222 protein-coding genes and 2 tRNA genes (2 of these 224 only partly in view) are annotated in these 227,201 nt (G+C 64.3%); 124 read left to right on the forward strand and 100 right to left on the reverse strand.

What is annotated here, in order from left to right; all coding sequences use genetic code 11:
- A protein-coding gene (locus MTR64_RS06135; RefSeq protein ID WP_243991896.1) for a sterol desaturase family protein crosses the window boundary here: on the reverse strand, positions 1-444 show its 5' portion. Its footprint begins 75 nt before the window's first position; only the first 444 of its 519 coding nucleotides appear in the window; the start codon lies at positions 442-444; the stop codon falls past the left edge of the window.
- A 353-nt stretch (positions 445-797) separates the two neighbouring features.
- Between MTR64_RS06135 and MTR64_RS06140 the strand changes: the two genes are divergently transcribed.
- The 8 genes from MTR64_RS06140 (at position 798) to MTR64_RS06175 (ending at position 5,721) form a co-directional block, all read left to right on the forward strand.
- Positions 798-1,184 (forward strand): hypothetical protein, encoded by a 387-nt coding sequence (locus MTR64_RS06140; protein WP_243991898.1) that lies wholly within the window; start codon positions 798-800, stop codon positions 1,182-1,184.
- Between the two features lie 83 nt (positions 1,185-1,267).
- Complete coding sequence (gene leuC / locus MTR64_RS06145; RefSeq protein ID WP_243991900.1) at positions 1,268-2,701, forward strand: 3-isopropylmalate dehydratase large subunit; 1,434 nt, start codon at positions 1,268-1,270, stop codon at positions 2,699-2,701.
- Between the two features lie 5 nt (positions 2,702-2,706).
- The gene (locus MTR64_RS06150) at positions 2,707-2,874 is read left to right on the forward strand and encodes a hypothetical protein (protein ID WP_243991902.1); all 168 of its coding nucleotides are present in this window, start codon (positions 2,707-2,709) and stop codon (positions 2,872-2,874) included.
- The gene (gene leuD, locus MTR64_RS06155; protein WP_243991904.1) at positions 2,874-3,476 is read left to right on the forward strand and encodes a 3-isopropylmalate dehydratase small subunit; all 603 of its coding nucleotides are present in this window, start codon (positions 2,874-2,876) and stop codon (positions 3,474-3,476) included. The genes MTR64_RS06150 and leuD overlap by 1 nt, the downstream gene beginning before the upstream one ends.
- Positions 3,477-3,608: 132 nt before the next feature.
- Positions 3,609-3,932 (forward strand): DUF1476 domain-containing protein, encoded by a 324-nt coding sequence (locus tag MTR64_RS06160; protein ID WP_243991906.1) that lies wholly within the window; start codon positions 3,609-3,611, stop codon positions 3,930-3,932.
- Between the two features lie 47 nt (positions 3,933-3,979).
- Positions 3,980-4,213, forward strand: a complete 234-nt coding sequence (locus tag MTR64_RS06165; protein ID WP_243991908.1) for a BolA family protein — start codon at positions 3,980-3,982, stop codon at positions 4,211-4,213.
- A 29-nt stretch (positions 4,214-4,242) separates the two neighbouring features.
- The gene (gene grxD / locus MTR64_RS06170) at positions 4,243-4,572 is read left to right on the forward strand and encodes a Grx4 family monothiol glutaredoxin (RefSeq protein ID WP_243991910.1); all 330 of its coding nucleotides are present in this window, start codon (positions 4,243-4,245) and stop codon (positions 4,570-4,572) included.
- A 354-nt stretch (positions 4,573-4,926) separates the two neighbouring features.
- On the forward strand, positions 4,927-5,721 hold the full coding sequence (locus tag MTR64_RS06175) for an NUDIX hydrolase (RefSeq protein ID WP_243991911.1): 795 nt from the start codon (positions 4,927-4,929) through the stop codon (positions 5,719-5,721).
- Positions 5,722-5,730: 9 nt separating this feature from the next.
- Here MTR64_RS06175 and MTR64_RS06180 read toward each other — a convergent pair whose 3' ends face one another.
- Positions 5,731-6,927, reverse strand: a complete 1,197-nt coding sequence (locus tag MTR64_RS06180) for an MFS transporter (protein WP_243991914.1) — start codon at positions 6,925-6,927, stop codon at positions 5,731-5,733.
- Between the two features lie 48 nt (positions 6,928-6,975).
- On the opposite strand from MTR64_RS06180, the gene MTR64_RS06185 reads away from it, so the two are divergent.
- Positions 6,976-7,185: a hypothetical protein gene (locus tag MTR64_RS06185; protein WP_243991916.1), complete on the forward strand. Its 210-nt coding sequence runs from the start codon at positions 6,976-6,978 to the stop codon at positions 7,183-7,185.
- Positions 7,186-7,259: 74 nt separating this feature from the next.
- Here MTR64_RS06185 and MTR64_RS06190 read toward each other — a convergent pair whose 3' ends face one another.
- The 3 genes from MTR64_RS06190 to MTR64_RS06200 all read right to left on the reverse strand — a co-directional run bounded on the left by MTR64_RS06190 (position 7,260) and on the right by MTR64_RS06200 (position 11,354).
- Positions 7,260-8,327, reverse strand: a complete 1,068-nt coding sequence (locus tag MTR64_RS06190) for a tyrosine-protein phosphatase (RefSeq protein WP_243991918.1) — start codon at positions 8,325-8,327, stop codon at positions 7,260-7,262.
- Positions 8,328-8,447: 120 nt separating this feature from the next.
- Positions 8,448-9,749: a sugar MFS transporter gene (locus MTR64_RS06195; protein WP_419144918.1), complete on the reverse strand. Its 1,302-nt coding sequence runs from the start codon at positions 9,747-9,749 to the stop codon at positions 8,448-8,450.
- A 120-nt stretch (positions 9,750-9,869) separates the two neighbouring features.
- Positions 9,870-11,354: an AMP-binding protein gene (locus MTR64_RS06200; protein WP_243991920.1), complete on the reverse strand. Its 1,485-nt coding sequence runs from the start codon at positions 11,352-11,354 to the stop codon at positions 9,870-9,872.
- 200 nt (positions 11,355-11,554) lie between these two features.
- Between MTR64_RS06200 and MTR64_RS06205 the strand changes: the two genes are divergently transcribed.
- The gene (locus tag MTR64_RS06205; RefSeq protein WP_243991922.1) at positions 11,555-12,910 is read left to right on the forward strand and encodes a methyl-accepting chemotaxis protein; all 1,356 of its coding nucleotides are present in this window, start codon (positions 11,555-11,557) and stop codon (positions 12,908-12,910) included.
- A 22-nt stretch (positions 12,911-12,932) separates the two neighbouring features.
- Here MTR64_RS06205 and MTR64_RS06210 read toward each other — a convergent pair.
- Positions 12,933-13,009 (reverse strand) — tRNA-Arg (locus tag MTR64_RS06210).
- A gap of 84 nt (positions 13,010-13,093) precedes the next feature.
- Here MTR64_RS06210 and MTR64_RS06215 point away from each other — a divergent pair.
- From MTR64_RS06215 to recF, 4 genes are read left to right on the forward strand one after another with little or no spacing between them, the layout of a single operon-like run.
- Entirely contained in the window at positions 13,094-13,834 is a 741-nt protein-coding gene (locus MTR64_RS06215) for an epoxide hydrolase family protein (RefSeq protein WP_243991924.1), read from the forward strand.
- Positions 13,834-14,214, forward strand: coding sequence for an alpha/beta fold hydrolase (locus MTR64_RS06220; RefSeq protein WP_243991925.1), 381 nt, complete (start codon positions 13,834-13,836; stop codon positions 14,212-14,214). Before MTR64_RS06215 ends, MTR64_RS06220 begins: the two co-directional genes overlap by 1 nt.
- Positions 14,215-14,225: 11 nt before the next feature.
- Positions 14,226-15,020 carry a queuosine precursor transporter gene (locus tag MTR64_RS06225; RefSeq protein ID WP_243991926.1) on the forward strand — a complete coding sequence of 265 codons (795 nt, stop codon included), beginning with the start codon at positions 14,226-14,228 and terminating at the stop codon, positions 15,018-15,020.
- A 46-nt stretch (positions 15,021-15,066) separates the two neighbouring features.
- Positions 15,067-16,155, forward strand: coding sequence for a DNA replication/repair protein RecF (gene recF / locus MTR64_RS06230; RefSeq protein ID WP_243991927.1), 1,089 nt, complete (start codon positions 15,067-15,069; stop codon positions 16,153-16,155).
- On the opposite strand, the gene MTR64_RS06235 is transcribed toward recF, so the two are convergent.
- Positions 16,127-16,858, reverse strand: coding sequence for an arylesterase (locus MTR64_RS06235; protein ID WP_243991928.1), 732 nt, complete (start codon positions 16,856-16,858; stop codon positions 16,127-16,129). The two genes, recF and MTR64_RS06235, sit on opposite strands and share 29 nt — an antisense overlap.
- A gap of 46 nt (positions 16,859-16,904) precedes the next feature.
- On the opposite strand from MTR64_RS06235, the gene MTR64_RS06240 reads away from it, so the two are divergent.
- Both MTR64_RS06240 and MTR64_RS06245 read left to right on the forward strand, forming a co-directional pair.
- On the forward strand, positions 16,905-17,606 hold the full coding sequence (locus MTR64_RS06240) for an ABC transporter ATP-binding protein (protein ID WP_243991929.1): 702 nt from the start codon (positions 16,905-16,907) through the stop codon (positions 17,604-17,606).
- Complete coding sequence (locus MTR64_RS06245) at positions 17,599-20,124, forward strand: ABC transporter permease (RefSeq protein ID WP_243991930.1); 2,526 nt, start codon at positions 17,599-17,601, stop codon at positions 20,122-20,124. Before MTR64_RS06240 ends, MTR64_RS06245 begins: the two co-directional genes overlap by 8 nt.
- Here the strand turns inward: MTR64_RS06245 and MTR64_RS06250 are convergent, their stop codons facing one another.
- The 3 genes from MTR64_RS06250 to MTR64_RS06260 all read right to left on the reverse strand — a co-directional run bounded on the left by MTR64_RS06250 (position 20,125) and on the right by MTR64_RS06260 (position 24,034).
- Positions 20,125-20,610, reverse strand: a complete 486-nt coding sequence (locus tag MTR64_RS06250; protein WP_243991932.1) for an RDD family protein — start codon at positions 20,608-20,610, stop codon at positions 20,125-20,127.
- Positions 20,611-20,714: 104 nt separating this feature from the next.
- Entirely contained in the window at positions 20,715-21,182 is a 468-nt protein-coding gene (locus MTR64_RS06255; RefSeq protein WP_243991933.1) for a DUF805 domain-containing protein, read from the reverse strand.
- Between the two features lie 158 nt (positions 21,183-21,340).
- Positions 21,341-24,034 (reverse strand): TonB-dependent receptor, encoded by a 2,694-nt coding sequence (locus MTR64_RS06260; RefSeq protein WP_419144924.1) that lies wholly within the window; start codon positions 24,032-24,034, stop codon positions 21,341-21,343.
- 261 nt (positions 24,035-24,295) lie between these two features.
- Here MTR64_RS06260 and typA point away from each other — a divergent pair, with 261 nt between their 5' ends.
- The 6 genes from typA (at position 24,296) to MTR64_RS06290 (ending at position 29,883) form a co-directional block, all read left to right on the forward strand.
- A complete protein-coding gene (gene typA / locus MTR64_RS06265; protein WP_243991934.1) occupies positions 24,296-26,128 on the forward strand; it encodes a translational GTPase TypA in 1,833 nt (610 codons plus the stop codon).
- Between the two features lie 106 nt (positions 26,129-26,234).
- Positions 26,235-26,879 (forward strand): YitT family protein, encoded by a 645-nt coding sequence (locus MTR64_RS06270; RefSeq protein ID WP_243991935.1) that lies wholly within the window; start codon positions 26,235-26,237, stop codon positions 26,877-26,879.
- A gap of 145 nt (positions 26,880-27,024) precedes the next feature.
- Positions 27,025-27,420: a hypothetical protein gene (locus MTR64_RS06275; RefSeq protein ID WP_243991936.1), complete on the forward strand. Its 396-nt coding sequence runs from the start codon at positions 27,025-27,027 to the stop codon at positions 27,418-27,420.
- A 190-nt stretch (positions 27,421-27,610) separates the two neighbouring features.
- Positions 27,611-27,988, forward strand: coding sequence for a hypothetical protein (locus MTR64_RS06280; RefSeq protein ID WP_243991937.1), 378 nt, complete (start codon positions 27,611-27,613; stop codon positions 27,986-27,988).
- Positions 27,989-28,159: 171 nt separating this feature from the next.
- Positions 28,160-28,618 carry a hypothetical protein gene (locus MTR64_RS06285; protein WP_243991938.1) on the forward strand — a complete coding sequence of 153 codons (459 nt, stop codon included), beginning with the start codon at positions 28,160-28,162 and terminating at the stop codon, positions 28,616-28,618.
- A gap of 113 nt (positions 28,619-28,731) precedes the next feature.
- On the forward strand, positions 28,732-29,883 hold the full coding sequence (locus MTR64_RS06290; protein ID WP_243991939.1) for a glycosyltransferase family 4 protein: 1,152 nt from the start codon (positions 28,732-28,734) through the stop codon (positions 29,881-29,883).
- Here MTR64_RS06290 and MTR64_RS06295 read toward each other — a convergent pair.
- Positions 29,880-30,317 (reverse strand): hypothetical protein, encoded by a 438-nt coding sequence (locus MTR64_RS06295; protein ID WP_243991941.1) that lies wholly within the window; start codon positions 30,315-30,317, stop codon positions 29,880-29,882. The genes MTR64_RS06290 and MTR64_RS06295 overlap by 4 nt on opposite strands.
- 91 nt (positions 30,318-30,408) lie before the next feature.
- On the opposite strand from MTR64_RS06295, the gene MTR64_RS06300 reads away from it, so the two are divergent.
- The 5 genes from MTR64_RS06300 (at position 30,409) to MTR64_RS06320 (ending at position 35,288) form a co-directional block, all read left to right on the forward strand.
- Positions 30,409-31,734 (forward strand): replication-associated recombination protein A, encoded by a 1,326-nt coding sequence (locus MTR64_RS06300; protein ID WP_243991943.1) that lies wholly within the window; start codon positions 30,409-30,411, stop codon positions 31,732-31,734.
- Positions 31,721-32,449, forward strand: coding sequence for a hypothetical protein (locus MTR64_RS06305; protein ID WP_243991945.1), 729 nt, complete (start codon positions 31,721-31,723; stop codon positions 32,447-32,449). The genes MTR64_RS06300 and MTR64_RS06305 overlap by 14 nt, the downstream gene beginning before the upstream one ends.
- Positions 32,446-33,339 carry a hypothetical protein gene (locus MTR64_RS06310; protein ID WP_243991947.1) on the forward strand — a complete coding sequence of 298 codons (894 nt, stop codon included), beginning with the start codon at positions 32,446-32,448 and terminating at the stop codon, positions 33,337-33,339. The genes MTR64_RS06305 and MTR64_RS06310 overlap by 4 nt, the downstream gene beginning before the upstream one ends.
- Positions 33,340-33,421: 82 nt before the next feature.
- Positions 33,422-35,140, forward strand: a complete 1,719-nt coding sequence (locus MTR64_RS06315) for a DUF885 domain-containing protein (RefSeq protein ID WP_243991949.1) — start codon at positions 33,422-33,424, stop codon at positions 35,138-35,140.
- A 72-nt stretch (positions 35,141-35,212) separates the two neighbouring features.
- Positions 35,213-35,288 (forward strand) — tRNA-Thr (locus MTR64_RS06320).
- A gap of 142 nt (positions 35,289-35,430) precedes the next feature.
- Here MTR64_RS06320 and MTR64_RS06325 read toward each other — a convergent pair.
- From MTR64_RS06325 to MTR64_RS06355, 7 genes are all read right to left on the reverse strand, one after another.
- Positions 35,431-36,396, reverse strand: coding sequence for a FecR family protein (locus tag MTR64_RS06325; protein ID WP_243992322.1), 966 nt, complete (start codon positions 36,394-36,396; stop codon positions 35,431-35,433).
- Complete coding sequence (locus tag MTR64_RS06330; protein WP_243991951.1) at positions 36,396-36,902, reverse strand: hypothetical protein; 507 nt, start codon at positions 36,900-36,902, stop codon at positions 36,396-36,398. The genes MTR64_RS06325 and MTR64_RS06330 overlap by 1 nt, the downstream gene beginning before the upstream one ends.
- Positions 36,899-39,103, reverse strand: coding sequence for a CHASE2 domain-containing protein (locus MTR64_RS06335; protein ID WP_243991953.1), 2,205 nt, complete (start codon positions 39,101-39,103; stop codon positions 36,899-36,901). The genes MTR64_RS06330 and MTR64_RS06335 overlap by 4 nt, the downstream gene beginning before the upstream one ends.
- 355 nt (positions 39,104-39,458) lie before the next feature.
- Positions 39,459-40,217, reverse strand: coding sequence for a cephalosporin hydroxylase family protein (locus MTR64_RS06340; protein ID WP_243991956.1), 759 nt, complete (start codon positions 40,215-40,217; stop codon positions 39,459-39,461).
- Positions 40,218-40,227: 10 nt separating this feature from the next.
- A complete protein-coding gene (locus MTR64_RS06345) occupies positions 40,228-41,322 on the reverse strand; it encodes an FkbM family methyltransferase (protein ID WP_243991958.1) in 1,095 nt (364 codons plus the stop codon).
- Complete coding sequence (locus tag MTR64_RS06350; protein WP_243991960.1) at positions 41,322-42,335, reverse strand: radical SAM/SPASM domain-containing protein; 1,014 nt, start codon at positions 42,333-42,335, stop codon at positions 41,322-41,324. Before MTR64_RS06350 ends, MTR64_RS06345 begins: the two co-directional genes overlap by 1 nt.
- Positions 42,325-43,398 (reverse strand): radical SAM/SPASM domain-containing protein, encoded by a 1,074-nt coding sequence (locus tag MTR64_RS06355; protein ID WP_243991962.1) that lies wholly within the window; start codon positions 43,396-43,398, stop codon positions 42,325-42,327. The genes MTR64_RS06350 and MTR64_RS06355 overlap by 11 nt, the downstream gene beginning before the upstream one ends.
- Before the next feature lie 241 nt (positions 43,399-43,639).
- Between MTR64_RS06355 and MTR64_RS06360 the strand changes: the two genes are divergently transcribed.
- Positions 43,640-44,863, forward strand: coding sequence for a class I SAM-dependent methyltransferase (locus MTR64_RS06360; RefSeq protein WP_243991964.1), 1,224 nt, complete (start codon positions 43,640-43,642; stop codon positions 44,861-44,863).
- Here the strand turns inward: MTR64_RS06360 and MTR64_RS06365 are convergent.
- Positions 44,860-45,177 carry a hypothetical protein gene (locus MTR64_RS06365; protein WP_243991967.1) on the reverse strand — a complete coding sequence of 106 codons (318 nt, stop codon included), beginning with the start codon at positions 45,175-45,177 and terminating at the stop codon, positions 44,860-44,862. The two genes, MTR64_RS06360 and MTR64_RS06365, sit on opposite strands and share 4 nt — an antisense overlap.
- A gap of 230 nt (positions 45,178-45,407) precedes the next feature.
- Here MTR64_RS06365 and MTR64_RS06370 point away from each other — a divergent pair, with 230 nt between their 5' ends.
- Positions 45,408-45,746, forward strand: a complete 339-nt coding sequence (locus MTR64_RS06370; protein WP_243991970.1) for a Rieske 2Fe-2S domain-containing protein — start codon at positions 45,408-45,410, stop codon at positions 45,744-45,746.
- Positions 45,743-46,207, forward strand: a complete 465-nt coding sequence (locus MTR64_RS06375) for a hypothetical protein (protein ID WP_243991972.1) — start codon at positions 45,743-45,745, stop codon at positions 46,205-46,207. Before MTR64_RS06370 ends, MTR64_RS06375 begins: the two co-directional genes overlap by 4 nt.
- Before the next feature lie 45 nt (positions 46,208-46,252).
- Here MTR64_RS06375 and MTR64_RS06380 read toward each other — a convergent pair whose 3' ends face one another.
- From MTR64_RS06380 to MTR64_RS06395, 4 genes are all read right to left on the reverse strand, one after another.
- A complete protein-coding gene (locus tag MTR64_RS06380; RefSeq protein ID WP_243991974.1) occupies positions 46,253-46,456 on the reverse strand; it encodes a hypothetical protein in 204 nt (67 codons plus the stop codon).
- A gap of 198 nt (positions 46,457-46,654) precedes the next feature.
- A complete protein-coding gene (locus MTR64_RS06385) occupies positions 46,655-47,818 on the reverse strand; it encodes a pyridoxal phosphate-dependent aminotransferase (protein WP_243991975.1) in 1,164 nt (387 codons plus the stop codon).
- Between the two features lie 59 nt (positions 47,819-47,877).
- The gene (locus MTR64_RS06390) at positions 47,878-48,693 is read right to left on the reverse strand and encodes a sulfite exporter TauE/SafE family protein (RefSeq protein WP_243991977.1); all 816 of its coding nucleotides are present in this window, start codon (positions 48,691-48,693) and stop codon (positions 47,878-47,880) included.
- A gap of 109 nt (positions 48,694-48,802) precedes the next feature.
- The gene (locus MTR64_RS06395; protein ID WP_243991980.1) at positions 48,803-51,355 is read right to left on the reverse strand and encodes a TonB-dependent receptor plug domain-containing protein; all 2,553 of its coding nucleotides are present in this window, start codon (positions 51,353-51,355) and stop codon (positions 48,803-48,805) included.
- Between MTR64_RS06395 and MTR64_RS06400 the strand changes: the two genes are divergently transcribed.
- The 6 genes from MTR64_RS06400 (at position 51,348) to MTR64_RS06425 (ending at position 57,347) form a co-directional block, all read left to right on the forward strand.
- Positions 51,348-51,536 carry a hypothetical protein gene (locus tag MTR64_RS06400; protein ID WP_243991982.1) on the forward strand — a complete coding sequence of 63 codons (189 nt, stop codon included), beginning with the start codon at positions 51,348-51,350 and terminating at the stop codon, positions 51,534-51,536. The two genes, MTR64_RS06395 and MTR64_RS06400, sit on opposite strands and share 8 nt — an antisense overlap.
- Positions 51,537-51,913: 377 nt before the next feature.
- On the forward strand, positions 51,914-52,579 hold the full coding sequence (locus tag MTR64_RS06405) for a response regulator transcription factor (protein WP_243991985.1): 666 nt from the start codon (positions 51,914-51,916) through the stop codon (positions 52,577-52,579).
- A gap of 10 nt (positions 52,580-52,589) precedes the next feature.
- Positions 52,590-54,137, forward strand: a complete 1,548-nt coding sequence (locus MTR64_RS06410; RefSeq protein ID WP_243991987.1) for a sensor histidine kinase — start codon at positions 52,590-52,592, stop codon at positions 54,135-54,137.
- Between the two features lie 147 nt (positions 54,138-54,284).
- Entirely contained in the window at positions 54,285-55,562 is a 1,278-nt protein-coding gene (locus MTR64_RS06415) for a dicarboxylate/amino acid:cation symporter (RefSeq protein ID WP_243991989.1), read from the forward strand.
- A 151-nt stretch (positions 55,563-55,713) separates the two neighbouring features.
- Positions 55,714-56,640 (forward strand): sulfotransferase domain-containing protein, encoded by a 927-nt coding sequence (locus MTR64_RS06420; RefSeq protein WP_243991991.1) that lies wholly within the window; start codon positions 55,714-55,716, stop codon positions 56,638-56,640.
- Between the two features lie 230 nt (positions 56,641-56,870).
- Positions 56,871-57,347, forward strand: a complete 477-nt coding sequence (locus MTR64_RS06425; RefSeq protein ID WP_243991993.1) for a hypothetical protein — start codon at positions 56,871-56,873, stop codon at positions 57,345-57,347.
- A gap of 41 nt (positions 57,348-57,388) precedes the next feature.
- On the opposite strand, the gene MTR64_RS06430 is transcribed toward MTR64_RS06425, so the two are convergent.
- The 4 genes from MTR64_RS06430 to MTR64_RS06445 all read right to left on the reverse strand — a co-directional run bounded on the left by MTR64_RS06430 (position 57,389) and on the right by MTR64_RS06445 (position 62,315).
- Positions 57,389-57,676: a hypothetical protein gene (locus tag MTR64_RS06430; RefSeq protein WP_243991994.1), complete on the reverse strand. Its 288-nt coding sequence runs from the start codon at positions 57,674-57,676 to the stop codon at positions 57,389-57,391.
- 67 nt (positions 57,677-57,743) lie between these two features.
- Complete coding sequence (locus MTR64_RS06435; RefSeq protein WP_243991997.1) at positions 57,744-59,009, reverse strand: spinster family MFS transporter; 1,266 nt, start codon at positions 59,007-59,009, stop codon at positions 57,744-57,746.
- Between the two features lies 1 nt (position 59,010).
- Positions 59,011-59,880 (reverse strand): alpha/beta fold hydrolase, encoded by an 870-nt coding sequence (locus MTR64_RS06440; protein ID WP_243991999.1) that lies wholly within the window; start codon positions 59,878-59,880, stop codon positions 59,011-59,013.
- Positions 59,881-59,984: 104 nt separating this feature from the next.
- A complete protein-coding gene (locus MTR64_RS06445; RefSeq protein WP_243992001.1) occupies positions 59,985-62,315 on the reverse strand; it encodes a TonB-dependent receptor in 2,331 nt (776 codons plus the stop codon).
- Positions 62,316-62,426: 111 nt separating this feature from the next.
- On the opposite strand from MTR64_RS06445, the gene MTR64_RS06450 reads away from it, so the two are divergent.
- The 3 genes from MTR64_RS06450 (at position 62,427) to MTR64_RS06460 (ending at position 65,575) form a co-directional block, all read left to right on the forward strand.
- The gene (locus tag MTR64_RS06450; protein ID WP_243992002.1) at positions 62,427-63,062 is read left to right on the forward strand and encodes a TetR/AcrR family transcriptional regulator; all 636 of its coding nucleotides are present in this window, start codon (positions 62,427-62,429) and stop codon (positions 63,060-63,062) included.
- Between the two features lie 131 nt (positions 63,063-63,193).
- On the forward strand, positions 63,194-64,783 hold the full coding sequence (locus MTR64_RS06455) for an AMP-binding protein (RefSeq protein ID WP_243992004.1): 1,590 nt from the start codon (positions 63,194-63,196) through the stop codon (positions 64,781-64,783).
- A 129-nt stretch (positions 64,784-64,912) separates the two neighbouring features.
- Positions 64,913-65,575: a L,D-transpeptidase family protein gene (locus MTR64_RS06460; protein ID WP_243992007.1), complete on the forward strand. Its 663-nt coding sequence runs from the start codon at positions 64,913-64,915 to the stop codon at positions 65,573-65,575.
- Positions 65,576-65,577: 2 nt separating this feature from the next.
- Here the strand turns inward: MTR64_RS06460 and tilS are convergent, their stop codons facing one another.
- The 5 genes from tilS to MTR64_RS06485 all read right to left on the reverse strand — a co-directional run bounded on the left by tilS (position 65,578) and on the right by MTR64_RS06485 (position 71,537).
- Positions 65,578-66,573: a tRNA lysidine(34) synthetase TilS gene (gene tilS, locus MTR64_RS06465; protein ID WP_243992009.1), complete on the reverse strand. Its 996-nt coding sequence runs from the start codon at positions 66,571-66,573 to the stop codon at positions 65,578-65,580.
- Complete coding sequence (locus MTR64_RS06470; RefSeq protein WP_243992011.1) at positions 66,554-67,537, reverse strand: tetratricopeptide repeat protein; 984 nt, start codon at positions 67,535-67,537, stop codon at positions 66,554-66,556. Before MTR64_RS06470 ends, tilS begins: the two co-directional genes overlap by 20 nt.
- Positions 67,538-67,697: 160 nt before the next feature.
- The gene (locus MTR64_RS06475) at positions 67,698-68,801 is read right to left on the reverse strand and encodes a helix-turn-helix domain-containing protein (protein WP_243992013.1); all 1,104 of its coding nucleotides are present in this window, start codon (positions 68,799-68,801) and stop codon (positions 67,698-67,700) included.
- A 205-nt stretch (positions 68,802-69,006) separates the two neighbouring features.
- Positions 69,007-71,283, reverse strand: coding sequence for a phosphoenolpyruvate--protein phosphotransferase (gene ptsP / locus MTR64_RS06480; protein WP_243992015.1), 2,277 nt, complete (start codon positions 71,281-71,283; stop codon positions 69,007-69,009).
- Positions 71,284-71,381: 98 nt separating this feature from the next.
- A complete protein-coding gene (locus MTR64_RS06485; RefSeq protein ID WP_243992017.1) occupies positions 71,382-71,537 on the reverse strand; it encodes a YdcH family protein in 156 nt (51 codons plus the stop codon).
- Positions 71,538-71,765: 228 nt separating this feature from the next.
- Between MTR64_RS06485 and MTR64_RS06490 the strand changes: the two genes are divergently transcribed.
- Together MTR64_RS06490 and MTR64_RS06495 are read left to right on the forward strand one after the other, a co-directional pair.
- Positions 71,766-71,963: a YdcH family protein gene (locus MTR64_RS06490; RefSeq protein WP_243992019.1), complete on the forward strand. Its 198-nt coding sequence runs from the start codon at positions 71,766-71,768 to the stop codon at positions 71,961-71,963.
- A 180-nt stretch (positions 71,964-72,143) separates the two neighbouring features.
- A complete protein-coding gene (locus MTR64_RS06495) occupies positions 72,144-72,608 on the forward strand; it encodes a DUF1465 family protein (RefSeq protein ID WP_243992021.1) in 465 nt (154 codons plus the stop codon).
- Between the two features lie 27 nt (positions 72,609-72,635).
- On the opposite strand, the gene glpK is transcribed toward MTR64_RS06495, so the two are convergent.
- Positions 72,636-74,126: a glycerol kinase GlpK gene (gene glpK / locus MTR64_RS06500; RefSeq protein ID WP_419144920.1), complete on the reverse strand. Its 1,491-nt coding sequence runs from the start codon at positions 74,124-74,126 to the stop codon at positions 72,636-72,638.
- A gap of 83 nt (positions 74,127-74,209) precedes the next feature.
- Here glpK and MTR64_RS06505 point away from each other — a divergent pair, with 83 nt between their 5' ends.
- The 4 genes from MTR64_RS06505 to MTR64_RS06520 all read left to right on the forward strand — a co-directional run bounded on the left by MTR64_RS06505 (position 74,210) and on the right by MTR64_RS06520 (position 78,448).
- A complete protein-coding gene (locus MTR64_RS06505) occupies positions 74,210-75,094 on the forward strand; it encodes an MBL fold metallo-hydrolase (protein ID WP_243992023.1) in 885 nt (294 codons plus the stop codon).
- A gap of 76 nt (positions 75,095-75,170) precedes the next feature.
- Positions 75,171-75,884, forward strand: a complete 714-nt coding sequence (locus MTR64_RS06510) for a hypothetical protein (protein ID WP_243992025.1) — start codon at positions 75,171-75,173, stop codon at positions 75,882-75,884.
- A gap of 95 nt (positions 75,885-75,979) precedes the next feature.
- On the forward strand, positions 75,980-76,966 hold the full coding sequence (gene nadA, locus MTR64_RS06515; protein WP_243992027.1) for a quinolinate synthase NadA: 987 nt from the start codon (positions 75,980-75,982) through the stop codon (positions 76,964-76,966).
- 363 nt (positions 76,967-77,329) lie between these two features.
- Complete coding sequence (locus tag MTR64_RS06520) at positions 77,330-78,448, forward strand: helix-turn-helix transcriptional regulator (RefSeq protein WP_243992029.1); 1,119 nt, start codon at positions 77,330-77,332, stop codon at positions 78,446-78,448.
- A 249-nt stretch (positions 78,449-78,697) separates the two neighbouring features.
- Here the strand turns inward: MTR64_RS06520 and MTR64_RS06525 are convergent, their stop codons facing one another.
- Positions 78,698-79,447 (reverse strand): hypothetical protein, encoded by a 750-nt coding sequence (locus MTR64_RS06525; RefSeq protein ID WP_243992031.1) that lies wholly within the window; start codon positions 79,445-79,447, stop codon positions 78,698-78,700.
- A 206-nt stretch (positions 79,448-79,653) separates the two neighbouring features.
- Here MTR64_RS06525 and MTR64_RS06530 point away from each other — a divergent pair, with 206 nt between their 5' ends.
- Together MTR64_RS06530 and MTR64_RS06535 are read left to right on the forward strand one after the other, a co-directional pair.
- Positions 79,654-81,159 carry an acetyl-CoA hydrolase/transferase family protein gene (locus tag MTR64_RS06530; protein ID WP_268740767.1) on the forward strand — a complete coding sequence of 502 codons (1,506 nt, stop codon included), beginning with the start codon at positions 79,654-79,656 and terminating at the stop codon, positions 81,157-81,159.
- 108 nt (positions 81,160-81,267) lie between these two features.
- Positions 81,268-82,788, forward strand: a complete 1,521-nt coding sequence (locus MTR64_RS06535; RefSeq protein ID WP_243992033.1) for a S10 family peptidase — start codon at positions 81,268-81,270, stop codon at positions 82,786-82,788.
- Between the two features lie 38 nt (positions 82,789-82,826).
- Here the strand turns inward: MTR64_RS06535 and MTR64_RS06540 are convergent, their stop codons facing one another.
- A complete protein-coding gene (locus tag MTR64_RS06540; RefSeq protein WP_243992035.1) occupies positions 82,827-83,234 on the reverse strand; it encodes a hypothetical protein in 408 nt (135 codons plus the stop codon).
- 90 nt (positions 83,235-83,324) lie between these two features.
- Entirely contained in the window at positions 83,325-85,169 is a 1,845-nt protein-coding gene (locus MTR64_RS06545; protein ID WP_243992037.1) for an arylsulfatase, read from the reverse strand.
- A gap of 107 nt (positions 85,170-85,276) precedes the next feature.
- On the opposite strand from MTR64_RS06545, the gene MTR64_RS06550 reads away from it, so the two are divergent.
- Positions 85,277-86,221, forward strand: a complete 945-nt coding sequence (locus MTR64_RS06550; RefSeq protein ID WP_243992038.1) for a LysR family transcriptional regulator — start codon at positions 85,277-85,279, stop codon at positions 86,219-86,221.
- 4 nt (positions 86,222-86,225) lie between these two features.
- On the opposite strand, the gene MTR64_RS06555 is transcribed toward MTR64_RS06550, so the two are convergent.
- From MTR64_RS06555 to tsaD, 5 genes are all read right to left on the reverse strand, one after another.
- Complete coding sequence (locus MTR64_RS06555) at positions 86,226-86,822, reverse strand: hypothetical protein (protein ID WP_243992327.1); 597 nt, start codon at positions 86,820-86,822, stop codon at positions 86,226-86,228.
- Positions 86,823-86,951: 129 nt separating this feature from the next.
- On the reverse strand, positions 86,952-87,674 hold the full coding sequence (locus MTR64_RS06560) for an OmpA family protein (protein WP_243992041.1): 723 nt from the start codon (positions 87,672-87,674) through the stop codon (positions 86,952-86,954).
- 50 nt (positions 87,675-87,724) lie between these two features.
- Complete coding sequence (locus MTR64_RS06565; protein ID WP_243992329.1) at positions 87,725-89,236, reverse strand: lipopolysaccharide biosynthesis protein; 1,512 nt, start codon at positions 89,234-89,236, stop codon at positions 87,725-87,727.
- 5 nt (positions 89,237-89,241) lie between these two features.
- A complete protein-coding gene (locus tag MTR64_RS06570) occupies positions 89,242-90,237 on the reverse strand; it encodes an NAD(P)H-dependent glycerol-3-phosphate dehydrogenase (protein WP_243992042.1) in 996 nt (331 codons plus the stop codon).
- The gene (gene tsaD, locus MTR64_RS06575) at positions 90,234-91,313 is read right to left on the reverse strand and encodes a tRNA (adenosine(37)-N6)-threonylcarbamoyltransferase complex transferase subunit TsaD (protein ID WP_243992044.1); all 1,080 of its coding nucleotides are present in this window, start codon (positions 91,311-91,313) and stop codon (positions 90,234-90,236) included. Before tsaD ends, MTR64_RS06570 begins: the two co-directional genes overlap by 4 nt.
- A gap of 59 nt (positions 91,314-91,372) precedes the next feature.
- Here tsaD and hemC point away from each other — a divergent pair, with 59 nt between their 5' ends.
- From hemC to MTR64_RS06590, 3 genes are read left to right on the forward strand one after another with little or no spacing between them, the layout of a single operon-like run.
- Complete coding sequence (gene hemC, locus MTR64_RS06580) at positions 91,373-92,320, forward strand: hydroxymethylbilane synthase (RefSeq protein WP_268740768.1); 948 nt, start codon at positions 91,373-91,375, stop codon at positions 92,318-92,320.
- A gap of 1 nt (position 92,321) precedes the next feature.
- Complete coding sequence (locus tag MTR64_RS06585) at positions 92,322-93,044, forward strand: uroporphyrinogen-III synthase (RefSeq protein WP_327194252.1); 723 nt, start codon at positions 92,322-92,324, stop codon at positions 93,042-93,044.
- Positions 93,045-93,992 (forward strand): hypothetical protein, encoded by a 948-nt coding sequence (locus MTR64_RS06590; protein ID WP_243992046.1) that lies wholly within the window; start codon positions 93,045-93,047, stop codon positions 93,990-93,992. It begins immediately after the preceding gene.
- A gap of 18 nt (positions 93,993-94,010) precedes the next feature.
- Here MTR64_RS06590 and MTR64_RS06595 read toward each other — a convergent pair whose 3' ends face one another.
- Complete coding sequence (locus MTR64_RS06595) at positions 94,011-95,255, reverse strand: FAD-dependent monooxygenase (protein ID WP_243992047.1); 1,245 nt, start codon at positions 95,253-95,255, stop codon at positions 94,011-94,013.
- On the reverse strand, positions 95,252-96,928 hold the full coding sequence (locus tag MTR64_RS06600; RefSeq protein WP_243992049.1) for an alkaline phosphatase family protein: 1,677 nt from the start codon (positions 96,926-96,928) through the stop codon (positions 95,252-95,254). The genes MTR64_RS06595 and MTR64_RS06600 overlap by 4 nt, the downstream gene beginning before the upstream one ends.
- A gap of 98 nt (positions 96,929-97,026) precedes the next feature.
- Between MTR64_RS06600 and MTR64_RS06605 the strand changes: the two genes are divergently transcribed.
- Positions 97,027-99,078: a protein-disulfide reductase DsbD family protein gene (locus MTR64_RS06605; protein WP_243992051.1), complete on the forward strand. Its 2,052-nt coding sequence runs from the start codon at positions 97,027-97,029 to the stop codon at positions 99,076-99,078.
- 124 nt (positions 99,079-99,202) lie between these two features.
- Here the strand turns inward: MTR64_RS06605 and MTR64_RS06610 are convergent, their stop codons facing one another.
- The 10 genes from MTR64_RS06610 to MTR64_RS06655 form a co-directional block, all read right to left on the reverse strand.
- Positions 99,203-100,603, reverse strand: a complete 1,401-nt coding sequence (locus MTR64_RS06610) for a M16 family metallopeptidase (protein WP_243992053.1) — start codon at positions 100,601-100,603, stop codon at positions 99,203-99,205.
- A 13-nt stretch (positions 100,604-100,616) separates the two neighbouring features.
- Complete coding sequence (locus MTR64_RS06615; protein WP_243992056.1) at positions 100,617-102,041, reverse strand: M16 family metallopeptidase; 1,425 nt, start codon at positions 102,039-102,041, stop codon at positions 100,617-100,619.
- Positions 102,042-102,211: 170 nt separating this feature from the next.
- A complete protein-coding gene (locus tag MTR64_RS06620; protein ID WP_243992058.1) occupies positions 102,212-102,958 on the reverse strand; it encodes a sigma-70 family RNA polymerase sigma factor in 747 nt (248 codons plus the stop codon).
- Positions 102,959-102,981: 23 nt separating this feature from the next.
- Positions 102,982-105,051, reverse strand: a complete 2,070-nt coding sequence (locus tag MTR64_RS06625) for a flagellar biosynthesis protein FlhA (protein WP_419144925.1) — start codon at positions 105,049-105,051, stop codon at positions 102,982-102,984.
- A 71-nt stretch (positions 105,052-105,122) separates the two neighbouring features.
- The gene (locus tag MTR64_RS06630) at positions 105,123-105,998 is read right to left on the reverse strand and encodes a lytic transglycosylase domain-containing protein (RefSeq protein WP_419144926.1); all 876 of its coding nucleotides are present in this window, start codon (positions 105,996-105,998) and stop codon (positions 105,123-105,125) included.
- Positions 105,999-106,091: 93 nt separating this feature from the next.
- Positions 106,092-106,388, reverse strand: coding sequence for a flagellar protein FlgN (locus MTR64_RS06635; protein ID WP_243992064.1), 297 nt, complete (start codon positions 106,386-106,388; stop codon positions 106,092-106,094).
- Positions 106,389-106,423: 35 nt separating this feature from the next.
- Positions 106,424-106,738 carry a flagellar biosynthesis anti-sigma factor FlgM gene (locus MTR64_RS06640; RefSeq protein WP_243992066.1) on the reverse strand — a complete coding sequence of 105 codons (315 nt, stop codon included), beginning with the start codon at positions 106,736-106,738 and terminating at the stop codon, positions 106,424-106,426.
- A 109-nt stretch (positions 106,739-106,847) separates the two neighbouring features.
- Complete coding sequence (locus MTR64_RS06645) at positions 106,848-107,351, reverse strand: flagella basal body P-ring formation protein FlgA (RefSeq protein ID WP_243992068.1); 504 nt, start codon at positions 107,349-107,351, stop codon at positions 106,848-106,850.
- A gap of 56 nt (positions 107,352-107,407) precedes the next feature.
- Positions 107,408-107,851, reverse strand: a complete 444-nt coding sequence (locus MTR64_RS06650; RefSeq protein WP_243992070.1) for a hypothetical protein — start codon at positions 107,849-107,851, stop codon at positions 107,408-107,410.
- Entirely contained in the window at positions 107,848-108,525 is a 678-nt protein-coding gene (locus MTR64_RS06655; RefSeq protein WP_243992072.1) for a MotA/TolQ/ExbB proton channel family protein, read from the reverse strand. The genes MTR64_RS06650 and MTR64_RS06655 overlap by 4 nt, the downstream gene beginning before the upstream one ends.
- Before the next feature lie 208 nt (positions 108,526-108,733).
- On the opposite strand from MTR64_RS06655, the gene flgB reads away from it, so the two are divergent.
- The 15 genes from flgB to MTR64_RS06730 all read left to right on the forward strand — a co-directional run bounded on the left by flgB (position 108,734) and on the right by MTR64_RS06730 (position 119,821).
- A complete protein-coding gene (flgB, locus tag MTR64_RS06660; protein ID WP_243992074.1) occupies positions 108,734-109,078 on the forward strand; it encodes a flagellar basal body rod protein FlgB in 345 nt (114 codons plus the stop codon).
- Between the two features lie 2 nt (positions 109,079-109,080).
- Entirely contained in the window at positions 109,081-109,488 is a 408-nt protein-coding gene (gene flgC / locus MTR64_RS06665) for a flagellar basal body rod protein FlgC (protein WP_243992077.1), read from the forward strand.
- On the forward strand, positions 109,485-109,841 hold the full coding sequence (locus MTR64_RS06670; RefSeq protein ID WP_243992079.1) for a flagellar hook capping FlgD N-terminal domain-containing protein: 357 nt from the start codon (positions 109,485-109,487) through the stop codon (positions 109,839-109,841). Before flgC ends, MTR64_RS06670 begins: the two co-directional genes overlap by 4 nt.
- 24 nt (positions 109,842-109,865) lie before the next feature.
- Positions 109,866-110,678, forward strand: coding sequence for a flagellar hook-basal body complex protein (locus MTR64_RS06675; RefSeq protein WP_243992081.1), 813 nt, complete (start codon positions 109,866-109,868; stop codon positions 110,676-110,678).
- 24 nt (positions 110,679-110,702) lie between these two features.
- Positions 110,703-111,446 (forward strand): flagellar basal body rod protein FlgF, encoded by a 744-nt coding sequence (locus MTR64_RS06680; protein ID WP_243992083.1) that lies wholly within the window; start codon positions 110,703-110,705, stop codon positions 111,444-111,446.
- A 13-nt stretch (positions 111,447-111,459) separates the two neighbouring features.
- The gene (gene flgG / locus MTR64_RS06685; protein ID WP_243992085.1) at positions 111,460-112,248 is read left to right on the forward strand and encodes a flagellar basal-body rod protein FlgG; all 789 of its coding nucleotides are present in this window, start codon (positions 111,460-111,462) and stop codon (positions 112,246-112,248) included.
- Between the two features lie 5 nt (positions 112,249-112,253).
- The gene (locus tag MTR64_RS06690; RefSeq protein WP_243992086.1) at positions 112,254-112,940 is read left to right on the forward strand and encodes a flagellar basal body L-ring protein FlgH; all 687 of its coding nucleotides are present in this window, start codon (positions 112,254-112,256) and stop codon (positions 112,938-112,940) included.
- Complete coding sequence (locus MTR64_RS06695) at positions 112,940-114,061, forward strand: flagellar basal body P-ring protein FlgI (RefSeq protein WP_243992087.1); 1,122 nt, start codon at positions 112,940-112,942, stop codon at positions 114,059-114,061. The genes MTR64_RS06690 and MTR64_RS06695 overlap by 1 nt, the downstream gene beginning before the upstream one ends.
- Positions 114,058-114,417, forward strand: coding sequence for a rod-binding protein (locus MTR64_RS06700; protein ID WP_243992088.1), 360 nt, complete (start codon positions 114,058-114,060; stop codon positions 114,415-114,417). Before MTR64_RS06695 ends, MTR64_RS06700 begins: the two co-directional genes overlap by 4 nt.
- Before the next feature lie 3 nt (positions 114,418-114,420).
- Positions 114,421-115,758 (forward strand): flagellar hook-associated protein FlgK, encoded by a 1,338-nt coding sequence (gene flgK, locus MTR64_RS06705; RefSeq protein ID WP_243992089.1) that lies wholly within the window; start codon positions 114,421-114,423, stop codon positions 115,756-115,758.
- A 7-nt stretch (positions 115,759-115,765) separates the two neighbouring features.
- Positions 115,766-116,689, forward strand: a complete 924-nt coding sequence (gene flgL, locus MTR64_RS06710) for a flagellar hook-associated protein FlgL (protein WP_243992090.1) — start codon at positions 115,766-115,768, stop codon at positions 116,687-116,689.
- 58 nt (positions 116,690-116,747) lie between these two features.
- Positions 116,748-117,611, forward strand: a complete 864-nt coding sequence (gene motA / locus MTR64_RS06715) for a flagellar motor stator protein MotA (RefSeq protein WP_243992091.1) — start codon at positions 116,748-116,750, stop codon at positions 117,609-117,611.
- Position 117,612: 1 nt separating this feature from the next.
- Positions 117,613-118,452: a flagellar motor protein MotB gene (locus MTR64_RS06720; RefSeq protein WP_243992093.1), complete on the forward strand. Its 840-nt coding sequence runs from the start codon at positions 117,613-117,615 to the stop codon at positions 118,450-118,452.
- Positions 118,453-118,578: 126 nt separating this feature from the next.
- A complete protein-coding gene (locus MTR64_RS06725; protein ID WP_243992095.1) occupies positions 118,579-119,001 on the forward strand; it encodes a nuclear transport factor 2 family protein in 423 nt (140 codons plus the stop codon).
- Between the two features lie 4 nt (positions 119,002-119,005).
- Positions 119,006-119,821, forward strand: coding sequence for a nuclear transport factor 2 family protein (locus MTR64_RS06730; protein WP_243992097.1), 816 nt, complete (start codon positions 119,006-119,008; stop codon positions 119,819-119,821).
- Between the two features lie 100 nt (positions 119,822-119,921).
- Here MTR64_RS06730 and MTR64_RS06735 read toward each other — a convergent pair whose 3' ends face one another.
- The gene (locus tag MTR64_RS06735; protein ID WP_243992099.1) at positions 119,922-120,743 is read right to left on the reverse strand and encodes a flagellin; all 822 of its coding nucleotides are present in this window, start codon (positions 120,741-120,743) and stop codon (positions 119,922-119,924) included.
- Positions 120,744-121,011: 268 nt separating this feature from the next.
- On the opposite strand from MTR64_RS06735, the gene MTR64_RS06740 reads away from it, so the two are divergent.
- The 19 genes from MTR64_RS06740 to MTR64_RS21455 all read left to right on the forward strand — a co-directional run bounded on the left by MTR64_RS06740 (position 121,012) and on the right by MTR64_RS21455 (position 137,348).
- Positions 121,012-122,301 (forward strand): sigma-54 interaction domain-containing protein, encoded by a 1,290-nt coding sequence (locus tag MTR64_RS06740; RefSeq protein ID WP_243992101.1) that lies wholly within the window; start codon positions 121,012-121,014, stop codon positions 122,299-122,301.
- Positions 122,298-122,681, forward strand: a complete 384-nt coding sequence (gene fliE / locus MTR64_RS06745) for a flagellar hook-basal body complex protein FliE (protein ID WP_243992104.1) — start codon at positions 122,298-122,300, stop codon at positions 122,679-122,681. The genes MTR64_RS06740 and fliE overlap by 4 nt, the downstream gene beginning before the upstream one ends.
- Positions 122,682-122,687: 6 nt before the next feature.
- Entirely contained in the window at positions 122,688-124,496 is a 1,809-nt protein-coding gene (gene fliF, locus MTR64_RS06750) for a flagellar basal-body MS-ring/collar protein FliF (protein WP_243992106.1), read from the forward strand.
- Complete coding sequence (gene fliG, locus MTR64_RS06755; RefSeq protein WP_243992108.1) at positions 124,496-125,503, forward strand: flagellar motor switch protein FliG; 1,008 nt, start codon at positions 124,496-124,498, stop codon at positions 125,501-125,503. Before fliF ends, fliG begins: the two co-directional genes overlap by 1 nt.
- The gene (locus tag MTR64_RS06760) at positions 125,496-126,152 is read left to right on the forward strand and encodes a FliH/SctL family protein (protein ID WP_243992111.1); all 657 of its coding nucleotides are present in this window, start codon (positions 125,496-125,498) and stop codon (positions 126,150-126,152) included. The genes fliG and MTR64_RS06760 overlap by 8 nt, the downstream gene beginning before the upstream one ends.
- Positions 126,146-127,468 (forward strand): FliI/YscN family ATPase, encoded by a 1,323-nt coding sequence (locus MTR64_RS06765; RefSeq protein ID WP_243992113.1) that lies wholly within the window; start codon positions 126,146-126,148, stop codon positions 127,466-127,468. The genes MTR64_RS06760 and MTR64_RS06765 overlap by 7 nt, the downstream gene beginning before the upstream one ends.
- A 37-nt stretch (positions 127,469-127,505) precedes the next feature.
- A complete protein-coding gene (locus MTR64_RS06770; RefSeq protein ID WP_243992115.1) occupies positions 127,506-127,931 on the forward strand; it encodes a hypothetical protein in 426 nt (141 codons plus the stop codon).
- A gap of 34 nt (positions 127,932-127,965) precedes the next feature.
- Positions 127,966-129,501: a hypothetical protein gene (locus MTR64_RS06775; RefSeq protein WP_243992117.1), complete on the forward strand. Its 1,536-nt coding sequence runs from the start codon at positions 127,966-127,968 to the stop codon at positions 129,499-129,501.
- Between the two features lie 26 nt (positions 129,502-129,527).
- Positions 129,528-130,121, forward strand: coding sequence for a flagellar basal body-associated FliL family protein (locus MTR64_RS06780; protein WP_243992119.1), 594 nt, complete (start codon positions 129,528-129,530; stop codon positions 130,119-130,121).
- Between the two features lie 20 nt (positions 130,122-130,141).
- On the forward strand, positions 130,142-131,038 hold the full coding sequence (locus tag MTR64_RS06785; protein ID WP_243992121.1) for a FliM/FliN family flagellar motor switch protein: 897 nt from the start codon (positions 130,142-130,144) through the stop codon (positions 131,036-131,038).
- A 20-nt stretch (positions 131,039-131,058) separates the two neighbouring features.
- A complete protein-coding gene (gene fliN, locus MTR64_RS06790; RefSeq protein WP_243992123.1) occupies positions 131,059-131,373 on the forward strand; it encodes a flagellar motor switch protein FliN in 315 nt (104 codons plus the stop codon).
- Positions 131,374-131,379: 6 nt separating this feature from the next.
- Positions 131,380-131,679 (forward strand): flagellar biosynthetic protein FliO, encoded by a 300-nt coding sequence (locus tag MTR64_RS06795; RefSeq protein WP_243992125.1) that lies wholly within the window; start codon positions 131,380-131,382, stop codon positions 131,677-131,679.
- Positions 131,676-132,461: a flagellar type III secretion system pore protein FliP gene (gene fliP, locus MTR64_RS06800; protein WP_243992127.1), complete on the forward strand. Its 786-nt coding sequence runs from the start codon at positions 131,676-131,678 to the stop codon at positions 132,459-132,461. Before MTR64_RS06795 ends, fliP begins: the two co-directional genes overlap by 4 nt.
- 6 nt (positions 132,462-132,467) lie before the next feature.
- Positions 132,468-132,758, forward strand: coding sequence for a flagellar biosynthesis protein FliQ (gene fliQ, locus MTR64_RS06805; RefSeq protein WP_243992128.1), 291 nt, complete (start codon positions 132,468-132,470; stop codon positions 132,756-132,758).
- Positions 132,755-133,537, forward strand: a complete 783-nt coding sequence (fliR, locus tag MTR64_RS06810) for a flagellar biosynthetic protein FliR (protein WP_243992130.1) — start codon at positions 132,755-132,757, stop codon at positions 133,535-133,537. Before fliQ ends, fliR begins: the two co-directional genes overlap by 4 nt.
- On the forward strand, positions 133,534-134,670 hold the full coding sequence (locus MTR64_RS06815; RefSeq protein ID WP_243992132.1) for an EscU/YscU/HrcU family type III secretion system export apparatus switch protein: 1,137 nt from the start codon (positions 133,534-133,536) through the stop codon (positions 134,668-134,670). Before fliR ends, MTR64_RS06815 begins: the two co-directional genes overlap by 4 nt.
- A 76-nt stretch (positions 134,671-134,746) precedes the next feature.
- The gene (gene fliD / locus MTR64_RS06820) at positions 134,747-136,201 is read left to right on the forward strand and encodes a flagellar filament capping protein FliD (RefSeq protein ID WP_243992134.1); all 1,455 of its coding nucleotides are present in this window, start codon (positions 134,747-134,749) and stop codon (positions 136,199-136,201) included.
- A gap of 1 nt (position 136,202) precedes the next feature.
- The gene (locus tag MTR64_RS06825) at positions 136,203-136,574 is read left to right on the forward strand and encodes a flagellar protein FliS (RefSeq protein ID WP_243992136.1); all 372 of its coding nucleotides are present in this window, start codon (positions 136,203-136,205) and stop codon (positions 136,572-136,574) included.
- Positions 136,575-136,745: 171 nt separating this feature from the next.
- Complete coding sequence (locus MTR64_RS21455) at positions 136,746-137,348, forward strand: response regulator transcription factor (protein ID WP_243992138.1); 603 nt, start codon at positions 136,746-136,748, stop codon at positions 137,346-137,348.
- Between the two features lie 277 nt (positions 137,349-137,625).
- On the opposite strand, the gene MTR64_RS06835 is transcribed toward MTR64_RS21455, so the two are convergent.
- Together MTR64_RS06835 and MTR64_RS06840 are read right to left on the reverse strand one after the other, a co-directional pair.
- Positions 137,626-138,027 (reverse strand): hypothetical protein, encoded by a 402-nt coding sequence (locus tag MTR64_RS06835; RefSeq protein WP_243992140.1) that lies wholly within the window; start codon positions 138,025-138,027, stop codon positions 137,626-137,628.
- 261 nt (positions 138,028-138,288) lie between these two features.
- Positions 138,289-139,005, reverse strand: a complete 717-nt coding sequence (locus MTR64_RS06840) for an alpha/beta hydrolase (protein ID WP_243992142.1) — start codon at positions 139,003-139,005, stop codon at positions 138,289-138,291.
- 160 nt (positions 139,006-139,165) lie between these two features.
- Between MTR64_RS06840 and MTR64_RS06845 the strand changes: the two genes are divergently transcribed.
- Positions 139,166-139,732 (forward strand): TetR/AcrR family transcriptional regulator, encoded by a 567-nt coding sequence (locus MTR64_RS06845; RefSeq protein ID WP_243992144.1) that lies wholly within the window; start codon positions 139,166-139,168, stop codon positions 139,730-139,732.
- A gap of 15 nt (positions 139,733-139,747) precedes the next feature.
- Here MTR64_RS06845 and MTR64_RS06850 read toward each other — a convergent pair whose 3' ends face one another.
- From MTR64_RS06850 to MTR64_RS06860, 3 genes are read right to left on the reverse strand one after another with little or no spacing between them, the layout of a single operon-like run.
- On the reverse strand, positions 139,748-140,893 hold the full coding sequence (locus MTR64_RS06850) for a pyridoxal phosphate-dependent aminotransferase (protein WP_243992146.1): 1,146 nt from the start codon (positions 140,891-140,893) through the stop codon (positions 139,748-139,750).
- Between the two features lie 51 nt (positions 140,894-140,944).
- Positions 140,945-142,420: an acyl-CoA reductase gene (locus tag MTR64_RS06855; RefSeq protein WP_243992149.1), complete on the reverse strand. Its 1,476-nt coding sequence runs from the start codon at positions 142,418-142,420 to the stop codon at positions 140,945-140,947.
- Complete coding sequence (locus MTR64_RS06860; protein WP_243992151.1) at positions 142,420-143,973, reverse strand: hypothetical protein; 1,554 nt, start codon at positions 143,971-143,973, stop codon at positions 142,420-142,422. Before MTR64_RS06860 ends, MTR64_RS06855 begins: the two co-directional genes overlap by 1 nt.
- Before the next feature lie 153 nt (positions 143,974-144,126).
- On the opposite strand from MTR64_RS06860, the gene MTR64_RS06865 reads away from it, so the two are divergent.
- Positions 144,127-144,804: a TetR/AcrR family transcriptional regulator gene (locus tag MTR64_RS06865; protein ID WP_243992153.1), complete on the forward strand. Its 678-nt coding sequence runs from the start codon at positions 144,127-144,129 to the stop codon at positions 144,802-144,804.
- Between the two features lie 26 nt (positions 144,805-144,830).
- Positions 144,831-145,895, forward strand: a complete 1,065-nt coding sequence (locus MTR64_RS06870; RefSeq protein ID WP_243992155.1) for an aldo/keto reductase — start codon at positions 144,831-144,833, stop codon at positions 145,893-145,895.
- Here MTR64_RS06870 and MTR64_RS06875 read toward each other — a convergent pair.
- Complete coding sequence (locus MTR64_RS06875) at positions 145,892-146,323, reverse strand: nuclear transport factor 2 family protein (RefSeq protein ID WP_243992157.1); 432 nt, start codon at positions 146,321-146,323, stop codon at positions 145,892-145,894. The two genes, MTR64_RS06870 and MTR64_RS06875, sit on opposite strands and share 4 nt — an antisense overlap.
- Positions 146,320-147,108 (reverse strand): SDR family oxidoreductase, encoded by a 789-nt coding sequence (locus MTR64_RS06880; protein WP_243992159.1) that lies wholly within the window; start codon positions 147,106-147,108, stop codon positions 146,320-146,322. The genes MTR64_RS06875 and MTR64_RS06880 overlap by 4 nt, the downstream gene beginning before the upstream one ends.
- A 132-nt stretch (positions 147,109-147,240) precedes the next feature.
- Here MTR64_RS06880 and MTR64_RS06885 point away from each other — a divergent pair, with 132 nt between their 5' ends.
- From MTR64_RS06885 to MTR64_RS06895, 3 genes are read left to right on the forward strand one after another with little or no spacing between them, the layout of a single operon-like run.
- Complete coding sequence (locus tag MTR64_RS06885) at positions 147,241-148,386, forward strand: sulfotransferase family protein (RefSeq protein ID WP_243992161.1); 1,146 nt, start codon at positions 147,241-147,243, stop codon at positions 148,384-148,386.
- Positions 148,387-148,389: 3 nt separating this feature from the next.
- Positions 148,390-148,920: a hypothetical protein gene (locus tag MTR64_RS06890; RefSeq protein ID WP_243992163.1), complete on the forward strand. Its 531-nt coding sequence runs from the start codon at positions 148,390-148,392 to the stop codon at positions 148,918-148,920.
- Positions 148,921-149,649, forward strand: a complete 729-nt coding sequence (locus tag MTR64_RS06895; RefSeq protein ID WP_243992165.1) for a Crp/Fnr family transcriptional regulator — start codon at positions 148,921-148,923, stop codon at positions 149,647-149,649.
- A gap of 295 nt (positions 149,650-149,944) precedes the next feature.
- On the opposite strand, the gene MTR64_RS06900 is transcribed toward MTR64_RS06895, so the two are convergent.
- From MTR64_RS06900 to MTR64_RS06935, 8 genes are read right to left on the reverse strand one after another with little or no spacing between them, the layout of a single operon-like run.
- Positions 149,945-152,278 carry a TonB-dependent receptor domain-containing protein gene (locus tag MTR64_RS06900; protein ID WP_419144921.1) on the reverse strand — a complete coding sequence of 778 codons (2,334 nt, stop codon included), beginning with the start codon at positions 152,276-152,278 and terminating at the stop codon, positions 149,945-149,947.
- On the reverse strand, positions 152,202-153,206 hold the full coding sequence (locus MTR64_RS21460; protein WP_243992169.1) for a FecR family protein: 1,005 nt from the start codon (positions 153,204-153,206) through the stop codon (positions 152,202-152,204). The genes MTR64_RS06900 and MTR64_RS21460 overlap by 77 nt, the downstream gene beginning before the upstream one ends.
- A gap of 5 nt (positions 153,207-153,211) precedes the next feature.
- On the reverse strand, positions 153,212-153,829 hold the full coding sequence (locus tag MTR64_RS06910) for an RNA polymerase sigma factor (RefSeq protein WP_243992171.1): 618 nt from the start codon (positions 153,827-153,829) through the stop codon (positions 153,212-153,214).
- A 46-nt stretch (positions 153,830-153,875) separates the two neighbouring features.
- Positions 153,876-154,490 carry a class I SAM-dependent methyltransferase gene (locus MTR64_RS06915; RefSeq protein WP_243992173.1) on the reverse strand — a complete coding sequence of 205 codons (615 nt, stop codon included), beginning with the start codon at positions 154,488-154,490 and terminating at the stop codon, positions 153,876-153,878.
- A 15-nt stretch (positions 154,491-154,505) separates the two neighbouring features.
- On the reverse strand, positions 154,506-155,150 hold the full coding sequence (locus tag MTR64_RS06920) for a tetratricopeptide repeat protein (RefSeq protein WP_243992175.1): 645 nt from the start codon (positions 155,148-155,150) through the stop codon (positions 154,506-154,508).
- A gap of 29 nt (positions 155,151-155,179) precedes the next feature.
- Positions 155,180-155,935 carry an SDR family NAD(P)-dependent oxidoreductase gene (locus MTR64_RS06925; protein WP_243992177.1) on the reverse strand — a complete coding sequence of 252 codons (756 nt, stop codon included), beginning with the start codon at positions 155,933-155,935 and terminating at the stop codon, positions 155,180-155,182.
- Positions 155,922-157,967, reverse strand: coding sequence for an AMP-binding protein (locus tag MTR64_RS06930; RefSeq protein WP_243992179.1), 2,046 nt, complete (start codon positions 157,965-157,967; stop codon positions 155,922-155,924). The genes MTR64_RS06925 and MTR64_RS06930 overlap by 14 nt, the downstream gene beginning before the upstream one ends.
- On the reverse strand, positions 157,964-158,509 hold the full coding sequence (locus tag MTR64_RS06935) for a thermostable hemolysin (RefSeq protein ID WP_243992181.1): 546 nt from the start codon (positions 158,507-158,509) through the stop codon (positions 157,964-157,966). Before MTR64_RS06935 ends, MTR64_RS06930 begins: the two co-directional genes overlap by 4 nt.
- A gap of 164 nt (positions 158,510-158,673) precedes the next feature.
- Here MTR64_RS06935 and MTR64_RS06940 point away from each other — a divergent pair, with 164 nt between their 5' ends.
- The 8 genes from MTR64_RS06940 (at position 158,674) to MTR64_RS06975 (ending at position 169,205) form a co-directional block, all read left to right on the forward strand.
- Positions 158,674-158,874: a hypothetical protein gene (locus tag MTR64_RS06940; protein ID WP_243992182.1), complete on the forward strand. Its 201-nt coding sequence runs from the start codon at positions 158,674-158,676 to the stop codon at positions 158,872-158,874.
- A 265-nt stretch (positions 158,875-159,139) separates the two neighbouring features.
- A complete protein-coding gene (locus MTR64_RS06945) occupies positions 159,140-160,612 on the forward strand; it encodes a pyruvate kinase (protein ID WP_243992184.1) in 1,473 nt (490 codons plus the stop codon).
- A 120-nt stretch (positions 160,613-160,732) separates the two neighbouring features.
- Entirely contained in the window at positions 160,733-162,235 is a 1,503-nt protein-coding gene (locus tag MTR64_RS06950; RefSeq protein WP_243992186.1) for an efflux transporter outer membrane subunit, read from the forward strand.
- 2 nt (positions 162,236-162,237) lie between these two features.
- Positions 162,238-163,590 carry an efflux RND transporter periplasmic adaptor subunit gene (locus MTR64_RS06955; protein ID WP_243992188.1) on the forward strand — a complete coding sequence of 451 codons (1,353 nt, stop codon included), beginning with the start codon at positions 162,238-162,240 and terminating at the stop codon, positions 163,588-163,590.
- Positions 163,583-164,311, forward strand: a complete 729-nt coding sequence (locus MTR64_RS06960) for an ABC transporter ATP-binding protein (RefSeq protein ID WP_243992190.1) — start codon at positions 163,583-163,585, stop codon at positions 164,309-164,311. The genes MTR64_RS06955 and MTR64_RS06960 overlap by 8 nt, the downstream gene beginning before the upstream one ends.
- A complete protein-coding gene (locus tag MTR64_RS06965; RefSeq protein ID WP_243992192.1) occupies positions 164,311-165,519 on the forward strand; it encodes an ABC transporter permease in 1,209 nt (402 codons plus the stop codon). The genes MTR64_RS06960 and MTR64_RS06965 overlap by 1 nt, the downstream gene beginning before the upstream one ends.
- Before the next feature lie 620 nt (positions 165,520-166,139).
- Positions 166,140-168,452 (forward strand): catecholate siderophore receptor Fiu, encoded by a 2,313-nt coding sequence (locus MTR64_RS06970; RefSeq protein WP_243992195.1) that lies wholly within the window; start codon positions 166,140-166,142, stop codon positions 168,450-168,452.
- Positions 168,453-168,527: 75 nt separating this feature from the next.
- Complete coding sequence (locus MTR64_RS06975) at positions 168,528-169,205, forward strand: Fe2+-dependent dioxygenase (RefSeq protein WP_243992197.1); 678 nt, start codon at positions 168,528-168,530, stop codon at positions 169,203-169,205.
- Between the two features lie 15 nt (positions 169,206-169,220).
- On the opposite strand, the gene MTR64_RS06980 is transcribed toward MTR64_RS06975, so the two are convergent.
- From MTR64_RS06980 to MTR64_RS06995, 4 genes are all read right to left on the reverse strand, one after another.
- Entirely contained in the window at positions 169,221-170,207 is a 987-nt protein-coding gene (locus MTR64_RS06980; protein ID WP_243992199.1) for an FAD:protein FMN transferase, read from the reverse strand.
- A gap of 38 nt (positions 170,208-170,245) precedes the next feature.
- Positions 170,246-171,193: a DUF4198 domain-containing protein gene (locus MTR64_RS06985; protein WP_243992201.1), complete on the reverse strand. Its 948-nt coding sequence runs from the start codon at positions 171,191-171,193 to the stop codon at positions 170,246-170,248.
- A 62-nt stretch (positions 171,194-171,255) separates the two neighbouring features.
- Positions 171,256-171,741, reverse strand: coding sequence for a DUF2271 domain-containing protein (locus MTR64_RS06990; RefSeq protein WP_243992203.1), 486 nt, complete (start codon positions 171,739-171,741; stop codon positions 171,256-171,258).
- 14 nt (positions 171,742-171,755) lie between these two features.
- Complete coding sequence (locus tag MTR64_RS06995) at positions 171,756-172,409, reverse strand: PepSY-associated TM helix domain-containing protein (protein ID WP_243992336.1); 654 nt, start codon at positions 172,407-172,409, stop codon at positions 171,756-171,758.
- 474 nt (positions 172,410-172,883) lie between these two features.
- Here MTR64_RS06995 and MTR64_RS07000 point away from each other — a divergent pair, with 474 nt between their 5' ends.
- The gene (locus tag MTR64_RS07000; RefSeq protein ID WP_243992206.1) at positions 172,884-173,471 is read left to right on the forward strand and encodes an energy transducer TonB; all 588 of its coding nucleotides are present in this window, start codon (positions 172,884-172,886) and stop codon (positions 173,469-173,471) included.
- An 18-nt stretch (positions 173,472-173,489) separates the two neighbouring features.
- On the opposite strand, the gene MTR64_RS07005 is transcribed toward MTR64_RS07000, so the two are convergent.
- The 3 genes from MTR64_RS07005 to MTR64_RS07015 all read right to left on the reverse strand — a co-directional run bounded on the left by MTR64_RS07005 (position 173,490) and on the right by MTR64_RS07015 (position 176,367).
- Positions 173,490-174,299, reverse strand: a complete 810-nt coding sequence (locus tag MTR64_RS07005) for an SDR family NAD(P)-dependent oxidoreductase (RefSeq protein WP_243992208.1) — start codon at positions 174,297-174,299, stop codon at positions 173,490-173,492.
- A 32-nt stretch (positions 174,300-174,331) separates the two neighbouring features.
- Positions 174,332-175,084: an SDR family oxidoreductase gene (locus MTR64_RS07010; RefSeq protein ID WP_327194253.1), complete on the reverse strand. Its 753-nt coding sequence runs from the start codon at positions 175,082-175,084 to the stop codon at positions 174,332-174,334.
- 158 nt (positions 175,085-175,242) lie between these two features.
- On the reverse strand, positions 175,243-176,367 hold the full coding sequence (locus tag MTR64_RS07015; RefSeq protein ID WP_243992212.1) for a helix-turn-helix transcriptional regulator: 1,125 nt from the start codon (positions 176,365-176,367) through the stop codon (positions 175,243-175,245).
- A gap of 135 nt (positions 176,368-176,502) precedes the next feature.
- Here MTR64_RS07015 and MTR64_RS07020 point away from each other — a divergent pair, with 135 nt between their 5' ends.
- From MTR64_RS07020 to MTR64_RS07035, 4 genes are read left to right on the forward strand one after another with little or no spacing between them, the layout of a single operon-like run.
- Positions 176,503-177,621, forward strand: coding sequence for an LLM class flavin-dependent oxidoreductase (locus tag MTR64_RS07020; protein WP_243992215.1), 1,119 nt, complete (start codon positions 176,503-176,505; stop codon positions 177,619-177,621).
- Between the two features lies 1 nt (position 177,622).
- Positions 177,623-178,804, forward strand: a complete 1,182-nt coding sequence (locus tag MTR64_RS07025; RefSeq protein WP_243992217.1) for a sulfotransferase family protein — start codon at positions 177,623-177,625, stop codon at positions 178,802-178,804.
- Complete coding sequence (locus MTR64_RS07030; RefSeq protein WP_243992219.1) at positions 178,804-179,613, forward strand: sugar phosphate isomerase/epimerase family protein; 810 nt, start codon at positions 178,804-178,806, stop codon at positions 179,611-179,613. Before MTR64_RS07025 ends, MTR64_RS07030 begins: the two co-directional genes overlap by 1 nt.
- 2 nt (positions 179,614-179,615) lie before the next feature.
- Complete coding sequence (locus MTR64_RS07035) at positions 179,616-180,851, forward strand: DUF1214 domain-containing protein (protein WP_243992221.1); 1,236 nt, start codon at positions 179,616-179,618, stop codon at positions 180,849-180,851.
- A gap of 3 nt (positions 180,852-180,854) precedes the next feature.
- On the opposite strand, the gene MTR64_RS07040 is transcribed toward MTR64_RS07035, so the two are convergent.
- The 5 genes from MTR64_RS07040 to MTR64_RS07060 form a co-directional block, all read right to left on the reverse strand.
- Positions 180,855-182,384, reverse strand: coding sequence for a DHA2 family efflux MFS transporter permease subunit (locus MTR64_RS07040; RefSeq protein ID WP_243992223.1), 1,530 nt, complete (start codon positions 182,382-182,384; stop codon positions 180,855-180,857).
- 97 nt (positions 182,385-182,481) lie between these two features.
- On the reverse strand, positions 182,482-183,261 hold the full coding sequence (locus tag MTR64_RS07045; protein WP_243992225.1) for an enoyl-CoA hydratase-related protein: 780 nt from the start codon (positions 183,259-183,261) through the stop codon (positions 182,482-182,484).
- A 2-nt stretch (positions 183,262-183,263) separates the two neighbouring features.
- Entirely contained in the window at positions 183,264-184,535 is a 1,272-nt protein-coding gene (locus tag MTR64_RS07050) for an acetyl-CoA hydrolase/transferase family protein (protein ID WP_243992227.1), read from the reverse strand.
- Positions 184,532-185,437, reverse strand: a complete 906-nt coding sequence (locus MTR64_RS07055) for an HpcH/HpaI aldolase/citrate lyase family protein (RefSeq protein ID WP_243992230.1) — start codon at positions 185,435-185,437, stop codon at positions 184,532-184,534. The genes MTR64_RS07050 and MTR64_RS07055 overlap by 4 nt, the downstream gene beginning before the upstream one ends.
- Before the next feature lie 99 nt (positions 185,438-185,536).
- A complete protein-coding gene (locus MTR64_RS07060) occupies positions 185,537-186,703 on the reverse strand; it encodes an acyl-CoA dehydrogenase family protein (protein WP_243992232.1) in 1,167 nt (388 codons plus the stop codon).
- Between the two features lie 191 nt (positions 186,704-186,894).
- On the opposite strand from MTR64_RS07060, the gene MTR64_RS07065 reads away from it, so the two are divergent.
- From MTR64_RS07065 to MTR64_RS07075, 3 genes are all read left to right on the forward strand, one after another.
- On the forward strand, positions 186,895-188,076 hold the full coding sequence (locus tag MTR64_RS07065; protein WP_243992234.1) for a CaiB/BaiF CoA transferase family protein: 1,182 nt from the start codon (positions 186,895-186,897) through the stop codon (positions 188,074-188,076).
- A 174-nt stretch (positions 188,077-188,250) separates the two neighbouring features.
- Positions 188,251-190,032, forward strand: a complete 1,782-nt coding sequence (locus tag MTR64_RS07070; protein WP_268740796.1) for a thiamine pyrophosphate-binding protein — start codon at positions 188,251-188,253, stop codon at positions 190,030-190,032.
- Positions 190,033-190,186: 154 nt separating this feature from the next.
- A complete protein-coding gene (locus MTR64_RS07075; RefSeq protein ID WP_243992239.1) occupies positions 190,187-191,608 on the forward strand; it encodes an aldehyde dehydrogenase family protein in 1,422 nt (473 codons plus the stop codon).
- A 108-nt stretch (positions 191,609-191,716) separates the two neighbouring features.
- Here MTR64_RS07075 and MTR64_RS07080 read toward each other — a convergent pair whose 3' ends face one another.
- From MTR64_RS07080 to MTR64_RS07095, 4 genes are all read right to left on the reverse strand, one after another.
- Positions 191,717-192,721 (reverse strand): MarR family transcriptional regulator, encoded by a 1,005-nt coding sequence (locus MTR64_RS07080; protein WP_243992241.1) that lies wholly within the window; start codon positions 192,719-192,721, stop codon positions 191,717-191,719.
- 99 nt (positions 192,722-192,820) lie between these two features.
- Entirely contained in the window at positions 192,821-193,834 is a 1,014-nt protein-coding gene (gene hemH / locus MTR64_RS07085) for a ferrochelatase (RefSeq protein WP_243992244.1), read from the reverse strand.
- Positions 193,834-196,092 carry a molybdopterin cofactor-binding domain-containing protein gene (locus MTR64_RS07090; RefSeq protein ID WP_243992246.1) on the reverse strand — a complete coding sequence of 753 codons (2,259 nt, stop codon included), beginning with the start codon at positions 196,090-196,092 and terminating at the stop codon, positions 193,834-193,836. The genes hemH and MTR64_RS07090 overlap by 1 nt, the downstream gene beginning before the upstream one ends.
- On the reverse strand, positions 196,092-197,084 hold the full coding sequence (locus MTR64_RS07095; RefSeq protein WP_243992248.1) for an Mrp/NBP35 family ATP-binding protein: 993 nt from the start codon (positions 197,082-197,084) through the stop codon (positions 196,092-196,094). The genes MTR64_RS07090 and MTR64_RS07095 overlap by 1 nt, the downstream gene beginning before the upstream one ends.
- 159 nt (positions 197,085-197,243) lie before the next feature.
- Between MTR64_RS07095 and hflK the strand changes: the two genes are divergently transcribed.
- From hflK to MTR64_RS07110, 3 genes are all read left to right on the forward strand, one after another.
- Entirely contained in the window at positions 197,244-198,374 is a 1,131-nt protein-coding gene (hflK, locus tag MTR64_RS07100) for a protease modulator HflK (RefSeq protein ID WP_243992338.1), read from the forward strand.
- On the forward strand, positions 198,374-199,213 hold the full coding sequence (gene hflC / locus MTR64_RS07105) for a protease modulator HflC (protein ID WP_243992250.1): 840 nt from the start codon (positions 198,374-198,376) through the stop codon (positions 199,211-199,213). The genes hflK and hflC overlap by 1 nt, the downstream gene beginning before the upstream one ends.
- 140 nt (positions 199,214-199,353) lie before the next feature.
- Positions 199,354-200,883 (forward strand): DegQ family serine endoprotease, encoded by a 1,530-nt coding sequence (locus MTR64_RS07110; RefSeq protein WP_243992340.1) that lies wholly within the window; start codon positions 199,354-199,356, stop codon positions 200,881-200,883.
- A gap of 122 nt (positions 200,884-201,005) precedes the next feature.
- On the opposite strand, the gene MTR64_RS07115 is transcribed toward MTR64_RS07110, so the two are convergent.
- The gene (locus MTR64_RS07115; RefSeq protein ID WP_243992252.1) at positions 201,006-203,195 is read right to left on the reverse strand and encodes a transglycosylase domain-containing protein; all 2,190 of its coding nucleotides are present in this window, start codon (positions 203,193-203,195) and stop codon (positions 201,006-201,008) included.
- A 152-nt stretch (positions 203,196-203,347) separates the two neighbouring features.
- Positions 203,348-203,746, reverse strand: coding sequence for a peptide-methionine (R)-S-oxide reductase MsrB (msrB, locus tag MTR64_RS07120; protein WP_243992255.1), 399 nt, complete (start codon positions 203,744-203,746; stop codon positions 203,348-203,350).
- Positions 203,747-203,871: 125 nt separating this feature from the next.
- Here msrB and MTR64_RS07125 point away from each other — a divergent pair, with 125 nt between their 5' ends.
- Together MTR64_RS07125 and MTR64_RS07130 are read left to right on the forward strand one after the other, a co-directional pair.
- Complete coding sequence (locus MTR64_RS07125) at positions 203,872-204,858, forward strand: CorA family divalent cation transporter (protein WP_243992257.1); 987 nt, start codon at positions 203,872-203,874, stop codon at positions 204,856-204,858.
- 79 nt (positions 204,859-204,937) lie between these two features.
- Positions 204,938-206,065, forward strand: coding sequence for a sensor domain-containing diguanylate cyclase (locus tag MTR64_RS07130; RefSeq protein WP_243992260.1), 1,128 nt, complete (start codon positions 204,938-204,940; stop codon positions 206,063-206,065).
- A gap of 7 nt (positions 206,066-206,072) precedes the next feature.
- Here MTR64_RS07130 and MTR64_RS07135 read toward each other — a convergent pair whose 3' ends face one another.
- The 3 genes from MTR64_RS07135 to MTR64_RS07145 form a co-directional block, all read right to left on the reverse strand.
- Positions 206,073-206,519, reverse strand: coding sequence for an NfeD family protein (locus tag MTR64_RS07135; RefSeq protein ID WP_243992262.1), 447 nt, complete (start codon positions 206,517-206,519; stop codon positions 206,073-206,075).
- Positions 206,519-207,511 (reverse strand): SPFH domain-containing protein, encoded by a 993-nt coding sequence (locus MTR64_RS07140; protein WP_243992264.1) that lies wholly within the window; start codon positions 207,509-207,511, stop codon positions 206,519-206,521. Before MTR64_RS07140 ends, MTR64_RS07135 begins: the two co-directional genes overlap by 1 nt.
- A 75-nt stretch (positions 207,512-207,586) precedes the next feature.
- Positions 207,587-208,465: a dienelactone hydrolase family protein gene (locus tag MTR64_RS07145; RefSeq protein WP_243992265.1), complete on the reverse strand. Its 879-nt coding sequence runs from the start codon at positions 208,463-208,465 to the stop codon at positions 207,587-207,589.
- 101 nt (positions 208,466-208,566) lie between these two features.
- On the opposite strand from MTR64_RS07145, the gene MTR64_RS07150 reads away from it, so the two are divergent.
- A complete protein-coding gene (locus MTR64_RS07150; protein ID WP_243992268.1) occupies positions 208,567-209,025 on the forward strand; it encodes a protein tyrosine phosphatase family protein in 459 nt (152 codons plus the stop codon).
- A 27-nt stretch (positions 209,026-209,052) separates the two neighbouring features.
- Positions 209,053-209,805, forward strand: coding sequence for an SDR family NAD(P)-dependent oxidoreductase (locus MTR64_RS07155; RefSeq protein WP_243992270.1), 753 nt, complete (start codon positions 209,053-209,055; stop codon positions 209,803-209,805).
- A gap of 13 nt (positions 209,806-209,818) precedes the next feature.
- Here the strand turns inward: MTR64_RS07155 and MTR64_RS07160 are convergent, their stop codons facing one another.
- The 4 genes from MTR64_RS07160 to MTR64_RS07175 form a co-directional block, all read right to left on the reverse strand.
- The gene (locus MTR64_RS07160) at positions 209,819-210,751 is read right to left on the reverse strand and encodes a GGDEF domain-containing protein (protein ID WP_243992272.1); all 933 of its coding nucleotides are present in this window, start codon (positions 210,749-210,751) and stop codon (positions 209,819-209,821) included.
- A 337-nt stretch (positions 210,752-211,088) separates the two neighbouring features.
- Positions 211,089-211,487 (reverse strand): VOC family protein, encoded by a 399-nt coding sequence (locus MTR64_RS07165; RefSeq protein ID WP_243992275.1) that lies wholly within the window; start codon positions 211,485-211,487, stop codon positions 211,089-211,091.
- A gap of 71 nt (positions 211,488-211,558) precedes the next feature.
- Positions 211,559-212,416 (reverse strand): formyltetrahydrofolate deformylase, encoded by an 858-nt coding sequence (gene purU, locus MTR64_RS07170; protein ID WP_243992277.1) that lies wholly within the window; start codon positions 212,414-212,416, stop codon positions 211,559-211,561.
- A 10-nt stretch (positions 212,417-212,426) separates the two neighbouring features.
- Positions 212,427-213,446, reverse strand: coding sequence for an NAD(P)H-dependent flavin oxidoreductase (locus MTR64_RS07175; RefSeq protein WP_243992279.1), 1,020 nt, complete (start codon positions 213,444-213,446; stop codon positions 212,427-212,429).
- 220 nt (positions 213,447-213,666) lie between these two features.
- Here MTR64_RS07175 and katG point away from each other — a divergent pair, with 220 nt between their 5' ends.
- Positions 213,667-215,817, forward strand: a complete 2,151-nt coding sequence (gene katG / locus MTR64_RS07180; protein WP_419144922.1) for a catalase/peroxidase HPI — start codon at positions 213,667-213,669, stop codon at positions 215,815-215,817.
- Positions 215,818-215,989: 172 nt separating this feature from the next.
- Positions 215,990-217,288, forward strand: a complete 1,299-nt coding sequence (locus MTR64_RS07185) for an acetyl-CoA hydrolase/transferase family protein (RefSeq protein WP_243992281.1) — start codon at positions 215,990-215,992, stop codon at positions 217,286-217,288.
- A gap of 3 nt (positions 217,289-217,291) precedes the next feature.
- On the opposite strand, the gene MTR64_RS07190 is transcribed toward MTR64_RS07185, so the two are convergent.
- A complete protein-coding gene (locus MTR64_RS07190) occupies positions 217,292-217,627 on the reverse strand; it encodes a GIY-YIG nuclease family protein (RefSeq protein ID WP_243992283.1) in 336 nt (111 codons plus the stop codon).
- 98 nt (positions 217,628-217,725) lie between these two features.
- On the opposite strand from MTR64_RS07190, the gene MTR64_RS07195 reads away from it, so the two are divergent.
- From MTR64_RS07195 to MTR64_RS07205, 3 genes are all read left to right on the forward strand, one after another.
- Complete coding sequence (locus tag MTR64_RS07195; protein ID WP_243992285.1) at positions 217,726-218,259, forward strand: DUF2239 family protein; 534 nt, start codon at positions 217,726-217,728, stop codon at positions 218,257-218,259.
- Positions 218,256-218,690: an ester cyclase gene (locus MTR64_RS07200; protein ID WP_243992287.1), complete on the forward strand. Its 435-nt coding sequence runs from the start codon at positions 218,256-218,258 to the stop codon at positions 218,688-218,690. The genes MTR64_RS07195 and MTR64_RS07200 overlap by 4 nt, the downstream gene beginning before the upstream one ends.
- Before the next feature lie 133 nt (positions 218,691-218,823).
- A complete protein-coding gene (locus MTR64_RS07205) occupies positions 218,824-220,149 on the forward strand; it encodes a diguanylate cyclase (protein WP_243992289.1) in 1,326 nt (441 codons plus the stop codon).
- Between the two features lie 28 nt (positions 220,150-220,177).
- Here the strand turns inward: MTR64_RS07205 and MTR64_RS07210 are convergent, their stop codons facing one another.
- Complete coding sequence (locus MTR64_RS07210; RefSeq protein WP_419144923.1) at positions 220,178-221,437, reverse strand: aspartate kinase; 1,260 nt, start codon at positions 221,435-221,437, stop codon at positions 220,178-220,180.
- 95 nt (positions 221,438-221,532) lie between these two features.
- On the opposite strand from MTR64_RS07210, the gene ubiG reads away from it, so the two are divergent.
- The 3 genes from ubiG to MTR64_RS07225 all read left to right on the forward strand — a co-directional run bounded on the left by ubiG (position 221,533) and on the right by MTR64_RS07225 (position 224,617).
- Positions 221,533-222,273 (forward strand): bifunctional 2-polyprenyl-6-hydroxyphenol methylase/3-demethylubiquinol 3-O-methyltransferase UbiG, encoded by a 741-nt coding sequence (gene ubiG / locus MTR64_RS07215; RefSeq protein WP_243992291.1) that lies wholly within the window; start codon positions 221,533-221,535, stop codon positions 222,271-222,273.
- Positions 222,274-222,286: 13 nt separating this feature from the next.
- Positions 222,287-223,501, forward strand: coding sequence for a hypothetical protein (locus tag MTR64_RS07220; RefSeq protein WP_243992292.1), 1,215 nt, complete (start codon positions 222,287-222,289; stop codon positions 223,499-223,501).
- A 66-nt stretch (positions 223,502-223,567) separates the two neighbouring features.
- The gene (locus MTR64_RS07225) at positions 223,568-224,617 is read left to right on the forward strand and encodes a hypothetical protein (RefSeq protein ID WP_243992294.1); all 1,050 of its coding nucleotides are present in this window, start codon (positions 223,568-223,570) and stop codon (positions 224,615-224,617) included.
- Here the strand turns inward: MTR64_RS07225 and MTR64_RS07230 are convergent.
- The 4 genes from MTR64_RS07230 to MTR64_RS07245 are packed head-to-tail and all read right to left on the reverse strand — an operon-like array spanning position 224,601 to position 226,406.
- Complete coding sequence (locus MTR64_RS07230) at positions 224,601-225,107, reverse strand: AAA family ATPase (RefSeq protein ID WP_243992297.1); 507 nt, start codon at positions 225,105-225,107, stop codon at positions 224,601-224,603. The two genes, MTR64_RS07225 and MTR64_RS07230, sit on opposite strands and share 17 nt — an antisense overlap.
- Entirely contained in the window at positions 225,104-225,703 is a 600-nt protein-coding gene (gene pnuC / locus MTR64_RS07235; RefSeq protein WP_243992299.1) for a nicotinamide riboside transporter PnuC, read from the reverse strand. The genes MTR64_RS07230 and pnuC overlap by 4 nt, the downstream gene beginning before the upstream one ends.
- Positions 225,700-226,047, reverse strand: a complete 348-nt coding sequence (locus tag MTR64_RS07240; protein WP_243992300.1) for an arsenate reductase — start codon at positions 226,045-226,047, stop codon at positions 225,700-225,702. Before MTR64_RS07240 ends, pnuC begins: the two co-directional genes overlap by 4 nt.
- Positions 226,044-226,406, reverse strand: coding sequence for an antibiotic biosynthesis monooxygenase (locus tag MTR64_RS07245; RefSeq protein WP_327194254.1), 363 nt, complete (start codon positions 226,404-226,406; stop codon positions 226,044-226,046). The genes MTR64_RS07240 and MTR64_RS07245 overlap by 4 nt, the downstream gene beginning before the upstream one ends.
- A 120-nt stretch (positions 226,407-226,526) precedes the next feature.
- On the opposite strand from MTR64_RS07245, the gene aroC reads away from it, so the two are divergent.
- Positions 226,527-227,201, forward strand: the 5' portion of a protein-coding gene (aroC, locus tag MTR64_RS07250) for a chorismate synthase (protein WP_243992302.1). 393 nt of this gene lie beyond the right edge of the window; the window shows 675 of its 1,068 coding nt (coding positions 1-675); the start codon lies at positions 226,527-226,529; the stop codon falls past the right edge of the window.

The following is a 227,201-nucleotide window of genomic DNA, read 5'->3' on the forward strand; positions in this document are numbered from 1 at the left end:
GGGGTCGCGCGCGACCACGAACCCGAAGCTGACTCCGCCTTCCTTGCCGACTGTGGCGTGATGAAGCTTATGCGCCTGCACCAGCCGCTTGGCGTAGCCGCGCTTGGGCACCCAGCGGAAATAACGCTGGTGCACCAGGCCGTCATGAATCAGCGTGTAAATCACACCATAAAGCAGCACGCCGAGCCCCATCCACGTCCCCGGCTCCCACGCGCCTTCCCCCATCAGCATGGGCGATCCAATCGCGAACAGACTTATGCTGATCGCTGCCCCCACCAGCGCATAGAGATCGTTCTTCTCCAGAATCCCCTCGTGCGGCTCATGGTGATCGCGGTGCCAGGCCCAGCCGAACCCGTGCATCACGTACTTATGGCTGGACCAGGCGACAAATTCCATCGCGGCGGCGGTGGCAAGCACAGTGAACGTGGCGGCAATCGGAGACATGACCCGCCCATAGCACCCCGCCGCTCGCGCGCCTATCGCGGCCGCAATGGCATCGTCATTTCAGCAGATTTCCGGGAAACCGGGAGAACGCGGCGCCAAACGCCCCGCCCGATCCAAAAAACAGACGCAGACATGCTCCATCTGGGGACAAGACATGCCTGCGCCTGCGTTTTTTGCCTATCGTGCTCCCCCTCCCTTCGGGTCGCGGGGGAATTCTAGCGCTTTCGGGCTGCGACTCTTAATTACAAATCCCGACAGGTCTGTGACTGGCGAGTCTCCTCGCGTTCATCTTAGTGGCCATATTTATGAATGCACGGGATCACCCCACCCGTCGCAACCTAGGAATATTGACCATGCGTACCCTGACCAAGATCATCGCCCCCGCTCTCGCCGTGGCCCTGGGCATGGGCGCCGCCCTCCCGGCCTCGGCCCACGAGACACGGCACGAACAGTCCGCCCGCCATACGCCGGACCGCCATGAAATGGACCGCGCCCGCTCGATCCGCTCCGATATCCATGGCCTGCGCGCCCAGATCGATCGCGCTGCGGCTCGCCACCGGATCTCCTATCGTGAAGCCAACGGCCTGCACCGCGATGCCCGGCAGATCCAGCGGCTCTATGCCAGCTATGCCCGCGATGGCCTGACCCATCGTGAAACCAGGGTTCTCAAGGCGAAGATCAGCAAGGTCCAGTTCGCCCTGCACATGGAGCGCTCCGACCGCGACGGCCGCCGCGGCTGAGCGGCGGGCAATCCCTTCCGCTTCGGAAAATCGCGCCCGTTCCGCTTGAATTGCGGGACGGGCGCGCCTAATCGCGCCTCACCATGACCAAGACTCCGCGCACGCTGTACCAGAAGATCTGGGATGCCCATGTCGTTGACACTCGCGACGACGGCACCTGCCTCATCTACATCGACCGCCACATCGTCCACGAAGTGACGAGCCCCCAGGCTTTCGAAAGCCTTCGTGCGGCCGGCCGCCCGGTACGCCGTCCCGATCTCACGATCGCGGTGCCCGACCATAACCTTCCCACCACCCCGCGCCGTGATGCCGCGGGCAACCGCGTGCCGATCGCCGATCCGCAGAGCGCGCAGCAGCTGGAAATGCTGGAAAAGAACGCGCCCGAATTTGGCATCCGCTACATCGGCGATGCCGATCCTGAGCAGGGCATCGTCCACGTCATCGGCCCCGAGCAGGGTTTCTCGCTGCCCGGCGCGACGATCGTCTGCGGCGACAGCCACACCGCCTGCAACGGCGGCCTCGGCGCGCTGGCTTTCGGCATCGGCACCAGCGAGGTCGAGCATGTGCTCGCCACGCAGACGCTGCTGCTCAAGCAGTCCAAGACCTTCGAGGTGCGCGTTGAGGGCAAGCTGGGCGCAGGCGTCAGCCCCAAGGACGTGATCCTGCACGTGATCGGCGTGATCGGCACGGCAGGCGGCACCGGCTACGTGATCGAATATACCGGCAACGTGTTCCGCGAGATGTCGGTCGAAGGCCGCCTGACGGTGTGCAACATGTCGATCGAGGGCGGCGCCCGCGCAGGTCTGGTCGCCCCGGACGAGACGACGTTCGCCTATGTGAAGGGCCGCCCCTACGCCCCCGTGGGCGAAGACTGGGACAAGGCCGTTGCCTGGTGGAAGAGCCTGGCGACCGACGAAGGCGCGACTTACGACAAGTCCGTGTTCATCCGCGCCGAGGACATCCAGCCGACCGTGACCTGGGGCACCAGCCCCGAGGATACCTCGGCAATCGGCGGCGTGGTTCCCGCACCGGAAGATTTCGACGACGCGTCCAAGCGCGACGCGGTCAGGCACAGCCTCGATTACATGGGCCTGACGCCCGGCACGAAACTGACCGACGTGGAAGTGCAGAATGTCTTCATCGGCTCGTGCACCAACAGCCGCATCGAAGACATTCGTGCCGCGGCCGAAGTGCTCAAGGGCCGCAAGAAGGCGGACAATGTGAAGTGGGCGATCGTCGTGCCCGGCTCCGGCCTCGTGAAGGCGCAGGCCGAAGCCGAAGGCCTCGACAAGATCATCATCGAGGCGGGTCTGGAATGGCGCGAGCCGGGCTGCTCGGCCTGTCTGGCAATGAACCCGGACAAGGTGCCCGCAGGCGAGCGCTGCGCCTCGACCAGCAACCGCAACTTCACCGGGCGTCAGGGGCCCGGAAGCCGCACCCATCTGATGAGCCCCGCCATGGCCGCCGCCGCTGCCGTGACGGGCAAGCTCACCGACGTGCGCGAACTGGCAGGATAACGATCATGGCAGACGAAACCGAAGACAACTCGCTGGCCACCAAGGCCGCTCTCGCCGCCGGTGCGGCTATCGGCTCGGCCGCAATCGCCGCCGCGCTGCTGTTCGTGAAGCGCCGCAAGGCCCGCGCGAACGACACTCCAGCTCACCCCGAACAGGCTCCCGAGACAGACTGATGGAACCGATCAACCACGTCGCCGGCCGTGCCATCCCGTTCGGTCGCAAGAACGTCGACACCGACGTCATCATCCCCGCCCACTGGCTCAAGACAATCACCCGTGAAGGTCTCGGCAAGGGCGCCTTCGAGGCGGTCAGGACCGAGCCGGGCAACGTCTTCACCGATCCTGAATACGCGGGCGCACCGATCCTGATCGCGGGTGACAACTTCGGCTGCGGTTCGAGCCGCGAACACGCCGCCTGGGCTCTGCTCGACATGGGCGTGACCTGCGTGATCGCGCCGAGTTTCTCGGACATCTTCTCGGGCAATGCCTTCAAGAACGGCATCCTCACCGTTGCCTTGCCGCAGGAAGCGATCGACCGGCTGATGGAAGTCGCGAAGACCGACACCATCGATGTCGATCTGACAACCCAGTCGGTGACGACCCCGTTTCAGGACCGCTTTACTTTCGACATCGATCCGTTCCGCAAGCATTGCCTCGAGAATGGCCTCGACGAAGTGGGTCTGACAATGGCGCAGGGAGAGACCATCTCGGCCTACGAAGCCAGGGCGAAGTCCAACCTGCCGTTCCTGGCCCGCACGCCCGCAACGGTCGATTGAACGCGGGCCCGCGAGGGCGATTGCGGTCAGCGAATTGCGAATCAGGATTGAACCGGATCAATGCGGGCCGTATCCGCATGTCTTGAGTAAAGGGGCCCCAGATTCTCTGGGTTATTCATTCGAGGACTTTCGATGACCAGTTTTCAGGATCGTGAACGCGCCGAAGAAGCCAAGTTCGCGCATGATGCCGAAACCCAGTTCCGCATCCAGGCTCGCCGCAACCGCCTCGTGGGCGAATGGGCGGCGGAACGCATGAGCTTGTCGCAGGCCGAAGCCGAAGCCTATGCCAAGAGCGTGGTTCAGGCCGACTTCGAGGAAGCCGGCGACGAAGACGTCATCCGCAAGCTTCTGGGCGACCTGACGGCGGCCGGCGTGGATTCGAGCGAAGCCGAAGTGCGCGCCGCACTCGAAGCCAAGCAGGTCGAAGCCCGCCGCGCTTTCCTCGGCGAAGCCTGAACCAATCCCCGGGCCGGCACACCGGACCCGCAATCCGGAGACCGGCCATGGCGATGCCCGCCAGCGAGATCGAATCCCTTATCCGTACAGCTCTGCCCGACGCACAAGTGACGATCACCGATCTCGCCGGTGACGGCGATCACTATGCCGCGCATGTCGTTTCCGCCGCCTTTACCGGCAAGCCCCGTGTGGCGCAGCACAAGATGGTCTACGAAGCACTCGGCGGCCGCATGGGCGGCGAACTCCATGCCTTGCAACTGACCACCGCCGTCCCCAACTGACGTCAGGTATTCGATAGAAGGTTGCTTCCATGTCCGACGTCAACGCCCGCATCGGCGAGATTGTAAACAATAACGACATTGTCTTGTTCATGAAGGGGACCCCGCTGTTCCCGCAATGCGGTTTCTCCAGCCGCGCAGTCGCCATCCTCGAGCATCTCGGCGTAGCCTATGAAAGCGTGGATGTGCTGCAGGACATGGACATTCGCCAGGGTATCAAGTCGTTCTCCGAATGGCCGACGATCCCGCAGCTCTACGTGAAGGGCGAATTCGTGGGCGGCAGCGACATCATGATGGAAATGTTCGAAGCTGGTGAATTGCACCAGATGATGACCGACGCCGGGATCGCCGCGCAGGGCTGACCAGCCCGGCGGATCGCTGCGAACCATTGGCCCAGACGCGTGCAGGCCCGGTTGGCACAAGCCTTCCGGGCTTTTGCATGTCCGCCGCAAACCGGATTTCCACGATTTTCTTTGGAGATGCTCGGGAGGCGGGGCCGGGAGACTGATCGGCCCCGCCTCAATCGAGACTTTGGGGGTACATAGACCAATAAGCACAAGCCGTGCCAAATTAAATTTACGGCGGATTTTCACCACTTCCGTCGCATACTCCACAGCCAAATCAGACCAAAGTGTAAATTCCGCCGACATCCCTCCGCCAGACCGGGCATGATATTTCCGCTTGCCTGCCGGACACTGACAGGCAAGACCCGCGCGATGTTGCCGACTGCTCCTTCCGATCAACCGATGCCGTCAAATGGACCTGCCGTCGTGCCGGCCGCTACCGTGGTGATCTTCCGCCACGCCCGGGACAGCGGCCCGCCGGAGCTGCTGATGGTGCAGCGCGCTCGCGAAATGCGCTTTGCCGGTGGCGCTGCAGTCTTTCCGGGCGGTCGCGTCGATCCCGCAGACCGCGATCTGGCGCGCAGCCTCATGCCCGACGAACCGGAGGAAATCGCGGCGGCCCGGATCGCAGGCATTCGCGAAACGCTCGAAGAAACCGGATTGATGATCGCCACCCGCCAGCCCGTCAGTGCCGTCGAGGCAGCGGCAGGCCGCCGGATGCTTCTGGAGACCGGCACTCTCGCCCCCGTGCTTGCACAATTCGGCTGGCAACTGGTTCCCGAAGCCCTGACGCTCTACGCGCACTGGTGCCCGCTAAGGGACAAGGCCTTCGACACCCGCTTTTTCGTGACAGACCTGGGCACCGGCGCGGTCGATGTGCAGGTCGATGCGACCGAGAACACCCACCTGTTCTGGACAAGCGCCGCCGGTGCGCTGGAAATGGCCAGCCGCGACGAAATCAGCGTGATCTTCCCGACGCACCGCAACCTTGAGCGGCTTGCCCAATATGCCAGCTACGGCGAGGCCCTGGCGGATATTGCCGCACATCCTGTCTCGCGCGTCCACCCGGGCACCGAGGAGCGGACGGACGGCGAGTGGCTGATCATCCCCGAAGGGCATGGTTACCCCGTGCGCGGCCAGCTCAAGGCGACAGCGCGGCGGGGCTGAGACCGCTGGTCAGGCCGGAACAGCGGCTGGACCTTCCACTTTCGGCCCGGTCGCGCCATAAAGACCCAGAGCTATTGCTAGCACGAAGAACACAGCAATCGCGGTGATCGCGAGATCGTAACTCCCGGTAATCGAGAACACACGCGCAGCTCCGACCACCGCAAATGCGATGAATGGCAGCCCGATCAGCGTGTTGAGTCCGAACCCGCGACTGTAGCTGGCCTGCCCGAACGTATCCGAAAGCCCGCGTCCCAGCGTCGGGATGGCGCCTGCCCCGTGCATGCCGATCAGGCCGATGACAACCGCAGCGACGGCAAACGGCGGGTGCTGCAGCAGCAGCAGCCACAAGATCGTGCAATTGAAGCCGATCAGCGCGAGCGAACGCCCGCCGCCAAGCTTGTCGGCAACCCAGCCGAAAAGCACCGAACCGGCAATGCCGACCAACGACATGATCGACTGCAGCAGCGCTGCCTCAGGCCGGGTGAAGCCCCATGACATGCCCATGGGCACGAGCAGCGAGCCGAGAAGCACCGAACTCGTCATGCTGGCGATGGCGGCAAGGCACAGCGCCCAGAAGCGCGGCCGTGCCAGCAACTGGCCAAAGGTGAAAGATCCGTCCGCCGTGCGCTTTTCAGCGGGTTCCGGCGCCTGCGTCTCGTCATGGCTGGGCGGATGATCCACCGTCAACAGAATCAGCGGCACCAGCAGCACGGCCGAAATCGTGCCGATTGCTGCGTAGAGCGTGGTCGGCGCATAATGCCCCAACCCTCGCTCGAGCGCCCACGGGACGATGGCGATCACCACTGGCAAGTGCACGATGCCCAGCGCCAGCCCCCGGTTGCTGTGGAACCAGCGCGTCACCAGCGTTGCCGGGCCGATCGAGCCAGCGAGGCTCATCGCCGGACCGAAGCACAGCCCGTAGGCGACGAGGTAGAGCGCGTAGCTGTTGGTGAAGGCGAGGAGGAAGTACCCCCCGACCGTCAGCAGCGCGCCCAGCATCAGCAGCAGCCGCAGCGAATAGCGCGCCACCAGCACGCCGATGAACGGGGCGAGGATCGACGAGCCGACGAGCACCAGCGGGATGCCAATCGCGGCTTCCTCTCCGCTGACGCCCAGGCGCTGCTCGACCGATGCCAGCATGAGCCCGAAGGACCCCATGACGGTGCCGATCACCACGTTGTGCGATACGCCCGCAATGACGCCCATGCGGACGGCCAGCGGATGATTCGGTATATTGCCCGCAGGGGCTGCAGAATGGGCCAAATGCCTCTCCCAATTTATGGCCCGGTCTTGACGCCGGTTGTATACGAAAACGCGAATTTGCTGCTCCGGCGCGGACTTGGCCAGCGCTTTTTTCAGGCAGCAACACATATTCGCCAACACGGCATTTTCGACACCGTGTTGGGCATTGCGGATGGATTGCAGCACGGCACAACCGCCAGCGGCAGCCGGTTGCCGGGCTGATGCCCGGCAACGTGTGGATACGATACAGCTGGCAACCTAACGCGCATGCCCCGTTGACGTGGCCCGGCGTCCCGTCACTGCGCCGGCCGCAGCATCACCGCACGCAACCGCGCGATATCCTCGTCGGCGAAGCCCAGCACCTGCTTCATGTAGCCGGCCGAACCACCGTAGGTCGCATCGAGATACGTGAAGAACTGCGCCAGGTGCGACTGGCCGCTCGGCGTAAACAGGTGCTCGGCCCTGGCGTCCTTGTCGGCATAGGCCTTGGCATAATGCGCAACGATCGGATTGTTGGGAAAGTCGGCCGGATCGAGCTTGGGCATTTCCCAGTGCGGATGGCGCAATTCGGTCGAAAGATGATAATCCTTCAGAATCGTCTCGCGATCGACGCCAAGCAGATCGTAGAGCAGCGCGGTGGCCACCCCGGTGCGGTCCTGTCCGGCGGAACAGTGATAGATCACCGCGCCGCCATCATACCCCTCCCCTTCCGCGATGATCTGCCGGTATAGCGAACGGTACTGGGGTGCGAGCAGCTTTTCCATGCCCTCGTAGATGTGCTCGCCCTTGCGCGCCATCATCGGCCCCATCAGCGCCCGCATGCTGTAGTCGTTGGAAACGAACAGAGCACCTTCGCGATCGTCGATTGTATCGGGATTGATTTCGCGCTCCTCGATCGAACGCAGATCGACCACCGTGCCCAGATGAAGCTGATCCACCAGCGTAAGGTCGGCGGGCGTCAGCATCGGCTGCGCGCCGGAGCGGAACACCTTGCCCCAGCGTACGACCTGACCGTCCCTGGTGACATAGCCGCCGATATCGCGAAAGTTGCTGCCCTGCTCCAGAGGCAGCACGCGCTCGGCCACGACCACGACGCCATTTTTGCCCTCGAGGATCAGATAGTCCCGCTGCGACACGGGCAGTTCGACGGCCAGCTTCTGCGCATGCGTGTTCTTCGCGACGAGAACATCCGATGCATCTAGCTTTGTGTCCGTGCTGCGCCAGATGGACACCGGCCCCGTATCCGCGCGCTCAAGTTCCGCGTGCTCCGCATCGATCCGCGTCACCGCCGCCAGTTCGCGCGCCTCGGCTGCAGGCGCTGCCAACATGGTAAGAGCAACGGCTCCGGAAAGGATATGGCGCATCGGCAGTATCTCCCTTTTCAGCCGGTCATGAGCGGGCGCCGGCTGTGCGTAAGGACGGGCTAACGGGAGACTGTCGGGCTGGCGAGACGCCCATCGTCCTTGCCGCCGTGGCGATGCGTTTCAGGCCGCAACCGGCCGTCGCGCGTACCACCCGAACCCGGCGATTACGGCGTAGCACAGCGCCGGAAGGGCCATCGCCATGGCCAGACTTCCGGAAAGGTCGGCTATGTGTCCAGTCAGCGGCGGGACGACCGCGCCGCCCACGATCATCACGCAGATCACCCCCGACCCGTCCGCGGCCCGCTTGCCGAGCCCTTCGCAGGCGAGGCTGAAGATGGTCGGGAACATGATCGAGTTCATCAGACCGATCGCCAGGTAGCTGCAGGCCGCGAGCGCACCAGACGTGTGGGTGGAAATGAACAGCAACAGCAGGGCACCGCAGGCGTTGAACGCCAGCACCTTGCCCGGGCTGACCATGCGCAGAACCGCCGAACCGATCAGGCGGCCTGCCAGCGCACCGCCCCAGTAGAACGGGATCATCTTGCCCGCCGCCTGCTCGCCCAGTCCCAGCACAGGCGCCTGCTCGAGGTAGTTGACGATCAGCGAGCCGATCGCGACTTCGGCCCCCACGTACAGGAAAATGCAAAGCGCGCCGAACCCGAACCGGGCGCGCCTGAGCAAATCGAAGCTGCTAAGGATCGAGCCTTCGCCGTGGTGTTCGCCCTTGAGACGGTTGCGGTTGAACCACACGACAGCAGCGATCACCAGCAAGGCAGCAGCCAGCCCCAGATAGGAATGCACCACTGCCTTTGTCTCGGCGACGCGATAGGCATCCAGTGCCGGACCGGACAAGTCCGCCGCGCTCACATGCGCCAGACTGCCCAGCATCACGACAGCGCCCACATACGGGAATATCGTCGTGCCGAGTGAGTTGAACGCCTGCGCGAAGGTCAGGCGGCTATGCGCGGTGCGTGCCGGCCCAAGCAGCGAGATCAGCGGATTGGCAACCACCTGCACCACCGTGATGCCGCTTGCCAGGACTAGCAGGGCGAAGAGGAACACCACGAAAGTCGCGCTGGCGGAGGCTGGGATGAACAGCAAGCAGCCTGCCATCATCGCGACAAGCCCTATCGCGGCGCCACGCATGTAGCCTACTTTCTTCACCAGCCAGGCGCCAGGAATCGAGACGGCGAAGTAGGCGAAGAAGAACGCCGACTGCACCGACAGCGCCTGCATGTAGTTGAGCGTGAACAGTTCCTTCAGCTTCGGGATGATCACATCGTTGAGCGAGGTGATGCCGCCAAAGATGAAGAACAGCGCGAACACGAACCATTGCAGCCCCGGCGCATTCACATGCGCGGCACCGTCCTCGCCGCCGAAATCGGGATCGGTGCTGCTCGTGGTGTCCATCGTGACCGCCATGCCCCTGTCTCCCCCGGAATGTTCTGGCTGTTCAAACGCCGTTTGTGCAGAGACCCGCATTCCCCGGCAAGGCCGCCGCATAACACTTATACGTATGCGCAAAGCACCAACGAGGCCCGCCTATCCCCCGAAGAGTCCTGCATAGGTTTCGCGCAGCAGCTTCTTCTGGATCTTCCCCATGGTGTTGCGCGGCAGCGCCTCCATCGTGAGTACCGCCTTCGGCACCTTGAACGCGGCGAGATCCTTGCGCAGCGCCTCACGCACGGCTTCGGGATCAAAAGGCCCTGCAGGCTGGACGACGGCCACCACCGCCTCACCGAAATCGGGATGCGGCACACCGATCACCGCCGCCTCGGCCACGTCCGGCCGGTCATCGAGCAGCGCCTCGACTTCAGCGGGATAGACATTAAGCCCACCTGAGATGATGAGGTCCTTCTCGCGCCCGACCAACTGGACATAGCCGTCGCTGTCGATGAGGCCCATGTCGCCGGTGATGAAGTAGCCATCGGGACGGAACTCGGCCGCCGTTTTCTCGGGCATCTGCCAGTAGCCCCTGAAAACGTTGGGGCCCTTCACCTCGACGATACCGACTTCACCCTGCGGCAGCACGCGACCCGTCTCGAACTCGGCGATGCGCAGAGAGACGCCCGGCAGTGGCGGACCGACATAGCCCGCGCGGCGTTCGCCGTCATAGGGGTTGGATGTCAGCATTCCGGTCTCGGTCATGCCGTAGCGTTCGAGCACGCGGTGGCCGCAGCGTTCCTCGAACGCGCGGTGAATATCGGCGGACAGCGGCGCCGAGCCGGAAATGAACAACCGCATGTGCGCAGCGCTTTCCTGCGTGAAGACGGGATCGCCAAGCAGGCGGATGTAGAAGGTCGGCACGCCCATCAGCACCGTGCTCGAAGCCATCAGGTCGATCACCCGTGCGCTTTCGAACTTGGGCAGGAACACCATCGAGGCGCCCGAGAACAGCACGCAGTGCACCGCAATGAACAGTCCGTGGACATGGAAGATCGGCAGTGCATGGATCAGCCGGTCCTCCGGCGTGAAGCGCCAGAAATCGATCAGCATCTCGCCATTGGACGCCAGATTGTCCTGCGTCAGCATCGCGCCCTTGGGTTTGCCCGTGGTGCCCGAGGTATAGAGGATCGCCGCCACATCATCGCCTGCGCGCGGCACCGGCTCGGCTTCTGCTTCGGGCAGGTCCGCGAACAGTTGCGCCAATGTCGTGACCTGCATGGCCCCGCCACCGATCCGCCCGAACAGATCGACGGATATGTCCCGGCACACCGCCAGCACCGGGGTCGCATCGGTGGCAAAGTAATCCAGTTCGCTCTCGGTATAATCGACATTGAGCGGCAGATAGATCGCCCCGGCCCGGATCGTCGCGAAATAGAGGATCAACGTCTCAACGTTCTTGTCCGTCTGCACCAGCACACGTTCGCCCGGCGTCACGCCCAGTTCCTGCAACCGCGCAGCCAGACGCCCGGCCTCGCGCGCGATTTCGCCGTAAGTCCATGACCGCGCCCCATCCTCGACCAGAACCTTGCCGGAAAACCGGTCAAAGCTCTGCGCGAACCGTGAATAAAGATCGCCCGCCATCGTTTTCCTTCTCTCCCGGGATGTGTCCCCGCCCGGCATACCCAAAACAGGCCGCCGGATCATGGTGAAAATTGATCGGGCTTCCAGTGTGTTAACCATGCCGGGAAGCATAGGATTCACCAGCGTATCCTAATTCCGGACTTAGTTAACGCGCGCCTGCACACCGAATCCGCTGGCGCTGCACACTTAGGGGTGTCCGAATGCTGGAGTGGTACCGCAAGACTCCGAACATCCGCTGGAAGATCACGATTGCCTTCGGCTTCATGGCCTTTCTGACAGCCATTTGTCTCGCCACCGTCGTGATGCAGTATTTCTACCTAAAAAGCGCGACGGCCGGTGTTCAGGACCCGGCAGTGCTCGGCGCGATCGACTTCAGCCTGATCTGGTCGCTGGGTACCTATCTGGCTTGCTCTGGGCTGGGCCTCACCGGAGCCTACTTCTTCGGCCGTGCCATCGCCGATCCCTATTCGGAGACGGTCGAGCGCATGGAAGCGCTGGCACAGGGCGATCTCGACAGTCCCATCCGCTTCACCGACTATCAGGACTGCGTAGGCCGCATGACACAGGCCATGGCGACCTTCCGCGGCAATGCCGTCGAAGTGCAGAACAGCAGGGCGCTGCAGGAGAAGATCGTCACTGTCCTTTCCGGCGGGCTGAGCCGGCTCGCCGAGAACGATCTCGAAAACCGCATCCACGAGACCTTCCCCGGCGCCTACGACAAGCTGCGGCTGGACTTCAACAACGCGATCGAAGCCCTCGCCCGTACCGTCTGCTCTGTGCGCACGAGCGCCGCCAGCGTCATGACCGGTGCCACCGAGATCCGCTCGGCCTCCATTGACCTCGCGCATCGCAACGAAGCACAGGCGGCCCGCTTGCGCCAGACGGCCGAGGCCATGAACAAGGCTACCGGCTCGGTCAAGGAAACCGCCGACGGTGCCGTGAACGTACAGCACACCATCGCCCAGGCCCACCGCGAAGCCACCGAAGGCGGCGGCGTCGTGCGCAAGGCCGTGGATGCCATGGCCGCGATCGAAGCCTCCTCGCAGGAAATCGCCCAGATCATCAACGTGATCGACAGCATTGCCTTCCAGACCAACCTCCTAGCTCTCAACGCAGGCGTCGAGGCCGCGCGCGCTGGCGATGCCGGCAAGGGCTTCGCCGTTGTTGCCGCCGAAGTGCGCGCGCTGGCCCAGCGCTCCTCCGATGCCGCCCGCGACATCAAGGATCTTATTGCCAAGAGCTCCGAACACGTCGAAACGGGCGTCGGCCTCGTCGGTGAGACTGGCCAGAAGCTCGATACCATCGTCAGCCGCGTCGGCGAGATCAATGCTCTCATCACCGAAATCGCGACGGCCGCCGAACAGCAGGCCGGCAACCTCCAGCATATCAACCATGCCGTGCGCGAAATGGACCAGGTCACGCAACAGAATGCCGCCGTGGTCCAGCAGGCCGCCAGCGCTGCGAGCCATCTGGAGGGCGAGTCCGGCCAGCTTTCGGAGCTGGTGGCACGTTTCCGCTGCGGCATTGAGCGTCCGGCGCTACGCCGCGCAGCCTGAAACATATCCGCACAGGACAAATTGGCGCGCCCGACAGGATTCGAACCTGTGGCCCCAAGCTTAGAAGGCTCGTGCTCTATCCAGCTGAGCTACGGGCGCGCGCCACGCCCCCATAGCGTGCTTCGTGTCCGGCGCAAACGGCGTTAGTAGCCCTGTCCGGAGAAGACGGGAAAGGCGGGGCACATGGAAAGGCTGGAATTCCGGCTCGACGATTCGGCGATTACCGATTTGCAGCGCCGTCTGGACGCGACCCGCTGGCTCGGCGAGGACACCGCCAGCCACGAACAATGCGGCGCGCCCTTGCCTTTCGTGCGCGACTTATGTGCCCACTGGCGCAATCGCTTCGACTGGAACGCATTCGAATGGTCGATCCGCGGCCGGGAACAGGTCAGGGTTCCCACCTCAGTGGTGCCGATCCATGCCATGACGCACGATTCCCCGCACGCCGATGCCGTGCCGATTCTGATGCTCCACGGCTGGCCGAGCGCCTTTCTCGAATTCGCGGATGTCGCCGACCGCCTCGCACGGCCGGCAGATGGCGGACCCGCGTTTCATGTCATTGCCCCCTCGCTGCCCGGATACGGCTTTTCGCCGTACGTGCCCGGGCTGAGCCCTCGCCGCATTGCCACTCTGATGCTGGAGATGATGCATGCGCTTGGTCACGAGCGGTTCCTGATCCAGGGCGGAAACTGGGGCAGTTCGATCGGCACCGAAATGGCTCGGCAGGCCCCCGAACGCGTGATCGGTTTGCACCTCAACACCGTCAACGGCAGCGCCCCCCGACGGATCGCCCCGCACTGTCGCCCGAGGATCAGGCCGTTGCCGATACCTACGCGACCTTGCTCGGCTGGCCCCATTTCAACTTACTGGCACAGACCCCGGTCAGCATCGCCCACGCTCTCAACGATTCGCCCGCCGGCCTGATGGCCTGGATCGGCGAACGCCTGCACGGCTGGTCAGATCCGGCGCTTCCCGGCAATCCCGGCCGCTCGCCCGAATGGATCTGCACGGTCACCTCGCTCTACTGGCTCACCGGCACCGCCGCCTCGTCGGCCATGCTCTACCACGATGCCGTGCGCGACCCGGCCCCCGAACGCTACGTGACGGTGCCCACCGCCGTGGCCCACTACGCCGCGGAGCCGGTGATGATCCCCCGTCCCTGGGCGCAGCGCCACTACAATGTGGTGCGGTGGGAGCGTCACGCATCCGGCGGCCACTTTCCCGCCATCGAAGTGCCGGATATTTTTGTGGAAGATCTGCGCGCCTTTGCATGCCTGCTAGGCTTGGGCGCGCGGACAGGTTAGGATTCGCCTCCATGAGCGATCAGCACCTGTCCCGTATTGACGGCCGCACCGGCGGCCGCCGCCATTTTCGCTATTTCGACTATGTGATGGTCGCCTTCGTGGTGATCCTGCTGCTGTCGAACCTGATCGGCGCGGCCAAGCAGGCTCAGATCACGCTGCCGGTGCTGGGGACGGTCAATTTCGGCGCGGGGGTGCTGTTCTTCCCGATCTCCTACATCATCGGCGACGTCCTGACGGAGGTCTATGGCTACGCCAACGCGCGCCGGTGCATCTGGGCGGGCTTCTTCGGGCTGCTGTTCATGGTGGTGATGAGCCTTGTCGTAGTGAACATCCCGGCCAACCCGGAATGGGCGCTCGCCTCGGCCACCTACACCATCGAGGGCCAGCAAGTGACGGCGCCCAATCAGGCGGCCTACTACTCGATCTTCGGCCAGACCCCGCGCATCGTCTTTGCCTCGCTAGTGGCGTTCTGGGCGGGCGAGTTCGTGAATTCCTTCGTGCTCGCGCGAATGAAAGTGATGACCCAGGGCAAGTACCTGTGGACCCGCACGATCGGCTCTACGATCTTCGGCGAAGGCGTGGACAGCGCCCTGTTCTATCCGCTCGCGTTCCTCGGCGTGCCGGGCTTTTCGCTGCATCTGGTGCTGACGCTGTCGCTGACCCAGTGGATCATCAAGACGCTTTGGGAAGTGGTGCTGACGCCGGTTACCTATATCGTCGTTGGCTTCCTCAAGCGGCGCGAAGGCGTGGACGTCTATGACGACGACATCGACTTCTCGCCCTTCGCCAAGACGCAATCGGTTTGAGCTGAGGTAGCCATGACCCGGCGGAGCGGCTAGCACCGCGCCACCCATGCTCGACCGCATTCTCCTGTCCCGTTTCCGCAACCACCGCGATACCGCGGTGGAAGGCACGGCGCAGTTCAACCTGCTCGTGGGAGAGAACGGCGCAGGCAAGACCAACGTGCTTGAGGCAATCAGCCTGCTGGCGCCCGGTCGGGGCTTGCGGCGCGCAGCGCTGGCGGACATGCCGGGTCAGGCGTTCGACGGCGGCTTTGCGGTCAGCGCGGCGCTGGCGGTGCCGGGCGGCGAGCCGGTACGGCTGGGCACCGGGGTCCTGCCGGAACGGCCCAGCCGGCGGCTGGTGCAGATCAACGGCGCCGAGGCCCCGGCAGTGCGGCTTGCGGAGTGGTTCTCGATCGGCTGGCTGACCCCGGCGATGGACCGCCTGTTCATGGACAGCGCCGGGGGCCGCCGCCGCTTCCTCGACCGGCTGGTGCTGGCAGTGCGCCCCGATCACGCCGCGCAGGCCAGCCGGCTGGAAAACGCTGTGCGCGAACGCAACCGCCTGCTGTCGGACGTCCGCCCGCCCGATCCGCACTGGCTCGACGCGATCGAGCTGCAGATCGCTGAATCCGGTGCGGCGGTCGCCGGGGCGCGTGCCGACCTGATCCTCCGTCTCGACGCGGCGCTCGCCGCACTGCCGGATTCGCCCTTCGCCCGCCCCTCGCTGGCCTACCGGCCGGGCGGACCAGTCCAGGCCGACGCTCTGGCCGTGGCGCTACACGATGGGCGCCCGCGCGACCGGGCGGCACAGCGCACGCTCACCGGCCCGCATCGCGACGAACTGGACGTCACCATGGCGGGCAAGAACCAGCCGGCGGCCGAATGCTCGACCGGCGAGCAGAAGGCGATGCTGATCGCAATCACGCTCGCCCATTCGCAGCTTCTCGAAGGCGGCGGTGAGGACCGCCCCCGCCTGCTTCTGCTGGACGAGGTAGCCGCGCATCTCGATCCTGTCCGCCGCGAAGCCCTGTTCGACCGCCTGCGTGCCGGTTCGGCGCAGATCTGGCTGACGGGAACAGAAACGACGCCCTTCGAGGCGATCCTGAGCGAAGCGTCGGTGTGGGAAGTCAGTTCGGGCTCGGTGCGACGGCTGTAGCCGCCTCGTTCACCTTCGGCAGTGCGTCGGCCACGTCATCCACTGTCGCCGAAACGATCGCATCCACCCCGATCGCCGTCGGGTGCATGTGGTCCTGCTGCATCAGATCCGGCTTGTCGATCACCGGCTGCAGGAAGAACGGCACCAGCAACGCGCCGTATTTCTGCGCGAGCTGAGGATAGATCGGATTGAACTTTTCCGCATAGTCCTTGCCCAGATTGGGCGCGGCCAGCATTCCCAGCACGATGACCTTGATCTTGTCGCTGGTGAGCCGCTTGAGGATCGCGTCAAGGTTCTGCCGTGTTTCCTTCGGCGGAAGGCCGCGCAGCATGTCATTGCCGCCCAGGCTGATTATGACCAGTTCGGGCCTTTCCGTCTGACTCTTGAGCGTGAAATCGAGCCGCTCCAGCCCGGCCGCCGTGGTATCGCCCGAAACACCCGCATTAACGATGCGCGCATTCACGCCCCGGGCGCGCAGCGCCTGTTCCAGCCGCGCGGGATAAGATTCCCCGTCATTCAAGCCATAGCCCGCCAGCAGCGAATCCCCGAAGGCAAGGATCGTACGTTCAGGTCCCATCACCGGTATTGCGGGCGGTGTGTCGAGCCCGCTTTCCGTCTGTTCCGGCACGGGCGGCGTGGCCTTGTCGCAGGCAATCAGGGCAAGAACGGGCAGCGCCAGCAGGGCAAGGCGGACAAGACGCAAAGGAATCTCCTTGTAGGACCGCATATTGGCACCCAATATGGCGTGAGTGACAAGCCTTTCCCAGCCCCCCGAACATGCCGTCATCGCCCGCGACCTGCGCCTCACGCTGGGCAGCGGAGACAGCGCGGTCGAAATCCTCAAGGGCATCGACCTTGCCGTACCGCAGGGCCAGACACTGGCGCTGCTGGGGCCTTCGGGCTCGGGCAAGAGTTCGCTGATGTCAGTGCTGTCCGGGCTCGAACGCGCGACATCAGGTACGCTGTCGGTCGCGGGGCAGGACTTCGCCGGGATGAAAGAGGACGCGCTCGCCCGCGCCCGCCGGGGCCGCATCGGCGTGGTGCTGCAGGCATTTCACCTCCTGCCGACGATGACCGCGCTGGAAAACGTCGCGACGCCGCTGGAGCTGGCCGGCATGGCGCAGGCGCGCGAACGGGCCGAGGCGGAACTGGAAGCAGTCGGGCTCGGCCACCGGCTGACGCACTATCCCTCCCAGCTTTCCGGCGGTGAACAGCAACGCGTCGCGATCGCGCGCGCACTTGCCCCCCGCCCCTCGCTGGTCTTCGCCGACGAGCCCACCGGCAATCTCGACGGGAAGACCGGCGCAGCGATCATCGACCTGCTTTTCGCCCGCCGCGCAGAGGCGGGAGCAACGCTGCTGATCATCACCCACGACGAACATCTCGCCCGCCAGTGCGAGAGGGTGGTGTCGCTGGCAGATGGCCGGATCGCGAGCGACACGCTTGGCTGACGCACTGCCCTGGCGCACGGCGTGGACGATTGCCCGGCGCGATCTATCCGCCCGGTTCCGAGGTCTGCGGCTGCTACTCGTCTGCCTGTTTCTGGGCGTCGGCGCGATTGCGGCGATCGGCACCCTGACCGGCTCCATCGAGCGCGAACTGGGCACGCGCGGGCAGCAGATCCTTGGCGGCGATATCGAACTGCGCGTCTGGCAGCGTGGGCTGACCGATGCGGAACTGGCCGCACTCAAGCCGCTGGGCGAAGTGTCGCCCGGCCTGCGGATGCAGGCCATCGCCAGCAAGGGTGAACTGACCGCCCCCGTCGCGCTCAAAGCCGTGGCCGGCGACTGGCCGCTCTACGGCAGGCTGGAACTGACCGGTGGACGCATGGTGGGCGCGCCGCCCGCAGGCACCGTGTGGATCGCGCAAGGCACTGCCGCCCGGCTCGGGATCAAGGCCGGTGACAGCTTCAAGATTGGCGGGCAGGCTGTCACTGCTGGCGGAATCATCAAGACGGACCCCGAGCAGCTGGGTGAGGGTTTCGCGCTGGGCGATACCGCCATTGCCCCCCTCGGCCTGCCGCAACGGGCCGGGCTGACTGCACCGGGCGCGATGTACCGCAGCGCCGTGCGGGTAAAATTCACGGGCAATGCCGATCCGGAAGCCGTCGCGAAACGGCTCGAAGACCGCTTCCCCGACGCCGGATTTCAGATCCGCACACGCAACAAGGCAACGCCTTCGACTGAGCGGTTCGTCAGCCGCATGGGCGAGTTTCTGGTGCTGGTGGGGCTGGCCGCGCTGGCCATCGCCGGGATCGGCATTGGCGGGGGCGTTTCCTCCTATCTCGAGGCGCGGCGCAATTCGATCGCCACGCTCAAGGTGCTAGGCGCCACCAGTGGGGACATCGCGCGGATCTACGTGCTCCAGGTCGGTGCAGCGGCGCTGGCAGGAAGCCTTGCGGGCCTGCTGGCGGGCGTGCTGGTTACACCGCTATTGGCCAGTGCGCTCGGCACACTGCTGCCGGTGAGCACCGGCTTCACCGTCTCGCCTTGGGCACTGGCGACGGCAGCCGCCTATGGGCTGCTGGTCGCGCTGGTCTTCGCCGCACCGCCGCTCGTACGCGCACGCAGTTTTCCGGCGATGGCCCTGATGCGCGCCCGCGTCGCCCCGCTGGCTGCGGACCGGAAAGCCCTCGCATTGCCGGTCGGGCTGGGCCTCGCCGCAATCATCGCGCTGGCATTCGCCAACGCCGCGCAGCCCATGGTCACGGCCGGGTTCCTTGCCGGGGCCGCCGTGATGCTCGCGTTGCTGGCACTGGTGGGCTGGGGCATCCGAAAGACCGCCGCGCACTTGCCGCGTCCGGCCGATCCGATGCTGCGGGCAGGGCTCGCGAACCTGCATCGCCCCGGCGCACAAACCGGCGCGCTGGTAACCGCGCTCGGCTTCGGGCTATCCGCTTTCGTGCTGATCGCGGCCGTGCAGACCAGCCTCGATGCCAATATCCGCAAGAGTGTACCGGCCCGCGCACCCGATTTCTTCGTGCTCGACGTGCCGCAGGACGGCGCCGCGCAGTTCCGTGACATGGTCCAGCAGACCATACCTGATGCGGTCACGCGGATCGTGCCGAACCTGCGCGGCAAGATCCTCGCCTATGGCCCGAAGGATCGCATGACCCGCGTCGCCAGCCTCGGCGATGATATCCCGGATGGCGCGTGGGCGCTCAGAGGGGAGCGTGGCCTGACATATTCCGTTGGCGTGCCCGAAGGCAGCACAGTCGTGTCCGGCAAGTGGTGGCCCCAGATGTACCGGGGCGAGCCACTCGTTTCGCTCGACGAGAAATTCGCCGATGCGGTGGGCCTCAAGGTCGGCGACTACGTGACCATCGGCGTACTCGGCATCGAAAGGACCGCGCGGATAGCGGCACTGCGGCGAATTGACTGGGACACGATGGGTTTCAACTTCGTGCTGGTCTTCTCGCCCAATGCACTGGCCGATGCCCCGCACCACCTGGCCGCAACCATCGAAGTGCCACCCGGTGCGCCCACCGCCGGACTGCTGCCGAAGCTGGCCCGTGCCTTTCCCTCCAGTTCGGTGATCGAAACGGGCGGGCTGCTGCGGGATGCGCGTGCGCTGCTGGATCAGATGTCGGTGGCGATTCTCGCCGCTTCCTCGGTCGCCGTGCTGGCCGGGCTTGCGGTGCTGCTGGGCGCGATCGCCGCCGCGCGCGCCAGCCGGACCTACGACAATGTGATCCTGCGCGTGCTGGGTGCCAGCCGCCGCCAGTTGCTGGCGCTGCAGATCGCCGAGTATGGCCTGCTCGCGCTTGTCCTCGCCATGATCGCCCTGGCCATTGGCAGCGCGCTGGCATGGGCGATCGTGGTCAAGCTCTTCGAATTCGACTGGCTGCCCGGCTGGCCGCACGTCTTCCTGGTACTCGGCGCAGGTCTGCTGCTGGTGCTTGCCTTCGCGCTGGGCGGCTCGCTTCCGCTGCTGCGGGCAAAGCCCGCCCAGGCCCTCAGGGAGCTATGATCAGCGGAACACGTCTTCGTGCGAGACGAGCGATCGCGGATCGCGCGTCTTCCACACCAGCGTGCCTGCGAGCATGTCGTGCAGGCCCTGCTTGCGCGCGGAGAAGGCTACCATGATATAGCCGATCATCAGGATGAGGCTCGACAGGAACTTGGCAAAAAAGCGGCCCGTGGCGCGCGCAAAGCTGATGCGGTTGCCGTTCAGATCCGTGACGACGAGGCCCACCGCGAGCTTGCCGACCGTGGCCTGCATGGGCGAACTCTCCATCAAGGCGAAATAGAGCCAGGTCATCGCAAAACTGACACCAAGCACCGTGAACAGCATCGACGGCATCATTACGCTCTGACTGGCGGGATCCATCATCGTCATGCTGGCGCCCAGGCCAATGCCGAATACCCCTGACAGCACGCTAAGGCCGATCTGAAGGATGATGTAATCGATAAAATAGGCGAGCACGCGCCACCAGAATCCGCCGTAGGGCTGCATGATCTTCCCCTGTTCATGCCGGCACGAAAATGCGCACCGTTCGGTGTTCGAATATTGGTCAGACTACGTCATCACGCGCGAACAGCAAGCGCGCCGTCGTCCCGTCAGGCCGGCACTTCCAGACCGGCCTGATCCCGGGGGTCATCGCCGAAGCGGTTCGTGCCCGACGTCCCCGGCAGGCTCATGACCACGAGATAGCCGATGCTCGTGATCCAGCCGAGGAAGGGAATCACCCCCAGAACCACGAAGCCGAGACACCACCATCCGCTCATGCCCCGGTCGTGCAGACGGCGCACGTTCACCGCCACGCTCGGAACAAGCGCGGCCAGGCTGTAGATGCCGAGGATCGCGAAGAAGGCTGTGGTGCCGATGCCCAACGTGCCGCCGAATTCCGCGCGCTGGATCAGCGCCCGATGGGAAAAACCGGTCGAAAAGACAAGCCCGGCCAGAATGGCGACCACCCCGATGTTCAACAAGCCGAAAGACCAGAATTCCTTGCGGCGCGACCGCCCGCGGAAATCGGCATAACGGTAGAACGGCAATATCATGTGTTCGAGCACGATTTTGCCCATCCTCTATAATCCGCGGCTGGTTTCTTCTTTTGGCTAACGGCTTTGCATCATACGGGCAAGAAAAAGGGGCACGCAGCCCCCCGACCGCGCACCCCTTGTGCAGTGTGCGTTCCCCGGAGCTTCTCCTGCCACCAGGGTTCGCCTGTCGCGCTCCGCCGTTAGAAGCGGTAGCGCGCCGCCACGCCATACGTGCGTGGCTGGTTCGGATAACCCGAGATCGAACCCGGCTGGGCCGGGCTGTCGAAAATCTGCAGGATCGTGCGGTCGTTGAGCAGATTGCGCCCCCAGACCGACAGTTCGATGCCGTTCGCCATCGCGTATGTGAGCGAGGCGTTCACATCGTTGATGTCCTGCTTGAACTCGCGCGCGGCGGCGAGCGCGGCACTGACGTCAGCGACGTTGCCCTGCGCATCATAGGTCACCAGACCCGGCAAGCCCTCGACCAGCTGGAACGGCATCTCGTAGTGATAATCGCCGCGCAGGATGATCCGGTCGCCGTTGCCCATTTTCTGCACCCATTCGGCCCCGAAGGTCACCGAAAGCGGCGAGGCTCCGGCCGGACGCGTGCCGGACAGGTCGCCAAAGGCAGACAGCAGGAACTTGTCGTACTTGGCATCGAGGTACGTCATCGACAGCGTCAGCGTCAGCGGATCAACAGGCTTGGCCGAACCTTCGAACTCAATGCCGAAGGCCGACTGCTTGCCGGCGTTGGCGAGGAAAAAGCCCGATCCGGTAAAGATGTTCGACTGGAAGTCCTTGATGATCTGCTTGAACACCGCGACGTTGGCGGAGACCACGCCCCATTTGCCCTTGAACCCGAACTCGTAAACCGTCGAATCCTCGGGGTTCGCATAGCGGCTGCCCGCGGTCAGGTTGGTCACCGCCAGTCCCTGCGCACGCAGCTCGACGAGATCCGCCGGGGTCGGACGGCTGTCGCGCGAGAGGTTGATGGAGGCCGCCTTGTAGCCGGTCGCGAAGGCCGCATAGAGATTGACGCTTGGCGTCACGTCCCAGGCCACGCGCGCGGTGTAGCTGACATTGCCGTCGCTGATCTTGCCGTCCTCCACGGCGTTGGGGACGTTCATGAACGGCGGGAAATACTGCAGCGGCTGCAGGCCGAGCAGCGAGTTCACCGCCGGGTTCGTTGCGTTGGCCGCAGCATAGTTCACGACCGCCTGGTAGTAAGGCGCGGTCGCCGGGTTGGTGGCGAAGGCATAGACAGCTGCCGGGTCGGACGGATTGACGCCCAGGTTTGCCAGCCCCTGCGCGAAGATCGCGGTTTGACCGTCGGCGACCAGATCGACCCCGGCGAAGACATCGTTCGACGTGGTATTGGTCGCGTAGCGTTTCTTGTCGTGGGTGTAGTTGATGCCGCTGGTCACCGTCAGCCCCGGCGCCACTTCGAAATCGAGCTGGCCAAATATCGACCAAGCCTCGTTCTTGACGGAATAGGCTTCGGTCAGGCCCGTGCCCGGCTGGAAGAACTGGCCTACATACTTGACCGGATTGCCTTCAAGGCTGCCAAGGATCAGTTCGAGATCACCACTGTCGAGGTGGCCGATATTGTTCGCACCGCCGGTCAGCGACTGCACCAGAAGATCAGCGTAGGTCCGGGCATCGCTACCCCAGAACACTTCGTTGTTCTGGTCGATCTTCTCGTTGAAGTAGTACGCGCCCAGCAAGCCGTGCAGCCGGTCGCCGAGATCGAAGCTGGCGCGCAGTTCCTGCGTGAAGGTCTTGATCCGCAGGTCCTGCCAGTTGCGGCCGAGCAGGTCCGCGCTGGAGAAATCGGAATCCTGATCGGTCAGCGCGTCGGTGCGGCGATAGGCCGTGATCGAGGTCAGCCTGGTGCCGTCCAGATCATAGTCGATCTGGCCCGAAAAGCCCCAGTTCTTGATCTTGTTGGAGCTTTCGAAGTTGTAATAGGCGATGTTGTCGTACTTCTCCGAGGGCAGGTTCACCGCCCCGCCCAGCGCGAAGATCGCGGCAGTCGGCAGCGCCTGCCGCAGGTTCACGACCGCGCAGCAGTTTTCATCGATCTTGCCGTAGTCGCCGATCAGGCGGACTTCGAGCCCGTCGTTGTTGTCAAACAGCATCTGGCCACGCGCGAACCAGCGGTCGCGCTCGTTGGTCCGCTGGCCCGTCGCCAGATCCCTGACGATGCCGTCACGCTTGTTGAGACCGCCCGCAAGGCTGAACGCGACGGTATCGCTGACGGGACCGGTGACCATGCCTTTCAGCGTCACCGCGTTGTAATTGCCGTAAGTGGCCTCGGCATTGCCGCCCAGGGTGAACTGCGGCTTCCTGGTCACGATCGAGATGACGCCCGCCGAGGCGTTCTTGCCGAACAGCGTGGACTGCGGCCCGCGCAGCACCTCGATACGTTCCACATCGGGGAAGTCGGCAATCATCGAGGCCGAACGCGAGCGGTACACACCGTCGATAAACAGGCCGACCGAGGGCTCGATGCCCGCGTTGTTGGCACCATTGCCGAAACCGCGGATGTAGAAGTTGGTATTGGCGCTCGACTGCAGCTGGTTCACGCGAAGCGAAGGCACGACCGACTGGAGGTCCTTGAGATCACGGATCTGCGCCTGCTCGATCGTGGCGCCGGTGGTGACGGTGACGGCGACCGGCACGTCCTGCAGCGTCTGTTCGCGCTTGGTGGCGGTAACGATGATCTCGTCCGAGAAAAATTCATCGGCAGGCGCGGGATCGTCCTGCGCCATTACCTGCGGCGCCCAGGCCAGACCAGCCAGGGCCACGCCCAGCAACAGCCTGCTGCGCACACATGCGCCTTTGATTACGCCGCCGCCCGAACGAACGGCTGAATTTGCGGAAACACCCTTCATGAGCACCGTCCATCTCCTGCTCGACTGCCCGTTTCTTTTGTCCGCAAGGCTAGTCGATGACATTCATGTTGTTAGGAAATTACCGGCCATTCGACAATCATGCCCGGTGAATAACTGCAGACAATCGGCAACCCTGTGACAGTCCTGCCACATTTCACTGCCCGCACGAGTGCTTGCCGGAATCGCACGGATCGGCTAAGGGCGCGCCAATTTTGCAGTGCAGCAAAGCCTGTCCGCCTACCCTCTTTTGAAAGTGAACTGATGTCCGCCCCGCTTCCCCTGCGCAATATCGCGATCATTGCGCACGTCGACCACGGCAAGACCACGCTTGTCGACCAGTTGTTCCGCCAGTCCGGCACCTTCCGCGACAACCAGCGCGTGGAAGAACGCGCGATGGACTCCAACGACCTCGAAAAGGAACGCGGGATCACCATTCTGGCCAAGCCGACCTCGATCGAGTGGGAAGGCCTGCGCATCAACATCGTCGACACCCCGGGCCACGCCGACTTCGGCGCGGAAGTGGAACGCATCCTCTCGATGGTCGACGGCGTTGTCCTGCTGGTGGACAGCTCGGAAGGCGCCATGCCGCAGACCAAGTTCGTGACCGGCAAGGCGCTGGGCCTCGGCCTCAAGCCGATCGTCGTCGTCAACAAGATCGACCGTCCCGACGGCCGCGCCGACGAAGTCCTCAACGAAGTGTTCGACCTCTTCGTCAGCCTCGACGCCAACGACGAGCAGCTCGACTTCCCCGTGCTCTACGCCTCGGGCCGCAACGGCTATGCCAGCGACGACATCAATGCGCGCGAAGGCACGCTGGATCCCCTGTTCCAGCTTATCCGCGACCACGTTCCGGCGCCCAGCCTCGATGTCGAAGCGCCCTTCTCGTTCCTGGCAACGCTGCTCGACCGCGATAACTTCATGGGCCGCGTACTCACCGGCCGCGTCCAGTCGGGCGTGCTCAAGATCAACGACCCGATCCGTGCGATGGACCGCGACGGCAAGGTGATCGAGACCGGCCGCGCCTCCAAGCTGATGACTTTCCGCGGCCTCGAACGCGTGCCGGTGGAAGAAGCCCGCGCGGGCGACATCATCGCGCTCGCCGGCCTCGAGAAGGCCACTGTTGCCCACACCATCGCCGATCCGCAGGTAACCGAGCCGATCCAGGCCCAGCCGATCGACCCGCCGACGCTCGCCATGCGCTTTGCGGTCAACGACAGCCCGCTCGCCGGTCGTGAAGGCGACAAGGTGACAAGCCGCCTGATCCGCGACCGCCTGATGCGCGAAGCCGAGACCAACGTCGCCATTCGCGTCACCGAGAGCGAGGACCGCGACAGCTTCGAGGTTGCCGGCCGCGGCGAACTGCAGCTGGGCGTCGTCATCGAGACGATGCGCCGCGAAGGCTTCGAACTGGGCATTTCGCGTCCGCGCGTGCTGTTCAAGACCGACGAAGCCGGCGGCCGCACCGAGCCTTATGAAACCGTCGTGATCGACGTGGACGACGAGCACTCGGGTACCGTCGTCGAGAAGATGCAACGCCGCAAGGCCGAGCTGACCGACATGCGTCCCTCGGGCGTGGGCAAGACCCGCATCACTTTCTCAGCGCCCTCGCGCGGCCTCATCGGCTACCACGGCGAGTTCCTTTCGGACACCCGCGGCACCGGCATCATGAACCGCCTGTTCGAGAAGTACGGCCCCCACAAGGGCGCAATCGAGGGCCGCCTCAACGGCGTGCTGATCTCGAACGGCACCGGCGAAGCCAACGCCTACGCGCTCAACAACCTGGAAGATCGCGGCATCCTGTTCGTCGCTCCGCAGGAAAAGCTCTACGAAGGCATGGTGATCGGTGAGAACGCCAAGCCGGACGACCTCGAAGTGAACCCGATGAAGGCCAAGCAGCTGACCAACATCCGTTCCTCGGGTAAGGACGACGCGATCCGCCTGACTCCGCCCAAGGTCATGACGCTCGAGCAGGCCATCGCCTATATCGACGACGATGAAATGGTCGAAGTGACCCCGCAGTCGATCCGCCTGCGCAAGGTCCACCTCGACCCGCACGAGCGCAAGCGCGCCAGCCGTAAGAAAGACGCGGCCTGATCCTTTCCTGATCCTTGGGCCGCCTCCCACCGGAGGGGGCCCAAGGATTGCATGGACCGGACAGGAGAGGCAGCCTGCGGCGCATAACCCCAGCCGGGAGCTGACCGTGTCTGCCGAACCTGTTTCCCCTGCCGAACAGCCTGCGGAACCCGCACCGGGCGTGCCGCACACTAACCTGGAAGACGCCTATGCCCTGTTCGTGGGCACGGTGCAGCTGTCGCTCGGCCTGGTTCTGCTGAAAGCCGGCGGGCTCGTCACCGGAGGCGTGGCCGGGATTTCGCTGGTCCTGAACTACCTGACAGGCCTGCCCGTCGGACTGTTCTATACAGCCCTGACGCTACCCCTCCTCGCCATCACCCTGCGCGCGATGAGCTGGCTGTTCATCGTCAAAACGGTGATCGTCACTCTGGGCCTCTTCGCGATGACGGCAATCGCAGCCCAGACCATCGATATCGACTGGATCAGCCGGCCCGTGGCCGCACTGGCAGGCGGCAGCGTGATCGGCATGGGCGCCCTCGCGCTGGCGCGTCACGGCGCCGGCACCGGCGGCTCGGGCGCCGTGGTGCTCTGGCTATACCGCACGCGCGGCTGGAATGCCGGGCGCACGCAGTTGCTCATCGACGGCTGCGTCCTGCTGTTTTCACTCGTCGCGCTGGACGTGACCCGCGTCCTCTGGTCGCTGCTGGGCGTCATGGCGACCGGCGGTATCCTCTACGTCTGGCACCGGCCCGGACGCTACACCGGCTACTAGGCCAAAGTCATTCATACAAATTATCGAAAACCTGAACGAATCCTGCCAGACCTGCTCCGATCCTGTTCAGCCGTGCGGCTCTAGAAGGAACTCAACACGGGACAACGGCTCTTCCCTCCGCCGCCCCGCGAAGGAGTTACGAACCATGAGCATTTTCAAGAAAGCCGCCCTCGGCACCGCCCTTGCCGCCACCGCGCTCGTCAGCGCCAGCCCGGCCATGGCCCGCGATTATCACCGCGACAAAGACAACACTGCCGCGGTCGCCATCGGCGCGGGCGTGATTGGTCTGGCACTGGGCGCAATCATTGCGTCATCGGACAACGATCGCCATCGCAACCGCTACTACGACAGCAGCTACTACTACGGCCCGTCCTATACCACCGGCTGGTACTATCGCGACGGCTACTACTGGGACCGCGATGGCCGCCGCCACAACCGCGAGGAATACACGCGCCGCTATCGTGGAAACGACTACCGGCATGGAGATGCCTACCGCCGCGGTGACGACTTCCGCCGCGACGACCATCGCCGAGGCTACTGAACACATCCCCTTGTGCCGGGTTTCCTCCCCCCGGTCCCACTCAGCGCCCGGCCTTTCCTCCAAGGCCGGGCGTCCTTGCATGACCGGCTTCAAACAGAAGGGCCGAATACTCTTGACCCCCGTCAAAGCCCTCTCTCTTCATCCATGCTGAAAGCGGATGATGCAACGGGGACTGACGATGGAGGTGTCAATGAAACGTCCTGTGATCCTGACTTGTCTCGCCGCTTCGGTTCTATCACTCTCAGCCTGCTATGACGGCTACGGAAGCCGAGTCACAGTCAGTTGGTCGACATATCCCTACTATGGCTGGTATGATGGCTTCTATGGACCGATCTATGACGGTTACTGGGTCAACAGCATTTTCTATTTCCGCCTGACCCCGCAGGATCGCGCATTCCGCGCGGGAGATCCCCAACACTTCCGCCGCGGGGACATGCGCCCCACCGAGCCCCGGTTCAAGCGTTTCGAAGGCACGCTGCGTCCACCCCCGCAGGGCACGCACATGCCGCGCTTCGAACCACCCCGCGATCAGCCGTCGCGCAGAGAGGACCACCGCGATCCGCACTGACACACGGTGAAGCGTGCTCCTTCTGCGCCGGCGGGGCACGCATCCGGTGTCAGCGTGTTACAATTTGCGACAAATTCACCATCGGTTCAGTCCGGAACGTCCACAAGCAGATCTCCACCGCGCCTGCCGAAACCGCCGTCACCCGGTTGGCCACGAACAAGGGAGACGCTTATGTTGCAAAAAGGACTGAAATCGACAGCGGCCAGACTTGGCCTAGGCACCGCGCTCGCGGCTGCGGCACTCGCCATCGCTGCTCCCGCGCAGGCTCGCGATCACTACCGTGATCACGATGGCAACGATGCCGCGATCGCCATCGGCGCCGGTATCATCGGGCTGGCGATCGGTGCGGCCATCGCCGACAGCCACGACGATCGTTACTACAACCGCTCCTATTACCCCGCCCGCCGCTATGTGACCGTGCGCGGCTATCCCGGTTACTACTATTACTACGAAGGCTATCCGAACCGCTACTACCGTGACCGGTACTACAGCAGCTACTACGCGCCCTATTACCGCGATCGCTGGAGCCGGGGCCGGGACTGGCGCCATGACCGCCGCGATTACCACCGCGACCGGCGCGAATATCGCGAAGGATACCGCGACGGGCATCGGGACTGGCGCCGCCGCTGATCCGCTTCGACGATGCCCTGTCCCCTTGGGGCACCGTTGAACGCTTGGCGGGAGGGCTGTGAAACGCAAGCACTCTCGCCAAGTGTGGCGCAGGAAGCTATGGGCCATCCACGATGGATATCGCCGACCTGCGCATTGCCCTGTTCTCGGGCAACTACAACTACGTTCGCGACGGTGCCAACCAGGCCCTCAACCGGCTGGTCGGCTACCTGCTGCGTCAGGGCGCGCAAGTACGGGTCTATGCTCCGGCCGTAGCGGAACCGGCGTTCGAGGCGACCGGCGATCTGGTGGGGATAGGCTCACTGCCGATCCCGGGCCGCGCAGAATACCGTGTGCCTTTGCGAATCTCAGGCAAGGCCCGGCGCGATCTCGACGCCTTCGCCCCCAACGTGGTCCATGTTTCCTCGCCCGATCCGGTGGGCCATCAGGCCGTGACCTGGGCACGCAAACGCAAGCTGCCGGTGCTTGCATCGGTCCACACCCGCTTCGAAACCTACCTTCGCTATTACAACATGGCCTGGGGCGAGCCGGTGATCGAGGCCATCCTGCGCCGGTTCTACCGCCGCTGCGACGCGCTGGTAGCACCCTCGGAGAGCATGGCGCAGGTCCTTCGCGATCAACGCATGAACTATGACGTGTCGATCTGGTCGCGGGGGGTAGACCGTGAGATCTTTCATCCGGGGCGGCGCGATCTGGAATGGCGCCGTTCGCTCGGCATCGGCGATGACGACGTGGCGATCGGTTTCCTCGGCCGGCTGGTGATGGAAAAGGGCCTCGACGTCTTCTCCGACACGCTGGATGAGCTGCGCCGCCGGGGCGCGGGGCACAAGGTGCTGGTGATCGGAGAAGGCCCGGCTCGTGAGTGGTTCGAGGCGCGCCTGCCCGGCGCTGCCTTCGTCGGCTTCCAGCACGGTGCGGACCTTGGCCGTGCGGTCGCCTCGATGGACGTGCTGTTCAATCCTTCAGTCACCGAGACTTTTGGCAATGTCACGCTGGAAGTCATGGCCTGCGGTCTGCCCGTTGTCGCTGCCGCCGCGACCGGCAGCCAGAGCCTCGTCGATGATCGCGCATCGGGCCGCCTGATCCCGCCCGGCGCGATACACCAGTTCGCCGAAGCGCTCAGGGCCTATATCGAAGACCCGGCCCTGCGCGCCGCGCACGGCAGCGCCGGCGAGGCGCGGGCCAGCGAGTTCAGCTGGGACAGGATCAACCAGGCGGTCGCCGACACTTATGTCCGGCTGATCCGCCAGAAGACGCGAAGCTAGCCCAGCACTCCCTGAGCGCGCATACGGGCTGCATACCAGAGCAAGGCCAGCGCCACGATCCAGATCATCACCGAGATGGCCGTGCTGGCCGGGGTCGTCATGCTTTCAGGCATCCCAGACATGGCCTGCCAGATCTGGGTCACAGCCAGTCCGGCCAGCGAGATGGCGAATGCCTCGACAGCATGGCGGGACCGCAGGAGCAGCAGAAGCGAACCCGTCAAGGCGCCCCACACGCCCATCGCCCAGGGAACCAGTGTCCATATCGGCGCGGTATCGAGCCAGTTGATCACCTCGGGCGGGAACTGCGCCATGTATGCGCGGTTACGCGTCACCGTCATCGCAAAGTCCATGCAACCGAAGGCGTTCCAGAGCAGCGAAAGCACGGCAATCGTCCAGAACAGCCAGGATGGCCCGGCCCGTGTGATGGCCTTCATGGCCTGTTCTCCCCGGTTTGTGCAGGTGCCGCCCGGATACGCCTGTGCTTCGCCCGATGCAATCAGCCGCAATAGGCGCTAGATAGCCCCCATGACCGACCTTTTCGCCGACGACTTGCCCCCTGCATCCGCGCCGGACGAGCCGCGAGAGGATGCCCCGCTTGCCGACCGCCTCCGGCCGCGCACGCTGGCCGATGTCATCGGGCAGGAGCACCTGACCGGGCCGGAGGGCGCGATCGGACGAATGGTGGCGGCGGGACGCCTGTCGTCGATGATCCTGTGGGGGCCGCCCGGCACGGGCAAGACCAGCACCGCACGGCTGCTGGCCGCTGCAGTGGGAATGCGCTTTGCCGCTGTCAGCGCGGTATTCTCGGGTGTAGCCGATCTCAAGAAGGCCTTTGCCGAGGCTGCGGCCGCCGCGAAGGCAGGCCAGCGCACCCTGCTGTTCGTGGACGAAATCCACCGCTTCAACCGCGCCCAGCAGGACGGCTTCCTGCCTTTTGTCGAAAGCGGCACTGTCACGCTGGTGGGCGCGACGACCGAAAACCCCAGCTTCGCGCTCAACGCCGCCCTGCTCAGCCGCGCACAAGTCCTCATTCTGCACCGTCTCGACAGCGAAGCGCTTGGCACGTTGCTCGACAAGGCCGAAGCACTGGAAGGCCCACTGCCGCTCGATGCCAATGCGCGCGAGGCGCTGATCGCCTCGGCCGACGGTGACGGCCGCTTCCTGCTCAACCAGGCCGAGACGCTCTATGCCGCGCAGATTCCCGAGCCGCTTGACCCGGCGGCGCTCGGCCAATTCCTGCAACGCCGTGTCGCCGTTTACGACAAGGACCGGGACGGGCACTACAACCTGATCTCGGCCCTGCACAAGGCGGTGCGCGGCTCGGATCCGCAGGCGGCGCTCTATTATCTGGCGCGGCTGCTGACGGCGGGTGAAGAGCCGCTCTACCTCCTGCGCCGTCTGGTCCGCATGGCCAGCGAGGACATCGGGCTGGCCGATCCGCAGGCGCTCCAGCAATGCCTCGCCGCCAAGCAGGCCTACGAGTTCCTCGGCAGTCCCGAGGGCGAAGGGGCGATCGTGCAGGCCTGCCTCTATCTCGCCACCGCGCCCAAGTCGAATGCGGCCTACATGGCGCAAAAGGCGGCATGGAAAAGCGCGAAGGAAACCGGCTCGCTCAGCCCGCCCGCCAATATCCTCAACGCCCCGACCAAGCTGATGAAGGACATCGGCTACGGCAAGGACTACAGCTACGACCACGATGCGCCCGACGGCTTTTCCGGCGACGACTACTGGCCCGAAGGCATGGCGCCGCAGACGTATTACGACCCGGTCGAGCGCGGTTTCGAACGTGAAGTGAAGAAGCGCATCGAGTGGTGGGACAGGAAGCGGAAGGAACGCCATGGCCGGAGCTGACGGCATCCCCGGGGGACTCGCACTGGTCCTCGCGGCGCTGATCGCGTCTCCCGCCGCGGCCAAGGCGCCTGCGGCAAGCGGCCCGGACCTCTCTTCCTGCGGCGCCTACCGGCCCGAGGAAGGCGACATGGAGCTGGAACGCAACAGCCCTCTGCCGGTCCCGCCCGCCCTGCAAGGCATGGCCTCGGCGAATGTCGACTATATGGCCGTGTCGGCACTGTCTGGCGCAACCCTGTGCATCTTAACCCGCGAGATGGAGTCGATCGAGCCTCCCTCGCTCTCGGCAGACCGCCGCTTCTTCGGCTTCGAATGGTCGGGCTACGAGGCCGGGGGATATATTCTGGTGGACCGGGCCGGCCGGGGAACGATAGTGGAAACCGGTGCCCGTCCCGTCGCGTCTCCGGGCGGCACGCGCCTTGCGTCGATCGAATGGTCAGCCTCGGGTTTCGGATCGTTGAATGGCGTGCTGGTGCTCGGCGTTACCCGTGAAAATCTTGTCGAGCTGGCCCGTATGAAGGACCTCCCAGAAGGCGACGACTGGCAAATAGACCGTTGGCTGGGTGAGGACTGCTTCGAAATTTCCTCGCTGCCGATGGATGAGGGAGAGGCAGATGCCGCTCACCCGGGCACTGCGCCCCGGCGCCTTCAAGCCGTTCGCAGCGCACGTGGCGGCTGGACCATCGACTTTCCGGGAACGGCCTGCCGGGCGAGATGACTTTACCGCGTTTCCGGCACTTCATGGCAATCGACTGGTCCGGCGCGGTCGGAGCTCGTCAGAAAGGTATCGCCGTGGCCGTTTGCAGTGCGGAAGGGGAAGCCCCCCGCCTGCTCCATCCCCGGGAACACGGCCACTGGTCACGGGTACAGGTGCTGGACCTGCTCCTTGATACCTGTCCGGAAGATACGCTGATAGGCTTGGATCTCGGCATCTCGCTGCCGTTCGCCGATGCCGGCACGTTCTTTCCCGGCTGGGCGGCCAGTCCGTCCGATGCCCCGTCGCTGTGGGCCCTGATCGACGAGATCTGCACGGATGATCCGCACTTTTCTTCCTCCAGCTTCGTCGATCACCCGGACCTGAGCGCCTATTTTCGCCGCCACGGCGGGCGCGAAGGCGCGCAGTTCCACTTGCCGGGCGCGTCGCACAAGCGCGGCCGGATGCGCGTGACCGAAGAGGCGCAGGCGCGCGCCGGGTGCAAACCGTACTCGAACTTCAACCTCGTCGGCGCGGCGCAAGTGGGCAAATCCAGCCTCACCGGCATGCGCCTGCTGCACCGGCTGCGCGGACAGCTGCCGGTCTGGCCGGTCGATCCGCTGCCTGCGACGGGCTCGGTGATCGTCGAGATCTACACCACGCTTGCCGCCGTGGCCGCCGGACGCAGCGCCTCGCGCGCCAAGATGACCGCTTATGCCGCGCTCAACGAAGCCCTTGCCGCGCTCGGCTCGCCCATAGTCCCCGGCAAAGGGTCGATCGACGATCATTCCTCCGACGCGCTGCTCACTGCTGCCTGGCTGCGCACCGCCGCCCCGCAAGCGGCACTCTGGAATCCCGGCGAACTGACACCGGACCTTGCCCGTACCGAGGGCTGGACCTTCGGCGCACAATAGCCCACAACCCGGCCCATTGAGGGCGCCCCTCCCCCCGGTCCGGGCGCCGCTCCGCAATACCGACAGGGACGCAATCCATTCTATGAAAGCCAAATTGCTGGCAGGACTCGCCTGCCTCGCCCTGGGAACCTCAGCGGTTTCCGCAAGCCCCGCTTCATCGTCCGATAATGCCGTCGCGCAGACCTCCGCGTGGGACAGTTTCGTCAAGAACAGGATCGGCGAATGGCTGGCAATTGACCCCAGCTTCGCCATCTACGAAGGCGCACACGAGTACGACGGCAAGCTGCCCGACTGGAGCACCGCAGGGCTCAAGGCCAAGGCGGACTTCCTGCACGGCCTGATCGCGGATGCCGCGAAATTCGATGGGCTCACCTCCGATCAGGCGTTCGAGCGCGCCTACATGGTGCAGGTCGCCAAGGGGCAGCTGTTCTGGCTCGAAGACGCCGATCAGCCCCACACCAATCCGGAATACTATCTCAACAACGGGCTCGACCCGAATGTCTACGTCAGCCGTTCCTACGCGGACAAGCCGACACGGATGAAGGCTATGATCGCCTTTCTCGAGGCCGTACCCACCGCCGCCGCGCAGATCCGCGCGAACCTGAAAACACCGATGCCCACCAGCTTCATCAAGCTGGGTACCGATGCCTTCGAAGGCTTCGCCGGTTACTATCGGGGCGATGCGCGCGACGCTTTCGCCGATGTAGACGATGCAGCGCTGCAGACGCAGATGAAAGCAGCCTCCGAAAAGGCGGGCGCGGCCATGCAAGAGCTTGCCGACTGGCTGTCGAAGGCCCCGGCGAACGAAGCCTATCCGCTGGGCGCCGAACGCTTCTCGCGCATGCTGGCGGCCACCGAGGCTGTCGATGCGCCGCTCGACGAACTTGAAGCCGTGGGGCGCGCCGACCTCAAGCGCAACCGCGATGCGCTCGTCGCGGCCTGCGCCGAGTATGCCCCCGGCAAGACGGTTCCCGAATGCGTTGCCAGGATGAGCGCGGACAAGCCGGCGGATGGCCCCGTCGCCGAGGCCCGGCGCCAGATCCCGGAGCTCGCCGCTTTCGTGCGCGAGCACCACATCGTCACGATCCCCGGCACCAGGATGGCCGCCGTAGAGGAAAGCCCGCCCTACAACCGCGCCAATTCCGCCTACATGGACCCGCCGGGACCGCTCGAGACGAACGCGACGTCGGTCTATTATATCTCGCCGCCGGATCCGTCATGGCCCACGCAGAAGCAGCTTGACTACATCCCGGGCAAGGACGACCTGCTGTTTACCAGCGTCCATGAAGTGATGCCGGGCCACTACCTGCAGTTCCTGCACTCGAACCAGGCCCCGACGATCGTGGGCAAGCTGTTCGTGGGCTATGCCTTCGCCGAAGGCTGGGCGCACTATGCCGAACAGATGATGTGGGATGCCGGCCTCGGCAACGGCAAGCCCGAAGTCCACATCGGCCAGCTGTCGAACGCCCTCCTGCGAGACTGCCGCTTCCTCTCCGCGATCGGCCTGCACGCACGCGGGATGACACAGGCGCAGTCCAAGCAGATGTTCATGGAACAGTGCTACATCGATGAAGGCAATGCCGAGCAGCAGGCCGCGCGCGGCACTTATGACCCGGCCTATCTCAACTACACGCTAGGCAAACTGATGATCCTGAAACTGCGTCAGGACTGGACCGCCACCCGCGGCGGCCGCGAGGCCTGGGGTGCCTTCCACGACCAGTTCCTGAGCTATGGCGGACCCGCGATCCCGCTGGTTCGCCAGGCCATGATGCACGAAGACGCACCGCACGCGGTGTTCTGACGGGGACCATCAAAAACGACTGGACCGGCGCCCCTGCCTTCCGGTAAGGGCGCCGGAGTCACCGCAAGGCACGCCGGTTTAGCTCAGTTGGTAGAGCAGTTGATTTGTAATCATCAGGCCAGGGGTTCGAATCCTCTAACCGGCACCATTTCCCGCAGTTCAGGCTGAATATCCGTGCAAACCGCGCGACAGGCGCAGCCAGCCATGCCTGCTGCCCTCAGACCGGACGGCCCGCAACCGGGTATCGCGACACGCATGGCCGCGACCCCGGTCAGGTTTCTGCCCCGGGATCAAGGGCTGTCGGGCTGGCTGCCGTTGTCGGCAACCACCGCGACCAGAGCAGCGAGACCAACGGTCACGGGTGCCAATATCGACAGCAGTCCGGCACTGCCGCCGCCGGCCGAGGAACCCGACGCGCCGGCCGCGCCACGCGCACCAGCGCCTGCCCCTGTGCTTCCGGCAGCAGATGCAAAGGCGCCGCCGGGCGCGGCCTGCAATGCGGCCATGGTCGTGCCGAAAGAGGACGGCGCGGTGCGCAGGACTGCATCGAACGAGGAATAGGCCGGCTGACTGATCTGGAAAGGCCCGATCGGCGCGGCGCCAGGGAAGGGAACGAAGACCGCCAGCCCGGGTGTGCTCAGCGTCACGGTCTTGCCGCCGGCAGTGACGTCGATCATGCCGGGATGTTCGCCCATCTGCGCCTTGGGGCCCGGACCACGCAGAACGATCATTGTGGCGGTGGCAGGATCGGTCTTTGCCGGCATCTTCAGGCCCTGCAGGCGTGCCATGAGCATGGCATCCTCACCCACCGCGCCCTCGAAGATGGTGCCGCGAATGCCGATCGTGGCAGCCGGCGTCTGAACCGCATTGCCACCTTCCTTCTTCGCCTTGCCGGACATGAAGCGGAAAGTGCCCTTCGCCACCGAAGCGCCAACCGAACTCGCCTTGCGGCTGGGGTCATAGACGAACCGGTTGACCGTAAAGTTGGCATTGGGCCCAACGGTCAGGTTCGACTTGTCGAGCAGGGTCACCTGCAGTGCGCTGGCCTTGCCGGTATTGACCTGATTGCCCAGCGAGACCTTGTCCCTCACCGCGGCAGGGCGGAATTCCGATTGCTGGTTGCGGCGCACGTTCACGACGTTCCGCACGGCGGAATTGACGCCGACGACTTCCTGTCCTTCGACCGGAACCGTGCCCAGCAGGAAGGCCATGGTGACCACGGCGACCGTGGCAGTCCGTGTCTTGTTGCTGAACATCACTGTGCCTCCCCGTTGGCAGCAAATTTGGAAAGATCGGCAAGCCCGCCGCAAGCAGCCTTGACCCGGCCCAGTGCTTCACTGCCGGGAACTTCGCTAGCAAGCTTGGCACCTTCAAACTGGCCGCTAGGCACATCGTCCAGACGGCACAGCAAAACCGCATATTCAGCGCGCGGTTCCACCGCCTCCTCATCGACCAGCAGGTAGCGCTCCAGGACGGCTGCTGCGCCGGTCAGATCGCCCTGCGCGGCCTTTGCCTGAGCAAGCGACAGCGCCCCCGCCTCGGTGGACGCTTCGTCCGCTTCCTTCTCGATTTCCTTTACAAGTGCCGCGTTTACGGCCGGATCAGCGGCAGTTCCTTCGCTTACCTCCTGTGCATGTACCATACTTGCCCAACTGGCAGTCGCTGCAAACACGGCCATGATTGCTCCGGCTCTATGGCCGATACCAACCGCATTTCTTCCCCACATCGTCTTGGCTCCTTCAGCCTTTTTGAGCATTTTCATTTGCTTTCCGCACTATACACCCCGTCCCAATCCGCACCCGGCGGATTCAGGCGGTATGCTGCAATGCGATTGTGATAGATGCCGTACAGCTTGGTCAGGCCGTAAGCTCCCGCTGCGTGAGCCAGATCATGCAGGGCGCTTTCGGCCTCGTCCCATCGCTGTGAACGATAGGCCGTCAGCATCGCACCGTGCTCCGCCGCAAACGACTGGAACGCCTCGTCCGCCCCCAGTGCTTCGTCCCCCAGAAGGGCATAGACCGCTTCCGGCGTATCGCGCCCGACAACACGGACAAGATCGAGTTCGACCAGCCCGAACCCGGGCAGTGCCGATTTCAGAGAACTGCCGATGGCGATCTGCACACCGTAGTATTTCGTCAAACCTTCGATACGCGACGCCAGGTTCACGGTATCGCCGATCAGCGAATAGGACAGGCGCTGCTGTGAACCCATGTTGCCAACGCAGCACTGGCCGGCGTTGAGGCCGATGCCGATCTTGACATCACCGGGCCAGACCACGTCGCTGCGCTGCGGCATCTCGACGTTCAGCTCTTTCAGTTTTTCCACCATCGCCAGTGCGCCGCGTGCCGCATTGACGGGATGCTCGGGATCATCGAGCGGCGCGTTCCAGAACGCCAGAATGGCGTCGCCGATGTACTTGTCGATCGTGGCCTTGTTCTCGATGAGCAGGTCCGTCATCGGCGTCAGGAACGTGATCAGGAACTGGATGATTTCGTCCGGCGAGAGCCCTTCGGAAATGCTGGAAAAACTACGAACATCGCAGAACATCACCGTCATGTCGCGTTCTTCGCCGCCCAGGTTCAGCTGCGAGGGATCATTGGCGATGCGCTTGACCAGTTCGGGCGCCAGGTACCTGTCGAACGCCTGATGGATATAGGCGCGCTGCTTCTCCTCGCGGTAGAACGTCATGACCGTGACGATAAGGTATCCCAGGATCAGCCCGATGATCGGCCAGGTCGGATTGAGGAGGTAGCCCCACTCCTTGAAGGCATACCAGCTACCTCCGCCCATCACCGAAATGGCGCCAAGACCAAGCACCGCTCCCCACGTCGCGCCCAGCCAGGGCAGCAGCAGCACCAGACCGATCCCGACGGTCAGCAGCAGCACACGCTCGAGGCCCACCGCCCAGTCGGGACGGTAGAGGAACTTGTGGAGGATCATCTGCTCGGCCGCCTCGGCGTGCACCATCACACCCAGTTCAGCCTTGTTGAGCGGCGTCGAGCGCAAGTCGCGCAAGCCGATCGCGCTGGTACCGATGAAGACAATGCGGCCGCCGAACAGTTCTGCCATCTTGTCGGCATCAAGCGCGCCGGACAACACCTTCCATGCAGGGACGACGCGTTCCGGGACGGGGCGGGTGTAATGCATCCACATCTCGCCCTGCTCGTTGGTCGGCACTTCGATATCGCCCAACTTCAACGAAACCACGTCCCCCGGATCACTGCCTTCGGCGCTGCCATCCGTGGTGTTGATCATCACGGAATCGGTCTGAAACGCCATGCGGATCGCTTCAAGCGACAGGGCCGGCAGCATCATGTTGCCCTGCCTCTGGATCAGCGGAGCGCGGCGGATGATCGAATCCTGATCCGGCAGGATACTCAGCGAAGCCGAGCCCGGTGCTGCCTTCTGCAGCACCGGAATGGCCGTGATCGCGTTACGAAAATCGGCGACCGAAGAAGGCGGCGTGCCCAGCACGACCATGCCCGCCTTGGGCTCGACATGGGTCCCCGATCCTTGCGGGGTCAGGAAGAAACCGAGCACGGTCGGATAATTGGCCAGAACCTGAGCGAATTGCTCATCGTTGTCGGGCAGCGTGCCCAACACCTGCGCCGCCTGCGGATCACTGGCCGCATACCGCCGCGCAAGTTCACGCGGCGACGTGCGATCCTTCTCCGAGAATACGATGTCGAACGCGACAGCCGCGGCACCGGCCTCACCAAGTGCCATGGTGAGCCGTGCAACGTCAGTCCTTGGCCACGGCCACTGTCCGAACCGGCGGATGGTCTCGTCATCGATATCGACGATGCGGACCGGGGCATCCTCGTAAGGGCGCGGCGAGAGGCGCTGATAGGCGTCAAACACCATGAAACCCACGCGTTCGATCGCCTGGGAAACCACCGGCACCTGCACGGTCTGAAAAAAGGCAATGGCAAGAATGACAACGAGGCCGGGCAAAACGGCCACGTGCGATTGTCGCCACCAGAAAGTCAGCGCGCGCCGCATTTTTTGTCCGTATCTGTTGCTGCCCCACCTCGAACCGCTTTGGTGAGCGGCTCGATGCCGTCGCCGCATAGCATAATTTTCATCCACCACCATCCCTGCGCAAAATATTTTGGAATAGTTGATATTTATGACTTACTGATTTTAAACTTAGAATACTGAATTAATTAACAGCAATTATATATCTTACTTGAAGATATATAATAAAACCAAACAACCCGCCTTTTTCCGTACGACAGTTTTACGGCAACCATCTCCGGCAGCTCGGTTCACAGCTGAATAGTCGCCTTGTGTACTCGCGGGCCTGGAAATTTCCGTGCTACGTGCGAACCAGCAGCCCTTGCGGAGCACACGTCAGCAAGTGGCGCTTCTCGATCGAGAGGTCCTTGGAGAAATCCGCCCCCGCTTCGGTCGCGAGGAAATCATCGACGGCAGTCAGCGGACTGTTGCCCGGCCCCCAGGGGCGGGTGACGTTGAAGCTGTCCTCGGGCGCGAACTCGATGCCGGTGTCCATCACGAAGATGGCGCTGCCGCTTGGCACCAGCGGAGCATAGAGCAGCAGTTCGTCATAGACGTGATCGCGCGTGTGGTTGGAATCGAGGAAGACCATCACCTTCCCGATGCCGCCCAGCGCCTGCTTCACTTCGCCGAAAGTGCCCAGATCGATCGAGGAGCCCTGAATCAGGGTGATCATCGGAGCGAGTGCATGGGCTTCGATGGCCTCGCGATTGTGTGGGCGAATGTCGATGTCGACGCCGATCACCTTGCGCTGCACTGGCGTCTTGCCGCGCAGCATTTCGCCATAGCCGATCGAGGCCAGAATGCTGGCGGACAACACCAGCGAGCCGCCGCGGGCAATGCCCGTCTCGACGATGGCATCGGGCTGGTAGCGCCAGATCAGTTCCTGGATCGCGCAGACGTCCTGTGGGTCCTGGATGATCGGGCGGCCCATCCATTCGAACATATACTGGTAGTCGAACGAGCGGCTGGCATCGTGCCATTGCTGCACGGCGGCGCGGCAGGCCGGGTCGGCCCAGTTGCGTTCTGCCATCTCGGCGCGCTTGATTGCGAAATCCATGCGTTTTCCCTCAGCCCCGGTAGCGGGCAAACAGCGTCAGTCCCTCGCCGAACAGGGCGTGGGACCGCAAGAACAGGTCATGCCGGTCCAGACCGGCCAGAAACCCCGGAATCTCGAGCAGCGAACGCTGGTCGTGCGACAGGTTCACCAGCACGTCGACAGCGCGGGTGCGCAGCAGATGCTCCGCGCCCCGCAGCGCGGGCAGTTCACTGCCTTCGATATGCAGCTTGAGCAGCACGCGTTCAGCCTCGCCGTGGCCGATCTCGTCGAGGCGCACCGTCTCCACTTCGACCATATCGGGAAGATCGATGCTCTCGTCCTCGATCAGACGCGAGGAAAGCAGGCCATTGGCGAGAAACCGTCCGGTCCCTGCGTGATCAGACAGCGCTCGGCGGTCGAGTGCAACAGGCGCCCCGCCCTTCGCTTCCCATGCGGGAATCTGTTCGAGGCAAATGGCCGCGCTGCCGGGATCGGGTTCGAACGCCACGATGCGATCCCATGTCACCCCCGCTCCGGTCAGATACTTGAGCAGACCAAGGTCATAGGCGCCGCCATCGTAGATCAGGTCGTAGTGACAGCCGCCTCGCCCGAACAGGCTGAGGTCGTACTTGCTGTCCTCGCTGCCGACCGGATAGCCATCGACCAGTTCACGATGGAAACGCCATGCACAGGCCGCCGCGCAGGCCTCGCGCGAAAGATCGTCGGCGAAGCAGGCAGCCAGCCCTGCGGCGCGTTCCTGCTCCCCGGCAGAGGGCGCAAGGTTGCGCCAGCCGTTGGAGAACAGCGCGGGCGTGTACTGTTCGAAGAAGTCGTAGACCGTAATGACGTCCGGCTGGCCAATGCGCGCGAAAATCGCACGGATCTCTTCCGCCGGCATCTTGAAGGCGCTGAGCAGATAAGTGACGCCGGGGCGCCGGACATGACCGGCGAGCGGTTCGATCACGATGCCCTCGAGGTCGCCGGTCTTGTAGCTGTCGAGGCAGAATTCGGGCCGGGGCACGTCGTGCGGCCACATCGCCAGCGACATCGCGCCCAGCTGCCCGGCGCCGATCAGCGCATAGCGGCCGCTTGTCAGCGCGCAGGAAAGATCGGCTTCGCGGGACATCAGACGAACAGCTTTTTCAGCTTCTCCCGCTCGCCATCGAGGTTGTCATTGGTGCAGGTATGCACCTGCCCGCAGGACCCGCAGGAGGGATTGGCGGCAAGCCCTTCGACGATATGCTGGCGACGCAATGCCTGCATGGCCGCCCCGTTCCAGATATCGAGCAGCCCCTCGTCCGCGACTGATCCCAGAACCAGCTCACGGTTCCAGTCGACGCAGCACGGGCTCACCGAGCCGTCGGAATTGATCGAGAGCGTGTAGAACAGATACGGGCAGATCGTCTTGCGCACCGTTTCACGCCCGTAGAGGTCAGTCTCTTCCGGCGCGGCGCCGTCGACGTCGAACTGCGGCCAGGATGCAACCGTGTTCTCGATGTAGATCCCGTCCGAGATCGGCCCGAAGGTATCGAAGAACTTCTGGTCCTCGCCCGCCGCGTAATGGAGGTTCTGCGCCACGGTCTTCACGTGGATCTTCAGATCGCCGCGGATGGAATGAAGGTGGCGCACGTTCTCGACGAAGCGGTCGAAATCGAGGCGCACCCGCGCAAAGGACAGATAGCGCTCGGCCGTCACGCCCTCGATCGAAAGCACGATCCGGTCCAGCCCGGCCGCAACCAGCTGTTCGTTGAACGCCGGTTCCAGCTTCGATCCGTTGCTGGTGGTCTCCACCCGCTCGATCCGGGGCTCGGCCTTGGCCAGGCGCACCATGTCGAGGAAGTGCGGATTGAGCAGCGGTTCGCCATCCTTGTAGAGGCGCAGCACCTTGAGGTTGCGTTCGAAGCCCGAAATGTCGGCGATGATCTTGCTGTAGAGATCGAGCCCCATGAATGTCTGCGAGCGGCCCGACTGCTTGATCAGCCTGGGATCACCCGTTGGGCAGAAGGCACACTTGAAATTGCACAGCGAGGCCGGATCGACCTGCAGCGACAGCGGGTTGGCCAGCGGCAGAATGTCCGCCAGCGTCTCGCGGGCATAGGCCTGCGGCAGCATGAAGACATTGGCGGCCTCAGCCGACATGCGCGTATTCCCCGGCTACGGCCGCGCTGAAACTGTCTTCCGGCAGGCCGGAAATGGCTTTCAGCATCCTGTCCCGGTCGGCATCGACATTGTCAGCCTTGCAGTGGGTGACCTGGCTGCAGTTGCCGCAGATTGCGTGGTTTGAGCGCTGCCCCTGAAGATGCGCGAGGCGGTGCGCCTGCATTTCCGGACCGGTCCATATTTCCTTGAGGCTGCGCTCCTTCAGCGTGCCGACATCGAGACCGCGCGACCAGTCGACGAAACAGGCACTGACCGAGAGGTCGGAGTTCACCGAGATCGAATAGAACAGGTACGGGCAGGTCTGCACATCGACGATCTCGTTGCCGTACAGGCCGGTCGTGATCGAGATGTCCATACGTTCCTCGACGTCGAAGTCGGGCCAGCAGGGAGAGGCATTCTCCACGAAGATGCGGTCGCAGTAGTCGCCGAAGGTATCGTAGAACTTGTCGTGCAGATCCTCGCCGATGATCTCGGAAGTGGTCTTGACGACAACCTCGACCTGACCGGCGACGGCCGTGTAGAAATCGCGGATGTTGGCCACGAAGGAAGGAAAATCCACTTTCGACTTGGCAAAGGTCAGGAACTGCTCCTCGCTCATGCCGTCGATCGAGAGATTGATACGGTCGAGCCCGGCGGCGGCCAGCCTTTCGCCGACTTCGCCGCTCAGCAGGTAGCCGTTGCTGGTCGTGTCGATGCATTCCGCGATGCCGGCGTCCCTGGCCATACGGATCATCGCGGGCAGGTTCTTGTTGAGGAGCGGTTCGCCATCCTTGTAGAGGCGCAAGGCCTTAATCTTGTCGTCAAACTGGGCGATGTCACCCACGGCCTTTTCGAAATCGGCCAGCGACAGCCGGCCCTGATAGCGCCCGGTGGACTTGATCAGCTCGCGGTCGCCCGTTGGGCAGAACGTGCACTGGAAATTGCAGGCACTCGACGGGTCGATGAACACGACATAGGGCGTGCGCAGGGGCACGACGTCACCCAGCCGCGTGCGGGCCGCCTGAATCCTGGGCTGAACCTTTTCTGCTATTTCCCGGCGCATGCGGTCGCTTATCCCCAATCAATGCCCTTGGCCGTCGCGGATTTCTATAAAAGCAAGGTTAACAACACCTTTGGAAAGCCCCCCGTAGAGAACACCGGGTCCGGTATTGCGGGAGAGTCCTGCCCTTGCCGTCACGCGAAATTAACCAATGCTTATGACCATAACCGGGTAAAGTCGATCCACCCTTCCCCACGGCTGGGGAAATGATGGCAAGGCCACCGGACGTTAGCTGGAGACAAGGATGAATTCCGAACTGCCCGTTTCGGCCGCAACCGCGCATTGCCGCAATTGCGGTGGGCAAGAGCTCGACTGGATCACCCGCCACATGGCAATGGCCGTGCCGGAGGCCTATCCCCTGAGCGGAGATATGGCGGTAACGGCATGCCGGGACTGCGGCTTCGTCGGCAACCATTCACCCACGGGCGATGCGGCCTATGCCGACTACTACACCCGGTTCAACAAGCACCAGACCCGCACGGATGCACTGCACGATCTGGACCACGCCTATTTCACTGGCGTCCTGGACATGGTGGAGCGCGAAGCGGGAGTCGACTGGACACAGACCGATGTGCTCGACTGGGGCAGCGGTGCACTGCTCTTCTCGGACCTGGCATCGCAGCGCGGCGCCCGCTCGGCGCATAACTACGATCTGACGAAGGCCTATCCCGATCTCGATTACGGCCTCATCGCCTCGACCCACTGCATCGAGCACGTGCTGGCCTTCAATGCCGAGTTCCGCCGCATTCACGGTGTGCTCGGCAAGGACGGGCTGTTCGTGATCGCGGTGCCGGACCTGCGGGGCTATGCCGATGTCTATTGGGGCCCCTATGCCGCCTTCGACCTCGAACACATCAATCACTTCGAGATAAACAGCCTGTCCGATGCACTGATACGCACAGGGTTCGAGATCGTCGCGACGCGCGAATCCGACCGGCTCGTCACGCCGACGCTGGCCTACCCCGAGGTGGTTATCCTCGCCCGCAAGGTGGAAGATGTCCCGGTCCGCGGCATGATATCCTCGTCCCGCTCCGAGCCCGCCTCCGTGCTGCCTTGCTATCTGGAGCGGTCCGAACGGGACATGGGCGAAATGACCGCCGCCGTTCTCGATACACTCAAGGATTACGAAAGCCGGGGCTTGGCCATTTCACCGGGCATCTACGGTGTGGCTAGCTATGCTTTCCGCTTGATTCATATTCTGGCCACGGAACACGATTTCCATTGCGCATGGATCGCGGACAGCGATGCCCGGCTGACCGGCAAACAGCTCGATCAGGTGCCGATCAAGGATTTCGAGGGGTTCCGGGCTTGGGTCTCCCAGTGCGAAACTGCGGGTGTACGCTGCGTCGTGTTCGTCGCAGCCGTCAACGCCGTGCGCATCGATGCCTTCCTGAAGGAGCACTTCGGAGACAGCATCGACATCTGCGTGCTGCCGCCCGACTGCCAGAACCGTTCACCAGCGGGCTAGCCGCGCCAGGAACCGCCCATCGTCTGCACAAGATGGACGTAATCGAACAGGTCGCTCAGCATGAAGTGCCGGTTTTCCGGATTCAGCATATGGGCAAGCACGGCCTCGTCGCCATCGAGATAGCGAAACGCGGTTCTGCGAAACTGTTCGGGCAGGCTCAGGTTGAAGGCGGAAGGCTGCGTGAGCATCCGGCAGATCTGGTCGAACAGTAGCCGGAAACGGTCGTCCTCCGGCTCCATGTAGACATCGCCGAAGTCCGATTTGTAGCGGCCGAATAGGGCCAGGTAGTCATCGCCGCCCGGCTTGCTCTGCATGGTCTGCCTCCCTGCGCGTCTCTGCTGCCGCGCGGACACGCAAAACCGGTGCCACCCCGTTTCCCGCCGTGACAGGGCCTTTCTTGTGCCAGACAGCGGCTCGCGCTGTCGTCTTTGCGACACGCCATGGTCTGCAGCAGGCCGATCTATGGCGCTTTTCCTCACCTTCCGCATTGGTTCGATCCTTGCATCCCAAAGTGGCGAACATTCCGAGCAGAAAGGCGACCGCGATGGCATTCACCTCGATTTGTCCCACAAGCGCGATCAGCGAAGGCGGCATGGGCTTCTTCCGCGCCGGCAAGAAAACCGTGCTCCTGCTCTGGCCGGCGGACGGAGAGCTGAAGGCCTATCGCGGGCGCTGTCCGCATGCGGACGTGCCGCTGGACGAAGCGCGCTTCGACGGCCAAACCTTGACCTGCCCGCACCATAACTGGGGCTTCGACAGTGCGAGTGGCAAGTGCGTGACGCATTCCGTGCGCAACGTGCTCCACCCCTATCCGCTGCAAATGGAAGGAGACGAGATCCTTGTCGATGTCGGCCCGGTGAAACCGGCTCGGCAGGCCTCATGAAGGGCGAACCGGACTGGGTCATCTGGAACGGCACGATGGGCATCCTCGACATGGTTGCGATCGGCCGGACCGAAGGCAGACAGGGCTTCCTTGCAGAGCCCTATGACGTTGTCGGGCCCTTCAGCCTCGATGAGCTGGAAACCGGAGGACGGATCGCCTTCGGGGAATGCCTGGTAATGTCCCGCCAACGCTGGCAGCAGGATCAGGTCGACCTGCGCATGGCTGCCCGGGAGAAGCGTCAGGCGTATGTCATGCGCGCCGCCTTCAGCGGTGACGAAACCGCGCATCGTGAAGCGCTGGAACTGCCGATCGGCGGGCTGCTCGAGACCGTACAGATCAACGCGGCCTTCCGGCGGCTGGCCAAGACCGCGCACCCCGACGCAGGCGGGAGCGATGCGGAGTATCACCGCATCTCCGAAGCGCGCGATGCCTTGCTCGAACGGCTGGGAACAATGGTTTAATTCAGGCGAGCGGGGGAACTGGTGACGGTCCCCCGCCCGGCCCGCTCAGACCTTGTCGGGCTGCGCGTACTTGCGGACCATTACGTCGATCGCCGTCATCGCTTCGGAAACGTCAAGCCAGGTTTCGGCCCGCTCTTCGCTCTTGAACTCCTTGCCGAGATTGACCGGGGCATCGACCCCCGGCAAGTGCAGAAAACAGGCCCACTTGCCGTTATCCAGCTGTTCGACCGTAACCTTGTGATCGGCCATATGCTTCGCTCCTCCGCGTCTGTGTTGCCATTCAGACAAAAACAACGGCGCAAGGGCTTTCGGCCCTGCGCCGCCAGCGCGAGAAGCAAGTTTCCTGCCAAGACAAGGACGATACCCGGACAACGCGGCTGGAGGAACGCGGTGCCCGGGTATCCTGCGCACGCGGAGGTGCGCCCTCTCAAGCTGGGTATGTGGACGTCAGGCCATCAGGATCTTGTCGAGAGCCAAGCAGAACTTCTGCATGTCCTCGGCCGAACCCACGGTGATGCGCGACGCCTGCGGATAAGCAGTCCACGAACGGCCGATCTGCACACCTTGTTCCAGAAAGGCCGCCATCATTTCCTTGGGCGTCTTGTCCTTCCATTCGACCATGAACATGTTCGCGTGGCTGCCAGGAATGACCTTGAGGCCGCGCTTCTGGACATGGGCGATCGCCATTTCGCGCGCGGACACCATCTGCGCGGCACGCGCCTTGATCTGGTCGGCAAGTGGAACCGAGGCGGTGCCGCAGGCCACCGCCGTCATCGGCAGCTGGTTGGTCACCTGACCGCCATCATAGCGCATCATCTTTTCATGCAGCGCCGGTGCGGCGAAGGTGAGGCCCAGGCGCATGCCCGCCATTCCGAAGAGCTTGGAGAACGTGCGCATGACGATCACGTCGTCGCGCTCGACCGCCAGCTTGGCCGCGCGCGGAGTGTCGGACCAGTGGACATAGGCCTCATCCACCAGCAGCACTGCGTCCTTGGGCTTGTTCTCGGCAAGCCAGACGATGTCCTCGATCGGGGTGATCGTGCCGGTCGGGTTGTTGGGGGAGCAGATGTAGTAAACACCGGCATGGGGATCGGCCGCCAACATGGCCTTCACGTCATGACGGTAGTCAGACGTAAGGGGAACCTTGGTCACCTTTGCGCCGATCCATGCTCCAGTACGCCAGATCGATTCGTACGTCGGGTCTGCAGTGACGATGCCACGCTTGGGCGAGGCAAACGTGATCGGCACCCGGGCAAGCGGATCACTCGATCCCGGCCAGGCGAGAATGCGGTCCACCGGCACGCCTTCAACCTTGGACACCGCGTCGAACAACTTGGCGTGCTCGTTGTCGGGTTCGTACCAGTTGCCCTGCGCCACGATCAGCATCGCAGCTTCGGCACCGGCCGGGAGCGGGCCCGTCCAGCACTCGTTGGAACCGATGCGAACGGCCCCCACCACGGCCTTGGCGGACTGCTGGGCGAAGGCGGATTCGGCGCTGCCGGCCAGGGCAATGCCGCCACCGAGCAGAGCCGCGATGCGGCCAAGCTGGCGGCGCGAATAGCCACGCGAAATCAGCTCTTCGCCAATCTCAGTGTTTTCAATGCGTTCCATTACGCTGGTGTCCTCAGCCTGCATTGTACGAACTCCTTCCCGATGAAATGCGCCAGCATTCAAACCTTGAGCGCACTACGAAACATGACGACTGCGATAACGACGAGATAGACCCCGAACACGCGCTTGAGAACGCTCGGCGGCAGCGAATGGGCCGCGGCGACACCCAGCGGGGCGGTCAGGATCGACATGGATGCGATGGCGGCCGCTGCCGGAACATTGACGAAGCCCACCGATCCCCACGGCAACCCATGTTCGTGAAAGCCTACGATCATGAAGCCAATGGTTGCGGGCACGGCGATGAGTGTACCAATTCCGGAAGCGGTGCCAACCGCCTTGTGGATCGGCCGCCCGCACATGGTCATGACCATGATCGCGATGGTCCCGCCACCGATACCGAGCAGGGCCGAAAAGGCGCCGAGACCACCGGAGATGCCCACGCGCAGCGCGCCGCCGGGCATGTGGTCGGACAGGACCAGCTTTGAAAGATGAGGGATAAGGAAAACCATCGACATGGCCAGCACGCCGGTGGCGAAGATCATCTTCAGTGCCGTGCCATCGACATGGCTGGCAAGGACCACGCCGACACCGTCCCCCAGGACGATCCACGGAGCCCAGCTCTTGAGAACCTCGAAATCGACCGAGCCGCGCTTGTGGTGGCTGAGCGTCGACCGGATGGAAGTAACGATGATGGTAGCTGCCGAAGTTGCCACAGCGATGTGGGCATATTGCGAGTGATCGCCGCCAAGCAGCGGCAGCATGATCAGCAGCGCAGGCACTACGATGAAGCCGCCGCCGATGCCGAATACGCCGCCGGCAAAGCCTGCCAGAAGTCCGGCACCGATCATTCCGACCGCGGGGAGAAGCCAGTCCATGGAGGACAAGAGCACGACCGTTACTCCAATTCTTGTGATTGCGAATTCTTGTATTTCAAAAAGGCGGCGCCGTTTTGCCTGAGCAAAACGGCGCCCAGTTGCCGTAGGATTAGATTTTGACCTTCAGACGCGCGTACCAGAACCCGCCGTTGGAGCCGAAGGGGCCGCCGCTGTTGGGATAGATCTGGCCGTTCGACAGGCTGTTGGTCAGGACATAGATCGGGTTGACCGAGGTGGCCTTGATCTTGTCCGGATAGGCGTTGAACAGGTTCGTCGCGCCCACAGCCAGCGTGTAGTGTTCGGCTATGGTGTAGCTGACCTCAAGGTCAGTGGTGAACTTCGAACCGAAGGTCTGGCCAGGGAAAGAGTTTTCCAAACCAAACGAGCTATAGTAGTTTTGGCGCCCGGTGATCGTGAAATCCCCAATCGCATAGTTTGCGGTGAAGGTCGCGCGATGCTTCGGAATAGTGCCTTCGATATCCTTCTTCTGCGAAGCACTGATGATGCTCGCATCGAACTTCGTCACCTTCGTCTCGTTATAGTTGTAGGCGAGCGTCAGGTTGAGTTTGCCGTCGCCAATGAAGGTGCGGTAGGTGCCGACAAAGTCGATACCGGCCGTGCGCGAGTCATAGGCACTGGTAGGATAACGCACGTCGCCGCCTTCACCCACTGCCAAAAGGGCAGGCTGCGCGGCAATATCTGCCGCGGTGACACTGTAGGTCTGCGACGTTCCGATACGATCCTTGATCTTGATCCAGTAGCCATCCAGCGTGAAGGTCAGCGCCGACGTTGGCGTGAAGACGAAGCCGAGACCGTAGTTGGTCGACTTCTCCGGCTTCAGATCGGTGGCGCCGAAATATTGCGCGATCGGGTTGGAGACCGGGTAGGTGCCGGTCTGAACCTGAGCACCGTTCCGGAACGAGGTGGTCAGGATCTGCACATTGCTCTGGCCCGGCGACGGCGCGTGGTAGCCCGTACCCACCGTACCGCGCACGGAGAACGTCGGCGTGGCTTTCCACAGAGCATTCAGCTTGCCGACGGTGGTCCCGCCGAAGGTGTTGTAATTTTCGTAGCGGCCGGCCGCGCCCACCGAAATCGTGTCGGTCAGGTCGGCTTCCACACTGAGATAACCGGCATAGTCATGCTGCGAATAGCTGGCAGCAGCGTCCGGGCTGGTGCCACCATAGCCGCTCGCGCCCACCGGCATGGAGACGGTGGAATCATAGGCGAATACGCCCGGCGAAGTTTCGACATAGAGGGCCTGGCTGTAATAGGGCCCAATGCCATAGGACTGCGGGTCACCTTCGGTCGCCTTGTAGGTTTCGTTACGATATTCGGCGCCGAACGCGATCGTTACCGGACTGGAGAGCCCAGCGTCGAGAGAATAGACGAAATCGGCATTCAGGTTGGTTTCTTTCTGAATGAGCGATCCGAACTTGAACGAGGTCTGCGAGTCCGGTCCGTAGGACGGGGCCAGCGAGTCGTACATCGAAAGGGTGAGGGCGTTGCGGCTGAGCGATCCCGACACATCGAAGGTCAGATCGTCGAGCAGATTACCCTTGATGCCCAGCACGCCAAAGGCCTGATCCTTCACACCCACGAACTGCGGCGTGAAACCGGCAGGGTAGAGGCTTGAGAAGGAATAGGTGTTGCTATCCTTGACGTAGGCGCCTTCGGGGCATGTTGCGCTACCGGCAGGACAGGCCGTCAGATAGATCGGGTGCGTAAAGGCACTGTTCGCACCCGACGAATGGGCTACGCCGGCCGTATCGAGCAGGCCCGTAAACGATTGGACCGGGCGATAGTTGAAGCTTTCCGTCTTCTTGTCGTGCGCGAAGTTGCCGAAAGCATAAAGCTTGGTCGTGTCGGTAACTTCATAGCTGGCGTTGACGGTGGCCTTCCAGCCTTCACCCGGGGAATTGCCGTAAATCTGTACCGGCCCGGGGTAGTTGGGCAGTTGCGACGCCAGCGAGGGATTCGCTTCCGCGAACAGCACGGCGTTCGGGCGCGTCGCATTGCGGATCGTGCCATCATCCTTGTTGTATTCGCCCGCGAACGAAATGAAGCCGCGGTCGCCGATCTTGAAACCGGCATAGCCCGCGATCTGGCGCGACTTGCCGTCGCCGCCGCCATCGTAGAACTGGCCGTAGCGGGTGGTGAACTCGAAGCCCTCGTCTTCGCGCAGGGAATAGTTGAGCACGCCGGCGATGGCGTCCGTACCATATTGCGCGGTCGCGCCTTCGCGCAGGATCTGGAGGCCGCCAAAAGCGATCGAAGGCAGCACCGAAAGGTCAGCGCCCTGCGACAGGTTGTTGGTCGGATCGCCCGCAGCAACCTGGACCAGCGCGGAACGGTTGAGGCGCTTGCCATTGATCATGACGAGCGTCATGTCACCCGCCAGGCCGCGAATGGACGGCGAGCGAACGAACGTGGAAGCGTCGGAAATCGAGTTCTGGCCGACGTTGAAGCTCGGAACGATGTTCTTGAGCACGTCAAGCATGTCGGCGGCTGGCTGCGTAGCCAGTTCTTCGGCACCGATGACATCGACCGGCGACGCGGAATCGGTGACGGTACGGTCGGTACGGCGCGTACCGAGAACGACGATTGCTTCACCAGCATCGTCTGCTGCATCGGCTGCCGCATCCGCACCGCCGATGACCATGCTCGCCGCACTTTGGGCAAACGCCGGCTGCGCACAGGCGCAAAGCGCCAAGGCCAGCGCGGCTATTGATGTTGTTTCCCTGTATTTCATCTGGATCGGCCCCTGTCTGTTGAATGGAAAGCGTGGCTTCGGGCCCCTCCCTGGAGATCCGGATTTTTATTATAATTTCAAATACTTATAGAAATATCACAACAACGTGCTCCAAGCGTTTTCGAAAACACCCGGCGCCGCAATGCCTGCAGCAGACCGGACTGGCAGGGCACGCACCCTCAAGGCGCACCACAACACTTCAAAAGCGCCGGAACATCTGGAGCTGAACTTTTCTCCAGACAGGTGAAAGTTAGGCTGGACGACCTGTCACCAAGCTGTCACTCTGACAGACATCAGGGAAAAAGAATTTCAGGGTCAGCGACAGCTTGATGACAGGTTTGAACCAAACAGTGTCGAATCAAGAAACATTTGAAAAAGAATACGGTGCAGGAAGGTCTGGCTGCCTGAGCGTGCGGACCGAACCTGCTGTTGAGGGGGTGCCACAACTCGTTTTCGGGGAGTGAGTTGTTGCGTATTTTGATTGTTGAAGACGACCGTAGCCTTGCGCGCGGAATGGAAGCATCCATGGGCTCGTCCGGTTTCGCCATGGATTTCGTATCCACCGGCGAAGAGGCGATCGAGGTTTTGGCTAACGAGCCCTATAATCTCGTGATCCTCGACCTCGGCCTGCCCGACATGGACGGACTGGAGGTTCTGAGCACGCTGCGCCGCCGCGAGGTGCAGACCCCCATCCTGATCCTGACCGCGCGCGACGCCGTGAACGACCGCATCGAGGGGCTCGACCGCGGCGCAGATGACTATCTGTCGAAGCCGTTCCACCCGCGCGAGCTTGAATCCCGTGCACGGGCACTGATCCGCCGCAGTCTGGGCACACCGGACCCGGTGCTGCGGGTCGGCTGCCTCAGCTTCGATCGCTCCACCCGCACTGTCCAGCTCGACCGATCGGTGGTCGACCTTCGGCGCCGCGAACTGGCTGTGCTGGAAACCCTGATGGGCCGCCCGGGCAAGGTCGTGACGCGCGAATGCCTGACTGCAGAAGTGTTCAACTTCGCCGATGCTGTCGCGCCCAATGCGCTCGACGTCTACGTCGGGCGGCTGCGGCGCAAGCTGATGCCTCACGGCCCGGTCATCCGCACTGTCCGTGGTCTGGGCTACGTGCTGGAAGGCAGCTGATCCTGCCTCCATGACTTCGCTGCGCGCCCGCCTGACCGCAGCGGTCATGATGCCGCTTCTGGCACTTGCCATCACGTTCGGCACCATCACGTGCTGGATGATCCATCGCACGCTCTCCACCGCGTCAGACCGCACGCTGGTCGGTTCCGTCACCATGATCAGTCGTGCGATCAACGCCGACACATCGGCACGCCACCAGCTGTTGCCGCTGGCGATTCACCTGCTGCAGAACCAGATGACGCCCGTGTCCCACTACAGCGTCTATGAAGGCAACGAGCTGATCGCGGGCACGGATTGGCTGGTCCCGCCCGCAGACTATGATCCCACGCCCGGGGCGAAAATTCCACACCATACGCCCGCCAGCTTTCCGCGCAGCTACCGCGACACGCAGCTGGTGCGCGGCTACGTCGATGCGCGCGATGCCGAAGGCGTGATTCAGGCCGCCTACCTGCGCGACGCGGAGCTGGAAGGCCGGTCGATGCGCGTCGCTACCGAAATCCGCACCCTGCCCGGCTTTGCCCGGCCAGTGGTGGTGCAGGTAGCCGATTTTCTCGACGACCGGCATGCCTACGAGCAAACCTATTTTCTACGCGTGGCGGGAGCGGGCATCCTGATAGCGATGACAGCCGTCCTGCTGTTCTATGGCGCCATCACCTGGGGCCTTGGCCCGTTTGCCTCGCTGACCCGGCAAATCGGCGCGGCGCGGCGACAATCCACCTCGCACTTGCGTCTCACGCTGGAGGAAGATGCACCGCGCGAAGCCCTGTTGCTGGCCTCCGCGTTCAATGAGCTGATGGCCCGCACCGAACGCGCCATCTCCTCGCTGCGCGAATTCACATCCAATGCCTCCCACCAGTTGCGCACACCACTGGCCATCGTGCGCGTCCATGTCGATGTGCTGAGCCGTTACGGCCCTTCAACGCCGCAGGGTGCCACGGCACTGAAGGACATCGGTGCAGCGGTCGATTCGCTCGAACGCCTGCTGGGACAGCTGATCTCGCTCGCGCGCATGGATGAGCAGGGCCGCGATGACGGACCGCAGGAGGCCTTCGATCTGACCGCCGCTGCCGTGGGCATCGTCGCCAGCCGCGTCACGCATCCTGACGCGAGTGCCATGGACATTGGCTTCGAGACCGATGCGGCCACGATCATGGCGCTCGGGGACAAGGCACTGGCCACGGAAATGATCAGCAACCTGCTGGACAACGCGATCCGATACAACCGCGCTGACGGCACCGTGACGGTACGCGTCCTCACCCGCGAAGGCGCGCCGGCCATCGAGATCGAGGATGACGGCCCCGGCATCGCGCCGGCCGACCGCGAGAAGGTATGGGAACGATTCTACCGCGCGCCCGGAGCCGATGGACCGTCCGGCAGCGGTCTGGGCCTGCCGATCGTGCGCGCCATGGGCGAACGCATGGGCGCCCGGGTCACGCTGGAAGATGGCGCGGGTGGCAAGGGCGTGAAAGCAATCATCGTCTTCCTGGCGCCCGAACTACAGTCGGAGACTCCGGACGGCACATATTTTTCACCCGCCACCAAAATGACAGCTTGCTGACAGGGTTTCTAAACTAGTCGAAACTTTGCGCTATTCAGCGGCCGAATTTCCTTTTCCGCCCGGGACGCAGGCCGCCAACCCTCAGAGGATGCCGATTGCCACATGAGGCGACCTGACTTTCCTACCGGCCCCCACACGGGGGCGCCTGTGGCTCCGACGCCCGCCAGTGGCGGCTGGCTGAGGTTGCGGCCGCACATGCTGCTGTTCCTGGGATTCGGGATCGGCACCGGGGCGGGCACGCTGGTGGAGTTCGGAGCTCCGACACATCCCCTTACGGCCGAAATTCTCAAATGGTTCGTGCGTCCGGTCGAGCAGGTTTTCCTGAGCGTCCTGTTCCTGCTGATCGCGCCGCTGCTGTTTTCCGCCATCGTCAGCGGCCTGTCGCGCATCCGCGGCAATGCCGGCATGCAGGGCCTGATTGCCACCACGCTGGTCTACATGATTGCCGTCTCCGCCTCGGCATCGCTGATTGGCCTGGCCATGGCCAACCTGTTCCGGCCCGGAGACGGCATTCCACCCGAAATCGGTCAGCAACTCGTCGCCACCCATCTGCCCGCGATCCCGCGTGGACTGATGGACCTGGCGCCAAGCTTCCGCTCGGTGAATGGCTGGATTCTGATCATGGTGATCGCCTCGTTCGCGATTGCTGCTGCCTTGCCCCTGTTGCGCAAGCAGAGCGGCCGCTGGCTGGTCAGCGCCTGCGAGCGGCTGTTCGACCTCGGCATGAAGGCGGTGACACTGGTTACCCGGTTCGCGCCGCTCGCAGTTGCCTGTTTCATGTTTGACCTCACCGTGATGTTCGGCTGGCACCTGCTGGTTTACCTCAGCGCCTATATCGCCGTGGTCATCGCCGCACTGGCGCTGCAGATCGTCATTACCTTTTTCATGGTGGTGTGGATGCGCGGGGAACTGGCCCCTGCCACCTTCCTGCGCAGCGTGCAGGAGGCGGCCGTTATCGCCTTTTGCACCTCCTCTTCCAACGCCACCCTGCCTACCGCGCTGAAAGTTGCGGAAGTCGATCTTGGACTGCCAGGGCCGGTGGTGCGACCCGTGCTGGGGCTAGGAACGGTCTCAAACCAGAGCGGCACGACGATCTATATCGCCGTCACCGTGCTGTTCGTCGGCCAGTTCTTCGGAATGGACCTCCATCTCGACCAGCAGGCGCTCGTCTTTGCTGTGGCCGCACTCGCGGGCATGGGCACGCTGGGCGTTCCGGCGGGCGGCCTCCCTGCCGTCGCTACCGTGCTGGCGCTGACCGGCCTGCCTCCGGAAGGCATTGGCCTGGTCATCAGCGTGGACCGTCTGCTCGACATGTTCCGCACAGTCGTAAACGTCGTGGGCGACCTTGCGATTGCGGTGGCGATCGCGCGTGAACCAGTAGTGACGCCTGGCGCCATTCATGGGGCGACCCACGATCTTCCGTGATTATCGCGGGGACTTGCCGCACGGAGACGCGCAACATTTTCCATCGCCGGCAAAGTCCCGGTGGTCATCCCGCGCAACCTCATTATGGATGGGAAACATGAGACGCGGCACGCTGCCGGGCGGCTGATCCGCACATGGGGAGACGGGTAACATGAGCAATGCAATGGAAAGTGCTGCCCATCATGCGGGACCGCCCTGGATCCAGCCGCAGATCCAGGAGAAGATCAAATGGCGCGATGGCGACGTTGTCATCTCGGTTCCCGCAAAAAGCGGAACGACATGGACCATGAACATCGTCCATCAGTTGCTCACAGGAGGCACTTCGGACTTCCGCGACATCTATGAGGAAGTGCCCTGGATCGAATTTGTCGCCTATCCCGGCCAGCCACATCAGGAGGTTCTGGATCGTCTCGACGCCATGCCTCACGGCACCCGCCGTGCGTTCAAGACTCATTCCGCGCCGCCGGTCGTGCCGTTCCTGGAGAGCGCCCCTGCCCCTGACGTAAAATACATTGTCGTCGTCCGAAATCCGGAGGAGGCGCTGGTCTCTTTCCGGCCCTTTATCGAAAAGCATTCGGACGAGTGGTTCGAACTTTGGGGCATGCCGCGGGAAGCCATGGCCCGTCCTGACTTCGCGTCATTCTACGAGGAAGTCATTGAACGCAGCGGCATGCATGAGCACGCCTTCTTCGGGTTTCTCAACGCCTGGTGGCCGCTCAGGGAAAGGAACAATGTCCTGTTTCTGCACTATGCGGACATGAAGGGCGATCATGAGGGCTCGATCCGCAAAATCGCCGAGTTTCTGAAAATCGAACCCACCGAAGAACAATGGCCGAAGATCCTCGCATACACCTCGTTTCCCTGGATGAAGCAGCACGAGGACAAATTCGAGGCCAGCACGGCCGGGCGCGTGCCCATCCTGAAGTCAGGCGCCATGATCCGCAAGGGCGAAGCCGGTGACGCAAAGTCCGACGGCATGACCGACGAGATTTCCCGCCACTTGCGGGCAGTGGGCGAGCGGGTTTGCGGCGACCTCGAAGCTGTAGAATGGTTCTACAAAGGAAGCGCCAGAACCTGACGGCCGGTTCGCCGACACAATCGGCATCGGGGAAATTCCCGCCAGACTGTACACGGAATTGGCAGCAGCTTCACTCCGTAACGCCGTAGATGACCGCTCCCGGGCTTCGCACCTGCCGAGCCGGACCTTCGCCCCCGTATTAACCCCGATCTGCCTTTCTGCCGATCTTAACCATGATCTGACTATTTCCGGCTGAATCCCAATTCTGCCAATCATCAAGGAGATTGTCCGTGAACATGGCAATAACGCACACCGGCCGTCACCAAGCGTCCCATGCCCACCCTGCAAATTTTGGCCAGCTCAATTCCGCGATCGCCCGCGGTGATCTTGAGGCGGCCCAGAGCGCATATGCGGCCATCAATGAATCGACCAGCCCCTCCGCAATGGCAGCAAAAGGCCGCAGTGGTTTCGATACCGTCGGGACCGCCATCGAATCCGGCGATCTTGGAACGGCAAGAAAAGCACTGGCCGATTTTCGATCTGGCCGCGCCGCGCTAACGGCTGGCGCAGCGGAAACCGCAGGCATCACGGCAGAAACCACGGCCACGGCCACAGAAACCACAGCCAGCACCACCGAAACCGCTTCAACATCGGACTCCGCGCCAGTCATCGACGCAAGCGCGCTTCAGACTGAAACGGTATCCCCGACCGAGCAGATTGCCACACTGTTGTCCGGTTCGGGATCAACGGTAGAAATCATCGCCTGAACGGCGCGAAAAGCGCCGTCAGAGCCATACGACACCGGCAGCTATTGCGTTTCCCGCTTCTTGCGCGGCGCACGCGGGCGCTTCGGCTTTTCGGCAGACGACGCCTTCGCGGCTTCAGCGTCATTGGCAAGAACTTTTGCAGTCCCGGCTGCCGGAGTTTTCCGGCGCGCCTCCGGCTTCTTCTTCGCAGGTTCGGGGTCGCCGGTCATCTTTGCCACCGCCTTCTCCGGCGTAGCGAAGACGTCCTCGCCCTTCGCCTTGCGGCCAATCGAATACTTGTAGATCACATAGGCAGACGCGCCGCCCACGGCCCATCGCAACAATTTCATCGCGTGTTCCCTCCCCGTCCGGCCAAAACCCGGCACATGCGAGTGTCATGCGACTGTAACGCGCCTTTCAGGCCTCGGCCACCCATTCGCGGCGGAGCGCAGGCCCGGCCAGCGCCATCAGCAACGCCGCCAGCAGGTAAAGACCCAATGCCCAGAGCATCGAATAGCGCAGCGCTTCACTGCCGAAGTGCGGAGTGAGCAGGGTCGAGAGCTGGCCAAGCGCATAGATGCCGCCGCCGAGACCAATCAGATTGTTGATCAGCAGGAACAGCGCCGAGGCGGTTGCACGCGCGGGCGGCTCAACAAGGTGCTGCACCGCGCTGGTCACTGGGCCGAGCCAGACGTAGGCCAGCGCCTGCGGGACGAGGAACAGCAGGAAGGCCAGGAGTACGCTGGAAGTCCAGATGCCTCCCGCGAACAACGGCACCGCCACCACGTAGGCAATCGCCGGAACCCAGCCGTAGAACGCCCGGTCGGCGCCGCCGAGCCGGTCAGCCAGCGCTCCTCCCATCAGCACGCCCGCACTGCCGCCGATCAACAGGACGGCGCCAATGAACCACGAAGTATGCACGAGATCGAGCCCGAAGCTGCGCTGGAGCAGGCTCGGCAGCCAGAAAGCCAGGCCATAGCCGAGCATCGAACTCGACGCCGCACCGAAGCTGAGCAGCCAGAACGCCTTCTTGCGCGCCAGTACCGCAGCGACAGCACCCAGCCTTACCGAAGGCACTGCCCCGGCGTCCCCTGACGGTTTGGGCTTGTCCTTGACGTTCATGCGAAACAACGGCGCGATCAGCAGCCCGGCCGTGCCAACAGTGACGAACGCCACCCGCCAGTCCACCCGCGCGGCAATATAGCCGCCCGCCACCACGCCCAGCGCCGAGCCCAACGGGATACCCAGCGAGTAGATCGAAAGCGCGAATGCGCGCCGTTCGGACGGAAAATAATCGCCGATCACGGCATAGGACGGCGCCACGCCGCCCGCCTCTCCGACGCCGACGCCGAGCCGCGCCAGGAAGATGTGCCAGAACCCCTGCGCCAACCCGCAAACGGCGGTGAACAAGCTCCAGATCACCAGCGAGCCGGTGATGACCCACGAACGGCTCGTGCGGTCCGCCAGCGAGGCCAGCGGCACGCCCAGAGTCGAATAGAGGATCGCGAAAGCCAGCCCGCCCAGCATCCCCATCTGTGCGTCGCTGAGATCGAGATCGGCCTGAATCGGCGCCGCGAGGATCGCGAGGATCTGGCGGTCGACGAAATTGAAGACATAGACGAGCAGCAACATCGCCAGAACCCTGTTGGGGCTCACCCCGCCTGCCCGCTTTGCCGTGCTCATCTCAGGCCACATAGTCCTTGCAGAATGCCTTGATCGCCGCGAGCGCTACCGGCTCATCGAGAATAGGCGCATGGCCCACGCGCGGCACTTCGACACTGGCATAGGGGCCCGAATGCCGCTGCGCCATCGCGCGTTCGGTCGCCGCACTCAAAAGATCCGACAGCCCGCCGCGCACGACGAGTACGGGCATGACATCCAGCAGGTCCCACAAGGGCCAAAGGTCGGGCGGAACGGTCTGCGGCTGATCGCCCTCGATGCTGTCCGAAATGGCCGGGTCGTAGGCGAAGGACACCGTGCCGTCGGCGTTCTCGCGGCAGGTGCGGCGAGCGAAGGCCATCCATTCGGCATCGCCGTAATCGGGGAAGGCCTGGGCATTGATCGCCCGGCAGCGCGCCGCCGCCGCTATCCAGTTCGCCATTGCACCAGCCGGGCCGACGTAGCCCTGAATCCGGGCGATCCCGGCAGGATCGAGTTCAGGGCCGACGTCGTTGAACACCACGGCCTGCGCCAGGCCCGGCCTCAGCGCATTCATCACCATGGCCATGAGCCCGCCCATCGAAGTGCCGATCAGCCCCGCGCGCTCGATGCCCAGCCCATCGAGCAAGGCCAGCATGTCCTGCGAATAGACATCCGGACGATACTGCGCCGGATCGGGAGCCCATTCGGACAAGCCGCGCCCACGCTGGTCGGGCACGATCAACCGGTAGCGCCCGGCCAGATGCGCGGCGAGCGGTTCGAAATCGGCGCTGTTGCGGGTCAGTCCGTGCATCATCAGCAGGACCGGTGCCGCCGGATCGGCAGCCGGATAGTCGCGCGCGGCAAGCTCCAGCCGTCCGCAAGCGCTGCGGTATCGGTGGTCGCGGTATTGCATGGCCAGGCATCCTTTTCTGGCATGATCGGCTGGCGGGCCTCCCCCGCGTGAGGGTGCCGGGGGGCCAGGGAGAGGCCCGCCAACCGGGCCGGCTCAAGGCCGGCTCAGAGCTCCAGCGTCGCTGTTACGAAGACCTGCCGCGGATTGCCGTAGAAGGCCGTAAGCGTGCCTTCGGTGCCCAGCGTCGGCACCAGACCGCCGGCGCCGTCCGAAGCGACGAACGAATAGCCCGAAGTCTTGTACTGCTTGTCGAACAGGTTCTTGCCGTGGACGCCAAGGCTCCAGCCGCCACCCGGGGCGGTATAGACCAGGCTGGCATCGACAAGGGCATAGCCCTTCTGGTCGATATAGGGGTTCGGTGTCTCGAACTGGTAGGTCTTGGAGCGGTAGGAAACCGTGCTGCTCAGCGTGAGATCGCCCTCACCCAATGGCGTATCGTAGGCCAGCGTGGCACTACCGGTCCACTTGGGCGTGTTCTGCACCTCGCGCTGATCGGCGACGTCGACCGGACCCGTGACCGAATTGGTGATGTATTCCTTGAAGCGCGCGTTGATGTAGCCCAGCGAACCGGTGAAGCTCAGGCGGTCACCCGAAGTCGCGAGGTCGCGCGCCAGACGCGCATTGGTCTCCACTTCGAAACCGTCGATCTTCGCCTTGCCCGCGTTGCTGATAACACCGCAGAAAGTGGCGATGCCGCCCACGGTACAACCCACCGAGCCCGGGATCTGGACGTCCTTGTAGTCCATGTGGAACGCCGCAACCGCGATGTAGAGGCCGCCTCCGAACAGGTTGCCCTTGTAGCCGATCTCGTAGCTGTCGACCGATTCCGGCTTGAAGCTGAGGTAATCGGCGATTTCGGCGTCGCTGGGAACACCAGAGGGATTGCTGGTCGGCGCGTAGACGCCGACGCCGCGCGGGTCGAAACCGCCGCCCTTGAAGCCCTGCGAGAAGCTCGCGTAGATGTTGTGGTCCGGCGTCGGCTTGAAGCTCAGCGAAGCGCGCGGGGTGAACTTCTTGAAGGTCGCCTTGCCAGAGAAATCGGTGCTCGGGGCACCGAACGGCACGCCGAGACCACCGAACACGGGCGAGCCGCCGCCCAGATAGTTCTGGCGCAGGATATCCGCCTTGCGCTGGTCCCAGGTGTAGCGACCGCCAAGCGCGAGACTGAGCTGGTCGGTGAAATCGAGCGTGAAGTCAGTGAAGACCGCGAAGGTCTCGGTATCGACGTTGGCCTGGGTGAAAGCAGTGAAGCCATCGAAGGTGGTGAACAGACGCACGTCGAACTGCGTGTCCGCCTTGGCCGACAGGTAGTAGGCGCCGATCAGGCCCTGGAACATGCCGCCATCGTCATAGAGCAGCTGGAATTCCTGGCTGGTCTGTTCGTTGCGGTAGTAGGCCGGCACATCGAGGTCGACGGCGGGCAGCGCGTCGAAGTCGATCGGCGAGGCCGAGCTGTCCTTGCGCCAGGCGCTGATCGACCGCAGCGTCACCGCATCCGTGAGTTCGGCGGTGGCATTGATCGAGAAGCCATAGGCCTCGACATACTGCTTGGGATCATTCAGGCCGCCCTGCGTATCGAAGACATCGTTCAGGACCGGCGTACCGGATGTGTAGCCCGGGATCAGGCGGTGGCCGCCGCGGGCGTTCGAGTTGTCCTTGGTATAGTCGCCGTTGATGCGGATCGTCACCGGTGCGCCATAGCCGCCCAGTTCCACGCTGCCGCGCGCGGCCCAGATATCCTTATTGTAGTTATCTTCGCCAGTGGTGAGGTTCTTGCCGAAGCCGCCACGTGAAAGGCGGGCGAGCGATCCACCAACGCGCACCAGGTCACTGACAGGCGCCGAAGCGGTGACGACAACGTCGGCCTGATCATAGCTGCCATACGTACCCTTGATCTTCAGGTAGGGGTCCTGCGCCAGCGGCTTGGTAACGTACTTCACCGCGCCGCCGATGGTGTTGCGGCCATAGAGCGTGCCCTGCGGCCCGCGCAGCACTTCGATGCGCTGGACATCGTAAATGTCGAGCACGGCGGCCTGCGGACGATTGAGGTACACATCGTCGAGATAGATGCCAACGCCCTGCTCGAACCCGGAAACCGGATCCTGCTGACCGATACCGCGAATAAAGGCAGACAGCGTCGAGTTGGTGCCACGCGAGGGCTCGAGCGTCACGTTCGGGGTGGTCTGCGCCAGATCGGTCACGTCAAGCGCGCCCGACTTGGCCAACTGGTCACCGCTGAACGTGGTCACCGCGATCGGCACGTCGACGAGACGCTCCTCACGGCGGCGGGCAGTCACGATAATGTCGCCACCGGCCTCTTCCGGAGCCTGAGCCGCAGGGGGCGCGTCCTGCGCCATCGCCGGGGCGGAAATACCGATGCCGCCCGACAGAGCCAGCACACTCGAACCAATCGCGAGAAAACGCGCCTTATGCATCACTTATGCTCCCAATGAACCTTCGTTGTTGGCATCTTCATATTGATAGTTGAACCATGTTTCAACTTTGAATGTTTGCCAAGCCGTCCAACCCGGTTTACCTGTGTCCTTGTGACCACAGCAGACGCGAGCGACTCCACCCCGTCCAGCAAGGTGCCCCGGACCGAACGCGGCCGCCGAACGCTGCGCAAGTTGCTCGATGCAGCGGCCATCGAATTCGGAGAGCGCGGCTTTCATGAAGCCTCTATCACCGGCATCACACGCCGGGCCGGCACGGCTCTGGGCAGTTTCTACACGTACTTTGATTCCAAGGACGAAATCTTCCGCGCGCTGGTAGATGATCTCAGCGGCAAGGTCCGTGAGGCAGCGAAAAACGCGCTGCAGAGCGAATTGCCTGCTCTGGAAACCGAGCGCGCGGCCTTCGCGGGCTTTCTGCACTTCGCGCGCGAGCACAAGGAAATCTACCGGATCATCGATGAATGCGAATTCGTTGATCCGCAAAGCTTCCGCCAGCACTACCAGACCACCGCCAACCGTATCCACGAACGCCTGACCCAAGGCGTGAAGCGCGGCGAATTGCGCGAAGGTCTGGGCGAGGCGCATGCCTGGGCGATCATGGGCATGAACGTATTCCTGGGTTTGCGCTATGCTGTCTGGTCGGATGACGCCAGCCCAGAGGAATTGGCCGATCTGGCCAATTCCATCCTGCGCGAAGGCATCGCCCGGAAACCAGACGGCGAAGCCTGACAGACCGGGCCTGACGCCAGCCACTTCTGCCCCAATCAAACACGCAGGCTGCTGGGCGATTGACTCCGCGCACGCTTCATTTCTAGACAGATGTCTAATCCAGGAATGGGAAGTGCAGGGAGAATCGGCCGATGGAAACAGCATCCGGAAATGACGCGATCCACCGCCCGCTGTTCAATGCGGACGTGCTGGCCAATGCCCTGAACTCCGGCGGCAGCCGCCCGCTGCTCAAACAACTCGAGGGCCCTACCCTCACCGTGGCGGACGTTCGCGACGAGACCAGCCGCTTCCTGCAGGCCCTGCAGGCCGTGGGCGTAACCGCAGGCGACCGAATTTCGCTGATCGCGCCGAACCGGCCGGAGTGCCTGCATCTCACCCATGCGCTGCAAATGCTGGCAGCCCTCTACGTGCCGATCCACCCGCTCTCAGCACTCAATGACCAGCTCAACGTGATCCGTGATGCCGGCGTGAAAGTCATGCTGTTCGATGCCGAACGCTTCGAGGGACGCGCCGCCGAGATCCAGCGTGAAGTGCCCGGCATACGCCTGCTGTCGATCGGTCGCAGCACGCTGGCAGAGGACATTCACGAGTTGGCCGCCGGCTTCGTGCCGCAAAAGCTGGTGCCGCCGCCGTCCGGTGAACACGACGTGATCCGGCTCGGCTATTCGGGCGGCACCACAGGCAAGCCCAAGGCAATCCCCAGCTGCCAGCGTTCAGGCTTTCTCACCGGGCTTTACATGCAGGCGGTCTGGGAGTGGCCGGAACAGCCCAACATCCTCTCCTGCGCGCCCCTGACCCATGCCGGCGGCGCCATGTTCATGCCTGCCCTGTTGCGCGGGGGTACGTTCCTGATCCTGCCACGCTTTGATCCGCTACAGGTCATGGAGATGATCGAGAGCCATCGCATCAACTGCATGATGCTGGTGCCGACGATGATCTACGCCCTTCTCGATCACCCGCGCTTCGGCGAATTCGACCTCTCCAGCCTCGAGACGATCTTTTACGGCGCGTCGGCGATCATCCCGGCACGCCTCAAGGAAGCGATCGAGCGGATGGGCCCGATCTTCGCACAGTTCTACGGGCAGGCCGAAGCACCAATGGTGCTCACCTACATGCGCAAACGCGATCACGATCCGGACGATCCGCTGCGCCTCGCCTCTTGCGGACAGCCCAGCCCCTGGGTGCGGCTGGAACTGCACGACGCCTATGGCAATCCGGTGCCCGACGGCGAACCGGGAGAGATCGTCGTACAAGGGCCGCTGGTAATGGACGGTTACCGCGACCCGGAACTGACGGCAGAGGCCTTCAAAGGCGACTGGCTGCATACCGGTGACGTCGCGGTGCGTGATCCCGGAGGATTCCTGCGCATTGTCGACCGCACCAAGGACATGATCATTTCGGGCGGCTTCAACATCTACCCGCGCGACATCGAAAACGTGATCGCCGAGAATCCTGCCGTTGCAGAAGTAGCGGTAATCGGCGTCCCGCACGACAGGTGGGGTGAAGCCGTCCATGCCGTGATCGTGCTGAAGCCCGGAATGAGTGTCAGCGAGGAAGACCTGTGCGCCCCCGTCGCCGCGCGCAAGGGCGCGTATCAGGCCCCCAAGTCGATCGAATTCGTCGAAGCTATCCCGCAGACGCCGGTCGGCAAGCCGGACAAGAAGGCCCTGCGTGCACGCCACGCGGAAGCGGCGGACTCACAGCCTCTCACTACGCGTTAACCTTTGGGTCTTGCCAGTCCTGCAGCGGGACACGGACAGGGGCACTCTGGCGATTTACTTCGTCTTAGGCGAAGATACGCCAAGGAAGGCACCGGGATTCGCCCCCGGAATTGCCAAGGAACGGGTCTAGTGGACGGACGCATCTTTCTCGCCTCGGGCTTCGTCGCCCTCGCCGCCATCGCGGGCGTGCTGGTGATGGCAGCCTCCCCCTCCAGGCCCGAACCCGCCTCGCTGGCCGAAGCGACGGTTGCCGCCGCAAAGGCTGCCACCCCGGTCGCCAGGACACCTGCGCCAGCCCCGACTCCAAAAGTTGCCATCAGTGACGAGCCCTTCGTCATCAAGCGCATCCTGCCAATCAGCGGACCTATCAAGTACGGCGAATGGCATTGGGACGAGCAGGACGTGCCGAAGGGCCCGATCGTGATCACCGTCGATCTTGATGCACGCGTGCTCTCGGTGTTTCGCGGCGGCTACGAAATCGGGGCCACCGCCGTGCTGCTGGGCACGGAGGACAAGCCGACGCCGCTGGGTGTATTCCCGATCACCCAGAAGGATCGCGATCACGTCTCCAACATCTATACAGGCGCGCCAATGCCCTACATGCAGCGCCTGACCGACGACGGCATCACGCTCCATGGCTCCAAGGTGGAGAAGGGGTACGCCAGCCACGGTTGTGTCGGCATGCCGGAAGACTTCGCCGCGAAGCTGTTCACCACCACGCATCTGGGCGACAAGGTCTATATCACGCGCGGCAAGCAGGTCGGCATCGGCGACAACCTCGCCGGCAGCTGATCTCAGTCGCGACGCTTCGCTGCCCTGACCGGCGCCTTCGCAAAGCTCCACCCCCCGGCATTGGGCCGCACGACCAGTTCGCCAATCGAGGCCGGCCGCCCTTCCACCAGCGCATCAACCAGCCGCGCCACGGCGCTGCCGCGCGGCTCCTCGCCGCCAAGTTCACGCACGATGCGCGCCACAACGCGCAAAGCCACCGCCCGCGGGGCCTGTGGCTTGTATTTCAGCCCCATCGGCTCCTTCTTCACGCAGGAGCGCCATTCCAGCGAAGCCATCCAGTCGAGCGCGGCATCGGCTTCGGCGATATGCGCCGCACTGCGAGCGATGGCGGCGACGTCGAGCCAGTCCGCCTCGGCCAGCGCCTTGCGGATACGCACCCGGTCGAAGCGGTCATTGGCATTGCTGGGATCATCGGCCGCGACCAGTCCGGCAGCACGAACTACCTCGCCCAGTTCGGCGCGGCGCCAGTCGAGCACCGGACGCAGGAGCGGGATCGGCGTATCGGGCACCCGACCGCGCGCCCGTGCACCGGCAAGGCCCGCCACGCCGCTCGCGCGGTTGAGCCGCATCAGCAGCGTTTCGGCCTGATCGTCGGCATGATGCGCCGTTGCGACAGCCGCGAGGCCGCGTTCCTCGACCCAGTCCGCCAGTGCCGTGTAGCGCGCCAGACGCGCCTCGGCCTGGACATTGCCCTCAGCCACTTCGACCGGCAGCGCGGCATGCGGCACGCCAAGCCCCTCGCATATCCGCGCGACCTCGGCGGCTTCGTCCGCGCTTTCACGGCGCAGGCCATGATCGACCGTCGCCGCTTCGACGCGGCCCGGCAGCGCGGCGTGCGCGAGCAGCAGCAACGCCAGACTGTCCGGCCCGCCCGAGACGGCGAGCCCCAGCCGGGATTCGGGCTCATCCGCGCCTTCCCGCCAGATCTCGCGCAGACCGGTGCAAAACCGCTCGACGGCCCCTGCCGTCACGCCGCCCTCAGCTGCAGGTGAGCCCATTGCGCGTGGACGTGTAGAGGCTGTTCAGACGACCAGCAGCCTCGGCTGCATAAGTCTCGCTGAATTCAGCCAGCGCGATGCAGGCGCGCTTGGTGTCGTTCATCTGCTTCATCGTGATGGCGAGATAGAGCAGGCTGTCCGGCGCACGCTCACCGCGCTTGTCGGTCTGGTAGTTCTGAAGGAACCACTTGGCCGCCTCGCCCGGATTGCCGTCGTCGAGATAGGCGCGGCCGAGCAGGTTGCGCCCCCAGCTTGCGCGGCGGTGCTTCGGGTACTTCTCGAGGAACAGCTTCAGCTGCTGCTCTGCCTCGGGATAGAACTTCGCATCCCAGAGGCGGTAGCCGTAGCTGTATTCGTCGTCGCCAGGATCATCGGACTGCGGCTTGACGATCGCCTTGACCGCATCGACGCGGGCCAAGGAGGGTTCTGCTGGCTTGGCTGGGGTAGGCGCGGGCACGACGGCCTTTACCGCCACAGGTGCAGGAGCCATGGGCTTTGCCGAAGCCCCGCCTGTCATCGCCGCCAGATTCGTCTGCGCGGCGGCCCCGGCATTCTCCTCAGGCACCGGAGCGGGAGCAGCCGCCGCAGGCTGCAGGCCGCCAGTCAGCTTGGTCTCGAGCTGGTTGATGCGGTTGCTGTTTTCCTCGATCTGAGAGGTCAAGCGGGCCATCTGCGCCTCGACCGCATCCATTCGCGTCAGCAGATCGGTCACCGGCGTCGTCGCGGGCTGCCCCGGCGTACCCGCCGGCGCGGTGGCAGGTGTGATTTCGGGTTCGAAGAACTTGCCATCCGGTCCCGGGAAGACCTTGCGCTGCAAGGCGCGCACTTCCGCCTCGACCTTTTTCAGCCGCCCGTCGACGCCGTCCTGAGCCATCGCCGGCACCGCGCCGGACACCAGCATCGAACCTGCAGCCACCATCACCAGCAATCGCCCGGACAGAGTACCGCCAAAAGAAGCATTCATCGCCAATTCAACTCCGTGTCCCGTTGCCCCACGTGAGGCTTTGGCCTGGACTGCCCGTGTCAGGTTCGCAGCCTGCTGGCATAGGCGAACGGAACGGCGCATTAACCAAGGAATATCCATCAGGATTGTTGCCGCATGTCCCGCAACCTGTCGAGGGCGCCTATTCGGAAACCGTGGAAAGAGGTTCCGTCGTCCGGCTTGGCTGCGGTGCAGGCACTGCATTGGCCCTCGGCTCCGGCGCCGTGGGCAGGGCCGTTGCCGGCTTCTGCGTGGCCGTTGCAGACGGGGAAGGTAACGGCTTCGCGCTCGGCCGGAGCGAAGGAGACGCTGCCGGACGCGGCGAAGCGGACGGCGGAGTCACAGGCGTCGCAGACGAGGCTGACGGACTGGGCGAAGGCACCCGGCTGAGTGGCACCTGCGGCGAAGGAGCCTGTTGCGGCGCACTCGCTGCAGGTCGGCTCACAACCGGACGCCTCGCCGGTTGCGGCGAACTGCTCGCGGACGCAGCAGGGCCCGGCGCCGGAGCCGTAGCGGTTCGTGCCAGCAGGACCGGACCGGCCAACGACACGCCAGACACCGTCTGGGGGCGCGTGGCCAGCGGCGGAATGGCCTTGCCGCCCACCGCAAGCTGCAGAGCATCGGGACGGCCGGTGCGCAATTGCGGGGCATGTGCGTCGGCAGGCACGGTCCAGCTTTCACCCTTGGCCAGCGTTTTCTCCAGCAGCGGCTTGCCGCTATCATCGGTCACCTTGACCCATATGCCGTCGGCGGTCGCTGTCAGAACCACCGGGCCATCGCTTGCTGCAGGCGCGGGCGCGGGCGCGGGCGTGGACGCCGACGCAGAAGCACTTGCAACGGGTGCGACTGTTTGCTGCGGCAGCAGATCCGGCAGTTTGCCTTCCGGCGACAGGAAACTGCTCCAGAATACCAGCAAAAGCACAATGACGACAACCGCGCCACCCGCCGCGAGCCACGCAAGCCGCAACGGCGGCACACGGGCAGGATCGCCCGGTTCGAAGCCCGATACAGCATCGGGATGATCGACTTCCTGGGCATCGATCTGCGCGTGAACGGCGGCCGCGATCTCGGTCTCGTCAAGCCCCAGTGCGCGCGCATAGGCGCGCGCGAAGCCGACGGCGTATGTGCGGGCGGCCATGTCCCCGAAACGATCTTCCTCGATGGCATGAAGGTGGCGCTCGGCAATCTTCGTCTGTGACGAAATGTCAGCGCGCGTAAGCCCGGCCGCCTCCCTTGCAGAACGCAACCGTCCCCCGGCAGTCAATGGAAGACCTGCCTGTCCAGGGCTATCGGTGTTCTGGCTGTCCATGCGGCTCCCGGAGGGTCTTGATCGTTACGTCCCGAAACTGGTCCATAACCAAACCGTCTGGCCGCCCAAAGTCAATCGGGTGCCGAGAAAACGGTTGATTATATTACGGCAAGCACCGGCATACGGCGGCAACACGACAAAATCAGTCGGTATGGATACCGCGCGCTGCGGCCCATTCCGTCATCGTCACGCGCAGATCTGGCGGCGGCGACGTCAGCCAGCCTTCCATGGCCGCGCCGATTTCGCCCAGATCGACCTTGCCCACAAGTTCCTTCACAGGACCAACCGACGCCGGTGTGATCGACATGTGCCGGATGCCCAGACCCAGCAGAGCCAGCGCCTCGAGCGGGCGGCCGCCCATCTCGCCGCAGACGCTGATATCGACATTGAAGCCGTCGAGGCTGCGCACGACGCGGCGGATGAAGCGCAGGATCGCCGGGCTCAGCCAGTCATAGCGCTCCGCCAGCTTCGGATTCGACCGGTCCGCCGCAAACAGGAACTGCGTCAGGTCGTTCGTGCCGATCGAAAGGAAAGAGATCTTCGGTGCCAGCAGGTCGAGTTGCTCGGCCAGCGCCGGCACTTCGAGCATGACGCCATAGCGGATGACTTCGGGCAGCAGCTTCTTCTGCTGCTTGAGATAGGCCAGTTGCCCGTCGAACACCGCCTTGGCCGCATCGAACTCCCACGGCTCGGCCACCATCGGGAACATGACATGGAGCGTGCGTCCCGCACCCGCTTCTAGCAGGGCGCGCGCCTGAGCCTTCAGCAGGCCATCGCGTTCGAGCGCGACGCGCAGCGCGCGCCAGCCCATGGCCGGATTTTCCTCGCCCTCGCCGTCGTCGTGACGCAGATAGGGCAGCGTCTTGTCGCCGCCGATATCGACCGTCCGGAAGACCACAGGCTTGTCCCCCGCGGCATCCATCACGTCGCGGTATAACCTGGTCTGCCGCTCACGCTGGGGTAGCGTTGCCGAGACCAGGAACTGGAACTCGGTACGAAACAGACCGATGCCGTCGGCTCCGGTCAGGCTGAGATTGGCGAGATCGTCGCGCAGGCCCGCGTTGATCTTCACACGAACCCGCTGCCCGTCGCGCGAGACCGGCTTGACGTCACGCAGCGCGGCATAAGCCGCCTGGCGCTCCCGGCTCTTGGCGAAGCGCGCCTCGAAGGCCTCGACCACCCCCGGCGAGGGACGCACCATCGCCGTTGCCTGATCTGCATCGAGCAGAAGGTGATCGCCCTCGCGCACGACGCCGCGCAGCCCTCGCACGCGGCCAAGCACCGGCACGCCCATCGCCCGCGCCACGATCACCACGTGACTGGTAAGCGAGCCTTCCTCAAGGATGACCCCCTTGAGGCGCCGCCGGTCGTATTCAAGCAGTTCGGCCGGTCCCAGATTACGTGCAATCAGGATCGCATCGTTTCGCAGGCCCATCGAGGCGGCAGTACCGAGCTGTCCGGAAACAATGCGCAGCAGGCGGTTCGCCAGATCCTCCAGATCGTGCATCCGGTCGGCCAGCAGCGGATCGTCGATCTGGCGCATGCGCATGCGCGTGCGCTGCTGCACGCGCTCGATCGCCGCTTCGGCGGTCAGGCCGGAATCGATCGCCTCGTTGATCCGCCGCGTCCAGCCCTCGTCGTAAGCGAACATGCGGTACGTCTCGAGCACTTCCTCGTGCTCCCCGCCCACGCCGAATTCGGCCTGTCCGGCCATGCGGTCGATCTGCTCGCGCATCTTGTCGAAGGCAAGGATCACGCGCTGGCGCTCCGCCTCGGTATCCTCGGCAACAATGTGCTCGATGGTGACGCGCGGCTGGTGGAACACGGCCACGCCCGATGCCAGTCCCTTCACCAGCGTCAGTCCGCGCAGTTGCTCAGGCCCGGTCTGGCCCACGCCGAACGTGCCAGCGTCCTCACCGTCGATAAGGCCGGCATTGACGATCAGTTCGGAGAGCACCATCGCCACGGTCTGCAGCGCCTCGATCTCCACTTCCTCGTAGCGTCGCGGTTCGACATGCTGCACGCACAAGACGCCCACCGCCCGCTCGCGCCGCACGATCGGAACACCCGCAAACGAGTGGAACCGGTCCTCGCCGGTTTCCGGCCGATAGGAAAAGTCCGGATGCGCCGCCGCCTCGGCGAGGTTGAGGGTCTCGATCTGTTCGGCAATCAAACCGACGAGACCCTCTCCCACCGCCATGCGGGTAACATGCACCGCTTCCTGGGCTAGACCGCGTGTCGCGAACAGTTCCAGCATCCCCTCACGCAGGAGATAGACCGAACAGACCTCGCTATCGAGGCACTCCCCGATCACTTCCGCCACGGTGTTCAGCTTCGACTGCGCATGACTGCGCGACGCCATAACCTCGTGGAGGCGCGTGAGAATGTTTCTGGCTGCTGCTACGGCTCCGCTGGTCATGTCCTAGCAAGTACCGCAAAGACGGCGCTTTGGGAACGCAGCGGAACCGTTAAATCAGCGTGTTCCGACAATATCGCTCAGTGGAAAGGAACCCGCGGTCAGACCCGCACCAGTTCCTCCTTGAGTCTGAGCTTTCGCTTCTTGAGGGCCTGGATCACCGCGGCATCAGGCATCGGGCGGCTCATTTCCGCGTGAAGCTGCCGTTCGATACCGGCATGCTTGAGCTGCAGGGCGCTGATGTGCGAACTCTCCATGGATCGTTCCTCCTTTGGGGCCGAACCTCTGTCATTATGACCCGATGCCGAGGGCCCGGATTGGCGACTCGGCTTCTCTGGTCCGGCGCGATAGAAGGGAACCATATTCAGGGCGTCTTGCGAAGAGCATGAATGCTACATATCGGTAAAATGCATGGAACCTGCGCTAGCCGGTTCGCGACCGTTTGCTCGGGGCAATACGGCACAACCAGATTGAGGAATTTCGGCGTGACCGAAGAGGAAATGCGCAAACGCCTGGAAATCCTGAAAATCGAGCATCGCGATCTCGACGCTGCGATCGACGCGCTGCTGGCGTCGGGTTCGGGCGACCAGATGCAGATTGCCCGACTCAAAAAACGCAAGCTGAAGCTCAAGGACCAGATCTCGCAAATCGAGGACTACCTGATCCCCGACATCATCGCCTGAGCTCCCCGGCCTTTCCGGTTCCCGCACATACGGACACCCGCAACTTTCCCGCGCGCGGTCAAACACGCCGATTTGTGTTCACTGATAACCGTATCGAACGGGGACAGCAGGAAATTTCGCTGCGAATTTTTACCATTAGATAGTTGCCGCCGAGTCCCGGGTGAGAAATATGAACGGGAAATGTCTGAACCGGCCGCCATCAATCCGCGCATCGTCGAAGCGCTCTATTGCGAAGCCATCGTCCTCGCCGACGACGTGCGCCATGCCTTCACGCTGTCCGGACGGCTGGAAACGGCCAGCATGGACGAGGACCTGGCCCGCGTCGCACTATCGAGCGAAGGTCTGCGCACGACAACCCGGATGATGCATGCGATTGCCTGGCTGCTCAATCATCGCGCCTATTTCAATGGCGAACTCAATGAACTGCAGCTCCATCGCCATGGCCGTCTGCCACTCGATACCCGCGAAGCAGATCCGAACCATGCAGCCCTGCTGGAGCCCGCGATCGTCGAACTGGTGGGAACGACACGCCAGTTCTACGCCCGCCTGCTCCGCCTCGACCAGAACTGGCGGCCCGGCGAGAACCCTCTGCCAAGCGCACTCGAGCGCATGCGCGAACGCATCGAACAGCGCCTTGCCGGCTGACAGCAAAAATCGTTGACGCCTGATGCGTCAAACGGTCTCCAGAGCCCGCCTCCAGCTGCCGATCCGCTCCTCCCGCACCGTCTCGGACATGGCCGGCGTAAATGTGCGCCGCACGCCGCTCATCGCCTTGCCCGCCTCTGCGAGCGATCCGAACGTCCCCGCGCCCAGCCCCGCCAGCAGTCCCGCGCCCAGCGCCGTTGTTTCAACGAAAACCGGGCGTTCGACCGGCAAGGCCAGCACGTCGGCCAGATCCTGCGCCATCCAGTCGTTGGCGCTCATCCCGCCGTCGATGCGCAGCGTGGTCCAGCGAGCGCCGTCGGCCGCGAAAGCCTCGGCCAGGTCGCGCGTCTGCATCGCCATGGCCTCCAGCGCTGCACGGGCAAGGTGCGCGCGGGTGCTGGCAAAGGTCAGACCGGTGATCGAGGCACGTGCGTCGGCCCGCCAGTGCGGCGCGCCCAGCCCCGAAAGCGCCGGGACGATCACCACGCCGCTGCTGTCCGGCACCGAGCGCGCGAGGGCTTCGGTCTCGGTCGCTGCATCGATCAGGCCGAGGCTGTCACGCAGCCATTGCACCAGACTGCCCGCAACGAACACCGAGCCTTCGAGGGCATAGGCCCGCTCGCCGCCCATCTGCCACAGCACCGTAGCCAGCAAGCGATGCGCCGATGACGGAACTTGCGCCCCCATGTTCGCCAGCACGAAAGCCCCGGTGCCGTAGGTCGCCTTGGTCTCGCCGGGGGCGAGACAGGCTTGCCCGATTGTGGCGGCCTGCTGGTCCCCCGCCATGCCGGTCACCGGAACCGGTGCGCCCAGCCATTCGGGCAGTGCCATGCCGATCGATCCGGCACAGTCGCAGATTTCGGGGAGCGCGGCACGCGGCACGCCGAACAGATCGCACAGCGCCTCGTCCCAGTCCGCACCGGCAAGCGGCAGCAGGCTGGTGCGCGAGGCATTGCTGGCATCGGAGAAATGCGCGCCACCGGTGAGCTTGAAGAGCAGCCACGATTCGACCGTACCCAGCGCCAGCCGCCCGGCCTCCTTCGCAGCGCGCACTTCGGACACGTTGGCAATCAGCCAGCCCATCTTGGTGGCCGAGAAATAGGGGTCGAGGATCAGCCCGGTCGCCGCTTGCACCGCACGTTCCTGCCCGGCGGCCCGAAGCGTCTCACACGCGGGCGCCGTGCGGCGGTCCTGCCACACGATCGCGCGAGAAAGCGGCTCTCCGCTCACCTTGTCCCACGCCACAACGGTCTCGCGCTGGTTGGCGATACCGATCGCGGCGATGCGGTCCACCCCGCCCGCCTGCGCCACCGCCTGCCGCGTACAGGCGAGCACGCCTTGCCAGATCTCGCCGGCTTCGTGTTCCACCCAACCGGGCTGCGGATAGTGCTGCGTCAGTGGCCGCTGCGCCAGCGCATGGACAGCCCCATCGGGCGAAAAGACCATCGCCCGGTTCGAGGTCGTCCCGGCATCGATCACCAGAATCGCGCCGCCTTCAGCCATGCCCTGAGCCTGCATTCACCCCTCCGTCATCCGCTCCCCTGTTAGCCTCCCCGCACGCATGGGTCGACAGCCGCCTTGCCAGCGCCCATATCGCGCTCATGACCGCAGACCGCGACATCGACAGACCCTATACCGTGGCCGAACGCGTCGGCCCGCTGGTGCGCCGCGTGCTGGCGCGCAATCCCTCGCCGTTCACCTACACCGGCACGCAGACCTACATCGTCGGCGACGGATCGAATGTAGCGGTGATCGATCCCGGCCCGGACGACGTGGAGCATCTCGACGCCCTGCTCGCGGCGATCGGCGATGCCGGGGTCGTCGCGATTTGCTGCACCCACACTCACCGTGACCACTCGCCCGCCGCATCTCCGCTGGCCGCCCGCACCGGTGCGCCCATCATCGGCTGTGCACCGCTCACACTCGACGACGAAGGCCCGCGCGCAGATGCCGCCTTCGATCCCGGCTACGTTCCGGACCGCGTGCTGGCGGACGGCGAGGCTATCCCCGGCGAGGGCTGGACTCTGCGCGGCGTTTCGACGCCAGGCCACACCTCCAACCACTTATGTTTCGCGCTCGAGGAAACCGGCGCGCTGTTCACCGGCGATCATGTGATGGGCTGGTCGACCAGCGTGGTCTCGCCGCCGGACGGTGACATGACCGCGTATCTCGCCAGCCTGCACAAACTCTACGACCGCGAACAGGATACGATCTACTATCCGGCGCACGGACCTGCCGTCACCAGGCCCCGCCAGCTCGTACGTGGGATGATCGGCCACCGCCGCAGCCGCGAAAAGCAGATCCAGCGCCAGATCGAGGCCGGCCATACCCGCGTGCCCGACATGGTCGCGCAGATGTACAAGGGCGTGGACGAAAGGCTCTGGCCCGCCGCCGGCCGCTCGGTGCTCGCGCACCTAATCGATCTCGAAAAGCGTGGAATTACAATACAACGCAAAGACGATTGGGCGCTGGTCGGCACAAATTAGGCATTCGTCGACAAGTATTCCCTTAAATCCATAACGCAATTATTATCTGCCCCTACAACGTGGGTGGAGAGAAGCAATGGCAACTTTGGCTGGCGCGCAAACGGCGCGCCTGTCGTTCTGGGCGAAGATGACGATCGGCATCTCCGTCTTCATCATTTTCGGTTTCGCACAATTCGGTCTGCGCGGCATGGTCGACTATGCCCATGCGCCGCTGGTCATGCATCTGCACGGCATTGCCATGCTGGCATGGCTTTCGCTGCTGATGACTCAGGCGGTGCTAGCCGGACGTGGGGGACTGGCACTGCACCGCAAGCTGGGGTGGGCGAGCGCAGGTATGCTGCCGCTGATTGTCGTGCTGGCGAGCATGACGTGCCTGGCCGCACTTCCGATCAACATGTTCCCGCCGTTTTTCACGGCCGCGTATTTCCTCGCGCTGGTCCATGTCAGCGTCGTGATCTTTGCCGTGGTCGTCGCAACCGCCGTAAGCCGGCGGGGGCAGCCGGACTGGCACAAACGGTTGATGGTGGGCTCCACCATTCTCCTGATGGAACCCGCGCTTGGCCGGGTGCTGCCGATGCCTTTCATCATGCCTTGGGGTGAATGGCTGTCGATGGCGATCCAGCTCGGCGTGGCTGCGCTGATCGTCCGCCACGACCGCAAGGAACTGGGTGCGATCCATCCGGCCACCGTGGTTGTCGGGATCTCGGTAGTGCTCTCGCACGTCGTGGTGGAAGTTCTCGCCGTCACGCCTGCATGGATTGCATTCACCGCGCGCATGATTGCCGCATAAGACCGCAATTTCCCCTTGGGTCCTGCGCTTTCGCCTCCTAGATAGGCCGCTCTTCCGGCATCAGAGTCCGGAAGCGCAGGACAAGAGGAAAGACCATGACCGTAATGCCCGCCGACCTTTCCGGCATCGACGTGCGCGCCGAGATCGAGCGGCTGCGCAAGGAACGCAATGCGGTCATCCTCGCGCACTACTACCAGAAACCCGAACTCCAGGACCTCGCCGACTTCGTGGGCGACAGCCTCGAACTCAGTCGCAAGGCCGCCGAGACCGATGCCGACGTGATCGCCTTCTGCGGCGTGACATTCATGGCCGAGACCGCCAAGATCCTGAGCCCGAACAAGATCGTGGTGGTCCCCGACATGGACGCCGGCTGCAGCCTGGAAGACTCGTGCCCGCCCGAGAAGTTCAAGGCTTTCCGCGAGGCGCATCCCGATCACATTGCGCTCACTTACATCAACTGCTCGACCGAGGTGAAGGCGCTGTCCGACGTGATCGTCACCAGCTCCAGCGCCGAAACGATCCTGCAGCAGATCCCGGCGGACCAGAAGATCATCTTCGGCCCCGACCGGCACCTGGGCGGCTACCTTTCCCGCAAGTTCAACCGCGAGATGCTGCTGTGGCCGGGCGTGTGCATCGTCCACGAGGCGTTTAGCGAGACCGAACTGCTCAAGCTCAAGGCACAGAACCCCGGCGCCCCGATCGCCGCGCACCCCGAATGCCCGCCGACGATCGTCGACCACGCGGACTATGTCGGCTCGACCAGCGGCATCCTGAAATACGCCAAGGAAATGGCAGGCGACACCCTGATCGTCGCCACCGAGCCGCACATCATCCACCAGATGGAACTGGCTCTGCCGAACAAGACCTTCATCGGCGCCCCGGGCGCGGACGGCAACTGCAACTGCAACATCTGTCCCTACATGGCTCTTAACACCATGGAAAAGCTCTACCTCGCCCTGCGCGACCTGGAGCCGAGGGTGGAGATCGAGGAAGGCCTGCGCCTCGCCGCGAAGAAGAGCCTCGACAAGATGCTGGAAATGGCCAGCGGAACCGTGGGCAAGGGCGATCTGGGGGCGCGGTGAGCGCCCTCAATCATCATGAGCGCCTCGACTTTGTCTGGCATGCGATTTCCGGGCTTCCCTCGGCACCGCGCGCAGTCTGACCAATGCAGCCACTCCCGAATCCCGGGCAACACCACGATTTCCAGGCCGACGCCTGCTCCGGCGTAGCCATGCGCCCGCAATGGCCGATAAAAAGCCCCGGCACCTGACAAAGAGGCACCGGGGCAGGAAAAGGAATGGTCGCACCAATCCTTCGGGTCGCATTTCCCCTTTGAACGCAAAGTCTTCTCCACACATACCAAGATCATGGTATGGGCCCATCACGAATGGAGCAGGCGTAAGTTTGACATGAGCGGGCCGGGCAAGGAAAGTGTATCACAAAAGGTGGCGCGAATTGCCGCGGCCTTTGAGCGCGCGCCTTTCGAGGAGCTGGGTTGGGACAATGCCTTGCGCACGCTGGCGGAAGCGACGCATTCCTCGCACGGGCAGATGCTGGCGATTGGCGCCCGGCACCTGGCATTCAACTGGGTCAGTGGAGCCAGCCCGGAGTTTCACTCGCTTCTGGAAGGGTTTGATGGCTACCGGCCTGAAGTGAACTACCGCGTGGCGGCGGCCGGCCAGCCGTTCGAAATGGCGTGGGAAGAACACTATGACGCCATCCGGGCCGCGCATACCGACGAACAGTATATGGACGCCATGCGCTGCCTCGATATCGAGCATGGCGCACAGATGGTGCTTACCCAGCAACCCGGTGCCTTTTTCGGTCTGGCTGTCCTCCGCAGCGCATCCGATGGCCGCTCATCCGAGGCCGACCGGCAGGTATTCGCGGAAGCTGGCCAGCACGTGCTATCCGCCCTGCGCACCCAGAATGCCATCGAACATCAGGGCATGCTCATGATGCAGGGCTCGCTCGAGGCGATGCGCACGCCAGCGATCCTGCTCGATGCCGCAGCGCGTGTCTGCCACGTCAGTGAAGCCGCCGCTCCGCTGCTCGGCATGCGCACGCTTCAGATAAGAAGCCGCACGCTACATGCGGGCTGCCCGGCCATGGACCGCGCGCTGCAGGCGCGCATCGCCCTTGCCCTGTCCGGTGCCGAGACCGGCCCTTCGGATCTCTGGATCCGGAGCGATGCCGGTCTGCTTCTGGTGGACGTGCGCGCACTGCCGCGGCAGGAATGGCATTTCGGCTTCACCCCGCGAGTCATCGTAACGCTGCGCTCGCCGCTCGCCACTCCGGACGGGACACACCATCATCTGGCGCAGGAGGAACTTGAGCATGATGCCCGGCATCTGGCCGAAGCCCTGGGGCTCAGCAGCGCCGAAGCCCACGTTGTGGCCCTGCTGTCGCGCGGCCATTCGCGGCAGGAGATCGCCGGGCTGCGCGGCGTCAGCACCCAGACGGTGACCACGCAGTTGCGCAACATCTTTCTCAAGTGCGGTGTCAGGCGCGAGAGCGAACTTGCCACGGTCGCGCGGGCCCTGACCGAAATCGCGAGACACTGAAGCCCGGCCGGCGCAGGGCGGCCGTGTTCGAAGAAAACATCCAGGGCGGCTGGACCGCAAAAGCCCGGCAGGAGGTCAGAGCCTCCAGGCAGCGGAGCGAGCCGCTGCAAAGCAAGGGCAGGACGATCATTCCCCGGCGCCCTTTGTGCACACTTCCCTGAACCGGGATTGCTGCCGCGCCGGACAATCGAAAGTCACGAACCCTTCAATTGTCCGGCGCGGCAGCAGCCGATTGTCAGGTTTTCGCCATCAGCGGCGAGACAGCGAACGAAGCATTCCCTGCACATCGTCCTGCAAATCCATCTCCACGGCCGGGGCGCCGAGCAGCAGCATGTTGGCGACGAAAGCGGCGTCGTTGCGTGGCTCCTTGAGGGCCTCTCTCAGCACCGGCAGGTTCTCCTCGATGTGGGCCATGAAGGCGACGCCGGCCTCGCAGACCTCTTCCCACTTGGCCCGCGTCCACAGTGCGAGCGGGTAGAGAATTTCACTCTTGAAGTTGGAGCCGAGCGCGCGTTCGAGGAAACGCATGCCCACCGTCCATGTCTCGCCATTGCGCATCGGCGGCGGGGTCGGTTCACCCAGGAGCATCTTCTTCCCGGCCTGCCCCACATGGTCGTCCAATGTCACAGGAGCCGCAATTTCCCCGCGGAAATGCCAGAGTCCGACGTTTCCGGGGAAGCCTGCACCGAAACGTTCGCGCAAGCCCGCCTCGACCTTGTCGACCGCATCCTTGTCGCCTTTCATCGCGGCCGACATCGCGAAGGCAACTAGCGTATCGTCACCGATCTGGTGCGTAATGCCTCCCGCCAGTTGCTGTTCCGTCAGCGCCGGCGTCACCCCATCCGCAGGCATGTCCACCTGTCCCGCGCGCCGCGCCGAGAGAAACGCGGTAATTTCCAGCCAGGGCAGGAAATGGTCGAGAAAGGCGTCCGGATCGACATGGACGATGGCGAGATTGATCGGCTGCTTGCGCTTGGCCAGTTCGGTCATGTCGGTCATGTGCTGTCTTCTCCTCGGGCTCTTGGGGTTGGTTTGCCCAGACACAGCAAGCAAATTCCGCGCCACATGCTGCAATGCACAATCGAAGGCAATCCGCCTTGCAATCCATGGGTTGCATGAAATGCAATTCAGGGAGCGCGCTTTTCACTTTTTTTTCGCGCTCACACGCGCGAACCGGGTGGCCTGCGAAGAGAAGGAGAGGCCGCTTGCGTATTCGTAATGAGGCGTTGCGTTCGAAGATCATGAATGCCGCCGATGCCGCCCGGTTCATTACCCATGGCAGCGCCGTCGGAATGAGCGGGTTTACCGGTTCCGGGTATCCCAAGGCCGTTCCGCAGGCACTGGCCGCGAAAATCGAAGCCGAGCACGCGGCCGGCAATCCGTTCAAGGTGAGCATGTGGACCGGCGCCTCGACCGGCCCCGAACTCGACGGTGCGCTCGCCAAGGCCGACGGTATCGATTTCCGCCTGCCCTACAATTCCGATCCCATCGCCCGCGAGAAGATCAACAAGGGCGAGATGAACTACTTCGACATGCACCTGAGCCAGGTCGCACCGATGGCCTGGCAGGGCTTCCTCGGCCCGCTGGACACGGCCGTCGTCGAAGTGACCGGCATCCGCGAGGACGGATCGCTGATCCCGTCCTCTTCCGTCGGCAACAACAAGACCTGGCTTGATCGCGCCGAGAAAGTGATCCTCGAAGTCAATTCGTGGCAGAATGAAGCGCTCGAGGGCATGCATGATATCTACTACGGCACCGCCCTGCCGCCCAACCGCGTGCCGATCCCCCTGTGCCGCGCGGATGAGCGCATTGGCGAGAAGACGCTACGCTGCAATCCCAAGAAGATCGTTGCGATTGTCGAGACCGACGCGCCCGACCGCAACGCGCCGTTCTCGCCGCCCGACGACAAGGCGCGCGCGATTGCCGGGCACATCCTCGAATTCCTCGGCCATGAAGTGAAGATGGGCCGGCTGCCCGCCTCGCTGTTGCCGATCCAGTCGGGCGTGGGCAACATCGCCAACGCCGTTCTGACCGGCCTTGTCGAGAGCCCCTTCGAGTCCATGACCGCCTATACCGAGGTGATCCAGGACGGCATGCTGGACCTGCTCGACGAGGGCAAGCTGCGCATGGCCAGTGCCACCGCCTTCTCGCTCAGCCCCGAGGCGGCCGAGCGGATCAACCGCCACATGCACCGCTATCGCGGCAAGATGATCCTCCGCCCGCAGGAGATCAGCAACCACCCCGAACTGATCCGCCGCCTGGGCTGCATCGCCATGAACGGGCTGATCGAGGCCGACATCTACGGCGCGGTCAATTCCACCCACGTCATGGGCTCGCGCATCCAGAACGGCATCGGCGGCTCGGGCGACTTCGCCCGCAATGCCTATATCTCGATCTTCATGACGCCTTCGACCGCGAAGGGTGGCGCGATCTCCGCCATCGTGCCGCAGGCGAGCCATGTCGACCACATCAACCAGGACGTGCAGGTGATCGTCACCGAGCAGGGCCTTGCCGATCTGCGCGGGCTCAGCCCCAAGGAACGCGCGAAGGTCATCATCGCCAACTGCGCGCATCCGGAATACCGACCGCTGCTGGAGGACTACTTCGCCCGCGCGCAAAAGCAGTCCTACGGGTTGCAGTCGCCTTCGATCCTCAGCGAAGCGCTGTCATGGCACCAGCGCTTTGTCGAAACCGGATCGATGATGCCCTGATTTCCTGAATGTCAGTGCGATGCGGCAGGCCTTGCCGCATCGCACCGCCTCGCTAAGGTGCCTCGCTTCGCCCCCCCAAGGACACAAGCAATCGAGGTGCGACGTTCCATGCGAATCCTGACTCTGGCCTGTTCGGCCCTGCTGCTGACCGCTTCCGGTTCAGCCATCCTCGCTGCCGACGCCGATACCAAGGCCGATGACGCCAAAGCGTCCGAAAAGGCCGATGCCAAGCCGGACGACCATTTCACGCCCTTCCCCGAGCCCAAATCGATCAAGCAATCTGCGGTGATCGGCGGCAGGACAGTCAGCTATACCGCGACGGTCGGCTCGCTCCCGGTGAAGGATGACAAGGGCAAGGTCATCGGCGAGGTGGTCTACACCGCTTACACCGTGCCCGGCACACCCACGTCCCGCCCGGTGACCTTCGCTTTCAACGGCGGTCCGGGCGCCTCGTCGGTCTATCTCAACCTCGGCGCAATCGGCCCCAAGCGCGTGCCGTTCGGCGATCAGGGCGACGCGCCCTCCGACCTTGCGGTCCTGCGCGACAATCCCAATTCCTGGCTCGATTTCACCGACCTCGTCTTCATCGATCCCATCGGCACCGGCTTCTCGCGCTCACGCGAGGACAAGGACAAGACCAAGAAGGACTTCTACGAGGCCGACGCCGACATCCATTACCTCAGCCGCATCGTCTACGACTGGCTGGTGGCCAACGACCGCCTGACCAGCCGCAAGTACCTCACGGGTGAAAGCTACGGCGGCTACCGGGTGCCGCGCCTCGCCTATTACCTTCAGACACAGATGGGGGTGGGTATTTCGGGCATGACGCTGGTTTCGCCCTACCTCGATCCGCCCGCTATCGGCGAGGACGACGCGCTCTCTCCGCTGCCGTGGATGATCAACCTGCCCTCAATGGCCGCCGGGCATTTCGAACGGCAGGGTAAGCCGCTGGACGAGACCACCATGGGGCCGGTCGAGACCTACATGCGCACCGGGTTCGTGCAGGACTTCCTCGCGGGCCCCGGCGACAAGGCCGCGACCGACCGCCTCTCGGCCAAGGTCGCCGAGATCACCGGACTCGATCCCGCGCTCGTGCGGCGCATGAACGGGCGGGTCGACATCGACACCTACCTGCGCGAAATCCGCCGCAGTCAGGGCCTGATCGGTTCGGTCTACGATTCCAACTACACCGCCTACGACCCGTTCCCGGCCAGCGCGACGCCGCAGTACAGCGATCCGCTGCTGACCACCCTGATCGCGCCAACAACCTCCGCGATGGTCGATTTCGTCACCCGGCAGGTCGGCTGGAAGGTCAACGCCCGCTACAACGCCCTGTCCTACGACGTGAACGAGCAGTGGAAGCGCGACGATACCGACAGCCCGGTGAGCGACCTGCGCAAGGCCATCGCCACCGATCCCAAAATGACCGTGAACATCGTCCACGGCTGGGACGACCTTTCCTGCCCCTTCTACGGATCGAAGCTGATCCTGGCGCAGATGCCGGACTTCGCGCGCGCTGGCCGGATCAAACTGCACATGTATCCTGGCGGGCACATGTTCTATTCACGGTCCGACAGCGGCGCCGCCATGCGCAGTGACGTAATGGGAAGCTACGCGGCAGGGAGCTGAGGGCAAGGTCAGGCCGGACTGCGCAGTCCGGCCCGCCGTCAATGCGGCCTCGCCGCCATCGGCTGCACCGGCCCCAGATCAAACGAGACATTGTCGATCGTGCCGTTGAAGGCGAAGGGCAGGCGATAATCACCGGTCAGCGGGGTCCCTGCATCGTGACCGATGGTGGCTTCTTCGCTGAACTCGAAGGGTACCGTGTGTTCCATCCTGCCGCTGCCGGCCGGCGTTCCATCGACGGACAGCGCGAGCGCCCCGCCCTTGCCGAAGCCGGGGCCATCTACGGTGAAGGAAATCGCCACCTTGTGCCGTCCGGGCGCCAGCGATGACGCGCCAGCGACGCGCACCAGCGCCGTGTCCCGGTCGTTGTCGCGGTAGAAAAAGACCGGCCTCCCGCCCAGCACCGCAAGGGCCCAGCCCGAGAAGCGGCCGCCCTGTGTCACCAGCATGCCCTCACCGCCACCCGCAGGCACATCAATGTCAGCGGCAATCGTCCAGCTGCGATTGTTGATCGCCGGGAACGCGCCCGGCGGATAGCGCTACTGCGTGGGATAGAGGACGTGCACGCCGGGCTCGGCAAGCGGCTCCGGCCGGGTGCCCGGCAGCATCGATGAAAAGTTGCTGTACTGCAGCGGCAACACGTGGTTGCGCGAGGCCTCCTTCTCCCAGAGGGCCTTGATTTCGGCCACCTTGTCCGGATGCGCCGCAGCGACATCGGTGGTCTGTGACCAGTCGTGGCGCAAGTCGTAGAGCTGCCATGCCGAGGCCGGATCGGGCATCGCCGCATCCAGACGCAGCTCTACCTTCACCGCTTCGGACAGCATCCACCCATCGTGATAGATCCCAGCGTGACCGAAGACCTCGAAGTATTGAGTCTGGTGCCGCGAGGGCGCCTTGGGCTGGGTGAAGCTGTAGGCAAAGCTCACCCCGTCGAAGGGCTGCTGCGCAATCCCGTTCAGGCTCTCCGGCGCGGGCACACCGGCGGCGTCGAGCACGGTCGGCATCACATCGTTCACATCGACGAACTGGCTGCGCACGCCGCGCTGGGTGATGCGCGCAGGCCAGGAGACGACCATACCATTGCGCACGCCGCCAAGCCGCGAGGCGACCAGCTTGTAGTAGGGAAATGGCGTGTTCAGCGCCGAGGCCCAGCCTACCGGGCCGATGGGCAGGCTGTCCGGCCCGCCGATGTCATCCAGCTTGCCCAGCGCATGGGCCATCTCGTCGCCGCCCTGCATGGCAGCGCTGATGCGGGTGGCGTAGTTGACGCCGCCGATCGCGCCGCCTTCGCCCGAGGCGCCGTTATCGCCCTCGACGAACACGACCATCGTGTTGTCGAGCTCTCCCGTCCGCTTGAGCGTATCAAGGATGCGTCCGATCTGCGCATCGCAGTAGGACAGCATCGCCGCATAGACTTCCATGTAGCGCGCCGCGACCTTGCGCTCGTCGGCCGAGAGCGTGTTCCATGGCCTGGTGCCTTCGGGCATCGGCGCCAGTTTCGTATCGGCAGGCACCAGACCGAGCTTCTTCTGCCGGGCCAGCGCCGCCTCGCGGTAGGCATCCCAGCCGGAATCGAACTTGCCCTTGAAGCGGGCAATCCATTCGGCCGGCGCCTGCAGCGGCGCGTGCGCAGTGCCGGGCGCGTAGTAGATGAGGAAGGGCTTCGCGGGGTTCTGCGAATGCTGCATCAGCAGCCAGTCGATCGTGTGGTCCGCCAGATCGCGGTCAAGCACATAGCCCGCCTCGGTCCCGTCGCCGCGCTCGGGCGGTTCGATGGTGCGCGTATTCTCGATCAGCTGCGGCTCGAACTGGTCGGTCCACCCGCCGTTGAAGCCATAGAAATAGCCGAAGCCAAGACCGTTGCCCCACTGGTCGAACGGCCCCATCGGCCCGCTCTGCCAGGTCGGCACATTGTGGTTCTTGCCGAACATCGCAGTGTCATAACCGGCGGCAGAAAGCACCTGTCCGATCGTGCCGGCACTCTTGGGGATGATCGAATTGTAGCCCGGTTCCGGACGCGCGAGGTCGGAAACCGTGCCGAAACCCACCGCATGGTGGTTGCGCCCGGTCAGCAGGGCCGCGCGCGAGGACGAGCAGATCGCGGTGGTATTGAAGTTGTTGTAGACAAGCCCGTTCGCCGCGAGCCGGTCCAGATTGGGGGTCGGAATGGCACCGCCAAAGGTGCTGCTGGCCGCGAACCCGACGTCGTCGGTCAGGATGATGAGGACATTCGGCGCCCCCTTTGGCGCCGTTGCTACCGCCGGAAAGCCGGATGACGGCGCCGGGCCGGCGGCCTGCTCGGCCGAGGCCTGCGCCCCGAAGGCGAGAAGGACGCTACTGGCCAGCAGGGCGCATCTGGCAGCCTGCCTGATCTTCGCACTCATGATTTCTCTCCCGCTTCCCCGCTGTCGCCAAAGCACCCGGCGCGATTGTTGAAATTATCTTGCCGCGCTGCAGGATTTGCGTCCAATGCATAATGATGGTTCAAGTAATGCGTAAGGCGCATATGATGGAACTTCGAACGCTTCGCCATTTCGTCGCGGTGGCGCGGCGGCTCAACTATTCGCGCGCGGCCGAAGACGTCGGCCTGTCGCAATCCGCGCTCACGCGCAGCATCCAGTCGCTCGAGAAGCAGACCGGCCTGCGCCTGTTCGACCGGACGCGCGCGGCCGTGACGCTCACCCCGCAAGGCAAGGCAGCGTTCCAGGCGGCTCAGCAGCTGCTTGCGTCAGCCGAGGACTTTGCCGGTGAACTGGGGGCCATGGCGCAGGGCAAGGGCGGACGCCTGAGCTTCGGCGTCGCTCCGGTTCCGGCCAGGGTTTTGCTGGCAAGTGTCCTGTCCGAAGTTCTTCACGACACGCCCCGCCTAGAATGCAACGTCCTTGTGCGGGATCCCGGCGAGTTGTGGCCCATGCTGGAAACCGGCGAGATTGAATTCTTCATCGCCGGCGAAGGACAAATTCCCGAACCCATGTCCGCGCGAATAGAACCGCTGGGGACCTTTCCGGTCAGTATTGTCGTCCGGGCGGGACATCCGGCCACCCATGTCGAAAATATCGACAAGGCCTATCCGTTGCTGATGGCAAACAGGGCCGGTGCCGACAACGCCCTCATTTCGGAGCTGCTGCAGAAGAACAACCACCCGCTCCATGTGATCGAGGATTTCACGACCTTGCTATCGCTCGTTCAGACGACAGACGCGCTCCTGCTCGTGACCCCGCTCGCCCTGCAGGACCACCTTGCAGCGGGCACCCTTCGGGAACTCCGGGGCAAGAAGCCCACCGCGACCGGTCTTCACCGGGTGCTTCTGTACAGCAAGTCCGGCCGCACGCGTTCCAAGGGGGCGAATGCGGTACGAGGCCTGTTCCAGCACGCCATCCGCAATCTGGCTGAACCGAAGAAAACGCTTGCTGCGATCTCCGGTGCGCCCAACTGAAAGTTCAGAGCTTGCCGAACTTCGTTTCGTAAGCCCCGGTATCACCGCCTGCGAGCAGCTGCGCCTGCTCCACCCAACTGTCCCGGCGCGGGCGGCCTGCGAAGGAGCCAAGCTTGGTGTCAAGGTCGTCGAGATCGGCATCGGTCCATGCAGCGATCTGTTCGTAGCGGGTCACGCCAAGCGACGTGAGCAGCGTCAGCATCTTGGGGCCCAACCCCTTGATCTTGCGCAGGTCGTCCGCCTCTCCGGCAGGTGCAGGAGCAGCGGCGGGAACCAGTTCGGGGGCCGGCTCGTCCGCGGGCGTGGGCGTGGGCGCCAGATTGTCGACTTCTTCCTGCGCGGCCACGGCGATCACCTCGCCGATGCCGGCCATGGTTCCGGCCATCGCGGGCGGGTCGATGTGGATCGGGGCATCCACCTGTGCGGCGGGTGCCGCATCGATAAGCGCCTGATTACGCTGCGCGGGCGCGGCACCTTCGTCGAGCACGTCGGGACGGCGGTCGCGACGGGGCGGCTTGGTCCCGTGGACGAACAACCAATAGGCAACGGCAATACCCACCAGCAGCGCAGCGATGAAGATCAGCCAGTTGGCCTCGACCATTTGCAGCACGATAACTTATCCCTTCCGGTTCCACAGCAGCCAGCCGATGCCGAAACCCATCCCGTAGGTCAGCAACACCGAGACAGCCATTTCAAGCCATAGCGGCAAGGCAGTATCCTTTCATAGGGGCTAACCGGGCCCCGGCGTATCAATCGGCGTCGGCTTGATCGGCGCCGGGGAAATCACGGAAAATTCGATCCGGCGATTGGCCGGGTCCCTGGGATCGAGCCCCGGTACCGGCTGTTTCGACCCTACGCCGGCCGCGCGCAGGCCGTCGGCGGGGATGCCACGCCCCACCAGCCCCCAGCGCACTGCATTGGCACGGGCCATCGACAAAGCGAGGTTAACCTTCGGATTGCCGCCCGCGTCCGTGTGCCCGGTCACCGCGATGATGCTGCCGACGCAGGGTCGCAAGGCACGCGCGACCTCGTCGAGCAGTCTTTCGCTCGCCGGGTCGATCCGCGCACTGGCTTCACTGAAGCGGATAGTGCGCGTCTCGAGGATGCGTTCGACATCGTCCTGACAGTGAAGTGCGGGCGCGGCGGCAGCACCCTCCCGCGCCCAGCTTATGCCGCCGATACCGGGAATACGCGCCACGGCTGCGGCGACGCGAGTCCGCGTAGCCACATCGAGCCGCTTGCCTCCGGACAGGACAGGGTGGCGGGTCAGCCAACCGTAGCGATCACGAAACGCCAGATTCACGCCCTTGCCGCCGGCTTTATCGCGTACTGCGATCGCCTGTTGTTCCAGCCCGTCGATAAAGACCGCACCATGAAGGTTGGTCGCCGCAAAGGCCATGGCCAGACTCAAGGCGGCTCCGGCAGAAACGATCGAGGCACGGCGGGGGTTCATGAGGGCAGCCTAGAGTCTTCCTTCCGCGATGTCAGCCACCCGAATCCAGTTCATGTGGCCTTGGTCTTCTGGAACAGCTTGCGGTCTTCGGGCCCGAACGCCTTCTTCCAGATCACCCACATGTAGGAACCCAGGATGGCCGGGATACCGAAGGCGAGTTCGGCCCATTCCGGCAGGTACTGCGTGGCGAGATAGCCCAGCACCACGGCCGGTGCCGCCGCCCAGATCAGCGCCCAGCGCCAGTTGTTGATTCGCTGCCCCAGAAGGCGGGCCAGCATCTGCGACTTGATGATCGAAGCCAGTCCCAGCGACAACATCAGCGCGGCCGCGGCTGCGGCTGCCTGATAGAGCGAGTTGTAGCCGAAGCGCTGCATCAGGAGGATACCCCCCAGAGTCAGCAGCGCCTGCAAGCCGATCGTGAACAACGAGACGACAAGGTTCCGCACCCGCGCCATGTAGATCAGCGCCGCTTCGCTGACCACGGCGGTAGCCGCCACCACTTCGGCCGCAAGCAGGAACGCAAGTGCCCCGGTGCCACCCACAAATTGGCGCCCGATCAGCCCCATTACGCCTTCACCCGGGATCGCAAGAGCCAGCGCGATGCCTGCCTGTGCGGCCGTGATCCAGAAGCCGACCTGGCAGACCTGGCGGGCAATCGCGGCGTAATCCTTTTTCTTGAGATTGCGCGTGATCACCGGGCCAAGCACGGGTTCGAAGCTCGTCTTCAGCTTCTGCGGCAGGCTCGCCACCTGCTGTGCGGCGTAGTAGACACCGACGGCGGACGGCGGGGCCAGAAAGCCGAGCAGCAGGATATCGACGCGCCGCGTGCCCCATTCGATCGCATCGGCCAGCGCGATCGGCATCGACCGCATCGCCAGACGGTGCATTTCCCCCGGCTGCGGCCGCCATCCGTGGGGGAGGCCATATTCGCGGAAGAACGGGATAAACGCAGTCAGCGCAGCGGCGAAGATCGAAGACAGGTAAGCCAGCGTCAGGCCGCTTTCGGGCGCAATCCAGATCATCGCGCCCGCCATGATCGATATCGTCCACGGCTCGACGATCGCGCGCGACCAGACAGTCGGGCTGATGCGCAGGCGATAGGCCAGTGCGGCCAGCCAGATCTCCGTCAGTGTCAGCGGCGGAATGGCGATGACGATCAGCCGGTCGATCTGGCTGTATTCGCCGCCCGGAAACATCGGCGCCGGCACCAGATAGAAGAACAGCGCGGCCGCGCAGGACGTGAGCAGGGCGAGGATCGTGCCATCGGCGATCACGTTGGCGGGATGGACCTGGCCCTCGGTGTCGGACAGCCGCTGCGCCAGACCGCGCTTCTCGCCCATCGTGCAAAGCATCGAGGTCAGTTCGATCACCACCAGCGCCGACGCGAAACGGCCGAGCGCGGCGGGACCGTAGGATGCGGCGCGGCCTGCAATAAACAGGAACGGGATGCGCGCGGCGAGGCGCAGGAAGAAGCCGAAAAAGTTCGTTCGTCCGCCCTTGGCCAGAGCCGCGATGTCGTCGTTCTCGCGTTTTTCGGTTGCCGCGTCGTCGCGGCTCGTCATCTCGCTCAAAGAGCGAACTCCCCTTCTGCACGCAACGGACGCGCCAGCAGATCGGTTACCACGACCGCGGCCGGTGCTTCACCAGAGAGCAGGCGGCACACGGCATCGACGATCGGCATCTGGATGCCCTCGCGGCGCGCAAGGTCCGCCAGCACCGGGGCCGTCGCCGCGCCTTCCGCGACGCTGTTCTTTCCCGACAGCGCCTCATCGGCGGTCAACCCCTGCCCCAGCGCTAGGCCGAGCGAGAAGTTGCGGCTGGAAGTGGACGAGCAGGTCAGCACCAGATCGCCGAGGCCGCACAGGCCCGACAGTGTTTCCGGCCGCGCCCCGCGCGCAAGGCCAAAGCGCAGCATTTCGGCATAACCACGCGCGATCAGCGCCGCCCGCGCGTTTTGGCCGAGCTTGAGCCCGTCAACCACGCCGCAGGCAATGGCCAGCACATTCTTGACCGCGCCGCCGATCTCAGCCCCGATCACGTCGTCCGAATAATAGGGCCGCAGCGCCGGACGGGCGATGACGGGCGCCAGCCGGTCCCACTGCTGCTCTCCGCCAGAGCAGGCAAGTGTGACGGCCGTCGGCAATCCCGCAGCTACTTCGTGCGCAAAAGTCGGGCCGGAGAGCACCGCGAGCCGCGCGTCAGGCGCGGCATCGGTGGCGACATCGGCCATGAGGCGCCCGGTGCCCGCCTCGATCCCCTTGGCGCACAGAACGAGATCACGATCCCCTTGCGGCAACCCGGCGATCACCGAAGCCAGGAACTGCGCGGGCACGACCACCAGCAGCACCGGCAGCTTGGCGAGTTCGGCTAGGTCGCTTGTCGCGCGAATCGTATCGGCCAGTCCGGCACCCGGCAGGTAGAGACCATTGCGATGCTCGGAGTTGATCTGCGCGACCAGATCGGCCTCACGCGCCCAGAGCAGGACATCGCTGTCGTCGCCTGCCAGCGACTGCGCCAGCGCCGTGCCCCAGGCACCAGCGCCGATCACCCCCACCTTGCTCATGCTTTCACTCCTGCCCCTCGCACGGCCTCTGCATCCGGATCGAGCGGCCAGCGCGGCCGCGCCGATACGTCGAGCGGGTCCGACTGGCCGCGTTCGAACCGTTCGATCCCGGCCCACGCGATCATCGCCGCATTGTCCGTACACAGGGCCAATGGCGGTGCAATGAACGGAAGATCAAACTCGGCGGCCAGACTTTCCAGCGCGCCACGGATCGCGGTGTTGGCCGCAACGCCGCCCGCCACCACCAGTGCGTTGACGTGACCAACGCCCTTGAGCGCCTTTCGCGTGCGGTCGATCAGGCAGTCTATCGCCGCCTGCTGGAACGAGGCGGCAATGTCGGCGTCTGTATAGGCCGACGGGATCACGCTGCCCGCAACGCAGCCCTGCACTGGCAGCGGCATGTTCTGCTTGGCGCGCAGCACCGCGCTTTTCAGACCCGCGAAGGAGAAATGCGGCTCCGCGCTGCCCATCAGCGGACGCGGCAGCGGCACTTTCTTCGCGTCGCCCTGCGATGCCAGCCTTTCGAGCGCGGGACCGCCGGGATAGCCGAGGCCGAGCACCTTGGCCGATTTGTCGAAGGCTTCGCCCAGCGCGTCGTCGATCGTCGTGGCCAGGCGGCGGAATTCGCCCACACCTTCGACCAGCAGGATCTGGCAATGCCCGCCCGAGACCAGCAACAGCAGATAGGGATATTCAAGCTCCGCATCGGCGAGGCGCGGCGACAATGCGTGGCCTTCCAGATGGTTGACCGCGATCAGTGGCTTGTCTGCCGCCATCGCCAGTGCCTTGGCGGTCACAAGACCGACCATTACGCCGCCGATCAGGCCGGGACCGGCAGTGGCGGCAATCGCATCGACATCGTCCAGCGTCATGCCCGCGTCCGCCAGCGTTGCCTCGATCATCGGCGCCAGCCGCTCGGCATGGGCGCGCGCGGCAATCTCGGGCACGACGCCACCGTAGGGCCGGTGCACCTCGTCCTGCGAGGCGATGCGCTGGGCCAGAATGGTGCGCTCGCTGGTCACCAGCGCGGCCGCCGTTTCATCGCAGGAAGATTCTATGCCGAGAACTATCCTCATCCCAATCTTCTTTGGCCGCACTTCCCCTGAACGGCAATGGCGGGTAGCAGAAGCCGCCCATGGAATCGCAAACACATAGTTCAAACCAGACATTTCGCCTCGGCACCCGCCGTTCGCCGCTTGCGATGGCGCAGGCCGAGGAAGCGCGCGACCGGCTGGCGGAAGCGCATGGAATCGATCCGGCGCATATAGAGATCGTGGCGGTTACCGCCAGCGGTGATCGCATCCAGGATCGCGCGTTAGCCGAAATCGGCGGCAAGGCGCTGTGGACCAAGGAACTCGACGCCTGGCTCGCGGCGGGCGAGATCGATTTCGCGGTGCATTCGGCCAAGGACGTGGAAACGCTGCGCCCCGAACTCTTCGCGATCGGCGCCGTGCTCCCGCGCGAGGACGTGCGCGACGTGCTGATCGGCGCGGAGAGCATCGCCGCCCTGCCGCAAGGCGCTGTTGTCGGCACCAGCGCCCCGCGTCGCGCCGCGCAACTCTTGCACGCCCGGCCAGACTGCAAGGTCGTGACCTTCCGGGGCAATGTCGCCACCCGCCTCGCCAAGCTGGCGGCCGGAGAAGCCGACGCTACCTTCCTCGCCGCCGCCGGGCTCAAGCGGCTGGGCGAGCACGGCACCGGCCACCCGCTCGACGAGGAGCACTGGCTGCCCGCCCCCGGACAAGCCGCGATCCTGATCGAATGCCGTACGGAAGACACGCGTACCCGCGCCTTCCTATCCGCCGTCGATCATGCCCACAGCCGTGCCACCCTGCTGGCCGAGCGCGCGCTACTCGCGGCTCTCGGTGGGAACTGCCACAGCCCGATTGCGGTGCTCTCCCGCATCTATGGCGAAGAACTGGAGATGCGCGCCGCGCTCTACAGCCCCGACGGAGCCGAGCATGTCGAAGGTCATGCCCGCTTCGCTGCCGGAGACGAGCAAGGCCCCGCCCGCCTCGCGGCTGATCTGCTGGCCCGCGCGGTTCCCGCCATTGCCGATCATTTCGACGGGCCCGGCAGCTGACGTGACGATCCCGGTGCTCGTCCTGCGGCCCGAACCGGGCGCGGCAGCGACCGCGGGGCAAGCCCGGGCCATGGGACTCGATGCCCATGCATACCCGCTGTTCTCCGTGCGTCCGCTGCCTTGGCAACCCGTGCCACGAGAGGACGTGGATGGCTTGCTTCTGGGCAGTGCCAACGCCCTGCGCCACGGCGGCGAGGCTCTGGACCTCTATCATGGACTTCCAGCCTATGCGGTCGGTGAAAAAACGGCCGAAGTCGCCCGTACCGCCGGCTTCGACGTCGTGACTGCCGGGAAAGGCGGATTGCAGCAGGTTCTTGCCGGCGTGCGGCCGGAGCACCGCCGCCTGCTTCGCCTTGCGGGGCGCGAACGGGTCGATCTTGCCATTCCGGCAAGCGTTACGATTACCACGCGCGAGGTCTATGCCAGCGAGCCCCAGCCCATGCCGCCCGGTCTGGCGGAACACCTCAACAGTCCCGCAATCGTCCTGCTCCATTCCGGCGAAGCGGCTGCCCATTTCGCACGGTTGTGCGACCAGGCTGGAATCCGCCGAAACCTGATAGGAATCGCCGCCATCGGACCGCGCGTTGCCGCGCGCGCCGGACAGGGCTGGGCCGCCCTGCGGAGCGCTGTGCAGCCCGATGATTCTGCATTGCTGGCCTTGGCGGCGCAGATGTGCGAAGAAGCCTGCTCGGGATCACGTTCACAACTGCCAGAACAAGGATAAATGCAGGAATACTCCGCCACAACCGCGTCAGCTTCCGGCCGTCCGCGTTCGCGCAGCATCACCGTATTCATTGCCCTGATGGCTTTCATTCTGGGCGCGGCGTTGGTTGGCTGGGCCACCTCGCGTGGGTACCTGCAGGGTGTCCTGACTGCCCCTGATGCGCAGGAAACAACGGAAGCCGTGGCCGAAACGCTGGAGGAACCGTCGGCACTCGCCGACGCGGCCACCACCCCGGCACCACAGACTCCAGCAGCACAGATGGCCGCTATCAGTTCGGTCGAAGGCCGCCTTGCGATGCTGGAAGACCGGATTTCGCGCCTCGATTTCCAGACCGACGCCGCATCGGGCAACGCCGCTCGCGCCGAGGGCCTGCTGATCGCCTTTGCCGCGCGGCGCATGATCGACCGGGGTGAGCCGCTCAGCTACGTCGCCGACCAGCTCAAGCTGCGTTTCATGAATGCCCAGCCGCGCGCCGTCGACACGATCATCGCCTTCAGCAAGAACCCGGTCACGATCGATGAGCTTTCCGCTCGTCTGGAAGCGCTGTCTCCGGGCCTTACCGGCGTTGAGAACAAGGAAAGCCTGTGGGAGCGCGCACGTCACGAACTTGGTGCCCTGTTCGTGATCCGGCGTGATTCCTCGACGTTGGTCTCCCCTTCCGCACGGATTGACCGGGCCAAAGTGATGCTGACGGCAAAACGCATTAGCAAGGCTGTCGCCGAAGTCGAGCGCCTGCCCGGCGCTGCCCAGGCCCAGACATGGATCGCCGACGCGCGCCGCTACGAGGACGTGCAGCACGCTCTCGACCTGCTGGAGACCACCGCAATGCTGGAGCCGACGCGCCTCAAGGATGCCGAAGGCCACAAGGTCGATCAGCCAAGCCCGCTGGCCACGCCGACACCAGCAGCAACGCCTGCAGCAAGCGAGCCAGTGAAGCCGACAGGTTGAAGGCTGAAGGCCCGAATCTTACCCCTGCAGCAGTTCCGGCAGCTTGCCAGACATTCCACGCGCCTCATCCATGAAGAAGCGCTTGAGGGTGGGCATGCGCTGGACCGCGCCCATGCCGAGGCGGCGCACCGCGCTCGGCAGCTTGCCGGGAATGCCGAACAGGCGCGTGAGGCTGTCCGTCACCGACATGACCATGAAGCTGTCGAGGCTGCGCCACTTCTCGTAGCGGGCCAGCAGTTGCGCGTCCCCCGGCTCAAGGCCGAGGCGCATGCCTTCGGTCAGCACTTCCACCAGCGCGCCAACATCGCGCAGGCCAAGGTTCAACCCCTGCCCGGCGATCGGATGCATCCCGTGCGCGGCATCGCCGATCACGGCGAGGCGCTGGTCGATGACCTTGGCGGCATGATGGAACTTCAACGGATAGCTCATGCGCGGGGCAGCGAGTTCGATCCCGCCCAAAACGCCATGCATGCGCGCGGCGACTTCGTTGACGAACATCGCATCGGTCATGGCGATCGCGCCCGCCGCATCCTTTTCCGCCACGGTCCAGACCAGCGCGCTGCGGTGGCGGCCCTGCTCGTCATCGAGCAGTGGCAGCAGCGCGAAGGGCCCGGCCGGATAGAAAATTTCCCACGCGGTGCCGTTATGCGGCTTTTCATGGAACAGCGCCGTCACCATGGCGCGGTGCCTGTAATCCCACTTCGCCATCGAGAAACCGGCGTCGTCGCGCGTGGGTGACTGGCGCCCTTCCGCCGCAACCAGCAACGAGGCGCGCAAAATCCGTCCGTCGCTCAGTTCCACTTCGACGCCGTGCGGGCCCCGGTCGCGGCGCACCGCCTCCGTCTTTACATGCCAGGCGATATTGGGCTCGTCCTTCGCCGCATCGAAAAGCGCGAGGCGCAGGTCGCGGTTGAAGAACATCCGGCCCAGCGAGCCTTCAGCGGGCTTGGGCGTGAAGTCGATCTGACCGGGCTTCATCCCGTCGGTGACGGCGATGGAATCGATCGCACAACCGAGCGGCGCAAGCCTGTCGCCCAACCCGATATTGGCGAAGAGATTCCAGCTTGCGGTCGAGATCGCCGAAGCGCGCCCGTCCGCGCCTTCGGCAACGAGGTCAGCCGGATCGGCACGGTCCACCACATGGCTGGTGATCCCTGCCCTGGCGGCTGCCAGCGCCAGCGTCATGCCGACGAGGCCGCCGCCCAGGATGATCAGATCGCGGGTTTCCCCCGCAGGCTTCGCAGTCGTATCCGAGTCGCTCATCGAGCGCAGGTATCGGCCTCCGAACCATCGATGTCGAGACATGTTCCGTCCCAGGTGCCCGCCGGTTCCTTCAGGCCGACAAGCGCGGCCAGGGTGGGCGCAATGTCCACGGTTTCGACCGGTGCGGGCTGTTCTTCGCCCGCCATGCCCTTGCGCCAGAACACGATCGGCACACGGCGGTCATAGTCCCATGGGCTGCCGTGCGTGGCGACATAGCCGGGCGCCGGATCGGCAACCCCCACCACGCCACGCCGGGTCATCATCAACACTTCGCCCGAACGCTCAGGATCAAACGACGCGCGCACGCGCTGGACCATCGTCCAGTCCTGCGGATCGCCCTGCGGCACGGGTACGGCCTTAAGTTCTTCCGCGGTATATACCGCCTCCACTTCGGGATTGGCCTTGAGCAGCGCCACCAGCGCACTGGTCACCTTCTTGCGCTGCTTCGCGGTCAGGCCGGCCCCCAGGTAGATGTCACCCGAACTGCCCGCCCCGTAAAGGAGCTTGCCTTCTGGCGCAGTGATACCGGTTGCTCTGGATACCGCGTCTGAGAGCGCGTCGTCCTTGAGATCCGCGCTGATGCGCTTCGCGGCGGCATAGCCCTCCTGATTGAGCCGCTCGGGGGCATCGAATCCACCATGGTCCGCACTGAGCACTACGGCATAGTCAATTCCGCGCGCATCGAGTGCGTCGAACAGCTTGCCAAGCGTGGCATCGAGCTGGGCGAGCTGAATGCACATTTCCACGCCCTCGTGCCCGAAGGCATGGCCGACACGGTCGGTCTGCGAAAAGCTGACCGAGAGTACATCGGGCACAGCGTCCTTGCCCATGCCCAGCTCGTCGACCATGCGGATCGCGAGATCTCCGGTCGCGGCATCGAGGCGCGGCCCGCCCGCATAGGTGCGGTAGTCCTCCGGTTTTAGCGGGAAGCGATAGGTGCCGATGGTGAAGTCCTTGACCTTCACCGCATGATCGACCGCGCCGCAGAATCCGGGAACCGGCAGGTCGCCGTCGCCGGCATCGACCAGTCTGGCCACGGCAGCATTCTCGACCTCGACGGCGGGTGAGATCTTGCGGTCCTCGAACGTGGTGAAGCCCTTGCCCTCGAACCAGTACACGGCGTCGGTGTCATGCCCACTCATCATCACCGCCGCACGGTCCTTGGCCGAAACGGCTGCGTTGATCGTGGCGGGATTGGCCTTCTTCATCAGGTCGCCCAGCGTGGGAGCCTTAAGGTGTTTCGGCGAGACGACCGGGTTCTTCGAAGTGCTGGCGGGGTTCGCCTCGTCCTCGACGCAGTAAACCTTCTTGTCCTTGCGGCCGATGCCGGGGACGTACCAGTTGTTCGCGACGATACCCGTGCGCGCGGGGTGGACGCCGGTCAGCAGCGTCGAGTGACCCGGACAGGTCTCGGTCGCCGCGTGCGACTGGTAGCCGCTGGGGAACACCGCGCCTTGCAGCAGCCGCTCGAAGCCTTTGGAGAAATGCGCGCGGTACTGCGCGAAGAGATCGGCCGAGAACTGGTCCACCGAAATGGCCACGATCAGCCGGGGCGGAGCGGCAGGCGTGCCGGCCTCGGCCGCCGGAGCAGCGGCAGGCGTCTCATCCGCCAGCGCCGGACTGGTAAAGGACAGCGCTGTGGCAAGGGCAATGAGCGGAAGGGCGAGACGCATTTGGGGGGAGTTCCTTGAATTGTCGGCGCAATGCAGGCAGATGCGTCGATGACCGGATCGCGCGACAAGCGCAAGAGCCCCCAACGCACGGAAGCTTGATGGATTTGCGCTGCTATCGCCCGTTTGTGGCACTCCTGTGTCAGATCTGCGCGTTGATTCTGTGGAGTCCGCAAGCGCTCGCGGCACCCAACCACATCGCCGCCGAACTGATCTCCGGCCCCATCACCAAACCGGGTGGCGAGACCACGCTGGCTATTCGCATGACGCCGGAAAAGGGGTGGCACGGCTACTGGGTCAATCCGGGTGATGCAGGCTTGGGAATGCAGCTCGACTGGACGCTGCCCGAAGGCGCGAAAGCGGGCGAGCCCGATTATCCGGTGCCGCAGACGCTGCTGGTGCAGGGCCTGATGAACCACGTCTACGAGAGCGAATATGCCGTTCTCGTACCCTTCACGGCACCCGCAAATGCCGTGCCGGGTAGCCGGTTGCCGGTGCGCGTAAAGGCGCAGTGGCTGGCCTGCACCGAGCAGATCTGCGTGCCCGAAAGCGCGGACCTCGCGGCCGAAGTGGCGGTCGGTTCGGCGCAACCGGGTGACGCCGCCCGTTTCGACAGCTGGCGCCAGCGCCTGCCCGCGCCGCTCGATGCCCCCGCCACGATGGCGCTGTCGGACAAGGCCCTGCGCCTCGCGATCCCCCTGCCTGCCTCGGTGGAACTGTCCTCCCCGCACGTCTTCATCCGCGAGGACAAGATCGTCGATTATGCCGCGCCGCAGGTCTTCACCCGCAAGGGCGACACGCTGCTGGTAACGATCCCGCGCGCAAAATTCGCGCCGCGCGGCGCGGAGCACATCGAAGGCGTGCTCAAGCTGGACGAACAAGGCAACGGTGTTTCTCTCACCGCGCGGCCTGGTGATGTGCCCGTGGGCGGCGTGCCGGTTTCAGGAGCGGAAGCGCCCGAACTGCCTGCCCTACCCTGGCTGCTGCTGGCGGCACTGGCGGGCGGACTGCTGCTCAATGTGATGCCCTGCGTGTTCCCGATCCTCAGCCTCAAGGCGCTCAGTCTCGCGCGCGCCGGGGAAAGCGAGGCCCATGCCCGGATCGAGGGTCTTGCCTACGCGGCGGGCGTGATCGTCGCATGCCTTGCGCTCGGCGGCGTGCTGCTGGCGCTGCGCGCGGGCGGAGAGCAGGTCGGCTGGGCCTTCCAATTGCAGGAGCCGCTGGTGGTCGTGGCGCTGTTCCTGCTGGCCACGGCGATCACCGCCAACCTGCTGGGGCTGTTCGAGTTCACCGTGCCCGGCTTCGTGGGCAGCGGTTCACCGCGCAGCTACACGCAGGGTGCGTTCGCGACGGGCCTGCTCGCCGCTTTCGTCGCCACGCCCTGCACCGGGCCGTTCATGGCCTCGGCGATGGGCGCAGCGCTGCTGCTGCCGGTACTGCCCGCGCTCGCCCTGTTCGCGGCGCTGGGGCTGGGCATTGCCCTGCCGTTCCTCGCCGTCGCCTTCGTGCCCGCGCTGCGCACGCGGCTGCCCAAACCCGGCGCATGGATGGTCAGGTTACGCCACTGGATGGCACTGCCGATGGGGCTGACCGCGCTCGCACTGGCGTGGCTGGTATGGAAGGTGGGCGGCGGGAACTTCGCCACAGTGGCGCTGGCCATCACGGTGGTCGTCATCATTCTGCTGGGATGGTCCGGCCGCCGCCAGCGCCGGGGACATGCCGCAGCCGTGCAGGCTGCCGGAGCGCTGCTGGTCGCCCTGGCGGGCTTGCTGCTGCTGCCAAAACCGGTCCCGCCCACCGCAAGCATCGAATCCATCCTCGACACCCGCCCCTTCAGCGAAGAGGCTCTGGCCAATGCCCGCGCCGCGGGCAAGCCGGTGTTCGTCTACATGACCGCCGACTGGTGCCTGACCTGCAAGGTGAACGAGGAAGTCGCCATCGAGCGTGCGGAGACAAAAGCGGCGTTCGAGAAAGCCGGTGTGGTCGTGCTGCGCGGCGACTGGACCCGACGCGATCCGGAAATCACCCGCTACCTTACCGCGCAGGGCGCCGCCGGGGTGCCGCTCTACATGTGGTACGCGAAGGACGGCAGGGCGGAACAACTGCCGCAGGTGCCGACGCCCGCGCTGCTTGCGGAGAAGGCGGGGGAATAGCCCCCCTGCTCCCATAAATCCAAACCGCTCACCCTAAGCCTGTCGAAGGGTGCCTCCCCCAGCGCTGCGCCAAGGTGCTTCGACAAGCTCAGCACGAGCGGGAACAGAGTTCGGCGACTTGCCCTTACTTCGGCAGCTCCGAAGCGATCTCCGGCACCTTTTCCAGTTGCGGGCGCACGCTGTCGAGCGGGCCGACGACGACCATGCTCATCTTGCCGATCGGCAGCTCGCGCTTGACCGCGGCCTGCAGATCGGCGGGCGTCAGCGCGCTGACCTTGCCGACATAGGCATTCATGTAGCCCGCGCCGAGTCCGAGCAGATCAAGCGTCGCCAGCGAGTTCGCCATGCCCTTGCGCGAGGCAAGGCCGATCACGAAAGTGCCGTTCATGTAATTCTTGATCCCCTGCACTTCGGCAGCCGTGGGCGGCTCGTCCTGCATGCGGCGGATTTCCTTGTAGATCTCGGTGATCGCAGGACCGGTGGAGGCGGCCGTGACCGCCGCGCTTTCGGCCCACGATGCACCTTCGACGCGATCGGACAGGCTCGCATGGGGCGAATAGGTATAGCCCTTGTCCTCGCGGATGTTGCGGGTAATGCGCGAGGAGAAATAGCCGCCGAGCAGCGTGTTGGCGGCCTTGAAATCCACATCGGCACCAGGCTTGTCCACGCGCTGGCCCATCATCACCATCGACTGCGGCGCGCCGGGCCGGTCGATCAGTATCACCCTGGGCGCGGTATTGACTGGAGACGGCAGCGCGGTCGGCGCTGCGCCGGCCATCCAGCCGCCAAACGCGTTTTCGATCGCCGCGCGCACGGCGCCCTCATCAAAACGCCCGACGACATAGAAATGCGTGCGCGCCGCGCCGAAATTCGCCGCATGGAATCCCTTGACCTGATCGAGCGTATAGCCCGCAAGCTGCTTCTGCGTCGGGAACACGCGGCCATAGGGATGATCGGGATAGATCACGGACGCGAAGGCATCTTCTGCAATCGAGTCCGGCGTCGACTTCGCCACCGAGAGGTTGCGCAACAGATCGGCGCGCACTTTCTCGAGTTCTCCGGCCTTGAGGTCCGGACGCTGCAGCAGGTCGGCAATCAGCCCGATCGCCTGCGGAGCATCCTCGCTCAACACGTCCATCGCGGCCGTGGTGAGATTGAGCCCGGTCGAGAGCGACAGGCTGCCACCCATGCCCGCCGCCAGATCGGCCAGTTGCGAGGCGTCGCGCCCGCCAGCGCCCTTCTGCATCAGCGCGCCGGTCATGTCGGCGAGCCAGACGTTCGCGCCGTCGTCGATGTTGCCGGTATAGACGCCCGCCAGGATCGTCGCCTTGGGCACATTGCCATAAGGAATGAGCGTGACCTGCATCCCGTTGGGCAGAGCATAAGCCGTCATCTGCGGCAGCGTGAACGGACGCGGCGCAGCGGGGGCCGGAGGCGCTTCCCTGGCCGCGACGGCATCTGGCACGGCAGCGATGCCCATGGCGAGAGCGGCGGTCGCAGTGGCGAAAGCCAGGATCATCTTCATCGTCTCGCCTCCCTTACTTGCCGGCATCCGCCGCGGGCTTGCCGGGCTTCAGATCGATGATCGAGCGGTTGGTCGGGCGCAGGTATTCCTGCGCCGTCTTGCGGATCAGTTCGGGCGTGACCTTGCCGATCTCCTGCTCCAGCCGGTTGATCCGTCCGGGATCGTCGTCGAACAGCGCGAAGGCAGCCAGCAGGTTGACCCGTCCCAGACGGTTGCCGTCACCCAGCATGTCGTAAAGCCTGGAGCGGGCCTTGGTCTTGGCCCGTTCGAGTTCGGCAGGGCTGATGAGATTGGTCTGCAGGTCCTTCACGATGCCGTCGATATCGCCAAGGATCGTATCGTCGCTGACATCGGGGCTGTGAACGATCATGCCCGACCACAGCATGGGTCCGTTGTAGTCGTAATTGTTACCCAGCGGCCAGTTGATGCCGCCATCGACGCTTCCGCCATACCCCTTCTCGTTGACCAGAACCTTGGTGAAACGGCTGTCGTTGCCCTGCATCAGCATCAGGTCGATCAGGGTCATCGCGGTCCATTCGGGCGTGCCCTTGGGCGGCACGTGATAGGCCCAGGCGAGCGCGGGCTGCGGCGCCAGCGGATCGGTCTTTTCGATGCGCTTCTGCTCGGTCTGGCGCGGCTCGGAAATGTCGGGCCGCGTGATCTTGGCCGCCGCGGGGATGGCACCGAAATACTGGTTCACCCAGCCCATGACGTGCTGCGGATCGACGTCGCCCGCCACCACCAGCACCGCATTGTTCGGCGCGTAGTACTGCTTGAAGAACGCCTGCACATCGCTCAGCGTCGCCGCGTCGATCTCCTTGAGGTCACCGTAGAAGTTGTGCGCATTGTACCAGTTCGAATTGGCCAGTTGCGGCAGGTCGAGCCAGGGGAACCCTCCATAGGGCTGGTTGAGGACGTTCACCTTGACCTCGTTCTTCACGACTTCCTGCTGGTTGGTGAGGTTTGCCTGGGTAATATCCAGACCCTTCATCCGATCCGCCTCGGCCCACAGGAAAGTCTCGGTCGTGTTGCTGGGGACGACTTCGTAGTAATTGGTGAAGTCGAACCGGGTCGATCCGTTGAGCACGCCGCCGTTCCTGTTGACGAGGCCGATGAACTCGGCCTTGCCCAGGTTCTGCGAGCCCTGGAACATCATGTGTTCGAACAGGTGCGCGAATCCGGTGCGATCCCTGGGCTCGATGCGGAAACCGATGCCGTAATAGACGCCGATCGTCGTCGTCGGCACCGAGTGATCGGGCGAGATCACCACTTTCAGGCCATTGGCGAGCTTGTGATATTCGACAGGCACATGCACGGCGGCGGGTGCACTGCTCTTCGCCGGAGGTTCCGCCGCAAAAGCAGCGTGGGGGGCAATGGCGAGGGCGAGCAGGGGCGCAGCTAAGAGGGCCGCACGCTTCAGTCTGCCGTGCTGGATCATGTCGATAGGGGCTCCCGGACAGTTCCGTGGAACGGGAGACCGGCGCCCCCCGCGTTGGATCGCGGAAGCGTAGAACCCGCCCGGATTGAACAGGATGTTAATCGACGAACCGCCCGATACCATCGACCAATGGCATCAAGGTCGCACAGCCCGCCGGTATCGTCCGGCAATCACAGAATATCGGCAACCCCTTCAAGGCTTTCCCGCAGCTTGCCCAGCGCCTGCGCCTTGAGCTGGTGCACGCGTGGGATCGAGACCTGCAGGACTTCGGCGATTTCCGCCAGGTTCAATTCCTCGACGAAGTAGAGCTGCACTACCAGCTTCAGGCGGTCAGGCAGATCGGTGATGGCGTCGATCACCGCGCCGCGCAATTCCTCGTCGGCCATGATCGAGAAGCTGTCAGGCATGTCGTCGGCGAAGGACATGCTCTGGTCAGAATAGACCTCGTCGATGGAATCGAAACGCAGCGGCTGGCTGGAATCACGCAGCGCAGCGAGATCCTGAATGGGCAAACCCATCGCGTCGGCCAGTTCCTGCGGATGCGGATCCCGGCCCAGTTCGCCGCGCAGCTCCGTCTCCTTTTCCGCCAGCAAGCGGCGGCGCTCGGCGGCCCCGCGCGACATCGGCACGGTTCTGCGGATCAGATCTACCATGGCCCCGCGCACGCGCATCTTGGCATAGGCGGCAAAGCCATCCTCTGTCGGCCCGGAATGCTTCTGCGCGCATTCAGTCAGCGCGACCAGGCCCGCCTGGACCAGATCTTCCAATTCGATGCCCGGCCTGCCAGTACCGTGAACATGCCAGGCCAATCGCCTGACCATCGGCAGGAACCGCCTGACACGGTCGGCTACGTCCCCCTGATAGGCCCCGGCGATCCGATTGGGGCGGCCAGCGGGAAGAGGAGTGGCGTGTGCCATTGTGAAAGCACCTTGTTCTTGTTTCATGCAGCCATGCTCTCTGCTTGGTCTTGATAGTCGTTTCTGGCGGAATCGGGGTGCGGCAGGCCCTGCTGCTGATTGACGGCGGGCGCCGCACCAATGACGTCGACAACCTCGATCGGCTGCGTCGGCGGCAACTCGGCAATCGAGATCACAAGGCACGAGGGCGCGCGCAGCCGCAGCAGGGCGGACAGCGCCCGGCGCGCCGCCGGCTGAACGACCAGCGTCAGCGGAATCGCCCCCGGGCCTCGGGCCTCGGACAATTCGGAAATGCGTTCGCCGATCATGCGGGCGAGATCCGGCTCGATGACCGGCTGACCGGTGACAGGATCGCGCATGCCCTGGACGATCGCGCTTTCGAGGCCGGCATCGAGCGTGATGACGGCAAGCCGCGCGTTCGGCGGGCAGACCCGGCCGACGATGAGCCCGCCGAGATCGGCCCGGACCAGCTCTATCAGACGGTCGTGGTCGGTCGTCTGCTGGACCGCCCGCGACAGGCTCGCGAGGATCGGCAACGGATGGGTGATCGGAATGTGATCTTCCAGCAGCGTGCGCAGCACACGGGTAAGCGCGGCAAGCGAAAGCGGTTGCGGATGGACTGTCTCGACAAGGCCGGCCGAGTTGACCTTGAGCGATTCGAGCAGCGCCTTGACCTGGTCGGGGCCGAGCAGGTCCTGCGGGCTTTCGCTCAGCAGCTGGTTGAGGTGCGTGGCGATGACGGTGCCGGGATCGACCGTAAGGAAGCCCTCGGCCGTCGCGTGATCGCGGGCGGCAGGTTCGATCCACAGCGCCGGGCAGCCGAAGCTGGGATCGCGCCCGGCCTCGCCCCGGATGGTGTGGTTCTGGCGCACTTCACCGGTATCGATCGCCAGCACCTTGTCCGGACGGATGGTGCTGCCGCCGAGATTCACGCCGCCCAGCACGACGCGGTATTCGTAGGGTGGCATGTCCAGCGCATCACGGACGCGGAACTGCGGGACGATGAAGCCGAAGGCCTGGCTGAGCTGCTTGCGCACGCCCGTGATCCGGGTGACCAGCGGCGAGCCGCGCCGTTCGTCGACCAGCTGCACGAGGCCATAGCCCAGTTCGATGGTCACCAGCGTGTGATCGGACACGTCGTCCAGATCGATCCTGGCCGGATCGACTACGGGTTCCGGCTCTGGTTCCGGGATAGCGGCCACCACGGCCCGCTTGCGCAAGGTGTTCCACAGCCAGAAGGCCAACCCCGAAGCGGGCAGGAACACAGTCTGCGGCATCGCCGGGATCATGCCGATCGCCCCGAGCACGACGGCCACCGGCAGCCAGGTGCCGGGCGCGGCGAACTGGCCGCCGATCTGGCCGGCAAGGTCGCGGCTGTCGGACACGCGGGTGACGATTACGGCGGCAGCGATCGAAAGCAGCAGCGAGGGAACCTGTGCGACCAGCGCGTCGCCGATCGCCAGCGTAATGTAGGTCTGCGCGGCATCGCCCGCCGACAGACCGTGGCTGATCATGCCGAGGCAGAAACCGGCAACGATATTGACGCCCAGGATCAGCAGGGCAGCAATCGCGTCACCCTTCACGAACTTCGACGAACCGTCCATCGAGCCGTAGAAGTCGGCCTCGGTCGCCACTTCGCGGCGGCGGGCCTTGGCTTCCTCGGCGGTCATCAGGCCGGCTGCAAGGTCGGCGTCGATCGCCATCTGCTTGCCCGGCAAGGCATCGAGAGTGAAGCGCGCGGACACTTCGGACACGCGGCCCGCACCCTTGGTGACGACGACCAGGTTGATGATGACGAGGATCAGGAAGACGAAGATGCCGACCGCGAAATTGCCGCCGATCAGGAACTCACCGAAGCTCTCGATGACCTTGCCCGCCGCCTCGCCGCCTTCGTGGCCATGCACAAGCACGACGCGCGTGGAAGCCACGTTGAGCGCGAGGCGCAGCAATGTCGCGAACAGCAGAACGGACGGGAACGAGGAGAAGTCCAGCGGCTTTTCGGCGTTCATCGCGGCCATCAGCACCGCTACAGAAAGCGCGATGTTCATGACGAAGGAGACGTCGAGCACGAAGGCCGGCACCGGCACGATCATCAGGACGATGAGAACCAGAATGCCTGCCGGCAGCGCGATGGCGCCGGGATCGCTGATACGGTTGAACAGATTCACAGGTTGAACCTCGCGAGCTTGGCGTAGGCATCACGCACCCGCGCGGGAACGGCGTCCGGGGAGGAGCCGAATGTGCCTTGCAGCGTTTGCGCCATCGAGAGCGTGCTCACAGCCGGAGCCTTCGGCGCGGAGCCCAGTCCGGCGTGGAATTCGCGGGCGATCGGCCCCATCGGCGGTTGCCAGCTGGCGCCGGCCGTCCCGTTGATTTCGTTGGAAGCGGTCTGGACGCCTTGCGCCGGGCTCATACTCGCCCAGTAGGCGGCATCGCCGCCTTCCATGGCGCCTGCAACCCTGCCGCGCATAAGGTCCATGACGGCGCCGACGCTGCGGGGGCTGCCGCCCGAATAGAATATGCCATGATTGGCGGCGGCCGCCTTCGGCAAGATCGCCGCCGCGCTCTGCGAGGGATCGGTCTGCAGTGCCGACAGGAATTTGCTGGCCCCGGCAATGCCGAGGAAGTGCGCCATATAGAGTTCGGCGGCATCGGGCTCGCGGCCCAATTGGGTGGTGAGTTCCGCCTTGTTGTCGCTGGCCAGTTCCGCGGCCATCATCGACGAGACATCGGCATTGTAGCGCAGTCCCATGACTTGCGCGCGCGTGCCCGGATCGCTGATCCGGCCACCCTGGATCACGCTGTTGACCCAGTCCATCCCGTGTTCGGTGCCGTGGCGGCCCAGCGTCTCAAGCCAGGTGCCCTGCGTAAACTGATAGAGTCCGGCAGCGCTCGAAGTCGAAGCGCGGGCCCCCGGATCGAGGCTCGATTCCAGCTTGGCCTGCGCGAGCAGGTACTGGAAGTCTATCCCGGTCTTTTCGGACGCACGGGCGATGGCGGCGCGCGTCTGCGCCCCCCCGGCCGCAGCGGCGCCGCCAATCCCGTTGTAGATCTGTCCTTCGCTCAATTCCGGCTCCCGGTACAAAAGTTACCGGAACCCGTTTAAGCAAAGGGCGTGCCAAATGCGTTCAGATCAGGCCCTGGCACCGGCGACAGCATACGTCGCCCCTGCCCGATACAGCTGTGGACCACCCATCATGGCGTCGAGGCGCCGCGAAACATTGGCCGCGATGATGTTGCGAACCTGCCGGTTTACCTCATTCAGGCGGCGTGCAGTGTCCAGCATGCCCCGGCATTCCTCATCGAGCTGTACAGGCTCGACGCCATCCAGAGTTCCGCAAAGGCGGTTCTTGTCATTGGACGCGCCGACGATCTTATCGAGATCCAGCCCGGCAAGCGCCTGCCGCTCTTCTTCCAGAACGGCAAGCATCTGCCGGAGGGTATCACGAAGATCGGAACAGGGCATTACTTCGGGCTCCTCAGCAGCACGCCGGCTGCGATCATGGCGTCGGCAATCTTGGCCGGGATCAGCGGATAGGATCCGGATTCCACAGCCTTGCGGACTGTCTCTACGCGATCGGTATCGACCGGCGCCGCGCCCGGGTTGAGCGCGTCGGAGGTTTCAACCGCCGTGCTGGCAGTTGTGCTCGTATTCTTGCTTGTCGTGCGGTTGGCAGTGGCCCCGTTCGCACCGGGCAACGCTTCACCGCCCGCCGCGCGGGCTAACCGTGCATCAATCGCGCTGGCAGCGCGTGCAGGTCCCACTTCGATAGGTGGCATGATGCCGCTCCTTAAAAGTTCCTGACCTTGAGAACGGCACTTTACAGAACTTTTTAATGGGGGCGGCAAAAAACTGCCAAATTGCGGCAAACAATAAAAATCCGCCGCCTTACGGCAGCGGCAGGACGACCAGTCCAGGGCGTTCGATACGGGCTCGCATCGGCTCTGTGCGGACATTGCCCGCAGACGCCGGCCTGACTCGTATCCAGGCGCCGACTGGCCCGGATTCCATAGCTTCGCCCGGTTGAGAAACGGTAAACCCGTCGCCGGATATGGCGATCGCAACAGCATCGCCGCGGTTGACGGCATCAGGCAAGGACACCGGTGCCGCAGCGGCAACAGCCGCCGGACGACGAACCGGCACGAACAGGCGCCAGCCGTTCACATCACCACATTGCACTACGACACTGTCCTGCAGCGAGGTGCGCCACGACAGCGCAAGGCCATTGCGGCACGGCTGCAGGCGCAAGCGCCGGTCGACCGGAGTCAATGCGCCACCGGTCTCACCAATCGTCGCGCCCGTGAACGCGGCGACCTGGCGATCAATCACGTCGAGATCGGCGAAAGCTCCGGAAGCCGCCGCAGCGGCAAGGAGAACGAGGCTGGGAGTCATGGCATGGATTTCCCGTCAATTGAACTTGCCAAAAATTAAGCAAGCATCATGCCATTTTAGCGACCAGCTTTACGACCCATCTGCCCCTCGTAAGGCGAATCGTAGGCGAGAACGGCGCGCACCCCCCCTTCGCCCGGTTCCACGACAATCCGCGCGGCCTGGCCCTGAGCCCCTGCTTCGGCCAGCAGGTGCTCCGCATCGGCAAGTGCACGCGACTGCGCTCCGCCTTCCGGCCCGTAGCGCGCGGTAATGGTCAATTGCTGGCGCGGATCCGCGGCCTGATCGTGCAGCCACTGCGCGAGCGGCGGCGCCCCCGGCGCAGCGACATAGACGGAAAGTGGCTCGGTCTGCGGCGATGGCGCCGCTGACGCCGGGCCGGAGGGAGCCTTGACCGGCAGCCTGGGCGACTGGTGACTGACGGCGGCGGCTGTGGCCATGAACAGGATCAGCGACAAATCGGCAAGCGAAGTCTGCCAGCTCTGCCCGGCGCGAAGGCTCATCGCGCCTGCCCTGCCACGGCCTTGTGCTTGATCACGGTTGCGGTAGCCGCGGGCGGCAAAGCTTGAGCGACCTGCTGCTCAAGCCAGTCCAGCACCCGCTGACGCGCCTTTTCCTCATCCGAGGCGCGGCGCGCCACCGCGCGCGCAAGCGGGGCGAAGAAGAGATTGCCGAGCAAAAGCCCATAAAGAGTGGTGAGCACCGCCATGGAAATGGCCGCCGTAAAGCTCCCGTCCGCGCCCTCCCCGCCAGGAAGCTGACTGAGCGAAACGAGAGTGCCGGCCAGACCGAACACGGGGGCCAGATCAGCCGCCTGGGTCAGCGTGCGCACCGCGCGCAAGGCATTCCGGTTACGCTCGCGCTTGTGCTCCAGATGGGTCCGATGGAGACTGGCAATCGAGCGCGTGCCGATCAGGGCATCGGTCGCCTCGTCAATTTCGACGTCGCCGAAAAAGCGTGGTTCGGTGCGGATCACACCATTCTTCTGCATGCCGCGGACGTGCACGGCCAGTTCGGAACGCACACGCGCGGCATCGAAGCTGGTCCGTCCGAGCCCCGTCAGCGCAGCGAGCGCCGCACGCGTATCGCCGATCCCGCAGCGCAGGACCGTGGCCATGCACGTCCCACCCACAACGATCAGGGCACTGGTCGCATCGAACAGGTTTTGCGGCTGCATCGGTGCAGATCTCCTTCGGCTTCCAGAACGGCAGGCGCCGGCGGATTTGAAGCGCGGAGGCGCATATTTGCCGCACCCCGGCAAACTCTTGCCGCTCTCGCTGCCTGTGGCGTGCCGAAACTGCCGAAACCCCGCAAAAACAGGCCAATCCGGGTTTTGGCACGCCACTTGCTATTAAGTCCGCTGGTAAACGTAGGACACGAGAGAAATGCCCGATCTTTTCGGAATCAATGGCAAGGCTCTGGAATTGCGCTCGCAGCGCATGGGCCTGCTTGCCTCCAATATCGCCAATGCGGGCACCCCCGGCTACAAGGCGAAGGACATTGATTTCACCGCTGCGCTCAAGGCCGCCGAGGGCGGGACCGACGTCTCGACCGCGGCCGACCGCTCGACGCTCTACCGGACGCCGGTCATGCCTTCACTCGACGGCAACACGGTCGAACTGCAGAACGAGCAGGTCGCCTTCTCCGAAAACGCCGTCGGCTACTCCGCCACACTGCAGTTCATCCGCGCCCGCGTGGATACCGTGACCCGGGCCCTGAAGGGAGACTGACGATGTCCGATCAACCCATGACCCTGTTCGGCCTCGCGCAGCGCGGCATGTCCGCCCAGCTGGTTCGCATGAACGCCGCAGCGTCGAACCTGGCCAACGCCGGAACCGTCTCGGGCAGCGAAGAGGCGGCCTACAAGCCGATCCGCGCCGTCTTCGCCGAAGACCTCGACCGTGCCAGCGGTCTGGCCTCGGTCGATGTGCAGGGCGTTGTGCGCGAAAGCGCTACAGCCGTGCGCCAGCACAGTCCCGATCACCCGCTCGCCGACGAAAACGGCGACGTCTGGGTCGCTCCCGTCGATGAGAACGCGGAGATGGTCGAGATGCTCGAAGCCTCGCGCCAGTACCAGAACCTGGTCGAGGCCATGTCCACCGCCAAGCAGCTCATGCTCGATACGATGAGGATGAAATGACCGTCACTTCCGTAACCTCGACCAGCTCGACGACGAGTTCCTCGTCCACGGCCAAGTCTTCGCTCTCCGCGCTCGATTCGGGCGATTTCCTGAAGCTCATGCTTGCCCAGATGCAGCAGCAGGACCCGACCAATCCGGTCGATCAGAAGGAAATGCTCGCTCAGATGGCGCAGTTCTCGCAGCTGTCCTCCACGACCGAGATGGCCGATACGCTCAGCACGATCTCGGCGCAGCTCGACAATGTCGTTGCCGCACAGACCGCAACGCAGGACGCCATCGCGTCGCTCGCCAGCAGTCTGTCGTCAGGCTCCGCAGCCTCGACGGACGCCACCGATACGCAGGCCGCGGCCTGATTCTCTTCCAGGAGTATTGCCCCGATGTCTTTCTACACATCTCTCAGTGGTCTCAAGAGCGCCCAGACCGACCTCAGTGTCATTTCGAACAATATCGCCAACTCGGAAACCGGCGGCTTCAAGAAGAGCAACACTGCCTTCTCCGACATCATCGCCGCCTCGGCCAATTCCAACCCGAACACCACGTTCGGCGTCGGTTCGAGCGTTGCCAAGATCACGCAGGATTTCACGCTGGGCCCGATCGAACAGACCGGCAATGCGCTTGACATCGCAGTGAACGGCGAAGGCTTCTTCACTGTCGTCAACCCGCTTTCCGGCGATACCCAGTACACCCGCAACGGCGCCTTCACGGTCGATGGCCAGGGCTACATCACCAACGCCCAGGGCTCGCAGCTGCAGGTCTACCCGGTCGACTCTACCGGCGCGATCAGCAGCACCACTCTGCAGGCGGTGCAGATCCCTTCGACCAACGCCGCTGGAGCAGACTACTCGGGCGTCTCGGTTGGCGAGAACGGCGAAGTCGTTGCCACCTACTCAGATGGCACCAGTGACACGCTGGGAGTCGTCGCCCTCGCCCACTTCATCGCGCCGACCGGGCTCAAGCAGCTCGGCAACGCCACCTGGGCCGCAACCGGCACCTCGGGCGTCGCGACCTATGGCCAGCCCGGCTCGAACAGCTACGGCAGCCTGCTGTCCGGCGCACTGGAGCGCTCGAACGTCGACATTGCCGAGGAACTCGTCTCGCTGATCACCGCGCAGCGCAACTTCCAGGCGAACGCCAAGGCGATCGATACCGCCACCCAGATCTCGCAGACCATCATCAACCTGCGGACCTGACGGACAACGCTGGGGGGCTAACCGATGGACCGTCTGATCTACACCGCCGTTTCGGGCATGAACGCGTCGCTCAACCAGCAGCGCGTGATTGCCAGCAACATGGCCAATGCCCAGACCACCGGCTTCAAGGCCGAGATTCTGCAGGCAACGCCCATGACGCTGGAAGGCCCGCAACTGGATGTGCGGGCAATGTCCAGCACCGAGGTGAAAAGCGCCTCGATGAAGGACGGCGAGATCAACCAGACCGGTTACGCTCTCGACATCGCGATGCAGGGCGACGCCATGCTCGCAGTTCAGGCCCCCGACGGGCAGGAAAGCTACAGCCGGCGCGGCGACCTTTCGGTTACCGTGACCGGCGTGCTCCAGAATGGCGAAAGCCTGCCGGTCATCGGCAACAACGGCCCGATTACCGTACCGCCCGGCTCGAACGTGACGATCGCGCCGGACGGCAATGTGATGATCACCGATCCGGCCAACCCGGACCAGCCGGCGCAGGCCATCGACCGGATCAAGCTGGTGAGCACCACCGGCACGCAGATCGCCAAGGACCTCGACGGACAGTTCCGCGTCAAGGGCGGGGGTGTCCTGCCGGTCGACGAGAACGCCCGGGTCATTTCCGGAGCCCTCGAGGAATCCAACGTCAATATATCCGAAGTACTGGTCCAGATGATCTCGGCCCAGCGCCTCTTCGATATGCGAACCAAGCTCGTCCAGACCGCAGGCCAGCTCGACGAAGCTGGCGCCCGTCTCATGCGCGTCGATAGCTGAGGAACAAGAAACAATGCCCAGTTCAGCACTCCAGGTCGCCCGTACCGGTCTCGAAGCCCAGGACACGCGCATGCGCGTGATCTCCAACAACCTTGCGAACGTTTCCACCACGGCCTTCAAGCGCGATCGTGCCAACTTCGCGACGCTCGCCTACCAGGATGCCCGCGTGGCCGGCGCACAGTCATCGACCGAGACCGCATACGCCACGGGTCTGAACCTCGGCACCGGCGTTGGCGTCCAGTCGACCACGCGCATGGAAACACAGGGTTCGCTGAACTCCACCGGCAATTCGCTCGACCTCGCGCTCGACGGCGACGGCTATTTTCAGGTGCAGCTTCCCGGCGGCCAGCTTGGCTATACCCGCGCCGGCAACTTCACCCGTTCGTCCGATGGGCAGCTGGTGACCGCGCAAGGCTATGTAGTCCAGCCGCCGATCTCCATTCCCGAAGGCACGACCACCATCACGATTTCCGATGATGGCATCGTTTCGGCTCAGGTCTCCGGACAGTCCGATACCACGCAGCTGGGCCAGATAACGATCGCCAGCTTCACCAACCCGGCCGCGCTGCAGGCAGCTTCAGACAACTTCATGCTGGAAACGGCTGCGAGCGGTCCGGCACAGATCGGCATCGCCGGACAGGGCGGGCGCGGCAACATCAAGCAGGGCATGCTCGAGGGCTCGAACGTGAACATCGTCGAGGAGCTGGTCGACATGATCGAGACCCAGCGCGCCTACGAGATCAACTCGAAGATGATCTCGGCCGTCGACGAAATGCTCAAGAACGCCAACCAGACGCTGTAAGGACCATGAGCAGGACATTCACCCCTTGCGCCGCGGCGCTTCTCGCGATGACCATGGCGGCGGCGGCCCCGACGCCTGCGCTCGCGAAGAAAAAGCCCAGGGTCACCGGCTTCGAGCCCACGCTGCCAATAGCCCAGCCCGCGCAGCAGCAGACCGCGACCGGCGGAATCTTCAACGTCTCGGCGGGCTATGCGCCGCTCTACACCGGCACCCGCGCAGCACGCGTAGGCGATCCTGTAACGATCCTGCTGGTCGAAAGCACCACCGCTGCCAAGTCGGTGACGTCCAAGAATTCCAAGGGCGGCAGCGCCTCGATCACACCGCCGACGTCGGGCCCGCTGTCCTTCCTGAACCCCGATGCCCTTAAAGCCAGCTCGACTTCGTCGTTCAACGGTGGGGGAAATGCGGCCCAGACGAGCACACTCGCCTCGACGCTTTCCGTCACCATTGCGGAGGTTCGTCCCAACGGCACCGCGCTTGTCAGAGGGGAAAAGCAGATGCTGCTCAGCCAGGGAGATGAATGGATCCGGTTTTCCGGCATCATTCGCCTGGCCGACATCGACCAGGAGAACACCCTGTCGTCGAACCGCGTTGCCGATGCCCGCATCGAATACAGCGGCAAGGGCGCGCTGCAGCAGTCGAGCAAACAGGGCTGGCTTGGCCGGTTCTTCAACATGATCTCGCCTTTCTGATGGTGACCGCAATGATCCGCCGCTTCCTCCTTTCGCTTGCAGCACTCGCCGCCGCCGTCGCCGCCACCCTTCCGGGTGCGGCCATGGCCGAGCGCGTGCGCGATCTGGGCCAGTTCCAGGGCGTGCGTTCGAACCAGCTCACCGGCTACGGCATCGTCGTCGGCCTGCCGGGCACGGGCGACGACAACCTCGAATACCTGACGCAGGCGATGAAGGGCGTCTCGGGCCGCATGGGCCTGACCCTGCCTGCAGGCGTCGCGCCGAACCTGAAGAACGCGGCGGCTGTCATGATCACCGCTGACCTTCCCGCTTTCGCCAAGCCGGGCCAGCGCATCGACGTGACCGTCTCCACCATTGGCAAGGCCAAGTCGCTCCGTGGCGGCGCGCTGATCCTGTCTCCGCTCTACGGCGCCGATGGCCAGGTCTACGCGATGGCCCAGGGCAACCTCGCCGTGGGCGGTCTCGGCATCTCCGGGCGGGACGGCTCCAACCTGACCGTCAACATCCCGACCGTCGGCCGCATCGCCGACGGCGCCAGCGTCGAACGCGCGGTCGCCACCGGTTTCGACAACAACCCGGTGCTGCGCTGGAACCTGTTCGACGCCGACTTCCTTACTGCCGCGCGCGTCCGCGATGCGATCAACACCCGCCTGCCGGGCACTGCCACCGTCGAGGACGGTGTCACGCTGGCCCTGACCCTGCCGCTCGACCCCAACACCCGCGCCAGCGTGATGGCCGCGATCGAGATGATCAATGTCGATCCGGCCGAAACGCCGGCCCGCGTGATCGTCAACAGCCGCACCGGGACCGTCGTGATCAACTCGGCCGTACGCCTGTCCCCCGCTGCCATCAGCCATGGCAAGCTGACCGTGCGCGTCGATGAGAACCCGACCGTCGTCCAGCCGGCACCGTTCAGCAGGGGGCAGACCGCGGTCGAACAGAACTCGACGCTGACGGCCGACGAAGAGAAGCGATCTGTGGCGATGTTCCAGGGCGGCGCTTCGCTGTCCAAGGTGGTTGATGCCCTCAACATGCTGGGCGTCACGCCGTCGGATCTGGTCGCGATCCTCGAGGCACTCAAGCAGGCCGGCGCCCTCAAGGCGGAAATGGTGGTGATATGAGCACGATCACCAACACTCTCGCGGGCATGAACATGTCCGCCGGCACCACCGACCGCGAAAAGCTAAAGGCCGTTGCCAAGCAGTTTGAAGCGGTCTTCATGCGTCAGATGCTGTCGGCCGCACGCAAGGCCGACTTCGGCGGCGACAAGCTGTTCAGCAGCCAAGCGCTCGACACCTTCAACCAGATGCAGGACGAGCATTTCGCCGACGTGACCGCGCAGAGCGGCACGCTCGGCTTTGCGACCATCATCGAGGCGCAGATGGCGCGGTTCCTGCCCGCGCAGTCCTCAGACCAGACGAGCACCGACGCTGCTGCCACCATCACCGGCACGGCCACCGGAACCGGAGACAGCTAAGCCATGGCCGCGGACCTCCTCACAATTGCCAGTTCGGGCGCGCGCGCTGCCAAGGCCGCACTCGACGTCACGGCGAACAACATTTCGAACGCATCGTCGGAAGGGTATGTTCGCCGCAGCGTCACCGTCACCGAACTGGGCGTCAACTCGGTCAGCACCTCGCCGACCGAAATCAACCTGGCCGGCGTGCGCGTCGCCAGCGTGGTCCGCAACGCCGATACCTTCCGTCAGTCCGAGGTCCGCCGCACCGGCGCCGACGCCGCGCGCGCGGACGCCGAAGTGCAGGGCCTGGAGAACATCGAAGCCGCCGTCGAGCAGACCGGCGTCTACGATTCGATCGTCAACTTCGAGGCAGCCCTTCAGCAGCTGGTCTCCGACCCAACCGACGGCGCCCTTCGCGCTTCAGTGGTCGAGCAAGGCCGCAGTATGGCCGACACCTTCAATGTCACCGCGTCCAGCCTCCAGGCCGTGGGTGACGGGCTGCGTTTCGAAGCGCAGTCAGGCGTCGATAGCGTCAACAGCATCACTGCCGAACTGGCCCGCGTGAACCTGCGCCTCGCCCGTTCATCGGATGCGTCGAGCGACCAGACCGCCCTGCTGGACCAGCGCGATCTGTTGCTGCAAAACCTCAGCGACCAGATGGGCATCTCGACCAGCTTCGGCACGAATGGTGTCGTCACCGTCACGCTGGGCGATTCCTCGGGCCCGACCCTGGTCACGGGCGGCACCGGCTCGACACTGGCAATGACCACTGCCAGCGACGGAACGATTTCCTTCACCCTGGACAATGCTGCAGCAACGATCGATTCAGGGGCCCTGGCTGGCAAGAGCCAGGCCCTGACCCAGCTTGCCACTACAAACGACCAACTCGACGCGCTCGCCGCGAAGATCATCGACACCGTCAACGCCGCGCAGGCAAGCGGCGTCGATCTCGATGGCAATACGGGTACGGCGCTGTTCAGCGGCACCGGCGCAGCCGACATGGCCATGATCGCAACCGGCGGCGACGCGGTCGCCACTGCAGCGGCGGGCAGCGCTGCGAACAGCCGCGACGCGACCAATCTCACCGCGCTCCGCGACGCGCTCAGCTCGGCAGATCCCGCCGGTGACATGAACACAATTCTGTTCGGCATTTCCAGCGCGGTCGCCGGGCGCACCCTGACGCGCGACGCTCTCGCTTCGATCGCCAGCTCCGCCAAGGTCGCGCTTCAGGCTCAGGCCGGGGTCGATCTCGATCAGGAAGCCGTACACCTGTTGCGCTACCAGCAGGCATTCCAGGCTTCGGGCCGGGTGATGCAGGTGGCTTCCGATATCTTCAACACCATCCTAGGCATCAAGTAGGCTCGCCATGACGATCGTTGCTACCAGTACCAGCGCCTTCTACGAGCGGTCCCGCGCCAACATGAAGGACCTGCGCCTCAAGGCCGAAAGCCTGCAGGCACAGGTCGGCAGCGGCGAAAAACTGTCACGTTCATCGGACGATCCGGTCGCCGCCGCCCGGCTGCGCACGCTCTCGAGGCTGGAGAAGCTGGCTACCATCGACACGTCCAACGCCGACCGCGCTTCAGCAGACCTGTCGCTGGCCGACTCGGCCATGTCGAACATGTCGACAGCCATCATCCGCGCGCAGGAGCTGGCGACCCAGGCCGCCAGCACGACCCTGACCGACGATCAGCGTGCCGGGATCGCCACCGAGCTGGATGAGATCCAGAAGGATCTGCTGGCTCTCGCCAATTCGCGCGATTCGAACGGCCACGCGCTTTTCGGCGGCGAGAGCTCGGGCAATGCCTACGAGTTCGATGCCAGCGGCAACGCGACATATATCGGCACGGGCAACTCGCAGAGCCTGCCGATCGGCGACGGTCAGACAATGGACAGTTCCATGACCGGGCCGCAGATCTTCGAATTCACCGACGCCAACGGCAATACGACCGACGTGATGGCGACGATCAAGGCGCTCTCCGAGGCCCTCAAGGGTGGCTCCACCGATCCGACCGGATCAGCCAACGACGCGCTGGCATCGCTCAAGTCGGGCCTCGACACGCTGTCCACGGCACAGACGGTGGTCGGCACCCGACTTGCCTGGCTCGATACCGTCGCGGAGCGGAACACCAACCTGTCTGAACTGCGTGCCAACGAGAAATCCGATCTCGGCGGCGTCGACATGACCGAGGCGATCGCAAGCCTGCAGGAAACTCTGACCATTCTCCAGGCCAGCCAGGCGAGCTTCACCAAGCTTGCCGGCCTGAGCCTGTTCAACAACCTGAGCTGACACCATTGCCCCCGGCCTTCGGCGAGGCCGGGTTCTTTTTCGACGGGGGAAGTTAACCATGTTTGCAATCATCGGCGTCGTCATCCTGCTGGTGATGGTGTTCGGCGGCTTCGCGCTGACCGGCGGTGCTCTTGGCCCCGTCATGCACGCGATTCCACACGAACTGCTCATCATCGGCGGTGCCGCCGTAGGCGCCATCGTCACGGGCAACTCGATGCATGAGATCAAGGCGCTCGGCACCGGCTTTGTCCGGGTGTTCAAAGGCCCCAAGCACAACAGGCAGGACCACATCGACGCAATCATCCTGACCACCCGGCTGATGCGCATCCTGCGCTCGGAAGGCCCGGTGGCACTGGAAAGCCACGTCAACGATCCCAAGACCTCGTCGCTCTTTGCCGAATTCCCCCGCATCCTTGGCAACGAAGCGCTGGTCCACCTGATCTGCGACACGCTGACGCTGATCGTGGTTTCGTCGGGCACGCTGGAAGTCCACGCCGTCGAGGACGTCATGGACAATGCCATGAAGACCCACTTCCACGAATTGCACGAACCTCAGCACGCGCTCCAGACCCTGGCCGATGCGCTGCCTGCGCTCGGTATCGTCGCGGCTGTTCTGGGCGTCGTGAAGACCATGGGCTCGATCGACGAGCCGCCGTCGATCCTGGGCGGAATGATCGGTTCGGCGCTTGTCGGCACCTTCATGGGCGTGCTTCTGGCTTACGGGATCGTCGCGCCGATGGCCGGCCGTCTCAAGCAGGTGAACGAGCAGGACGAGCAGATCTTCCACGCCGTCAAGCAGGTCATCATCGCCTCGCTGCACGGCTGGCCGCAGCCGCTGGTGGTTGAATCGGCCCGTTCGGGCCTCGGCCACGCGTTCCGCCCCGGCCTGTCCGAACTGCTCGACGCGATGAGAGGCCGCTGAGATGGCCGTCAAGCGGGGCAAGAACGAACCGCCCAAACCGATCATCGTCAAGAAGATCACGGTGGTCGCTGCAGGCCACCATGGTGGGGCATGGAAAGTCGCCTATGCCGACTTCGTGACGGCCATGATGGCGTTCTTCCTCCTGCTGTGGATTCTCGGCGCGACCACGGAAAAGCAGCGCAAGGGCATTGCCGACTACTTCACGCCGACGCTGGTCAAGAACAAGGACGCCTCGGCAGGTTCGGGCACCGGCCTGCTGGGCGGATCGTCACTGGTCGATGCCGACGATTACCCGCACCGTGCCGGGCAGACCGGAACCAAGACGCTCACCATCCCGCGCGACGCCACCGGCGGACCGAAGGAAGGCGGAAGCAAGGTCAAGCGCACCATGCGCGCCAAGGAAGCGGTCACGAAGAAGCTTGAATCGACCATGCGCCTGCGCCAGCTGGCCAAGCAGGTCCGGCTCGTCGACACCACCCTGGGTGTTCGCATCGACCTGGTGGACGACGCCGACTTCTCGATGTTCCGCATGGGCACTACCGTGCTCACCCCCGAGGCCGCCGAACTGATCGGTGCAATCGCCGAGGCGGTGGGTCCCGACGCGGGCCAGCTCACCATCCGCGGCCATACCGACTCGCTGCCTTACAAAGCGGATGCCCAGGGCAACAACTGGTCACTCTCGGCCGGTCGCGCCGAAACGACCCGCCAGGCCCTGATGCGTGACGGTATCAGCGAAGACCGGTTCAAGCGCATCGAAGGCGTGGCCGACCGGGAACTGCTGATCCCCGACAACCCGCAGGACCCGCGCAACCGCCGTATTTCGATCACACTGCTCGACTGACACCCGATCCGCACCGCGCGATGGCCGCAGACAACTGTCTTCGGCTATCGCGGCTGCGATCCGGGCATGCTTGCCTGCCTGCCCGCTCCGCCGCACCATTGCGCTCAAACGAAAGGGAGAGCGTACATGGCATTTACCGGACCGGCCGAGGATCGCCTCGCCATCCGAGAACTCTACGGCACTTATGCCGACTGCAGCTGGCGCGGTGATCGCGAGCAATGGATTTCCTGCTTCACCAGTGACGGGTGCTGGACCAGCCATCTGTTCGATGCGACCGGGCACGAAGCCCTGCTCCAGACCTGGGACAGCCTGTGGAAGGACTGGGAAACGGTAGCCTTCCTGGGCGAGATCGGCGCCATGGAGATCGAGGGCGATACCGCGCGCGTTCGCTCCTATGCCCGCGAAGTCGTGCTGATGAAGAACGGCAGCCACTTCAAGCTCTGCGGCCACTATGCCGACACGCTGCGCAAGACAGGCGGCGAATGGAAATTCTCGCGCCGCGAATATACGCAGACCATCGGCGAATTCGACGCGCTGGTCACGGACTGAACCAGTGGCGTTCACCGGCCCCCAATCCGATCGGCTCGCCATCCGCGAACTTTACGAAGGCTACGCCGATGGCGCGGCTCGGATCGACCGCGATGCCTGGCTGGCCGCCTATGCCGAGGATGCCCAATCGCGTTCGCCCTTTTTCGATATCGCGGGCCTTCCCGCGATCGGCACGATGTTCGACCAGCTCATGGCGGACGTTATCAGCGTCACCATCGGCATCCGCCTCGGCGCGCTGGAAATCGAGGGGGACGAAGCGACCGCACGGCTCTACCAGACCGAGAGCCTGCTCTATCCCGACGGCTCCACCTGGGAACTGACCGGCCACTACGAGGATATACTGGAACGGCGCGCCGGGCGTTGGTGGCTCGTGGATCGCACGTATCTGCTCGAACGCGAGACCCGTCCCGATCCGCCCGGTGCGCTATTCGCCGGACCGGCCGCGGAGCGGATGGCCATACGCGAACTGATGGAAGCTTATGCCGATGCGTCTTCACGCATGGACAAGCAGCAATGGCTGAACTGCTGGTCGGACGACTGCGTCTGGCACACTTCCACCGGCGAAGTCGCCGGCAAGGCGGCCTTGTCCGAACGCTGGGACCAGATTGCGGAATCCATGACAGCGCTGGCTTTCTTCGCCATGCCCGGCACCATCCGCGTAACCGGCGACACCGCGACGGCAAGCTGCCATGTTCGCGAAATTGCACGCATTCTCGGGCAGGTGCGCAAGTTTTCGGCCCGCTATGACGACGAACTCGTCAAACGGGAAGGGCGCTGGCTGTTCAGGCGCCGCACTTACGTGATGAACATCGCGGAATGACGCGTACCCTGCGGACATGAAAAAGGGCCCGGCGGTCTGGGGAACCCACCGGGCCCGAAAACCTGCTTGGTTAGGGCAGGCTGGTTAACTAATTTTTATATTAGCGCAGCAGCGACAGGACGTTCTGCTGGCTCTGGTTGGCCTGCGAGAGCATCGCGGTCGAAGCCTGCGAGAGGATCTGCGCCTTGGCCATGGCCGTCGTTTCCGAAGAATAGTCGGCGTCCTCGATCCGCGAACGCGCGTCCGAAAGGTTCGTCACGTTGTTGGTCAGGGTGTTGATAGCCGATTCAAGACGGTTCTGGCCGGCACCCAGCGAAGCGCGGGTGACGTTCACGTCCGCCAGTGCGAGGTCGACACTGTCGATCGTCGCCGAAGCGGCGGCCGAGGTCGAGACGTCGAGCGCCGCCGAGGTGATGTTGGTGCCGTCGATCGCGGTCGAGGTCAGCGTGATCTTCTCGCCCGAGTTCGCACCGGTCTGGATGTCGAACGAAACGTCCGAACCCGAAGTCGAGAACAGCGCGTTGCCGTTGAACTTGGTCTGCGACAGCACGTCACCGATCTGGCTGGTAAGCGCCGAGACTTCCTGCTGCATCGCCGCGCGGTCGGTGTCCTGGTAGGTACCCGAGGACGACTGGACAGCCAGTTCGCGGACGCGCTGCATCATGTTGGTGACTTCCGACAGAGCGCCGTCGGCGGTCTGGGCCAGCGAGATACCGTCGTTGGCGTTACGGATACCCTGGCTCATGCCCTTGATTGACGAGGTCATCGAGGTTGCGATGGCGAGGCCGGCGGCGTCGTCCTTCGAACCGTTAATACGCTTGCCGGTCGACAGGCGCTCCATGACCGTGCTCTGCATCTTGCTCGCGGTGGTCGAGGCGTTCATCGCCTTGATCGCCGAGATGTTGGTATTGATAACTGACATTTCAAAGCTCCCGTTAGGTGTCCCGAGATCCGGGCAACCTGACCGGCCCATCCGGCACGGCTGCCAGCTCATAGACCGGCAACGGACCGGCAAAATTAAGCCGCTTCGTTGCCGGTTTCTTGCCGGAGGCTTGCCGGGTGCCCTGCAACCCCTTGCCGCGTAACGGCAAAATTAGGTGTTAGTACGAGGACTTAAATTTCCGATCTCTTGGCCGTTAACCCTCATAAACACCCTCGGAACTGGTTAATTCCACGGGGGAAATCGAGACATGGCCGCTCTGGCTCTTAACGATGAATTTGCGCGCCGGCATGGTCCGCTGGTCAATCGCGCGGGGGCAATCGCGACTTCGTTGTTCGACTGCGCGGCTATCGAGTTGCGCGACGCGAAGGACACTGCACCGGGCAATTCGAATGCACGCACCGTGCGTCTTGCCCGCGGACCCATGCCTGCCCTGAGCCGTGCCACCGATGGCGAAATCAGCCTGACGTACGGCGACGGCGTCAGCGAAGCCTCGCTCGCCATGCTGCTTGCCGCGATGTCCGGCCCCTCGGAGCCGATCGCTGCAGATGCCGAAAGCCTCTCGATTTTCGCGCTGGCCGACCGTCTGGCAACGAGCGACATTCCCGTCCTCATCAACGGCCCGACCGGTACCGGCAAGGAAGTGCTCAGCCGCTTCATCCATGCTCGCAGCAACCGCAGCAACGGCCCGTTCATCGCCGTCAACTGCGCAGCGATGCCGGAAGCCATGCTGGAAGCGATGCTGTTCGGCCATCAGAAGGGCGCCTTCACCGGCGCGACCCAGGCGAGCGAAGGCTTCATGCGTGCAGCTGACGGCGGCACCCTGCTGCTTGACGAAATCGCCGAGATGCCGCTGCAGCTCCAGGCCAAGCTGCTGCGCGCGCTGCAGGAACAGGAAGTCGTGCCGATCGGTGCGACCCACCCGATCAAGGTTAACGTCCGGGTAATCGCTTGCGCCAACCGTGACCTTCCGGCGGAAGTTGCCGAAGGCCGTTTCCGCGCCGACCTCTACTACCGCCTCAACGTCTTCCCGCTGACTCTGCGCCCGCTGCGCGAGCGTCCGGACGACATCGCGCCGCTGGCCTTCGCGATGACCTTGCGCCACGCACCCGATCCGGCCTGCATTCCGGTGCTGACCGAAGGCGCGCTGGCCATGCTCAAGCTGCACCAGTGGCCGGGCAACGTCCGAGAGCTGGAAAACGTCATGCGCCGCGCGCTGCTGCTGGCCCACGGCAAGGACCTGATCGCGCCCGAAGATATCGTGTTCGACAGTCCGGCCCGCCTCGTATCCACTCCGGCGCCGACGTCGATGGAAGCGCTGGCCGCCCAGTCGGCGGCTGAAGCACCACGCCGCCTGTCGAGCGTCGTCCAGATCTCCGAAGCCCGTGCGATCATGGAAACGCTCGAGGCTTGCGGCGGCAACCGCGGTCGCGCCGCCCGCGAACTGGGCATTTCGGAACGCACCCTGCGCTACCGCCTCGCTTCGCTGCGCGAAGCCGGCATTGAGATCGGCCGCACTGCGGTCGGCGGCCGGCGATGAGCGGGATCTCGGGCATCGGCGGTGGCGCCGGCGGTGTCCAGCAGATCATGCAAATGCGCCAGCAGATCATTCAGCGCAATGATCTGCTCAAGCAGCTGCATTCCACGCAGGGCGCCGATGCCAGCGCCGTCGCAGGCCCGGCCCAGACGCAGGAACCCGCCCAGGGTTTCGCCGACACGCTGAAAAACGCGCTCGATGGCGTGAAATCAGTGCAGGCAAAGGCAGAGGGCCTGACTGAAGCCTATCAGAAGGGTGAAGTGACCGACGTCGCCAAGGTCATGCTTGCCCGCCAGGAAGCCGGTGTTGCCTTCGAAGCAACCTTGCAGGTTCGTAACAAGCTGTTGTCCGCCTATCAGGACATCATGCGAATGGGGGTCTGATAAGACATGTCCGATCTCGTTCCCGCCACTCCCGATGGTGCACCGGGCGCCGGTTTTCCAGCGTCCGGTTCCCAGGCCATCTCGATATTCGCCCCGCTCATGGACCCGGCCGGCGGTAGCGTGCTGACGCGCCTCACGGCGTTCGGCGCCCAGCCCGCTGTCAGAAAGATGCTGCCGGCCTTCGTCGGCATCTCGGCCATTGGTGGCGCATTGCTGGCGTGGAGCGCGATGACGCCCGATCCGCAGCGCATGCTCTATGCGCAGCTGGACGACAGCGACCGCGCGGGCGTCGCAGCTTCGCTCGATCAGGCATCGATTCCCTATCACATCGACAACTCGACCGGCGCACTCACGGTTGCCGACAGCGACTATTACAAGGCCCGGATGCTGGTGGCGTCGAACGGCTCGCTGGCATCGCCCGAAAGCGGCGACCAGGTGCTCGACAAGCTGCCGATGGGTGCCAGCCGTACGCTGGAAGGCGAACGTCTGCGCTCCGCGCGCGAGCACGACCTGCAGTTGACGATCGGCGAGATCGACGGGGTCGAATCGGTACGTGTCCATCTGGCCGAAGGCGAAAAGTCCGTCTTCGTGCGCGACAACGTTGCGCCATCGGCATCGGTCATGGTCCGCATGAAGTCCGGGCGGCAGCTCAGCGACAGCCAGGTTTCCGCGATCGTCAATCTGGTCGCCGGCTCCGTGCCCGGCCTCTCACCCGACGCCGTCCGTGTGGTCGATCAGCATGGCCGCCTGCTCTCCGACAGCAACGGCAACGCCGATTCCGACCGTCTCGACCTGCAGTCGCGCATGGAAAGCAAGCTGCGCGAACAGGTTTCGCAGCTGCTGCGCCCCGTACTAGGCGAAGGCAACTTCACCTCGGAGATCCAGATCGATCTCGACATGAGCGAAGTCACCGCTGCACGCGAAAGCTATGACAAGGACGGTGTGGTTCGCAGCGTATCCGAGCAACAGTCGCAGTCCACCGGAGCGAGCCAGGCGCCCATCGGCGTTCCCGGTGTGCTCTCCAACACGCCGCCGACCGCAACGCAGGCCGTACCCGGGGCACCGCAGGGCACCCAGCCGACACCTGCCGCGACCCCGCCCACGAGCGGAGAATCTTCATCCACGCGCACCTATGAACTGGGCCGCGAGGTATCGGTCTCAAGCAACGGGCCGGGTTCGATCAAGCGCCTCTCGGTGGCCGTCGCCATCAGCGCGGATGCCATGAAGGATACCAAGCCGCAGGATCTCAGGGATCTGGAAGCACTGGTCAGTGCCGCAGTCGGCGCCGATCCCCGGCGTGGCGACCAGGTCAAGGTCGTGACCCGCAGCTTCGAGCCGGTCTCTGAAGATACCTTGCCCTTCTACGAAACCAGCTGGTTCGCGATGCTCGTGCGCTATGGCGCGGCGGTGCTCGCCGTGCTGCTTGTCCTGTTGCTGGGCGTTCGTCCGGTGGTCAATGCGCTCCGCGGCGACAAGCCGGATAACGCTGCCAAGGCGAAGAAGAGCAAGAAGGGTGCCGCCGACGAAGACGAGGACGACGAGGAAGAAGGCGAGGACATCGCGGACAGGTCCGACGGTGAAACCGAAACGCCCGGACCGGACGGTCAGCCGGAACCGGCACCGCTGATCCACCCGAACAGCCTGCTCGGAGCGGAGGGCGTGAACATCGAGATGCACCGGTCGGACCTTCTGACCCGCCAGCTCGATCTTGCCCAGCGCCTTGTCTCCGAACAGCCCGCCAGCGCGGTCGCCGCACTGCGGCAGATGCTGCATGAACCGCCCGCCGACGATGAATCCAAGCAGGAAGCCGCGTAATGAGTGAAGTCGTTCCCCTGCGCGCGTCCGACAGCGCCGCGGTCATGATGATGCTGCTGGCCGAAGACCAGACAGCCCGCATTCTCTCCGAACTGGAACCGGACGAGCTGCGCATGCTCGGCGAAAAGATGTGCGCTCTCGGCGAGATCAGCCCGGAGATCATCGCCCAGGCCATCACCGGCTTCGTCGAAAAGACCGAGAAGCTCGGCCTCGTCGCGCACAACCGCGTAGGTCAGGTCCGCTCGATGATGCACCGCGCCATCGGCGAAGTTAAGACCGAGAACCTGATGCGCCGCATCGTGCCAGAGCAACCCAAGACCTCGACGCTGGAACTGGCGCGCTGGCTCAATGCTGAAGCCCTGGTACCGCTCGTCAAGGACGAGCATCCGCAAACCATCGCCGTCCTGCTTATCCAGCTCGACCCCGAAGTCGCGGCCGAAGTACTGCATTCACTTCCGGCCGAGATCCAGCCGCAAATCATCCACCGCATCGCCACGCTGGGCCCGGTTGCCCCCCCTGCGCTGGAAATGCTCGAAGAACTTCTCAACCAGCGTATCACCGAATGCCACGGCCAGCGTCCGCTCCAGATGGGCGGCGCACACGAGGCTGCCGAGATCATCAACGGCACGGGCAAGGTCACCGAAAAACGGATCATGAGCGAGCTGAGCAAACTCGACAAGCCGATGGCCAAGAGGATCGAGGAAGAAATGTTCAAGTTCGAGCACCTCTTCGTGCTCGAACCGATGGCCATGGGTGCCCTGCTGCGCGATGTGCCGAGCGACGCCCTGATCGATGCCCTGAAGGGCATCGGCGAGGAAGAACGCAACTTCTTCTTCCGCGCCATGTCGAGCCGCGCAGCCGACGGCGTGAAGGACGAGATCGCCGCACGCGGTCGCACCAAGCTGTCCGACGTCGTCGCGGCGCAGAAGGAGATCGTGACGATCGCCCGCAAGCTCGCGGCAGAAGGCACGATCGTGTTCGGCTCGGGCGACGACGATTATGTCTGACCTCGGCTTTCCCTTACCGAAACCCGAATTCAATCTGCTCGAGGTTTTCGCCAAACCGCGCGGGTTCCGGCCGGACAAGCGTTTCGAGGCGCTGCAGGATGAGCACGAACCGGAGCAGCCCCCCCCAACCGAGCCGGAACCGGCGCCTGAGCCGGTGCCCGAACCGGAAGAAGAACGACCCGACCCGGTTGCCGAGGCCTTTGCCCAGGGATTTTCCGCCGGTCACGAGCATGCACAGTCCGAAGCGGAAGCCCGCGCCGCTGCAGACGCGGCTGCATTCGAGGGGCTGAAGCTGGCTTTCGGGCGGCTCGATGCGACCCTCGAAGAAGAACTGCGCCTGCGCCTGCGTGATACGGTAGTTGCCCTGTGCGAGGCCGCTCTGGCACCGCTCGCCATAGACGAGGACGCGCTGGTGCGCCGCATCACGCGTGCGGCGTCGATGCTGGCACGGGCCGACGACGAGCGCCTGATCCGCCTGCATCCTGATGACATCAAGCTGATCGCGCCGCGCCTTTCCCGGGAATGGCACGTCAAGGCCGATCCCACTCTTGAACGCGGCACCGTGCGCATCGACAGCCAGAACGGCGGCGTCGAGGACGGCCCCGCAACCTGGCGCCTCGCCATAACAGAGGCCATGCACGAATGCTGAAGCTCTGGGATTCCATCCTGACCGACATGTCCGGCGAGCAGATCGACCTGACTCCGCGACGGTTCGGCCGGGTTGTCGCCTGCGACGGCGGCCTGTTGGAAGTGAGCGGCCTGTCGGTGCCGGTCGGCGGGATGTGCCACATCGCCCATCGCGGCAACCGTTCGATTTCGGCCGAAGTCATCGGCTTTCGCAACGGCCGCACCATGATGATGCTGCTGGGCGACACGATCATGCTGCGCCCCGGTGCGCGGGTCTGCCCGCAGGGGCGGCCCGGCATGTTGCCTGTGGGCGAAGGTTTCCTCGGCCGCGCGGTCGACGGCGAGGGCTTGCCCATAGATGGCGGCCCGCCGATCCACACCCGGATGGAATGGCCCGCCGGCGGCGTTCGCACTTCCGCGCTGGACCGCAGCCCGGTGCGCGAGACCTTCGACACCGGCGTCCGTTCGCTCAACGCGCTCACGACCTTCGGCGTCGGCCAGCGCATCGGCGTCATGGCCGGTTCCGGTGTCGGCAAGTCGGTGCTGATCGACATGATCGCGCGCGGCTCCAGCGCCGACATCGTCATTGTCGGCCTGATCGGCGAACGTGCACGCGAGGTCTCGGACTTCGTCGAGCGGCACATGAATGCCGAGAAGAAGGACAAGACGGTCGTCGTTGCAGTCCCGGCCGACCACGCGCCGAACCTGCGCCTGCGCGGCGCGATGCTGGCTACCTCGATGGCCGAACACTTCCGCGCGCAGGGCAAGAAGGTCCTGCTCATCATGGACAGCCTCACCCGCGTCGCCCACGCCGCGCGCGAGATCGGCCTGCTGCTGGGCGAGCCCGGCGCGGCGCGCGGCTATCCGCCTTCGGCCCTCGCCACGATCACCAAGCTGGTCGAGCGCGCAGGCAATTCGGCCGCGACCGGCGGCTCGGTGACGGGTCTCTACACAGTGCTCGCCGACGGTGACAACCAGGATGACCCGGTGGTCGACACCGCGCGGTCGATCCTCGACGGCCATATCGTGCTCTCGCGCGCCCTTGCCCAGCGCGGCCAGTACCCGGCCGTCGACATCGCCGCCTCGCTCAGCCGCGTGATGAACGATATCGTGCCACAGCAGCATCAGGACCTGGCACGCGAATTCCGCGCGCTGACCGCCAGCTACGAAGCCAACCGCGATCTCGTGCTGATGGGGGCCTATCGTGCCGGAGCCGATCACAAGCTGGACCGCGCCATCGCCATGCACGACCTGTTGAGCGCGTTCCTGAGCCAGTCGGCCAGGGAAACGATCAATCTCGAAGACAGCGCCGCGCAACTGGTGGCGCTATTGGGATGACGGCATTGCACGCCACGCTTAGACCCGGGATCGGTCCGTGAAAGAAGAGAAGCAACGCCTCGCCCGGCTGAAGCGGCTCGAAAAGATCCGGGCCATCGCGAAGCAGACGGCAGCCGCCGAGGCAGCCCAGGCCGAAAGCACCTTCACGCAACTGCGCGCGCTGTCCGAACGCACCCGGCGCATGGCGTCCGACTATGCCAGCCGCCGCGAAGCGGTCGATGGCGCCGCGCTTCACCAGCTCGGACGCTTCGTCGTCGGGTTGCAGGCCCTCAGCCGCACCACGGACGGCGACGCCCTGCGCGCGCAGTCGATCGCCGATGCCAAGCAGCGGGAACTGGCAGAGGCCGAACGCCGCCGTGCGGCCATCGAAGAGCGTGCCGAATTGCAGGCCCGGCTGATCGCAAAGGCCTCTGAACAGCCTGTTCTCACAAGCAGAAAGGGATCTGGCACGGATCTTGATTAACGTTCTGCGAAGACAGAACAAGGACCCGTTCCACATGATCCAAGCTGCTGCCACCTCATCCTCCGCCGGCCACACGCAGGCCGCGGGCAAAGCGCACGGCGCGGCCGTGAACGCTGCGGGATCGGGCAGCTTTTCTGCGCTTCTTGATCTTTCCGGCGGCCTTGAGGCAGCGCCCGCGGAAGCCGAGCCCGCCACCGAAGCCGACGCCAGCACTGCCCTTGCAGCGCTCCTGTCGCCGGTTGCCGCCGGCAATACCGGCAAGGCCACCGGCAAAACCTTGCCGGGTGCCAATGGCGATGCTGCCGCAGGCACCGATGGCGAAGCCGACGCCGACACCGATGGAGAAACGGCATCGCTCGAAGCCACCCCAGACGCGGCGGTCATGTCCCTTGCGCTCGCCGGTGTCCTGCCTCTTGCTGACAGGCCGCTTCCCGGCGCCGGGGCGACAACGGCCAGACAGTCCCCGGCCGCCGGCACATCCACGCAATCGGCAGCCCGCCTGATGACGGGAACCGCTGCAGTCACGGCGACATCTGCCTCCACCCGGCAGGCAACGGCCCTGCCCACACACGCGCAGGCACAGGGGCAGGCTCCGGCTTCTTCCAATGGCACCGTGAATGCCCCCACCATCCCCGACGTCGCGCTGGCCCCGGTGACGGTCGTTGCCGAGCAGCCGGCAGCCGCCTCCACAACGGCAAGCGATGCCGTGCCGGCCATCGCTGCGCAGCTCGCCACGCGCCCCCAAGTCGGCGCAGCCGGCTCGCCCACGGCACAGCCATCGGAGCTGCAGGCCCAACAATCAGCCCAAACCGTACAGCCCGCGCAACAGGCACAGGCCGTTCAGACCCTGCAGCCTGCTCAGGGCAACGCCGCGTCATTCAACCCGCGCGTCGCGCGCACCGGGACGGATCAACCCGAAGCCGGATCTCTCAAGACTTCCGCCAAGCTTGAGGGTTCTGCACAAACGGAACAGGCATCGCCGCTGGCCCGCATGATCGAGCCCGCACAGGCCGCCGCGGCAGCACCGGCGACGCCCGACACCATTCCGGCGCCAGTTGCCACGAGCGCATCTGCCGCAAGCGGATCGGTGGACGGCCCTCAGGACTTCTCAACGCTCGTCTCGCGCCTTGCGGAAGCCCGTGAGGCCGCAAACCCGCATGTCGTCAAGACGGCAATCAATCACGCTGAATTTGGCCAGATTTCGCTACAATTCCGCCACGAGGACAAAGCCCTTTCCGTCACCATGGTGAACGCCGACCCGGGCTTCACCAGCGCCGTCCACGCGGCCGCGAACGCCTCGCTCGCAGGCGGATCGAATGGAAACGGCAGTGATTCCCCGCAGCAGCAACAGCAGTACACCCCGGCTTCCTCGCAGAACCAAGCGGCGGCGAACGGCGCCGGTGCAGGAATGGGCAACGGGGCCGGACAGAATTCGCAGGCACGCGCCGATCAGGCCGAGCAATCGATGAACCGCGGACAGGGAACGGCATCCCTCCCGCATGATCAGGAGGCGTCCGCGCCCGGCCAGTCCCGGGACGGCACCCGGCGCGCCGGCGGCATCTACGCCTGATCGTTTCGAATACCAGGGGAATTTAGATGAGTGACAAGCTGAAGGACAAGGACGCCAAGGGCAAAGGCGGCAAGGGCAAGCTGATGCTGATCCTTGTCGCTGTGGGCATGCTCGCAATCGGCGGCGGCGGCGTGCTTGCCCTCGTCGCGACCGGCATGATCGGCGGCAGCCATGCCAGCACGCCAAAAGAACGCGGTCCCCAACTCGTCCGCAAGGGCGAGGAAGACCCCTACATGCCCAAGCCCAAGGAAGGCGAGAGCGAAAGCTCGGACATGGAAGTGGCAGGCGAAGGCGGCGATGAATACCGCACCGCCTACTACACCTTCTCCGAAGACTTCACGTCGAACCTCAAGGACTCCGACGCATTGATCCAGACCAGTCTGGCCTGCTCGACCCGCCGTGATGGCCGTGTGCTGATGTGGCTGAAGAAGCACGAACTGGCGATCCGCTCGCAGATCCTGCAGATCCTCGCCGATACGCCCGAAGATGACGTCTACACGATACAGGGCAAAAACAAGCTGCAGACGCGCATGACGGCAGCGATCAACAAGGTCCTGATCCAGAAGGAAGGCTTCGGCGGCGTGGACGCCGTCTACTTCCGCAGCTTCATCATCCAGTGATCGGACCTGACTGAACCGCCATGACCCCGTCCTCCGCAAAATCCGGTCAGAGCCGCAAGGCCAAACACTGCTCCGAGTTGCTTGGCACCGGGCCGTCGATCGACGAACTGGTCCCGGCGCTCTCGCTGCTCGGCGAGCGCCTCGCGCGCATCCTTCCCGGCTATCTCTCGCCGTTCGCCGGCGGCGAGCCGCCGCTGGTGCGGATCGGCATGCCGATGGACTGCAACCTCGCCTCGATCGCGGCCGATATCGAAACGCTGGCCTCGCATACTCTCATGGCCGTCGGCCCCAAGGGACTGCCGATGCTGGCCATCTTCGAGGCCCCGTCAGTCCTGCGGCTGGTCGACCGGACCTTCGGCGGGCGCGGAGACGTGCCCGACGAAATTCCCGACAGCTTCCCGTTGTCCGCCGAACTGCTGCTCGCCCGCATCGAGCAGGCCCTTGCCGAAGCGCTCACCATGACCTTCGGCGGCGAGGAAGACCACAAGGTGCGCCCGATGCGCCGCGACACCAGCCTGCGCTACCTCAATCCGTTCGACAGGCGCGAGGACCTGTTGCAGCTCTCGCTGGAAGTGGAAGAACCCGGCGTCGAACCCTGGTCCTTCTCGCTGGCCTTCCCCCAGCAGACACTCGCCGCCGTCAGCACGGCGCCGCGCCACCCTGTTCGCCGTGATGCCCGTCAGGGCGCACCGGACCCGGCGGCCGAGCCCTATGGATCGATGCCGGTTCCCGTCACCGCCGTGCTGGTCGACATGACCATCGGCTTCTCGCGCCTTTCATCCCTCAAGCCCGGCGATGTGCTGCCGGTGGCCATCGCCCGTTCGGTCCCGCTGCAGGTCGACGGACGCACCATTGCCACTGGCACCATCGGCGAAGTCGAGGACCGCGTCGCGGTCCAGATCCAGCAAGCCTTCTGATTCACGGAAAGATTGATCCCATGACCATGCAAGCCCGCGGCCTTGATTTCCTTCGCGATGTCGATGTTCGTCTCTCCGTCGAACTCGGCCGTACCCAGATGAAGCTCAAGGATGTCCTCGCGCTCGGCCCCGAAAGCCTTGTCGTGCTCGACCGCCTGACCGACGAACTGCTCGACGTCCTGGTGAACGGCAAGCCGATCGCCAAGGGCGAGGTCGTCTCGCAGAACGGCCGTTTCGGCCTGCGCATCGTGGAGATGGTCGGTGTCGAGGAGACTGCCCCCGCGCAGGACCCGATGGCCATTTCCGACACGAACCCCGACATCACAGGGGCCTGATCCTCCATGCTCTGGTACATCCTCAAGCTCATCATCATGCTGCCGATGATCGGCCTCATGGCATGGGGTGCGCTCAAGCTGGCGAAGAAGATGCAGGACAAGGCCGGCATCGGCGCCGGTACGAAGTCGGTCCGCATCGTCGAGACGACCATGCTCTCGCCGACCCTGAAGCTGGCAGTGCTCGAATTCCACGGTCGCGAGATCCTCGTATCGGTCTCCCGTCAGGGCCTTACCCGTCTGGCCGACGCCCCTGCCCGCCAGCATATCGAAACCGCCAGTACCGCAAGCGAAAGTCTGCCCCGGTGAAGCGAATTCTCACCCTGATCGCGGCGATCCCCGCCCTCCTGCTGCCGGTGGTTGCCTTTGCCCAGGTACAGGCCCCGGCCGCTGCCTCCGCGCCCACCGCGATCCCCGGCGCGCTCGATCGCGCTTTCGGTTCGCTCGGCGGTACCGAAGGCCCGGGCATGAACCTGTCGCTGCAGCTCCTGCTCATCATGGGGCTGCTGACGATCCTGCCCAGCCTCATCCTGATGATGACCAGCTTCACGCGCATCCTGATCGTGCTGTCGATCCTGCGCCAGGCGATCGGCCTGCAGCAGTCGCCGCCAAACCAGGTGCTGATCGGGCTGTCGCTGTTCCTCTCGCTGTTCGTGATGTCGCCGACGCTCGACCGCGTGAACCAGGTCGCGATCGCGCCCTACGCCGCCGACCAGATCAATGCCGAACAGGCGATCCAGAACGCGGGCGGGGAATTCCACCAGTTCATGATCCGCCAGACCCGCCAGCGCGACCTTATGATGTTCGCCGACATGGCCAAGGCCCCCAAGTTCCAGAGCAGCGCCGACGTGCCGTTCTCGATCCTGCTGCCCGCTTTCGTCACCAGCGAATTGAAGACCGCCTTCCAGATCGGCTTCATGCTGTTCCTGCCGTTCCTCGTGATCGACATCGTCGTCTCCTCGGTCCTCATGTCGCTGGGCATGATGATGATGAGTCCGATGATCGTCTCGCTGCCCTTCAAGCTGCTGCTCTTCATCATGGTCGATGGCTGGGCATTGCTGATGGGCTCGCTGGCATCGAGTTTCGGATAAGCCCGCGTGGAAGACATCTCCGCCCTTCTGGCCCTGGCCGACAAGATGCTCTGGGTGGCGGCGCTCGTCGCTGCGCCCGTGCTCCTCGCCGCGCTGGCCATCGGTCTCGTTGTCGGGATCATCCAGGCCGCAACCTCGGTGAACGAACAGACCCTGACGTTCGTCCCCAAACTGGCAGTCATCGCCCTCGTGCTGGTTCTGTTCGGCAGCTCGATGATGACGCTGATCGCTGACTTCACGCAGGAAATCTTCACGCAGATCGCCACGGTCGGCCAGGCCGAGCAGGTGGCACCGTGATCAACCTCGACTTCGGCTATGGCGCGCTCGAAGTCGAATTCTGGCGCCTGCTCTTCGTCATGACGCGGATCGGCGCCGCCCTGCTGGCCGCGCCGCTGTTCGGCTCTGCTTCGGTCCCCGCGCAGGTACGCGTGATCGGCGCGGGCGCGATCGCGGTCATGGTCTGCGCATGGACCGATGTGCAGGCACCTCCTGCCCTGTTTTCGCTGGCCGGAATGCTCAGCGTTGCCGGTGAAGTGCTCGTAGGCCTCACGCTCGGCTTCGTGCTGCAACTGTCTTTCGCTGCGCCCATCATGGCCGCTGAAGTCATCGGCGGCGGCATGGGCATGAACATGGCTGTCGCGGTGGATCCCACTTCCGGCACCCAGTCCCCCGCGCTCGGACAGTACTTCATGGTGGTCCTCACACTGATCTTCCTCGCGCTGGGCGCACACCTGCAATGGTTCGCACTGCTGGTGGACAGCTACCGCGCCTTCCCGCCGGGCCACACCTGGCTCGGGCCAGACCGCTTCGCCATGGTCGCTAGCTTCGCCTCGCAGATGTTCGTGACCGCCGTCACCATCGCGCTGCCGGTCACGCTGGTTCTCTTCATTGTCCAGATGGTCACCGGCGTGCTGAGCCGCTCAGCACCTGCGCTCAACCTGTTCTCGCTGGGCCTGCCCGCCGGCCTGCTGGCCGGTATTGCCGCCCTGATGCTGTCCACCCCGGTTCTTACCGATCTTGTCACGCGCCTGTCTGCAGACGCCATCACCGCAACTTCCGAGGTCATGGCCAAATGAGCGAGTCCAGTGGCGAAAAGAGTTTTGCGCCAACAGAAAAGCGCAAACGCGACGCCGCCAAAAAAGGCGACGTCATCCGCTCACGCGAACTGGCGACGGCCGCCTCGGTCGCCATCGGTGCAGCGTGGCTGCTCATAGCCGGTCCCTGGCTTCTCGATCTGATGCTGGGCAACCTGCGCACCGCCTTCACCTGGGACCGCGCCTCGATCATCGATTTCACGCCCGGCCGGATGCTGGTCTCCGCATTGCTCGCCGTGCTGCCTCCGGTGGCCATTCTCGGCCTTGCAGTCATTCTGTCCTCGCTCATCTCGCAGCTCGGATTTGGCGAGGGACGATGGAACGCCGGCAACCTTGCACCCAAGGCCTCGCGCATCAACCCGGCTTCCGGGCTCAAGCGCATGTTTGGCCCCAACGGGCTGATCGAACTCGGCAAGGGCCTGCTCAAGATCGGCCTGCTCGGCACGATCGCCTGGGTCTGGGCCAGCGGCCGCCTCCCGACATTTGCACGGCTTGGCCGCGGCGACCTGTTCGAGCAGCTTTCATGGGCTTGGCAGGGCATCATCACGCTGCTTTTCTGGCTTTCTGCAGGTCTGTTCCTGATTGCCGTGATCGATCTGCCGGTGCAGTTGTTCCGCCGCATGTCACGCCTCAAGATGACGCTTCAGGAAGTGCGCGACGAGCACAAGGACTCCGAAGGCGCCCCCGAAAAGAAGGCCGCGATCAAGGAACGCCAGCGCAAGATCGCCATGGGCGGCCTGGTGCCAGCCATGAAGGAAGCCCAGTTCGTCATCACCAACCCCACCCACTTCTCGGTGGCCTTCGCCTACGATCCGGAAAAGCACTTCGCACCCGTCGTCATCGCCAAGGGACGCGGTGACAAGGCTCTGGCCATGCGCGAACTCGCCGCCGAATACGCCGTGCCGACACTGGAATATCCTGCTCTAGCCCGTTCAGTCTATTACACCACCCGCGAACGGGAAGCGATCCGCGAGGAGCATTACGTCTCTGTGGCCGCGATCCTCGCCTTCGTCCTTGCCATCAAGCGCGGCGAGAAACGGGCGGCTCCGCAGGTCACCGTGCCGGTAACCCTGCGCTTCGACGTCGACGGCCAGCTCGATCCGGCAAGCGTGTGAGTACGGCCATGTCCAGACCCAGAGGAAACCCGGTATTCCCCCTTAACCTGCGCCTGAAAAGGCCGTCCTAAAAGCCATGACCACCACAACCAGCACGACTAGCACGACCTCGGCGAGCAGCTCGCTGAAGACGACGTCCATCGCAACGCTGCTCGGCGCGGGCAGTGGCATCGACATGGCGGCGCTGGCCAACAACCTCGCGACCGCCCAGTTCGAGTACCGGACCTCGGTGCTGACGGACAAGCAGGACACGCTCACAACCAAGATTTCGACAGCCTCCGACATCAAGTCGATGCTGCTCGCACTCGACACTTCGCTGGGTACGCTGGTCCGCTCGGGCAGCCTCGCCGCCACCCCTAGCGTCGCCAACAGTTCAGTCGCCACCGCGACCTTGTCGGGCACCAGCCAGCCCTCGGGCACTTACTCGCTCGAAGTCAGCCAGATCGCCAAGGGCCAGCAACTCGCGAGTACGGCCTACGCGTCTTCTACCAGCACGACAGGGTCAGGCACCCTCACTCTGCGCTTCGGCACGGTATCGGGCAGCACCTTTACCGAGGACACCAGCCATACCGCGGTCGACATCACGATTGACAGCGGGGACACGCTGGCCGATGTCGCCAGCGCCATCAATGCCTCCGGCGCCGGTGTCACCGCGTATATCGCCAACACCGCCAGCGGCGCGCAGCTCGTGCTGAAAGGCGCAGAAGGCGCCGCCAACGGCTTTATTCTCGAAGCGAGCGAGGACGCTGCCGATCCTGGTCTGTCCAACCTCGCATGGACGCCCAGCTCCGGCACGGCAACGCTGATGGCCTCGGCGCAGGACGCCGCCTATACCATCGACGGCCTTTCCTATACTTCGGCGTCGAACACCATCACCGACCCCGTTCCCGGCGTGAAGCTGCAGCTCACCGGCACCAACGTGGGATCGCCCACCACGATCAGTTTCAGCGACCCCTCGGACAGCATCTCCAGTTCGATGCAGGATTTCACGGACGCACTCAACGAACTGATGACTTCGCTGAACGCGGCCACGGCGATCGGCGGTGATCTGGCCACCGATCCCGGCGCCCGGGCTCTCAAGAAGTCGCTGATGCAGATGGCCGGCTCGACTGTCATGCCGAATGCCACTGGCGCGGCCAAGACGCTTGCGGACCTCGGCCTTTCGACCCAGCGCGACGGCACCTTCCTGCTCGACACGGCTCGCCTCTCGGCCACGATCGCATCGGATCCGGAAGGCGTGACCGCGATGTTCACGAACGGCCTCTATGGCGTCTATGCGACGTTCGACAAGATCTACCGCGCCGCCGCATCGACCACCAACACCGGCTCCCTTGCCGGGTCGATAACCAAGTTCAACGCACAGCTGACCCAGGCCGGCGAGGACCTCACCAAGGTGGCGGACCAGCAGGAAGCCCTGCGCGCGCGCCTTGCATCCCAGTTCACCACCTCCGAGAGCCGGATCACCTTGCTGAAATCGACACAGACGATGCTCCAGAGCCAGATCGACGCTTGGAACAACTCGAGCAGTTAATATGTTGCTGCAACAATCGCCCCACGAAGCCTATCGCCGCGTCGACTTCGACGCCCGCGTAAACAGTGCCAAGCCGGCCGAGCTCGTTCATGTGTGCTACGAGCACCTGATCGGCGCGCTTGGAACCGCGATTCACGCAAACCAGAACGGCGACAATGGCCTCAAGAGCCGCTCGATGACCCGCGCGCTGACCGCAATCACTGCATTGCAGATGGGCGTTTCACAAGATGGCGGCATGGGCGATGCACTCAACCAGTTCTATGCGGCCGCACGCCGCACCATCCTGGACTGTGCCATTTCCTTCGATGCCAAGCAGATCGCAACGATGCGGACCGATTTCACCGAAATCAGTCAGGCCTTGAAAGGCAGCTGAATCAGCACCGCTGAGGGAATTTGAACCCATTTCGGCGGCCTCTCTGCACCGGATTGCCGCCGCATAGCACAAGCCCCCCTTCCCGGCCGTTCGATTCTGGAGCAGGTGCAGAAAGCCAGCACAGCTCCATGCGGATATCTCCCTAGGCGGAAGTCACAAGGGAGAACGCCGGTGGAGCGCATCTCAACCCTCATCCTCGTCGATGATGACACGCAGCGGCGGGTGGCGATCAGTGATGCGTTGACGTCTTACGACCTTCGCGTCGAACCGTTTGAGCACGTCTGCCAACTCGCTGACGCCTGGCCCCGGTCCGGCGTCATCCTCATCCATGATGGACCTTGTGCAATCAACCGGCTGATCGAAGCAATGGCCCGGCAGAGCCAGTGGTTTCCCATGGTAGCCTTCAGCGAAAAGCCGGAAGTGCAGCGCGTGGTCCAGGCCGTACTCAATGGTGCGATTGACTATCTCGTATGGCCTGCCTCCGCCGAAGAGCTCGCCCAGACGGTCAACAGCGCGATCGAACGCGCGACCGGTGCTGGTAGTGCCAAACTGCGCGAAGTGATGGCGCGGGCACGCGTCGACAGGCTGACACGCCGGGAACGCCAAGTCCTGGGAGCCGTTGCCGGCGGTTTGTCCAACCGCCTGATCGGGGAAAAGCTCTCGATCAGCCCGCGCACCGTCGAAATCCACCGCGCAAACATGCTGCACAAGCTGGGTGCCAGCCATACATCCGATGCCATCCGGATCGCGATAGAGGCTTCGCTCACGCATTGACCGGGCGGGCGCGCCTGAACCGGCGCATGCCTCCAGACCGCATTTGAACGTATAGCCAGTGGCACCAAACCTTAGCGGCAACCGTGCCATCAGGGCATTTACCGGCAAGCCTCCCGAGCGGCTTGCCGGCAAGCGCTCCGCAGGTTCTGTCCGGGCGAGCCCGGCCGAATTCCCTCCCGGCCGTTCCCGTCGCGGGGTGCAAGGCCCCTACTGGCAATGTATCCGGCTACACTCCGTCGCCGGATACATCGTCCTCATATCTCGGGACAGGCCCGCATCAATGCATCCAAGCTTCACCGGACGCACCGGAATGATGCCGTGTTGCAGCGACATCCTCGACATCAGCGACCAGCCCGGCGACATAGGCAGACAATAACGCCAGAGACAAAGTGGCGCCTTCCGCGATGACTTCGTCAGCGCCATCCATCGTAATGACCGTGGCGAGGCAACAATTCTCCTGCCCTCGGGACAGCATAAACACGGTGCCAGGTCTCAGCATCGCCAACACGGCGCTCTCGACGGCACCGCAAGACAGCATCTGGTCGACCGCGCCGGACTCGACCGCCGGGTTGTGATCGTCTCTACGCCCGCCGCTTTGCAACAGGAGAGCTGCCTCGCGCACGCGATCGCATTCCTCGTGCGGTGCACTTGCCAGGCAATCATGCATCAGATCACGCATGCGTGCAGTCCACACTTCTGGTTCAGGGACTCTGTTCATCATGGTGCTCGCCTCAAAGGCCGTTTCGCTTCGGAAAATGCTACCGTACCGAAACGGCCTGCCTGTCCGCTATCATGACGCGGGTAAACCCGTCGTCCTATGGGCATCGAGGAAAACGATTGCACAATTGTTGGCAAGGCGATGGCTGCGAATTGAGTCGGAATTACGACAAGCCGAGTTATCTTGGACGATATCCGCACCTAATAAATTACGGTGCCGTAATTAAAGTTTTGAAATAGCGTCCAACCGTTCCGCGACCCAGTCCGGCTCGGTAAGCATCAGGTCATGACCGGTATCGATGTCCCAGACACGCCCCCCGGACCGCTCGGTAAGCAACGCCATATCGCGCCCTGGCATCGTCGACGTGCACACCAGATGACTTTCGGGAATGGCGCGCATCGCCGCTTCATTCCAAAACGCGATCTTCTGATCGAAGCACTTCCACGGCTGGGCGGTCAGCCGCGCGTCGGTCCACGCCCCCAATTCGGGATCGGTCACACCGAAAAAGGCGGCCATGCCCGGCATCGGCGCCATGACCATTTCGACTCCGTCAACGACATGCAGGCCCTGTTTTGCCATGTGGATCATCTCATAGGCGTGCTCGTAGAGCGATTCTCCTTCACGCGGATAGGCAGCGTCGAGATAGACACGATGGCCTACCCGCTCCGGCTTCCGGTCGGCCGCCCCGGTGATCACCATGCCGCCATAGCTGTGCCCGACCAGTACTGCGCCAGTCAGATCCTCGTACTCGAGCAATTCGGCGATATCGGCAATATGCGTGTCGAGATCGATCGCCGCGCTCACCAGATGGCGGCGGTCGGCCAGACCGGACAACGACGGGGCGTGGACCTCATGCCCCATCGCCCGCAACCGCTGTGCCACCGGCTTGTAGCACCATCCGCCATGGCCACCGCCATGCACCAGCACAAAAGTCCCCATCGCACCTGCTCTCCTCGACTGCGTCTTGCCTGTTTTTTCCGGATAGGCGTGGCTTACATTCGCGGCGTCGCTTCTGGCGCCACGCCTTATGTTACCGACTGATAACTTCCATTTGCCTTGTACGGATGTCAATCCCGCATCTACATTGCAATCGATGGTAATGACGCAACCCAAGAAACGGGACTCCGAAGCGACACGAGCACGTATCCTCGCTGCGGCGAAACGGGCATTCTCCACAACCGGCTATTCGCACACGGGCATTCGCGAAGTCGCCTCGCTTGCCGGAACCAGTTCGACGCTGGTGCTGCGCTATTTTGGCTCGAAGATTGGCTTGTTCGAGGCCGCCTTGCGCGATGCCATGCGCACTGCCGAAATATTGCAGCCACCCTTGACCGAATTCGCGACATCGCTTGCAGATGTGCTGCGCACCGATCCCGGCGCGACCGACCCGATGCTGATGATCGCCATGGCATCCGGCGAACGCGAGGCGGCCGAACTTGCGGCCAGGGTCTTCACTGAACTCACAATCATTCCGGTGGGGGAAACGCTGGGCGGGCCTGACGGCAAGGAGCGGGCCCTGCAGATGTCGATACTCGCCATCGGCTTTGTGTTCTTCATGAAGCACCTGCCACTCACCGTATTCGGCAAGCAGGAAACCGCCAGAATTTGCGACTGGTTCACCCGGTCCGTGCTGGATGTGATCGAGCCGCACAGCCCGGGCGACTGACCTCGTGTTGCGCCCTTAGCGGCGCGCGGCGAACCAGGGCACCATGCGTTCTATGGCCGCTTCGATCTCTGCCGGAGAGACCGCGAAGCTGAAGCGAATGTAACGCCCGCCGTCCACCGGATCGAAATCGATGCCGGGTGCAGTGGCGACGCCCGTGTCCTGCAGCAATTCCTTGCAGAACGAGAGGCTGTCGTTGGTCATGTGCCCGATCTCTGCCCAGATGTAGAACGCGCCATCCGGCGGCGCGATCTCCTGCAGCCCGAGCCGCGGCAAAGCCGCCAGCAACAGCTCGCGGTTACGCGCATAATTGGCAAGGTGCCCTTCCAGTTCCTCACGGCAGTCGAAGGCGATCAGCCCGGCGTGCTGGGCCAGCACCGGCGGGGTCAGGAACAGGTTGCCCATCCGCGCCCGCGCCGCGCCGATCAGGTCCGGCGGAACCACCAGCCAGCCGAGCCGCCAGCCCGCCATCGAGAAGTACTTCGAGAAGCTGTTTACCACCAAAGCCTCAGGCAAATGCTGCAGCGTGGACTGCGCAGCATTTGCGTATGTCAGGCCGTGATAGATTTCGTCGGACACTACCCGGATACCCTTGCGGCGGCACACTTCGGCAATCGCCGCCAGTTCCTCCGGCGCGATTACCGTGCCGGTGGGATTGGCCGGGCTCGCAAGGATCAGTCCATCGGGCGCCAGCTCGATCGCATCGAGCGCGGCCGCTGTCATTTGATAGCGCTCGGCGGGGCCGCAGGGGACTTCCACCGGCTCAAGGTACATGGCCTTGAGCGTGTTGCGGTAGGCCACGTAGCCCGGCCGCGCCAGCGCCACGCGGGCGCCCGGTGCAAAAAGGCAGGACAGCGCCAGCACGAAGGCAGGCGAGGCGCCGCAAGTGAGGATCACCTGCTCCTCGTCCACCGTCACGCCATTGGCCTCGGCGTAGTGCCGGGCGATGCGCTGCTTGAGCGCGGTGCTCTCCCAATAGCCTCCCGGATCGCTGTCGAGCACCTTGTGCGCGGCGGCGATGGCCTTGGCCGGGGCACCGGTCGAGGGCTGGCCGTATTCCATGTGGATCACGTTGCGCCCCTGCTCCGCCAGCTCGTAGGCGAGGCGCCCGATCGAGATGGCGTGGAAGGGTTCAACCTCGGCGATGTCGGTGCGGGAAGTCATGCCCGCTTGCTAGGCGCGCGATGGGCTTCCCGCAAGTTCAGGCCCACATGTTCAGGCGACGACCTTGATATCCTCTTCGCCGGCCTCCCAGAAGCCCAGGCGTCCCTCTGACGGCTCCTCCGAGATGATCCACTTCACGATCCGCCGCATCGGCTCGATGCCGTCCTGCGGGCCGACAAGTCCCGGCCCGTTGAACACATAGCCGAGTTGCACGAACCGCTGCCCGCCGTGCAGCGCGCCCTTGTGACGCACCACTTCGCGCAAGCTTTCCGGCCAGATGCCCACCGTCTGGGTATAGGCATCGACCACGTCGAGCACTTCCTCCAGCGTATCGACCGGGATCAGGTTCACCGTGCGGTCGGCCAGATACTCCCAGAAGTCGACGCGGTCGGAAGTATGGCTGACGAGGACCGCGCCTTCGCCATGCTCGCCGCCGATCACGGTGTAGAAGTCCTCCGAGAAGCGCAGCGAATCCACGCTGGACTTGAGATCGGGATCATAACGCTTGGGTTTGGTGGTCAGCACTTCGGGCAGCATGAACATGGCCTCGTAGGCCTTCTGCCCCAGCGCCTTGAGCTTCTCTATCCCTTCGTCCTCGGTGCCGCACATCACATAAACCATGCGCGCCGAGGCGCAGGCGGTCTGGTTGCCGACCGAAAAGTCACAGGCGAGGCGCTTGGCCGTCTCTTCAATGGCGGCATCATCCTCCAGCGCTTCCGGCCCGATGATCGAGGCCGAGCGCTTGGGATCGAGGCTGATCAGCTCAATCCCCGGCTGGATATACCTGGTGACGTGCTTCACCGAAGCGAAGCCGCCCCAAGCGCAGATTTTCTCGATATTGTGCGGCTGATAGATCTGCGATTCCAGCGCTTCGTCCCCGCCGCGCCAGTAGGCGACGGCGAGGTGCCTGGTGATCGGATGGTCGGGCGCCATGTCCACCATCGTGCGGGCAATGGCGCCTGTGGTGAAGGGATCGTTCGAGGGCACCTTGATGATCGTGTCGCCGCGCGTCACCGCGCCGCGCAGCACGGTCAGTGCACCCAGCACCGGGCCATTACCCGCCACGATGTGCAACGTCCGCGCACCATAGGCCCGGATGCCCACTTTCGAGCCGTTGATCTCCTGCTCGACCCAGCGTTCGAGGTAGTCCACGCCAATATTGAAATCGACCATGCCGCGAATGCGCTCCTTGTCGAACATGAAGGGCATGTCGTGGAAGAAGTGATCCATGATCGGCGGCGTCGTCGGCGCCATCGCATAGGAATACTCGCGCACCTCGCGCAGGTAGTCGTTGCTGTTCACGTCCAGCCGGGCGCCGAGTTCGGCGAGGTAGTCGAGGATATCCTCGAAGCTCAGCTCGTAGAGGTCCTCCATCAGCCGGGGGGAGGCCAGCGGAATACGGTCCACGATCTTGTGCGGATCGGGCGCAAGGAACGTGATATCCCCGCCGCGTCCGCCGAATTCGATCAGGTCGCTCTCGATCACCTGCCCGCGCAGCACGGCGTAGGAAATGGGTCTGGTTGCCATCATGCGTAGATCCTTGAGTACTCCACCCCGCTCATCCTGAGCTTGTCGAAGGATGGGTTTGCGCCAGTGTGCTTCGACAAGCTCAGCACGAGCGGAACCAGTTTCAGCCCCCCCAGCCCGGTCAGGAAGTCCATGGCCTCGGCCTGCGCCTGCGGCGTGGCGGCGCACGAGATCTTGTCGTCCCCGCCCTGCAACTCGCTCACCCGGTTGATCTTCTTTTCCAGCGCGACCGAGGTGCGTCCGCACGAGCAGGTGTTGTCCCAGTCGATCGTGACGAGATCGCCGGTGATGAGCCCGCCCCAGGTCGAATCCTGCGTCATGTCGAAGAAGGCGGCACGCCCCGTCTGCCTGCCCTTGCGCGGCAGCGGCTGGCCGGTATCGAGATCGAGCTGGAACACGGTGACCCACGGCAGAACGTGATAGTGATCGTGCTCGCACAGGATCGAGAACGAGTTCATCTCGGTCATCCCATAGCCCGACGTCATCCGCTCGAACCCGAAGAAGCCGCAGATCACTTCCTCGAGATCATCCGGCAGCGGTACGCCCTTGGCGCCGCCCCCGCCCATCAGGACGGAGTCCGGCGAGAAGCTGGCCTTGATGCCTTCCTCGAGCCCCTTCTTCGCCACGGCATAGAACATGTTCGAGGTGCCCATGGCAAAGACGCGCTCTCCCTTGAGCTGCGTGACCATGCGGTTGATGAATTCCATCTGCCGGGCCGGGGCCTCTGCCTGAGACCTCTCCCATTCTTCGCGGCGGGCAAGCAGCGCGGGCGGCACGTCCACCTTGCTGGCATCGCCCTTGGCCGCTGCAGCCCGCAGGCGCGCGGCGAGCCACATCAGATCCGAGCTGATCTTGAAATCGAAGGCGGTGTGCAGCTTGCTGTCGTCGCCCTTGCAGAAGACCTCGCGGATGTATTTGGCGAAGGCCCCGGTCGAAGCATGTCCGTCCCGGTAGAGAGGCACGATCGCGTGCATGGTATCTTCGACGTCGCCGGGCCGGGGCGCCTCGCCGAACTTCTGCGCCAGCTGAACGCGCAGGCCCATCACCGAGACCTGATAGTCCTTCTTGGACTTGGGGAAGAAGGAGCAGGTGCCCGTCGAGCCGGATGACGTCGCGACGTCCAGCGGCGTTTCGTCGCGCAGCTTCACCAGCCAGGAATCGATGGAATCACAATCCGAAACGTCCACCTGAAGCGGATCATGGCGGGTCAGGCGCGAGAGCCAGGTATTGAGCTTGCCGAACTGCCCCTTGGCCAGCAGCGAGACCGGATAGGACTTGTAGATGTCATGCGGCAACAGCAGCGGCGCCATATCGTCGAGCAAGGCCAGCGTGCCGACGCCCTGCCCGTCCGCCAGCTTCTGCAGCACCTGTATCTGGCCCCGGCGCTCTTCCAGCCGCCGGTTCATCGCCGCCAGCTGCACCGCCTCGACATGCTCCCGCTCCAGCGAGTGGATGCGCGTGTTGTGGTGCCCGAAATGCCCGTAGGGGTCTTCCATCCAGGCTTCGGCTTCGCGTTCGACAGTCGCGTCATGCGGCGGCGCGGTAGTAGCCATCCCATCTCTCCCGATTGGCTCGCGGCCCTTTTCCGGACCTTGCGAGTCGGGACCATGCATCTGGGGTCAATTCAAATCAACCAATTGGTTGGTTGTTTCGCGCTGCGTCAATTGCTACCCCCCGGCAGGCAAGCCCGGAGAAGGACGAAACGATTGGCCAGCACTGCAAAGACCGCAGCAACCAAGACCGCACCGCGCAGGCGGCGGCACTACCTGCCCGCGGCGGAGAGGCGGCAGCAGATCATCGCGGCCGCGCAGGAAGTCTTCGCCCGCGCCAACCTAAAAGGCGCGCGCACCCGCGACATCGCCCGCGCCGCATCGGTCAACCAGGCCACGATCTTCGAGCACTTCCCCAGCAAGGAAGCCCTGTTCGAGGAAGCCGTGATCAAGCCGCTGATCGAGGCCATGCGCGGCATGCACGCCCGCAAGGAAGTCTACGAGCACGCCGCCGGTCCGGACGAGATCGCCATACTCGCCCGTTCCTCGGGCGAACGCCACCTCGCGGACATGGACCGCGTCTTCCCTCTGCTCGCCGCCGCACTCTTCAGCGATCCCGAACAGGGCAAGCAGCTTTATCTTGAACACATCGTGCCGCTGGTGCGGGCGCGCGGCGAAATTCTGGGCGGGCTTACCCGCGACGGGCTCGATCTCGACTTCGTGGGGCTGGCAATATTCGGCATCCAGATGGCCGTCGCGCTCGACCGACATTTCGGCGGCGGAATCGCGGGCGAGAGGAACGGCGATTTGACCGCAGTGGCAGAACAATTCACGCGCATGGCCACCGGCGGCTTCGCGCGTCAAAAGACCGACCCTGACGCAACGGTCGGCTGAACAATCCGCAGGGGAGAGAAATCAACATGGCTATACAACTCGATCACTATCGCCTGCTCGGCCGCTCGGGCCTGCGGGTCTCGCCGCTGGCGCTCGGAACAATGACCTTCGGGGTTGGCGAGGGGGCCTGGGGCAGTACCGAGGAGGAGGCCCAGGCCATGGTCGATCACTTCATCGACCGGGGCGGCAACTTCATCGACACTGCCGATTTCTACGGCCAGATGGGCGGATCCGAAGAGTGGCTTGGCCGCCTGGTCAAGGGCCGGCGCCATCCGCTTGTGATCTCCACCAAGTATTCGCTGACAACCCAGCCCGGCAATCCCAATGCCTCCGGCAATCACCGCAAGAACATGGTGCAGTCGGTCGAGGAAAGCCTGCGCCGGATGCAGACCGACTACATCGACCTGCTCTATCTCCACATGTGGGACTTCCGCACCCCTGTCGACGAGATCCTGCGCGCCTTCGATGACCTGGTGCGCACCGGTAAGGTGCTCTACATCGGCCTGTCGGATGCCCCCGCCTGGCAGGCGAGCCGCATGCAAGCCATCGCCGAACTGCGCGGCTGGACCCAGTTCTGCGCGCTGCAGATCCAGTACAGCCTTGTCGAGCGCACGGTCGAGCGCGAAATGATCCCGATGGCGCGCGAAATGGGCATGGGCGTTTCGCCCTGGGCGCCGCTGGGCCAAGGGGTACTCACCGGCAAGTATACCCGAGCCGACCTGGGCGAGGGCTCCATGGACGATATCGGATCGCGCAAGGCGATCAACGCCATGACCGGCAAGCTCAATGCCCGCAACCTGGACATCGCCGACGTGGTGGTGGACGTGGCGAAGGAAATCGGCTGCACCCCGGCGCAAGTCGCGCTGGCCTGGACGCTGGTCAATCCGGCCACCTGCTCACCGGTCGTGGGCGTGCGCACGCCCGCACAGCTTGAGGACAACCTCGGCGCGCTCGAAATAACGTTGACCGACGAGCACATCGAGCGCCTGGACGCCGTCAGCGCGGTCCCGAAAGTCTTCCCGATGGACGTCCTGACCGGCCCGGCCGAAGGCATGATGTTCGGCAACGTGACAGTCGCAAAGCGCGGCTAACCGAACAGCGTGTAAACCCGCGCGCTGAACAGCCACGTGCCCTCGCGGCGCTCGAAGCTGTCGTGATATTCGCCGAAGACTTCCTTGTCCGTCCCGTAGATCGGCGCGGCCATCATCGAATTTGCCGTGGCCCGCTCGCCTTCGACCTCGACCATCAGGTTATGGATGAGCGGGACCGGGTGCGGTCCGCCCTTCTGGCTCAGGAGGAAGGCGACCAGCGCCTGGGGGCTTTCGAAACGGCCGCGCACGGTAAACTCGGGCTTGTCGGGATGACCGGAACGCACTTCGAAGGTTCCCCCCGGCACGAACAGCGCGGCCACCTTCTCCTGCTCGTCGCGGCGCACGGCCCGTGCGTATTCGTGGACGAGATCAGCGATCGCGGCTTGCGCCTCCAGCCGGTCGAGACGGGCTTCCAGCACCGCGCTCACGCCATGCTGTCCCGCAGATCGCAGGCCGCCCGGATTGCGCCAAGGCGCGGCTCCATGCTTCGCCAGACGTGCTTGTGCGTGACCACGACGGCCTCGTCACTCTCGATGGCTGCGGCCACCATTTCGCCGACGTCATGCGGCGTGATGTCCGATTCCGGCATGGTCCCGGCGTACTGCCGGATTTCCCCGCCGACCTTGAGCGTGTTCTCTGCCAGATTGGTCGTGACATAGCCCGGACACAGCACGGTCACGCCTACACCATGCGGCGCCATTTCCTGCCGCAGCCCTTCGCTGAGGGCAGTGACGCCGAACTTGGCGACGGCATAGGCCCCCACGCCCGGCACGCTGGCCGTCAGGCCCGCCTGCGAGGAGGTATTGACGATATGCCCCTTGCCCCGCTCGCGCATGGCGGCAGCGAAGGTGAAGACGCCATTGGCAATGCCCACGAGATTGATCGCCAGAATGCGGTCGAAGCTGTCCGGATCCATGTCCGCGAATTCACGGCCATTGGGCGCAATGCCGGCATTGTTCACCAGCACATCGACGGGTCCGAAGGCTGCTTCCGCCTCGGCCTTTGCCTTCTGCCAGCCCTGCCGGTCGCGGGTATCAAGCACGATACCGCGCACCTTGCCGCCCTGTCGCGCGACGACCCGATCGAGCGTCTCGGCATCAATGTCGGCAATGGTAACGGACAGGCCCCGTCGAACCATCGCTTCAACGATACCTAATCCCAGGCCACTGGCGCCCCCGGTCACGAACGCGTGGCGTGCTTCGCTCAAATGCATGAATTCTCGCCTCTCCGGGCCGCTCGGTGCGGCATGTGGCGCCAATTTGAAGTAGCAAGCACTATCTTGCAATCGCTCTACGCCGCTTTCATGACGCGGGGACGATAAGATGGCAGACAAGGACGCCCGGAGATGACCGCAGATGAAGTGATCCAAGCCGCACGGGCGCAGACAGGACTCACCGAATTCGGCGATCCGGCCATCATCGAAGGCCTCGAAATCCTGCTCAAGTCGTACAGCGACGAAGCGCGCTACAGCGAACGCGGATCGCAGATGGCCCATGCCGATCTGGTCAAGTGGATGGCCATCCGCATGAAGATCGAGAACTGGCTCGCGAAGCACCCCGAACTGCTCGACGCGCCGATCGAAAAGCCGATGTTCGTGTTCGGCCTGCCGCGTACCGGCACAACGCTGGTAATCAACCTGCTCGCATCCGATCCCGCCCGCCGGCCATTCCTGCGCTGGGAATCACAAGATCCCGTGCCGCCGCCCATGCCCGAAGAACTTCACGCTGGCCCGCGCTGGGAAAAGACGGATCAGCAGACCAAGGCTGCGTTGCAGTACATGCCCCAGATCGCCGCGATCCACTTCGAGGAGGCAGACAGTCCGACCGAATGCCAGTTCCTGATGACGCCCTCGTTCTGCTCGCAGGTCTATGAATCGCAGGCGGACATCCCCGGCTACCGCGAATGGTTCCTGCACAAGGCCGACTATCTGCCCGCCTTCCGCTTTCACAAGCGTTACCTGCAGATGCTTCAGGCCAATGCCGGCGGGCGCTGGACGCTGAAGAATCCCTGGCACCCGCTCTATCTGCCCGCACTCAAGCAGGCCTATCCCGATGCCCAGTTAGTGATGACGCACCGCGATCCGGCCGACGTGCTGGGCTCGATCGGCAGTCTGATCGAGAATGTACGCAAGATATATTCGGATGACGTCGATCTCGAGACCATCGGCCGGCAATTCGTCGAAACGTTCCAGATCATGATCGAGCGACAGGACGCCTTCCGTGCCGAACACGGACGGGATTCGATCCTCGACGTGCAATATGCCGAGGTCATGAAGGACCCACTCGGTCAGGTCCGCGCGATCTACGACCACTTCGACGAGCCCTTTACCGCCGAAGCCGAAGCCGCGATGCAGGCCTACATGGACGCCAATCCCAAGGGCAAGCACGGCAAGCACGAATACTCACTGGAACGCTACGGACTCTCACGCGAAGGCGTGCACAAGACCTTTGCCGACTACATCGAGCGCTACCAGATTCCTGTGAAAGGCTGACCCATGATCCACCTCGGCGACCACTACGGGCAGCTCGTACAGATGAGCTACATTACGCGCGACATGGACGCGGCCGTCGCCCACACCGAGGCGGAAATGGGAATTTCCGGCCTCAGCCGTGGTGAAGCGGAAATCGAGGTGCTCTCCTACGGCCAGAAACGCCCGCTCATCGTCAAATCAGCCATTGCCAACCTCGGCACGCGCCAGTTCGAGATCATCCAGCCGGTTTCCGGCGCGATCGAAATCTATACCGACGCGGTCGATCTTTCCGGACATATCCTCAACTTCCACCACATCGGAATCGCCGTACCCGGCGCCTATTCCGAATGGGAACGACTGTTGCGCGAAGTCGAAACGAGCGGCGACGAATTCGCGTATCTCTTTCCGGCCATTCCCTCGCCGGATGACAAGCTGTGCTTCTGCTATGTCGACACCCGGCTCCGGCTCGGCCATTATACCGAGTATCTCTGGGCCGATCCGTCGCTTGCTGGCATTCCGGCGGCACCCTGGCTGACAACACCGCTTGGAACTTGAATGGCGCAATTGACTGATCTGGGCCGCTACCTGCCTGACACCCTGACACAGGCCGTGCTGCCGCATGCCCGCCATGTCCGGCTCAAGCCCAACCAGATCGTTATCGGCCATCAGGACGACAGCAGCGACGTTTTCGTCATCCTCGATGGTTCGCTTCGCGTCGAGCTTCTCTCGCAAAACGGGCGTGAAATTATCCTCGACGACCTTGGCCCCGGTGAAATCGTCGGAGATTTTGCCGCCCTGGACCAGCAGCCACGTTCCGCCACGGTCACCGCCATGACGTCAGCCGAGCTGGCCCGCATCCCCGGCAACGCATTCCGGCAGGCCGCTTTCGCCGATCCGGCTTCCGCCGAATGGCTGACACTGCGCCTGCTGAAAATCCTGCGCAGCCTCAACGAACGCGTTTTCGAACTGAACGCTCTGGCCGTGCGCAGCCGCCTGCATTGCGAACTGTTGCGGCTGGCACTCGATACGGGCGTTGACGGCAACGAAGTGACCATCTCGCCCTCGCCCACCCATGCCGAGCTCGCCAGCCGCATAGGCACCCACCGCGAGGCCGTGACCCGCGAACTGAGCTACCTGACCGAGCAGCGCATCACCGCCACGACCGGCCGCAAGCTGACGGTCTGCGACGTCGCGCGGCTTGCAGAAATCGTCCGTGCTGCCGCCGGCGAAGTCGAACTGATCCAGCGGGCGAACCGGGCGGGTATCGGCCGCGGCACCGCCTGACCGCAGGCCGACCGGCGGCCGGACCGCCAGCGCCATGTGCGAAAACTCACATCGGCCGGGTGATCTGGCGCACCGCCGTCCCAACGCATCCAGGGCAAACAGAGCCTGTCCGGGGGCTAGCGACCCCGCTTCCGGACAGCCGGAAGGCACTGGGCACCCGTTAGCGATCTTCGGGTGCCGCAGCCTGACGGTTCCACTCGCACACTGTGGCGGCAGCCTCACCGGCCCTGGCCGGATCTTCCCTGCAGGCTGCCGTCACCCTTTGCCGGCTTTCCCTATACTTCTACGTGACAGCTCAGAAAGAGCGAGACATCATCAGGCTGACCGTCAGCGGCCTCTGCGGCGTGTACTGCGGCATCGTACGGTAACGGAACGGGTTGCCGAACGCGAAAGTGTTGTTCTTGTCCGCGAACAGGTTCTGCGCCTGCAGTCCGAGGTCCCACGGGCCCAGCGCGGCATGAACTTCCAGCGTGCTTTCCAGAAGCTTGCCCATCTGACGGTCCAACTCGGTGTCGAAGCTCATGCGCGAAGGGCCGATATAGCGTAGGCTCGCCCGCACCCAGGCATCGGCGGTCCCGATCGCGAAATCGTGCCGCACCGCGCCCCGAACCGTGTACTCGGGCACGACAGGCAGATGCCGGTCGTGCACTTCATATCCCAGCGCGCTGCGCGTCAGCAGGGCACTTGTGTAATTGGCGCCTGCATCGATCCGCCAGCCGGGTGCCAGCACGATACCTGCCGATCCCTCCACCCCGATGATCCTCGCGACTCCGGCATTGGTGGTCTCGATCAGGCCACTGGCGTCCAGTACGTCAGACTGGACATCCTCCCAGCGGGTGTACCACGCACTCAGTTCAAGGTGCCCGCCACCCGGCAGCCGTTCGCGCCAGCCCGCCTCGATAGAGGCCAGTTCGTCGCCTTTCAGCGTCTCGATGGTACCGTTGTCGGTGATGTCAGACCCGCCCTGCCGGAAAGCCGAACCATAGCGCAGGTAGATCAGCCGGCTCGCATTGGGCTGCCAGGCGACAGCCAGGCTCGGCGTCATGCCCGTCTTGTGCTGCCCGCGCGTGACCCGTTCCGACGCCACCAGTCGCGTTTCGCGCACCGATGAGGCGAACAGGCGCGCACCGCCATCGAGCGACAAAGTCGACGTAACCGGCAACGTGAGGTTGAAATAGGCCGCGGTATCATGACTAAGGCGCTGATCATCGTCGGCGATCAGCTGATCCGACGCCCCTTCAAGCGTCGCGACAAGTTCCTGGCGCGCTTCGAGATGGGAAAGCCCGGCAAGCCAGTTCAGCGATCCCAGCCGTCCGCGCAGGCGCAGGTCGTTGTCCCAGACCCGAAAGGTCCTCTCGTTGAGCAGCGTCTGCGGACCGGACAGGCCCAGACTCTCCGCCCCGATCGTGGCATCGAGAAGGTCGTTCACGTCATGCCATGTCATCGCGACGGCCAGCATCGCGTCGATGTTCCCGAAACCGCCGCTCAGCCGTCCGGCGAGATGCCGCAAGTCGTTGTCATGCGGCTCCGCGATCTGATCCGGACGCGAATAGCTGCCAGCAGTATAGACGTAGCCACTGTCCTTCGCGCCCAGCCACTGACCGAAGCCGGTCAGGTCCAGCCGCCATCCTGACGCGGGAACAAGACTGGCCATGACGCGCAGGCCGCTGACGTGGGTGGAGTTGCTGTCTTTCCGGGCTCCGGTATCTATCCAGCCCGGCTCTTTCGATTGATAGCCAACCACGCGCAGCCCTGCCGTTCCCCGGATCAGCGGCAGGTTGGCCACTGCCGCCCCCTCATAACCGACATCGCCATGCATCACGGCGCTGCCGCCGCCGGAAAGCGTCAGGCTGGCATCATTCAGATCCACCTGATGCGCGACGAGCCGGTAGATCCCGCCCAGTGCGCCGGTACCGTAGAGCGAACCTTGCGGGCCCTTGAGCACCTCCACCCGCTCGATATCGACAAGCCGGATGTCGGGGTCCGGTGCGGAATAGGTGAGGCGGGACTCGTCGAGCACGACCGCCACCGTCGACTGGCTTTCGCCGCTGAAGGCGCTGTCGGCGATGCCGCGCAGGAACATGCGATTGCGGCCCGCCCCCAGCGACGTGAGCGCCAGGCCTTCGAGCTGGGAGGAAATGGTGGCACTGGCGCTGCCGGGATCATGCTTCTGGGAATCGGTCAGCTGGGCCACCGACACGGCGGCGGGCAGCGACAACAAGTCCAGTGGCTGCTTGGTCGCCGTGACAAGAATCGGAACCGGCGTTGCTTCGGGAGGCGGCAGGTTCGCAACGGGCGGCGCGACCGTGACCGGCACGCGTTCGATCCGCCATGCCGTCTCGCCAACCTGCCGGGCAATATAGCCGGTTCCGGCCAGCAAGCGCCGCAAGGCTTCGCCAATGGTCATGGCGCCATGGACACGGGAGGTGTGGACTTGTGGAAGCCCGCCCTCGGTACCGATCGAGACTTGCGCCTCGCGCGCCAGTTCGGCGATCGCGTCGGTCAGCGATCCGGCACTGACATCGATATGCTGGCGCCTGCTGGCGCGAGCCTCAGCGGGCGGGCTGCTCCAGACGCCAAGCCCCAGCACGACCGCCGAGACGCAGGCCCATGACCTGCGCAAGATCACGGAGTGCCGTATCGCCATCGCCGATTACCAGGGTCCCCGAAAACCGCCGGTCGCTGAGCGCGTCCGGCACCGCCACTTCGGCCCCCGCATAGCGGCGCAGATCGGTCACGACCAGAGCCAAAGGCGCATTATCATAAGACAAACGGCCTTTCTGCCAGGCACCGACATCCTCGGACCGCACCGCCGCCACACTCGCCGTGCCGGCACGGCCATCGAACGACAGCCCCTTGCCGGCCACCAGCTGCACCGGCGCAGCGAGGCTTCCGGAACGGACTTCCACCTTGCCTTCAACGACCCCGACACGGACAAGTTTATCCTGCGCCTGCACGTCGAAACGGGTACCGATGTCGCTGATATCGAGACCCCCGGCGGTAATCGTGAGCTGACGGTCGGGATCGTGGCGGATGTCGAACAGCGCTCCGCCGGAAAGGGCCATGTGATCCTGATGCCGGCCTTCCACCGTGAGATTGCTGCGCGGCGCGAGGACGATCGTCGATCCGTCCTCCAGCGCGATCTTCCGTGACACGGCCGTGGTTTCGTAAACCTGTGCGGCAGGCGCCATGAATTGCGGGACGGCAAGCACAGCCGCCAGCGTCGCTGCAATGGCCATGCCGGCCCAGCGCGTGCGCTTTCCGAACGCCGGACGGACAATCTCCGCACCTCCGCCAGCGGGACCGGGGGCCGTATCACGGGACAGCGCATCGTTGACGGCAGTCAGCGGCACCACCTTGCCAGCGGTGTCCGGCGCCGAATCCTGCAAGGTTGCGCGATGCTCCTGCAAGACGCCGTCAGCCAGTGCGACTTCATCGTAGGCCGCGCTGTGGCGGGGATCGGCCTCCAGCCAGATCGTGAAGGCATCCCAGTCCATGGCGTCGTCCCCGCTGGCGATGTGCCAGCGAGCCGCCTCGGCCAGAATTTGATCGTTCACGCTCGTCATCGTCCCTGTTCCATGCGCGGTTTACCTCCGCCTTGCTCCCCGTGCTCCTCAGACGCCACCGCGCCGAAAGCTCCACAGTCGGCAAGCGCCTGTCGCAAGCGCTTCATCGCCAGTGCCAGGTGTTTTTCCACGCCACTTCTGCTTATCCCCATGATCTCGGCTATTTCTTTCTGCCCGATGTCCTCGAAGCGATAGAGCCGCAAGGCCCGCTGCGCGCCCTCGGGAAGCGAGGCGATGGCATCGCGCAGGACTTCAGCCTCCTGTTCGCGGGCCAGGATCTCGTCCGCCGGCTCGCCCGGATCGGCCCGGTCCTCGGGCATGTGCGCCACGCCGCCGCCCTCGACCTCCAGCCACACTCGTTCGCGCTGCATCGACCGCCGGCGGCCGCGGGCCCGGTCGAGCACGAGGTTGTTCGCCATCCGAAAGAGATAGGCGCGCCCGTTGGTGATTGGGCCGGTCGCCTGTCCGGATACCTTGATCCACATTTCCTGAAGCACGTCCTCGGCATCGTCTGCCGAACCGCATCGTGCCGTAAGGAAGCGCATGAGCTCGGGACGATGCACATCCAGCAATCGCACCAGCCCGTTCGCATCCCCGTATTCCCCAGACTCCATCCTCCAGCGCGCTCCCGGCGATTGAGACCGCAAACAGGCATGCGGTCTAGCGCCGGCCACAGGCAATCACCCCCCTGACCGAGCGCGTAATCGCCACTTCATGCACCTTGCCGCGTTCGCAGGCAAACCCTGAGGCAACAAGCGCGTCGTGCAGCGCATCGGCGTCATAAAGGCGGTGCAACCCTTCGCGGGCGAAGGACCAGCCGGCCATGCTGTCCCGGTCGGTCACATAGGCCACCAGCCGTCCGCCCGGCCGCAGCACGCGGTGGAGGGAACGAAGCATCCCGTTTCCCGCGTCGTTGAAGTAGAGTACGTTGAGCGCCAGTACCGCATCGAAGCTGGCATCGTCGAAGGGCAGATCTTCCAACGAGGCCTGGGCACAGGTAACTTTCGATCCCAGCTTGCGCCGCGCGGCCAACAGCATCGTTTCCGAAGCGTCCACCCCGGTTACACGGCACGGTGCGCGCACCAGCATCTCCGCCATGGCCGCCCCCGTGCCGCAACCCGCGTCAAGGATCGCCTCTCCCGGCGCGGGCGCCAGCATGTCGACCGCGAGGCTGAGCGGCCTGCGGTTGACCACATCCATGGCACTTCCGAGCACGCGCCCGGCCATGCCGCTCGGGTGCGCAAGCTGCTGCGCCAGCTGCCGGGCGAACGTCATAGGCGGTGCGAAACCTCAGCCGGCCTTGGCAAGCAGAGCCGTCACTTCACGGCGGCGTCCGGCGTCCCACACCGGGCGCGCAGGATCGTGCGGTGCCCGCAAAGCCTTCTGCAGGTGCGCCTTCGCACCGGCCTTGTCGCCCTGCTCCAGCAGGTAGTCGCCGTAGAAATAGTTGGCATCGAGCCCGTCGGGATCCTGCGCGAGCGCCTGCTTGAGCAGCTTGCCCGCCTTGTCATCGTCCCCCCAGGCCAGTGGCGAACCGGGAACCTTGAAGTACAGCACACCCAGACTCATTGCCCCGCCGCCTTCGGCTGCCCTCGGGTCGATCGAATAGGCCTTTTCGAGAATGTCGCGCGCCTTGGTCGCAAGGCCCAGCTTGTGGAAGAAGTTGGCGCGGTTCGCCTGTTCACTGACGATGATGCCCTGCCACACCAGCGGCTCGGCCTTGCCGGGATAGCGTGCGACCACGGTCGCAGCCTGTTTCGCCAGGTTGTCCAGCGCCTTGGTCTGGGTGCTGGAACCCTTGACCTCGTAAGAAATATGCGCCCAGCCATCGTTCACGGCCTTCACATCACTGGCCATGTCGGCAAGGGCCAGCGCAGGCATGGCGACGACAAGGACGGGTGCCAGGACACTGCCCAGCAGAACACGCTTGATCATGGAAATCGTCTCCTCTCGGATTGGCCGGTTCAGCAGAACTCGGCACGCGCCTTGCGGATCTGCGTCGCAAGGCCATTGTCGATCAGTTTCGGCGAGATCGCATTGAGCGCTGCATAGATGCGCTCCATCAGGCCGATACTGACGGTTTCACGGCGGCCCTCAATGGCCGCGACGATACGGGCGGCAACCCATTCGGGGGCGTCCGCCTTCATGCCGGTCACTTCCAGGAAGCGGTTGACTTCGCTGTTGTTGAACGCCGTTCGGGCCGCGCGGGGATTGATGTGCGTAACGGCAACGCCGGAGCCCATCAGTTCGCGCCGCAATCCCTGGCTCAGCGCCGCGAGGCCAGCCTTGCTGCTCGAATAGGCGGCGAACCAGGGATACGGGATCGAGCCGAGGACCGAGCCGATATTGACGATCTGCCCGCTCCCCCGCGCCCGCATCGGCGCGGCGACCGCGCGAGCCAGCACGGCGGGTACGAGCAGATTGACCCGGTAGCAAAGGGCCAGTGCCTCGATCGGCTGGTCTTCGTGAAGACCGAAGCGCATGACGCCCGCGATGTTCACCAGAACGTCGGGGCATTCCCCGGAGAGCCGCTCGGCCAGCGCAGCAAGCTGCGTGTCGTCGGACAGGTCCGTGACAATGCTGCTGTCACAGGCAGTGCACTCGGTCCTGTCGATGCCGATGACCCAGGCCCCGGCCTCGTGCAGCATCCGCGCCACCGGCGTGCCGATGCCGCCTGCGGCACCGGTGATCGCCACGCGCTTTCCTTCAAGCCGCGACACGGGCATCCTCCTCTTCCTCCATGTCGATCGATGCGAAGACCCCGCCGAACAGGCCAAACATCTCACGCGCCATCTGCAGGATCGCCGCGCGATCTTCCTCTCGCTGCAGGCCGTTCACCAGTTCGGCGTAAAAGGCCATGTGATCCTGATCGAGCGCGCCGTGCGACGTCAGGTAGGTGAAGGCCTCAGGCGGCAGCCCCAGGTTCTCCGCCACTGCACTGGCCCCACGCTGGGCAATGGCAACGCTGACGCTCTCCAGCACATAGACCATGCCGAAGAACGACGCGGGATTGCCCTCGCGAATGCAGCGGTAGGCGTGATCGACCATTGCCTTCGTTGCGGGCGCCGGATCGCTGGCACGTGCCGCATCGGCATCACCGCCCGCCGCGGCAATATCCGCGAGAATCCATTCCTCGTGACCGGTTTCTTCCTCGATATAGTCGTCGAGTGCGGCCAGCAGGTCGGGGCGATCGAGCAGCCGCGTACGCGCCGCCTCCATCAGCGGCACCGTATGGCGCACATGGTGCCAAGCCTGCCGCAGGTAATCGATATAGGTCCGCCGCGATATCGTCCCGGCCAGCCCCGCACGGACTTGCGGGATCGTCAGGAACCGCAAGCGATCACGGAATGTTGCCGCTTCCAGTTCGTCGAAGAACCGCACCGGTCCATCCAGCCACATATCCGAAATCGCCTTCCGGCGCAGGCGGCCGTTGCCGGTCAGCTGGCCGTTCATCGGCGTGAACGGGGCAACCTCGCGCCATTTCGCAGTGCGGGCATATGCCGGCATCGAGGCATTGGCCGCAGCGACTGCGGCCGCGAGATCGGCATCAGGGCGCGCCGGAACAAGCAGGGCCTCGGGTGCCGGCAGGCCGTCGCCATGGACCATGGCCTGCGCGATGTCCGGCTGCGCGGTCAGTTCTGCCTCAACCCATTCGGGCGAAATGTTGCGGCCGAAAGAAGTGACGATCAGGGCCGATTTGCGACCCTCTACCCAGAGGCGGCCCTGATCGTCGATCCGGCCGATGTCGCCGGTAAGGAGTGGCCCAGGCTCGCGGGGCTCGCCGATGGTCCCGAGGAACATTTCACCGTCCAGCACGATCTCGCCGTCCGGCGCGATCCGCGCCTTCATGTGGCCGAGCGGGCGGCCAGCCGAACCGGCGACATCCTCGCCCGCAGCTTCAAGCGAGACTACGGACGCGCATTCAGTGAGACCATAACCCTGCCGCACCGGGAGCGCCACCGCGCGGGCGCGGGCCAGCAGCTCCACCGGCACTCGCGCGCCGCCAACGGCAACCAGCGTGAGATGCGGCAGGCGAAGACCGGTCTGCTCCATGACGGCGACGAGCCCTGCCAGATATTCCGGGACGAGGATCAGCGAGGTGATTTCCCAATCGGCCAGCCTCCGCGCCATCATCACAAAATCCGGCCGGAACGGGTCGGCCAGGCCGATTTCCGCCTGCGGCGCACAGACATATGTCCCGCCTGCCAGCATCGTCGCAAAAAAGCCGGCAACGGTTTCCAGCAGGATGCCCGGCGGCAGCAACGCGCAGTGGCATCCGGCATGTTCGGCGCCCACGGCCTCGACTACTGACGCGGCCACGGCCAGCATCTGGGAAACAGACAGGCACACGCCTTTGGGCGTGCCGGTCGAACCCGATGTGAAGGTGACCCGCGCCGTCTCGCGGGGAAGTGGAGACGGCGCGGGTTGTGAAGCCGAAAGCGGGACAGCTCCGGCTCCACTGGCGGCGACGGCGTGCTGCACCTGTTCCTGCGTGAAGAACGAAGGCAGCGACAATACGGGGATGCGGGCTTCGAGCAGCGCCAGTTCGGTGATCGCGGCATCGACGCCATGGTCGAGACTAATGACAAAAGGCTTGCCGGAGCCTTCCGAACGTTCCAGGGCCTCTGCCCTGTCCGCTACCCTTTCTGCCAGCTCTGCCCAGGTTACAGGCAGGGACGTGACCGGATCGAGCGCAATGCCGCGCGGATTCTTCGCGGCATGGTCGCGGATGATGGCAAGCAGGCCATTCATGCGGCGACCCTCCGACGGCGCGCGAGAAATGCGCCGATGGCTTGCTGCCCCTGCGAAATGATCCCGGCACAGACCTGCGGGTCGCTGGCATAATAGCGGCCCCACGCCTCGGGTTCATCCGCCCGTTCGGCGGCAGCGGGAGCCAGCACCACCAGCGGCACGCCGATCCGGGCGAACATGGCGCGCAGCGGCGCCGTCAGCGTAGCCACGGCAACTTCGCAATCGGTGCCAAGGTCATTGGCAGCGCTGCCCCACAATTCGACCATGGCGAAGGCATCGTCAGCGGCAAGGTTGCCGATTTCGATAATGCTCTCCCGTGCCATGGACTTGCCCAGCGCGCCCGAAACCACCTGCTCGATCGGCGCATCGAGATAGCGCTCGAGAAACAGGGGCTCGCCGTCCGCGCGGCGGAAGCCCAGCGCTGCACGGGTGAGTTCGGCGCGTTCAATCTGGCTGTAGTGCCCAAAAGCCGGTCGCACGCTCGCACCATGCGCTTCCATGAAGCGCCTGCGTACGAGGTGGAATTCGGGACTGTCAGACATGCACGTCTCCTTGGGTTTCAAGCAGACGACGACACAGCTGCTGCGGCTCCACAGTTCAGGTCGTGAAGAATCTTGGCGGCGGGAATGGCCCTGAACCGGCGCTAAACCGATTTTAACTACTCCCTGCGACAATCCCCGAAGGACCAATAATCCAGACGGTTGTCATGTCTTTCATCAAGGGCCTGATCCCAGGCATCCTTCTGACCTGGATCGTTTCAGGCATCATCGGCTCGAACGGCTCGAAAGGCGGCATGCTCGCCATCGAACACATGATGATTCAAGGACATGGCATCTACTGGTCCTGGCCGCTGTTTCTGGCCGGGACGGGCCTGTGCTGGGCGCTGTTCTGGATGATGGACTCCTGATTCCGACCACCTGGCATCGGTAACTGCCAGCCAGTACCGCGCTGCCATCCCGGTTGCCTGGCCAAGCGGCCTCTCACAATGTCACGAGACCGTCTCAAAACTGTCGAAAGCCAGTGGTAGGCTCCTGAGTACACGCCTTCCGGCGTCCCCGATTCCGGGAGACTGTCCGCGCGAAGGCACCGCTCGAGCTTCGAGAACGATGGGTACCGATGGCGCGCCATGCCAGGAGCTTCGCTCAGCGATTTCAGGCACTGGCACCGGAAACATGTCCGACATCGAAAGCCTCAAAAAGCAGATCGAAGCCCTGATCGACGCGATCACAGCCGAGGCCGGGCAGTGGATGGAGCAGTGGGCCGCCTGGGGCATTCGGGAAGATTTCCTGCCCAGCGCGGGCAACCTCGCGGCTTATCTTGCCTTCCGCCATCACGACCTGCGCGAGATGCAGCGCTCGCTCATGGCACTGGGACTGTCCTCGCTCGGGCGTCTGGAAAGCCGGGTCATGCCGACGCTGGCCGCCGTGCACACAGCCCTCGCCGCGATGCAGAACGCCATGCCGCCGGCCAAGGCCGATCCCGGCACGTTCTTTGCCGGTGAAGACCGGTTGCGACGCCGGGCCCTCGCCCTGCTGGGCACGGCGGAGAACGAACGGCAGGCCGCCCTGCTGGTCACATGCCCGAGCGAGGCGGCGGACGATCCCGCCTTCATGGAAAGCCTTGCCCTGCGCGGCGTGGAAGCCTTGCGGATCAACTGCGCTCACGACGGGGCGGAAGAATGGGAGCGGATGATCGCCCATGCCCGTGCGGCGGAGCAGCGCTGCGGCCACCGGTTCCGCATCTTCATGGACCTGGGCGGCCCGAAAAACCGCATCGGCGCTGTCCGTCCCAACCGCGAGATCCGCCGGATCTTTTCCGGAGAGCGCATCGCCATGGTCGCGCCCGGCCAGATCGAACGGCCGGTTTCGCCTGATGTAGCCTTCGTCTTCGAATGCATGCTGCCAGAAGTCATCGCCGAGGTACGCCCCGGCCAGCGGCTGCTGATCGACGACGGAAAGATCGCCGCCAGTATCGATTTCGTGGATGATGGCATGGTCATCGCCTCGGTCACCCAGACCAAGGAGAAAGGCGGCAAGCTGAAGCCCGAAAAGGGCATCAATCTTCCCGATACCGAACTGCACCTGCCGGCCCTGACCGCCAGGGACCTGCAGGACATCGCCTTCATTGCCGAACATGCCGACGGACTGTCCTTCTCGTTCGTGCAGACGCCCGAGGATGTGCTGATGCTACAGGATGCACTGGCTGCATTGCCGCCGCGCCGCGAGCATCCACTGGCACTGATCCTCAAGATTGAAACGGCGCTTGCCGTACAGAACCTGCCGGGCATCGTCGTGTGCGCGGGTGCCCGCAATCCGGTGGCGATCATGATCGCCCGGGGCGATCTTGCCATCGAGATCGGCTTTGCCCGGCTTGCCGAGATGCAGGAGGAGATCCTGTGGATCGCCGAAGCTGCACAAGTGCCCGTCATCTGGGCCACGCAGGTTCTCGAACAACTGGTCAATGAGGGCGTCCCGCATCGCGGCGAGCTGACCGATGCCGCCATGGCCGCCCGTGCGGAATGCGTGATGCTCAACAAGGGACCGCATCTGCTGGAAGCGATCGACGCACTCGATCCGCTCCTCAAACGGATGGCGGGCCACATCCACAAGAAGACGCCGCAGTTGCGCCGCCTCGCCAGCTGGTAGCGGCACGCGCCCCCGGACCACGCCCTTCCGCTCACGTATCGGACTCCGCTGCTGGTTTTATTACAGAAAACGACAATTTGCGGCTGTTCCGGACACTGTAACTGCGCGAGTAAGGGGGTCATGAAATCGCGTGCACTCCTCCTGACCATGGCGCTGGGTCTTTGCGGATGCGCCGTGGGGCCGAATTATGCCCCGCGGTCCGCTGCCGATCTTGGCGTTCCGGAGGCATGGTCGGTGCCCGCCTCGCCCACCAGTGAGAACCTGACCCGCTGGTGGACGAATTTCGACGATCCCGTCCTTGTCCAGCTGGTCGATCAGGCCGCGGCCGGGAACCTCGATCTGGCACAGGCCGTCGCCCGGCTCCGTCAGGCGCGCGAAGCGCTGGTGATCAGCCGCGCCTCGTTTTTGCCAAGTCTCAGCGGATCAGGCGGAGTGAACCGAACCGAAACCCTGCGTGGTGGAGGCACGACCGTGGTCCTGTCCGACGGAACGGTAACGACCACCGGCAACGGTGGCGGTTCGACAAGCTTCTCACTGGGGTTCGATGCCAGCTATCAGGCAGACCTGTTTGGCGGTGTCCGGCGCTCGGTGGAAGCGAGCGAGGCGCAGTACGAAGCCTCCGGCTATGACTACGCCACGGCCCTGCTGTCCGTCGAAAGCGAGGTGGCACGCAACTACATGCTCGCGCGTGCCTATCAGGCCCAACTCGCGAATGCGCAGGCATCGCTCGCGATACAGGACGACAACCTGCAGATCGCCCGGTGGCGGGTGCAGGCAGGGCTGGTGTCGTCACTCGATGCCGAACAGGCCCGCACAAGCCGGGCGCAGGCGGCAGCAGCCATTCCGCAGATCGAACGGCAGTACAACGCGGCCGTCTCCCGCATAGGTGTACTGACAGGGCAGGCACCCGGCGCGCTCAAGCCGCTGCTGGAAAAAGCCGAACCGATCCCTGTGGGGCCGGACACGATCGGTGCGGGCATCCCGGCAAACGTCCTGCGCCAGCGCCCCGATGTGCGCGCAGCCGAACGCACGCTCGCCGCCGCCACCGCACAGATCGGGGTCGCCGAAGCACAGCTCTATCCGGCGCTTTCCATTGGTGGCAGCCTCGACACCAATGCCGCCTCGTTCGGCAACCTGTTCGATACGATCACCGGGGGTCTCTTTGCGAACCTCAGCCAGGCGATCTTCAACGGCGGCAAGCTCAATGCACAGGTGCGTTCCTATCGCGCCGCCACCGATGCGGCCTTCGCGGCTTACAAGCAATCCGTGCTGACTGCGCTGGAAGACGTCGAGAATGCAGTGACGGCTCTGGACTCGGCCCGACGACGCGAACGCGAATACGCGGTAGCCTACGATGCGGCGAACAATTCGGCGATCCTCGCGCGCAGCCAGTACCGCTCCGGGCTGACCGACTTTACCACGCTCAACACGCAAGAAGCCTCGCTCGTCTCCGCGCGCAACAGCCTCGTTCAGGCCCGCGCCGACAAGGCCGCCGCCCTGATCGCGCTCTACGTCGCGCTCGGCGGCGGGTGGGACAGCGAGGTCCCGCCGACCAAACTTCCCGCCACCACCCCCGGCGCCCCTCTCAGCGACACTTCGGGCACACACGCGGAACAGGGCTGACGATGACTGAAGAAACACTCGACGAATTTCTCGGCGTGAAGCCAAAGCCCGCCTGGCGCCGCCACGGCAAATGGGCAGGAGCCGTTGCCGTAGTCCTGATCCTGATCCTGTTGCTGGCCCGCTGCTTTGGCGGAACGAGCGATGCAGGTTACATCACTGCCAAGGCTCAGACCGGACGGCTGATCACCACTGTATCGGCCACCGGCCAGCTTGCCCCGACAAACCAGGTCACTGTGGGTTCCCAGCTATCCGGCCAGATCGTGAAGGTGCTCGTCGACGTCAACGACCGCGTCACCGCCGGTCAGCCCCTCGCCGAGATCGATCCGGAACAGTATGACGACGCGATCCGCCAGAACGAGGCACAACTGCAGGCGAACAAGGCGGCGGTGGAACAGGCCCGCGCCACGCTCGCCGAAGCGCAGGCGCAACTGGCCCGGCTCGAGGAAGTCTCGAAACTCTCGGGCGGCAAGGTCCCCTCGGGAACCGAGCTGCAAGCCGGCCGCGCCGATCTGCTGCGCGCCAGGGCCGCGCTCGACGTCGCCCGGGCGAATGTCGTCGCCAGCGAGGCAACGCTGGCGCAGAGCCGGACGCAGCGTGCCCGCGCCATCATCCGGTCGCCCGTTTCCGGCGTGGTTCTGGCCCGCGAGATCGATCCCGGCCAGACCGTAGCCGCCTCGCTCAGCGCGCCGACACTGTTCGTGATCGCCGAGGATCTGGCCCAGATGAAGCTTGAAGTCTCGATCGACGAGGCCGATGTCGGCTCCGTGAAAGAAGGGCAGAAAGCCAGCTTCACGGTCGATGCCTTCCCGGGCAAGACTTTCCCGGCAACGATCACCCGCGTCGACATCGGGTCCAACCAGTCGGTCTCCTCCGCCAGTTCCTCGTCCTCGAGTTCGACAAGCAGCAGTTCGTCTTCCTCGTCATCGACCGTGGTTTCCTACGCGGCCGATCTAGCGGTCGCGAACCCGGATGGACAGCTGCGCCCCGGCATGACTGCGACCGCGGACATCGTCACCTCGGACAAGAGCGATATCCTGCTCGTGCCCAATGCGGCGCTGCGCTTCACCCCGCAATCGGCGAGCGCGTCGAGCAGCAGCAACGCACAATCGGGCGGCATCACCGGCGCGCTCTCGTTCGGGCCGCCACGGCGCCAGTCGTCCGAACGCAGCGCGACAATCGCCGCGGGCGCCACCCAGACCGTATGGGTCCTCGGCGAAGACGGAAAACCCAAGGCCGTCCAGATCGTGACCGGCGAAACCAACGGCAGCGAAACCGAGGTGCTGTCCGGCGATCTCAAGGCTGGCATGCAGGTCATCACCGGCGAGAGATCCACATCTGCGAACACCGATGATTGAGACTCCGCTCATTTCCCTGCGCGGCGTGGTCAAGGTGTACGGCAGCGGACCGACCGCGTTCCAGGCGCTGAAGGGGATCGACCTCGACATCATGGCCCGGGATTTCGTGGCGGTGATGGGTCCTTCGGGTTCGGGCAAATCCACGACGATGAACATCCTCGGCTGCCTCGACGTGCCGACCTCGGGCACCTTCCTGTTCCACGGCCACCACGTCGAACAGCTCGACCGCGACCAGCGCGCGCTGCTGCGGCGCAGGCATTTTGGCTTCGTGTTCCAGGGCTTCAACCTGCTGGCGCGCACCAACGCACTGGAGAACGTCGAACTGCCGCTGCTCTATCGCGGTGATCCCAAGGCCCAGCGGCGCGAAATGGCGATGGCCGCGCTCGACAAGGTCGGACTCAAGGACTGGTGGGATCACACTCCCGGCGAGCTGTCGGGCGGACAGCAGCAGCGCGTTGCCATTGCCCGCGCGATTGTCACCGAGCCGACCGTCTTGCTGGCCGACGAGCCGACCGGCAATCTCGATACCGAGCGCTCGATCGAGATCATGGAACTGCTCACCGATCTCAACACGAACTCGGGCATTACCGTGCTGATGGTAACGCACGAGGCGGAGATGGCGGCCTTCGCCCACACCATCGTGCATTTCCGCGATGGGCTCGTGGACCGCATTGAAGCCGGTCACAACGGAGTCGTCCAGGATGGGAAGGCTCCCGCCTGATGCTCGGGACAATCTTCATGCTCGCGCTGCGATCGATCCGGCGACACCTCCTGCGCTCGTTCCTGACGATCCTCGGCATCGTCATCGGCGTCAGCGCCGTCGTCAGCATGGTGACACTGGGCAAGGCGACCACGGCTGCGGTGCAGGAACAGATCTCGGCGCTGGGAACGAACATCCTGCAGATCCGTCCGGGACAGGGCTTCGGACGGGGCGGGGGCGGGTCCGCCCCGCAGAATTTCAAGCCCGATGACGTAACAGCGATCCAGCAGCAGATTGGCGGTGTGGTGGCCGTGGCCCCGCAGGCGCAGACCTCGGCAACCGCGATCTACGAGGGCGCCAACTGGTCAACCACTGTCAATGGCACGACCGACGCCTATTTCAAGGTCCAGCCCTGGCCCCTCAAGTCCGGTCGCACGTTCAGCACCGCCGAGGAAAAGGCCGGAAAGGCCGTCTGCATCATCGGCTCGACGGTCGAGAAGAACCTGTTCCGCAATACCGATGCCCTGGACAAGCGTTTCCGCGTCGGCGGCATCAGCTGCGACGTCATCGGCACGCTCACCACACGTGGCCAGGCGGGCTTCGGCGGCGATCAGGACGATGTCGTCATCATGCCCATCAAGACGGTGCAGCGCCGCTTCACCGGCTCCACCGACATCCGCATGATCCTTGTCGGGGTGGATCAGGCTTACGCGACCAGCCAGGTCCAAACCACCCTCACCAGTCTCCTGCGCGAACGGCGCCACATCACCGGCGACAAGGAGGACGACTTCAACATCTTCGACACCAAGCAGATCTCCGACACGCTCACCGGCACGACGACCCTGCTGACCCGGATTGTCGCCGCCGTTGCCGCAATCAGTCTTGTCGTCGGCGGGATCGGCATCATGAACATCATGCTGGTCTCGGTCACGGAGCGCACCCGCGAGATCGGTATCCGTCTCGCGATCGGCGCGGTGGCGAGCGAAGTGCTCATGCAGTTTCTGGTCGAAGCCGTCGTACTGTCGTGCATAGGCGGCATCATCGGCCTGCTGCTGGCGCAACTGGTAATCGCGGCGGCGACGCCGCTGATGCAGGTCCCCTGGACCTTCGATCCGCAGATCAACCTGTTCGCGTTCCTGATCTCGGCGGCGATCGGCGTGGTGTTCGGCTATTTCCCGGCCCGGCGGGCGGCAGGCCTCAATCCGATCGACGCGTTGCGGCACGAATAGCACCGGCACAGCGGGTTGTTGCGGGCATCTTCTACGCCCGCAAACCACAGGGCTCCGCGAAAGGCGCAGTGGCCGGATTCAGGGCAGCGGTGTCGCCGTGACCACCAGCCGGCCGAGAAAAACGGGTTGCTCTGCCCCAATCACATTCGATGCTGTGCGGTGTTGCGCTGCCGGAAATCCTTCGGCCCCAGCCAGCACCCAAAGTGCGGCTGCCATGGCGCCAAGAACAGAGAGAAAGTGCATCATCGGCGCCTCGTTTCGTTGCCCTATCGACGCCGACGTACTGCTCCCACGTTGTCGCAGCGCTTTGCCGCCGCCGTGTCAAAATGTCCGAATGTGTATCGAGGATGCGACCGGCAATGGTTGCATAGGCGATCGTAGGGTGGAGCCCCGTCCTTTCCTGGGGCCACCCCGTGAAGGCAGATGGAGAAGTGCGAATCATTATCATTAATGCATCGTTCAATGCCTAAGCCGCACGATACAGAGCGGACTCTCCGACCTCCCACGAGCTCAAGCGGCTCCATTTTTCCGCAGATTCCCGTCAGAAACACTAATTCACTTGTGCTATTGCGAATCTCTTGCAATAGCGTCGCAGCATCAACCACTTCTGGGGGGAATACATGTCACTGTCCCGTTTGCGTGAATCGCTGGCCTCGACCACGCCGGCCTATCTCGCGCTGAGCTGCTTTGGCCTCGCCGCGACACCGGCCCTCGCGCAGGAAGCCGCCAGCACGGAAAAACCGGCACAACTGGGCGGCGTGACCGTTACCGACACCGCAATCGACGACACGGTGAAAGTGGACACCGTATCCTCCCCCAAGTTCACGCAACCGCTCCAGGACACGCCCCAGACCATACAGGTGATCAGCAAGGACCTGTTCAACCAGCAAGGCGCGACCACGCTGACTGAAGCCCTGCGCAACAGCCCGGGCGTGGGCACATTCTATGCCGGCGAGAACGGCAATACCACGACCGGCGACGCCATCCGCATGCGCGGCTTCGATACATCGAGCAGCATCTTCGTCGACGGCATCCGCGATCTCGGCTCGATCTCCCGCGACGTGTTCAATACCGAACAGGTCGAAGTCGCCAAGGGCCCGGCCGGCACCGACAACGGCCGAACCGCGCCGACCGGCGCCATCAACATGGTCAGCAAGCAGCCGTTCCTTGACACCGCCGTGTCCGGCACGGCGTCCATCGGCGTCGACGGGCAGAAGCGCGCCACCGCCGATTTCAACCAGGTCATCGACGCTATCCCCAACGCCGCCGTTCGCCTCAACGTGCTGTGGCAGGACAGCGACGATCCGGCCCGCGATCATGTGAAGAACAAGCGCATCGGCATCGCCCCCTCGCTCGGACTGGGGCTGGGCACGCAAACCCGCCTCTACCTCAACTTCCTCTACGTCGATCAGGAGAACATTCCCGACGGTTACGTGCCGACGATCGGCCTGCCGGGCTGGGAACCGCAGAGCGGCCTCGAGGCGCTGATTGGCAACCCGGTCGATTCCAGCAACTTCTACGGCACCCGCGACGATCACGACGACGTGACGGCTCAAATGGGCACGATCAAGTTCGAGCATGAATTCTCGGACAGTGTGCGCCTGACCAACACCGCGCGCTGGGGCAAGACCAGTCAGGACTACCTGCTGACCTCGTTCATGTCGACGAGCACGAACGTCACGGCGACCGATCCCGATGACCTGTCCACCTACACACTGGCTCGCAGCCTCTCCACCTACCGGGACGTGACCAACCGCATTCTGACCGACCAGCTCAACCTGCAGGTCGATTTCAACACAGGTGCCGTTGAGCACAACCTGAGCACCGGCATCGAGATCACCAGCGAGAAGCAGATTCTTCACGCCCACGGATCGACCGGGGAACGCCCGGCTGCCAATCTCTATGACCCGGACTGGAACGATGTGGGCACGCTGAGCGATTTCCGCTCCGGCGCGGTGACCCGCGGCAAGACCGACACCCAGGCCTTCTACCTGTTTGACACCGCCAAGTTCTTCGACGGCGCGCTGCTGGTGACCGGCGGCATCCGTGTCGATCACTACAAGACAACCTACTTCAGCAATGCCGTGTGCAACGACGGCACCGGACGCGGAGCGGTCTCCTGCGGCGGCGCCGCGGTGGGCACAATCGTCACCACCAACGACCTGAACTCCAAGGACACCCTGTTCAACTGGAAGCTGGGTGCCGTGTTCAAGCCGGTCGATACGCTTAGCCTCTACGTCAACTATGCGCTCTCGCAGCAGCCACCGGGCGGCGACAACTTCACGCTCAGTTCGTCGGCCAGCAACGCGAACAACCCGGTCTTCGACCCGCAGAAGGCGGAAACCTTCGAAGCGGGCGTCAAGTGGAGCGCGCTGGGCGACATGCTCGCGCTGAATGCCGCAGTGTTCCAGACGACCGTCAAGAACGAGATCAACAGCGACATTCTCGACGATGCCGGCAACCCGACCCAGACCGGCGAGAAGCGGGTGCGTGGCTTCGAACTGTCGGCTGTTGGCAACATCACCGAGGCATGGTCCGTTTCGGCCGGCTACAGCCATCTCAAGACCAAGGTGACCGAAGGCCCCGTCATCACCAGTGACGGCACCCCGAACCTGACTTACATCCCGGGCGATTCCTGGACGGTGTGGACCAACTACCGTTTTCCGTTCGGTCTGGAGATCGCAGGCGGCGCACGCCACAACGGTGGCCTGCACCGCGGCACCGACGGCGCCGTGGGCACGCCGGCCTATACTGCAGGCTACACGGTCGTGGACGGCATGCTCGGCTTTGCCCTTACCGATCAGGTCAAGCTGCGCGTGAACGCCTACAACCTGTTCGACAAGGAATACGTCGCGTCGATCAACAAGAGCGGCTACCGCTACACCCCGGGTACGCCGCGCACGTTCCTGTTCAGCGCCGACTTCAATTTCTGATACGGATCAAGCACAAGGCATGGGGCGGGAGCTAGTCCCCCGCCCCGTTCCCTTTTTCAGCGATCGGGCAAAGACATGCTTCTTCACATTCCCCAGGTGCTCACGGCAGACGAAATCGCCGAGTTCCGCCGCCGGCTCGACGGGGCCGACTGGACCGACGGCCGCGAAACGGTCGGGCATCAGGGAGCGAAAGTGAAACGCAACGAACAACTGCCCGACACATCGCCGGTGAAGGCCGAGCTGGGCCGGGCCGTGCTCGCCGCGCTCAAGCGCAGTCCGTTGTTCTTTGCAGCCGCCCTGCCCCGCAAGATCCTGCCCCCGCGCTTCAACCGCTACACCGGTGGCGGCGAATACGGCTTTCACATCGACGGCGCAGTGATGAGCATCGGCGAGGACGAGCACCTGCGGTCGGACGTATCCTGCACGCTGTTTCTCAACGATCCGGACGAATACGATGGCGGCCGCCTGATCATCAGCGACACCTATGGCGAGCATGTAGTCGCCAAAGCAGCAGGCGATGCCATCATCTATCCCTCCAGCAGCCTGCACCGCGTGGAGCCGGTCACGCGCGGCGCGCGGATCGCTTCGTTCTTCTGGATCCAGAGCCTCGTGCGCGATGACAGCCAGCGGCGCACCCTGTTCGAACTGGATACGTCGATCCAGAAATTCACGCTCGATGGCGCGGACGAGGACGCACTGCTGCAACTGACCTGCGTCTATCACAACCTGCTGCGGCGCTGGTCCGAGACCTGAGCCGCGCCGGAGCCTTCAGAGCGCTTCTTCCCCGACTTCGCACACAAGCGCTTCGAGCGCCGGGCTGATCCATTCCACGACGCTGCCATCACGGCGCACGAGGGCGCGTACGCACAGCCCCTCACTGCTCGCCAGAGCCTGCATCTCGTCCGGCGGGAGGACACCGAGGGCCGTGGCCCAAACGTCTGCCAGAATGGCTTCCTCATGGATCACGCTGACTGCCATGGCATGTTCCACCGGCAGGCCGGTGCGGGGATCGATCGTGTGGCGGCCGCGCACATAGTCACCCGAGGTCGCCACCGCGAGCTGGTGCAGCGCCACGCGGAACGGCGCGATCCCGGACTCGGGTGTTTCCAGATCGACCCACCAGGGATCGCCGTCGGGGCGCATGCCCATGCCCACCAGTTCGCCCCCGATCTCCACAAGCGCATGATGGCAGCCGCGGCCGCGCAATAGCTGCGCCAGCGCATCGACCGCGAAACCCTTGGCAATACCAGACAGATCGAGCTGGAGCCCGCCGGGCTGCCGCAGCCGTCTGGTTTCCGGTTCATAGGCAAGCCGCTGCCAGCCCGCGCGCGTGCGCGCCGCTGCCAGTTCGTCCCGCCCCGGCGGTGCCTCGCGGGAGACGGGGCCATGACCCCACAGATTCACCAGCTCGCCAATCGCGGGATCGAAGGCCCCGCCGCTGCAGGCAGCGACAGCGAGCCCGGCTTCCATCACCCGCGCGAAATCGGGCGGGAGCACGAACCATGCCCCGCCGGGCGCGCGATTGAACCGGCCCAGCACGGAATCCGCGCGCCAGTGGCTCATCTGCGCCAGAATCTCTTCCAGACGTGCCGTGATCGCCTCTGCGACCCCGGCGCTGTCCAGCTCCGGCGGACAGGCCATGCGCACGCTCCAGACCGTTCCCATCGTCTCGCCGCGCAGTTCGGCCAGCGGCGCATCGCGCCGCCAGCCGGCCAGAACCGCAGCGTCGATCTCGAGGGGAACGGCAAGTCGCATGGCCCGGCTGTCCGCCGGGCCGTCAGGCGATGACGCGATCAGGGCGCCACCACTTCGAGCGTCGTCGTGTAGGACATGCGGCGCTCGGCCGCGCGCGGATCGCCGGGATGGTGGTCATCCAGCTCCGCGCTGAGCCAGTACATGCCCGGGATCGGCCATTTGACGTGCAGGACACCGTCGGCGCCGGTCTTAAGCTCCTGCGCCTCTTCGGCTTCACGGAACCGCTTGCCGCCGGGTACGACCGTCACTGCAACACCCGCCGCAGGCTTGCCGTCGACGAGGAAGCGAAACTGCCCCTCCTCGTCCGCCACAAGCGAGCCCGGGTGTGTGATCGGCTCCATTTCGAGGCCTTTGCCGACCGGCTTGAACACGGTCATCGTGGGCGCATCGGCCGTCACGAAAATGAAGTTCCGCGAGATCCGCTCGCTCAACTTCACGTCGGTCGCATTGGCCGGGATGTCTGCCGGCGTGGCCAAGACATGCGCCGGATCGAAGCGTCCACGGCCGCCTTCGGGAGGGGGACCGCCAGGACCACCCTGCCCGGGACGCCCGCCGGGCGCCTCGCCTCCCGGAGCGCCCGGACGCAGCCCTGCCCCCATGGGCGGACGCCCCCGCATGGAGCCCACACGCCACATTTCACCGTCGAGCATGAAACTGCCGGAAACCGACGACTGCTCGACGCCGATCTTCCAGGTTCCCGGCTTGTCGACCATGACGTCGAATGTGGAGCGGTAGCGGCCACGCGCCGGATTATCGATCTTCCCCTCGGTCCCGTCGGCTTCCCAGACTTTCACGTCGTCAAGATTCATCGCCACGTGATCGGCGAAGAACGGTGAAGTGGAAGCGCCGGCATCGACGGTGACGCCGTTGCCGGTTCCCGACAGGATCGTGGTCGAAGGCAGGAGCCACTGGCTATGGGCCAGCGCAGGCGTGGCGATGGCCGAACAAACGGCGGCAGTCGCGGCAAGCAGTGAATTGAAGCGCATGGAATTTTCCTTGAACGTCGAGCCTCCAGCCGCGCGCGGCCGCTGGCCCGGGAGAACAGATGTCAGCGAATAGTCACCGCCCCGAGTTCGGCCTTGCCTGATGAGGAACCGCCCTTGCCGGGAATGGTGATGGGAACCGAAACGAGTTCTCGCCCGCCGGATTCACGCGCAGCTTCGACCTTGAGGACATATTGCCCGGCGGGAAGATTGGCGGGCAACGGGATCTGGTAGGTGCCCGGCGCGCGGGTCGCGCCGCTCACGCCGTCGGCAGGAAGCCTGAGCGAACGGCCGCCCTTGCGCCACCAGCTGCGCAGGTCGACCAGCCACTTCGTACCCGGCTCGTTGCCACCCTTCTTGATGTCGTACCACACGAAAACAGTGCGCGCGGCCCCACCGTCCGCAGGCTCGAGCCAGCCCGCGACGTAGGGCTTGTGATATTCGGCGACAGCGACGCGCGGGATCGTGACGCTGACTGTCGCGGCGCCCGCCGGGCTCGCAATCGTCCCCGCTGCGAGCAGGGGAACGGCAGGAAGGACTTTCGATTTCATGTCTGGTCTTTCGCTCAGTGGATGAAGAACAGGGCAAGCACGACCGGCAGCACGAGGCTGAACCCCACCAGCGGCCAGGTCGAAGGGCGGTGTCGTGCGTGAAGCTGCAGCAGGAACAGACCGGTCAGAGTAAAGATCACGCAAGCCGCAGCGAACAGGTCGATGAACCAGAACCACGCCGCGCCAGTGTTGCGGCCCTTGTGGAGATCGTTGAGGTAGGAGATCCAGCCGCGGCTGGTCGTCTCGGCAGTGATCTCGCCGGAAGCGCGATCGATGGAGACCCAGGCATCGCGGCCCGGCCCTGGCAACGCGACATAAACCTCCTCTTCGTCCGTCCAGTCTGCCGCGCGCCCCGCAGGATCCACCGGAACTGCGGCGGCTACGGCCTTGGCGACGTCTGCAGGCAGCTCGGCGTGGCCGTCATTCGGCGCTGGCAGATTGGCCAGCAACGATGCAGACAATACCCCCCGGCTCTCAGCCCCCACCGGCCTGGCGGAAATCGATGAAGCGTGATTGAGAGTGATGCCGGTAATGGCAAACAGAAGCATTCCGGCCAGCGAAATTGCCGCACTCATCCAGTGCCAGGCATGCAACTGCTTCAGCCAGAACGAGCGGGCCTTGCGGCTCTTGCGCGGCTGACGCCGTTGCGTTGCCCCGGCGGCCGGCACCGGTTCTCGGCGGCTGTGCCGGACCTCCGATTCGCGGGTTGGGCGTGCGGCGGCTTCAACAGCTTCCAAAGCAGGTATTCCTTCGTTCACCGGGAGGATCAAGGCAGGCCAGCGGCCCGCCCCCAACAGGTCTGCCCGGCATCCAGCAAAGTCTGGACAAGCCACTCTCTAATGTATATGAGAATGACTCGCAATATCGACTAATCATCACGAATGAGGTCAAGCGTGGCGACACTCGCAACAACGGCATTTCGCGCGAATTCGGACGGAAGGTTCCCAAATGTCCGGGAGGAGAGCGCGATTGCCCCAGCCCGATGCGCGCCGGGCGGTAATGCGCAAGCCGGAATATCCGGCGGCGCATCAAGCGAATCAGCCACGCCTTACGAGCGTTCCGGTTACCAGCCCTCACGCCGTTCCGGCCCTGCCGCAGCAATCGCCGCAGCGGGAACCGTGCTGGCGATCGTGGCCTGCTTGATGACTCTCAACTTCGTGAACAGGCATGAGGAAAAGCCACGGCTGACTGTGATGGCCATTCGCGAACTCGACACAACGCCCCAACCGGCACCGCCGCCCGCGAGTGTTGAGAAGACTGTCGAGACGCCGGTTCCTGCCTTCGTGCCGAAACCCGAAATCCAGCTGCCTGCACCGGGGCCAGTCAAAGTGGCGCTTGATATGCCGCCGCCGCCCGTACATGTGGCGACTGCCGCCGTCCCCCAGCCTGTAGCAGTGGCGGCACCAGCGTCAGCACCTGCACCAGCTGCCGGAGCGCACGAAGGCGGGGACCTGTCGGGCAAGGCACTTTTCATCAATCCTCCCGTCTATCCGGTACAGGCGCGGCGCCAGCGCGAACAGGGCACCGTCAAATTGCTGGTACTGGTCGGCGTGGACGGGCGCGTCGAGGACATCGAGATCGCCAGCAGCAGTGGCAGCACGGCGCTCGACCGCGCGGCTCTGCGCGCCGTACGGCACTGGAGGTGGGAGCCGGTATCGCGCAACGGCACGGCCATGGCCGTGCGCGGCTATGTCGTCATCCCGTTCGTGCTGAAGACGCAGGACGCCTGAGGGGCCCTGCGCCTGCGGTCAGGTGTCGCCTTCGTTGACGCTGGCAATGCCCGGGCGCTCGGCCCCCATGCCGGAAAAGCCGATGCAATAGCCGCCATCGACCGGCAGGATCACGCCCGTCACATAGGCCGCCTCGTCGCTGGCCAGATACAGCGCGGCATTGGCGATGTCCTGCGCAAGCCCCCAGCGGCCCATCGGAATACCCGCCAGCACCGGGTAATCGGCCGGCGGTGCAGCATGGGTTTGCGAGGCCTCGACAAGACCGGTCCACATCGTGCCCGGCGCGATCGCATTGATACGGATATTCTTGTCGGAATAATCAAGCGCGGCAGTCTTGGTGAGCTGGTTCACGCCCGCCTTTGCCGCGCCATAGACGCTGTGGTGCTTCCATCCGACCACGCCCGAAGCAGACGTGGTGTTCACAATCGCGCCGCCGCCGGTCTTGAGCATCGAGGTGATGCCGTACTTCATGCCGAGGAACGCGCCCTTGATATTGGTGGCATGGACCCTGTCCCAGGTCTCGGTGGTCTGGGTATGCAGCGGCGCCATCGGCCCGCCGAAACCGGCATTGTTGCACAATACGTCAAGCCGCCCGAAGCACTCCTCGGCCTTGGCGATCATCGCCTGCACGTCCGCCTCACTGGAAACGTCGCAATGCACGCCAACGGCATCGGCACCGAGCAACGCAGCGACTTCGTCCTGCTTGCCCGAGATATCCGCCAGCACCAGCCTGGCACCTTCGGCATGGAACAGCTGCGCCATGGCCTTGCCCATGCCCGAACCCGCGCCGGTGATGATGCAGACCTTGTCCTGAAGCCTTCCGGCCATAATTCTTCTCCCGTTGGTCTATGTTTTCCGGATCAGGCGGAGGTGTCGATGGTTGGCCGGATCGAGATTTCCGAAATATTAGTGCGCCGCGGCATCGCTAGGATGAAGACGATGGCCTCGCCGATGTCGCGAGGCTTCACCGCGCCTTCCTTGCTCACGTGGGCCTGGATCGCCTTGCGCCAGTTGGGATCGGAGATGTTGTCCCCCACTTCAGTTTCGGTCGCACCGGGCATCAGCGTGGTGACGCGGATGTTCTTGCCGCCCAGTTCCTGCCGCATGCCGTCGGTCATGAAATTGACCGCGTGCTTGCTGGCCGAATAGGCGCTCGTCATCGGGCCGCCCTTGCGCCCCGCCAGCGAGGATATGGTGATGATGTCGCCGCCGCCCTGCTCCAGCATGTGCGGCACGGCAGCGGCACAGGTATAGACCGTGCCCATGAGATTGATGTCGATCACCTTGCGGTAGATCGCGGTATCGCAGTTCTCGATCCCACCGGCTTCCATGATCCCGGCCGAGTTGATCAGGATGTCGATGCTGCCGAGCTTCGCAACGGTCTCCTCCACCGCCCCGCGCGCCTCGTCCTCGACAGTCATGTCACCCGGAATGGCCAATGCCTTGCCGCCCATCGCCTCAATCTTTTCGACCAGCCCAGCAAGCCGGTCCGCGCGGCGCGCGGTCATCGCAACGGTAGCACCCGCCTCGGCAAGGCACAGCGCCGCGCCTTCGCCGATACCGGACGAAGCTCCGGTAACGAGCGCGACTTTCCCTTCAAGCGGCTTGGACATTGCTGGCATTCTCCCGGTCGTTCGTAATCGGGCACTCAGCCCAAATCGTATCCATTTGCTGACGTGGCCATCACCGCGTGTCAACAAAAATTGCTGAACACGTGTTCAAAGCACCAGGAACCGGCCGAGCGATGTATCCAACCGCCAAGGCCCTGCCCCTAGGCAATCACCAGCACCGAGCGGTGGATGAAGCGCACTAAGTCCGCCTGTCCGCGCGCACCGGTCTTGGCATAGATACGCTTCGAATAGGTCCGCGCGGATTCGACCGTCAGCCCCAGATCCGGCGCCGCCTCGCTGATCGACATGCCCCGGCTCAATGCCAGCGCCAGCCGTGCCTCGCTGGGCGCAAGATCGAACAGTTGAGCCAGTTGCTCGCAGCGGTCCGCCGACGACCAGTTGTCCGCATGCAGATAGCAGACGATCGCGGGTTCGGCCTGCGTCGTGGCCTGCGCGGTGTCCGGGCTCTGTCCCGACGGGACCATGAGCAAGTCGAGCCAGGGTTCCCGGCTCAACACCAGCGCGCGGGGCCGGGCCTGCGGATTGCCGCTCAGCCCTGCTATGGCATCGAGCAACTGCCTGCGCAGCTGCGGATCGCGGGCTGTAAGGCGGCCATCCTTGCCACGCGACAATCGCCCCGCAGCCGCCAGCATCTGCGCCCCATGCGCGTCCGCATTCAGCACCCGGCCTTCCCGGTCGAGCGTCAGCCATCCGAAGTTCATGCGCCGCACCGCTTCCTTGGCGACCGAAGCGGTCATGCGCTCGCGCTCCAGCGCCACAAAGCTGGCCAGTGCAGCCCGCATGTGCGGTGCCAGCGCTTCCAGCAAACCATCGACATCCGGCGCGAATTCACCTTTCCGGCGGGTGACCGTGATCCAGCCGCTGACGCCGCCGCGCTCGGTGAAGCGGATCATCCGCAAGTGGTTCATCCCTGCCGGGACGAGTAGCTCGGACATGTAGGTTTCGTGATCGGGATCACCCGGCTGCAGCAGCTCGTTGAGGCGGTAAGTCCGCCCCTCCCGCATGTCGTGATGCGGCATCGGGTCCATGCGATTGAGATTCTCGCGGTGGTGCTGCGCGAGATCGGGCGGAAATGCCTGCCCGGAATAGAGATGGATCACCCGGGCCTCCGGTGTTCCGAACGGCAGGGGCCGAAAGACCAGACTTGCATAGTCGCCCGACACGCGCGCCCGCAACGCATCGAGAAAGCCGCCCCATGGCGGATCTTCGGCCAGCCCCTCGATCAGCGGCACCAGCAGGGTGTCCGCATCCTCTCCAGTCAACATACGCATCCCCAAATGGGAATTTTCTTCTTCCGCCCCCTAGCCCACAAAACGGGTGCAAACAACGAGGCCGCCCGAAGCATCACCCTGGCGTTTCAGGGGCATTTCGAAGGCGCGGCCGAGAGAGGATAATACGCGATGAAAGTGCAACCCGCCGCGTTCCTGCGCACGACCCTGCCGCTTGGCATCGACATGGCCGCCGAGTACGATTCGGGGCGCTACCACTCGATCTGGCTACCCGATCATATGGTCAGCTTCTGGCCCGATTCGATCTGGACGCCCGAGTTCACCGATCTCGCCAAGGCCTCGCCCAGTCCGCACCGCCACCTCGATGGCATGGCAGTCAGCGCGGCGGCGGCAGTGCTGACGAAGAACACACCGCTGGCAACCACGGTGATCGATACCGTACGCCGCCACCCCTCGCTGCTGGCGCAGAGTGCACTGACGATCAGTCACTTGTCCAAGGGCCGCTTCATCCTTGGCCTGGGTTCGGGCGAACTGGAAAACACCGTCCCTTACGGCTTCGATTTCTCCAAGCCGGTCGGCCGGTTCGAGGAAGCGATCAAGGTCATCAAGCTGCTGTGGCATTCGGATGGACCAGTCGACTTCGAGGGCCATTTCTTCCGCCTCGAACACGCGCGCCTCGACACCGAATTCTACGACGGCAAGGCCCCGCCGATCTGGACCGGGGCGGCGGGCCCGAGGATGCTGGGCATTACCGGGCGCGAGGCCGACGGCTGGTGGCCCGCAGGGGCCTGGACGCCCGAAGATTACGCCGCCAAGCTCAAGGTCATCCTTGATGCAGGCGATGCCGCGGGCCGGGACATGAGCGGCTTCACGCCCGCGCTCACGCAGATCTGCCTGATCGGCGAGCCGGATGAAATCGACGAGATGCTGCAGACGCCCATGGTCAAGTCGATCGTTCTGATGATCACTGCCAAGGACCTCGCCCAGTTCGGTTACGAGCACCCGATGGGGCCAGACTGGCGCGGCATCATGGATTTCGATCCGGTCAAGCTCAGCCGCGAAGCCATGCTGAAATTCTGCGACGAGATGAACCCGCAGGCTATCCGCGACATCCTGCCCGTTGGAACCCCGAAGGATGTGGCGCTCAAGATAAAGGGCTACATCGATGCCGGAGCTCGTGTGTACAAGCTGATGGAATATGGTGCCATGGGCGGCGTGAAGTTCTCCGCCACCTCCGCCGCCAAGGTCCGCGAGACCGAAGACGAAATCCAGAATCTGGTGGAGGCCTGAGATGCCGGAACTCGACGCGCAGCAATTGTTGCAGCGTGCGACGGACGAAACCGGTCTGTCCGACTGGGCCGACGACGGTTTTCCGGAGCGTTTCGCGCTGGCGATCCAGCATATCAATGGCATTCCGATGAACGAGGCTGGACGCAAGGCGGCAGCGGAAAACATCCACTGGCTGCTGACTGACCGGCTGAAGTTCTTTCAGGACCGCAAGGTCTATCCGCTTGCAGACGAAGTGATTGATCGTCCCATGTTCGCGACTGGCGAGCCGCGCTCGGGCACCACGCTGATGCACGCACTCATGTCGGTCGACCCCGACGCGCGGGCGCTGCGTTTCTGGGAAGTCATGCACCCCTCACCGCCGCCGGGCTCCATACAGGACACCTATCCCAAGGTGGTCGACCACCGGCCCGAACTGGCCGATGACGAGTGGCGCGAGATCAACACCAAGATGGCCAAATGGCTCCACTGCCACCCTTACAACGACATGCTGGGCAATGGCCTGCCCGAAGACGAGCGCACCTGGGCCTTCGACTTCCGCGTGATGACCCCTACCGCCTGGTGGCGGGTGCCGATGCAGAACCTTTCATTCGGCCTGCCCGCCGATCCCACCGCGCAATACAGGATCCACAAGGCCATGCTGCAGGCCATGCAATATGGCCGGGAGCAGAAATACTGGGTGCTGAAGGGCTTTCACACCACGCGCCTCAAGGAGTTCTTCGAGGCCTATCCCGATGCCTCGCTGGTATGGCTGCACCGCGATCCGGTGATGGTGGCCGCCAGTTCGACAATGATGATGTCCGACATCATGGAAGGCATTGTCGGCAAGATCGATCTGGTGAAAGAAGCCAAGATGCACCTTGAGCGGGTGCGCTGGTCGGTCGGCAATACTATGACCAACCCCATGGTCGACGACCCGCGTATTCATCACGTGCTCTACCGCGATTTCGTGGCCGATCCTATCGCCACGATCCGGGGCTATTACGCATTCACCGGAAGGCCCTTCGGCGCCACGCAGGAAGCGGCAATGCGCGGCTACCTTGCGAACAACAAGGGCGACCGGCACGGCAAATTCCACTACTCCACCAAGGTGCTGACTGACGCCGGATACGACCTCGACGCCCTCAACGAAGAGTTCGCACCGTTCCGCGAACGCTTCGGCGTGCCGATAGAGAGGCGTGACTGATGCACCCGCGCGTCTGCCTGCATCAGGTCGGCTTCCTGTCCGAACCAACCGCGGCATTCGTCCAGTTCTGCCGTGAAATGGGCGTGCAGCACATGACGCTCGCACAACCGGATGCACTTGATCCGTCTGAAATCGGCGAGTTGAAGGCAGCGCTGACGGCAGGTGGCACCTTCCCCACCAACATGACCCAGCCATTCGCCCGCCATCCCGATCTCGAGCGGGACACCGGCGGAGCCGGGCTGGCGCTGAACCAGGCCATCGATGCGGCGGCAGCCCTCGGCACACGGCACATCTACATCGTCTCCGGCGGACGCGGCACGCTCGACTGGGAAGCCGCCGCCGTTCGGCTCGCCGAGCTGATCGCTCCCTGCCGCGCCCATGCCGCCGGGCTTGGCGTGACGCTTTCGATCGAAACTGCCAACCTGCTCAATGCCGACATTCATTTCGCCCACACGCTCGATGACACCATCCGCGCGGCCGAGATCGCCGGGCTCGATGTCACGATCGATCTGGGCGCCTGCTGGTTCGAGGGCGGGCTGAAAGAAAAGTTCGCCCGCGCCATGCCGCGCACGCGGCTGGTGCAGGTGAGCGACTACGTGCCGGGCGACCGCTCCACCCCCTGTCGCGCCGTACCGGGCGACGGCATGGTGCCACTGGAGCGACTGCTGGGAGACCTCCTCGAAGCTGGTTACGAAGGGGTCTTCGACCTGGAACTGCTGGGTCCGCGCATAGCGGCGGAGGGACATCGCGAGGCCTTCGCCCGTGCTGCCGGAAACCTGTCCGAACTGCTTACGAAACTGGGAGCCTGATCATGGCCTATGGCGACGCACCGGCGGACAAGGATCTCAAGGCTGCCTGGGACCGCTTCTGCGACGATCTGAAGCAGGCCGGCACCTATGCTTTCAAGGATGCCAATCCGCCCAACCCACTCCAGCGGGCCGATGCCTTTCGATTCCTGACTCAAAACCTCGGACAGGCCTTCGATCTGGCGCTGGAGACCAATGACCCAGCCTTTCCGCAGATCCACTATTTCACCACGCCGACGATGAAACTGGGCGGAGACGTATCCGACTTCACCTACCGGCAGGCCTGGATCTCGGGCGATCACACCTACCGTATCACCGGGAAACGCGGCACCGCCCGGTGGCTCAACGTGACCGTGCAAGGGCCGCGCCCGGAGACGATTCCCGGCACCGAATGGCCGAGCCTGCACGAACCCTTTGGCGATATTCCCCAAGCCAACATCCTCGGTTCGCAACTGGAAACCGATGCAGAGGGGAACTTCGAACTTTTCATTGGTGGGCAGCAGCTCGCGAGCAACTGGCTGCCCACTACCCCCGGCAGCCGCAAGCTGTTCATACGCGAGGCCTTCGACGCCTGGGGGGAGACGCCCACCCCGCTCACCATCGAACGCGTGGGCATGGACGACCCGCGCCCGATGCCCTCACCCGAACGCATAACCGAGGCGATGGACTGGGCTGGCCGGTTCGTCACCGGACTGATGGAGCAATGGCCGGAACACTCATGGCTGACTTCGCGCGGCGTCTGCGATCCGCATACGCTCAATGCCTTTCCCGCCGACAAGTCCGCCAACGATGATGCCGATGCCAGGCGCGGGCGCATGGCCGCGCACATGATCTGGCGGCTGCGACCCGATGAAGCTCTCATCGTCGAGATGGACATGCACGAGGGTTTCTGGATCTTTGGCATGGGGGGCGCCTTCATGGGCTCGATGGACTTCCTCCACCGCCCCGTCAGCTACACGCCTGCACGCACTAAGGTGGACACAGACGGTGTCGTCCGCCTCGTCATCGCCCACAACGATCCGGGCGTGCACAACTGGCTGGACACCCAAGGGTTCAGCGACGGCAATCTCACCTACCGCAACCTGCTCACCCAAAGCCCGGCGGCGTTCCGGACCAAGCTGGTGAAACGCGCAGAGCTGATGGCCCACCTGCCTGCCGGCACCGCCACGGTCACACGGGAACAGCGCGCCGCAATGCTGCTGGAACGCTACCGGGCAATCAAGCTGCGCTTCGGAATCTGACGCCTATTCCCCATGGACCGCCGCGAGCGGCTCGGCCGTGCGGTTGGCCTTGCGCATGAACAGCGCCAGCGGTGCGGCGATCACGGCGAGGATCAGGATCGCCCGGTAGGAATTGACGTAGGCGACCATCGCCGCCTGCCGCCCGATTTCGCCCATCATCGCCTGCACGCCGGGCACGTTCATCACGTCGAAGTCCGGCATGCTCCAGCCGATCACGGGATTGTCAGGCCGCACACGCTCGACGAGATGCGACTGCACTTGCGCCTGATCGCGGATCGTCGCGGCCTGGATCAGCGAGATACCGGCCGCGCCCGAGAGGCTTCGCACCAGCGTGAAGATCGTCGAGCCTTCGTTGCGGTGTTCACGCGGCAGCGTTGAAAAGACGATCATCGTCAGCGGCAGGAACAGCAGCCCCGATCCGCAGCCCTGCAGGAACGTGACAAAGCCCATTCGCGTCTGGCTGACTTCCAGCGACATCGACGAAAGCAGGGCAAGGCTGCACACCAGCAGTGCCATTCCCGTAAAGATGAGATAACGCGCATCCATTACCGACACGAGGCGCCCCACCAGCATGATCGTAATGATATTGCCGATCGCGCGCGGGGTGGAGATGAGGCCCGTCAACAGCACCGGATAGCCCAGCAACTGCTGCATCATGCTGGTCATGATCGGGATCACGCCGGTCAGGAAAATGCCCGTCACCGCCGACAGCATGGTGCCGAGCAGGAAGTTGCGATCCTTGAAGATCGCGGGCTTGATGAACGGGTTGCGGGCGGTGAGCATGTGAACCACCGCGACATAGGCGAACAGCGCCGCCACTGTTCCTTCGATGCAGACTTCGGTGGAATCGAACCAGTCGAGCATCTGCCCGCGATCGAGCATGAGCTGGAATGCGGCAATGGAGATCGACACAAAGGCGAAGCCGCGCGCATCGAACGGGCTGGCGCGCCCCGGATGCAGATCGCGCGCGAAGACCATCAGGCCGGTGAAGGCCATCACGCCCACCGGTGCATTGATCAGGAAGATAGCCCTCCAGGAAACGTATTCGGTCAGCCAGCCACCGAGGATCGGCCCCATCATCGGCCCGAGCAGCGTGCCCATGCCGAAGGCTGCGATCGCGGGCCCCTGCTTTTCGGGCGGGTTTATGTCGAGCAGAAGAACCTGGCTGAGCGGGACCAGACTGGCCCCGGAAAGCCCCTGAACCAGCCGCGCGAAGACCAGGAATTCCAGAGTGGGCGCAAGACCACAGGCAATCGAGCTGAGCGTGAACCCCACCACCGACAACGCCATGACCCTCACGCGCCCGAAGCGGTCCGCCATCCAGCCCGCCAGAGGCGTCGCGATGGCGCCTGCCAGCAGGTAAGAGGTGAGCACCCAGGCAATCTGGTCCTGCGAGGCGCCCAGTGTGCTCTGCATGTGGGGCAGCGCGATCACTGCAATCGTGCCGTCGAGCGTTACCATCAGCACGGCAATGATCGTCGCGCCCGTGATCAGCAAACGGCGCGACGGATCGGGATAGCTCGCGCTGGTCATGGGTTTTCGATGGCTTCCTAAGCGTGCTTAGTAAAGCTCGCATGGTGCCGGGCCGCGGGCAAGGGCCCAAACCGCGCCGTAGCGATGCCGATAAGGTTCAGCGCCCCTTCCACACCGGCTTGCGCTTTTCGGCAAAGGCGCGCGGGCCTTCCTGCGCGTCTTCGGAATGGTATGCCAGTTCGTGCGTAGCGCGGGCGGCCTGCAGCGCGGCACCACGCCCCATCTCGGTGGAGAGCATGACCGTCTCACGCGCGGCCTTGACCGAGAGCGGCGCGCCTTCAAGCACTTCCCACGCCAGTTCGATCGCCGCATCGAGCGCGCCGCCCGGCTGAGCAAGGCGGTTGACCAGACCGATCTCATAGGCGCGTTCGGCGGTAATCGGCTTTCCGGTCAGCACGATCTCCATGAAAATGCGCTGCGGGATCATGTGGATCAGCGGGGCCGCCCACGGGCTACCGCGCCCCACCTTCACTTCGGTGATGGCAAACTTCGCATTGGTGCTGGCGACGCACAGGTCGCAGGCCTGCGCGATCATCCAGCCGCCGGCCATGGCATGGCCGTTGACCGCAGCGATGGTCGGCTTGCTCAGTTCGATGCTGTCATAGGGCAGCGCGAACATGTCGCGCGGCGGCACCGTCATGCCCGTCTCGACCATTTCCTTGAGATCGCCGCCAGCGCAGAAGGCCTTGTCCCCGCTGCCGGTGAGGATGGCGATGCGCAAGGCATCGTCCGCCTCGAACCGTGCCCAAGCCTCGCGCAGGCCCTCGCGCACATCGCGGCTGAGGCAGTTGCGCTGCTCGGGACGGTTGATCGTGATGATTGCGATGCCATCTGCGCGGGCATCGTAGAGAACGGCACCAGAGTCACTTGCGGTCATAATCAGAACCCTCGCTTCGCGATTTCACGGGCGGCACGGTCGAGTTCCTCGCGGAAATCCGGGTGGGCCACGGCAACCAGCCGCCGGGCACGCTCGGCCAGCGACTGGCCCTTGAGTTCGGCCGCGCCGAATTCGGTTACGACGACATCGACTTCAGTGCGCGCCGAAGTCACCGGGCCGGACAGGCTGGGCACGATCTTGCTGAGTGCACCGCCCTTGGCAGTTGCGGCCAGCACCATCAGCGAGGCCCCGCCCGGCGAACGCGCCCCGGCCCGGACGAAATCGACCTGTCCGCCGGTCCCGCCGACGTAGAAATTGCCCACCTGCTCGGCATTGACCTGACCGGTCAGGTCCACCTCGACCGCCGAATTGATCGTGACGAGACGCGAAAGCTTGCCCAGCACGCCCGCATCGTGGGTGTAACTGGTCGGCGTCATGCGGATCGCCGGGTTCTCGTGCGCCCAGTCATAGAGCCGCTTCGTGCCGATCAGCGCGCCGTTGATCGAGACACCCGTATCGATCTCCTTGCGCGCATTGGTGAGAACACCCGCTTCGGCCAGTTCGACGAGACCGTCGCCCAGCATTCCCGAATGAACGCCGAGGTCCTTGCGGTCATGCAGCAAGCGCAGGATCGCATCGGGCACCGCGCCGACGCCGGTCTGGATCACCGAGCCGTCACCGATGTATTCGGCGCAGAATTTCGCTATCGCCTCGTCGGTAGCGCCGATCTTCGCAGGCGCGACTTCCACCGGCGTTCGGCTAACCGGCACGGCCACGTCGATCATGCTGCCGGGGATCAGTTCACCCTGCACATACGGCACCTGCTCGTTGACCTCCGCAATGACGACCCGCGCCTTGTCGACAGCCGCGCGGACGTAGTCCGAAATGAGGCCACACGAATGGTTGCCCTGCGCGTCGGCCGGGCTGACCTGGATCATTGCCACGTCGCACGGCATCACACCCCATTCGATCAGCGGCGCGACCTGGCTGACGTGCACCGGAATGACATCGAGCAGGTTGGCCCTGGTCATCGAGCGCAGCGCCCCGATCGCCCCCATGCTGGAAAGGCGGAAGGCGCTCGCGGTCTCCGGCGTGAACAGGCCTGAGAAGCTGGTGGCAATGAAGGCACCGAGGTTGCCGATCATGGCACCCTGAGCAATCAACGCCTCGACCAGTGTCGTGGGCTCGCCGCAAGCCTGCCCGAAGACGATCCGGTCTCCGGGCTTGAGGTACTTCGAGAAGTCCAATGCCTCAGGGGCGACGATATCCGTCACAGTTTGCCGGCCTGCCGCAGTAGCCGCTCCGCGCGGGCGAGGTAGGGACGGTCGAGCATGCCGCCCTTCCAGCCGATGGCGCCAACGCCGGGGTTCGCGGCGAAGACATCAACGATTTCCTGCGCTTCGGCGATTTCCTCTTCGGTCGGTGTGAAGGCCGCGTTGATCACCGGGATCTGCGCCGGGTGGATCGCCAGCATACCGCGATAGCCGTCGCGGCGGACCTTTTCGGCGCGCAGGCGCAGGGCTTCAAGATCCTTGAAATCGGCGCTGATCGTCTCGATCGCGGTCACGCCTGCGGTCGCCGCGCCCATCACGCAGAAGCTGCGGGCCAGTTCGTAGGTGAAGGAATAGGAGCCGTCGGCATTCTTGTTCGACGACGCGCCGATGGAATCGGCCAAGTCCTCAGCCCCCCAGGTCAGCGCCACAACGCGCGGGCAGCCCTTGTAATCGCCCCAGTGGAACATGGCTTCGGCCGTCTCGGTCATCAGCACGATCAGCGGGGTGGAACCCTGCTCGATGCCACTGGCAACCTCGAAGGCCTCCAGGTACTTGTCGAGCGTTTCGACATCTGCGCGCCCATAGACCTTGGGCAGCATGATCCCGCCCGGCTGCGCAGGCATCACCGCGGCAAGATCGAGCAGGGTGTAAGGACCATCAAGCGGATTGATCCGCACCCAAAGGCGATGACGCTGGTCTGGGTTGGACTTGATGAAATCGTGGACCATCGGACGCGCATTGGCCTTGTTGTCCGGCGCAACGGCGTCTTCCAGATCGATCAGTACGATGTCGGCCTCGCCCTCCATCGCCTTCTGCATCTTCTTCTCGCTGTCCCCCGGCGCGAAGAGCCAGGAGCGGGCGGAGATGGGTTCATGCTTAAAGGTTTCGGGGGTGACGGGCATCGCAATCCTCTCGTCATCCCAGCACGGGCCGGGATCGGTCTCAACAACGCGGGCACAAAGCGCTCGCGGTCCCAGCCTTTGCTGGGATCGCGGTTAATCTCAATAGGACTTCGGCAGTTCCAGCACACGTTCAGCTATGTAATTCATGATCTGGTGCGGGCTGACCGGTGCGATGCGCGGGATCAGCACTTCGCGCAGGTAGCGCTCGACGTGGTATTCCTGTGCATAGCCCATGCCGCCCATCGACATGACGGCGGTCTGGCAAGCCTCGTAACCGGCCTCAGCGGCGAGGTACTTGGCGGAGTTCGCCTCGGCCCCGCAATCCAGCCCCTTGTCGAACAGCGTGGCGGCCTTGAACACCATCAGGCTCGCGGCCTCCACCTGCATCCACGCCTTGGCGAGCGGGTGCTGGATGCCCTGGTTCTGGCCGATCGGACGGCCAAAAACGACGCGCTCCCGCGCATAGCGGCTGGCCTTCTGGATCGCGACGCGGCCAAGACCGGTTGCCTCGGCGCCAAGCAGCACGCGCTCGGGATTGAGGCCCTGCAGCAGGATCTTGAAGCCCTGTCCTTCCTCACCGATGCGGTCTTCCTCGGGGATGAACAGGTCGGTGATGAACAGCATGTTCGAGCCGACTGCGTGGCGGCCCATCTTGGGAATGATCTGATGCTCGATGTGCGCACGGTCGAGCCTGGTGTAGAACAGCGTCAGCCCTTCGGTTTTGCGCTTAACCTCTTCGAGCGGCGTGGTGCGCGCGATCAGCAGCATCCGGTCGGCCACGTGGGCGTTGGTGATCCAGATTTTCTCGCCGTTGACCTTGTAGCCGCCCGGCACCTTTTCGGCACGGGTCTTGAGGCTGGTGGTGTCGAGCCCGGTGTTGGGCTCGGTCACCGCGAAGCACATTTTTTCCTCGCCCGACAGGATCGGCGGGATCATGCGCTGCTGCTGTTCTGCCGTGCCGAACAGGATGACCGGCTCCAACCCGAAGACCGGGCCGTGGATCGACGAGGCCGCTGTCATGCCGCCACCTGATTCGGCCACTGCCTGCATCATCACGGCCGCTTCGGCGATGCCCAGGCCTGCGCCGCCCACCGATTCGGGCATGGCCACTCCCAGCCATCCGGCTTCCGCCATCGACATGTGGAACTCAAACGGGAATTCGCCGCTGCGATCCTTTTCGAGCCAGTAGTCGTCGGAGAACTGCGAACAGTGTTTGAGGACCGCGTCGCGGATATTCTGCTGATCTTCGGTGAATGAGAAATCCACGGGACTCGACCTTCCTTCCCAGGTTTCGTCTCAGTTCGGACGCGACGGGGAATTAGCAGCGCGACACCAGCGGCACAACCTTGAATGTACTAATATCAGTCCATTGAACGAAAATACGCATAGACCTGCCATCGGCGCTGCGCTAACGGAAGCACCAGGCAACGGAGAGCAAGATGGCCGGAGAGGCACAGATGACTGGGCGCAGCGGGCCACTGGCGGGGATTCGCGTGGTCGACCTCACCAGCGTCGTGTTCGGCCCCTATGCCACCCAGATCATGGCCGACATGGGCGCCGAAGTGTTCAAGGTGGAGCCGCCCGCAGGCGACAATACCCGCTGGATCACCGAAGGCCCGGTCCCCGGCATGGGCGGCATCTACGTCAACGTGAACCGCGGCAAGCGCGGCCTGATGCTCGACCTGCGCCAGGACGAAGACAAGGCCATGCTGCGCCAGCTGATCGCCACGGCCGATGTCTTCATCCACTCGATGCGCGGCAGTGCCATCAAAAAGCTCGGTTTCGACTACGAGTCGGTCCGAGCGATCCGGCCCGATATCGTCTACACCAATTGCTACGGCTACTCGCGCCGTGGCCCCGAAGGCGACAAGCCAGCCTACGACGACACCATTCAGGCCGAATGCGGCATCCCCTATGTGCAGGGCCTGATGAACGGCGAGCCCGGCTATGTCGCCACGATCATGGCCGACAAGGTGGCGGGCCTTCATGCGCTTTACGCGACGATGATGGCGCTTTTCCACCGCGAGCGCACTGGCGAAGGGCAGGAAGTGGAAGTCACCATGTTCGAGGCGATGAGCTCGTTCATGCTGGTGGAACATGCCAACGGCGCCATGTTCTCGCCGCCGACCACACCCGCGTTCTACCACCGTGCCGTCGAAAGGAATCGCCGCCCTTACAAGACCAAGGACGGCTACGTCGCCGCGCTGGTCTATAACGACAAGCACTGGAACGCCTTCATTGACGCGATCAAGCCAGAGTGGGCGAGTGACGAATTTTCAACGCTGGCCATGCGCGCCAGGCAGATCGGCCGCGTCTATGGCCTGCTGGGCGAAACCTTCCTCACCCGCACCACGCAGGAATGGCTCGACACGCTGCAAGGGCTGCACATCCCCTGCGCACCACTGCGCTCGACCGGCGAATTGTTCGAGAACGAGCACCTCAATGCCATCGGCTTCTTCGAAGAGCTCGACACGCCGCAGGGTCCCGTCCGTTTCCCGGGCGTCCCGGCCTGGTTCTCGGCCACACCGGGACGCGTCCACGGCCCATCTCCGATGCTGGGCGAGGACAATGATGCCGTGCGCGCGGAGCTTGCGGAGAACGCTGAGGCGATTGCTGCTCAAGCAGATGCCTCCAAATGAACAGTACTGTTGATTTGAGCGGAAGAGAGATTAGTCCTTTGCCCAAAGCGCGCATGGCAATCGCCGCTGGGGAGAGTGACTGAAGCCCGCCCGCAGGGCCGCACCGGCAGCGGGCGCCCCCGGCCAGACAGCCACATGAACGCAACTGAATCGAGATCGAAGAAAGGCAACCCGATGTACGCAGACGAGACCGAAGCGGCGCCGGCCGCGACGACCAAGCCCAAGGGCACCCCTGTCTACAAGCGCATTCTCGACCTGTTCGAGGCCGAGGGCATCCGCACCCTTTATGGCATCCCCGATCCCAACTTCGTCCACTTCTTCCTCGAAGCAGAGCGCCGCGGCTGGACCGTCGTCTCGCCGCACCACGAGGCATCGGCAGGCTTCATGGCCGCCGCCACGGCCCGCATCACCGGCCAGCCCGCGCTGTGCATCGGCACCCTCGGGCCGGGCATGGCAAACATGATGCCCGCGATCCAGTGCGCCAAGGTTGAGAACGATCCGGTGATCTTCATGGGCGGCCAGCGCGCCCGCATCACCGAACGCCGCGTGCGCCGCGGCCGCATCCAGTTCGTGCGTCAGGAACCGATGATCGAGGACTCGGTCAAGTTCTCGAGCTCGATCGAATATGCCGACCAGACCGACGAGATCGTGCGCGAGGCCATCCGCGTCGCCATGTCGGGCACGCCGGGGCCGTGCTACATCGAGTATCCGCATCACGTGATCCTCGAGGAACTGGACGTTCCCGAAGTCCTGCCGCCGCATCGCTACCGCCTGACCAACCAGGGCGCGGACGGTGACCGCATCGCCGAAGCCGCCGAGCTGATCGCAAACGCCAAAAACCCGATCATCCTCGCCGGCCACGCCGTCTACACCAGCAAGTCGGGCCAGGCCGTGCGCGCACTCGCCGAGATGATCGGAGCGCCGGTGATCCAGACCTCCGGTGGCACCGCCTTTATCGAAGGCATTGAGGACCGCACCTTCCCCTACGGCTTCTCGGAAGTCTCGATCGACGCCGTGGTCGACAGCGACCTGTGCATCGCGCTCGGCACCGAGCTGGGCGAGCCGAGCCACTACGGCCGCTGGCGCCACTGGGTCGACAACGAAGCCAACCGCAAGTGGATCTACGTCCAGCAGGATGCGACTGCCATCGGTGTGAACCGCCAGATCGACTGCCCGCTGGTAGGCGACCTGCGCGGTGTCGTGCCGCAGCTTGTGCGCGCGCTTGAGGGGAAGACCCTGCCGGGCCACCCGCGTTTGGCCGAGTTCATCGCGCGCGATGCCCAGCAGATCAAGGATCTCGACGAAGAGTCGCAGACCCGTGACGACGGAACCGGTAACATTCCGATGAACACCGCGCGCTTCGTGGTCGAGGCTACCAAGGCCTGCCCCAAGGACGCGATCATGATCCGCGATGGCGGCGCCACCGTGATCTACACCTGGACCTACAACCAGGCGAAGCCGCACGACGTGATCTGGAACCAGAACTACGGCCACATCGGCACCGGCCTGCCCTACGCGACCGGCGCCATGCTCGCCGACCAGGCCGCCACTGGCAAGGTGCGTCCGGGCATGCTCGTCACCTCGGACTCCTCGTTCCTGTTCCACATCGGCGAACTGGAAGTGGCGGTGCGCAATAACCTGCAGCTGGTCTGCGTCGTCGGCGTCGACTTCCAGTGGGGCCTCGAAGTCGGCGTCTATCGCATGACCTTTGGCGAAGGCACCAACGAGGCCGGCGTGCACTGGTCCGACAAGGTCCGTTTCGACAAGATCGCCGAAGGCTTCGGCGCCGCTGGCGAGTTCGTCACCGACGCGGCCGACATCGGCCCGGCCATCGAACGCGCCTATGCCCGCGGCGGCGTGACCGTGATCCACTGCAAGATCGACCCGGTCGCCAACGCCACCGACAAGCCGCAGTACAGCGAGTTCCGCACCTGGTACGCCGAAGGCACCCAGTGATGCGGTCAGCCGGGACCATCGTCTTGCGACCAGGCGGGTTCGCCCGGCCATGGTGTGGGACGATATTCCGGTAGAAGAATGACAATGCCCGTACCGCCTTGCATGGTGTGCGGGCATTGGCTTTGATCACCCTGCAAATTCTTGGGAGCGGGACATGCGCAATTACACTCAGTTCTATATCGACGGCCGCTTCGTCGATCCGATCAGCCCGAAGACCGCCGAAGTCATCAACCCGGCGACCGAGGAAGTTTCAGGTACAATCTCGCTGGGTACGCCCGCCGATGTCGATCTTGCCGTGGCTGCCGCGCGAAAGGCCTTCACCAGCTATTCGCAATTCTCGGTCAAGGAACGCCTCGATCTGCTCGAGACGATCCAGGCCGAGTACATCAGGCGCGAAGAGGAACTGGGCGAGGCAATCATGGAAGAGATGGGCGCCCCGCGTCCGCTCGCCTGCGGCTTCCACACCCTGCTGGGCAAGGGCCACCTCGGTACCGCGATCGAAGTGCTCAAGACTTTCAAGTTCGAGGAAGAGCGCGGAGTCACCATGATCCGCAAGGAACCGATCGGCGTCTGCGGACTGATCACACCGTGGAACTGGCCGATGAACCAGACCTGCGTGAAAATCTTCCCGGCGCTGGCCACCGGCTGCACGATGATCCTCAAGCCGCCACAACTCGCGCCGTTCTCGGCCCAGATTCTCGCCGAAATCCTGCACGATTCGGGCGTGCCTGCCGGTGTGTTCAACATGGTGCAGGGCAAGGGCAGCGAGATCGGCACGGCCATGTCGAAGCATGAGGACATCGACATGATCTCCTTCACCGGTTCGGAGCCGGTGGGCGTGCAAATCCAGAAGGATGCTGCCGAAACGGTCAAGCGCGTCGGGCTGGAACTGGGCGGCAAGAGCGCATGGATCGTGCTTGACGACGCGTCCATGGCCGCCAATGTCGCCGGGGCGACGGCCGGCATGATGGGCAACTCGGGCCAGACCTGTTCGGCCGGCTCGCGCCTGCTGGTGCCCAATTCGCGCATGGAAGAAGTGATGAAGGCCGCCGCCGAGGCCGCCAATGGTGTGACCGTGGGCGACCCGACCGGCAACTTCGCAATGGGGCCGGTCGTCTCGAAGAGCCAGTACAACATCATTCAGGAATACATCGAGAAGGGTGTCGAAGAGGGCGCCGAACTGATCGCCGGTGGTCCGGGCCGGCCCGAAGGACTGGGCAAGGGCTGGTACGTCAGGCCGACCGTGTTCGTGGGGACCAACCAGATGGTCATTTCCCGCGAGGAAATCTTCGGCCCGGTGCTCGTCATCATCGGCTACGACGACCTCGACCATGCAGTGGAAATCGCCAACGATTCGAACTTCGGCCTGGGCGGCTACGTCTCGGGCGAGGACCTCGACACCTGCCGCGACGTCTCCCGCAAGATGCGCACGGGCGCGATCTGGGTGAATGGCGGCTTCGACTTCACCGCGCCGTTCGGGGGCTACAAGCGCTCGGGCAATGGACGCGAATGGGGAGACTACGGCTTCCACGAATATCTGGAGGTGAAGGCAGTCGTAGGCTGGAATCCGGCCTGATCCATCCCCTTCCAAGTCGTTGAAATGGCCTGGATGTCACGAGACGTCCGGGCCATTTTGCATCTCCGATGCCTTTACCCGTGTCCGGCAATCAGGTGGCGCCGCGCCCTATTCCCTCTCCGCGAAGTACCGCGCCATGGCATCCGCTGCCCTGTCGGTAAGCTCGATAAAGGCACGGCGGCGGTCGCTGTCGTCGCAGACGCGTGCGAACAGACCCGCCTCCACCATCTGCCCGATCCAGCGCAGCGCCGTCGTCGGCGGAACGCCCGAGGCAATGCACAGCGATGTAACCGAGACACGCTTGTGCTCGACCCGGGCCGCGGTGAGATCGAGCAGCATGTCCCACGCCGGATCGGCGAAAAGTCCGGGATCGAAATGCCGCACGCGCTGCTGGCGCTGCCGGATAATCTTGCGCACCAGACGCGCGTCCGGAAGCGGCGGCCGGGCCGCGTAGCGCCTTCCCTTCTGCAGCGCGCCAATTTCATCGGCAATGCTCCCGGAACCGTAAGATTGGCTGGCGAACCGGAACGCACTGTCCCCGCCATCCTTTACCTGCGAGACATCCGGCGCCAGCCGTTCGATCTTCCCCGCAATTTGCCCAACCTGATCGGACAGGCGCAGCAGCATCAGCCGGTCATCGTCTGATAGCTCGCGCAGCCGGTTCTGGCCAAACCCGGCCAGAACCTGTCCCAGCGCGATCACTCGTTCGGCCCGGCTGGGATCGACCAGCAGCACTGGGGCCGACTGATCCATACATGAAAACACGTCATCAAGGGCTTCCACGCTGGTCGACACGATCAGTCGCACATCGCATCGGGCCGCATGTAAATCGAGCAGCGCCAGAGCCGCGAAGGCCTCCGCATCGACTTGCGGACAATCGACCATCACAACGTCGCCGAGCGGTCGCGCGGCGCCTCCGGACAGATCCGCCAGCGACGCGAAAGTGGCAATCTTCAGTCCAGCAGCCTGCGCGTCATCTCGCATGACCGCGCGCAGATGCGCTCTGTCGGCGAAAATCGAAAGCGTCACTGGCAAACCGCCTGCCCCGATGCCGCGGCCCGACCCCGGGGATGAATACGGGAAATCCGGCTGATGGAATTCCGTGTCGTGCATGGGTTCCGACTCCGCGTTCCTTGATGTGAACAGGAGTAGAACAAAATTGGATCACATCAAGACTTCTGGCAGTCCGACACCGTTAAAACCTTGCAAGCGTCATGCCCACCAACCCGCCAGTTCGCGGCGCACGAGAGCCTCGATCATCGCCATGCCCGGCTCCCGGTCATTCAGGCAGGCAAGCGTAGCATAGCGCTCCCCGCCTGCTGCCTCGAACACCTCGCGCCCGCGGATCGCCAGTTCTTCCAGCGTTTCCACGCAGTCCGCAGAAAACCCGGGGGCCGCGAGCGCAATGCGCCGTGTGCCCGCCTTCGCCTCGTTCTCCAGCACGGTCTCGGTCGCCGGTTCCAGCCACTTGGCACGGCCGAAACGCGACTGGAACGTGGTTTCGATCCGCAGCCCCGGAAACCGCCGCGCCAGCCGCTCGCCCAGCAAGCGCGAGGTTTTGAGGCACTGGCAGTGATAGGGATCGCCCAGGTGCAGCGTGCGCTCGGGCATGCCGTGATAGGACAGCAGCAGAACTTCGGGCACGAAATCCAGCGCCTCGACCTGTGCCGCGACATCCTGTTCGAGCGCCGTGATGTAAGCCGGATCATCGTAATACGGCGGCAGCGTGCGCAGGGCCGGGTGCCAGCGCATCGCGCGAAGCGCATCGCCAATGCTATCCATAACGGATGCCGTGGTCGCGCCTGAATACTGCGGATAAAGCGGCGCAATCAGGATGCGGTCACAGCCTGCGGCCTTCAACGCCTCCAGCTTCATGGGGATCGAGGGATTGCCGTAGCGCATCGCCCAATCGACCCGCACGCCCTGCCCCAGCCGGGCCTGCAGCGCTTCCGCCTTTGCGGCGGTGATAGCGGCAAGCGGCGAGCCCTTGTCCGTCCAGACCTGCGCATAGGCATGGGCGGACCTAGCCGGACGCGTGCGCAGAATGATCCCGTGCAGGATCGGCTTCCAGGCAATCGCGGGAATTTCCACCACGCGTTTGTCCGAGAGGAACTCGGCCAGATAGCGTCGCACCGCTTCGGGCGTCGGCGCATCTGGTGTGCCGAGATTGACCAGAAGGATGCCGATCCCGCCGGTCGTTACGGAAGGGTGATCGGACGGCAGCATCACAGTTCCTCATCAAAAAGCGGCAGGCGTCGGAAACGCAGGCCCGTCGCCGAAAACAGCGCATTGGCAACGGCAGGCGCGACAACGGCGACGCCCAGTTCACCCGGATCGGCCGGATCGGCCGTACTCTCGATAAATTCCACCTCGATCGCCGGGCAATCGGCCAGCGTGGGCAAACTAAGATCACTAAGCCGCTCGTTGCCCGGCCGGCCGCCTTCATAGCGCACAGAGCAGCCCAGCACGAGACCGAGCCCGAACACCAGCCCGCCCTCGATCTGCTGGCGGGCGATGTCGAGATTGACGATACGGCCGATGTCGGCGACCGCGCTCAGCTTGTCGACCCGCACACCGTTCTCGTCGCGGCGGGCACTTGCAATCAGAGCGATGCGCCCCTCCCCGATGACGTGACAGGCGATGCCCTGCCCGCTGTTGTCACCGCCCCCGCCCCACTGTGCGAGCGCCGAAACACGCTGGAGGCATTCCGCAAGGCGGGGCTCCTTGCCCAGCATCGCCATGCGGTAGGACAGCGGCTCGCGGCCTGCCTTGTGCGCCATTTCATCTACGAAGCTCTCGTTGAAGAAGGCCGTGTAGCCATGGGCGTTGCCGCGCAGGCGCGCGGTCGGCAGATCTATGGTCGTGGGGATATGATCGACCGCCACATGCGGGATGACATAGGGCGGCACCGCGCCTTCCAGCGCAAGCGGATCGTCCTTGCCCCCTACTGCGCGGATCGCCTCTGCCGGTGTCTCACTGCCGAACAGCCGGCGGCCGAACTCGCGTGCCGTTGCCGGCATGGCAACACGCGCGCGCCAGCCGGCAATACCGCCTTCAGTATCGAAACGCCCGGCCATCACCGCTACCACCGGCGTGCGCGGCAGGCCCGCGCGCATCTCCTCGCGCCGGGACCACGTAAGCTGCACCGGCTGCCCCGCCTCTTTGGCGAGGATCGCCGCTTCGACTGCGTGCCCCATTTCCAGCCGCCGGTCGAAACTGCCGCCCAGCGGCATCGGGTAAAGCACCACTTGCGAGGCTTCGAGCCCGACGGCCCGCGCCGCTGCCTCGCGGGTTGCTTCAGGCACTTGCGTGCCCACCCATAGCTCCAGCAGCCCCCCTTCCAGCCGCGCGGTGACGCTGGCCGTCTCGATCGTCGCGTGCACTGCCGGGGCAACCACATAGCGCAGTTGCAGCGGCAAGCCGCCTTTCACAACGCCCATGTCGCCCGAAGCATGGATGCGATGTACCTTGCCCGCCCGCATCGCCTCGTCGAGGGTATTGTCGAGATTGGTGCTTTCGACACCGGCGGCAACCTTGAAGCGCGGCTTCATCCGCGTGAGCGCAGTGTCCGCCGTCCACCAGTCGCGCGCGAGGGCGGCGACCCAGCCCTCACCTTTCACCGTCCGCACGAGGCCCTTCATCGACTTCGCGGCATCCTCATCGATCCCGGCCAGCGACGCGCTGGCACCAAGCGGTGCATGCCGGATCGCCGCATGGAGCAGCCCCGGCAGCCGCACGTCGCCTGCAAAAGTCCATGATCCGTCGATCTTGGACGGCAGATCCAATCGGGGATAACGCAGCGCGGCGCCGGGCGGAAATTCTCCGGGATCCTCGGCCATGGCATCGGCGCGCAATGGCGGGGTCGAGGGGGGAGAACAGGCTGCCGCCTCTTCCACCAGTGCGCCGAACGGCAAGCGCTTGTCCTCGTGGACGATGAAGCCGCCCTGCGCGTCGCATTCCTCCCACGCAACGCCCCAACGCGCCGCCGCCGCCTGCATCAACATGGCGCGGGCCGAAGCGGCTGCGGCTCGGGCAGCGTCCTCATAAGCGCCCAGCGACATGCCGTCTGCCGTCGCGTTGAAACGGTGATCCTCGGCCCAGCGGCGCGTGATCATGCCGTCGGGATCTTCCGCCAGCGAGGGCATCACCGGCATCCACAGTGGCGCCCAGCGCGCCGCCAGCGCCAGATTGGCATAGAGCGCGCTGACCGGTGCGGGTTCGACCGCAACCTGCCGCCAGTCCGCGCCCAGCTCAAAGGCGACGACTTGCGGGATGAGCGTAGTCACCCCCTGCCCCATCTCGACTTGCGGCACGGCGACCGAAATCACGCCATCGGTGCCGATCTTGATCCAGGCGTCAAACGCGAACTCACCCTGGCCCGGTGCCAGCGGGAGCGGGAAATGCCGGGGACGCAGCACATAACCGAGCGCCAGCCCGCCACCGGCCAGCGCCCCGATCAGGATGCCGCGCCGGGAGACCGCCATCAGTTCGTGTCCAGCCAGTCCGCGACCCTGCGCGCGAGGTCTGCGAAAGCCGCCGCCTGCGGTCCTTCGCCCGCTGCCGGGGGCGTGCCCGCATCGCTTTCGCGGCGGATCGCGATGTCGAGCGGAATGCGGCCGAGGAAGGGCGTGCCCATCGTCTTGGCGCAGGCTTCCGCGCCGCCGGAACCGAAGGGGTCGCTCACTTCGCCGCAATGAGGACAGATGTAGCCGGCCATGTTCTCGACCACGCCGATCACAGGAACGCCGCCCTTCTCGAACAGTTCGACCGCGCGGGTCGCGTCGATCAGGGCAAGGTCCTGCGGTGTCGAGACGATCACTGCCCCGGCGGGCTTGAACTTCTGCAGCATGGTGAGCTGGATGTCGCCGGTGCCCGGCGGCAGGTCGACGATGAGAATCTCGGCATCGTCCCAATGCCCTTCGAGCAGCTGCGTCAGCGCGCCCGAGGCCATCGGCCCGCGCCAGGCGATCGCCTGCCCCGGATCGGACAGATGACCCATGGAGAGGACCGGCACGCCCCAGTGGCTGGCCACCGGCACCAGCCGGTTGTCATGCGCGACCGGCTTCTGTCCTTCTGTGCCGAGCAACCGCGCCTGCGAGGGGCCATAGATATCGGCATCGACCAACCCGACCTTCCGCCCCGTCCGCGACAGGGCGACCGCAAGATTGGCCGCGACCGTTGACTTGCCGACACCGCCCTTGCCCGAACCGACGGCAACGATCCGCTGCATCGGCTTTGCGCTTTCAGCCGCGTCTGCCTTGTCCGCCATCAGAGCGACGCGCACTTCGGAAACGCCCGAGGCGGCTTCCAGCGTCTTTTTAACAGACGCTTCCACCCCCGCCCGGGCACGGGCATCCATGCCGGACGCATCGAGTACGATCGTCACGCGTCCATCAGCCAACCGCAGCGACTGCACGCGAGCGGCCTCTTGCGGGGCCAGCAGGGTCTTCAGTCGATCGGAAGCGTCTTGGGTCATGCGGTCTCCGTTTTCGCGGCGGGATCGCCGCTCAGGTGGCGCAGTCGCGGAAAAAGGGCAAGAGAGGCCCTGTTATTTGCGCCACAGGTTCCTATAGATAGCCCCATGAAAGCAATCGGTGATGCAACAACGAACCCGGGCGGGAGCGACGGACTGGCCATGGCGGGCCGCAACAGCCCTTGGGGCGGCGGCAGTGGTGGCGGCGACGGAGACGGCGGCGAGCCCGGCGGGGAAAGCGGCGACGGCAAACCGGACGACGGACCCGCCGGGAAGGCGGATAACGGACCGCGCAATCCCTGGCTCCCGGGCGGCGAAGCTCCTCCACGCCGGTCCGCCAGCATCGAGGACATCTTCCGCGGCCGTGATCCGCGCAAGAGCGGCGGCGGGCCGCGTGGCCCCGGTTTCCCCCAGCTACCGCGCCGGCCCGATGGCAAGTCGTGGTTACCGCTCGGCATCGGCCTGGCTGTCGCGGCGCTTTTGCTGCTGACAACAGTCCACACCATCGGTCCCAAGGAGCAGGGGCTCGTCACGACGTTCGGCAAATATTCGCGGATCATCGATTCCGGCGTGAACTTCACACTGCCCTGGCCGGTCGAACAGGTCGACGTGGAGGACGTCCGCTCGTTCCAGGTCGACATGATCCCTGACAACGACAATGAAAAGCTGATGCTGACGAGCGACAAGAACCTCGTCGATCTCAGCTACCTCGTGCGCTGGAACATCAAGAACCTGAAGGACTACAAGTTCCGCCTTGCCGATCCGCAGGAGACGGTGCGCGAGGTGGCCGAGGCGGCGATGCGCGCATCGATCGCGCAGATCTCGCTGAACGATGCCATCTCCGGCGCGGGCCGCGCGCAAGTGGAACAGGACGTGCGCGAGCGCATGCAGCGCATCCTCGACTACTACAAGTCGGGCGTCGCGGTGCAGGGCGTGGAAATCAAGAAATCCGACCCGCCGGCCAAGACCAAGTCCGCCTTCGAGCAGGTCACCGTGGCCCAGCAGGAAGCCGAGCGCGACCGGTCGGAAGCGCGCGCCTGGGCGCAGCAGCAGCTCGCCAGCGCGCAGGGCAACGCATCGCAGTTCGACAAGGTCTATGAGCAGTACAAGCTCGCTCCCGAGGTAACCAAGCGCCGCATGTACTACGAAACCATGGAGGGCGTGCTGCGCGACAACGATACCGTCGTCGCCGAAGCCAAGGGGATGACGTCCTACCTGCCGCTGCCGGAAATGAAGCGCTCGGCCGGGGATGATTCCACCACGACGACCGTGACTGCCAAGGGAGGCCAGTGATGGGAGACGTCTGGACCCACTACAAGGCGGCCTGGATTGCCGCCGCCATCGTGATCGCGGGCCTGATGATGAGCCTTATCATCGTGCCCGAGGACCAGCAGGCGGTGGTGATCCGCACCGGCCGTCCGGTCGCGGTCTACAACCCCTACAGGGCCAAGGCCGATTTCGGGCAGACCGACGCCGGCATTCACTTGCGGGTGCCGCTGATCGACAAGGTCCAGCGGATCGACAAGCGCCTGCTCTCGGTCGACATGCAGTCGCAGCAGGTCCTTTCGACCGACCAGCAACGCCTCAACGTCGATGCCTATGCCCGCTACCGAATCATCGATCCGGTCAAGATGGTGGAGACCGCAGGCACGACCGACCGCGTGACGCAGCAGCTTGAGCCGATCCTGTCCTCGGTCGTGCGCCAGGAACTGGGCAAGCGCACCTTCCAGTCACTGCTGACTGCCGAGCGCGGACAGGCGATGGCGAACATCCGCGACCTGCTCGACCGCGAAGCGCGTGAATACGGCGCACAGGTGGTCGATGTGCGCATCAAGCGCGCCGACCTGCCCGAAGGCGCGCTGGAAAGCGCGTTCGCCCGCATGGAGGCATCCCGCCAGGAAGAAGCCAAGACCATCGCTGCCCAAGGCCAGCGCGACGCCCAGATCATCCGTGCCGATGCCGAAGCGCAGGCCGCCAAGATCTATGCCGATGCCTTCGGCAAGGATCCGGCCTTCTACGACTTCTACCGCTCGATGCAGAGCTACCGAGTCGCATTTGCCAAGGATCAGGGCGCAAAGACATTCGTGCTTTCACCGGACAACGCCTACCTGAAACACTTCAGGGAGCCGTGACGGGCCGCAAAGGGCCGAAAAGGGGGCACAATACCGGCACCATTCAATCCCGGTTAAGCCAGCAGGGCGTCAATCGGGCCGGGGCCGAAGGATGGCGCCGCGGCGCCGCCACAACGGAGGAATCAGAGGACGTGAAGCCCGTGCGATATGCTTATGGATTGACGACGGCGCTCCTTCTTGGAGGCGCAACCCTTTCGCTGACGACCGGCTTTCCCGCCGGCGCGCAAGTCGCCCAGAACGAGGCGAGCCAGATATCGAAGGTGGTCCCCAAGGCCGGGGCACCTGCCAGTTTTGCCGACCTGACCGCACAACTCGCACCTGCGGTCGTCAATATTTCCACCCGGCAGCGCATTCAGGTGCAGAGCCAGAACCCGTTTGCCGGGACCCCGTTCGAAGGCCTGTTCGGCAATCAGGGCAATTCCGGCCCGCAGACGCGCGAAGCGCAGTCGCTGGGCTCGGGCTTCATCGTTTCTGCCGACGGCTACGTGGTGACCAACAACCACGTGATCACCGCCGAAGGCAAGGGTGAGGTCGAATCGATCACGATCACCATGGCAGACGGGGACGAATACCCGGCCAAGCTGATCGGCAAGGATGCTGCTTCGGACCTCGCGGTTCTGAAGATCGAAGCCAAAAAGCCGCTGCCTTTCGTGAATTTCGGCGATTCCCGTCACGCCCGCGTGGGTGACTGGGTCGTCGCCATCGGCAACCCGTTCGGTCTCGGCGGTACGGTGACGGCGGGTATCATCTCGGCCGTCTACCGCAACACCGGCAACGGCGGTGCCTATGACCGCTATCTGCAGACCGACGCCGCGATCAACCGCGGCAACTCGGGCGGACCGATGTTCGACATGAGCGGCCAGGTGATCGGTATCAACAACGCCATATACTCGCCCACCGGCGGCAGCGTCGGCATCGGCTTCGCGATCCCCGCCGAGACCGCCGCGCCGATCGTCCAGAAGCTGATCAAGGGCGAGGCCATCGAGCGTGGCTACCTCGGCGTGCGCATCCAGCCGCTGACCGACGATCTCGCCGATTCCATGGGCCTCGATCACAACAAGGGCGAGTTCATCCAGGGTGTCGAGCCCGATGGCGCCGCCGCCAAGGCCGGCATCCAGGCGGGAGACGTGATCGTCAAGGTGAACGGCAAGGAAGTCACCAAGGACCAGACGCTGTCCTATCTCGTGGCCAACACAGAGCCCGGCAGCCGCATCCCGGTCGATCTGATCCGCGGCGGCCGCAGGATGACGGTGACCGCCACCGTCGCCAAGCGCCCGAGCGAGCAGGAACTGGCCCAGTCGTTCGCGCCAGACAGCGATCAGGACGACAACCCCTTCAACAACCCGCCGGCCCAACAGGAACAAGGCGCCGTCGAGAAGGCGCTCGGTCTTTCGGTCACACCGCTGACCCCGCAAATCGCGCGACAGCTCGGTGCGTCGAACGATACCAAGGGTGTTGTCGTGGTTGCCGTCGATCCCAGTTCGGATGCCGGCCAGAAGGGCTTCTCGCGCGGGTTCATCATCATGTCCGCCAACGGGCGCGACGTGACCTCCACCGCCGACCTCGAAGCCGCGATCAAGGCCGCGAAGGCCGATGGCCGCTCGGCCCTGCTGCTGCGCGTCCAGCCGCGTGGCCAGTCGCCCGTCTTCGTGCCCGTCCGGATGCGCTGACGCCACGCACCAGCAGCAGCACTGACAAAGACGCCCGCCGGAATATCCGGCGGGCGTTTTGCTTTGTCCGGGGTACCTGAAGCGAAACCGCGCCTCGCTTCAGAAAGGTCGCCGCATCAGGCTCAGTACGCGCCGCTGGTCCGTACCGGTGACGGCGATGGCCGCGGCACCACGCCCGTGCCCTGTCCCGGACGCAGACCGGGGTCCTGCGCAGTGCCCCGGCCAGTAGCCCGATTGAGAAAATCATCGTTGGCGGCAGGCGGCGGCATGGCACCGTTCTGCTGCCCGTAATCCGGAACCTGCGGTATCCCCGGCCCCGGCCCCGGCCCGACGGCACCATCGTCATAGCGCGGCTGCTCGTCGTACTGTGTTCCGGTGCCCGGATGCACCAGGTTCCCGTTCTCGTCGGTGTAGTAGTAGTCGTCCGGATCGCCCTGCAGTTGCTCATCGTCAGGCTCGAGTTGCCATTCAGGCAACTGCAGCTTCGTGTCGAACTCCTCTACCGGACGCTTGGCGACCGCGACCTTCATGTAATCCGCAAAGGCACGGGCCGGTGCATGGCCTCCCGACAGCCCCCTCACCGCCTTGGCATCGTCGCGGCCCATCCACACGCCAGTGGTGATTCCACTCGAGAATCCCAGGAACCAACCGTCCTTGTTGGAACTGGTAGTGCCCGTCTTGCCCGCGACCGGACGCCCGATCTGGGCCGCCCGGCCAGTGCCGGTAGCCACAGTCGTCTGCAACATGTCGGTGATGCCTGCCGCTACGTAATGCGGCACCAGCACCTGCCCCTGCACCGACTTGTGCTGATAGAGCACTTCGCCGTTCGTGGTTGTCACTTTGGTGATGCCATAGGGCTCGACCGAGGTGCCTCCCGCAGACACTTCCGCAAAAGCGCGGGTCATGTCGATCACGCGCACTTCGGACGTGCCGAGCACCATGGCCGGCTGGGTGTTGATCGCGGTGGTGATGCCAAAGCGGCGTGCCATGCTGGCGACAGTGCCGAAACCCACTTCATTGCCGAGCTGTGCGGCAATGGTGTTCTTCGAATAGGCGAAGGCCGTGCGAACATCGATTTCGCCGGCATAGCTGCGGCCCGAATTCTGCGGACTCCAGCCATCGATCGTGACCGGTTCATCAACCACGCGGTCACTCGGCGTGTAACCTGCCTCAAGCGCGGCCATGTAGACGAACAGCTTCCACGCCGAACCAGGCTGGCGCACCGCGTTGGTGGCGCGGTTGTAGTTCGAACTGACATAATCGGTGCCGCCGACCATGGCGAGCACCCCGCCATCGCGATCGAGGCTGACAAGCGCGCCTTGCGTGCCCTTGGGCACGTTATTGTCAATCGCGGCCGTTGCGGCCTTCTGCATTGCCGGATCAAGCGTGGTCCACACCTCGATCGGCTCGTTGGTTTCAGGCAGCAGCAGATCGAGCTGCGGCAGGGCCCAGTCGGTGAAGTAGCGGACCGAATTCTGCCCTTCTTCCTTCGCGACCTTGACCTGCGACAGGTCGATGGCGTCCGCCTCATCCTGGGAAATGACACCGTTCTTTGCCATCAGGCCGAGCACGACATTTCCGCGGCCGATCGCCGCCTGCATGTCTGCCGTTGGCGAATAGTTGGACGGCGCCTTCACCAGCCCGGCGATGATTGCGGCCTCGGGGGTCGTCAGCCCGGTGGCGGGGTGGCCGAAGAACTTGCGACTCGCCGCATCGATGCCATAGGCACCGCCGCCGAAATAGACCTTGTTGAGGTACAGCTCGAGGATCTGGTCCTTGGAGAACTTGCGCTCCAGCGCCAGCGCCAGCACCGCCTCGCGCGCCTTGCGGGTCCACGAATAGCTGTTGTTCAGGAAGATGTTGCGCGCGAGCTGCTGGGTGATCGTAGAGGCGCCTTCGCGGAAATGCCCGCGCTCGAAACGCACCTTGACGGCACGGAGCATCCCGATCGGATCAACGCCGATGTGTTCGCGGAAGCGCCTGTCCTCTACCGTGACCATCGCATCGCGCATGACCTGCGGGATCTGGTCGTAGGACAGCCACCGGCCATAGCTCGGCCCGAGCGACACCAGTTCCGTTCCGTCGCGCGCGCGCACGACGATCATCTGCCCATTCTGGCTGCTCTTGAGCGCACTGTAGCTGGGCAGTTCACGCATGGTGAACAGCACCGCCGTGGCCAGGAAGATCGCGCCCAGCAAGCCGAGCGCAGCGCCCCAGATGAACACGCTGCGAACGATACGGCGCCAAAGCGGCTTTGTCGGTCGGGAGGAAGGGCCGCCTGACTTGCGGCCCCGGCCGGAATTCTTGGCCATGTGTTAGGAAGAAACCCTTCTAGCAGACAGAAACGTCCGGTCGCTTCCTACACCTTGCACGGCGATTTGTAACCGGGGGTTAACGATGCCCGCCGACGCACCTTTGACATCCGTCGAAAGCGCCCCGGCATGGCCCCACCGCGGAAGAGCGCTCAATCTTCCGGCTTGAAGTCGAGCGATGCACTGTTGATGCAGTAGCGCAGCCCCGTCGGACCCGGCCCATCGGGAAAGACGTGTCCCAGATGCCCGTCGCACCTGGCGCAGGTCACCTCGGTGCGGACCATGCCGTGCGAGGCATCGCGATGCTCATCGACTGCTCCGTCTCCTACCGGAGCCGTGTAGCTCGGCCAGCCGGAACCCGAATTGTACTTGGTCCCGGAAGAGAAAAGCGGCGCACCGCAACCGGCACAATAGTACATGCCATCGGCCTTGTTCTTCTCGTACTTGCCGGTGAAGGCCCGCTCGGTACCCGCCTCGCGCAGCACGTGGTACTGTTCGGGCGAGAGCTTCTCGCGCCATTCGGCATCGGTAAGATTGAGCTTTTCGGTCATCGTCGTGCTTCTCCTTGGGAAGCGAATATGGCGCGCCGTACCGCGCTTTTCCAGTGCCGCGGATATCCTCCAACTGTCTCGGTTCCGTGCTACGATGACGCTCGCCAGACGGTGAGGAGAGGAAGATGGAACAGCCCCATGACAGGATTCCCGTGGGGCAGGGTCCCGGACTGATCTGGGGGATAGATTTCGCTCCGGGCGAACGGCGCGAAGTGGAAAACTGCAGCAGCCCGCATGCAGGGTTCGTGCGCTGGCTGCACCTCAACCTGGCGGACCACGGCACGCGGATGTGGATCGAAACCACGCCTGAACTTAGCCCGGCCGCGCGCGAGATCCTGCTTTCGCAGGACAAACACCAGCGCGCGCTGGTCGATGCGGAAACCGTGGCCTGCGTCCTGCACGACTTCGAGCGCGATTTCGACGTGCGCGACACCGGCCGCGTCGGCGCGCTGCGGGTGATATTGACACCGGGCCTGATCGTCTCGGCCCGGCACCACCCGATCGGCTCGGCTGACATCGCCCGCAAGCGGCTGCGCGACAGCGAGATCGTCACCTCTCCCGCACGGGGGCTGGACCTGATCGTCGGCGCCATCCTCGAAAACTTCGGGCGCATCACCGGCAGGCTCTCGTCCGAAGTGCAGGCCGCCGAAGACGCGCTGGTAGAGGAGCGGCAGGTACCCAGCGGCCACCGGCTGATGGACATCCGCCGCCGACTGGCCCAGCTCCACCGCATGCTCGAAGGGATGCAGAGCGTATTCCGCCGGCTCGAACTCGACGACGACCTGCCCGAGGACATCCTGCCCACCGTCGAAAAGCTCTCACAGCGCGTACAAGGCGCCGATGGCGATATCCAGAGCGTGCTGAGCCAGCTGCGCGCAGTGCGTGACGAGATCAGCGACCAGTCCAACCTCAGGATGAACCAGAACCTCTACATCCTCTCGGTGATGACCGCGCTGTTGCTGCCAACAACGCTCGTCACCGGCATTTTCGGCATGAACACGGGCGATCTGCCGATGACAGGCCGCGACGGAACGCTGGGCGCGACCGTGGTCGCAGCGGCAGCGGCACTGGCCACCTATCTGTTTCTGCGGGCGCGCGGTTTCTTCCGTTAGCTTCCGGTGTCCCGCACTTAACCCTTCAGCAAGTCCTGAACCTTACTCTGCCGAAAACCAACGGCGGGGACGCATCACAATGCTCAGGCGCCTGCAGCGCATCGGGACGGACCCGGACGGCTGGCGCTCGCCCTTCACGGCGCCGGTTCCGGTACACCTGCGCGCAGAAACCATGATTCTTCAGGCGGAACGCCTGCGTGGGTTCCTGCCCATGCTCTGCGTGCTCATCGCTGCCAATGCCCTCGCCATGGCGCTGGCCGTGCTCGGCGACCTGCCATGGTGGCAGCAAGCCACACCTCCGGCGCTGATCATCGGCACCTGCCTGGCCACTCTCTTTGCCGCGCGCGGCACTGACCCCATCGCCAGCGAGGATCAGGCCGCGCGCCTCCTGCACGGCACGTTGCCCGTCGCCGCCATATTGGGCACCATCGCCGGTATCTGGTGCGTCAATGCCTTCACCGAGACCGAGAAGTACTACTGCATGGTGGCGCCGGTATTCATAGGCATCGCGGCGCTGGTCTCCTCGACCTGCCTGATCAGCGCGCCGCGTGCCGCGATCGCCGCCATGGCCACCACTGTCACGCCGATCGTCATCAAGATGATGCTCTACGACAATCTCGGCGTGAGGGCGATGGCAGTCATGATGGTTCTGGTCGCCATGATGCAGGCCAGCGTGGTCCTCGCCAAGTTTCGCGAGACGGTGCGCATGCTGGGCTATCAGCATGAACTGGACCGCATTGCCGTCACCGACCCGATGACCGGCCTGCAGAACCGCCTGGCCTTCGACCGTACACTGGAAACCTGCCTCGAAGCTGCGGAGCCCGTCGTACTGGTTCTTGCCGACCTCGACGGATTCAAGCAGATCAACGACCGCTACGGACATCTGGCCGGCGACGAGATCCTCCGTCACGTCGCCCGACGAATGCAGACGGTAGCCCCGTCGGCGCTGTCGGTCGCCCGGCTCGGTGGAGACGAATTCGCGCTTCTTTTTGCAGCATCGCCATCCGGCCAAATTCCCGGCACCTGCGATCTCGAGGCGTTGCGCTCCGTGATTACGCAACCTGTGCAATTCAACGGACACATGCTGTCCGTGGGTTGCAGCTTTGGTCTGGCGGCAAGTCAGGCCGAGGGCGGCACCCCGGACAGCCTGGTTCATTTAGCCGATAGCCGCCTCTACAGGGACAAAAGCAGGCGCAAGGCGGCCTGAGACGCTCTCAGGCCACGGGCTCGACGATCAGCACCACGCCGTCATGCCCGGCGACGCGCAGCCGCGTGCCCACGGGCGCATCGGCCCCCTTGGCGATCCATTCGCTGTCGCCCAGCTTCACGCGCCCCTCGCCACCTTCGATCGCCTGCGTCACCATCACTGTCTCGCCGACCACGCGGGCGCCGCGGTCGTTCATCTTGGGATCGGCGCTCACCACCGGATGGCGCGCGATATAGCGGCGGCCCGAGAAGACCGCGAAGATCGAGAGCACCGCGAAGAGCACGATCTGCAGCGGCACGCTGATGGGCACAGCCCAGGCGACCAGCCCGGTCACCAGCGCGGCCCCCGCCATCCAGATCAGGAAGACCCCGGGGACCGCCATTTCAGCAACGGCAAGGATCAGTCCAAGCGCCAGCCAGGTGTAGTGAAACCCGACGTCTCCGAGAGCGTCCATCACTGCCCTCCAGTCATGCCTGATGGCGGCACGGTGGGGGCAGAGCGGCGCGGCTGTGCAGGCGGCGGCGAAGCGGGACTGCCGCCAAGCGCTTCCTTCGCCAGTTCGCCAATACCGCCCAACGTCCCGATGAGCTGCGTCGCCTCGACCGGGAACAGAATCGTCTTGGCATTGGGCGACGTCGCGAAGGCCTTGACCGCCTTGGTATATTCCTGCGCCACGAAGTAGTTGATGGCCTGACTGCCGCTTTCCGCGATGGCCTCACTGACCATATGCGTCGCCTTGGCTTCTGCTTCAGCCGAACGCTCGCGTGCCTCGGCATCGCGGAACGCTGCTTCTCGGCGGCCCTCGGCCGCGAGGATCTGCGACTGCTTCTGCCCTTCCGCCTTGAGGATTTCGGAAGCGCGCTTGCCCTCCGCTTCAAGGATCTCGGCACGCTTCTCGCGCTCGGCCTTCATCTGGCGGGCCATCGCATTCGAGATGTCGAGCGGCGGGCGGATATCCTTGATCTCGACGCGGGTGATCTTCACGCCCCAGGGCGCAGTGGCATGGTCGACCACCACCAGCAGCTTGGCGTTGATCTCGTCACGCTTCGACAGCGTCTCGTCGAGGTCCATCGAGCCCATCACCGTGCGCAGATTGGTGGTGGTGAGCGCCATGATCGAGATGAACAGGTTGTGCACCTCGTAGGCCGCCTTGCCCGCGTCCAGCACCTGGAAGAACACCACCGCATCGACGCCGACCATGGCGTTGTCCTTCGTGATGATCTCCTGCCCCGGAATGTCGAGCACCTGCTCCATCATGTTGACCTTCTGGCCGACCCGGTCGACGAAAGGGATGATGAGATGAAGCCCCGGCTCGGCCGCCAGCGTGTACTTACCCAGCCGCTCGATCGTGTAGACATAGCCCTGCCTGACGACGCGCACTCCCATCATCAGGAACACGACGACCATCACGATCAGCGCGAACAGCGTAGATCCGATACCACCCATGGCTATTCACCTCCCGCCAGTTTCACGCATGATCCTAGCGGGCGGTCAACCGGCGGCAAGCAAAACCGGATTCGGTCAGAGCTTCTCGTAGAGTGCCAGCATCCGCTGCCAGGCCTTGTCTGCCGCGTTCGGATCGTAGGCCGGGGAATCGGCAACACACCAGCCGTGGTCGGCCGGATAGACCTCGATCTCGGCCGGACGCCCGGCGGCATCGGCAGCCTTGCGCAGCTCGGTCTTCTGCTCCGGCTGTCGCTCATCGTCGTTGCGGGCGATGGCGATGAGGTAGCTCGCCTGCGTCTTGGCAAGAAGGCGGTGCGGGCTATCGGGCGCGTCCGTCACCATGCCGGCGCCGTGGAACGAGGCCGCCGCCTTCATCCGCGACGGCACGGCCGCCGCCGCCCGCACCGTGAACGGGCCGCCCATGCAGTAGCCGTTGCTGCCGATGCCGCGCGCCTTGTCGACTTCGTCGCGCTGGTCGAGGAAGGCAACGAAAGCTGTGGCATCGCGAGTGATCGCTGCCGGATCGAGCAGCTCACGCATCGGCTTGATCTTTTCCTGTCCTTCGGGCGTACGGTATTCCGAAAAGCTCTGCATGACCGGTGCCGGGCTGGACCGGTAGTACTGATTCACCACCAGAACGGAATAGCCCTCTGCAGCAAGACTCCGTGCCATAATCTTGAACGCATCCCGCAACCCCGCGATGTCCGGCCACATCACGACGCCGGGATACGCGTCCTTGGCCGGATGGACGAAGAAGGCATCGCACACGCCGTCGGCCGTGGTGATGGAGACCATCTTCTCGCTCACATCGCTTCCCCCGCTGGCCTTGACGGCCGTGCCCGCGCAACCGGCCAGTGCCATTCCCGCCGCGCTCAACGCGGCGAACTGGCGGCGATTGAGGCCTTTCTGGCCGAGGGCGGCCTCCTCTGCGGCGGCGGTAAATTCATCACACATGCTGGGATCTCCGGTCTTGCCCCTGGCTTTCTTCACGCTAGCCTGAACCGAACCCGCAGACGAGCCCGGAGTTGCACGATTTGGATCGCACGGCAGAGTCATTGAAAGACCCGCAGGACATCGCCTGCTGGCAGCGCATTGACCACCGCATCACCAGTTCGGGGCGGCTGTCGCCTGCCGACCCGCCGCGCCTGGCAGCGCTTGGCGTGAAGCGCGTGATCAATCTGGCGCTGGGCGATTCACCGGGAGCGCTGAAGGACGAAGCAGCTTTGATGGCCGCAGCGGGCCTCGCCTATGTACACATCCCTGTGCCGTTCGGCGGACCGGACGACAGCCACTTCTCCTCGTTCGTGCAGGCGATGGAACAGGCCGGAGACTGTCCCGTCCACATCCACTGCATCATGAACTGGCGGGTTTCCGCATTCCTCTACCGCTGGAACCGGATGCACGGCATGGACGCGGAAGAGGCTGGCGTCCTGATGCGTGCACAGTGGGATCCTGAAACCAGCACACATGAGGATGCCCCGGCCTGGACACACTTCATTCGCAGCGGGCCGTAGGCAGAACAGGATCGGGAGAGGCTGGTCATGGATTTCACGGGCGAACATGTCGTCGTCACCGGAGCATCGAGTGGGATCGGACTTGCAACAGCCAGACGTATCGCGGCTTGCGGCGGCAAGGTAACGATGATCGCGCGCCGCCGCGAACTGCTGGAAGACCTGGCCGCGCAGATCGGAACCACCGCCCATGCCATCGCCGCCGACGCCGGTGACAGGGATCAGATCCTCAGTGCCATGGACAAAGCCGTGGCCTGCTCGGGACCGATAGACGGCCTGTTCCTCAATGCCGGCATCGAAGGCATGTTTGCCCCTGTGACCGATTACACTGACGAAGCATTCGAGGCGGTCATGCGCATCAATGCGACATCGCTGTTCTGGACATTGCGCCATGTACTGCCGGACATGATGGTACGGAAGAAGGGCGCGATCGTGATCACCGGCAGCCTGGCCGCAGAAACCGGCATGGCCGGCAACATCGGCTATCTCGCCAGCAAGCATGCCGCGCTGGGGATTGCGCGGGCCGTGGCCATGGAAGCCGCACCCCATGGCGTGCGCTGCAATGTCATCAATCCCGGCTTCATCGACACCCCGATACTCGGCGGCGTGCCGGATAGCTTCAAGAGGCAGATGGCCGGGCGGGTGCCGCAAAAGCGTATCGGCACCCCCGAGGAAGCCGCAGCCGTCGCAGCCTTTCTGCTGTCATCCGATGCCAGTCACGTTACGGCGCAGAGCCTTGCCGTCGATGGCGGCTTACTGGGCACGCTGATGATCGAAAGTTGAGCAGCCGGCGCGCTTACTCCGCCGCCACGACCCGGTTCCGCCCCTGAGCTTTCGCCGCGTAGAGGGCGATGTCCGCAGCCTTGAGCGCCTCCCGGCTCGACGGATAGGCGAAAACGTCAGCAACCCCGGCCGAAAAGCTGATCTGCCCGATCGGCTCGTCGCTCTGCCGGTTGATGAAATTGCGCTTGGCGAAAGTCTCGCGAACGTCATCAAGGCGAAGCACGGCCTCGGCCTTGTCCAGTCCTCGAAAGAGCAGGACGAACTCTTCACCGCCATGGCGTGCGACATGACAATTGTCGCCGCTGATCTTGGACAGCGCGCCGGCGATCGCCTGGATCACCCGGTCTCCCGTATCGTGCCCATGAATATCATTGATACGCTTGAAATTATCGATGTCGCAAAAGGCAACGATGAGCGTTTCGTCTGTCTTGCCCGCCTCGTCATACTGGCGCTCCAGCAGACCTTCGAAGGCGCGGCGGTTGGGCAAACCGGTGAGATGGTCGTGATCTGCATCGCGCCGCGCCTTGGCCAGGCTGCGGCGCAAAGTCGCAGCCTCGCGTTCGCTGCGGTGCATCTCCTGCTCAAGATGCTGCGTACGCTCAAGCATGGCCATGGCCAGCGATGCGAGATGGCGAATTTCCTCCCGCTCGTCTCCGGCCCTGTCGGCATGCACCTGCATTTCGCTGGAATATTGCGCGGCGGTGTCGCGGGCATTCCGGCTGGTCGAGGCAAAGCTTTCGAGCGAACGGTCAAGCTTGTCGGCGATCTTGGCAATCGAATCGTCATTGCCGCGCATGTGCTCGTCGAGCCACGCCTGCGTCACCGGTTGGCCGGCCGCCCGCAGTTCGGTGTATCTCCGGGCCAGCGCTGGGTTGCTGCCCGCACAGATCCCCAGCGCAGCGGACAGGTTCGCTTCCGAAATTTCCAGATCGTTGCTGATCAGCAAGGCGCCAATGTCATCGACCAGCTGTTGGCGGGCCAGATTCCGTGCGCTCGTCCCGCTGACATTTCCATCCGATTCATTCCCGCCGGCCGCCGCCGCACTTCGTGCTGAACCACCGCCAGAAAACAAGCCCTTGAACATCAACGAACGCCCCCTCGAATTCGTCTAGCCGAGAATACAATCGATTGCAAAATCCTTGACGCACTACTCGGCACCGGGGATGGGCCCTTAAGTGAAAAGCGGGGGCGACGGCAACATTTATAAGCAGGCGGGAGTAACGAAACCGCGAATTCACGCCCGTATCAGCGGGTACTGTCTCAATTGCGAGACAAAATGGCGATCACTCGGAAAAATTCAGTTCCAGATTCACAGCGTTAGGATCAGCCACGAAGATCTGCCGCAGCCCCATATGCTGCAAGTCATTCACGCGATATGGCACGCCCAACTCTTCGAGCTTGGCAATTGTCTTATCGAATCCGACGCATCTGAAGGCAACATGGTGCACTGCATTGGTGGAATCGCCCGGCGTGTAGCCTTCATAGCGGTCCATCTTCGGGTCTTTCCAGACCAGATGGACAATCGCATTGCCGTGCGAATCGCGCATCCACGCGCCCTTGAAGCCTTGCGCGATGGCGGGGTTTTCCGTGCGCGTCAGCCCCATCAGCCGCTCATAGAACTGCGCGGTCTTGTCGAGATTGTCCGTCAGAATGTTGACGTGATCGATGCCGCTGACCTGCATGATGCCTCTCTCCCATTCCTGCCCGGAACCTTGACCAACTCAAGTCACAGCGCAAGCGGCGAAGCGTGCGGTCAGCTGCGGAACACCACGGTTCGGCTGCCATTGATCAGGACGCGGTCCTCCAGATGCAGGCGTACGGCTTCGGCCAGCACGCGCCGTTCGATGTCGCGGCCCTTGCGCACCATGTCTTCGGGCGTGTCTGCATGCGTCACCGCCTCGACGTCCTGATGAATGATCGGGCCTTCGTCGAGATCCGCCGTCACATAATGCGCGGTGGCGCCGATCATCTTCACGCCACGCGCATGGGCTTGGTGATAGGGCTTGGCGCCCTTGAAGCCCGGCAGGAACGAGTGGTGGATGTTGATGCAGCGGCCCGACAGGTACGCCGCCATCTCGTCCGAGAGGATCTGCATGTAGCGCGCCAGCACCACCAGTTCGGCCCGCGTCTCCTCGACCAGCGCGCGCACTTGCGCTTCCTGCTGCGCCTTTGTCTCTTTCGTGACCGGCAAGTGGTAAAACGGAATGTCGTCACCGAGCATCAGCGTGTTGATCGCATCTCGGGGGTGGTTGCTGACCACGCCGACGATCTCCATCGCGATCTCGCCAATGCGCTGGCGGTAGAGCAGATCGGCCAGGCAATGGTCAAACTTGCTCACCAGCAACAGCACCCGGCGCGGCCGATCGCGCCGCAGCATCGACCATGCCATGCCGTATTCGTGCGCGATGGCACCAAAGCCCTCGCGGATTTCCTCACGATCGGCAGCACCGGGATCGAAAGCCACGCGCATGAAGAACTTGTCTTCATCCAGATCGTTGAACTGCTGCGCCTCGATGATGTTGCTGCCCATCTGAGCAAGGTAGCCGGTCACCCTGGCTACTATGCCCGGACGGTCAGCGCACGACAAGGCAAGGATCAGCGGTTCGGACACATCTGACCCCTTACGATCCGGCGCGGTTGGAAAGAGCTACCTCACTCTCGGCCAGGAGAGCCGCCATGATCTCGGCGACCGGCTCTTCCTTGGTCACCATGCCGACGGACTGCCCGGCCATGACCGAACCGCTCTCGACATCGCCATCGATCACCGCGCGGCGCAGCGCGCCGGCCCAGAAGTGCTCGATCTGGAGTTGCGCCTCGCCCATGTTGACTTCTCCGGCATCGAGCAGGCGCGCGACCTCGATCTGCTTGGCGGTGAATTCCTCGGTGCCCTTGTTCTTGAGCGCGCGCACCGGGATCACCGGCAGGCGCGGATCGACCTGTACCGACGCGATCGCATCGCGGGCCGAGGCGCGGAAGAACATCTTCTTGAAATCGGGATGGGCGATGGATTCGCTGGCACAGGCAAAGCGCGTGCCGAGTTGCACGCCCGCCGCGCCCATTTCCAGATAGCCCGCCATCGCCTCGCCCCGACCGATACCGCCCGCGACGAACACGAGGTTCTCGGCTGCCAGGCTCGGCAAGATTTCCTGCGCAAGCACCGAGGTCGAGACCGGGCCGATGTGGCCGCCTGCTTCCATGCCCTCGATCACCAGCGCGTCAGCGCCCGAACGCAGCAGCTTCTTGCCCAGCGCCAGCGTGGGCGCAAAGCAGATCACTTTGGCTCCATGAGCCTTGATCGCCTCGACACTGCCCTTGGGCGGAATGCCGCCCGCCAGCACGACGTGGGTCACGCCATGCTTCGCGCAGACCTCGATCAGGTCAAACAGTTGCGGATGCATGGTGATCAGGTTCACGCCGAAAGGCTTGGAAGTCAGCGCCTTGGTCCCGGCGATCTCGGCATCGAGAAGCTCAGGCGTCATCGCCCCGCAGGCAATCACGCCGAAGCCGCCGGCATTGCTGATCGCCGAGACGAGATTGCGTTCGGAAACCCACGACATTGCGCCGCAAAGGATCGCGGTTTCGCTGCCGAGGAATTCGCATCCGCGCGCCATCAGCGCGGACGTCTTTGCATGTGCGGGCATTGAAGCTCCCTGAACCCGTTTCACGAACTCTGGCATCGGGTTCGTCCCGGCCAGCCCCGCGCCTTAGGCCCGCCAACCCGCCCGGGCAAGCGGAACAAGCGATGATCGCGCGCGTTTTAATCTATAAATCCGATCAGACTTATATCCTTAATCGACTTGGGCGAATAGACACCCGGCGTTATCCTGCCCCCATCGAACGATCACTGGAGGAGAGACACAGATGAACATGCAAGGCAAATGCCCCGTCATGCACGGGGCCATCACTGAGAGCGGCACGTCCGTTACCGACTGGTGGCCGAATTCGCTGAACCTCGACATCCTGCACCAGCACGACTCCAAGACCAACCCGATGGGGAAGGACTTCGACTACCCCGAAGCCCTGAAGACGCTCGACATCGAGGCGTTGAAGCAGGACATGCGCGCGCTGATGACCGACAGCCAGGACTGGTGGCCCGCAGACTGGGGCCACTACGGCGGGCTGATGATCCGCATGTCCTGGCACGCGGCCGGGTCCTACCGCATCGCCGACGGACGCGGCGGCGGCGGCACCGGCAACCAGCGCTTCGCCCCGCTCAATTCCTGGCCCGACAACGTCAGTCTCGACAAGGCGCGGCGCCTGCTGTGGCCGCTCAAGAAGAAGTACGGCAATGCCGTGAGCTGGGCCGACCTGATCGTGCTCGCCGGCACGATCGCCTACGAGACGATGGGCCTCAAGACCTTCGGCTTCGGATTCGGCCGCGAAGACATCTGGCATCCGGAAAAGGACGTGTACTGGGGCTCCGAGAAGGAGTGGCTGGGCAAGGACCGCTATGCCAGCTCGGACGAGACGTCGCTCGAAAATCCGCTCGCCGCAGTGCAGATGGGCCTCATCTATGTCAATCCGGAAGGCGTCGACGGCAAGCCCGACCCGCTCAAGACCGCCGAAGCCGTGCGCGAGACATTCGCCCGCATGGCGATGAACGACGAGGAAACCGTCGCGCTGACCGCAGGTGGCCACACCGTGGGCAAGGCGCACGGCAATGGAGATGCGTCGAAGCTCGGTCCCGATCCCGAAGCCGCGGACGTCGAGGCGCAGGGCTTCGGCTGGGCCAATCCGGGCGGCAAGGGCATGGGCCGCGATACCGTGACCAGCGGCATCGAAGGCGCCTGGACGAGCGATCCGACGAAGTTCGACATGGGCTATTTCGACATGCTGCTCGACCACGAATGGGAAATCCGCTCAAGCCCGGCCGGTGCCCGTCAGTGGATGCCGGTCGAGATCGCCGAGGCGGACATGCCGGCCGACGTGGAGGATCCTTCCATCCGCACCATGCCGATGATGACGGATGCCGACATGGCTATGAAGGTGGACCCGGCCTACCGCGCGATCATGGACAAGTTCCGCGCCGACCCGGCCTATTTCGCGGACACCTTCGCGCGCGCTTGGTTCAAGCTGACGCACCGCGATATGGGGCCCAAGGCCCGCTATTTCGGTCCGGACGTGCCCGCTGAGGACCTGATCTGGCAGGACCCGGTTCCCGCAGGTTCGACCAGCTATGACGTCGATGCTGTCAAGGCGAAGATCGCCGCGAGCGGCCTTTCAGTGGCCGACATGATCTCCACCGCCTGGGACAGCGCGCGGACCTATCGCGGCTCTGACATGCGCGGCGGCACAGACGGTGCCCGCATCCGCCTTGCCCCGCAGAAGGACTGGGTAGGCAACGAGCCCGAACGTCTGGCGCGCGTGCTGGCGGTGTTGGAACCGATCGCTGCCGCAACCGGGGCCAGCGTGGCCGACACTATCGTGATCGCCGGCAACCTCGGCGTCGAAATGGCAGCGAAGGCGGCAGGCTACGCCATCGCGGTGCCGTTCACGCCGGGCCGGGGCGATGCCACCGATGCCACGACCGACGCGGACTCCTTTGCGCCGCTCGAGCCGCTGGCAGACGGTTACCGCAACTGGCTGAAGCAGGACTATGCCGTAAAGCCTGAGGAACTGCTGCTTGACCGTACACAACTCATGGGTCTCACCGCCGCGGAAATGACCGTGCTGGTAGGCGGCATGCGGGCGATCGCCACCAACCATGGCGGCACGAAACATGGCGTCTTCACCGACCGCGAAGGTGCGCTGACGACGGACTTCTTCGTCAACCTGACCGATATGGCCTATTCGTGGAAACCGGCCGGACAGGGCGCCTACGAAGTGGTCGAGCGCAAGACCGGCGCGGTGAAATGGACCGCAACGCGCGTCGATCTGGTGTTCGGTTCGAACTCCGTGCTCAGGGCCTATGCCGAAGTCTATGCCCAGGACGACAATGCCGGGAAGTTCGTGAACGACTTCGTCGCGGCCTGGACCAAGGTGATGGACGCGGGGCGCTTCCAGATCGGCTGATCCTGACCATTGCGGTGGCGCCGGGCATGGCAAGCTGCCTGTCGCCGCCGATCCTTCCGGGCGTTCCCCTCACTGCCCGGAAGGATCCACTGCCCCGCTCCCGTCTCGATATGGGGGCGGGGTTTTGCTGTTCTCTTGATAATGCAACATTCCGGTGCGAGGCTCCGCCCCCATGGATGTGCAAGAGCTTTACGCAGCTAAACTGATGTCCGCCGAAGCGGCATCCCAACTGGTTCCGTCCGGCAGCCATGTAGCCATGGGCATGGCCGTGGCAGAACCGCCCGCCCTGCTCGCTGCGCTCGCGCAGCGAGTGGATGCGGGCAGCCTCTCCGGCATGCGGCTGTGGTATTTCCACTCGATGGCCCATGCCGCCAAAAGCGTGCTGCGCCGCGATCTGCTGGGCCGGGTGCGCCCGCATTGCATGTTCCTGAGCAGTGTCGAGCGTTCGCTGATGAAAGCCGATCCCTCGGTCAGCGAGGAAATGATCGACTTCGTGCCGACCGCCTTCAGTGCCTCGCCGCAACTGCTGCGCGAAGAGGTCGAGCTGGATACCTGCGTGACCATGGTCTCGCCGATGGGCAAGCATGGTTATTTCACCTTCGGCACCGCGAACGACTATACCTCGGTCGCGGCCCGCGCGGCGAAACGCCTGATCGTGGAGGTCAATCCGCTGATGCCGCGCGTGTTCGGCGAATCGCCATTGCATGTCTCTGAAGTCGACGCGATCGTCGAGAACCGCTCGCCATTGATCGAAGTGGGCGAGCATCCCGCCGCGGCCGAGGACGAGGCCATCGCAGAGATCGTCGCGGGCATGATCGACGACGGCGCCTGCCTGCAGATGGGCATCGGCAACCTGCCGATCGAGGTCTGCAAGCGCCTGACCACACGCAAGGACCTTGGCATCCACACCGAACTGCTCACCCCGTCCTTTGCCGGACTGATGCATTGCGGCGCCGTCAACAACCGCCGCAAGGCGACGTTCCCGGGACGTTCGGTCTTCACGTTCGCAATGGGCGACACCGCCTTCTACGAATGGCTGGACGACAATCAGGCGGTCTATTCGCTGCCGGTCGACGTGGTGAACGATCCGCGCCACATCGCCAAGAACGACAATGTCGTCTCGGTCAACGCGACGCTGCAGATGGACTTGTCCGGCGCCTGCAATTCCGAACACATGCTGGGGCACCAGTATTCGGGCTCGGGCGGCCAGCTCGATTTCGTGCGCGGTGCCAATGCCTCAAAAGGCGGCATCTCGATCATCGCCTGCCGCTCGACTGCCAAGGACGGCGCCGTCAGCCGCATCGTCCCCAAGCTCGAAGGCCCGGTGACTACACCGCGCAACGACGTGCACTGGATCGTCACCGAATTCGGCGCGGCGAACCTGCGCGGAAAATCCCTGCGCGAACGCGCCGAGGCGATGATCAATCTCGCGCATCCCCGGTTCCGGGACGAGCTGGCGAAGGCCCTCTGACCCTCAGATCCGCGTAGCGCCGAGCCGCCCCGTCCAGTGTTCGTGGCACGCCTTTAGTTCGCGATCGAGCCCAAGACCCAGCTTTTCGGGATCGAGCACTTCAAGCAGCTCGAACACGAAGCTGTCCGCACCGTGCGCATTCCATGCCGCCTGCAGCGAGCGGTGTGGGTTGCCGCCCTGCCGCAGCGTGAAGAACACGCGATTGGGGACCGTCGAAAGGTCGGGCGCCCGCCCGGCCCAAACTTCTCCACTCGCCGTGCACCGGATCGCAAAGATGCCGGGCTCGACCTTGCGTTCGCGATATTCGGCAAGCGCCGCCTTGCGCTGGGTTCTGTCCATACGTCACTCGAATCCATCTTCTGTTATTTTTACCCGGATAAATTGACTCGCACCAAAAATCAATTTACCCGGATATAACTTCTTTTGGAACGCACCTCATGACCGGCCCATGCACTGCCTTTCTGGACAACAAGCGTATCGCACGAGGCGCGCCAGGCGAGCTTGCTGCTGCCTTGCGCGGCCGGGAAGCGGGTGTACTGGTGTTCGACGACGCCACCGGCAAAGTTGTCGACCTTGACTGGCGGGAGACCGCGGTGCCGCCCCCTGGACCCGCTCAGGCACGCAAGCGGGGGCGCCCCAAGCTGGGGGTCGTTCCCCGCGAGGTCACGCTGCTGCCCCGGCACTGGGACTGGCTCGGCCAGCAACCCGGCGGCGCCTCGCAGGCGCTGCGGCGCCTCATCGACGAAGCCCGCAAGGCCGATCAGGGGCGCGTTACGCGCCGCGCCGCGCAGGACCGCGCCTATCGTTTCATGTCCGCCATGGCTGGCGATTTCCCGCACTTCGAACAGGCCTCGCGCCTGCTCTTCGCCGGGGACGCGCAAGGCCTCGCCGCCATCACCGCACAGTGGCCTGCCGACGTGCACGCCTACCTCAGCCAACTGCTCCAAGCCCCCGAAGGAGATACCCCGTGAGTACCCGCCAGACCCTCCTGACGGATTTCATCGAACGCGTCTGGAACAGGGGCGAAAGCGCGGCGGTGCCGGAATACCTTGCGCCGCTCTACACCATCCACCACGACCCCGGCGATCCCTGGGAAGGCCGCAGCCTCGATCAGGCAGGCTTCATCGAGCGGCTCGAATCCTCGCGCGCACCCTTCCCCGATCAGCGCTTCAACATCCTGCACATCAGCGAAAGCGGAAACTCGGTCATCATCGCCTGGACCTGGCTCGCCACCCATCGCGAGGCGGCTGCCGGCTTCCCGGCCAGCGGGCGGCAGATCGCGATGTCGGGCGCGAGCATTTACGATTTCGACGAGGCGGATCGCCTCACCGGACACTGGCAAGTGGCGGACCGGCTGGGCGTGTTCCAGCAACTGCAGGCGAATGCTGCCGCCAATAGGTAAACGTCTGACGCACAAAGCCAAAGGGAACCTGCGTAACCGGGACCTTCATCAAAACTAACCGGGCCCATGCGATTGCCCCCACATCGACGGCTCTTTCCGGCAGCCTTCGCCCCAAGAACAAGAAGGAGCACCGGTGACCCGCTTCCGCACGATCAACACCGCCAAGTCCATCGACACCGCCGATCAGACCTTCTGTACGATCATGCTGGTGGAGGACTCGGCGGCCATGGCGCTTATGCTCAAATCGCGCATCGAAGCCGAAACCACCAGCGAAGTGGAGTGGTGCAAGACTTACGCAGAAGCCTCGCAGGCGCTGGCCGACCATCGCCCCAGCCTTGCGGTCACGGGTATGAATCTGCCCGATGCCCCCGATGGCGAGATCATCGATCTGCTCGAGGAAGAGAACGTCCCGACCATCCTGTTCACCGCCACGCTCAACCGCAAGACGCGCGAACGCGCCAGTGCGCCGCACATCGTCGACTATTTCATCAAGGATGCAAAGGACACGGTCGACCACATCACCCGCACCATCCAGCGGGTCACCAATGCCGCGGTCGCCTCGATCCTGATCGTGGACGACAGCGAAAGCGCCCGGCTGGTCCTTGCCGAGATCCTCAGCCTGCAGAACTACAAGATCTATCAGGCCGACTGCGGCGCGGCGGCGTTGGCTGCGCTCGAGGCGCATGACGACATCCAGCTCGTCATCACCGACTTCCACATGCCCGACATGGACGGCCAGGAACTGACCCGTCGCATCCGGGCCGCCTATCCGCCCGAGCGGATGCGCATCATCGGTGTGTCAGCGAGCGCCGACCCCTACCTTTCGGCAGCACTGCTCAAGGCCGGTGCCTCGGACTTCGTCTACCGCCCCTACATCGCCGAGGAAGTGAAGAGCCGCATTGCCGGCAACATCGAGACGCTGAACCAGATGCGGCGCCTCCAGTTCCTCGCGGAACGCGATTTCCTCAGTGGCATGTACAACCGCCGCGCCTTCTTCGAGCGGGCGCAGACCATGCTGACGCAAGTCGCCAGGAAGGGGGCTCCAGCCTCGCTTGCCATCATCGACATCGATGACTTCCGCAAGATCAACGACACCTATGGCCACGATGTCGGCGATCAGGTGGTACAGACCGTCGCCAAGGTCATTCACAATGTCCTCTCGCGCCACAAGAGCGTCTCGGCGCGCTTTGGCGGGGAAGAGTTCGTCGTGCTGCTGGCCGAGATGAGCAACGAAGCGGCTGTCGCCGTGGCCGAAGACCTGCGCCTTGCGATTTCGCAGGCCGTGATCCCCCACAACCAGACGAAGCTGCAGATCACCGCCTCGATCGGCGTCGCCGTTGCCCAGCCGGGCGAAACGCTCGCCAACAACCTCAACGCCGCCGACCAGATGCTCTACATGGCCAAGGAAAAAGGCCACGACCGCGTCTGCGCCGACGCCGAGTTCTACCGCACGGCATAACCCTCCCCCTGCGGAGGAGGATCAGACCTTACGCCGCAGCGTCGAGCCCGTACGCGGTGTGCAGCACGCGCACGGCCAGTTCGGTTTCGTCTGCATCGATCAGTACCGAAACCTTGATCTCGCTGGTGGAGATGGCCTGGATGTTGATAGCGCGGTCGGCCAGCGTCTTGAACATCGTGCTGGCCACCCCTGCGTGGCTGCGCATGCCCACGCCGACAACGCTGATCTTGGCCACATTGTCGTTAGAGATCAGGCGATAGAAACCGATCGCTTCCTTGCGCTCTTCCAGCATCGCCAGCGCGCGGGCGAGGTCGGACTGCGGCACCGTAAAAGTGACATCGGTCTCGCCCTTGTCCTTGGCGACGTTCTGGATGATCATGTCCACGTTGATGTTCGCCTCGGCCAGCGGGGCAAAGATCGAAGCCACCGCACCCGGTCGGTCGGGCACGCGGGTGAGAGTAACCTTCGCCTCGTTCTTGTCGGCGGCGATACCGGTGATCAGCTGGCGTTCCATGTCGCTTCCTTCAAGTTCTTCGTCGCTGACGATCATCGTTCCGGGCAGGGTGTCTGCGGCAGGCGCGGTCTCGTCGATGAACGAGGAGAGCACCTGCACGCGCACGCCCTCCTTCATCGCAAGGCTGACCGAGCGGGTCTGCAGCACCTTGGAACCGACCGAGGCCAGTTCGAGCATTTCTTCATAGGTGACCAGCGGCAGCTTGCGCGCCTTGGCCACGATGCGCGGGTCGGTGGTATAGACACCATCGACGTCGGTGTAGATGTCGCAGCGATCTGCCTTCACGGCAGCGGCGACCGCCACGGCCGAAGTGTCCGAACCGCCCCGGCCCAGTGTAGTCACACGGCCCTGGGGGGACAGCCCCTGGAAGCCTGGGATCACGGCGATTTCGCCCGCCGCCATCGAAGCAAGCAGCGCGCCGGAATCGATATCCTCGATGCGCGCCTTGGCATGCGCATCATCAGTCTTGATGGGCATCTGCCAGCCCAGCCAGGAACGGGCCTTGCAGCCCATCGCCTGCAGCGTCAGCGCCAGCAGGCCTGACGTGACCTGCTCGCCCGAGGCCACGACGACGTCGTACTCGGCGGGATCGTAGAGCGCATTCGCCTCACGGCAGAAGTTGACGAGACGGTCGGTTTCGCCAGCCATGGCCGAAACCACCACCGCGACTTCATGCCCGGCTTCCTGCTGGCGTTTGACGATCCCCGCCACGCGCCGGATGCGCTCGGATCCGGCCATCGAGGTGCCGCCGAATTTCATCACGATACGTGCCAAGGTGCCGGTGCTCCCTGTGTCGTTGGCCACGCGCCCGGCAGACAAACCGGAACGCGCGAGTGGATAAGAGTTCGGCGCGCTGTTAGGGACGAGTGATGGACAATGCAACTGGCAGGGCAACAGAGACGATCGACCCCAGGGAAGCGGCGCATTTCGGTGCGCTGGCAGCCGATTGGTGGGATCCGGACGGCTCCTCGGCCATGCTGCACAAGCTCAACCCGGTGCGGCTTGCCTTCATCCGCGCCGCCATCGATTCGCATTTCGGCAGCGATTCGCGCGCTTTGCGCCCGCTTTCCGGCAAGCGCGCGCTCGATGCCGGATGCGGCGCCGGGCTGCTGTGCGAACCGCTCGCGCGGCTCGGCGCGCAGGTCACCGGCGTCGATGCCGCGCCCGAGAATATCGCGGCCGCCAAGGGCCATGCCGATGCAATGGGTCTGCCCATCGACTACCGGCAGGGCGAACTGGGCATGCTGGGCCTCTCCGGCTTCGATCTTGTATGCTCGCTCGAAGTGATCGAGCATGTCACCGACAAGGCCGCCTTTATGAGGAACCTCTCGGACGCTCTCGCGTTTGACGGCCTGATGATCCTGTCCTGCCCCAACCGCACGCCCGCATCGCGCCTGCTTCTGGTCGAGGCAGCTGAGCGGCTCGGCAAAGTCCCGCGCGGCACGCATGACTGGAGCCAGTTCGTCACGCCCGAAGAGTTGGCGGAACTGGTCGCAGGCGCAGGCCTCGTGCCCGGCGCACCGAAGGGCATCAGTTGGTCGCCGACGCAGGGGCTTCACCTCTCGGACGACCTGTCGCTCAACTACATCGTGACGGCCCGCAAGGCGTAAGAAGGGTCACGCCATGGACGGTATGATCGATATCGCCATGGCTGTGGCCGGTCTTGCCATGGCCGCGCTCCTGTTCTGGCCCCGCGTCGCGCGTGCCAAGCTGTGGCGGGCGACCGTAACGCCGCTCGCTTCGATCATCGGCAGCGGGTTCCTGATCCTCGGCCCGATCCTGACCGACTCGTTCGGCACCTGGGGCATTCTCGCGATGGCCCTGCTGTGCCTCGTCGGCTACCTGTTCGGCGCCGCGATCCGCTACAACATGGAGCGCATCGACGAGCCCGATCTCGACACCGTGACGGCCGACCGCATCGAATGGCTCTCAAGCTGGGCGCTCGCCTTCGCCTACGTGATCTCGGTCGCCTACTACCTCAACCTGTTCGGCGCCTTCGCCGCGCGCATCTTCGGCGCGCCGTCCGAACTGCTCGGCCGCGAGATCACCACCGGGGCCTATATGCTAATCCTGATCGCGGGGTTGACCAAAGGCTTCTCCCTGCTCGAACGGATGGAGCAGGCGACCGTCTCCATCAAGCTGATCGTCATTGCCGCACTGGTCGCGGCGCTGGCCGTTCACGCCGGAGTTGAATGGGATGGCCACCATCTCAAGGAAAGCGGCATGAAATTGGGGCCGATCGGGTCGATCCAGCTCCTGTTCGGACTGATCGTCACGGTGCAGGGTTTCGAGACCAGCCGCTATCTCGGCAGCCATTACAGCTCGGGCGTGAGGCAGGTCTCAATGCGGCTCTCGCAATGGATCGCGACCGGTATCTACCTCGCCTATGTCGTACTTCTCGCGGTCAGCTTCGAAAGCGGAACCTTCGCGCTCGACGAGACAGCGATCATCGACCTGATGCGCTCGGTTTCCGCCGTGCTCGGCCCGCTGCTGATCCTCGCCGCGCTGAGCGCGCAATTCAGCGCGGCAGTGGCCGATACCAATGGCACCGGCGGGCTGTTCGCGGAACTCACCAAGGGGCGGATCAGCCCGAAACTGACCTACCTCGGCCTTGTCGGCACCGGCCTTGCCCTGACCTGGCTCGCCGACGTCTTCGAAATCATCAGCTACGCCAGCCGGGCCTTTGCGTTCTATTACGCGCTGCAATCGGCACTGGCCGCGATCCGCGCATGGGTCGGCGGCGCGCCCAAACGCCGGAAACGGCGCTGCCTGGGCTTCGTGCTGCTGACTGTGCTCGGCCTTGCTGCAGCCGTGTTCGGCGCGCCGGTTGAGGGGTAGTACCCGCCTGGGAACTACCGGTTCGCCCGCCTTCGCATGACACTCTCTCCAAAAGGGAGAGAGACAATGGACAAGCTGCGCGTCATCCAGTGGACCACCGGCAAGGTCGGCAAACATGCGCTGCGGGCGATCCTCGACGATCCGCGCCTTGAACTGGCGGGGTGCTATGCCTGGTCCGAAGACAAGAAAGGGCAGGACGCAGGCGACCTGTGCGGGCGTCCGAAAACCGGGATCACGGCGACCAACGACATCGAGACACTAATCGCGCTGGGTGCAGACACGGTGCTCTACACCCCGTTCGAAGCGGATCTGGAGCAGGCTATCCGGCTGCTCGAAAGCGGGCTGGATGTGGTATCCACCAACCTCTTCCTCAATCTGGGCGGTATTCGCGGCGAAGTGAAGGACCGCCTGGAAGCCGCCTGCGCGAAAGGCAACAGCTCGCTCTACATCACCGGTATCAATCCCGGCTGGATCAACTCGGTGATGGCCAGCATGACCGCTATCTGCCGCGACGTCGAAAGCGTCTCGATCACCGAATCGGCCGACTGCTCGGTCTATGAATCGGTGGAGACCTGGAGCTTCCTCGGCATGGGCGAACCGGGCGGCGCAACCGGGGAACTGATGGGCCGCGCGGAGGCCTGGCTCATCTTGTTCCGTGATGCCGTAGAACGGATCGGCGCAGCGCTGGGTCTCGCCTTCGACGAAATCGAATTCTTCTGTGAATACGCCACCGCCGCCGAAAAAGTCGATCTCGGCTGGTTCTGCATGGAGAAAGGCACCAACGCGGCGCTGCGCGGCGGCTGGAACGGCAAGGTGAACGGCAAAACCGCTGTCAACATCACGGTGATCTGGTATCTCACCAAGACGCTCGCCGAAGGCTGGGACATCGACGACGACCAGTACCGCCTTACAGTGCAGGGCGAACCCAGCATCGACATGCGCATGCGACTGATTCCCGCCGAACACTGGAAAAACCACGACTGGGACATCATGACCGCGCTGCCCGCGGTATCCGCCGTTCCGCAGATCAAGGCCGCACGTGCAGGCGTGCTCGGTCTACTCGACGTCGGGCTGCCGGTGGCCCCCATGGGCGAATGGATCAGGGCGCGAAGCTGAACAGTTCGCCAATGGCCTCGCGCGCCAGCCGCTCGCGCTGCTCCCAATCGCCACAAATGCGCACGTAGGGCACGCCGGCACGGGTCAGCATCTCCTCGGCCAGATCTGCGAAGCGCGACCGTTTTTCGTACTCGCCGAAGAAGCGGGTGCCATCGTCGAACCACGGCACATCGGGCGCGAACAGCAGGTAAAGGTCCGCCTTGGGATAGGCCATGAGCGCCTCCGGCACTTCGCCGAACAGCATCTGCGCCCAGGCTGCCGTCATGAGCTGATCAGTATCCAGCACCAGAAGCGGAAGCTCGGTCACCATCGCCTTGCGGTTCTCCGCCGCCTGCCCTTCGGCTATGGCTAACAGGTCCACCATCTCGAGACTGGTACCGCGTTGCTCGCAGTAGGCGCGGCCGTATTCGGGAACCCAGGGATATCCCAGTTTGCCGGCGAGCACCGTCTTGCCCGTGCTTTCGGGTCCGTGCAGGCAGACAGTCTTCATGCGGTCATGAGCTTGGCTTCCGGGTTGTCCTTGGCCGCCTGCATCCATTCCTTGAGGCCGAGCAGAGACATCACCAGCATCCCGCCATAGAGCCCTGCCGTGGGGTTCAGCCCGCGGTTGATGTAAAGCAGGATCGCGGCGATATCGATCGCGATCCACAGGATCCAGTTCTCGATCCGCCGGAACGCCAGCAGGATCTGCGCGGAAACGCTGGCCCCGGCGATCGCCGAATCGGCAAAGGGCATGACCGCATCGGTGAAGCGGTGCATCACCCAGCCCAGATTCAGGCTCACCGCGAGCGTCGCCGTTACCCAGACCGCGCGGCTCATGTTATCGAGCCAGCGCACCGGCACCCGGCTGTCCTTGCCGTCGACCTTGAGCCAAAGCCACCAGCCCCAGCCTTGTGCCATGAAAAAGAACACCTGCAGCCCGGCCTCGGCATAGAGCCGCTTTTCCCAGAACACGAAGATGTACAGCGCCACCATGATCATGCCGAACGGGTAGTTCCACACCGTGCGCCAGATCAGCAGGGCAATGTTGATCACGCCGAAACAGGCCGCGACCCATTCGAGCATTGCGAGAGTTTCGGGGTTCATGCCAGTGCGGCCTCCCACTCGGCTTCCTTGAAGCCCACCAGCAGGCCGCCCGGATATTCCACCACGGGCCGCTTGATGGTGCTGGGATGGGCCTGCATGACCGTCACGGCCTTCGCAGCATCGAGACCGGCCTTGTCCTCTTCAGGCAGCTTGCGAAAGGTAGTGCCAGCACGGTTGAGCACCTTTTCCCAACCGGCCGCCGCAACCCAGCTTTCCAGTCTGGCAGGATCGGCCCCTTCCTTCTTGTAGTCGTGGAAGGTGTAATCGATGCCTTGTGCTTCCAGCCACTTGCGCGCCTTTTTAACAGTATCGCAGTTCGGAATTCCGTAAAATCCGAGTGTCATGCCAGCCCCCCTGAAGCACTGCCTCTCGTGTACCGGCGCACATCGGGCTGGTCGCACGAATAAACGGTGTAGCAGTCGTAATATTCGCTTCTTCCGCGATTTTGAACAGCCCTGTGTTCAAAATGACCTGCCCAGGCGCGCGCATCGGCTTCGCTGGCCCATTCCGAGATGGTAACGGTTTCCCCATCTTCGGCCGTGAAACTCTTGTATGAAACGAAACCCGGCTGCGCGCGCGCCAGTTCCGCCATGCGCGCTGCATCGGCCAGATAGGCCGCAGCGTCCATGTCTGCCCTTTTGCGGCTCCGGAATACATTCATGTACATGATCGGAACTTTGCCCGCGGGCAGGCCGTTCGACAAGCTGAACCCATCATCAACTCTGCATCAGACACGCAATTTTCGTCCACGCGGTGTCCCAGCCCGCGCATTCGAACCGCAGGACGCTGGACAAACCGAGCAACGCGCGACAAAGCGCGAGGCATGAGCGTGAACAGCTTCGGCCGCCTTTTCCGTTTCACCACCTGGGGCGAAAGCCACGGGCCCGCGATCGGCGCCGTCGTCGACGGGTGCCCACCGGGTCTTGCCATCAACGAGGGCGCGCTCCAGCCGTTCCTCGACGCGCGCCGCCCGGGCCAGTCGAAATTCACCACCCAGCGGCAGGAGCCGGATCAGGTCCGCATCCTCTCGGGTGTGTTCGAGGGCAAGACGACGGGCACACCGATCAGCCTGATGATTGAGAACGTCGACCAGCGCTCCAAGGACTATTCAGATGTCGCCAAGGCCTATCGCCCTGGTCATGCCGACTATGCCTATGACACCAAGTACGGTTTCCGGGACTATCGCGGCGGCGGGCGCAGTTCCGCGCGCGAAACCGCCAGCCGCGTGGCGGCGGGCGGCGTGGCGCGGCTGGTGATCCCGGAAGTGACGATCCTCGCCTATGTCTCCGAGATCGGCGGCGACGCGATCGACATGGCGAACTTCGATGCGGCCGAGATCGGCAACAACCCGTTCTTCAGCCCCGACGCCGCCGCTGCTGCGCGCTGGGAAGCGATCGTCGATAATGCCCGCAAGTCCGGCTCCTCGGTCGGCGCGGTGGTCGAGTGCGTGGCGACCGGCCTGCCCGCAGGCTGGGGCGCGCCGCTCTACGGCAAGCTC

It is taken from the genome of Novosphingobium album (ex Hu et al. 2023) (genome assembly GCF_022832385.1).
GTDB classification, from domain to species: Bacteria; Pseudomonadota; Alphaproteobacteria; order Sphingomonadales; family Sphingomonadaceae; genus Novosphingobium; species Novosphingobium album.

Coding starts and splice junctions, on each gene's coding strand:
- fliE (WP_243992104.1), top strand. CDS start 122,298: ATGAGCGGGATCTCGGGCATCGGCGGTGGCGCCGGCGGTGTCCAGCAG.
- MTR64_RS06595 (WP_243992047.1), bottom strand. CDS start 95,255: ATGAGCGACTCGGATACGACTGCGAAGCCTGCGGGGGAAACCCGCGAT.
- MTR64_RS07125 (WP_243992257.1), top strand. CDS start 203,872: ATGGAACAGCCCCATGACAGGATTCCCGTGGGGCAGGGTCCCGGACTG.
- leuC (WP_243991900.1), top strand. CDS start 1,268: ATGACCAAGACTCCGCGCACGCTGTACCAGAAGATCTGGGATGCCCAT.
- MTR64_RS06525 (WP_243992031.1), bottom strand. CDS start 79,447: ATGACCGACATGACCGAACTGGCCAAGCGCAAGCAGCCGATCAATCTC.
- MTR64_RS06340 (WP_243991956.1), bottom strand. CDS start 40,217: ATGGATTTCGCAATCAAGCGCGCCGAGATGGCAGAACGCAACTGGGCC.
- MTR64_RS06400 (WP_243991982.1), top strand. CDS start 51,348: ATGACCATGCTCGCCGCACTTTGGGCAAACGCCGGCTGCGCACAGGCG.
- hflC (WP_243992250.1), top strand. CDS start 198,374: ATGGGAGACGTCTGGACCCACTACAAGGCGGCCTGGATTGCCGCCGCC.
- motA (WP_243992091.1), top strand. CDS start 116,748: ATGTTTGCAATCATCGGCGTCGTCATCCTGCTGGTGATGGTGTTCGGC.
- MTR64_RS06675 (WP_243992081.1), top strand. CDS start 109,866: ATGTCTTTCTACACATCTCTCAGTGGTCTCAAGAGCGCCCAGACCGAC.
- MTR64_RS06510 (WP_243992025.1), top strand. CDS start 75,171: ATGGCAACTTTGGCTGGCGCGCAAACGGCGCGCCTGTCGTTCTGGGCG.
- MTR64_RS06355 (WP_243991962.1), bottom strand. CDS start 43,398: ATGCGCCGGGAAATAGCAGAAAAGGTTCAGCCCAGGATTCAGGCGGCC.
- MTR64_RS07220 (WP_243992292.1), top strand. CDS start 222,287: ATGGACGGTATGATCGATATCGCCATGGCTGTGGCCGGTCTTGCCATG.
- MTR64_RS06885 (WP_243992161.1), top strand. CDS start 147,241: ATGACCGCAGATGAAGTGATCCAAGCCGCACGGGCGCAGACAGGACTC.
- ubiG (WP_243992291.1), top strand. CDS start 221,533: ATGGACAATGCAACTGGCAGGGCAACAGAGACGATCGACCCCAGGGAA.
- MTR64_RS06600 (WP_243992049.1), bottom strand. CDS start 96,928: ATGCGTCTCGCCCTTCCGCTCATTGCCCTTGCCACAGCGCTGTCCTTT.
- MTR64_RS06250 (WP_243991932.1), bottom strand. CDS start 20,610: ATGCAGCCCTACGGCGGATTCTGGTGGCGCGTGCTCGCCTATTTTATC.
- MTR64_RS06180 (WP_243991914.1), bottom strand. CDS start 6,927: ATGGGCGTCATTGCGGGCGTATCGCACAACGTGGTGATCGGCACCGTC.
- MTR64_RS06915 (WP_243992173.1), bottom strand. CDS start 154,490: ATGACGTTCGCCCGGCAGCTGGCGCAGCAGCTTGCGCACCCGAGCGGC.
- MTR64_RS06185 (WP_243991916.1), top strand. CDS start 6,976: ATGGGCCAAATGCCTCTCCCAATTTATGGCCCGGTCTTGACGCCGGTT.
- hflK (WP_243992338.1), top strand. CDS start 197,244: ATGGCGGGCCGCAACAGCCCTTGGGGCGGCGGCAGTGGTGGCGGCGAC.
- MTR64_RS06205 (WP_243991922.1), top strand. CDS start 11,555: ATGCTGGAGTGGTACCGCAAGACTCCGAACATCCGCTGGAAGATCACG.
- MTR64_RS06720 (WP_243992093.1), top strand. CDS start 117,613: ATGGCCGTCAAGCGGGGCAAGAACGAACCGCCCAAACCGATCATCGTC.
- katG (WP_419144922.1), top strand. CDS start 213,667: ATGAACATGCAAGGCAAATGCCCCGTCATGCACGGGGCCATCACTGAG.
- MTR64_RS06835 (WP_243992140.1), bottom strand. CDS start 138,027: ATGCGTGATCTGATGCATGATTGCCTGGCAAGTGCACCGCACGAGGAA.
- MTR64_RS06220 (WP_243991925.1), top strand. CDS start 13,834: ATGGCCTGGATCGGCGAACGCCTGCACGGCTGGTCAGATCCGGCGCTT.
- MTR64_RS06315 (WP_243991949.1), top strand. CDS start 33,422: ATGAAAGCCAAATTGCTGGCAGGACTCGCCTGCCTCGCCCTGGGAACC.
- fliG (WP_243992108.1), top strand. CDS start 124,496: ATGAGTGAAGTCGTTCCCCTGCGCGCGTCCGACAGCGCCGCGGTCATG.
- MTR64_RS06740 (WP_243992101.1), top strand. CDS start 121,012: ATGGCCGCTCTGGCTCTTAACGATGAATTTGCGCGCCGGCATGGTCCG.
- MTR64_RS06495 (WP_243992021.1), top strand. CDS start 72,144: ATGTCTGAACCGGCCGCCATCAATCCGCGCATCGTCGAAGCGCTCTAT.
- MTR64_RS06670 (WP_243992079.1), top strand. CDS start 109,485: ATGACCGTCACTTCCGTAACCTCGACCAGCTCGACGACGAGTTCCTCG.
- leuD (WP_243991904.1), top strand. CDS start 2,874: ATGGAACCGATCAACCACGTCGCCGGCCGTGCCATCCCGTTCGGTCGC.
- MTR64_RS06895 (WP_243992165.1), top strand. CDS start 148,921: ATGGCGCAATTGACTGATCTGGGCCGCTACCTGCCTGACACCCTGACA.
- MTR64_RS06780 (WP_243992119.1), top strand. CDS start 129,528: ATGAGTGACAAGCTGAAGGACAAGGACGCCAAGGGCAAAGGCGGCAAG.
- grxD (WP_243991910.1), top strand. CDS start 4,243: ATGTCCGACGTCAACGCCCGCATCGGCGAGATTGTAAACAATAACGAC.
- MTR64_RS06610 (WP_243992053.1), bottom strand. CDS start 100,603: ATGAAGATGATCCTGGCTTTCGCCACTGCGACCGCCGCTCTCGCCATG.
- MTR64_RS07000 (WP_243992206.1), top strand. CDS start 172,884: ATGACTCTCAACTTCGTGAACAGGCATGAGGAAAAGCCACGGCTGACT.
- MTR64_RS06290 (WP_243991939.1), top strand. CDS start 28,732: ATGGATATCGCCGACCTGCGCATTGCCCTGTTCTCGGGCAACTACAAC.
- MTR64_RS06700 (WP_243992088.1), top strand. CDS start 114,058: ATGAGCACGATCACCAACACTCTCGCGGGCATGAACATGTCCGCCGGC.
- MTR64_RS06735 (WP_243992099.1), bottom strand. CDS start 120,743: ATGTCAGTTATCAATACCAACATCTCGGCGATCAAGGCGATGAACGCC.
- MTR64_RS06940 (WP_243992182.1), top strand. CDS start 158,674: ATGTCTTTCATCAAGGGCCTGATCCCAGGCATCCTTCTGACCTGGATC.
- MTR64_RS07230 (WP_243992297.1), bottom strand. CDS start 225,107: ATGAAGACTGTCTGCCTGCACGGACCCGAAAGCACGGGCAAGACGGTG.
- tilS (WP_243992009.1), bottom strand. CDS start 66,573: ATGGGCTCACCTGCAGCTGAGGGCGGCGTGACGGCAGGGGCCGTCGAG.
- MTR64_RS06690 (WP_243992086.1), top strand. CDS start 112,254: ATGAGCAGGACATTCACCCCTTGCGCCGCGGCGCTTCTCGCGATGACC.
- MTR64_RS06815 (WP_243992132.1), top strand. CDS start 133,534: ATGAGCGAGTCCAGTGGCGAAAAGAGTTTTGCGCCAACAGAAAAGCGC.
- MTR64_RS06845 (WP_243992144.1), top strand. CDS start 139,166: ATGACGCAACCCAAGAAACGGGACTCCGAAGCGACACGAGCACGTATC.
- MTR64_RS06550 (WP_243992038.1), top strand. CDS start 85,277: ATGCGTAAGGCGCATATGATGGAACTTCGAACGCTTCGCCATTTCGTC.
- MTR64_RS06560 (WP_243992041.1), bottom strand. CDS start 87,674: ATGAACCCCCGCCGTGCCTCGATCGTTTCTGCCGGAGCCGCCTTGAGT.
- MTR64_RS07055 (WP_243992230.1), bottom strand. CDS start 185,437: ATGCCCGTCACCCCCGAAACCTTTAAGCATGAACCCATCTCCGCCCGC.
- MTR64_RS06175 (WP_243991911.1), top strand. CDS start 4,927: ATGTTGCCGACTGCTCCTTCCGATCAACCGATGCCGTCAAATGGACCT.
- MTR64_RS06260 (WP_419144924.1), bottom strand. CDS start 24,034: ATGAAGGGTGTTTCCGCAAATTCAGCCGTTCGTTCGGGCGGCGGCGTA.
- MTR64_RS06395 (WP_243991980.1), bottom strand. CDS start 51,355: ATGGTCATCGGCGGTGCGGATGCGGCAGCCGATGCAGCAGACGATGCT.
- MTR64_RS06640 (WP_243992066.1), bottom strand. CDS start 106,738: ATGCCACCTATCGAAGTGGGACCTGCACGCGCTGCCAGCGCGATTGAT.
- MTR64_RS06200 (WP_243991920.1), bottom strand. CDS start 11,354: ATGGCGGGCGATCTTTATTCACGGTTCGCGCAGAGCTTTGACCGGTTT.
- MTR64_RS06635 (WP_243992064.1), bottom strand. CDS start 106,388: ATGCTTGCCGTTCTGGAAGAAGAGCGGCAGGCGCTTGCCGGGCTGGAT.
- MTR64_RS06455 (WP_243992004.1), top strand. CDS start 63,194: ATGGAAACAGCATCCGGAAATGACGCGATCCACCGCCCGCTGTTCAAT.
- MTR64_RS06785 (WP_243992121.1), top strand. CDS start 130,142: ATGACCCCGTCCTCCGCAAAATCCGGTCAGAGCCGCAAGGCCAAACAC.
- MTR64_RS06655 (WP_243992072.1), bottom strand. CDS start 108,525: ATGCAGCCGCAAAACCTGTTCGATGCGACCAGTGCCCTGATCGTTGTG.
- MTR64_RS06275 (WP_243991936.1), top strand. CDS start 27,025: ATGAGCATTTTCAAGAAAGCCGCCCTCGGCACCGCCCTTGCCGCCACC.
- MTR64_RS06375 (WP_243991972.1), top strand. CDS start 45,743: ATGAAGGGCGAACCGGACTGGGTCATCTGGAACGGCACGATGGGCATC.
- MTR64_RS06365 (WP_243991967.1), bottom strand. CDS start 45,177: ATGCAGAGCAAGCCGGGCGGCGATGACTACCTGGCCCTATTCGGCCGC.
- MTR64_RS07195 (WP_243992285.1), top strand. CDS start 217,726: ATGACCGGCCCATGCACTGCCTTTCTGGACAACAAGCGTATCGCACGA.
- MTR64_RS06650 (WP_243992070.1), bottom strand. CDS start 107,851: ATGAGCCTTCGCGCCGGGCAGAGCTGGCAGACTTCGCTTGCCGATTTG.
- MTR64_RS06195 (WP_419144918.1), bottom strand. CDS start 9,749: ATGGCGGTCACGATGGACACCACGAGCAGCACCGATCCCGATTTCGGC.
- MTR64_RS07135 (WP_243992262.1), bottom strand. CDS start 206,519: ATGGACGCTCTCGGAGACGTCGGGTTTCACTACACCTGGCTGGCGCTT.
- MTR64_RS06965 (WP_243992192.1), top strand. CDS start 164,311: ATGCTCGGGACAATCTTCATGCTCGCGCTGCGATCGATCCGGCGACAC.
- flgB (WP_243992074.1), top strand. CDS start 108,734: ATGCCCGATCTTTTCGGAATCAATGGCAAGGCTCTGGAATTGCGCTCG.
- MTR64_RS06775 (WP_243992117.1), top strand. CDS start 127,966: ATGATCCAAGCTGCTGCCACCTCATCCTCCGCCGGCCACACGCAGGCC.
- MTR64_RS07040 (WP_243992223.1), bottom strand. CDS start 182,384: ATGACCAGCGCGAGCTATCCCGATCCGTCGCGCCGTTTGCTGATCACG.
- MTR64_RS06935 (WP_243992181.1), bottom strand. CDS start 158,509: ATGTCTGACAGTCCCGAATTCCACCTCGTACGCAGGCGCTTCATGGAA.
- MTR64_RS06985 (WP_243992201.1), bottom strand. CDS start 171,193: ATGCGCTTCAATTCACTGCTTGCCGCGACTGCCGCCGTTTGTTCGGCC.
- MTR64_RS07030 (WP_243992219.1), top strand. CDS start 178,804: ATGCACCCGCGCGTCTGCCTGCATCAGGTCGGCTTCCTGTCCGAACCA.
- MTR64_RS06150 (WP_243991902.1), top strand. CDS start 2,707: ATGGCAGACGAAACCGAAGACAACTCGCTGGCCACCAAGGCCGCTCTC.
- MTR64_RS06370 (WP_243991970.1), top strand. CDS start 45,408: ATGGCATTCACCTCGATTTGTCCCACAAGCGCGATCAGCGAAGGCGGC.
- MTR64_RS06435 (WP_243991997.1), bottom strand. CDS start 59,009: ATGAGCACGGCAAAGCGGGCAGGCGGGGTGAGCCCCAACAGGGTTCTG.
- MTR64_RS06855 (WP_243992149.1), bottom strand. CDS start 142,420: ATGGCAACCAGACCCATTTCCTACGCCGTGCTGCGCGGGCAGGTGATC.
- MTR64_RS07240 (WP_243992300.1), bottom strand. CDS start 226,047: ATGACACTCGGATTTTACGGAATTCCGAACTGCGATACTGTTAAAAAG.
- MTR64_RS06970 (WP_243992195.1), top strand. CDS start 166,140: ATGTCACTGTCCCGTTTGCGTGAATCGCTGGCCTCGACCACGCCGGCC.
- MTR64_RS07005 (WP_243992208.1), bottom strand. CDS start 174,299: ATGGCCGGAAGGCTTCAGGACAAGGTCTGCATCATCACCGGCGCGGGT.
- MTR64_RS06505 (WP_243992023.1), top strand. CDS start 74,210: ATGACCGCAGACCGCGACATCGACAGACCCTATACCGTGGCCGAACGC.
- MTR64_RS06850 (WP_243992146.1), bottom strand. CDS start 140,893: ATGACTTCCCGCACCGACATCGCCGAGGTTGAACCCTTCCACGCCATC.
- MTR64_RS07065 (WP_243992234.1), top strand. CDS start 186,895: ATGACTGGGCGCAGCGGGCCACTGGCGGGGATTCGCGTGGTCGACCTC.
- MTR64_RS07175 (WP_243992279.1), bottom strand. CDS start 213,446: ATGCCCGCACATGCAAAGACGTCCGCGCTGATGGCGCGCGGATGCGAA.
- MTR64_RS06570 (WP_243992042.1), bottom strand. CDS start 90,237: ATGAGCAAGGTGGGGGTGATCGGCGCTGGTGCCTGGGGCACGGCGCTG.
- MTR64_RS06960 (WP_243992190.1), top strand. CDS start 163,583: ATGATTGAGACTCCGCTCATTTCCCTGCGCGGCGTGGTCAAGGTGTAC.
- MTR64_RS07185 (WP_243992281.1), top strand. CDS start 215,990: ATGGATGTGCAAGAGCTTTACGCAGCTAAACTGATGTCCGCCGAAGCG.
- MTR64_RS06695 (WP_243992087.1), top strand. CDS start 112,940: ATGGTGACCGCAATGATCCGCCGCTTCCTCCTTTCGCTTGCAGCACTC.
- MTR64_RS07015 (WP_243992212.1), bottom strand. CDS start 176,367: ATGTTGACTGGAGAGGATGCGGACACCCTGCTGGTGCCGCTGATCGAG.
- MTR64_RS06380 (WP_243991974.1), bottom strand. CDS start 46,456: ATGGCCGATCACAAGGTTACGGTCGAACAGCTGGATAACGGCAAGTGG.
- MTR64_RS06725 (WP_243992095.1), top strand. CDS start 118,579: ATGGCATTTACCGGACCGGCCGAGGATCGCCTCGCCATCCGAGAACTC.
- MTR64_RS06385 (WP_243991975.1), bottom strand. CDS start 47,818: ATGGAACGCATTGAAAACACTGAGATTGGCGAAGAGCTGATTTCGCGT.
- ptsP (WP_243992015.1), bottom strand. CDS start 71,283: ATGACCAGCGGAGCCGTAGCAGCAGCCAGAAACATTCTCACGCGCCTC.
- MTR64_RS07145 (WP_243992265.1), bottom strand. CDS start 208,465: ATGTGTGATGAATTTACCGCCGCCGCAGAGGAGGCCGCCCTCGGCCAG.
- MTR64_RS06430 (WP_243991994.1), bottom strand. CDS start 57,676: ATGAAATTGTTGCGATGGGCCGTGGGCGGCGCGTCTGCCTATGTGATC.
- tsaD (WP_243992044.1), bottom strand. CDS start 91,313: ATGAGGATAGTTCTCGGCATAGAATCTTCCTGCGATGAAACGGCGGCC.
- MTR64_RS06345 (WP_243991958.1), bottom strand. CDS start 41,322: ATGTCCCGCGAAGCCGATCTTTCCTGCGCGCTGACAAGCGGCCGCTAT.
- flgL (WP_243992090.1), top strand. CDS start 115,766: ATGACGATCGTTGCTACCAGTACCAGCGCCTTCTACGAGCGGTCCCGC.
- MTR64_RS06945 (WP_243992184.1), top strand. CDS start 159,140: ATGTCCGACATCGAAAGCCTCAAAAAGCAGATCGAAGCCCTGATCGAC.
- flgG (WP_243992085.1), top strand. CDS start 111,460: ATGCCCAGTTCAGCACTCCAGGTCGCCCGTACCGGTCTCGAAGCCCAG.
- MTR64_RS06680 (WP_243992083.1), top strand. CDS start 110,703: ATGGACCGTCTGATCTACACCGCCGTTTCGGGCATGAACGCGTCGCTC.
- MTR64_RS06880 (WP_243992159.1), bottom strand. CDS start 147,108: ATGCATTTGAGCGAAGCACGCCACGCGTTCGTGACCGGGGGCGCCAGT.
- MTR64_RS06555 (WP_243992327.1), bottom strand. CDS start 86,822: ATGGTCGAGGCCAACTGGCTGATCTTCATCGCTGCGCTGCTGGTGGGT.
- MTR64_RS06300 (WP_243991943.1), top strand. CDS start 30,409: ATGACCGACCTTTTCGCCGACGACTTGCCCCCTGCATCCGCGCCGGAC.
- MTR64_RS06295 (WP_243991941.1), bottom strand. CDS start 30,317: ATGAAGGCCATCACACGGGCCGGGCCATCCTGGCTGTTCTGGACGATT.
- MTR64_RS06990 (WP_243992203.1), bottom strand. CDS start 171,741: ATGAAATCGAAAGTCCTTCCTGCCGTTCCCCTGCTCGCAGCGGGGACG.
- MTR64_RS06225 (WP_243991926.1), top strand. CDS start 14,226: ATGAGCGATCAGCACCTGTCCCGTATTGACGGCCGCACCGGCGGCCGC.
- MTR64_RS06860 (WP_243992151.1), bottom strand. CDS start 143,973: ATGGCTACTACCGCGCCGCCGCATGACGCGACTGTCGAACGCGAAGCC.
- MTR64_RS06140 (WP_243991898.1), top strand. CDS start 798: ATGCGTACCCTGACCAAGATCATCGCCCCCGCTCTCGCCGTGGCCCTG.
- MTR64_RS07070 (WP_268740796.1), top strand. CDS start 188,251: ATGTACGCAGACGAGACCGAAGCGGCGCCGGCCGCGACGACCAAGCCC.
- MTR64_RS07025 (WP_243992217.1), top strand. CDS start 177,623: ATGCCGGAACTCGACGCGCAGCAATTGTTGCAGCGTGCGACGGACGAA.
- MTR64_RS06910 (WP_243992171.1), bottom strand. CDS start 153,829: ATGGAGTCTGGGGAATACGGGGATGCGAACGGGCTGGTGCGATTGCTG.
- MTR64_RS07165 (WP_243992275.1), bottom strand. CDS start 211,487: ATGCAGGTCAGCGGCATCGATCACGTCAACATTCTGACGGACAATCTC.
- MTR64_RS06350 (WP_243991960.1), bottom strand. CDS start 42,335: ATGTCGGCTGAGGCCGCCAATGTCTTCATGCTGCCGCAGGCCTATGCC.
- MTR64_RS06485 (WP_243992017.1), bottom strand. CDS start 71,537: ATGGAGAGTTCGCACATCAGCGCCCTGCAGCTCAAGCATGCCGGTATC.
- MTR64_RS06955 (WP_243992188.1), top strand. CDS start 162,238: ATGACTGAAGAAACACTCGACGAATTTCTCGGCGTGAAGCCAAAGCCC.
- MTR64_RS06330 (WP_243991951.1), bottom strand. CDS start 36,902: ATGAAAATGCTCAAAAAGGCTGAAGGAGCCAAGACGATGTGGGGAAGA.
- hemH (WP_243992244.1), bottom strand. CDS start 193,834: ATGCTGCCGTCCGATCACCCTTCCGTAACGACCGGCGGGATCGGCATC.
- MTR64_RS06165 (WP_243991908.1), top strand. CDS start 3,980: ATGGCGATGCCCGCCAGCGAGATCGAATCCCTTATCCGTACAGCTCTG.
- MTR64_RS06890 (WP_243992163.1), top strand. CDS start 148,390: ATGATCCACCTCGGCGACCACTACGGGCAGCTCGTACAGATGAGCTAC.
- MTR64_RS06765 (WP_243992113.1), top strand. CDS start 126,146: ATGCTGAAGCTCTGGGATTCCATCCTGACCGACATGTCCGGCGAGCAG.
- MTR64_RS06840 (WP_243992142.1), bottom strand. CDS start 139,005: ATGGGGACTTTTGTGCTGGTGCATGGCGGTGGCCATGGCGGATGGTGC.
- MTR64_RS06280 (WP_243991937.1), top strand. CDS start 27,611: ATGAAACGTCCTGTGATCCTGACTTGTCTCGCCGCTTCGGTTCTATCA.
- MTR64_RS07090 (WP_243992246.1), bottom strand. CDS start 196,092: ATGGCGGTCTCCCGGCGCGGCATCCTGATCGGGGCGCTGGCCGGTGGC.
- MTR64_RS06545 (WP_243992037.1), bottom strand. CDS start 85,169: ATGAGTGCGAAGATCAGGCAGGCTGCCAGATGCGCCCTGCTGGCCAGT.
- MTR64_RS06410 (WP_243991987.1), top strand. CDS start 52,590: ATGACTTCGCTGCGCGCCCGCCTGACCGCAGCGGTCATGATGCCGCTT.
- nadA (WP_243992027.1), top strand. CDS start 75,980: ATGACCGTAATGCCCGCCGACCTTTCCGGCATCGACGTGCGCGCCGAG.
- MTR64_RS06535 (WP_243992033.1), top strand. CDS start 81,268: ATGCGAATCCTGACTCTGGCCTGTTCGGCCCTGCTGCTGACCGCTTCC.
- MTR64_RS06440 (WP_243991999.1), bottom strand. CDS start 59,880: ATGCAATACCGCGACCACCGATACCGCAGCGCTTGCGGACGGCTGGAG.
- MTR64_RS07010 (WP_327194253.1), bottom strand. CDS start 175,084: ATGTCCAAGCCGCTTGAAGGGAAAGTCGCGCTCGTTACCGGAGCTTCG.
- MTR64_RS06950 (WP_243992186.1), top strand. CDS start 160,733: ATGAAATCGCGTGCACTCCTCCTGACCATGGCGCTGGGTCTTTGCGGA.
- MTR64_RS06980 (WP_243992199.1), bottom strand. CDS start 170,207: ATGCGACTTGCCGTTCCCCTCGAGATCGACGCTGCGGTTCTGGCCGGC.
- typA (WP_243991934.1), top strand. CDS start 24,296: ATGTCCGCCCCGCTTCCCCTGCGCAATATCGCGATCATTGCGCACGTC.
- glpK (WP_419144920.1), bottom strand. CDS start 74,126: ATGCAGGCTCAGGGCATGGCTGAAGGCGGCGCGATTCTGGTGATCGAT.
- MTR64_RS07035 (WP_243992221.1), top strand. CDS start 179,616: ATGGCCTATGGCGACGCACCGGCGGACAAGGATCTCAAGGCTGCCTGG.
- MTR64_RS07190 (WP_243992283.1), bottom strand. CDS start 217,627: ATGGACAGAACCCAGCGCAAGGCGGCGCTTGCCGAATATCGCGAACGC.
- MTR64_RS06870 (WP_243992155.1), top strand. CDS start 144,831: ATGGCTATACAACTCGATCACTATCGCCTGCTCGGCCGCTCGGGCCTG.
- fliD (WP_243992134.1), top strand. CDS start 134,747: ATGACCACCACAACCAGCACGACTAGCACGACCTCGGCGAGCAGCTCG.
- MTR64_RS06590 (WP_243992046.1), top strand. CDS start 93,045: ATGCAGGAATACTCCGCCACAACCGCGTCAGCTTCCGGCCGTCCGCGT.
- MTR64_RS06795 (WP_243992125.1), top strand. CDS start 131,380: ATGCTCTGGTACATCCTCAAGCTCATCATCATGCTGCCGATGATCGGC.
- MTR64_RS06825 (WP_243992136.1), top strand. CDS start 136,203: ATGTTGCTGCAACAATCGCCCCACGAAGCCTATCGCCGCGTCGACTTC.
- fliF (WP_243992106.1), top strand. CDS start 122,688: ATGTCCGATCTCGTTCCCGCCACTCCCGATGGTGCACCGGGCGCCGGT.
- MTR64_RS06620 (WP_243992058.1), bottom strand. CDS start 102,958: ATGGCACACGCCACTCCTCTTCCCGCTGGCCGCCCCAATCGGATCGCC.
- MTR64_RS06920 (WP_243992175.1), bottom strand. CDS start 155,150: ATGATCAAGCGTGTTCTGCTGGGCAGTGTCCTGGCACCCGTCCTTGTC.
- MTR64_RS07140 (WP_243992264.1), bottom strand. CDS start 207,511: ATGGGTGGTATCGGATCTACGCTGTTCGCGCTGATCGTGATGGTCGTC.
- MTR64_RS06470 (WP_243992011.1), bottom strand. CDS start 67,537: ATGAATGCTTCTTTTGGCGGTACTCTGTCCGGGCGATTGCTGGTGATG.
- MTR64_RS06930 (WP_243992179.1), bottom strand. CDS start 157,967: ATGAATGGCCTGCTTGCCATCATCCGCGACCATGCCGCGAAGAATCCG.
- MTR64_RS07095 (WP_243992248.1), bottom strand. CDS start 197,084: ATGACCCAAGACGCTTCCGATCGACTGAAGACCCTGCTGGCCCCGCAA.
- MTR64_RS06420 (WP_243991991.1), top strand. CDS start 55,714: ATGAGCAATGCAATGGAAAGTGCTGCCCATCATGCGGGACCGCCCTGG.
- MTR64_RS07080 (WP_243992241.1), bottom strand. CDS start 192,721: ATGCACGACACGGAATTCCATCAGCCGGATTTCCCGTATTCATCCCCG.
- MTR64_RS06565 (WP_243992329.1), bottom strand. CDS start 89,236: ATGACGAGCCGCGACGACGCGGCAACCGAAAAACGCGAGAACGACGAC.
- MTR64_RS07155 (WP_243992270.1), top strand. CDS start 209,053: ATGGATTTCACGGGCGAACATGTCGTCGTCACCGGAGCATCGAGTGGG.
- flgK (WP_243992089.1), top strand. CDS start 114,421: ATGGCCGCGGACCTCCTCACAATTGCCAGTTCGGGCGCGCGCGCTGCC.
- MTR64_RS06760 (WP_243992111.1), top strand. CDS start 125,496: ATGTCTGACCTCGGCTTTCCCTTACCGAAACCCGAATTCAATCTGCTC.
- flgC (WP_243992077.1), top strand. CDS start 109,081: ATGTCCGATCAACCCATGACCCTGTTCGGCCTCGCGCAGCGCGGCATG.
- MTR64_RS06325 (WP_243992322.1), bottom strand. CDS start 36,396: ATGTTCAGCAACAAGACACGGACTGCCACGGTCGCCGTGGTCACCATG.
- MTR64_RS06190 (WP_243991918.1), bottom strand. CDS start 8,327: ATGCGCCATATCCTTTCCGGAGCCGTTGCTCTTACCATGTTGGCAGCG.
- MTR64_RS06615 (WP_243992056.1), bottom strand. CDS start 102,041: ATGATCCAGCACGGCAGACTGAAGCGTGCGGCCCTCTTAGCTGCGCCC.
- recF (WP_243991927.1), top strand. CDS start 15,067: ATGCTCGACCGCATTCTCCTGTCCCGTTTCCGCAACCACCGCGATACC.
- MTR64_RS07045 (WP_243992225.1), bottom strand. CDS start 183,261: ATGACCGCAAGTGACTCTGGTGCCGTTCTCTACGATGCCCGCGCAGAT.
- fliN (WP_243992123.1), top strand. CDS start 131,059: ATGACCATGCAAGCCCGCGGCCTTGATTTCCTTCGCGATGTCGATGTT.
- MTR64_RS06160 (WP_243991906.1), top strand. CDS start 3,609: ATGACCAGTTTTCAGGATCGTGAACGCGCCGAAGAAGCCAAGTTCGCG.
- MTR64_RS06310 (WP_243991947.1), top strand. CDS start 32,446: ATGACTTTACCGCGTTTCCGGCACTTCATGGCAATCGACTGGTCCGGC.
- MTR64_RS06975 (WP_243992197.1), top strand. CDS start 168,528: ATGCTTCTTCACATTCCCCAGGTGCTCACGGCAGACGAAATCGCCGAG.
- pnuC (WP_243992299.1), bottom strand. CDS start 225,703: ATGAACCCCGAAACTCTCGCAATGCTCGAATGGGTCGCGGCCTGTTTC.
- MTR64_RS06360 (WP_243991964.1), top strand. CDS start 43,640: ATGAATTCCGAACTGCCCGTTTCGGCCGCAACCGCGCATTGCCGCAAT.
- MTR64_RS06255 (WP_243991933.1), bottom strand. CDS start 21,182: ATGGGCAAAATCGTGCTCGAACACATGATATTGCCGTTCTACCGTTAT.
- MTR64_RS06305 (WP_243991945.1), top strand. CDS start 31,721: ATGGCCGGAGCTGACGGCATCCCCGGGGGACTCGCACTGGTCCTCGCG.
- MTR64_RS07075 (WP_243992239.1), top strand. CDS start 190,187: ATGCGCAATTACACTCAGTTCTATATCGACGGCCGCTTCGTCGATCCG.
- MTR64_RS06285 (WP_243991938.1), top strand. CDS start 28,160: ATGTTGCAAAAAGGACTGAAATCGACAGCGGCCAGACTTGGCCTAGGC.
- MTR64_RS07115 (WP_243992252.1), bottom strand. CDS start 203,195: ATGGCCAAGAATTCCGGCCGGGGCCGCAAGTCAGGCGGCCCTTCCTCC.
- MTR64_RS06540 (WP_243992035.1), bottom strand. CDS start 83,234: ATGCTGGTGACACAGGGCGGCCGCTTCTCGGGCTGGGCCCTTGCGGTG.
- MTR64_RS06625 (WP_419144925.1), bottom strand. CDS start 105,051: ATGATCGTGCCGGTGCCGGCCTTCGTGCTCGACGTCTCCTTCGTCATG.
- msrB (WP_243992255.1), bottom strand. CDS start 203,746: ATGACCGAAAAGCTCAATCTTACCGATGCCGAATGGCGCGAGAAGCTC.
- MTR64_RS06390 (WP_243991977.1), bottom strand. CDS start 48,693: ATGGACTGGCTTCTCCCCGCGGTCGGAATGATCGGTGCCGGACTTCTG.
- MTR64_RS06605 (WP_243992051.1), top strand. CDS start 97,027: ATGGATTTGCGCTGCTATCGCCCGTTTGTGGCACTCCTGTGTCAGATC.
- MTR64_RS07225 (WP_243992294.1), top strand. CDS start 223,568: ATGGACAAGCTGCGCGTCATCCAGTGGACCACCGGCAAGGTCGGCAAA.
- hemC (WP_268740768.1), top strand. CDS start 91,373: ATGGAATCGCAAACACATAGTTCAAACCAGACATTTCGCCTCGGCACC.
- MTR64_RS06215 (WP_243991924.1), top strand. CDS start 13,094: ATGGAAAGGCTGGAATTCCGGCTCGACGATTCGGCGATTACCGATTTG.
- MTR64_RS07020 (WP_243992215.1), top strand. CDS start 176,503: ATGAAAGTGCAACCCGCCGCGTTCCTGCGCACGACCCTGCCGCTTGGC.
- MTR64_RS06645 (WP_243992068.1), bottom strand. CDS start 107,351: ATGACTCCCAGCCTCGTTCTCCTTGCCGCTGCGGCGGCTTCCGGAGCT.
- MTR64_RS07130 (WP_243992260.1), top strand. CDS start 204,938: ATGCTCAGGCGCCTGCAGCGCATCGGGACGGACCCGGACGGCTGGCGC.
- MTR64_RS06445 (WP_243992001.1), bottom strand. CDS start 62,315: ATGCATAAGGCGCGTTTTCTCGCGATTGGTTCGAGTGTGCTGGCTCTG.